197 protein-coding genes, 3 pseudogenes and 1 riboswitch (2 of these 201 cut by a window edge) are annotated in these 230686 nt (G+C 38.5%); of the genes and pseudogenes, 44 read left to right on the top strand and 156 right to left on the bottom strand.

The genetic code is table 11. The annotated features are described in order from the left end of the window. A protein-coding gene (locus BN990_RS04210) for a cytosine deaminase (RefSeq protein ID WP_021289504.1) crosses the window boundary here: on the bottom strand, positions 1–635 show its 5' portion. It extends 631 nt beyond the left edge of the window; the window shows 635 of its 1266 coding nt (coding positions 1–635); its start codon is at positions 633–635; its stop codon lies off the left edge, out of view. Position 636: 1 nt separating this feature from the next. After that, a complete protein-coding gene (gene codB / locus BN990_RS04205) occupies positions 637–1902 on the bottom strand; it encodes a cytosine permease (RefSeq protein ID WP_038242603.1) in 1266 nt (421 codons plus the stop codon). Between the two features lie 507 nt (positions 1903–2409). Between codB and BN990_RS04200 the strand changes: the two genes are divergently transcribed. From BN990_RS04200 to BN990_RS04190, 3 genes are read left to right on the top strand one after another with little or no spacing between them, the layout of a single operon-like run. After that, the gene (locus tag BN990_RS04200; protein ID WP_021289506.1) at positions 2410–3207 is read left to right on the top strand and encodes an ABC transporter ATP-binding protein; all 798 of its coding nucleotides are present in this window, start codon (positions 2410–2412) and stop codon (positions 3205–3207) included. Positions 3208–3258: 51 nt separating this feature from the next. Beyond that, positions 3259–4245, top strand: coding sequence for an ABC transporter substrate-binding protein (locus BN990_RS04195; protein WP_021289507.1), 987 nt, complete (start codon positions 3259–3261; stop codon positions 4243–4245). A gap of 4 nt (positions 4246–4249) precedes the next feature. After that, positions 4250–6235 carry an iron ABC transporter permease gene (locus BN990_RS04190; protein WP_038242600.1) on the top strand — a complete coding sequence of 662 codons (1986 nt, stop codon included), beginning with the start codon at positions 4250–4252 and terminating at the stop codon, positions 6233–6235. Between the two features lie 179 nt (positions 6236–6414). Here BN990_RS04190 and BN990_RS04185 read toward each other — a convergent pair whose 3' ends face one another. From BN990_RS04185 to BN990_RS04160, 6 genes are read right to left on the bottom strand one after another with little or no spacing between them, the layout of a single operon-like run. Continuing rightward, complete coding sequence (locus BN990_RS04185; protein WP_038242598.1) at positions 6415–7182, bottom strand: IclR family transcriptional regulator; 768 nt, start codon at positions 7180–7182, stop codon at positions 6415–6417. Between the two features lie 56 nt (positions 7183–7238). Further along, positions 7239–8426 (bottom strand): CaiB/BaiF CoA transferase family protein, encoded by a 1188-nt coding sequence (locus tag BN990_RS04180; protein ID WP_038242596.1) that lies wholly within the window; start codon positions 8424–8426, stop codon positions 7239–7241. A gap of 25 nt (positions 8427–8451) precedes the next feature. Continuing rightward, positions 8452–9651 (bottom strand): acyl-CoA dehydrogenase family protein, encoded by a 1200-nt coding sequence (locus BN990_RS04175; protein WP_038242594.1) that lies wholly within the window; start codon positions 9649–9651, stop codon positions 8452–8454. Between the two features lie 14 nt (positions 9652–9665). Beyond that, positions 9666–10958, bottom strand: coding sequence for a TRAP transporter large permease (locus tag BN990_RS04170; protein ID WP_038242593.1), 1293 nt, complete (start codon positions 10956–10958; stop codon positions 9666–9668). Next, on the bottom strand, positions 10955–11488 hold the full coding sequence (locus BN990_RS21485; protein WP_051739016.1) for a TRAP transporter small permease: 534 nt from the start codon (positions 11486–11488) through the stop codon (positions 10955–10957). Before BN990_RS21485 ends, BN990_RS04170 begins: the two co-directional genes overlap by 4 nt. Positions 11489–11537: 49 nt before the next feature. Further along, positions 11538–12581 (bottom strand): TRAP transporter substrate-binding protein, encoded by a 1044-nt coding sequence (locus tag BN990_RS04160; protein ID WP_038242592.1) that lies wholly within the window; start codon positions 12579–12581, stop codon positions 11538–11540. A gap of 292 nt (positions 12582–12873) precedes the next feature. Between BN990_RS04160 and BN990_RS04155 the strand changes: the two genes are divergently transcribed. Next, positions 12874–13782, top strand: a complete 909-nt coding sequence (locus BN990_RS04155; protein ID WP_051739015.1) for an endonuclease/exonuclease/phosphatase family protein — start codon at positions 12874–12876, stop codon at positions 13780–13782. 58 nt (positions 13783–13840) lie between these two features. On the opposite strand, the gene BN990_RS04150 is transcribed toward BN990_RS04155, so the two are convergent. The 21 genes and pseudogenes from BN990_RS04150 to BN990_RS04045 form a co-directional block, all read right to left on the bottom strand. After that, the gene (locus BN990_RS04150) at positions 13841–16060 is read right to left on the bottom strand and encodes a beta-N-acetylhexosaminidase family protein (RefSeq protein ID WP_238323666.1); all 2220 of its coding nucleotides are present in this window, start codon (positions 16058–16060) and stop codon (positions 13841–13843) included. 142 nt (positions 16061–16202) lie between these two features. Then, positions 16203–17402 carry an MFS transporter gene (locus BN990_RS04145; RefSeq protein ID WP_038242589.1) on the bottom strand — a complete coding sequence of 400 codons (1200 nt, stop codon included), beginning with the start codon at positions 17400–17402 and terminating at the stop codon, positions 16203–16205. 7 nt (positions 17403–17409) lie between these two features. Then, a complete protein-coding gene (locus tag BN990_RS04140; protein ID WP_021289513.1) occupies positions 17410–17841 on the bottom strand; it encodes a MarR family winged helix-turn-helix transcriptional regulator in 432 nt (143 codons plus the stop codon). A gap of 244 nt (positions 17842–18085) precedes the next feature. Further along, a complete protein-coding gene (locus tag BN990_RS04135; RefSeq protein WP_038244877.1) occupies positions 18086–19111 on the bottom strand; it encodes a C40 family peptidase in 1026 nt (341 codons plus the stop codon). Between the two features lie 45 nt (positions 19112–19156). Further along, the gene (locus BN990_RS04130; RefSeq protein WP_038242588.1) at positions 19157–20227 is read right to left on the bottom strand and encodes a dipeptide epimerase; all 1071 of its coding nucleotides are present in this window, start codon (positions 20225–20227) and stop codon (positions 19157–19159) included. 79 nt (positions 20228–20306) lie between these two features. After that, positions 20307–21467 (bottom strand): DUF819 family protein, encoded by a 1161-nt coding sequence (locus BN990_RS04125; protein WP_038242585.1) that lies wholly within the window; start codon positions 21465–21467, stop codon positions 20307–20309. Between the two features lie 204 nt (positions 21468–21671). Continuing rightward, positions 21672–21995, bottom strand: a complete 324-nt coding sequence (locus BN990_RS04120) for a DUF3870 domain-containing protein (protein WP_038242575.1) — start codon at positions 21993–21995, stop codon at positions 21672–21674. A 228-nt stretch (positions 21996–22223) separates the two neighbouring features. Beyond that, entirely contained in the window at positions 22224–22952 is a 729-nt protein-coding gene (locus BN990_RS21480; RefSeq protein WP_051739014.1) for an HAD-IA family hydrolase, read from the bottom strand. Between the two features lie 351 nt (positions 22953–23303). Then, on the bottom strand, positions 23304–24761 hold the full coding sequence (nhaC, locus tag BN990_RS04110) for a Na+/H+ antiporter NhaC (protein ID WP_021289519.1): 1458 nt from the start codon (positions 24759–24761) through the stop codon (positions 23304–23306). A gap of 134 nt (positions 24762–24895) precedes the next feature. Continuing rightward, complete coding sequence (locus BN990_RS04105) at positions 24896–25546, bottom strand: GNAT family N-acetyltransferase (protein WP_038244868.1); 651 nt, start codon at positions 25544–25546, stop codon at positions 24896–24898. 74 nt (positions 25547–25620) lie between these two features. Further along, the gene (locus BN990_RS04100) at positions 25621–27039 is read right to left on the bottom strand and encodes an NAD-dependent succinate-semialdehyde dehydrogenase (RefSeq protein ID WP_232620868.1); all 1419 of its coding nucleotides are present in this window, start codon (positions 27037–27039) and stop codon (positions 25621–25623) included. A 51-nt stretch (positions 27040–27090) separates the two neighbouring features. After that, positions 27091–28200: a C45 family autoproteolytic acyltransferase/hydolase gene (locus tag BN990_RS04095; RefSeq protein WP_021289522.1), complete on the bottom strand. Its 1110-nt coding sequence runs from the start codon at positions 28198–28200 to the stop codon at positions 27091–27093. Between the two features lie 32 nt (positions 28201–28232). After that, on the bottom strand, positions 28233–29594 hold the full coding sequence (locus tag BN990_RS04090; protein WP_038242564.1) for an aminotransferase family protein: 1362 nt from the start codon (positions 29592–29594) through the stop codon (positions 28233–28235). A gap of 1022 nt (positions 29595–30616) precedes the next feature. Beyond that, positions 30617–32073: pseudogene (locus BN990_RS04080) on the bottom strand (amidohydrolase). Between the two features lie 1361 nt (positions 32074–33434). Continuing rightward, a complete protein-coding gene (locus BN990_RS04075) occupies positions 33435–34511 on the bottom strand; it encodes an ABC transporter substrate-binding protein (protein ID WP_021289528.1) in 1077 nt (358 codons plus the stop codon). Positions 34512–34812: 301 nt separating this feature from the next. Beyond that, a complete protein-coding gene (locus BN990_RS04070) occupies positions 34813–36342 on the bottom strand; it encodes a bifunctional GNAT family N-acetyltransferase/carbon-nitrogen hydrolase family protein (RefSeq protein ID WP_370459164.1) in 1530 nt (509 codons plus the stop codon). 59 nt (positions 36343–36401) lie between these two features. Beyond that, on the bottom strand, positions 36402–37685 hold the full coding sequence (locus tag BN990_RS04065) for an NAD(P)/FAD-dependent oxidoreductase (protein ID WP_051739013.1): 1284 nt from the start codon (positions 37683–37685) through the stop codon (positions 36402–36404). Positions 37686–37730: 45 nt separating this feature from the next. Next, a complete protein-coding gene (locus BN990_RS04060) occupies positions 37731–38582 on the bottom strand; it encodes an ABC transporter permease (protein WP_038242562.1) in 852 nt (283 codons plus the stop codon). A 1-nt stretch (position 38583) separates the two neighbouring features. Continuing rightward, on the bottom strand, positions 38584–39378 hold the full coding sequence (locus BN990_RS04055) for an ABC transporter permease (RefSeq protein WP_038242552.1): 795 nt from the start codon (positions 39376–39378) through the stop codon (positions 38584–38586). 168 nt (positions 39379–39546) lie between these two features. After that, positions 39547–40629, bottom strand: coding sequence for an ABC transporter substrate-binding protein (locus tag BN990_RS04050; RefSeq protein WP_031335105.1), 1083 nt, complete (start codon positions 40627–40629; stop codon positions 39547–39549). Between the two features lie 24 nt (positions 40630–40653). Beyond that, entirely contained in the window at positions 40654–41745 is a 1092-nt protein-coding gene (locus BN990_RS04045; RefSeq protein ID WP_038242550.1) for an ABC transporter ATP-binding protein, read from the bottom strand. A gap of 814 nt (positions 41746–42559) precedes the next feature. Here BN990_RS04045 and BN990_RS04040 point away from each other — a divergent pair. Continuing rightward, positions 42560–44677, top strand: a complete 2118-nt coding sequence (locus BN990_RS04040) for a sigma 54-interacting transcriptional regulator (RefSeq protein WP_038242548.1) — start codon at positions 42560–42562, stop codon at positions 44675–44677. A gap of 371 nt (positions 44678–45048) precedes the next feature. On the opposite strand, the gene BN990_RS04035 is transcribed toward BN990_RS04040, so the two are convergent. The 3 genes from BN990_RS04035 to BN990_RS04025 all read right to left on the bottom strand — a co-directional run bounded on the left by BN990_RS04035 (position 45049) and on the right by BN990_RS04025 (position 49624). Further along, positions 45049–46461 (bottom strand): Na+/H+ antiporter NhaC family protein, encoded by a 1413-nt coding sequence (locus BN990_RS04035; RefSeq protein WP_021289536.1) that lies wholly within the window; start codon positions 46459–46461, stop codon positions 45049–45051. Between the two features lie 553 nt (positions 46462–47014). Beyond that, positions 47015–48193, bottom strand: a complete 1179-nt coding sequence (locus tag BN990_RS04030) for a saccharopine dehydrogenase family protein (RefSeq protein ID WP_021289537.1) — start codon at positions 48191–48193, stop codon at positions 47015–47017. Positions 48194–48214: 21 nt separating this feature from the next. Then, entirely contained in the window at positions 48215–49624 is a 1410-nt protein-coding gene (locus tag BN990_RS04025; RefSeq protein WP_038242546.1) for a Na+/H+ antiporter NhaC family protein, read from the bottom strand. Between the two features lie 334 nt (positions 49625–49958). Here BN990_RS04025 and BN990_RS04020 point away from each other — a divergent pair, with 334 nt between their 5' ends. Further along, positions 49959–50978: a DUF3231 family protein gene (locus BN990_RS04020; RefSeq protein WP_021289539.1), complete on the top strand. Its 1020-nt coding sequence runs from the start codon at positions 49959–49961 to the stop codon at positions 50976–50978. 200 nt (positions 50979–51178) lie between these two features. Here the strand turns inward: BN990_RS04020 and BN990_RS04015 are convergent, their stop codons facing one another. The 3 genes from BN990_RS04015 to BN990_RS04005 all read right to left on the bottom strand — a co-directional run bounded on the left by BN990_RS04015 (position 51179) and on the right by BN990_RS04005 (position 54048). Further along, on the bottom strand, positions 51179–52441 hold the full coding sequence (locus BN990_RS04015) for a TRAP transporter large permease (protein WP_038242544.1): 1263 nt from the start codon (positions 52439–52441) through the stop codon (positions 51179–51181). Continuing rightward, positions 52438–52959 (bottom strand): TRAP transporter small permease, encoded by a 522-nt coding sequence (locus tag BN990_RS04010; RefSeq protein WP_038242542.1) that lies wholly within the window; start codon positions 52957–52959, stop codon positions 52438–52440. The genes BN990_RS04015 and BN990_RS04010 overlap by 4 nt, the downstream gene beginning before the upstream one ends. 75 nt (positions 52960–53034) lie before the next feature. After that, entirely contained in the window at positions 53035–54048 is a 1014-nt protein-coding gene (locus BN990_RS04005; protein WP_021289555.1) for a TRAP transporter substrate-binding protein, read from the bottom strand. Between the two features lie 1683 nt (positions 54049–55731). Here BN990_RS04005 and BN990_RS22485 point away from each other — a divergent pair. Continuing rightward, positions 55732–55878: a hypothetical protein gene (locus BN990_RS22485; protein WP_021289558.1), complete on the top strand. Its 147-nt coding sequence runs from the start codon at positions 55732–55734 to the stop codon at positions 55876–55878. Between the two features lie 309 nt (positions 55879–56187). Here the strand turns inward: BN990_RS22485 and BN990_RS04000 are convergent, their stop codons facing one another. Genes BN990_RS04000 through BN990_RS03980 form a run of 5 tightly spaced genes read right to left on the bottom strand, consistent with a single transcriptional unit; the run spans position 56188 to position 59523 of the window. Continuing rightward, a complete protein-coding gene (locus BN990_RS04000) occupies positions 56188–56490 on the bottom strand; it encodes a DUF4176 domain-containing protein (protein ID WP_021289559.1) in 303 nt (100 codons plus the stop codon). A 27-nt stretch (positions 56491–56517) separates the two neighbouring features. Beyond that, entirely contained in the window at positions 56518–57180 is a 663-nt protein-coding gene (locus BN990_RS03995) for a DUF443 family protein (protein ID WP_021289560.1), read from the bottom strand. 7 nt (positions 57181–57187) lie between these two features. Then, the gene (locus tag BN990_RS21475) at positions 57188–58762 is read right to left on the bottom strand and encodes a ribonuclease YeeF family protein (RefSeq protein WP_051739012.1); all 1575 of its coding nucleotides are present in this window, start codon (positions 58760–58762) and stop codon (positions 57188–57190) included. Between the two features lie 60 nt (positions 58763–58822). Next, complete coding sequence (locus tag BN990_RS03985; protein ID WP_038242539.1) at positions 58823–59101, bottom strand: YwqI/YxiC family protein; 279 nt, start codon at positions 59099–59101, stop codon at positions 58823–58825. After that, the gene (locus BN990_RS03980) at positions 59098–59523 is read right to left on the bottom strand and encodes a hypothetical protein (protein WP_021289563.1); all 426 of its coding nucleotides are present in this window, start codon (positions 59521–59523) and stop codon (positions 59098–59100) included. The genes BN990_RS03985 and BN990_RS03980 overlap by 4 nt, the downstream gene beginning before the upstream one ends. 334 nt (positions 59524–59857) lie before the next feature. Between BN990_RS03980 and BN990_RS03975 the strand changes: the two genes are divergently transcribed. Further along, a complete protein-coding gene (locus tag BN990_RS03975) occupies positions 59858–60394 on the top strand; it encodes a hypothetical protein (protein ID WP_148530679.1) in 537 nt (178 codons plus the stop codon). A gap of 622 nt (positions 60395–61016) precedes the next feature. On the opposite strand, the gene BN990_RS22480 is transcribed toward BN990_RS03975, so the two are convergent. The 3 genes from BN990_RS22480 to BN990_RS03965 form a co-directional block, all read right to left on the bottom strand. Further along, positions 61017–61169, bottom strand: coding sequence for a hypothetical protein (locus BN990_RS22480; protein ID WP_158295216.1), 153 nt, complete (start codon positions 61167–61169; stop codon positions 61017–61019). A 343-nt stretch (positions 61170–61512) separates the two neighbouring features. Next, on the bottom strand, positions 61513–63132 hold the full coding sequence (locus BN990_RS03970) for an amidohydrolase (RefSeq protein ID WP_038242537.1): 1620 nt from the start codon (positions 63130–63132) through the stop codon (positions 61513–61515). A gap of 30 nt (positions 63133–63162) precedes the next feature. Next, entirely contained in the window at positions 63163–64557 is a 1395-nt protein-coding gene (locus BN990_RS03965) for a sodium/glutamate symporter (protein ID WP_038242535.1), read from the bottom strand. A gap of 566 nt (positions 64558–65123) precedes the next feature. On the opposite strand from BN990_RS03965, the gene BN990_RS21790 reads away from it, so the two are divergent. Both BN990_RS21790 and BN990_RS21470 read left to right on the top strand, forming a co-directional pair. Further along, positions 65124–65348, top strand: coding sequence for a sigma 54-interacting transcriptional regulator (locus BN990_RS21790; protein WP_081856105.1), 225 nt, complete (start codon positions 65124–65126; stop codon positions 65346–65348). A 63-nt stretch (positions 65349–65411) separates the two neighbouring features. Beyond that, positions 65412–65714 (top strand): AAA-type ATPase lid domain-containing protein, encoded by a 303-nt coding sequence (locus BN990_RS21470; RefSeq protein WP_458647009.1) that lies wholly within the window; start codon positions 65412–65414, stop codon positions 65712–65714. Between the two features lie 295 nt (positions 65715–66009). Here BN990_RS21470 and BN990_RS03955 read toward each other — a convergent pair whose 3' ends face one another. The 9 genes from BN990_RS03955 to BN990_RS03915 form a co-directional block, all read right to left on the bottom strand. Further along, a complete protein-coding gene (locus BN990_RS03955) occupies positions 66010–66576 on the bottom strand; it encodes an MATE family efflux transporter (RefSeq protein ID WP_074436620.1) in 567 nt (188 codons plus the stop codon). Positions 66577–66916: 340 nt separating this feature from the next. After that, positions 66917–68683 (bottom strand): adenine deaminase, encoded by a 1767-nt coding sequence (locus BN990_RS03950; RefSeq protein WP_038242526.1) that lies wholly within the window; start codon positions 68681–68683, stop codon positions 66917–66919. 27 nt (positions 68684–68710) lie between these two features. Further along, positions 68711–70027 carry an NCS2 family permease gene (locus tag BN990_RS03945; RefSeq protein WP_021289568.1) on the bottom strand — a complete coding sequence of 439 codons (1317 nt, stop codon included), beginning with the start codon at positions 70025–70027 and terminating at the stop codon, positions 68711–68713. A gap of 232 nt (positions 70028–70259) precedes the next feature. Next, positions 70260–70363, bottom strand: a riboswitch (purine riboswitch). Between the two features lie 244 nt (positions 70364–70607). Next, entirely contained in the window at positions 70608–71903 is a 1296-nt protein-coding gene (locus BN990_RS03940) for an amidohydrolase (protein WP_038242524.1), read from the bottom strand. 60 nt (positions 71904–71963) lie between these two features. Continuing rightward, positions 71964–73475 (bottom strand): AbgT family transporter, encoded by a 1512-nt coding sequence (locus tag BN990_RS03935; protein WP_038242523.1) that lies wholly within the window; start codon positions 73473–73475, stop codon positions 71964–71966. Between the two features lie 67 nt (positions 73476–73542). After that, positions 73543–74982, bottom strand: coding sequence for a M20 family metallopeptidase (locus BN990_RS03930; protein ID WP_038242521.1), 1440 nt, complete (start codon positions 74980–74982; stop codon positions 73543–73545). A gap of 265 nt (positions 74983–75247) precedes the next feature. Beyond that, on the bottom strand, positions 75248–76597 hold the full coding sequence (locus BN990_RS03925) for a M20/M25/M40 family metallo-hydrolase (protein ID WP_038242520.1): 1350 nt from the start codon (positions 76595–76597) through the stop codon (positions 75248–75250). Between the two features lie 45 nt (positions 76598–76642). Then, positions 76643–77848: a threonine synthase gene (locus BN990_RS03920; RefSeq protein WP_038242519.1), complete on the bottom strand. Its 1206-nt coding sequence runs from the start codon at positions 77846–77848 to the stop codon at positions 76643–76645. 153 nt (positions 77849–78001) lie between these two features. Further along, positions 78002–79177: a Zn-dependent hydrolase gene (locus tag BN990_RS03915; RefSeq protein ID WP_038242518.1), complete on the bottom strand. Its 1176-nt coding sequence runs from the start codon at positions 79175–79177 to the stop codon at positions 78002–78004. 203 nt (positions 79178–79380) lie between these two features. Here BN990_RS03915 and BN990_RS03910 point away from each other — a divergent pair, with 203 nt between their 5' ends. Further along, entirely contained in the window at positions 79381–81021 is a 1641-nt protein-coding gene (locus BN990_RS03910) for a sodium:solute symporter family protein (protein ID WP_038242517.1), read from the top strand. Between the two features lies 1 nt (position 81022). Then, complete coding sequence (locus tag BN990_RS03905) at positions 81023–81880, top strand: alpha/beta fold hydrolase (protein WP_038242516.1); 858 nt, start codon at positions 81023–81025, stop codon at positions 81878–81880. A 75-nt stretch (positions 81881–81955) separates the two neighbouring features. On the opposite strand, the gene BN990_RS03900 is transcribed toward BN990_RS03905, so the two are convergent. From BN990_RS03900 to BN990_RS22205, 10 genes are all read right to left on the bottom strand, one after another. Further along, the gene (locus BN990_RS03900; RefSeq protein WP_038242515.1) at positions 81956–82684 is read right to left on the bottom strand and encodes an SIS domain-containing protein; all 729 of its coding nucleotides are present in this window, start codon (positions 82682–82684) and stop codon (positions 81956–81958) included. Next, a complete protein-coding gene (locus BN990_RS03895; RefSeq protein WP_038244841.1) occupies positions 82684–83415 on the bottom strand; it encodes a creatininase family protein in 732 nt (243 codons plus the stop codon). Before BN990_RS03895 ends, BN990_RS03900 begins: the two co-directional genes overlap by 1 nt. Before the next feature lie 112 nt (positions 83416–83527). Beyond that, positions 83528–84520, bottom strand: coding sequence for a phosphotriesterase family protein (locus tag BN990_RS03890; RefSeq protein ID WP_038242514.1), 993 nt, complete (start codon positions 84518–84520; stop codon positions 83528–83530). A 75-nt stretch (positions 84521–84595) separates the two neighbouring features. After that, complete coding sequence (locus tag BN990_RS03885) at positions 84596–85891, bottom strand: PTS ascorbate transporter subunit IIC (RefSeq protein WP_021289580.1); 1296 nt, start codon at positions 85889–85891, stop codon at positions 84596–84598. A 22-nt stretch (positions 85892–85913) separates the two neighbouring features. Next, entirely contained in the window at positions 85914–86183 is a 270-nt protein-coding gene (locus tag BN990_RS03880; RefSeq protein ID WP_038242513.1) for a PTS sugar transporter subunit IIB, read from the bottom strand. After that, the gene (locus tag BN990_RS03875; protein ID WP_038242512.1) at positions 86183–86626 is read right to left on the bottom strand and encodes a PTS sugar transporter subunit IIA; all 444 of its coding nucleotides are present in this window, start codon (positions 86624–86626) and stop codon (positions 86183–86185) included. Before BN990_RS03875 ends, BN990_RS03880 begins: the two co-directional genes overlap by 1 nt. Before the next feature lie 5 nt (positions 86627–86631). After that, positions 86632–88773, bottom strand: coding sequence for a PRD domain-containing protein (locus tag BN990_RS03870; RefSeq protein WP_081856103.1), 2142 nt, complete (start codon positions 88771–88773; stop codon positions 86632–86634). Positions 88774–89590: 817 nt separating this feature from the next. Continuing rightward, positions 89591–89791, bottom strand: a complete 201-nt coding sequence (locus BN990_RS03865; protein ID WP_021289584.1) for a hypothetical protein — start codon at positions 89789–89791, stop codon at positions 89591–89593. A gap of 121 nt (positions 89792–89912) precedes the next feature. Then, on the bottom strand, positions 89913–90341 hold the full coding sequence (locus BN990_RS22210) for a response regulator transcription factor (RefSeq protein WP_038242511.1): 429 nt from the start codon (positions 90339–90341) through the stop codon (positions 89913–89915). After that, positions 90316–90576, bottom strand: coding sequence for a response regulator (locus BN990_RS22205; RefSeq protein WP_148530678.1), 261 nt, complete (start codon positions 90574–90576; stop codon positions 90316–90318). The genes BN990_RS22210 and BN990_RS22205 overlap by 26 nt, the downstream gene beginning before the upstream one ends. Before the next feature lie 327 nt (positions 90577–90903). Between BN990_RS22205 and BN990_RS03850 the strand changes: the two genes are divergently transcribed. The 3 genes from BN990_RS03850 to BN990_RS03845 all read left to right on the top strand — a co-directional run bounded on the left by BN990_RS03850 (position 90904) and on the right by BN990_RS03845 (position 93425). Continuing rightward, the gene (locus tag BN990_RS03850) at positions 90904–91974 is read left to right on the top strand and encodes a C40 family peptidase (RefSeq protein WP_051739009.1); all 1071 of its coding nucleotides are present in this window, start codon (positions 90904–90906) and stop codon (positions 91972–91974) included. Between the two features lie 143 nt (positions 91975–92117). Continuing rightward, complete coding sequence (locus BN990_RS22325) at positions 92118–92252, top strand: PspC domain-containing protein (protein WP_232620869.1); 135 nt, start codon at positions 92118–92120, stop codon at positions 92250–92252. A 411-nt stretch (positions 92253–92663) separates the two neighbouring features. After that, positions 92664–93425: a glucose 1-dehydrogenase gene (locus BN990_RS03845; RefSeq protein ID WP_021289588.1), complete on the top strand. Its 762-nt coding sequence runs from the start codon at positions 92664–92666 to the stop codon at positions 93423–93425. A 312-nt stretch (positions 93426–93737) separates the two neighbouring features. Here BN990_RS03845 and BN990_RS23575 read toward each other — a convergent pair whose 3' ends face one another. Together BN990_RS23575 and BN990_RS03835 are read right to left on the bottom strand one after the other, a co-directional pair. Continuing rightward, a complete protein-coding gene (locus tag BN990_RS23575; RefSeq protein WP_074436618.1) occupies positions 93738–94034 on the bottom strand; it encodes a DUF4870 domain-containing protein in 297 nt (98 codons plus the stop codon). A gap of 35 nt (positions 94035–94069) precedes the next feature. Then, positions 94070–94414, bottom strand: a complete 345-nt coding sequence (locus BN990_RS03835) for a YxeA family protein (RefSeq protein WP_021289590.1) — start codon at positions 94412–94414, stop codon at positions 94070–94072. A gap of 520 nt (positions 94415–94934) precedes the next feature. On the opposite strand from BN990_RS03835, the gene fabF reads away from it, so the two are divergent. The 4 genes and pseudogenes from fabF to BN990_RS23680 form a co-directional block, all read left to right on the top strand. Further along, positions 94935–96170 (top strand): beta-ketoacyl-ACP synthase II, encoded by a 1236-nt coding sequence (gene fabF / locus BN990_RS03830; RefSeq protein ID WP_038242505.1) that lies wholly within the window; start codon positions 94935–94937, stop codon positions 96168–96170. A gap of 30 nt (positions 96171–96200) precedes the next feature. Beyond that, complete coding sequence (locus tag BN990_RS03825; RefSeq protein WP_038242502.1) at positions 96201–97937, top strand: class I adenylate-forming enzyme family protein; 1737 nt, start codon at positions 96201–96203, stop codon at positions 97935–97937. A gap of 33 nt (positions 97938–97970) precedes the next feature. Then, positions 97971–98450 carry an acyl-CoA thioesterase gene (locus BN990_RS03820; protein ID WP_021289593.1) on the top strand — a complete coding sequence of 160 codons (480 nt, stop codon included), beginning with the start codon at positions 97971–97973 and terminating at the stop codon, positions 98448–98450. 418 nt (positions 98451–98868) lie between these two features. Then, positions 98869–99844 (top strand): annotated as a pseudogene (locus BN990_RS23680) (hypothetical protein); the annotation flags it as partial. A gap of 492 nt (positions 99845–100336) precedes the next feature. On the opposite strand, the gene BN990_RS03805 reads toward BN990_RS23680, so the two are convergent. From BN990_RS03805 to BN990_RS03790, 4 genes are read right to left on the bottom strand one after another with little or no spacing between them, the layout of a single operon-like run. Then, the gene (locus tag BN990_RS03805; protein ID WP_038242498.1) at positions 100337–101479 is read right to left on the bottom strand and encodes a mannitol-1-phosphate 5-dehydrogenase; all 1143 of its coding nucleotides are present in this window, start codon (positions 101477–101479) and stop codon (positions 100337–100339) included. After that, entirely contained in the window at positions 101480–101917 is a 438-nt protein-coding gene (locus BN990_RS03800; RefSeq protein WP_021289596.1) for a PTS sugar transporter subunit IIA, read from the bottom strand. Positions 101918–101936: 19 nt separating this feature from the next. Beyond that, positions 101937–104045 carry a BglG family transcription antiterminator gene (locus BN990_RS03795; RefSeq protein WP_231378656.1) on the bottom strand — a complete coding sequence of 703 codons (2109 nt, stop codon included), beginning with the start codon at positions 104043–104045 and terminating at the stop codon, positions 101937–101939. Between the two features lie 24 nt (positions 104046–104069). Continuing rightward, positions 104070–105497: a PTS mannitol transporter subunit IICB gene (locus BN990_RS03790; RefSeq protein WP_021289598.1), complete on the bottom strand. Its 1428-nt coding sequence runs from the start codon at positions 105495–105497 to the stop codon at positions 104070–104072. Between the two features lie 796 nt (positions 105498–106293). On the opposite strand from BN990_RS03790, the gene BN990_RS03785 reads away from it, so the two are divergent. Continuing rightward, entirely contained in the window at positions 106294–107151 is an 858-nt protein-coding gene (locus BN990_RS03785) for a lytic polysaccharide monooxygenase (protein ID WP_021289599.1), read from the top strand. Between the two features lie 83 nt (positions 107152–107234). On the opposite strand, the gene BN990_RS23335 is transcribed toward BN990_RS03785, so the two are convergent. Together BN990_RS23335 and BN990_RS03780 are read right to left on the bottom strand one after the other, a co-directional pair. Further along, positions 107235–107309, bottom strand: a complete 75-nt coding sequence (locus BN990_RS23335) for a DUF4396 domain-containing protein (RefSeq protein WP_255326114.1) — start codon at positions 107307–107309, stop codon at positions 107235–107237. Positions 107310–107385: 76 nt separating this feature from the next. Next, a complete protein-coding gene (locus tag BN990_RS03780; RefSeq protein WP_267903249.1) occupies positions 107386–107817 on the bottom strand; it encodes a DUF4396 domain-containing protein in 432 nt (143 codons plus the stop codon). A gap of 252 nt (positions 107818–108069) precedes the next feature. Between BN990_RS03780 and BN990_RS03775 the strand changes: the two genes are divergently transcribed. After that, on the top strand, positions 108070–108714 hold the full coding sequence (locus BN990_RS03775; RefSeq protein ID WP_038242495.1) for a hypothetical protein: 645 nt from the start codon (positions 108070–108072) through the stop codon (positions 108712–108714). A 350-nt stretch (positions 108715–109064) separates the two neighbouring features. Here BN990_RS03775 and BN990_RS03770 read toward each other — a convergent pair whose 3' ends face one another. The 5 genes from BN990_RS03770 to BN990_RS03750 all read right to left on the bottom strand — a co-directional run bounded on the left by BN990_RS03770 (position 109065) and on the right by BN990_RS03750 (position 115204). Next, the gene (locus BN990_RS03770; RefSeq protein WP_021289602.1) at positions 109065–110084 is read right to left on the bottom strand and encodes a lactonase family protein; all 1020 of its coding nucleotides are present in this window, start codon (positions 110082–110084) and stop codon (positions 109065–109067) included. Between the two features lie 18 nt (positions 110085–110102). Next, on the bottom strand, positions 110103–112001 hold the full coding sequence (locus BN990_RS03765; RefSeq protein WP_021289603.1) for a beta-N-acetylhexosaminidase: 1899 nt from the start codon (positions 111999–112001) through the stop codon (positions 110103–110105). Between the two features lie 73 nt (positions 112002–112074). After that, positions 112075–112989 carry a carbohydrate ABC transporter permease gene (locus BN990_RS03760; RefSeq protein ID WP_021289604.1) on the bottom strand — a complete coding sequence of 305 codons (915 nt, stop codon included), beginning with the start codon at positions 112987–112989 and terminating at the stop codon, positions 112075–112077. Positions 112990–112992: 3 nt separating this feature from the next. Beyond that, the gene (locus tag BN990_RS03755; protein WP_021289605.1) at positions 112993–113859 is read right to left on the bottom strand and encodes a carbohydrate ABC transporter permease; all 867 of its coding nucleotides are present in this window, start codon (positions 113857–113859) and stop codon (positions 112993–112995) included. Between the two features lie 70 nt (positions 113860–113929). Then, a complete protein-coding gene (locus BN990_RS03750) occupies positions 113930–115204 on the bottom strand; it encodes an ABC transporter substrate-binding protein (RefSeq protein ID WP_038242492.1) in 1275 nt (424 codons plus the stop codon). 606 nt (positions 115205–115810) lie between these two features. Here BN990_RS03750 and BN990_RS03745 point away from each other — a divergent pair. After that, complete coding sequence (locus BN990_RS03745; RefSeq protein WP_021289607.1) at positions 115811–116536, top strand: GntR family transcriptional regulator; 726 nt, start codon at positions 115811–115813, stop codon at positions 116534–116536. Positions 116537–116832: 296 nt separating this feature from the next. After that, positions 116833–118236 (top strand): D-xylose transporter XylE, encoded by a 1404-nt coding sequence (gene xylE, locus BN990_RS03740; protein WP_031335133.1) that lies wholly within the window; start codon positions 116833–116835, stop codon positions 118234–118236. Between the two features lie 227 nt (positions 118237–118463). Here the strand turns inward: xylE and xylB are convergent, their stop codons facing one another. Together xylB and xylA are read right to left on the bottom strand one after the other, a co-directional pair. Next, positions 118464–119963, bottom strand: coding sequence for a xylulokinase (gene xylB, locus BN990_RS03735; protein WP_021289609.1), 1500 nt, complete (start codon positions 119961–119963; stop codon positions 118464–118466). 24 nt (positions 119964–119987) lie between these two features. Beyond that, the gene (gene xylA, locus BN990_RS03730; protein WP_021289610.1) at positions 119988–121313 is read right to left on the bottom strand and encodes a xylose isomerase; all 1326 of its coding nucleotides are present in this window, start codon (positions 121311–121313) and stop codon (positions 119988–119990) included. Between the two features lie 182 nt (positions 121314–121495). Here xylA and BN990_RS03725 point away from each other — a divergent pair, with 182 nt between their 5' ends. Continuing rightward, positions 121496–122101, top strand: coding sequence for a YesL family protein (locus tag BN990_RS03725; protein ID WP_038242489.1), 606 nt, complete (start codon positions 121496–121498; stop codon positions 122099–122101). 25 nt (positions 122102–122126) lie between these two features. Here BN990_RS03725 and BN990_RS03720 read toward each other — a convergent pair whose 3' ends face one another. The 3 genes from BN990_RS03720 to BN990_RS03710 all read right to left on the bottom strand — a co-directional run bounded on the left by BN990_RS03720 (position 122127) and on the right by BN990_RS03710 (position 125218). After that, positions 122127–122948: a carbohydrate ABC transporter permease gene (locus tag BN990_RS03720; protein WP_021289612.1), complete on the bottom strand. Its 822-nt coding sequence runs from the start codon at positions 122946–122948 to the stop codon at positions 122127–122129. A gap of 13 nt (positions 122949–122961) precedes the next feature. Continuing rightward, positions 122962–123840, bottom strand: a complete 879-nt coding sequence (locus BN990_RS03715) for a carbohydrate ABC transporter permease (RefSeq protein ID WP_031335135.1) — start codon at positions 123838–123840, stop codon at positions 122962–122964. A gap of 79 nt (positions 123841–123919) precedes the next feature. Continuing rightward, complete coding sequence (locus tag BN990_RS03710; RefSeq protein ID WP_038242486.1) at positions 123920–125218, bottom strand: extracellular solute-binding protein; 1299 nt, start codon at positions 125216–125218, stop codon at positions 123920–123922. Positions 125219–125409: 191 nt separating this feature from the next. Here BN990_RS03710 and BN990_RS03705 point away from each other — a divergent pair, with 191 nt between their 5' ends. The 3 genes from BN990_RS03705 (at position 125410) to BN990_RS03695 (ending at position 128765) form a co-directional block, all read left to right on the top strand. Continuing rightward, complete coding sequence (locus BN990_RS03705; RefSeq protein WP_038242484.1) at positions 125410–126600, top strand: ROK family protein; 1191 nt, start codon at positions 125410–125412, stop codon at positions 126598–126600. A gap of 83 nt (positions 126601–126683) precedes the next feature. Next, positions 126684–128294 carry a glycoside hydrolase family 43 protein gene (locus BN990_RS03700; protein ID WP_021289616.1) on the top strand — a complete coding sequence of 537 codons (1611 nt, stop codon included), beginning with the start codon at positions 126684–126686 and terminating at the stop codon, positions 128292–128294. Positions 128295–128363: 69 nt separating this feature from the next. Then, complete coding sequence (locus BN990_RS03695) at positions 128364–128765, top strand: secondary thiamine-phosphate synthase enzyme YjbQ (protein WP_031335137.1); 402 nt, start codon at positions 128364–128366, stop codon at positions 128763–128765. 199 nt (positions 128766–128964) lie between these two features. Here the strand turns inward: BN990_RS03695 and BN990_RS03690 are convergent, their stop codons facing one another. The 6 genes from BN990_RS03690 to BN990_RS03665 all read right to left on the bottom strand — a co-directional run bounded on the left by BN990_RS03690 (position 128965) and on the right by BN990_RS03665 (position 134037). Next, a complete protein-coding gene (locus tag BN990_RS03690; protein WP_021289618.1) occupies positions 128965–130152 on the bottom strand; it encodes an ABC transporter substrate-binding protein in 1188 nt (395 codons plus the stop codon). 28 nt (positions 130153–130180) lie between these two features. Then, positions 130181–130888, bottom strand: coding sequence for an ABC transporter ATP-binding protein (locus tag BN990_RS03685; RefSeq protein WP_021289619.1), 708 nt, complete (start codon positions 130886–130888; stop codon positions 130181–130183). Further along, positions 130881–131645, bottom strand: a complete 765-nt coding sequence (locus BN990_RS03680) for an ABC transporter ATP-binding protein (protein WP_021289620.1) — start codon at positions 131643–131645, stop codon at positions 130881–130883. Before BN990_RS03680 ends, BN990_RS03685 begins: the two co-directional genes overlap by 8 nt. 13 nt (positions 131646–131658) lie before the next feature. Then, positions 131659–132642 carry a branched-chain amino acid ABC transporter permease gene (locus BN990_RS03675; RefSeq protein WP_021289621.1) on the bottom strand — a complete coding sequence of 328 codons (984 nt, stop codon included), beginning with the start codon at positions 132640–132642 and terminating at the stop codon, positions 131659–131661. After that, complete coding sequence (locus BN990_RS03670; protein ID WP_021289622.1) at positions 132643–133506, bottom strand: branched-chain amino acid ABC transporter permease; 864 nt, start codon at positions 133504–133506, stop codon at positions 132643–132645. Positions 133507–133623: 117 nt separating this feature from the next. Beyond that, positions 133624–134037, bottom strand: coding sequence for an acyl-CoA thioesterase (locus tag BN990_RS03665; protein WP_038242480.1), 414 nt, complete (start codon positions 134035–134037; stop codon positions 133624–133626). Between the two features lie 560 nt (positions 134038–134597). Between BN990_RS03665 and BN990_RS03660 the strand changes: the two genes are divergently transcribed. Then, positions 134598–135350: a hypothetical protein gene (locus BN990_RS03660; RefSeq protein ID WP_038242478.1), complete on the top strand. Its 753-nt coding sequence runs from the start codon at positions 134598–134600 to the stop codon at positions 135348–135350. A 568-nt stretch (positions 135351–135918) separates the two neighbouring features. Here the strand turns inward: BN990_RS03660 and BN990_RS03655 are convergent. The 11 genes from BN990_RS03655 to BN990_RS03605 all read right to left on the bottom strand — a co-directional run bounded on the left by BN990_RS03655 (position 135919) and on the right by BN990_RS03605 (position 146821). Then, positions 135919–136677, bottom strand: a complete 759-nt coding sequence (locus tag BN990_RS03655) for an IclR family transcriptional regulator (RefSeq protein WP_038242475.1) — start codon at positions 136675–136677, stop codon at positions 135919–135921. Positions 136678–136779: 102 nt separating this feature from the next. Beyond that, positions 136780–137967 (bottom strand): thiolase family protein, encoded by a 1188-nt coding sequence (locus tag BN990_RS03650; RefSeq protein ID WP_021289631.1) that lies wholly within the window; start codon positions 137965–137967, stop codon positions 136780–136782. Position 137968: 1 nt separating this feature from the next. Further along, positions 137969–139129, bottom strand: a complete 1161-nt coding sequence (locus tag BN990_RS03645) for an acyl-CoA dehydrogenase family protein (protein ID WP_021289632.1) — start codon at positions 139127–139129, stop codon at positions 137969–137971. A 16-nt stretch (positions 139130–139145) separates the two neighbouring features. Then, complete coding sequence (locus BN990_RS03640; RefSeq protein WP_038244823.1) at positions 139146–139925, bottom strand: enoyl-CoA hydratase/isomerase family protein; 780 nt, start codon at positions 139923–139925, stop codon at positions 139146–139148. 17 nt (positions 139926–139942) lie between these two features. Beyond that, on the bottom strand, positions 139943–140788 hold the full coding sequence (locus BN990_RS03635) for a 3-hydroxyacyl-CoA dehydrogenase NAD-binding domain-containing protein (protein ID WP_021289634.1): 846 nt from the start codon (positions 140786–140788) through the stop codon (positions 139943–139945). Positions 140789–140790: 2 nt separating this feature from the next. Then, positions 140791–142758 carry a TRAP transporter permease gene (locus BN990_RS03630; RefSeq protein ID WP_051739008.1) on the bottom strand — a complete coding sequence of 656 codons (1968 nt, stop codon included), beginning with the start codon at positions 142756–142758 and terminating at the stop codon, positions 140791–140793. Between the two features lie 76 nt (positions 142759–142834). Then, positions 142835–143827 (bottom strand): TAXI family TRAP transporter solute-binding subunit, encoded by a 993-nt coding sequence (locus BN990_RS03625; RefSeq protein WP_038242463.1) that lies wholly within the window; start codon positions 143825–143827, stop codon positions 142835–142837. Positions 143828–143838: 11 nt separating this feature from the next. Then, the gene (locus BN990_RS03620) at positions 143839–144489 is read right to left on the bottom strand and encodes a 3-oxoacid CoA-transferase subunit B (RefSeq protein WP_038242462.1); all 651 of its coding nucleotides are present in this window, start codon (positions 144487–144489) and stop codon (positions 143839–143841) included. Further along, positions 144455–145162, bottom strand: a complete 708-nt coding sequence (locus tag BN990_RS03615; RefSeq protein ID WP_021289638.1) for a CoA transferase subunit A — start codon at positions 145160–145162, stop codon at positions 144455–144457. Before BN990_RS03615 ends, BN990_RS03620 begins: the two co-directional genes overlap by 35 nt. A gap of 174 nt (positions 145163–145336) precedes the next feature. Next, entirely contained in the window at positions 145337–145537 is a 201-nt protein-coding gene (locus tag BN990_RS03610; RefSeq protein ID WP_021289639.1) for an alpha/beta-type small acid-soluble spore protein, read from the bottom strand. Between the two features lie 108 nt (positions 145538–145645). Further along, positions 145646–146821, bottom strand: a complete 1176-nt coding sequence (locus BN990_RS03605; protein WP_038242460.1) for a pyridoxal phosphate-dependent aminotransferase — start codon at positions 146819–146821, stop codon at positions 145646–145648. 235 nt (positions 146822–147056) lie between these two features. Between BN990_RS03605 and BN990_RS03600 the strand changes: the two genes are divergently transcribed. Further along, positions 147057–147983, top strand: a complete 927-nt coding sequence (locus BN990_RS03600; protein WP_038242458.1) for an AEC family transporter — start codon at positions 147057–147059, stop codon at positions 147981–147983. 68 nt (positions 147984–148051) lie between these two features. Here BN990_RS03600 and BN990_RS03595 read toward each other — a convergent pair whose 3' ends face one another. Further along, positions 148052–148309 carry a hypothetical protein gene (locus BN990_RS03595; RefSeq protein WP_038242455.1) on the bottom strand — a complete coding sequence of 86 codons (258 nt, stop codon included), beginning with the start codon at positions 148307–148309 and terminating at the stop codon, positions 148052–148054. A gap of 233 nt (positions 148310–148542) precedes the next feature. Here BN990_RS03595 and BN990_RS03590 point away from each other — a divergent pair, with 233 nt between their 5' ends. Together BN990_RS03590 and BN990_RS03585 are read left to right on the top strand one after the other, a co-directional pair. Further along, positions 148543–149112 (top strand): copper resistance CopC family protein, encoded by a 570-nt coding sequence (locus BN990_RS03590; RefSeq protein ID WP_038242453.1) that lies wholly within the window; start codon positions 148543–148545, stop codon positions 149110–149112. A gap of 3 nt (positions 149113–149115) precedes the next feature. Then, the gene (locus tag BN990_RS03585) at positions 149116–150213 is read left to right on the top strand and encodes a copper resistance D family protein (RefSeq protein ID WP_021289644.1); all 1098 of its coding nucleotides are present in this window, start codon (positions 149116–149118) and stop codon (positions 150211–150213) included. A 55-nt stretch (positions 150214–150268) separates the two neighbouring features. On the opposite strand, the gene BN990_RS03580 is transcribed toward BN990_RS03585, so the two are convergent. From BN990_RS03580 to BN990_RS03525, 12 genes are all read right to left on the bottom strand, one after another. Further along, a complete protein-coding gene (locus BN990_RS03580; protein ID WP_038242450.1) occupies positions 150269–151888 on the bottom strand; it encodes a flavin-containing monooxygenase in 1620 nt (539 codons plus the stop codon). A gap of 484 nt (positions 151889–152372) precedes the next feature. Continuing rightward, complete coding sequence (locus BN990_RS03575) at positions 152373–153341, bottom strand: sugar phosphate isomerase/epimerase family protein (protein WP_038242447.1); 969 nt, start codon at positions 153339–153341, stop codon at positions 152373–152375. Between the two features lie 80 nt (positions 153342–153421). Beyond that, a complete protein-coding gene (locus BN990_RS03570; RefSeq protein ID WP_038242445.1) occupies positions 153422–154462 on the bottom strand; it encodes a Gfo/Idh/MocA family protein in 1041 nt (346 codons plus the stop codon). Positions 154463–154473: 11 nt separating this feature from the next. Then, positions 154474–155499, bottom strand: coding sequence for a Gfo/Idh/MocA family protein (locus BN990_RS03565; protein ID WP_038242444.1), 1026 nt, complete (start codon positions 155497–155499; stop codon positions 154474–154476). Between the two features lie 5 nt (positions 155500–155504). Next, positions 155505–156227, bottom strand: coding sequence for a ThuA domain-containing protein (locus tag BN990_RS03560; RefSeq protein WP_021289649.1), 723 nt, complete (start codon positions 156225–156227; stop codon positions 155505–155507). Positions 156228–156254: 27 nt separating this feature from the next. Beyond that, a complete protein-coding gene (locus BN990_RS03555; RefSeq protein ID WP_021289650.1) occupies positions 156255–157259 on the bottom strand; it encodes a Gfo/Idh/MocA family protein in 1005 nt (334 codons plus the stop codon). 23 nt (positions 157260–157282) lie between these two features. After that, complete coding sequence (locus BN990_RS03550) at positions 157283–158365, bottom strand: Gfo/Idh/MocA family protein (RefSeq protein ID WP_038242441.1); 1083 nt, start codon at positions 158363–158365, stop codon at positions 157283–157285. 45 nt (positions 158366–158410) lie between these two features. Next, positions 158411–159232, bottom strand: coding sequence for a carbohydrate ABC transporter permease (locus BN990_RS03545; protein ID WP_021289652.1), 822 nt, complete (start codon positions 159230–159232; stop codon positions 158411–158413). A 13-nt stretch (positions 159233–159245) separates the two neighbouring features. Continuing rightward, positions 159246–160571 (bottom strand): carbohydrate ABC transporter permease, encoded by a 1326-nt coding sequence (locus BN990_RS03540; protein WP_021289653.1) that lies wholly within the window; start codon positions 160569–160571, stop codon positions 159246–159248. 75 nt (positions 160572–160646) lie between these two features. Further along, positions 160647–161951: an ABC transporter substrate-binding protein gene (locus tag BN990_RS03535; RefSeq protein WP_021289654.1), complete on the bottom strand. Its 1305-nt coding sequence runs from the start codon at positions 161949–161951 to the stop codon at positions 160647–160649. 219 nt (positions 161952–162170) lie between these two features. Continuing rightward, a complete protein-coding gene (locus BN990_RS03530) occupies positions 162171–162926 on the bottom strand; it encodes an SDR family oxidoreductase (protein ID WP_021289655.1) in 756 nt (251 codons plus the stop codon). A gap of 12 nt (positions 162927–162938) precedes the next feature. After that, positions 162939–163922, bottom strand: coding sequence for a LacI family DNA-binding transcriptional regulator (locus BN990_RS03525; protein WP_021289656.1), 984 nt, complete (start codon positions 163920–163922; stop codon positions 162939–162941). A gap of 1002 nt (positions 163923–164924) precedes the next feature. On the opposite strand from BN990_RS03525, the gene BN990_RS03520 reads away from it, so the two are divergent. Next, positions 164925–166235 carry a 2-hydroxycarboxylate transporter family protein gene (locus BN990_RS03520; RefSeq protein ID WP_021289657.1) on the top strand — a complete coding sequence of 437 codons (1311 nt, stop codon included), beginning with the start codon at positions 164925–164927 and terminating at the stop codon, positions 166233–166235. Positions 166236–166272: 37 nt separating this feature from the next. Here BN990_RS03520 and BN990_RS03515 read toward each other — a convergent pair whose 3' ends face one another. After that, positions 166273–167022 (bottom strand): sugar phosphate isomerase/epimerase family protein, encoded by a 750-nt coding sequence (locus BN990_RS03515; protein ID WP_038242437.1) that lies wholly within the window; start codon positions 167020–167022, stop codon positions 166273–166275. A gap of 244 nt (positions 167023–167266) precedes the next feature. Next, positions 167267–168148, bottom strand: coding sequence for a cupin domain-containing protein (locus BN990_RS03510; protein WP_038242435.1), 882 nt, complete (start codon positions 168146–168148; stop codon positions 167267–167269). 147 nt (positions 168149–168295) lie between these two features. Between BN990_RS03510 and BN990_RS03505 the strand changes: the two are divergent. Continuing rightward, positions 168296–169287 (top strand): annotated as a pseudogene (locus BN990_RS03505) (aldo/keto reductase). Between the two features lie 237 nt (positions 169288–169524). Here BN990_RS03505 and BN990_RS03500 read toward each other — a convergent pair. The 28 genes from BN990_RS03500 to glcP form a co-directional block, all read right to left on the bottom strand. Further along, positions 169525–170580: a galactitol-1-phosphate 5-dehydrogenase gene (locus tag BN990_RS03500; RefSeq protein ID WP_038242433.1), complete on the bottom strand. Its 1056-nt coding sequence runs from the start codon at positions 170578–170580 to the stop codon at positions 169525–169527. After that, on the bottom strand, positions 170581–170742 hold the full coding sequence (locus BN990_RS22875; protein ID WP_021289662.1) for a hypothetical protein: 162 nt from the start codon (positions 170740–170742) through the stop codon (positions 170581–170583). Next, positions 170723–171799 carry a zinc-binding dehydrogenase gene (locus BN990_RS03495; RefSeq protein ID WP_021289663.1) on the bottom strand — a complete coding sequence of 359 codons (1077 nt, stop codon included), beginning with the start codon at positions 171797–171799 and terminating at the stop codon, positions 170723–170725. The genes BN990_RS22875 and BN990_RS03495 overlap by 20 nt, the downstream gene beginning before the upstream one ends. A gap of 50 nt (positions 171800–171849) precedes the next feature. After that, on the bottom strand, positions 171850–173109 hold the full coding sequence (locus tag BN990_RS03490; RefSeq protein WP_038242432.1) for a galactitol-specific PTS transporter subunit IIC: 1260 nt from the start codon (positions 173107–173109) through the stop codon (positions 171850–171852). Between the two features lie 59 nt (positions 173110–173168). Then, on the bottom strand, positions 173169–173456 hold the full coding sequence (locus BN990_RS03485; protein ID WP_021289665.1) for a PTS sugar transporter subunit IIB: 288 nt from the start codon (positions 173454–173456) through the stop codon (positions 173169–173171). A 1-nt stretch (position 173457) separates the two neighbouring features. Next, positions 173458–173940, bottom strand: coding sequence for a PTS sugar transporter subunit IIA (locus tag BN990_RS03480; RefSeq protein ID WP_021289666.1), 483 nt, complete (start codon positions 173938–173940; stop codon positions 173458–173460). Between the two features lie 22 nt (positions 173941–173962). Continuing rightward, complete coding sequence (locus BN990_RS03475; RefSeq protein ID WP_038242429.1) at positions 173963–176014, bottom strand: BglG family transcription antiterminator; 2052 nt, start codon at positions 176012–176014, stop codon at positions 173963–173965. A gap of 264 nt (positions 176015–176278) precedes the next feature. After that, positions 176279–177217, bottom strand: coding sequence for a hexose kinase (locus BN990_RS03470; protein ID WP_038242426.1), 939 nt, complete (start codon positions 177215–177217; stop codon positions 176279–176281). Positions 177218–177242: 25 nt separating this feature from the next. Continuing rightward, on the bottom strand, positions 177243–178100 hold the full coding sequence (gene gatY, locus BN990_RS03465; RefSeq protein ID WP_038242422.1) for a tagatose-bisphosphate aldolase subunit GatY: 858 nt from the start codon (positions 178098–178100) through the stop codon (positions 177243–177245). 35 nt (positions 178101–178135) lie between these two features. Beyond that, positions 178136–178549: a PTS sugar transporter subunit IIA gene (locus tag BN990_RS03460; RefSeq protein ID WP_021289670.1), complete on the bottom strand. Its 414-nt coding sequence runs from the start codon at positions 178547–178549 to the stop codon at positions 178136–178138. 276 nt (positions 178550–178825) lie between these two features. Continuing rightward, positions 178826–179647 (bottom strand): PTS system mannose/fructose/sorbose family transporter subunit IID, encoded by an 822-nt coding sequence (locus tag BN990_RS03455; RefSeq protein WP_038242419.1) that lies wholly within the window; start codon positions 179645–179647, stop codon positions 178826–178828. Next, on the bottom strand, positions 179637–180404 hold the full coding sequence (agaW, locus tag BN990_RS03450; RefSeq protein ID WP_021289672.1) for a PTS N-acetylgalactosamine transporter subunit IIC: 768 nt from the start codon (positions 180402–180404) through the stop codon (positions 179637–179639). Before agaW ends, BN990_RS03455 begins: the two co-directional genes overlap by 11 nt. 45 nt (positions 180405–180449) lie before the next feature. Next, positions 180450–180962, bottom strand: a complete 513-nt coding sequence (agaV, locus tag BN990_RS03445) for a PTS N-acetylgalactosamine transporter subunit IIB (protein ID WP_234447052.1) — start codon at positions 180960–180962, stop codon at positions 180450–180452. A gap of 44 nt (positions 180963–181006) precedes the next feature. Beyond that, positions 181007–182179 carry an SIS domain-containing protein gene (locus BN990_RS03440; RefSeq protein WP_021289674.1) on the bottom strand — a complete coding sequence of 391 codons (1173 nt, stop codon included), beginning with the start codon at positions 182177–182179 and terminating at the stop codon, positions 181007–181009. A gap of 93 nt (positions 182180–182272) precedes the next feature. Beyond that, positions 182273–182989: a GntR family transcriptional regulator gene (locus BN990_RS03435; protein ID WP_038242409.1), complete on the bottom strand. Its 717-nt coding sequence runs from the start codon at positions 182987–182989 to the stop codon at positions 182273–182275. Between the two features lie 134 nt (positions 182990–183123). Next, positions 183124–184113: a LacI family DNA-binding transcriptional regulator gene (locus BN990_RS03430; protein ID WP_038242408.1), complete on the bottom strand. Its 990-nt coding sequence runs from the start codon at positions 184111–184113 to the stop codon at positions 183124–183126. 133 nt (positions 184114–184246) lie between these two features. Next, on the bottom strand, positions 184247–185527 hold the full coding sequence (locus BN990_RS03425) for a Gfo/Idh/MocA family protein (RefSeq protein WP_021289677.1): 1281 nt from the start codon (positions 185525–185527) through the stop codon (positions 184247–184249). Between the two features lie 24 nt (positions 185528–185551). Next, entirely contained in the window at positions 185552–186379 is an 828-nt protein-coding gene (locus BN990_RS03420; RefSeq protein WP_021289678.1) for a carbohydrate ABC transporter permease, read from the bottom strand. A gap of 15 nt (positions 186380–186394) precedes the next feature. Beyond that, a complete protein-coding gene (locus BN990_RS03415; protein ID WP_074436666.1) occupies positions 186395–187255 on the bottom strand; it encodes a carbohydrate ABC transporter permease in 861 nt (286 codons plus the stop codon). Between the two features lie 74 nt (positions 187256–187329). Further along, positions 187330–188586: an ABC transporter substrate-binding protein gene (locus BN990_RS03410; protein WP_038242384.1), complete on the bottom strand. Its 1257-nt coding sequence runs from the start codon at positions 188584–188586 to the stop codon at positions 187330–187332. A gap of 50 nt (positions 188587–188636) precedes the next feature. Next, entirely contained in the window at positions 188637–189530 is an 894-nt protein-coding gene (locus BN990_RS03405; protein WP_021289681.1) for an ROK family protein, read from the bottom strand. A 294-nt stretch (positions 189531–189824) separates the two neighbouring features. Next, on the bottom strand, positions 189825–190577 hold the full coding sequence (locus BN990_RS03400) for a carbohydrate ABC transporter permease (protein WP_369759833.1): 753 nt from the start codon (positions 190575–190577) through the stop codon (positions 189825–189827). A 69-nt stretch (positions 190578–190646) separates the two neighbouring features. Continuing rightward, complete coding sequence (locus BN990_RS03395; protein WP_021289683.1) at positions 190647–191582, bottom strand: carbohydrate ABC transporter permease; 936 nt, start codon at positions 191580–191582, stop codon at positions 190647–190649. Between the two features lie 84 nt (positions 191583–191666). Then, the gene (locus BN990_RS03390; RefSeq protein ID WP_101953546.1) at positions 191667–192935 is read right to left on the bottom strand and encodes an ABC transporter substrate-binding protein; all 1269 of its coding nucleotides are present in this window, start codon (positions 192933–192935) and stop codon (positions 191667–191669) included. Positions 192936–193060: 125 nt separating this feature from the next. Continuing rightward, positions 193061–194491 carry a response regulator transcription factor gene (locus BN990_RS03385; protein ID WP_038242379.1) on the bottom strand — a complete coding sequence of 477 codons (1431 nt, stop codon included), beginning with the start codon at positions 194489–194491 and terminating at the stop codon, positions 193061–193063. Then, complete coding sequence (locus BN990_RS03380) at positions 194472–195920, bottom strand: sensor histidine kinase (protein WP_021289686.1); 1449 nt, start codon at positions 195918–195920, stop codon at positions 194472–194474. The genes BN990_RS03385 and BN990_RS03380 overlap by 20 nt, the downstream gene beginning before the upstream one ends. Further along, positions 195917–196906 carry a sugar-binding protein gene (locus BN990_RS03375; protein WP_038242377.1) on the bottom strand — a complete coding sequence of 330 codons (990 nt, stop codon included), beginning with the start codon at positions 196904–196906 and terminating at the stop codon, positions 195917–195919. The genes BN990_RS03380 and BN990_RS03375 overlap by 4 nt, the downstream gene beginning before the upstream one ends. Positions 196907–197148: 242 nt before the next feature. Further along, the gene (glcP, locus tag BN990_RS03370) at positions 197149–198495 is read right to left on the bottom strand and encodes a glucose transporter GlcP (protein WP_038244820.1); all 1347 of its coding nucleotides are present in this window, start codon (positions 198493–198495) and stop codon (positions 197149–197151) included. Between the two features lie 306 nt (positions 198496–198801). On the opposite strand from glcP, the gene BN990_RS03365 reads away from it, so the two are divergent. The 4 genes from BN990_RS03365 to BN990_RS03350 are packed head-to-tail and all read left to right on the top strand — an operon-like array spanning position 198802 to position 203503. Continuing rightward, positions 198802–199983 (top strand): galactokinase, encoded by a 1182-nt coding sequence (locus BN990_RS03365; protein ID WP_021289689.1) that lies wholly within the window; start codon positions 198802–198804, stop codon positions 199981–199983. Beyond that, on the top strand, positions 199984–200991 hold the full coding sequence (gene galE / locus BN990_RS03360; protein ID WP_038242374.1) for a UDP-glucose 4-epimerase GalE: 1008 nt from the start codon (positions 199984–199986) through the stop codon (positions 200989–200991). Continuing rightward, a complete protein-coding gene (gene galT, locus BN990_RS03355) occupies positions 200984–202462 on the top strand; it encodes a UDP-glucose--hexose-1-phosphate uridylyltransferase (RefSeq protein ID WP_038242371.1) in 1479 nt (492 codons plus the stop codon). The genes galE and galT overlap by 8 nt, the downstream gene beginning before the upstream one ends. A gap of 12 nt (positions 202463–202474) precedes the next feature. Beyond that, entirely contained in the window at positions 202475–203503 is a 1029-nt protein-coding gene (locus BN990_RS03350) for an aldose epimerase family protein (RefSeq protein ID WP_021289692.1), read from the top strand. Positions 203504–203548: 45 nt separating this feature from the next. Here BN990_RS03350 and BN990_RS03345 read toward each other — a convergent pair whose 3' ends face one another. From BN990_RS03345 to bglX, 14 genes are all read right to left on the bottom strand, one after another. After that, the gene (locus tag BN990_RS03345; RefSeq protein WP_021289693.1) at positions 203549–204721 is read right to left on the bottom strand and encodes an ROK family transcriptional regulator; all 1173 of its coding nucleotides are present in this window, start codon (positions 204719–204721) and stop codon (positions 203549–203551) included. A gap of 82 nt (positions 204722–204803) precedes the next feature. Further along, a complete protein-coding gene (locus BN990_RS03340; RefSeq protein ID WP_021289694.1) occupies positions 204804–205052 on the bottom strand; it encodes a DUF6171 family protein in 249 nt (82 codons plus the stop codon). A 10-nt stretch (positions 205053–205062) separates the two neighbouring features. Then, entirely contained in the window at positions 205063–206274 is a 1212-nt protein-coding gene (locus tag BN990_RS03335) for a sn-glycerol-1-phosphate dehydrogenase (RefSeq protein WP_021289695.1), read from the bottom strand. Positions 206275–206322: 48 nt separating this feature from the next. Beyond that, the gene (locus BN990_RS03330) at positions 206323–207798 is read right to left on the bottom strand and encodes an alpha-N-arabinofuranosidase (RefSeq protein WP_269778077.1); all 1476 of its coding nucleotides are present in this window, start codon (positions 207796–207798) and stop codon (positions 206323–206325) included. A gap of 33 nt (positions 207799–207831) precedes the next feature. Beyond that, complete coding sequence (locus BN990_RS03325) at positions 207832–208452, bottom strand: YesL family protein (protein ID WP_021289697.1); 621 nt, start codon at positions 208450–208452, stop codon at positions 207832–207834. A 43-nt stretch (positions 208453–208495) separates the two neighbouring features. Then, positions 208496–209335, bottom strand: a complete 840-nt coding sequence (locus tag BN990_RS03320; RefSeq protein WP_021289698.1) for a carbohydrate ABC transporter permease — start codon at positions 209333–209335, stop codon at positions 208496–208498. Continuing rightward, the gene (locus BN990_RS03315) at positions 209336–210340 is read right to left on the bottom strand and encodes a carbohydrate ABC transporter permease (RefSeq protein WP_021289699.1); all 1005 of its coding nucleotides are present in this window, start codon (positions 210338–210340) and stop codon (positions 209336–209338) included. It lies immediately after the preceding gene. 26 nt (positions 210341–210366) lie between these two features. Next, positions 210367–211884, bottom strand: a complete 1518-nt coding sequence (gene arfA, locus BN990_RS03310; protein ID WP_038242367.1) for an arabinosylfuranosidase ArfA — start codon at positions 211882–211884, stop codon at positions 210367–210369. Between the two features lie 198 nt (positions 211885–212082). After that, entirely contained in the window at positions 212083–213414 is a 1332-nt protein-coding gene (locus tag BN990_RS03305; RefSeq protein WP_021289701.1) for an ABC transporter substrate-binding protein, read from the bottom strand. Positions 213415–213752: 338 nt separating this feature from the next. Further along, on the bottom strand, positions 213753–214910 hold the full coding sequence (locus BN990_RS03300; RefSeq protein WP_038242365.1) for a family 43 glycosylhydrolase: 1158 nt from the start codon (positions 214908–214910) through the stop codon (positions 213753–213755). 83 nt (positions 214911–214993) lie between these two features. After that, positions 214994–216121, bottom strand: a complete 1128-nt coding sequence (locus tag BN990_RS03295; RefSeq protein ID WP_038242363.1) for a GntR family transcriptional regulator — start codon at positions 216119–216121, stop codon at positions 214994–214996. Between the two features lie 339 nt (positions 216122–216460). Then, entirely contained in the window at positions 216461–217102 is a 642-nt protein-coding gene (locus BN990_RS03290) for an SGNH/GDSL hydrolase family protein (protein WP_021289704.1), read from the bottom strand. A gap of 110 nt (positions 217103–217212) precedes the next feature. Beyond that, positions 217213–219255, bottom strand: a complete 2043-nt coding sequence (locus tag BN990_RS03285) for a beta-galactosidase (RefSeq protein ID WP_021289705.1) — start codon at positions 219253–219255, stop codon at positions 217213–217215. Between the two features lie 273 nt (positions 219256–219528). Further along, positions 219529–221694 carry a beta-glucosidase BglX gene (gene bglX / locus BN990_RS03280; protein WP_038242360.1) on the bottom strand — a complete coding sequence of 722 codons (2166 nt, stop codon included), beginning with the start codon at positions 221692–221694 and terminating at the stop codon, positions 219529–219531. A 307-nt stretch (positions 221695–222001) separates the two neighbouring features. On the opposite strand from bglX, the gene BN990_RS03275 reads away from it, so the two are divergent. From BN990_RS03275 to BN990_RS03245, 7 genes are all read left to right on the top strand, one after another. Further along, positions 222002–223237 (top strand): extracellular solute-binding protein, encoded by a 1236-nt coding sequence (locus tag BN990_RS03275; protein ID WP_038242357.1) that lies wholly within the window; start codon positions 222002–222004, stop codon positions 223235–223237. Between the two features lie 90 nt (positions 223238–223327). Then, positions 223328–224212 carry a carbohydrate ABC transporter permease gene (locus tag BN990_RS03270; RefSeq protein WP_038244815.1) on the top strand — a complete coding sequence of 295 codons (885 nt, stop codon included), beginning with the start codon at positions 223328–223330 and terminating at the stop codon, positions 224210–224212. 12 nt (positions 224213–224224) lie between these two features. Then, on the top strand, positions 224225–225046 hold the full coding sequence (locus BN990_RS03265; RefSeq protein WP_021289709.1) for a carbohydrate ABC transporter permease: 822 nt from the start codon (positions 224225–224227) through the stop codon (positions 225044–225046). A 17-nt stretch (positions 225047–225063) separates the two neighbouring features. After that, positions 225064–225843: an alpha/beta hydrolase gene (locus BN990_RS03260; protein ID WP_038242353.1), complete on the top strand. Its 780-nt coding sequence runs from the start codon at positions 225064–225066 to the stop codon at positions 225841–225843. A 79-nt stretch (positions 225844–225922) separates the two neighbouring features. Then, positions 225923–226918 carry a LacI family DNA-binding transcriptional regulator gene (locus BN990_RS03255; RefSeq protein ID WP_021289711.1) on the top strand — a complete coding sequence of 332 codons (996 nt, stop codon included), beginning with the start codon at positions 225923–225925 and terminating at the stop codon, positions 226916–226918. 46 nt (positions 226919–226964) lie between these two features. After that, positions 226965–228356 (top strand): sulfatase family protein, encoded by a 1392-nt coding sequence (locus tag BN990_RS03250; RefSeq protein WP_038242337.1) that lies wholly within the window; start codon positions 226965–226967, stop codon positions 228354–228356. Positions 228357–228376: 20 nt separating this feature from the next. Then, positions 228377–229348, top strand: a complete 972-nt coding sequence (locus BN990_RS03245) for a formylglycine-generating enzyme family protein (protein WP_021289713.1) — start codon at positions 228377–228379, stop codon at positions 229346–229348. Positions 229349–229395: 47 nt separating this feature from the next. On the opposite strand, the gene BN990_RS03240 is transcribed toward BN990_RS03245, so the two are convergent. Both BN990_RS03240 and BN990_RS03235 read right to left on the bottom strand, forming a co-directional pair. Then, positions 229396–230019 carry an NUDIX hydrolase gene (locus BN990_RS03240; RefSeq protein WP_038242334.1) on the bottom strand — a complete coding sequence of 208 codons (624 nt, stop codon included), beginning with the start codon at positions 230017–230019 and terminating at the stop codon, positions 229396–229398. 305 nt (positions 230020–230324) lie between these two features. After that, on the bottom strand, positions 230325–230686 hold the final stretch of the coding sequence (locus BN990_RS03235) for a sugar phosphate isomerase/epimerase family protein (protein ID WP_021289715.1). The gene runs 511 nt beyond the window's last position; only the last 362 of its 873 coding nucleotides appear in the window; the start codon falls outside the window, past its right edge; its stop codon occupies positions 230325–230327.

Here is a 230686-nt window from a genome sequence, read left to right as displayed (position 1 = left end):
ATTTCATCACAATGAATATCAACGAGCCGATTATATTTTTCAGCTAAGTCAAAAGCAACCTTCATTGAATGCACACCATACTCACGAGTAAATTCAAAATGCGGAATTCCACCAACAACATCTGCACCTAGCTTAAGTGCTTCTTCAACTAATTCTTGACCATTCGGATAAGATAGAATGCCTTCTTGCGGAAAGGCAACCAACTGTAAGTCTACATATGCAGCCATTTCTTCCTTTACTTCTAATAAGGCTTTTAACGCCGTTAGTTTGGGATCGGTAACATCCACATGGGTACGTACATGCTGAATACCCTGAGCAATTTGCCATGTTAAAGCTTTCTTCGCCCTTATTTTTACATCTTCCTGTGTTAAGGATACTTTCCGTTCAGACCAACGTTGTATCCCCTCAAACAGCGTTCCACTTTGATTCCATGCAGGCTCTCCTGCAGTAAGTGTTGTATCGAGGTGGATATGAGGCTCTATAAAGGGTGGCAGTACTAGAGAACCATTTACATCGATTACATCTTCGCCATCTCTTATCGTATTCGATCGATGAACCGAGATAATTTTCTTATCCTGTATGGAAATGTCCCATTTCCCAGCTTTTCCTCGTAACGAGGCATTTTTTATAATCATATTAATTACTCACCTTCTCTACTTTTGATGTCATGACTTGTTTCTCTTTCATTCCAATGAATTTCATCCCTGCTACATGGACTACTCCTGTAGCAATTAAAGCATTAATTGGCGGGATCCCCGGGATAAAGGTTGCCGCGACAATCCCCACTCCCCACGCAAGTATTGCTACCCAATTGATGGGTTGAAAAGTCATTGTCTTAAATGCCCGATAATTCCCTCGATGAACAATGAAAAAATCAGCAAGAATAATAGCTCCAATTGGCGGCAGCGCAGATCCAAGTAGTGTTAAGAACCCAACAAAGTTATTATACAACCACATCGCAGCTAATGTCCCGATAACTCCATTAACAATAACTAATTTCTGTTTTGGTAGTTTCGTAATATTAGATAATCCAAGTCCAGAGGCATATAGCGCATTATCATTGGTTGTCCAAATATTTAGTCCTAAGACGATGATAGCTGGTAAAATCAAGTTTTGTATAAACATTACTTCCGATATATCTGCTTGTCCAGTTGCTATCGAACCAATAGCTCCAAAAACAAACATAAGCGTATTTCCTATAAAAAAGGCAATCACGGTTGTCACTACTGCTGAACGCTTTTTACGAGCAAAGCGAGTAAAATCCGGTGTCAGTGTTCCTGCGCTGATAAATGAGCCGATACAAATGGTTAACGCTGCAGCTAAACTGATTGCCTCAGCAGGTTGATAATCAAGTAGTCCCTGTATCCCTCCAATACTTTCTGCTGCTTTAAAAACAGAGGTACTGCCTAAGACTGTAATTAATGGCACGGCGATAAAACTTATGATAGCAAGTGCCTTCATTCCAAAAAAGGCAGTAAACGTCATAGCAATTCCCGCTATAGCAATTAATAGATAGATATCAATTCCTGTTACTTTTTGAACAGGAATTGCAAACATCGCTGTCCCAACACCGAACCAGCCAATTTGTGTGAATGCAAGGAGAAAGGAAGGAAGATAGGAACCTTTCTCACCAAATGCATAGCGTGCAAGTAAGTGGGTCGACAGCCCAGTCTTTGCAGCTATATAAGCTAATGCCCCAGTATATGCACCAAGAATCAAATTACCAGCAAGCACAATTCCAATAAACTGTAGGAATGTCAGCCCTTGTCCCAATTCTCCACCTGACATCATACTTGCTGAGAAGAATGTTAAACCAAGCATCACTACGAATGTTTTCCAAAATCCATTGCGATGATTTAATGGAACTGCCTGTAACGAAAACTCTGTATCTATTTTTTTCATTATAATTCCTCCTGGTTATCGGTACCATAGCAAGAAGGGAGATTGTGTTTTCTGTATAAAAAAGCAGGCCTCCAGTCGTGTGCGACAAGAAGCCTGCTTTTTAGGGATGGCCATTATCGAAAAACGATAGTAGCTACCGTTATGTATGTTTGTACATCTATACATAACCCCTACACATGATCCGCTGTCCTTGTCAGCCTCTCTGGACTGAATTAAAGGTACCATATTTAATTACCATTATTATGACAGATGGTTAGCGAAATCGTCAAGTTGGGAAAAGCTGGTAGATGCTTTTATTCCACACCTACTATCTATTTTTTATTCTTAACCTCTTCCTAACGTTCCTCTCCTCTCTAATTCTACGATTTTTTCTCCTTTAATATCGTGGCTTTACAGGAAATGTATGTACAATTTTTTATGAAAATTCATTCATCGTGTATTGAAAATCTAAGACTAATAACCTATAATTGAAAATGATTATCAATTTCATGTTCTGGAGGTGACAACATGATCGATATAGATCAAGTACAAGTTGGTTATGAGGATACCATTATTATTGATAAGCTTAGTGTTTCGATACCAAAAAATAAAATAACTACGATTATCGGGCCAAATGGTTGTGGCAAATCTACATTACTGAAAGGAATTGCCCGAATCCTCAAGCCAAAGACTGGTGGAATTTATCTTGATGGAAAGCGGATTAGTCAGACATCTACCCAGGAGATTGCAAAGAAGATGGCTATACTACCACAGTCTGCTGAAGCACCATCAGGATTAACCGTACGTGATCTTGTTACATATGGTAGATTTCCTCATCAACCCAGATTTGGCAAATTAAAAAAAGTTGATATAGAAGCAATTGATTGGGCACTAGAATCTACTGGACTAACGGACTTAGAGAAGCGCCCATTAGAAGCATTATCTGGTGGACAGCGACAAAGAGTTTGGATTGCGATGGCACTCGCACAAGATACAGAAGTGGTTATACTAGATGAGCCGACTACCTATTTAGATATGTCACATCAGCTAGATATACTGGAACTTTTAGAAAAGCTTAATCGGGAGCAAAACAAAACCGTTGTCATGGTCCTGCATGATTTAAACCATGCCTCCAGGTTCTCCCACCATTTAATCGCCATGAGAGATGGTGAACTAATTACCCAAGGCAGCCCACATGAAGTGATGGCAGAAGAGAATTTAAGAAAAGTGTTCCACATTCAGCCAATGCTGACTGTTTGTCCATTCAGTGATAAACCAATCTGTCTATCCTATGCAAATGTGGTAGAAAAGTCCGTTATCAGTTAATCTAGACGATTCGTATTTAGTTAAATACTAGTGAATGGGAGTTAACCAAAGATGAAGAAAAAACTTACATTACTTAGCACATTGCTATTTTTATTTATTATATTAACCGGATGTATGCAAGAAGATGCCTCATCACAAGAATCAGAGGATAAAAGTGATGCTTCAGACAACGAGACAATTATAATTGAAGCTGGTTCAGAGAAACATGAGTTTGATGGACCGCAGAAAAACATTGTTGCTTTAGAATGGAGTGTAGCAGAAGAATTACTAGCTGTAGGTGTACAACCAGCTGGAGTAGCTGATGTAGAAGGGTTTAATAAATGGGTAACCATTGATAAGAAATTGGATGATAGTGTGGTCGATGTTGGACAGCGTACCGAGCCAAATATTGAAGAAATTGCCAAACTAGATCCTGATGTGATTGTTGGAAAAGAATATCAACGGAAACATCAAGAAGAGTTAGAAAAAGTAGCCCCAGTTGTTTTATATGATGGAGCAACCGACGAAGCAATAAGCGACTTATATGCCCACATGACTGATACATTGAAACAAACTGGTAAATTAGTAGGGAAGGAACAAGAGGCCAAAGACGCTATTACGCATTTAGAAGAAAGAATGGATGCAGCTAAACAAAAGGTAGAAGCAGCTAATTTATCTACAAGTGAATTTGTTTTTACACAAGCATTTTCTGTGAATCAAGCACCAACTTTCCGGCTTTTCACGAGTAATTCTACAGTTAGTCACGTTCTTGAAGGCATTGGACTAACAAATAAAATTCAAGATCAAGAGCCACAGACGGATGGTTTCATTGAAGCAAATGTGGAAGCATTATCCAATTATCAAGAGTCGTTATTTTTACACACGGTGCAAAAGGATGATCCATTATTCTCTAATTTAGAAAATAATCAAGCTTGGAATTCTTTAGCTTTTGTTAAAAATGAGGATATGTATGATCTTGGCGCTGGTGTTTGGACATTCGGTAGTGTATTATCCATGGAAACGCTGGTTGATCATGCCGAAGAGGCTTTAGTGAAGTGATCGTATGAAGGTAAAACCAATCCTTTTCATATTCGGATGTTTTCTGTTATTTCTTGTCCTTGGATTGATTCACTTAAGCCAAGGGCAAGCCTCTTCGGGCTTTATTACGTTTTGGTTAGACGTGTGGAATAATGATCAGGAATTAAGCTTTTTATTATATAATCGTATGCCTCGATTTGTAATTGGCTGCTTAGCAGGAGCAGCATTAGCTGTTGCAGGGATGTTATTACAAACAATGACGAAAAACCCACTTGCCAGTGCGAGTACCTTAGGTATCCATGCAGGGGCATATTTTTTTGTCGTATTATTCACGATTTTCTTCCCTTCCATTAGCGGTGGCTACCCGATTATCGTGACGATGGCAGGAGGAATTGCGGCAGCATTAAGTGTCACCTTTTTAGTTGGCAAATCTTTAGACCCTGTGCGTATCGCATTAACGGGGCTCATTGTAACCATGCTTTTTTCGTCATTCACAAGTGCATTACAATTATTGTATGAGAATGAAGTGTCTGGATTATTTTTATGGGGTTCTGGAACATTATTACAATTGGACTGGAGTGGGGTCCAATTTGCTACTCCATGGATAATTGGTACATTAGTGGTTGCTATCTTAGTCAGTCGCCGCTTCGACATCTTATTGCTTGGCGATGAAGTTGCTATTGGCCTTGGTCAGAATATTACGTTGAGTAAAGCATTTGGTTGGGTTATCGCTATCTTATTAGCATCGGTTACCGTCACCGTAGTAGGACCAATTGGATTTGTTGGTATTATTGCACCACATTTAGTCCGATTAATGGGATTTCAAACACATCGAACGATGATAATTGCCAACGTACTTGTAGGTGCTAGTTTACTCATCAGTGCAGATATTTTCGTACGTATCATTTCTGATTTGTCAGAGTTACCCGTAGGTGCCATGACGGCAATTATTGGTGCTCCATGGCTCGTATATTTAGCACTAAAGATGAGCACTCAAACGCGCTCCTCTGGAAATGCATTAGAAGGGAAAGAAAGAATTGAGCGTGATCGAAGGAAAATCTTCTACCCAATTTTATCGCTTGGTATCTTGATACTCGTTGTCATTAGCTTATCGTTTGGGGGGACAAGTTTTACTAATTTGCTCGCGTTACCACAGGAGCTTATGTACAATAGTTATGTTTGGGATTTTCGAGTCCCACGAGTAGTAGTAAGCTTTGCTGTTGGTATGATGATGGCTGCAAGTGGTTTACTTATGCAAACCGTCCTACGAAATCCGTTAGCCGATGCATCTGTTTTGGGGATTACCTCTGGTGCTAGTGTCATTGCTATGCTGTTTATCGTAGTATTTCCTCAAGCTCCATTTATTTTTGTTCCAATTGGTGCATTGCTAGGAGCCCTATTAACAATGGTAATTGTGTTAATCATTAGCTCAAAAAGCGGATTCCAGCCGATGATTCTCTTATTAATGGGAATCGCCATGTCAGCAGTTGGTGCTGCACTTATTCAAATTTTACTCGTGCGAGCGAATGTCCACGCTTCCCAAGCTTTAACCTGGCTGTCTGGAAGTACGTATGGAATGAGTTGGGATGACTTGGTGATGGCTTTGCTTGCGGTTATATTGATTATCCCAATTATTATCTGGCTAGCTAAACCATTCGAGATTCTATCCTTTGGCGATGAAATTTCGATTGGATTAGGTGTTCGTACAAGCCGTATGCGATTACTTATGATTGTTTTAGGAGTCGTATTATCTGCAATTAGTGTATCCATTGTTGGAGCAATTGGTTTTGTCGGATTACTCGCACCACATATTGCCAGACAATTGGTTGGACCAAAGTTATTGCAGCTACTTCCATTAACTTTAGTCATAGGCGGCTTACTGTTGCTTTCCGCTGACTTTTTTGGAAGGCTATTGCTTGCCCCGAAGGAAATTCCAGCAGGTATCATTGTCTCGCTGATTGGCGCACCTTATCTCCTTTATCTATTAAAGAAGACAAATCGAGTAAAATAAATAAAGGGTTGCCTCAAAGTTTTAAACGCTTTTGGGGCAACCTTTTTTGTTATACAGAGCCGAAATCTTATTCCTACTTTACTTACTTTTGTACAATCTGAATCAGGTTAACGCATGTATCATCGTAAATAGCTATAGTGGTATCTACCGCTTAGTTGATAAGCAATGGAATCGGCTGCCTATTTACGATAGCCTAACACATGAGAGATTGCCTCTGCCTGTTGTTTTATTCGATATCCTAATAAATTCTTTTCCTCAGGATTATACGCTAGAAAGAAACGAATCGGAATGACACAAGTGATACAGCCAATTACGTTTTGAGAGGCATCAAATAATGGAGCTGCTGTACCAGATGCACCGTCTAACCGCTCCCCATAAGTAGTTAAATATCCCTGTTTGTGGACTAGTTGAAGTTCTTCATACAATTGCTTCTTCTGTTCTATTGAAACCTGCTCCTTTTCCAACACGGACTCGATCACTTCATCCTCAAGATATGCAAGCACAGATTTGCCGCTTGCTGCGAAGTGAATAGGCTGTAAGCTTCCCAATTCTAATACGTATTTTAAAGGGTTATGACTATGAATCCCCTCTACAAAGGAAATCTTTTTACTCGCTGAATGGTAAAGCCCTAAATAAACCGATTCGTCAAATTGGGTTGAGACATCTTGCATAAATGGTCTAGCAATATTTTTAATATCAATATCCGAAGAGATAATCGAAGCAATTCGGATAAATTCCGAACCTATACGATATTTCCCGGTTTGTGGTGAAACTTCCAAAATATTTTCTTCTCGAAGTGTTTTTAAATTCCGATGTAATGAGCTAACCGGTATATCTAAATACCGGGATAATTCATTGACTCCCCAATCTAATTTCACGTCTGAGAAAGCCCTAAGGATAGCAAATGCTTTTGAAATCACATTTGAATTATACGTACGGTCCTTCATCTAATTTGTCCCCCACTCATTTTCCAGTCTTCTCTTTAGGGACATTATAGCATAGGTTAAATAACCCCTTCTTCCCCCAACTGTTTAATCTCTTCCACAGATAATCCCAGTTCATCTTGGAGAAAAGTTTCTGTATGTTCTCCGAGTAACGGGGGATGCTTTTCGATCGTTATAGACATGTTGGAAAACTTTAATGGATTACGAACTAGGGGAACACTCCCCAATGTAGGATGATCCACTTTCTCTACCATCTTTCTTGCCTGAACCTGTGGATGTTGAAACACTTCTTCTACGTTATTAACAGGACCAGAAGGAACACCAGCATCTGATAATAACGCAAACCACGTTTCGGCGGTTTTCAGAACCATGACCGCATCCAAAAGCTCTGTCAGTACATTACGATTATCTACTCTACTTGCATTCGTCTTAAACCGAGAATCCTCTGCCCATTCGGGATGTCCTACCACCTGACAAAATTTCACAAACTGTTGATCATTACCACAAGCAACCATGAGTGGTTTATCCTCACATTGAAAAACTTGATATGGTACAATATTATTATGCGTATTACCCATTCGTTTAGACCGATGTCCCTTCATTAAGTAGCTACTAGCCACATTTGCTAACGAACTTACTTGTACATCTAATAAAGAAATATCAATATGGTCTCCTTCACCGTATAGGTCACGTGCACGAAGGGCAGCAAGGATACTAATTGCTGTGTATAGAGAACTCATCATATCGACGACAGGTAAACCAACACGGGTTGCTTCGCCGTCCGGATCACCTGTGACATCCATGAGACCACCCACAGCTTGAAGAACTGGATCAAACCCGGGTTCTTGTGCAAATGGTCCCGTCTGTCCATATCCTGTTACAGAACATAGAATAATTGTAGGATTCCATTGCTTCAACTGTTTAAAACCCAATCCTAGTCGTTCCATTGTTCCCGTTTTAAAATTTTCTAAGACCACATCTGCTTGAGCAACCATTTTTTGAAATAACGCTCTTCCTTCTGTTTTTTTCAAATTTAACGTTATCGCACGTTTATTTCGGTTCGCTGAGAAATAATACGTACTTTGATCCTTAACAAAAGGAGACCAGTCACGAATACTATCTGTACCATGCGGAGCCTCTACACGCACCACATCTGCACCTAAATCTCCTAGAATCATCGAACCACCTGGTCCAGCAAATACCCTAGACAAATCCAATATTCTAATACCCTTTAAAGCTTGGCGCATTTTCCTCGACTCCTTCCTGTTTAAATTAAAAGTCACTTGCTAATGCAAATTTTCTCGGGATCCTATGACGATTGGCATCCTTAATTCCCAGTGCATCTTCAGCAATCAGAATTCGTTGTACATTCGGTGCACCTTCTCCCATATGCAGCATATTGGCATAATTCATATACTTCATAATCGGGTATTCATCGGTTAAGGCATAACCACCAAAAATTTCATATGCTGCTCGTGATGCTTTTGTTGCAGTAAGCGAAGCAAAATATTTAGAATGCGAACTTTCCCTGGTTGCAGTATCCCCTTTATCTTTTAAATAGGCGCTTTTATATAACAACATCCGAGCTGCTTCAATTTCTACTGTCATATCAGCAATCAGATGCTGAATCATTTGGTAGTTGCCTATTGGCTGCCCTTTTAGTTCGCGTTGATTTGCATACGCAATGGATTCCTCCAAGCATCCTTGTGCAATACCAATTAACCGAGCAGGTACGGTTAATCGGCCATAATCTAACGCATTCATTGCAATTTTGAAGCCTTGACCTTCTTTACCTAATAAATTTTCTTTAGGAATGCGGTAATCTTCGAAAAAGACCTCACAGCTTCGTGTCATATAACCGAGACTGCTCATTTCAATTGGTTGTGCCATAAATCCTGGCCGATCCGTTTCGATAATGAAAGCAGAAATTCCACGATGTCCAGCTTTAGGATCTGTTTTTGCAAATAATACGCCATAATCAGCTTCATTTGCGAAAGTAATAAACACCTTCGATCCATTAATGACATAATCATCTCCAACTTTTTCGGCAGTAGTCTTCATTGCTCCAGCAGCATCGGACCCACCACCTGCTTCAGTTAAAGCGAACATGCCAATTTTTTTCGCTGTGATTAAATCTGGAACATACCGATTCACTTGCTCGGAAGTTCCCCAATTAAGAATGGTGAAGGGACAAGTCATCGCTTGCATATTGAAGGCATAGCCTAAGGCAGGATGCGCTTTGGAAATTTCTTCACAGATAATTGCAAGATTCATAAACCCAAGTTCAGTTCCCCCAACCGATTCCGGGAAACACGTGCCAAAATAACCCTGCTCCCCCATTTTTCGTAATATGCTATAAGGAAATTTTTGATTTAACTCATATTCCTTAATTACAGGCTGTATTTCGTTCTTCGCAAATGCCCGCACCGCTTGTTGAATCGCAGTATTCTCTTCTGATAATTGAAAATCCATGCTTCCATCTCCTTTTAATTATTCATCGTTTCGGGTAACCAAGTTGCTATTTCTGGAATACCCATTAATAACAGTAAAATGATTAAATCTGTTACAACAAACCAAATCACCCCTTTAAAGCTTTCCGTTGTTTTCACTCCTGCCGCACCTGAAGCAACGAAAACATTCATTCCAACTGGAGGTGTCACTAAACCAATTTCCGCTGCTTTTGTGACAAGTATTCCAAACCAGATCGGATTGAAACCTAAAGCTATTACAATTGGAAACGTAATGGGTACCATCAAGATCAAAATCGCCATTTGATCTAGAAAGAAACCTAAGACGAGAAATACGGCAACAATAATACTTAAAATCACATACCTAGAAACGTCTAAACCTTCAATATAAGTTACTAAGTTTTGTGTAGCACCTGTAATCGTTAAGAAGTACCCAAAGATCATCGCGCCGATAATTATTGTTAATATCATAGTCGTTGATTTCAATGTCTCCAGCAGCACTTTATTACAAGATTTGAGTGAAAAACGCCGCATGAAAATCGCAAGTAAAAGCACAGTAAATGCTCCAACTGCCCCTGCCTCCGTTGGGGTAATTACTCCGGTATAAATAGCTCCAACCACCACAAATATTAATAGAAGGACTGGCCAAGTATATTTTATCGATTGAAATCGTACTAACATTGTCGGCTTATCTTCAATGGTCGGTGCATCCTCTGGTTTGATTTTGACCCAGATTAGGATAGTAACAATATAACCAATAGCAGTCAGAATGCCAGGTATGATTCCCGCAATTAGCAATGTCGCTACACCAACTTCAGAAAGAATGCCGTACATGATTAATATAATACTTGGTGGAATCATCACTGCTAATGTCCCCGAAATACTGACAACTCCCATGGCAAATGGTGTGCTGTACTTATATCGCTTCATTTCTGGATAAGCAGCAGAAGCCATCGTTGCAGCAGAAGCAGTAGACGACCCACTCGTTGCCCCCATTCCTGCTCCGGCAAACACCGTCGCAATTCCTAAACCTCCTGGGAGATTTCCCAACCATTGATGAGCGGAATAAAATAAATCCTTTGTCAAGCCTGTTACAGTCATAATCGCCGCCATTAGGATAAACATCGGAATAGCACTTAGTACAAAGCTTTCTACACTGTCATAAGGTGCTGTTTGTATCACACCAAAGAAGGCCTGCCACCCTTCATTAATAATCAAACCTATGGAACCAGCAATTCCTAGAGCAAGAGCGATTGGCATTCCAAATAGGAGAAAGAAGATTAGTAGCAAGATAGGAAGCACTATCGTCATATCACATCCTCCTTCTTTACTATGAATTGCCTCTTTTTCTTTCCAAGCAAGAGAAGCAGTGACTGGCTAAACTGGAGCATTAAACGACAGGTAAAGAGATAAGCACCAACAGGAACCCAAATATAAGAAAGCCATACAGGCCAAGCAATCAACCCCGTACTAACAACTTGATTGCTCCATGCTTCATATGTCATCACCATTCCTTGGTACCCAATCGCGAAAATAAACGCTGCCCCTAGTAATTGAAAGAGAGTGTTAAATATTTCTGTTACACTTGCAGGAATCCGATCAATTAATACATCCAGCTTAATATGTCCGTCTAGTTTTGCAACATAGCTCATACTCAAAAAAATTACCGCGATCATTAAATATCTTTCTGTAAATTCATAAATTCCAATTATGGATTGGCCAAATACATATCGACTGGCTGCATCAGCAGCGATTAGAATCATCATGATGACAAGTGCTGTTTGAGATAAAATTACAAATATACGTTCTATCTTTTCAAATATATGGTGCAATTGTTTCATCACATTCACCCCTCTTTGAAAATACCCAAGCCTAGAGAATCATAAGAGCCTAGTTACCCAAATTTTGTTTTATTTCTTCAAATCGTTGCAGTACTTCATGCCCTGCATAGCCTCGAGCTTCTAATGCATTCGCCCAATCATCCCATGTCTTTTGTATCTCCTCGTTTAAGTTTCCTAAGGTTTCACCATCTAGCTCATACATATCCATTCCTTCCTGTTCAAAAGTCTGAGTTAATTCTTCCACATGATCGTCTAAGTAAGTAGAAAAATGTTGCATCGTTTCCTCTCCAGCTTGCAACATTGCTTCTTGAACAAAATACGGTAGTTTTTGATAGACCACCTCATTTATTGAGTAAGTGGCAATAAAACTCCCCATATTCGCATTTGTAGTAGAATATTTGGCTGCCTTTTGTAATTGATAAGGCTGATAGCTTGTTACCGCTAGCATTGCCCCATCAATTGTCCCCCGTTCAATTGCTGTATAAATTTCTGGTGCTGCCATTGCAACAGGGGATGCTCCAATTTCATTGGTCGCTACTTCAATGGGTCCTCCAGATGTACGCAATTTTAAACCCCGTATGTCTGCTAAACGCTTGATCTTTTTATTTGTCGTTATAATTTGATATTTTGGCAATGTCACTGCGAACATCGGTCGCACACCATTTGATAAGTAGGATTCTTCCAATAAATATTGGTCCACTAATTTCCAGTACATTTTTGTCCCCTTTACAGAAGATGGAATCGCACCAGGTAATGCAGCAACTTCAGTCAGTGGCATTTCTTCTGTGGCATAAGATGTATAAGCTATATCAACGGTGTTCGATTTGGTTAATTCTAATAAACTACTTGCCTTTCCGAGCTGTTCGGATGGAAAATATTCAAATTCTACCTTCCCATCCGTAAGTTCTTTCACCCGATTCATCCAATAAACAATGCCTTCCTTCGAAATAAAATTGGTTGATGGTACCGAATCAGCAACTTTTAAAGTAATCTTTTCATCTGGCAACTTTCCCGTTGCGTCAGTCACCGAATTACTACAGCTACTCATCAATAATAAACAGATAGCTAAAAATAAAAACCAACTTCTCTGCATAGCAAGCTCCTCCAATTAAAGAATAATGTTCTAAACTCCACCTCTTGTTAACGCTTACATTTTATCGATTATTTGAATACTATTCCATTATAGCGAATAATAACACACCACCAGTTATTGGTCAATAAAGAAATTTCCGAATATTTAAATCCATCTAGGCACCTATAGATCTATTAAAAAAGATTATAATTTTGATTTCAAATAACCTTTATATAAATTAAATCTATTTTAATTAATAGTTAACAATAGATATATATACTTAACCTAGTGAATAACAAAGGAGGAATTTGAGTTGAAAAAAGCATTATATCCTATTTTATTGGTAATGATTGTAATTATGTTGGTAGATAGTACCTTAATAGGACCTTCAAATGTGTTAGCATCTGAAAAATCTGGACAATCCACGAAGGTAGATTTAAAGATTATGACCTATAATTTAAGGTATTTAAATGACAGCGATCCTTCCCCACATACCTGGGAGGAGAGACTCCCTGCCATTAAAAAACTTATTCGTAGAGAAAGACCGGATATCATTGGGACGCAAGAAGTTTTATATCAGCAGCTTACTGATCTTAAACAAAGTCTAAAACATTACGACTGGATTGGTTTGGGACGTGAAGGTGGAAGCAATGGAGAATACGCAGCTATATTTTATGACAAAAAGCAATATTCTCCTATCGAATATGATCACTTCTGGTTATCAGATACACCAGAGGTGATCGGTTCCAAAACTTGGGGGAATAATATTCCACGGATGGTAACTTGGGCAAAATTTGTTGATAAAAAGAGCAAGCAAAGCTTCTATGTGGTCAATACGCATTTCGATCATGAATCTGCAAATGCTAGAGAGAAGAGTGCAGCGTTAATCATGAAGAAAATCAATAATTTTGATGAATCTCTACCTATTTTCTTAACAGGAGATTTTAATACAAGCCCTGATAGCATTCCACACCAGACACTAACAAGTGAGGGAGCATTTAGTGACTTGTGGGATACTGCAAAATTTAGATTTAATGAAAAGCTTGGTACTTTTAATGGATTCGATGATCCAACTGGTGGCGGTCCAGATAATCGAATTGACTGGATACTTGGAAAAGGAAATATTTATACACATAAAATTAAGATTTTCGATGACAGTAAAAATGGACAATTCCCAAGTGATCATTACCCAGTAATGGCGGATGTCATTTTATCCTACTAAACTAGCAAGAGGTGCAGTCCTTGTTTAAAAAGGGACTGCACCTCTCTTTAGCAACAACCTATTTCGGTATCGTAATCATCACTCGATCATCCTTAATCTCAACTTCAGCTCCCATTAATGCATTTTCCCTTAACCAGTCACTCCCATGGATACTAAGAACATAACCGTTATCAGGGATGTCTGAATTATTTCCACCCCTTTTTACCACTTCTCCATCTACAACCGTTACCTCATAACCGTATATATTCGTGCCTGTAGTATCACCATGCTCGGGTGTATATTGGATTAATTGATTAGCACCACGACTTTGATTCACACCATCTAATGGTCTTGAAAGAACATATTCCCCATACAATGCTTGGATTAGAAATGGATCAAATACAAACTCTCCCATTTTTTGAGGAATTTCTTCCAATCTATCTAACAATGATTGTAATTTTTCTCGGTGCTTCGCTGCCTCTTCCTCATTGCCTTCTCTCTCATTTAAAAGTAGATGTACTGCCTCCACACCTGCTTCTCCATACAATGCTAGTTTATCTAAATAGGGACTAATTTCTCCTAAGAATTGCTGATTATTGAGATGATTTCTTAGGTTTTCAGGTGTTGTTTGCAGCTTCTGAAACTCATGTATCAATGTGCTCGCTACTTTACTTATATCTCCGTCTGATTCGTAGACATCCCAAAACCGTTTAATAAGCGGTTTAATCGTAAGTGATTCCTTATCACTAAGGCGAGAGGAATAAGCATTCTCGGCGAAAGTCTTCACATAAGCAGCAGCATCCCCTCCGAAATCCTGAACACTGTTTTCCCAAGATGTCTCTGGGTCATAATGATACGGATTCCACGTATAATCAGCGATCGTATATAGTGGTATTTTGGATGCTTCCGCTTCATTCATCGGATTTGCGATTAATCCAGTGACACCATTTTCTGTTAGATCGCTATCTCTATTAACTAGTGGTCCTAGAAATAAGCGATTACGATCAAAATCATTTACTGGATAGTTGTCCCATAGTAATAGCTCATGACCAAAAATTTCAGATACTTGGCTTGCCCCTTCAGATGTAATTGATTCAGATACAACATTTGGACCTGTCCACATAACAACAATATCTTCATTCGTTAATGCAGCGAATCGTTCCCTGTACGTATTTGTGTGTGTACCGGCATAATCTGTTGGCACCGTTATTAACGCATTGGCACCTTCATGTGTATCAATAAACGCTTCTTCAAAACGATTTAATAAATAAGCTTGAGCAGCTGCAGTTGGATTCGGGTCATCACCGAACATTTCCTTATCCTGATCACAGTGAAGTTCATAACTAATATCATCTAAAAAAATAGCATAGGAACGAACACCTAAATCCCATACCGTTTCCATTTTATTCATAAGCAATTCAAAATCTTCGTCTCCAGAGTAGCATACGGTATTTCCTGGAGATAAGGAAAAGGTAAAATCAACATGATTTTCCTTCGATTGATCCACCAATTCTTGTAGTTCCTTCAACTTCTCTTCTGGATAAGGTTCACGCCAATCTTCTCGATGGTATGGGTCATCCTTCGGAGCATAAATATAAGAATTCAACTTGTTATCTCCATAAAATTCAATTTGACTCAAACGATCTTCATGAGACCATGGAGGTCCATAAAATCCTTCAATGGACCCACGTAACGGCATTTCCGGCCAGTCAATAATTGCTACACTAGGAACCCAATTTCTCCCTGGCCGCTCTTGGATAAGCTGTTCAAATGTTTGTGTTGCATAATACGTGCCTGTTTTGTCTTTCCCTGCTAACACCATTAATTTCTTATCTGCATTTGTAGCAAGGACATAACCGTCATCCTTTATGGTTGTTGGTTGTTTCATATCCAAGTTTTTCAGTATTTGACTCGAGTTTTCATTTTCAGAAGGTCCACCAAGAAAGATGGTTGTTGGTGTATGTGGCTTGTCTCCTATATGTTCTTTTATCACAATACGCTTCACATCATTATTTTTTAATGTTTTCTTCAAATGCTGTAATGCTTTTTCATCTGTATCGTCCCCAACTACGATTCCCACAACCGGCGTCAATGGAAAGCCATTACCTGTTACCTGTAGATGCTGTGGCTTCGGGTTAACGGTTATTTCACTTTCTTCTTCAGCTTGAACAACATTTGACTTGTTAAGCATCATCGACGCGACAACGAACATCATCAGTACAAACATCATCAACCAGTTTTTCCATACACTAGCACTTCTACTTTTCGAATGAGAATACAATTCATCACCTTCCTCCAATATTAAAACGCTTTCATTTATGCTAGCACTCTCTTTATTCTCCTGTCTATGCATCCATGGTTTGATTTTTTACAATTTTCAACATATTATTTCTAAACAATAAGAGACGCCCATGAAGGCGTCTCCCCTGATAAGATAGATCTTATTCCCTTGCAGCTGCAGTATGTGCTTGCAACAGTCCTTTATCCTTTCTACCATGCGCAAAGTAATAGACCATCAAGCCTACGATCACTAGTCCAGTAAGCGTCACATACATTCCCCTGTATCCAGATATCGGAACTAAATAACCTAATACAAAAGGACCAACACCTAAACCAAGATCCAAACCGATAAAATACGTGGAATTTGCCAATCCCATGCGATGCTTCGGTGTTACCTTTATAGCAAGGGCTTGCGCCGTTGATTGGAAATTACCATAACCAAGCCCTATAATTGCTGCAGCGAGTAGTAGAGCCCAACCTGTTGTTGCCTGACTAAGAACAAGCATTCCAATTGCAAATAAAAGGAGTCCAGGATATGCTACACTGTTTCCTCCCATACGATCCATTAATGGTCCAGTGATTGGACGTGTTAACAGGATAATAACAGCATATACAAGGAAATAAAAACTACCCGCCTCGACCAAATCGATATCTGCAGCATAACCAGTAATAAATGATAGAATACCAGAATACGCAAAAGCTGCAACAAACATGGCAATGGAAACCGGTAATGCATTTAATTCAAAGAAATTAGACAGCTTGAACCCTTTACTTTCTGTTTCCACAGGTTCTTGCACCATTGGTACTTTCACCATAAGTCCAAGTAGAAAGCTGATAACCGCCATTACGAGTGAAAACACAAAGATACTTGAATACCCACTGGAGGCAACAAGTGCCACGCCAATCAATGGTCCAATTGCTGTTGCTAATACAACACTCATACTGAAATAACCAATTCCCTCCCCATTTCTAGTTGGAGGAATGACCTGTGCAACAATTGTACCTGTTGCCGTTGTCGCCATTCCTAAGCAAATACCTTGTAACAGCCGGAGGATAATTAGTGGGTAGATGCCTATTGGAAAAAAATAAAAAAAGGTCAAAAAAAGAAAAAGCGAACTCCCAATAATTAAGATTTTCTTACTTCCAGTTTCCTGAATCTTTTTCCCCGAAAATAATCGACCAATTAATGAACCAATAACAAAAATACTAGCAACCAATCCACCCAAACTCACAGAAGCGCCATACGTTTCCATAGAGTAGGTTGCCATCGTTACTAATAATAAATACATCGATAGCATTAAAACAAAGTTAACAATCGATACAAACACAAAATCTTTCGTCCATAATTTTTCTTTTGTCAAAAACAGTTCATCCTTTCCGATAATCTGAAATCTTACCTGAAATATGATTTAACAGACGAGCAGCTGCTACTTGTTCTTCTTCAGGTATGTCTTCTAATAAGTACTGTTGAAATTGGCTAATCTTCGCTTGAATTTGATCACAACGTTCCAGTCCTTTCTCTGTTAATTGGATCAACTTCGTTCGTTTATCCGCCCCAGAAATAGACTGAAGATAGTCAAGTTCGATTAAACGTTGCACCATTTTAGTCGTCGTTGGCTTCTCCACTTTCTGATAACTAGCTATATCACTAAGCGTTTGCTCTCCATTGTGTAAAATGAAGTGCATAATCCGCCATTGTGAACTATATAATTGAAATTCTGCCAACTCTTGATTTAATTGGTTTACATACGGTCGATAAGTTAAGTTGTATTCATGAAAAAACTGCTTATAAGGTTTCATTCTTTACCACCTTTACACATTTAATTAGTTAGGCAAACTAACTAACGAATTCTATTATACATAGTAGTTTTGGAAATGTCTATAGCATGGTCGACGTAAATATAAAAAACCCCTCAGCTTCTGCCAAGGGGACGTTCATGCTTCGCTCAGTTCACCGTTCTATTGACTAACCTCATGTAAGAGCAAATATCTTCTTCATCTGCGCGCGTTAAAACAGCTATTACAAAAAAGGGAGTGTCATTGATTATTCTTCAATGTACCTACGAATACCAGAAAGCTCTTCATAATACCCCTCTGTTGTCACTGGTATGATCTCTACATCTTTTTTCGAGTTTGGTGAATGGATCATCATGCCATCGCCAGCATACATGGCAACGTGATGCACACTCCCCTTGCCTTGATCATGAGCAAAAAATAACAGGTCTCCAGGCTGCATATCTTCATACGCTACAGGTTCACCATGTGTTGCTTGGACACTGGAATCACGCGGAATCGTAATTCCATGAGATTGATACATCGTAAAGGTAAATCCAGAACAGTCAAATCCGAAGCCACTCATGCCTGCCCATAAATAATGCAAGCCTAAGAATTGCTTCCCCGTCTCTACCAATGCTTGTCCAGTCGGTGTCGGGATGGCTTCTTGAGATTCAAAGGTTTTCGCATCTGCTTTCTTCACCCACGCATGGCTTCCATTTGGCAGCATCACCCGATATGCATGCTTGGTTTCTCCTAGATAGGGTAAGCGTGTATTGTAGCTGACCTCCATACCCTGATGTCGGAATGATGGGGTATGATATAAATGACTAGTCGGTGCATCTACCATGACAAATGCGTCATCTGCTTCATATGCAAATCTTTTTGAATACGTCAACTGTGAAACTGGCATCCATCCACTATAACCTAATTCCTCTTTCGGCGTAGGTTGTCCATCAACAGCAACCTTTACCCAGTCCCCTTCTTTTTCTAAAATAGTAACCTTATTTCCATACAGTGCCTGGGTCTCCAACATCCCATCACCAGACAGCTGCAATTCTTGTTCATACGTCATATTTTCTTTCCATTTCCAAATATCAACCGGATTACTAGCCGACGGCTGATCGACTTCCCGCAAAATATTCGGACCAGTCCAAAGGGTGGCGACTGCGACTTCCACATAAGCAGTCTCCCCTTCTTCCGCTTCAAATGCTTTCTCCAAAGACTTGTCTGCAGCATGAGATTCAACTGGGCTAACGAGTAAACACCCAATTAGTGCTAAGCCTACTATTTTCATCCACTTGATCAACATCGAACATCCTCCTTCTCTGATTCTTTGATTCTATTTTTCTGATTCATTCACTGCACCAATACCGGCACTGGATGATAGATAAAGCTTCTCTCCTTGATAGTCAATCACTTCTGCTTCCTCTACCAGCCATAATGGTGCATCTAAGTCGTAATAAATGACATTCGGATGTGCAGCAGCAAAATGTGCTGCTGCTCCAACGGAAAAGCTGGATTCCATCATGCTTCCTATCATGCATGGCATGCGGTGGACCATTGCTAAATTAGCGATACTTAGCGCATTTTGAATCCCACCACATTTCATTAATTTAATATTTAAAAGATCGGCGTAATGGCCACTGACAATTGTAAATGCATCCTGTGGAGAAAAGACGCTCTCATCTGCCATGATTGGTGTATGCACATGATCGGTAACAAATTTCAATCCATCCAGATCCTTTGCTTTTACCGGCTGTTCAATAAACTCGATTCCCGCACCGATTTTCTCCATCTTTTGGATTAATTGGACTGCCTGCTTGGGCTGCCAGCCTTGGTTCGCATCAAGCCTAAGCAACACATCAGCAGGGATCGCTTCTCTTATCGCAGTAATCCGTGTAATATCGAGCTCCGGCTTAGCACCAACTTTAATTTTTAAACGGGAATAACCAGCTTCCACCCATTTCTTCGCATCATCTGCCATCTTCGCTGGGTCATCCACCCCAACGGTCATGGATGTATAAATTGGTTGATGATCCCCTAACAATTGATATAGAGGAATAGCCAGCCATTTGCTGTATGCATCATAAAGTGCCATATCTGCGGCTGCCTTTGCACTCGTATTTCCGACGCAACTATTTTGAATTGCGGTAAGCAACGTTTGGAAATGACGAATATCTTGATGAAAGAGCGCCGTTTTAATCGGTCCTTCAAGCGCAGCCTGAATACTCTGCGCTGAATCACCAGTTATCACCCAAGTCGGTGCTGCTTCTCCTTTCCCAATCACGCCATTCGCTAAATGAATCGTTACGGTAATACTTTCAATTTCCGTTGCCGTTCGCAATGCTGTTTTGAACGGGGTATGCAGCGGAATCTCTCGGTATGAAACCTTTATATCCTCTATAAGCAACACGATTTCCTCCTTCTTTCAACCTCGTAATATAGGAATCCACTTTTATATCTAAAAATCTATTGTCATCTTATGCTCGTTAAAGTATTTCGAGAATTTTTCCTACAAACATCCCAAAATACGTACCAAGGAAAGAACCGATCAATGCCATTACAACACCGACTGGAATTAAGCTCCGGCTATAAGCAGCTGCAAGCATTGGTGCTGATGCCATTCCCCCAATATTAGCTAAGCTGGCAATCCCCAGGGTGAATAAATCGTATTTGAACAACTTTCCTAGTAACAGCATAATGGCTAAGTGAATCAACATAATTAGGAATCCAGAAATTAAATAAATTGGCGCTTGGGCAATTTGTGAAAAATCGGATTGCGAAGCGATTAAGGCTACGATGATATACAACATCACGTTCGAAACATCTAATGCCCCCGGAATTCTAGACACCCGTGTTTGTCCAAGAATCAACCCTACAATAGAAGCAATTAGAATCGTCCAGGTTGTTGAACTGAACACATCCCCTAATGCTGGTAAATGATTTCCTGCTAACGTTGCGAGTGCAGAGACAAGTAGACCAATTCCAAGTAAGTACATCATATGCTTGAATTCCGTGCCTTTCACATCATTCACGTTGTCAGCATCCTCTGCCAATCCACTGTCCATAATTGTCGTATCTGCTTTCGTCCAACGATTAAATGCACCAGCGAACGGAACCAGCCAGAACATGAACATGACCCACACAGCATAATTAATCGTATCCATCATTAACACATAACCAAAAATATTCTCTGGAACCTGTAGTATGTCTTGCAAAGCAACCATATTGGCACTTCCACCCGTCCAGCTGCCTGCAAGTGCACCAAATGCGCGCCATGTATCCGCTGCATAGAAGTGATTAAATATAAGATATACAATGGCAAAACCAAGAATAATACTGATTACCGCAACAAAATAGCCACCGAGCATGCGCGGTCCAAGTTTGATGATACTGCGAATATCACATTTCAATAGCATAATCATTAGCATCGCTGGAAGCAGCGCATTCTTCACAGTCGAATATGCAGGTGCTGTTGCTTCATTATCAAATAATCCAATTGTTTGTAAAAAGGCAGCCCCAATATAAATTAGTACAATACCTGGAATGAATTTAAAAAAGCGTTTCGAGCTAAATTTATTCTCTATTCCTACCATCAATGCTGCTAACGCTACTAAGACGGCAATATAAACAAAACCATCTGTAATCATGTTGTTTCCCCCTTTATATCAATCAACCTGTCTTACGATTTCTAATCTATTTCATGATTGGAACGAAGCCTCTCCCCCTTTATATATAAAAAGTACTCGCGTATGCTGCAGCTGTAGAATCCCTTATTACACAATCTTAATTATTTTCTGAACAAATAAAAATCCAGCCTAACAAGTCATTGTCAGGCTGGATTTCGACTAGGTTTATGTAGTCAAAGCAGCTTTTGCTTGGTTATATTTATATTTCGCGTCTTGATAGGCGACGACCAACGCTTTTTGTGATGAACCATGATATCGCTTGCGAATTGCTTCCTCGATTAACGAATCATCAATCTTCCTTCCAATAAATAAGGATTTGACAAATTGATTCGTTAATTGAACTGTTGAAGAACACTCACAATCGACAATGTCATCGGTGGTCGCATCAATTACCAGTGCCAGAAAAAATTGACTGTACTTTTTCGTAATTGGGTTATTCTGTGGTGCCTTGGCATCCCCAATTACATAGATGGAGCTGTCATTATACAATGAAAGAATCCCCTTTAGGATGCTGCAGATAATATAAGGGAACTACAAGGGAAACTTGCAGTGACTTATACCATGCATACGCTTTCTATTAAATATAGTAACATTATAATATTTTTGAAAATTTACGTCAAATACTCTCAGCAAATTACTTAATTAGATAACTATACCCGCACATAGCTCCATATAGTATGACATAAGAAGTTTTATCTAATATAAACATGCATTAGGTTAATTAGCACGCTGGAACATAGCGATAAGATCATCTAGTGAATGAAGCGTTAGATCGAATTGATCGTTAGGAAGCGGAGTTTCCGTATATTCACGTGGCAAATAAACGGTAAGGAAGCCATGAGTAGCTGCAGCACGTAAATCCCAAGGATGCGCAGAAATAAACAGCGTATGAGCTGGATCGATCCCTAGTAAGTCAATGGGCAGTTGATATGCTTCAGGTGTTGGCTTGTACGTTTGCGCAAGTTGAGTTGAAAGTAGGACATGCCAACGTAAAGCGCCGCGAGAACATACCTCCGTGATCTGTGTTAAGCTTGCGTTTGTTAACCCCACTGTTTTAACTAAATTTTCTAGTTCACTTAGCTGCCTTACCGCTTCTGGCCATGGTGTAAAGTACCTTCCAACATTGACTAGGTGTTCGAAGTTGTCACGGGTTAATGAAATTTCTTGTTCGTCCAAAACAGTGGATAGTACTTGGCGTCGAATATCATCTTGAAGCATAAAAGGAACTTCTCCTTTTATAATTTTATCTTGAAACGATTGTTGTCTCTTTTCCCATGTATTGACCACTTCCTGCGCTCGTTCTTCACCAAATCCGCTGCTTAAAAACACGCGTGTTATTTCCTGATTAGTGGTACCAACATAGTCCACAAGCGTTCCAACAATATCGAATATGATTGTATTCACATTATTAAAGGTAGTTTTTTGATTAACGTTATTGATGTCCATCGAAGCATTCCTCCCTCTTTATAAACAAATATTTAAGGAAATTCCGTGTTAACATTAATGATAGCGTTCGAAAAATGTTAATCTTGTTTATCGTGTCCAACAAAAAACAAAAATAATCCCTCATTAGTTCACAAGACCTGTTGAGGGATTATTCCTAATATAGCTCCTTCCCCCTTGATGGGGTTGGTCTATTGTTACCATTGAATGTTCCAGCATGGAACGGATTTCACTCTTCTATGAACTTTTGTCATTTGCCTGCCACCTTTGCATGATTTTCAAACCAATGATTCTGTAATTTATAGCCTAAGAATCATGCCTTTTTATACTACTAAAGCAGTTATCAACCCCAAATCACTTAACATTCTGACTTTTTTCTGTTTGTATATCTGCATCGCTTTTAAAATCCACATGCTGAACAGGGTCTGATATATTTGTCAAATATGCTAGTTTGAAATTCGTATAACCATATATCACTGCAATCATTGGACTGATTATATTTAAAAAAGCATACGGAGCATAACTGAATGCGGAAACACCTAACGTAGCAAACATAAACACCCCACACGTATTCCAAGGAACGAGCGGTGAAGTCATGGTACCTGCATCCTCCAATGTTCTCGATAGGTTTTTAGGGTGAAGATTTCTATCTTTATATACCTTCGAATACATCCTTCCTGGAATGATGATAGATAAATATTGATCACAAGCAACAACGTTCGCTGAAATACAAGTCGCAACTGTGGAAGCAATTAAACTTCCTGTTGATTTGGCAATCGAAATGATGGCTTCTACAATTACTTCCAAGCAGCCGGATTTTTCTAATAAACCACCAAACGATAGAGCGATGATAATTAATGTAATAGTATACATCATACTTTCAATCCCGCCATTATTAAGTAGATTATCTACTACTTCGATTCCGACATCTTGTGAAAACCCATAGTACATAACACTTAAAGCATTGCCCGGATCCATTCCCTGAAATAGAATAGCAAATGCCACTCCCAACAAAGAACCGATTGTAAGACCTGGAATTGCCGGCATCTTAAATAACATCATAACGATTACTGCTGCAGGCGGTATAAGCAGCCACGGTGAAATCTCGAATATTCCGCTTAACTGATCTTGTAACGCTTGTACTTGTGCAATACTTGATTGCGTTTCTGAAAATTGAAGGCCTAAAAACGTATAAATGACTAATGCAATCACTAATGCTGGAATCGTCGTATACATCATATGTTTGATATGTTCGAATAACTCCGCTCCTGTAATACCAGGCGCCATATTCGTTGTTTCTGAAAGCGGCGATACTTTATCTCCGAAATATACCCCAGATATAACGGCCCCTGCAACCATTGGTAAATCAACGCCCAGCCCTTGGCCAATCCCCATAATTGCTATACCTATCGTTCCTGCGGCTGTCCATGCATTTCCAGATGCTAAAGCTACAACACAGGAAATTATACATGCAGATGCTAAAAAATAACTCGGTGATAACAGGTCCATACCATAGTAAATCATTGTAGGAACTATACCAGCTGCTATCCATGAACCTATGATCGTACCAATTATTAATAAAATGACAACCGCTTGTAGAGACAGTCTAATCGTATCTAAAAAACTACTCTCCAATTCTTGCCAAGAATAACCTAAACAAAGGGCAACAATTGCAGCAACAATTCCACTAAACAACAGAGGTATATGAGGATCAAGCTCAAGTATAGATATACCTACGTAAAGCGCAATTATCATGAAGATAATCGGAATCATAGCCACCTTTAATGATGGTCTTTTACCCGTTTTCTTCAAACTAACCCATCCTCCCTCTATTTTTATACTATTGTCCGATCTGTAATTTCACTTGTTATTTTATACTCCTTACAATTTTAAAAAATTGTCTTTTCAGTTAATTATATTTCGTTTGAAACCCATCTTCTTTTTATTTACTTTTCCACGTAGTCGGGATTACTCCATTCCATCGTTGTTGCATACTTCAGTGATTCATGATCATCGGGCAAGTAGTTTTCGACCACCTCATGTAATACAAACCCTTTCTTGGATTGAAAGGTAAGAACAGGATCATATAATTCACCATGAATTACTTTTAATGCATAATCTTTCGCAGACATTTGCTCTGCATATTTATAGTAAAAAGGAATCCGCCCTCCAATGAAGATACTTTTTAGATTAAATTCTTTACAAATGGCTCTTCGGGCATCATACAAACGTTGACCAATTTTCATCCCTCTATAATCAGGGTGAACGCCAACTTCAATTCCATACAGATGTACCCCATGCGGATTATGATTACGAATATACCCTTCATCAGATAATACTTTATAGGAATGGTCCTCATCATAGTCATGGTAGTTAATAATTAAGCTCGATGCATTCCCGACAATTTCACCTTCGTATTCAATACAAATTTGACCTTCAGGAAAAACCTCCAATTGACTTGCAAAATGCTCCCTTTGGAGTGATATATCTGGACCGAAGCACTTATTCGATAATGCTGCGATCTCCTCCAGATCCTCATATCTTATGTTACGAACAATTAATCGCTCATCACGTTCCGTTACTTCTGCCTCATACATGGTTCGACTTCCTCTCTTTTAATTAATTATTATTTCGTGATAGCAGATTCTTCCCATATCTCTAGAAACCACATTCATTTTTCAGCAGTACGAATGGATACAAATTTTTCTTCCATAAACTCATAAAGTCCTGATGTACCGCCTTCCCTGCCAATTCCACTCTCTTTCATTCCTCCAAAAGGTGCATGCGGAACAATCGGTGCTGGGTCGTTAATTCCAACCATTCCATAGTCAAGCTGGTGCATCATCCGTATACTGCGACTTAAATCATTCGTGAAACAGTAGCTCATTAGCCCATATGGGGTATTGTTCGCTCGATCGATCACTTCATTTTCTGTACGAAAAGTAAATATCGGTGCAACTGGGCCAAATGTTTCTTCTTTTGCAATTTTCATATCGTCCGTTGTGTCAGCAAGTACTGTCGGCGCATAAAAATACCCCTTTGTCCCTTTAATCCGCGATCCACCTGTCACTACGCTTGCCCCTGACTCCGTAGCTTTTGTTACTTGATCTTCCACTTTTTCTAATGCTGCAGCATTTATCAATGGACCCATTTCTATATCTTCTTCCATACCATTACCAACTTTCAGTGTATGAACTTCTCTTGCAAGACGATTGCTGAATTCATCCTTTATGGACTCCTGTACGTAAATTCGATTTGTGCTGATACACGTCTGACCAGCATTCTTAAACTTTGTACCGATAACTGAGGCAACAGCATCATCTAAATTAGCATCTTCAAATACAATAAATGGTGCATGGCCTCCTAATTCCATGGATACTTTTTGAACATTCTCTGCAGCGTTACGCATTAATAGCTTTCCGACCTTTGTTGAACCTGTAAATGTAATCTTTTTTACTATTGAATTACTTGTCATTTCACTTCCAATGGAATCCGCGTCTCCAATAACTAGATTCGCAACTCCTTGCGGCAAACCACCACGTTCAAAACACTTGAATACTTCCATTGCACATGCTGGAGTTGATGGGGCTGGCTTCAAAACAGCAGTACATCCTGCAGCCAATGCTGGTCCTAACTTTCGAGTAATCATGGATACCGGGAAATTCCAAGGTGTAATGGCACCAATAACGCCAACAGGCTGACGCAGGACCATTAATTGTTTTTTCGTGTCAAGCGCTGGAAGCACATCCCCATATACGCGTTTCGCCTCTTCTCCATACCATTCGAGGTAAGCAGCGGCGGAAGCCACTTCACGCCGAGCATCAGTAATCGGCTTTCCCATTTCCTTCGTAATGGTCTCTGCGATCTGAGATTGCACTTTCATTATTTCATTGGCAATTTTCACAAGAATTTTACCTCGGTCATTTCCTGACAACATGCGCCATGATTTAAAAGCATGGTGGGCAGCTTGAATCGCCTCTTCCGCTTCTTTTTGCCCACCTACATATACTTCACCCACTTCTTCTTCTGTTGCTGGGTTAATAATAACTTCTTTTTGACTCGTCTCTATCCATTTACCGTTGATATACACCTGACAAATCCTCCTTTATAAAAATAAAAACGATAGTCGAACATCTATAATTTAAACCTGTTTCTCTTTCTCGCGTTTTACCGTATATTTTTGAAAGGGATGGTCTACAGGCATCCCATCACAAATATAAATACGATTCTTCGTTAAATTCATGACAATACCAAAAATTGTCTCCATCCGTCGATGTACCGGAGCCTGCTTGTTTACAAAGTGATTGATCGAGTTTGGTGCATTAAATGTATCGCTAAGCCATATTTTAAACGTTTCTTCTGTAATCTCTGTTTTATTTTGAATCGCTTGAGCAAGCAGCTGCTCCGCTCTACGCTTTCTAATTTCAGAATCACTGTAACGTAAATTATTTCCTTCTCCTACCTGCATTTGGATCTCTTGGGAACATATATGATTGGTGTGTACCCCATGGGATGCTTCTTTATTTGTAATCGCTATTCCAAAGGGAGATACCTCAACATGAAAGGTCATGCCATGATGTGCACCTTCACTATAACCAATCATAAAGTTCGCCGCCGAAGCCATTTGACCTTCTTGGATTTTCCCCATTGCTTCATGAAGGGAAGCAGAATCCAAAATCGAGCGAAGACCTAAGTGAATTGGCACCCCATCAGACTTCTTGCTGGAATGAAGTGCATTTAGTCCAACACCAACTGCGTGTTCATTACAACCAATCTTTCCAATAATGCCACCTTCTGTAACCATAAGGATATTCGGTCTATCTTTCCTCTCGATATTCATCATCAGCAAACTGTCTTTTTGCGTAGCTTTCCAGTCCCAATTTTGCCCGATAATCGTATCGGCAGTTAGTGGACTGCTCGTGCAAATACTTGTACAGCCATCGCTAAATGACGTATGAGCATCGCCAGTAAGTGCAATTTCGCTCCGTGCATTTAGAGCCAAAATATCTTCAAATGCAAGCCCAGACCCTTCAGCAACCCCTTCTATTTCATCAAGCAAAACGGAATCAAAGGCTTCGATTGCGGGAACATGAATCAGCGCACGCTCTCTTACCGTCTTCCAATCAATACCCTGGTACTCATAAAAAAGCCGTTCATACGTTTCCATACTTTTATCGATTTCTTTCTTACCTTGCTCACCATGCTGACGCCCGATTTCCTTCGCAGTCCCCTCAAGATTCAATATTTTCATTATTTACACCCTATTCTATTAAACTAGTTTTTTTACACAGAAAAGTTGGTAAGCGCATCGTCCATAATTGCGACCATACTTTCCACCTCTGACTTACTAATAACTAGAGGAGGCGCCAATGCAATAATTGATTTTCCATCGGCCATTCCGAGTGCTCGTAAAATCAAATGATGTTGAAAACAATCTTCTACATATTGAAGGCCTGCTTTCTTCTCATCCGCAAAACGTTTGCCAGACGCACTGTTTTCAAAGAGTTCAAATGCTCCCATTAAACCTTTATTACGACAAAGACCTACCGTTTCGTGTTTGTCGTTCAAATAAGCAAGCCCATCATTCAGTACTTTTTCCATTGCTTTCACATGTTTTACAAGATTCATTTCTTCCATAATTTCCATGTTTCGAATACCGACTGCACAAGCCATGGGGTGCCCACTATACGTAAATCCATGAGCCATTACGTTTCCGAAAGTGTTGATAACTTCTTTTACGTTGTCATGAATCATCACAGCACCTAATTGTGCATATCCGCTTGTAATCCCTTTAGCGAGTGACATTAGGTCAGGAACCACGTTCCAATGATCTACCGCAAATTTCTCACCCGTCCGACAGAAGCCATTAATAACTTCATCTGCAATTAACAAAATATCAAACTCATCACACAAATCTCGCAGCGCCTTCATATATCCTTCCGGTGGCATATATACCCCGCCGGATCCTTGAATCGGTTCTATAATCAGTCCAGCAATGGTTTCTGCTCCTTCTGTTTCAATGAGATGGCGAGCTGATTTTTCAAAATCAGGATGAGCGCGCTCCCCTTTTTCACATTCTGTTAAATGTGGGGTTGCATGAAGCACATCTACCATTTCAGTACCAGCAAACCGATGGAATCCAGCGATTTTTGTCGCCGTACCAGCACCAATCGTTACCCCATGGTACCCATTTACAAAGGAAATGAATTTCGTTTTCTTCGGCTGATCTTTTATCTGATAATATAAACGGGCTAATTTGAAGGCGGTATCATTAGATTCCGACCCGCCAGAAGTATAAAACGCCGTATTCAATCCATCTGGAGACCAGTCCGCTAGCTTTTTTGTCAAACGAATAGCTGGTTCATTCGAATAACCGGCAAAAGAGGAGGCAAACGCAATTTTCTCCATTTGTGATTGAGCTGCTTTGCCCAATTCTTTGTTGCCGTGCCCTAAATTTACATTCCACAACATAGAGATGCCGTCAATAAATGATTCACCTTCTGTATTTCTTACATGAATGCCATTCCCGCTTTCAAAAACCATTTTCGGAACCTGCCCCGGAATACTTGTTGGATGCAGATAATGTTGAACGTCCATTTGTTCCAGCTCTTCAGTTAGCTTGCTTTTAACAGGTGCATGTTTCATATATAATTCCTCCATTTCTTTTATGAAAATCAGTCCTTCAACCATATACATGCAAATGTCATGCCAACATTTATGAAATGTTCATCCACCATATTTAAAACGCTTTCAAAACAAGATTATACATTTTGTTTTTTTATGCTTTTGCATTTCACTATTTATTTTTCTAAAATCATAAGCTTTATTTTCTATGCATTTCTGCATAATCTATACATACACGCATACTAAATAAACTATTCTCAATAACCAAAAGACCAAAACCTATACAATCCAAATTTCCATGGATATTTATAAATGAAAAAACATAGGACCAAACATATGAATCGATATTTCTCAGAACAAAGGCGCAAGCGCCCGTTTAGCGACGTACGAACTGCGCCCTGCCAAGCAGGGTGGGTCGGCATTGCCACGCAAAGTGGCGAAATTAGCCGATCATCCTACCGTAGGAGATAAAGGAATCATGCCCCTTCATAGGGGTATGCCGACGTTGGGTGCAAAGCCCGATTTAGTCGGACATCATTCAACTCAATCAATGATGACTTTCGCCACGGGTCCACATTTTATACTTTCTTACCTCAAATTATGCATTTTAGCATAACTCACTAGAACCAGTCTCTTTAAGTACAAGATTCCACTATATGGAAATTATACTTCTTTACTTTTATCCTGTCGTTTTATCGAAATGTCGTCTCTACCCTAAAATAAATAGAACAGCCGCTAAACACTAAGCATCTTGTAACGACCCGTCGAATAAAAAGACACCCTAAAAACACGGATGCCATTGTGGGAGCCAATATAATCCCGGCTCCTTTTATTGTCAAAACTAATTGATAGTATGTCGCCGATTTTTGAAGTTACTGAATACTTTAGGATCTTCCGTGTGAAATAACCCGTCAAAGCCATTTCAGGAAATAGAACCAGTTCTGCCTTCTTTTCCTTCGTTTATTGGATAAAATCAAGCATCTTATTGAAATTCTCTTGTTTATCACATAAAGCCGGTTCGATTTGCGTCAAAAGGATTTTTGTCAATTTGGTTTCCCCTTCCCTTCATCTTCAAATACAACCTTTCCGTCCATAACGGTTAATTTCACCTTGGTCTCTCTGATTTCTTCTACAGGCACATCAAACAAATTTCGATCGAGTACAATAACGTCGGCCAATTTTCCTTTTTCGAGTGTACCCAACTCATTTTCACAGAATCCCCCATAAGCGGAGCCTAATGTATAATTCCGTAACGCCTCAGCCAAGGTGATTTTTTCATTGGGATTCCAGCCTCCCGCCGGATTCCCGTCATTATGAACCCGGGTAACCGCACGGTAAATCTCCGTCATCGGTTCAAGCCCAACAACAGGGAAATCCGTACCAAACGCCATTCGTGCCCCTCTAGCTTGCAATGTCCGAATGGGCCATGTCAAATGTTCAAGTTTTTTTCCTAGTCGAACAAGATAGTCATTATCTTTGAATTTTTCAGCCGCTGCCATATGTTCCGGCTGCATGGAAGCGATGATACCTAGTTCTGAAAAACGATCAATATCCTCGGGATGAATGACTTCAATATGCTCTATCGTATGACGAGAATCCCGTACTCCATTGGCTTTCTGCGCTTCTTCAAAGATATCCAATCCCAATCGGACAGCACCGTCACCGCAAGCATGAAAACGGATACGAAAGCCTTCATTATCGGCATCTAGCGCCCATTCTTTCACACGGTCAATCGGAATAAGCGTATCGCCCTGCGTATCCGGCCGGTCTGAATAAGGATCCACAAGATAAGCAGTGTACGTGGTTGGCACTCCGTCCAGAAATTGTTTTAAACCCGAAAACATGAGCTTATCCGATTTGAATTTCTCTCTTAACATCTTGGGTCGTTCCAAATCACCATTTAACGCCGTCAAAAATTGAATGCGAGTCGTTAATTTATCTTTTTTTTCAAACTCATGATAAGAATCAAGATCCCCTAGTTCAAGATTTGGAAGCGGCAGCATGTCACTCACTGTTGTAATCCCTAACCTCGACGCACGATCCAAAAACTTTTGAATTAATTCAGTTTGTCGTTCCCTTGGAATGGTACTGAATGCCATGTGTGCCAATCCCATTGCTGTCTCAGATAAAAACCCTGTCGGTCCCCCATTCTCATCTCGTGCAATCTCACCAAATGGCGGATCAGGTGTGTTTCTATCAATACCTGCGAACTCAAGGGCTTTACTATTTAACCATGCCCCGTGACATTCGGCATTAAATAGGAAGACAGGACGATCCGGGATCAGCTGGTCAAGTGTAGAACGATGCGGCAATTTTTTTCATCCCAAAACACATGATACCAGCTAAAACCAATCACCCACGGATCATTCGGTCGACTGTCCGCAAAGGTTTTAACCATTTCCGCCGTTTCTTGTTCTGACTTTGCATCTATCAACCAAACACTGTCCTGCGATAAACTTCCAAGGAACAGATGAAGGTGGAAATCTTGAAAACCAGGCATGATAAGCTGATTCTCATAAACATTGACTTTTGTATTGGGACCAATGTATGATTTAACTTCTTCTTCTGAACCCACCGCAATGATGTGCTTATCTTTAATTGCGACGGAGCCGGAAAACGTAGTATCCTCCAAACCTGTAAATAGTGCATGACTGGACAATACCAAATCAGCTTGTTTAAAAATACTCATAGCTATGGCCATTCCTTTCACTTCGCTTAAGGCACGAAACACTATGAAATAGTACTTGCGCTGAGCGATTTTTCACAATAGCTTTGGGGCGGTATTCCGTTTTTCGAAAAAAATATTCAGTTACATTTCTTCTAAATATAGAACTCCACGTTACAGCATAATCATTGTTAGTATCACCGCATTATCCGCCTTAATGGCAAGATAAAACTATCCGCAAGTTCTTCAAACCGGAAGTAATACTTCTAATCCTAGAACCTCCAACTTTTCAGAATACTTCTTTTTATTATATTATTACTCAACTTTCGCATTAAAAAACAAGATTAACCTCTGTATATGACAAGGCCTTAAAGCAATAAGATACTATCTTTGATATTAGGGTTCTTTAACGTTAGTTAACCGCTGAAAAGGCTATCCTAATAATAGAACAAATCTTTCTAAACACCGCAGATTGAATATACTTCGCTTTCCGTAGGCGAGTGTCGAGACTCCTCGGACTGCCGTCCTGCGGGTCTCGCCGATTTCTTACTTCCCACTGGAGTCTACATATTTTCAATCTGCTAATACTAGTAGTTATTGCCATTATCAGCAACGAATTCTTTTCAGTGACATAGTTGGATTTCTTACAAAAAGCATATCAAATGTTGTTAAGCCAATGATTTGATGTTTTAAAAAAACTTGTTGATTTCATTATTCATTTAGCGAGCAAAGCACATGCGATGTTGAACCACTTCATTAGCTTCCTGGAACGAAAGGTGACTGACTCCTACGGGAAAAGCACGTGTCTGAAAACCCCGCAATGAGCGGTCTTTGCGAGTGAGGAGGCTAAAGCCGTGCCCGCGGAAAGCATGTCACCTTTCGTGGAAGGCAGCGGTGTTAGGAACACCCTCCTATCTAACGCTTGTCAAATATCATAACAAGTTTCATATAAAGTGAATCTTCAATCAGTGGGGGTTTTCTTTTATCCCCCACTGATTGTTAGTACCGCAAGGGTATGACCTAAAGGCCTCTGAACAAAATCGGACATTTACTGGCAGTCGGATTCCCCACTTATCTTCCTTAATTTCACCTCGTAGGATTGAAGTGGGGGGCTTACTGCCTGTTACATGCGGGATAAACCTTATCATACCAATAGTTGCAGGATTATTTTTAACTGCAAAAGTTGAGTTGTTTATTCATTCTACTTTAATATTTTTATATAGTTGATTCATTTTCGCTAATTCATCTGGCTCTAAATATTCAAAGAAAACCGCTTTTTCCGGGATCTCTGGGTAAGAGGCATGATTACTTTTCTCTTCTTCGCTCATTAAATCTTTAGCTGCAGCATTTGGATTACTGCTCGGAATAGCATCTGTCAGTTTTTTACTCACTTCTGCTTCCAGCATATAGTTAATAAATACTTCCGCTGTATATTTATTTTTCGATGTTTTAGGGATTACAAAGTTATCCATCCACAACATCCCACCCTCTTCTGGAAGTACATAATCCAAATTATTATTTTCTTCCATAGCAGTACCAGCCTGATCTGAATAGACTTGTGATATCCATACTTCTTCATTAACCAGTTTTCCTGCTGGCGTTGAATCATAAGCGAGTATATTTTGTTTAATTTTCAAAAGACTTTTCTTTGCCTCACTTAACGTTTCTTCTGTTGGCTGGTTAATATCATAGTAGTGTTTCTGTAATGCCATCGATATCCCCTCACGCGGAGTTTCCTGAATAGTTACGTGATTTTTATACTTCGGATTCCAAAGATCATCCCAACTTGTCGGTGTTTCTACTTTTTCTTTATTGTAAACAATCCCGATGCTTCCATATAAATATGGAACGGAATATTTATTCCCAGGGTCAAACGAAGGATCCCGAAATTCCTCTTCAATGTTTTCAAGATTCGGAATGTTTTCCAAGTTCAACTCCTGCAGCATACCCTCTTGGATCATTTGCTGTACGAAATAATCGGTCGGCACAACAATATCATAGGCAACTGTCCCACTACTTAGTTTTGTTATCATTTCCTGATTCGATGAGTATGTGTCATAAACCACCTTCACACCATACTCTTTTTCAAAGTCTTTGAGAATTTCCGGATCAATATTCTCGCCCCAGTTAAAGAAATATAACTCTTCAGACAATGCTTGCTCCCCTGAACTATTATTTTGTTTTGCCTTCGTAGTATCATCATTAGAATCACTGCAAGCAGTTAATAAAACAAGGAAAAAGACTAAACCGACTGCTAATCTTAAGTGTTTCATAAATATACCTCACTCCTCATAATCGATAATCTGAAACAATCTTTTATTTATTCCTTGTTATAACCCAGTTTAGCTTTTTGAAAATAACGGTTAATTAACTGATTCATCTATGGGTCAAGCAGCTTTCCCCAGCCTGTTTTTTCATTTTTTCTTTTGCATAATAATGTCGGGATTATTCTTTATGCTGTATCAAGTTAATGAAAACCTCAGTTATATATTTATAGCCTGTACTCTTCGGAAATGAGCCTGTCCGGAATAAAGATTCAGAACAGTCCTCGTTATATCTACTTACATCTATTCTTTAGTAAATCGTTGTACGTCTATCTTTCAAAGGGGTGACGGTACCAACCTCACGATTCCGGCGGATGAGTTCCAAATCCAGTTCACCATAAATCGTCATTTCCACATTAAAATCTGATTCAGTAACCACACCGTTATGTCCAAAACCTAAGTCAGACGGGGAGAAAATACTCGATTGCGTGTATTGTGCATTCATGCGATACACCCTAGATAAATGTCCGGTCATACCAGTGGTGACGGTATATACTTGATTTTCAATAGCACGTGCCTGAGCACAGCAGCGAATACGCGCATACCCTTGCTGATCTTCAACTGTATAAGGAGTAAATAAAATGTCCGCTCCATTTTCTACTACTTTTCGTGCTAGTTCTGGAAAGAGAATATCATACCCGATTAGGATCGCAATTTTTCCGCAATCTGTATCAAATACGTCCATCGTACTACCTGGCTTAATACCCCACCATTTTCGCTCGTCTGCTGTAATATGCAGCTTATATTGTTTATCAATTTTTCCGTTTCGATGAAATAAGAAAGATACATTATAAATAGAATCGGTTTCTTCGATAAAGTGAGAACCTGCAATAATATTTATACTGTAACGTATAGCAAGATCCGAAAAAAGTTTCACATATGCCTCTGTATATTTGGTCAAGCTTCGAATTTGTTTACTTGGGACCTTCTCTCCCAAGAAAGACAATAGCTGAAGAGTCAATGCTTCTGGAAGCACCGCAAAGTCTGAGCGCTTTTTAGAAGCAAGGCTAATGAAATACTCACACTGCGAAGCAAATTCTTCAAAATACTGCATGTTCCTTAATCCATATTGTATCATGGAGATCCTTACCGGCATGGCATGTTGATAATACTGACGGTCTGCTGGGACATGATCGATGTTTTTCCACTCCAGTATCGTCGCATACTTTAATGAAGCTTCATCCTCTAACAAATAATTCGCTTTCACCCCTCTGATTTCAAATCCATTCATTAATTGAAAAATTAACACTGGATCGTAAATCTGCTGGTCCCTCACTTGTTCAACATATTCTTCAGCAGTCAGTACATCTGCATATTTGTGGTAATTGGGAATCCTTCCACCGAAGATAATACTTTTCAGATTTAATTTTTTGCATAGCTTCCGTCGTTCCTTATAAAGACGCCTTCCGATTTTCAAGTGTCTGAAGTCAGGATGCACCACCACATCAATCCCATACAAATGATTTCCATTCGGGTTATGATTTGTAATATACCCTCCTCCAGAAATATCATCTATTGAATGATCATCCCCATAATCTTCGTAATTAACAATAAGGCTCGAGCTCGATCCAATAATTTGGCCGTTATATAAAACGCATACCTGTCCCTCAGGGAAAATTCGAATATGACTTTCATAGTGCTTTTTTTCAAACGCGATGTCGGGATTATCGAATCCGATTTGAGCAATCCGTACAATTACATCAATATCCTGTGATTCTATTTCACGGATAACTATCTTTTTTTCAAAAGTCGAAACATCTATTTTCGTTTCCGTCATCATCTCATGTCCCTTCTTACTATCTGTGAATTTTTAACTTTACATTTATTAGGCCTTAAATTCTAACCAAAAAACCGATCTTGAAACTGTTTGTAAAACTTCATTACTCCAACTGCTTTGGAATGTTGGTTGTGGAATGGGATAGACCGCAATTTTTTAATACGAAGTGGGTTGTCCGGATCTCCTTCCTCCAAAATATCTTCCGCCATTGTCTTCCCTAGTAAAGAGGCCATTGCAGCACCATGCCCCCCATAACCAAATGCAAAATGTGCTCCATCCTTTAATTGGCCAATACAAGGAAGCATGTTCTGCGTGAATCCTACTTTTCCTCCCCACCGATATTCGATACGTGTTCCCTTTAATTGTGGGAAAACGCTCAACATCCCTTCTAAAAGATTTTCATAAATTCGGTTTTGATCGCGTTTACTTGATGCTCTTCCTGAACCGCCAAACGCCAAACGATTGTCCCCGGTCCTTCGGAAATAATAAAGAAGGTTCTTTGTATCCGAGACCGCACGATTATTTTTAATTAGCGCTTCTACTACATCTTCTGGAAGAGACTCGGTTGCTATCATAATACTTTCCACCGGAACAACGGATTTTTTAACTATTTTGTTTAAATCACCAGAATAGGCATTTGTAGCAATCACTAGATTATCCGCAATCACTTTGCCTTTGTCGGTCCGAACAATGAATTTGTTTTTTGAATTTCTTTTTACACCTGTAGCTTCTGAGCGTTCGTATATTTTCGCACCCAGTTTTTCAGCTGCCTTTGCCAAACCTAATGTGTAGTTAAGTGGATGAAAATGAGCACTTTTATAATCAACACGCCCTCCGGAATAGAAAGAAGTTTCCAGTTCATTCTTTATCTCATTCTTTTCTACAATATCAATCCCATAATAATTCAGTTTACTAGCCATAAATTCTTGATCTTTTTTCATAGACTCTAAATGTGATGGTTTATATGCTGCCAAAAAGTCTCCATTCCGCTTAAAATCACAAGAAATATCATGTTTATTAATAATATTTTCAATCAGATCGATCGAGTCTAACGAAAGCTGCCACATCTTTTTCGCTGCATGTAATCCTTTTTTCTCCGTCCAATATTCCATAGATCCAAGATAACCAGTCAGTACTTCTCCTCCATTCCTGCCGCTTGCTCCGCATCCAACTTTTCCCTGTTCAAGAACAATTGTGCTGCATTGTTTTTCTTGTAAGTGATAGGCTGTGGAGAGTCCTGTAAAACCGCCGCCAATAATGACCACATCACAACACTCCTCTCCTTCCAATAGCGAACGATTCATACTGTTATTCGCTGTACCTTCCCACATTGATAATAGATCCATACTTTCACCTTCTATTTAAAATTATGTTTATTTAACATTCCATTCCTATAATAAAGAGCTATCATCATCAGATGATGTAAACTTGATTAATACCACAATAGATAATAGAACCAAAATCATTAATAAGAGTGAAATCGCAGAACCTAGCTGCCAGTTCATCTCTACTAAAAATGCATCACGAATCACATTTCCAATCATCAATAAACGTCCGCCGGTCAATAAATCGGTTACGACAAAAACACTGATAGCCGGTACAAAGGTAATAATTGTTCCTGTAAGCACACCTGGAAACGTCAGCGGCAACGTCACAGTCAGAAATGTTTTGACGGGATTCGCACCTAAATCTTCAGCCGCTTCTAAATATGTTTTATCTAACTGTTCGATAGAAGCATAGATAGGAAGAATCATAAACGGCAGAAAGCCGTACACTAATCCTACAATGATGGCAAATGGTGTATAAAGCATCGTAATTGGTTCGTCAATAATACCGATCTTAAGAAGTAAATTATTAATAACACCTTGGTTATTCATTAATATAATCCAGGAATAAAGCCGGATCAGCAAATTTGTCCAAAATGGCACCATTACTAGCAACAACAAAAAGTTTTTCCATTTCCCTGCATGAGCGATAAAATAAGCAAATGGATAAGCAATAATTCCGCAAATAACTGTTGCAATCACAGACCACCAAAGAGACTGCCAAATCGCCTTTGCATATAAAGAACTAAATGCTAAACGATACGCTTCCATGCTGAATTCATAAAGGATGCCACCAAATCCAAGATTCGTGGTAAAACTAATTACAGTAATCATTCCAACTGGAACGACTAAAAAGACAAGAAGCCAAACTAAAGATGGAGATAACATCAAATATGCTGTTCTAATGTTACGTATCATATCAAATCCCTCCCTGCTGTTTATTCATCCTGTTCATTCTCCAGCCAACGATTACAATGACAAGTACGACCGCTAAAATCAGAATGGTAGATAAAGCATTAATTTCCGGGGATACCCCTCGCCGTACCATCGAATAGACAAGAACAGGTAGCGTATTAGAACCTGGTCCCGTCGTGAAAAATGCAACAACAAATTCGTCTAGGGAAATAGTAAATGCCAACAAAGCGCCTGCTAGAATTCCAGGATAAATTAACGGAAACGTAACTTTCCAAAATGTATGCCACTCATTAGCCCCAAGGTCTTTAGCTGCCTCTTCTAGTGCTTTATCTAAGCCAGCTAACCTCGCTAAGAGCACGAGAATAACAAATGAGGTCGCGAACACAACATGACCGGGGATTACAGTAGCTAGACCTAATTTAACGTTCAGAAAACTATATAGTACTAACAGAGCAACCGCTAAGACAATATCAGGTATAACAACTGGAATATAGAAAACGAAACCAACCGTTCTCTTTCCCGGAAATCCATATCGATGGAGAGTAAGAGCGGCTAATGTTCCCAGTACTGTGGAAATAACAGTCGTCACTATTGCGATAAACAAACTATTAAATGCTGCATCGATAATTTGCGAATTTGAAAATAATCGAATATACCAATCAAACGTAAATCCTGTCCATACCGTCCCTATCTTAGAGTCATTAAATGAAAAAACCATTAAGACAAGGATAGGTATATAAAAGAAAGCAAAAACGAGTATAGTAAAGACAAATAATGTTTTCTTCGTACCTTCTCTCATATTTGCACCTGCCTTCAGCAATAAAAAAATAGTAGCAAGCTTTAAACCGAAATTACTTCAGTCCCATACACTCACGATGTGCAATACACATAAAAATCAATGGTTTATTGATTATCATGATTTCTCTGAAATATCCGGATGAAAAGCATCGTCGCTTTTTTCATCCTGTTAATTCACTTTTGCTTTTTGGAAATAACGATTCATCAATTGATTTTTATCGGGGGCAAGCGGCTTTCCCCAACCTGCTTTCTCAACTTTTTCGTTCGGCATGATAAGGCCAGGACTTTTCTTTATTTTGTCATCAAGTATTTCAACTGCAGCTTTATTTGGATTGCCGTAAGGATACGCTTCTGACAATTTCTTACTCACTTCCGGCCTTAATAGATAGTTCATGAAAACCTCTGCCGTATATTTGTGTTCAGCATTCTTTGGGATTACCATGGTATCCGTCCATCTAATTCCACCTTCTTCTGGAAGCACGAATCCTACGTTTTTGTTTTCTTTCCAAGCTACAGCTGCTGCTCCTGAATACGCATACCCAATCCACGCTTCTTCACTAACAAACTCTGCTTCTGGAGTAGATTTGAATGCTAATAAGTTTGGTACTAATTCTTTCAATTTTTCCGCACCTTCTTTAAGCTGCTCTTCTGTTGGATCATTGTGGTCGTATCCTAAATATTGAAGAACCATGTTAAAATTTTCTTTCGGCTCTTCCATGGTAATGACATGCCCTTTATATTTAGGATTCCACAAATCTTCCCAGCTGGTGGGTGGCTCTTTTATTTTTTCTTTGTTGTACGCAATACCGTCATACCCAAACATGTAAGGAACGGAGTACTTTTCATCCGGATCAAACGGAAGACCTTTCCATTCGTCTGCAATATTTTTATAATTTGGTATATTTTCGAAATTGATCTCCTGAAGTAGGTCTTTTTCTTGTAGCTGATTTACGAAAAAATCAGATGGGACGACAATATCATAAGCAACAGTACCAGCACTTACCTTTGCAAGCATTTCCTGATTTGAACTGAACGTTGAATAAATAACATCTACGCCGAATTCTTCTTCAAAGCCATTTAAAATTTCTTGCGGCATATATTCACTCCAGTTAAAAACAACTAATTCATCAGACAACTCTTCTCCTGCATTGGCATCGCTTCCTCCCGACGACTCACTGCCAGCTTTTGAGCAAGCGGCTAGCGCAAGAACCACAACCGCCAACAACGGTAATATCTTTTTCTTCAAATTCATATCCCCCTCTTTCCTAGTTTTGAGCTATACTTCCAATTTCTCCTTCATTTTGAACACTATACTATCAGCCGGCTCCCAGCTTAGGTAAAGCTGGGAGCCTTGAGAACAACGCTTAAAAATATCGCGCGACCCATGAGCCACAACCTCCTGCCCGTCTGGAAACGCAGCGATAATCTTTGTGACCGAACCTATATAAATTTCGTCTTTCATGATTACTTTTAACTGCTTGACTTTATCATTAGCGTGCGCAGAAACCTTAATTTTTTCTGGACGAATAGACATATAAACACTTTCATTTTCCAGAAAATTCTGGTTGTTTGGGATGATTATATACTGTCCAGCACACTCCATTGTTGCGTATGTGTCATTTGTTTGCATAACCTTTCCTTCAAATAGGTTTGTCTCACCGATAAAATCAGCCACAAATTTTGTTGCAGGTTTTTCATAGATTTCATCCGGCAACCCCGTCTGTTCAATTTTCCCTTGATTCATAATGACAATCCGATCCGACATCGTTAAAGCTTCTTCTTGATCATGAGTAACATAGATAAAAGTCATGCCTAACTCTTGTTGCAGCTGTTTTAGTTCGAGTTGCATCTGCTTACGAAGTTTTAAATCCAGTGCTCCCAACGGTTCATCTAGCAGGAGTACTTTCGGGTTATTTACAATCGCACGAGCAATAGCAATCCGTTGCTGTTGACCTCCGCTGAGATTTTTTGGTTTTCTAGCAGCAAAATTTTCTAGTTGTACAAGATTCAAAGCTTCCTTAACTTTGTTTTTAATATCCTGTTTTGATACTTTTTTCATTTTTAAACCAAATGCTACATTATCAGCAACCGTCATATGTGGAAACAATGAATAACTTTGGAAAACAGTATTAACTTCTCGGTTGTACGGTTCAATCTTGTCTACTTTTTTTCCATCAATCCAAATATTTCCCGAAGTCGGTTTTTCAAACCCGGCAATCACTCGTAACGTTGAAGTCTTTCCACAACCAGATGGTCCTAGTAATGTCAAAAACTCTCCTGTTTTAATATCTAGATTTAACTCTTTAACTGCGTAAGTATTAGCAAACTTTTTAGAAATATTCTCTAATCGCACCATACCTTCCGCCATTTTCATCTCCTCCAATTTAATATTTGTCTCCCTGTGAAAAACGAAGAATATAAAAAGCCATGAAATTTTAGACTTTCTATACTTTCCATGCAATTATTATGCCAATTTTTAGTTTATTTTAAATTTTACCAAAAAAATAAATTCACTAAGGCTACCTTGGTTTTTAAACAATGGAGCAAGCAAACGTTTCTATGTATGATCTGGGCCCTCGGCGCAAAAGCAATGTAATACCTCACTGATATTCTATCTGTAGACCAGAGTGCAACGAATCAATGTTGATTTATCGTAAGAGCGTCTGGAAGCAGTCATTAAGCAATGAGTGTTTGTACCGGATGTGTTTAGCTCTGCAAATCACTTAAATAACGCAAAATTTCATACAAAACTAAAACATTAATTTCAGTCTCTAGTTATCCAGCCAAGCGTATGCTGTATTGCATAGATCTATGCAATACAGCATTAAAATACGGATGTGATACATATCAATTACAAGTAATTTTTTATCTATGCTTTATTTCACCCAATCACTTCTATAAAGTAAATCTTCAATCAGTGGGGATTTTCTTTCGTCCCCACTTATCCTATTTGTTTTACCCCCCATGAAAATGCAGACAATCTTTACCTATTTTCATCCTAATAGGCGAAGTTCACTCCATGGTTGGCTTCCTGTTAACCTGCGACAATAATTAAAATAAGTTACAATTTTTCAGAAAACTGATTTCACAATATTAGCACCCTTTATTTTTTAACTATTATGCATTTTTGCATATTTTGTGATAATCTGATAATAAATGAAATTTATCGTGGAGGTCATTACATGACTGTTGTAATTAAAAATAAACTTCATCCCCTATTCACTATTTCAATAGCACCTGAGGAAGAAAGCTGGCAAAGCCGTTTAAAGAATAATCCCAATGCATTTCTCTTTCTTAAGGCAAATAATCAAATAAATGCTTATATTCATCTACGTGATACGAATTGGGAGCAAATGGAGGATATTACAATAGATAATTTGTATGAAAGCGCACATTCTCTGGAAAATGTGGGAGTTATCCATCAAGATCAGTCAGAAATACCATCTACCTTTATTTTTCAACTTTTAGGGGAGCCGATTGCTCTTGTTAAAGGTGAAAATGACGAATATATTGGATATATCCGGCGAGAAGATTTACTAGTTGAGCTTTTACGTATAGAAGATGACAACACGAACTTGTTAAAATTCATGCTTTCCTCGATCCCTATGGGGATTTTTATCACAGATAACGAAGGAAAGATCGTAAACTCGAATGAAGCTGGACTAAGAATGATTAAATCTTCTTTAAAGAAGTTAGAGGGTACTGCAGCTTCTCAATGGTTTAATGGCGATAACCTTAAGAAAGTATTCCGTACCAAAAAGAAAATTCTAAACCAGATTCAGATTGAGGATGAAGCAGGGGTTTTAGTTGATTATATACCCATTTCGGATTCCAAAGATAATTTGGACGGTATCATGATTGTCGTTCAAGATTTGCCTAAAGTAGAAGAGATGGCGATGGAAATTGCGTACGTCAAAAATCTCAATGCTGATTTAAACGCAATTCTCTCATCGATGTACGATGAGATATTAGTAGTAAATGATAAGGGGGATATCCTTCGCTTCAATGATAACTTTATTTCTGGACTTTGGAACGAAGAATTTAAAAATCTTGTCGGGCAAAATCTTTTCGAATTAGAAGACCAAGGATACTTCAACCCTACTATCTTACGGTTAGTATTAGATAAACATGAAAAAGTATCGATCGTTCAAGAAACAGAACAGGGTAAAAATATTTTAGCTGTCGGTAATCCTGTGTTTGATGAGGCTGGCCATATTCATCGTATTGTTATTGCACTGCGGGATATCACGGAAACAACGAAACTGAAAACAGAGCTTAACGAGACGAAAGAATTAACAAAACGTTACGAAAAAGAACTTCAAAATCTGCGAAACCTTGAAAATGCAAATAATAAAGTCATCTATTGCAGTACTGCAATGGATAACGTGATGACAAAGGTAAAAAAGTTAGGCGAGTTTCATTCTACAGTCTTAATTTTAGGAGAATCTGGGGTTGGCAAAGAAGTTATTGCTCAATCGATACACAAAAATGGTCTTCGCCAAAACAAACCATTTCTATCAGTCAATTGTGGAGCGATCCCAGAAAACTTATTGGAAAGTGAACTGTTTGGCTATATAAAAGGCGCTTTTACCGGAGCAATTAACCAAGGAAAAATTGGCTATTTTCAGCAAGCAGATCAAGGCATTTTAGTATTGGATGAAATCGGCGAGATTTCACAACAGTTGCAAGTGAAACTGCTACGTGTTCTACAGGAAGGTGAAATATTTCCTGTGGGGAGCTCCAAACCGATCCCTATTGATGTTCAAATTATTGCTTCTACAAATAAGGATCTAGAAAAAATGGTGAGGGAAGGCACATTTAGAGAAGATCTTTATTATCGAATTAATGTCATCCCGATAGTTGTACCGCCATTACGCGATCGCACGGAAGATATTCCACTTTTAGCTTACCATTTTTTGCAACAATTAAATTTAAAATACGGAAAAGAATACTATTTTTCACAAGAAGCATTAAACTTATTAGAGGTTTACTCATGGCCAGGAAATATTCGTGAACTCCAAAACATCATTGAGCGTCTAGTCGTAACTGCCGAGGAGCAAGTGATATCTGCTGACTCTGTCAGACCACTATTGAGATTAGGGGAGAGTGGCAAACATAAGCCGATTATCACCGACATTATACCTTTCAACGAGGCGCAGGAATCCACCGAGGAACAGCTGATTTTGCTTGCGATGAAAAAATACAAAACTACAACAGAGGCCGCACGAGCATTAAAAATTAGTCAATCTGCTGTCAGCCGTAAATATAAAAAAATCTTAACTAAACAAACACAATACTAGGGGCAAGCATCATGTGATTTAAAGCCGTCAGAGATACTTAAGGCAGCTGTTGAAAATCAACTCAACAACTGCCTTTTTATTTCTTTACGTTAACTATTCGTGATTAACCTTGGCAAGTTCATTTTCTGGCTTCTAGATAGGTATCATAGAAGCTGGTTGCTGTGCCAGTTGGTTCAATTACTGGATTATACATAGGACTGCTGACGAAATTCCCTCATAACTTAATGACAGGATACCTTGGTAAGCCTCTCTTTGGACTTCCCAGCCTGACGATAGGTACACCAACTTAGAATATAAAAACAAACTTTACTATGAACTGCAGTTAATTATTACAACGCAACGATGTATTACTACTTAGAAATCGAAGGCTATCAAATGATAAAACCTAAAACCAAATATCCAATTGCTGTTATACATCCACTTAATAAAACATATGGTGCTTGGGTTATAACATGTGTGATAGCGTCAATTCCCGAACCTGATGCAGATAATACTGTTGTATCACCATACGGACAAGCATGGCTTCCAAAAGCACCTGCTGAGAGAACGGCACCAACTGCCAACCATATATTTGTTCCCATTGCTTCAGCCAGCGGTATAATAATCGGAAGTGTGATTGCATATACTCCCCAGAATGAGCCTGTTGCAAAAGCAACTAAAGCCATGGCTAAAAACGATACAACTGGAAGCAAACCAGGACTCATGAATGGTTTTATTGTTTCAATCACATATTCTGTAAGACCTAAAGAGCTATTGACATCTACTAAAATAAAGGAGGATACAACAATTCCTAGCGGGTAAATCATCGGTTTAAACCCTTCAAAAAAAGTATCAAACAAATCTCCTAAGCTCATTAATCGTTGGAAAACCAGCATAATAATCATGACAATCAATGCAACAAGAACACCCTGTAATACATCAATACCGGAGTACCATGTATAAAAGATTAAAACACCAATAGGGACAAAAAAATTTATTAATTTCGGCTTCACTTTCTTTTGCTGATTGCCGTTGAGTGATGAATCTTGAGCATCAGTTTCAACGGAGGCAGCCACATCAACATCTACTATTGAGGAGTCTTTAGAACCTTCTGGAAGACAAATCCCCATCTCTTCCGCTCTTTTTTCTGCTATCTTCATTGGACCCAGTTTAGGAATAATACCAAAAATTGCTAGCAAAACAATGAATAATGCTACCCAACCATACAGTATAAACGGTATAACTGTAACATATGTCACTGAACCATTCCCTGACGCAGCAAGCCCAAGATCTTCAAACAAGCCAGATACATAAAATGTCCATGTAGATAAAGGTATTAACACACATACCGGAGCTGCAGTTGAATCTACTACATAGGCTAAGAATTCTCTAGAAGTTCGGTGTTTATCCGTAATTTTCTGCATTGAGGTACTGACTGTTAATGCATTTAAATAATCATCGAGGAAAATTACAATACCCATTACCCAAGTTATAAGCAAAGCACCCTTTTTTGTCTTTACTTTGGAAGAAACAAACTCCCCAAACGCCAATGCACCTCCGGATTTAACCAGTAATGCAATTAGACCGCCAAAAGATAATATAACTAGGATAATCCAGCCAATGGTTGGATCTCCCATTACGGATAAGGATGAATCAACAAACGCTGAGAAAAAATGTTGCTTTTCCAATATAATAAATCCAATAATTGATCCAAAAATAAGCGATTCAATTGTTCTTTTCGTTATGAGCGCAACAGACAAAACACATAATGCAGGAACCATACTTATCCATCCATAATGCTCCATAAAATCATCCTTTAAAATAAGTATTTAATATTATCACATCTTTAGCGTAATACAGTTGTTTGAAATCATTTTTAAGATTGTTGTATATACATTAATTACAAATTTAGTAATCTACTAAAACATGGGTATATTTCTTACCTCCTTGTTCTTTGATAACTATAATATTGCAAATTTCATGCCAAACTAAAACAAGCAGACAAACTATTACAAACCCGTGAATTGTTCGCAATATCTAAATAATAAAGCCCAAAATGAGTCATTACCAATTCAGATGTGAAGCAAAGTTGAATCGAATATGAAACAAGGGAAACTCCTAAAATGTTGGGTATATCCAACAAGGCTATACGTATTAATAGATGAGTCAATTTTGAGGTATATTGCACTTTTTATGGATATAAAATTTGATCGCATTCCATAAGATTTTGAAATAATCAACGCTTGCACTATTCTGCCTTTATAAATAGGAACTAAAAAAAGCCCTGTAGAAATTACCTTCTACAGAGCAATCTTTTCAGACAGCTCAAAAACCCAATCCCACTCATTTATATGCAAGTTATCTTAATTGGTACTTCTTCTCCTTTATGTTAATGCCACGTGAACCAATTTCGTCAATAAACAATTGGTAAGGGATATCTGTTGTCGGTGAAAGGACACCCTTTTTTGTAATCGTATGGTTTCCAAGCATTTGTGCAATAATGCTTGCTGTGTAACCAACAGTTCGATTCATGGCAAATAAGCCAGTTTCTAAATCTCTTTCATCCATCATTTCATAAATAATTTCTATATTTTCCCCGTCTTTCTTTCCTCTTATTATATTCTTCATTAATACAAGATCTTTCTCATTCGCTTTATATTGAAGACGAGGCTCTAAGTGTTTTAATAGAAAATGATGAGGTGTTACATCGGATTCAAATCCTTGAACGGGCTCTTTCGTTAAGAATCCTAACTCAACCATGCTCTTCCAAAACTTCGCATGACCTGACCATCTGATCGTTCTTCGTTCCGTATTGACAATTTCCGTATCAATACCTAGTAATCTTGCAAAATTAAGCGCATTTCCATTTGGCATGGATTCCAACCCCTCGATACCGGATAAGGTAATATCCGTGACCCATTCCTCGTGATGTTGACGATCTGCTGGTATATCAATAACCTCTCCCTCCCTTAACATCAAGGCTGGGCGTTTGTAAGACATGAGCGTACTATCAAAGTTCCATGCAATTTTGTACTTTAATGGATTATCAGCTGCTTCCGCGGTTGGTATACCCCCACAATACGAAAAAAGATCATGGACCTCATCTAATTGACTCACACCATATCCACACAACACCAAATCAATCCCTGGATCCAAGCCTGCCTCCGGCATTATCGCCACTTCTTTTTCCAACGCTTTTTCAAAGACCTCTTTGGAAAGACCTGCTGCATAGGAACAATTGACCAATGAAACCCTTGTATTGATTGCCGCCCTTGCAACGGTATCGTTGAATTGCTTTGGCAAAAGATCAATGACAACATCTGCATCTTCTGTGAATAAGGATTCCAAGTTTTTCTGGGAAGTCGCGTCTATTTTTCTAGTATTCATCTTCTCCATGTTAAGGTGACTGCGAAAGCTTTCCAGCCCGTCGAATGAAACATCTGCACAAACAATCTCAGTGACTTGACTGCATTTTCCCAAGTCCTGCAAAGCGGCTCTCCCTTGTAAACCCGATCCACCTAGTACAATTACCTTCATCTAAGAACCTCCAGTCAAAAATTATCCGATTAATCCAAGTCCTAAATAGATTGCTAATCCAATGATTCCTACTACCATAGAATATGGAATTTGTGTGCGAACATGATCAATATGATCAACTGCCGCTCCAGTAGAAGCAAGTATCGTTGTATCCGATAGTGGGGAACAATGATCACCGAAAACTCCCCCGCCAGCTACTGCCGCTATCGTAGCTAATACTACTGTATCAATCTCTCCTCCTGCAAAACCAAGAGCAAGTGGAACAGCAATCGGAATCATAATCCCAAATGTCCCCCAGGACGTACCAGTGGAAAAAGCGATCACAGCTGCCAATAAAAATGTAATTGCAGGTAACAACCCAGGATTAAGCCATGTTTCGGTTGTCTGAATTAAGTAATTGGCCGTACCCATCTGTTCATTTAAGGCATTAATCGTATAAGCAAAAACTAATATCATCACAGCAGGCATGATTCCCTTGATGCCATTTAAGGCGGTATCCATAATATCTTTCACAGGTATTCCTTGAATGCGCATGATAATCCCTAGAAATATCACGGCAGCAAGAAATGCCTCCATCGTTTTTGCCGAACCAAGCCCAATATACGTACCAACTGCAATCGTTATAATCAGTAAAACCGGTAAAAAGAAATTCCAAGCAATACTAAGTAACCGATCATTAAAGAAAGGCTTAATATTTGTAAGTTCCTTTGATACTAATGGTGTTGAACCGTCTCGAACTAGCTTTCCTTCCTTGTGCGCACGCTCTTCTGCCTTTCTCATTGGACCAAAGTCTTTAATAATTCCTGAAGCGATTAATCCAACCAGTAGCACTGACAATACAGCATAAAAATTAAACGGAATCGACTTTGTAAATACATCCAGAGCATCAGCTTCATTCTGTATCGGTCCTAACCCAATTAATAACCCAGAAATAAATACCGCCCAACCGGTAATTGGAACAATAACGCTAACTGGCGCTGACGTAGAATCACAAATATAAGCAAGTTTCTCGCGAGACATTTTTGCCTTATCGGTCACCTTTCTCATCGTTGATCCAACAAATACTGGGCTAAAGTAATCGCTAAAAAACACAAATAATCCCATAAACCACGTTGTTATCCCAATCCTCTTTTTTGATGCTTGCCTTCGTCCCACCAAATCAGCAAAGCTTTGGATCGCACCTGTACGTTGAAAAAAAGCAATTAAAATACCAATAAAAATCTCTAACAGAAAGATCCAAGAAAAACTTTCGTTACCCAATGCTTCCTTCATTAGATTTGGAAAACCAAGCAATCCTTCCCCCGCCAAAAATACCCCAACCAGACAGGCAATACCTAAAGATAAGATGGTATCCCTTGTCCAAAAAGCAAGCACAATTGCAATTAACGGAGGCAATACCGAAATAAATCCTAACGTTGAAGCACCATCCATCCTACCACCTCTAAAGTAAGCGTTTACATAATCATATGTTTGATAGGAAAGATGTAGAACGGAATAGTTACCTTGCTAAAAAACGAGAAAACATCGCTTCTCAAAAATGCCGTAATTATTGGGATCTAGTAAATTTTCGAAATGAATGATCGAGTTCTACTATTCGTTTTGATATATCATATCTAGTACGAAATACAATTTCACTTCTCAAAAAAATGCCCTGTATATTGTACAGAGCTCTCTATTCACTTAAAAGTTCTTCTTAAGTCACTACATAAAATACCTCATTTTGGAAATAGTAAACGTAAACGGCTGTTTTTCAGGAGGTAGTAATATGAATGAAAATAACGTCCATTTAACGTCTGGAGAAATTGCATCACTCTGGACAGCGTATATGAATGATAGTATGTCAAAATGTATTTTAGATTTTATGCTTAAACATATAGAGGATCAAGATATAAAGCCGATTATTCAACAAGCCCATGATATATCCATGAAACATATGGAACAGCTAACAGCTATATTTGAAAGTGAGCAATTTGCCATACCGAATGGCTTTACCGAACAGGATGTAAATATGAATGCCCCATGGCTATTTACAGATGTCTTCTGTCTCACTTATGTAAATCATATGGCGAAGGTAGGAATGCTTGCATATAGTGGGTTTGTCTCCATGAGTGCTCGGCAGGATATAACTTCTTACTTTTCAAAAGGGCTGGCCGAGACCAATCAGCTTTTTCAGGACTCCCTTAAAATAGCGCTGCAAAAAGGTACAAACGCAAGACATCCTTATATTGAAGTTCCGAAAAGAGTAGAATATGTAGACAGCAAAAAATACCTAAGTGGTTTAAACCCGTTAAGCAATAAGCGACCGTTAAACTCTGTTGAGATTTCTCATTTATATATGAATATCATAACAAACTCAACTGGGATTAAACTATGCCTTGCCTTTGCTCAAACCTCCCCAACAAAGGACGTCCAAGATTTTATGATTCGGGGAAAAGATATCTCTCAAAAACATATTAAAATCTTTGTAGATACCCTACTGAAAGATGATATTGAAGCCCCTCATGTACCGGATGTAGGAGTGAGTGAATCGACAGCCTCCACCTTTTCCGATAAATTAATGATGTTTCATATGAGCTTACTCATATCCTCGGGAATTGGCAATTATTCCACAGCTGGTTCTGCAAGTCAACGAAGTGACTTAATGGTAAATTATGAACGATTATCATTTGAAGTTGCAAGGCTTGCCAAGAGTGGTGCAGATATTATGATTCAGAACAACTGGCTGGAACAACCACCAGGGGTTAAAGATCGTGAGAAGTTAGCAAGAAGTGAAGAAAAAAGCTGATCATACGTGGCGATCCCAAAACTTAGATTTTCACTCTTAACTTAGGGATCGCCACTAGTATTAAAAATATTGTTTACAGGTTATGGGTATCTAAACAAAAGACCTTAATTTATAGCAACTAACTGTTTACTTTCAACCGAGAGTTAGAAATACATCTACTTTACTATCACTTTTCCATCATTTAAAAATGATTCTTATTTTTATTCAAATACAGCGAGCAAGAACAAAGAAAGTTCTGAGAAGAATGCTATAACAAGCAAGGTAAATATCATAACAAGAATAAACGGAACGGTACTTTTAATTACCTCGGTTAATGATACTTTACTAATCCCCGAAGCTACAAATAAATTTAGCCCAAACGGAGGTGTGATCATGCCAATAGAAAGAGCAACAATCATAATAATTCCAAAATGGATCGGATCAATCCCAAGTTCGAAAACCATTGGCAAAAATAACGGAACAAAAATTAATACTGCCGCACTCGTATCCATAAACATTCCTACCAGCAGCAAAATGACTATAACAAGTAATAAGAAAACCACCTCAGTGTTGGCATACTCAAGAAAAACAGATGCGAGATTGGCAGGTATTTGCTCATAGGTTAGATACCAACTAAACACATTAGATGCCGCAATAACAAGCATGATCATCGAAGAAGTTATAACCGATTTCTTCGTAACATCGATGATCCTTCGCACTGTCAATTCCTTATAGACAAACAACCCAATGATTAGACTGTAAAAAATTGCAACAGCGGCAGCCTCTGTCGGAGTAAAAATCCCAAAATAGATGCCTCCTAAAACAATAACAGGAAGCAATATTCCCCAAATGGCTGAGATAAATGATTTTCCAACCGCTCCAAGACTCGCCCTTCCTTCTGGTTTAAATCCTTCCCTTTTTGAAATGATATAACTGACAATGATCAGGACCAAACCAATAAAAATTCCCGGAGCGATTCCAGCAAGGAATAAATCACTAATGGAAACCTCTGCAGAAGAGCCATAGACCAACAGCGTGATACTAGGCGGAATGATAATACCCAATGTTCCAGCAGTTGTCATTAAACCGATTGCGAATTTCCTTGAATATCCAGCATCATTTAACGAAGGAATCATTAATCCACCGATGGCAGCTACCGTAGCAGGGCTAGAACCTGAAAGTGCGGCAAATAGCATAGAAGACATAACCCCTGCAATTGGTAATCCACCCGTCGTCCAGCCTACTAGCTTTTTAGCAAAATCAATTAATCTCCTCGACGTTCCGCCAGCAAGCATCAAATCTCCAGCAAAGATAAAAAAAGGAATGGCCATCAGAGTAAAGGAATCTATTCCCGCAAAAATGGTTCTAGAGAATACATCAATCGAAACTCCCTGTTGCATCATGGCTACAAAACTCGCTAAGCCTATTGCTACGGCAATCGGTGCTCCAATAATTAATAGAAGAACAAAAATAACGATAATCATTCCTTCTTCCCCCCTTCTGTAACTGGAGGATTTCCATTGGAATTATTTTTTTTAGCATTGGTAGCATCTTTTATTAGTAATTGTAGAAAACGAATGAACATTAATGAACCGCCTACAGGAAGCGCCAAATATGGGATAAACATCGGAATACCTACAGCAGGTGTTACATTCCCAAATTCGATTACATTGGAAACCGTAATCGATCCAGACCAGATAAGAATGACACTAAAGATCATTCCTATCACGCTCGCTAATATCGAACATAGCCTCTTTAGTATGTACGGCAGATATGTAACCACCGCATCAACTGTCGCATGTGCCTTCTCTCTTACTGCTATACTGCTCCCCACTAAAATAAACCAAATAATAATATACCTTGAAACCTCTTCAGACCAGACTAAGGATATATTAAAAGCATATCGAAGTACTACTTGAAGGAAGACCAGTAAAGAAGCAATGAGAAGAGAAAGCACTGCCACGTACTCCTCCAAGTGATCTAATAATTTATTTATTCTCATTTACATGCTCCTTTTGAATCAATTAAAGAAAAAAGGGAAAGAACGGCCTCAACCGCTCTAATTTTAGTTTGGCAATTATTGATCAACCGCATTTAGCAATTCCTTACTACCATCCAACTTATTAAATTCGTTATATACGCTTGACATTGCATCCTTAAAGGCTGCCTTCTGCTCCGGACTCAGTTCGTTGATTTGAATATCTGTTTTATTTAATTTTTTTAGATAGGCCTCTTCATCACGCTTCGATTCTTCCCACTGCCATTCCGTCACTTCCTTTGAAACTTCATCTACAGCTGCTTGTAGTTCCTCAGGCAGCTTTTGATAAAATTTACTGCTGATTACAAGTGGATACGCCATATAACCATGACTACTTAGCGTAAGATAATCCTGCACCTCATAAAACTTCTTACTAACAATATTGGATAGTGGATTTTCCTGACCATCTACTGTACCAGTTTGCAAAGCAGTATATAACTCAGAAAAATCAATGGACACTCCACCTGCATGAACTGCCTGAAACTGGGAGATTAGAAGCGGACTTTGTGAAACTCTCATTTTTAGCTGATTCATGTCCTTCGGTGTTTCAATTGGATGTATGGAATTCGTCAAATGCTTGAATCCACCGTCCCAGAAACCTAATAAATGCATGCCTTGCGATTCTAATTTTTTTCCTAGAATATCCCCTAATTTACCATTCGTTGCTTTAAAGGCATGATCTCGATTCTCAAATAAAAAAGGAAGATCAAACACTTCAAATTCTTTTACAAAGGTAGGTAAAACACCTGTAAATGGTGCGTTCATTTGCACAGTACCAGACTGCATCTGTTCAATTATTTCACGATCACTTCCGAGTTGAGAATCTGGATAGACTTCTACTTTTATTTGCCCATCGGTTCTTTTTTCAATAAGTTCACCAAATTTTTCTGCCGCTTTCCCTTTTGCAGTAGATGGACTTACCACATGAGCGAATTTGATAGTATATTCTTGACCATCTCCTTCACTAGAAGCCGATTCCCCATTGCTGCACCCAGCCAAAAGCAAAACAATCATTAAGCTACCAATCACCCAATTAAAAGCAATTTTTTTCATCATGCATCCTCCCCCATTTTCATTATTAATCATGAACATCCACAATTGTAATCGCGCATGATTTCATGAATCCCGACGATCCGCGAAAATCCTCCATCAATTTTATCCTGTTATCCTGTTGAATAGAAATTGATTGTTGTAACTAGCAACGACTGAGCAGTGGTAAGGAAATAGTTTTCTTTAAACCATTCTTCGACATATTTTGTAAGCGCATTCATTTTTCTGCTTCGTTTAGTGTAAACGTAAAAATAATTACAAGCTGAAAACTAATTCGATCCGTCTTTTATTCCTAAATCCATCAATTGATCGCCGCCGTGAATCATTTATTACCCTAATCATAGAGCGTTCATCTTTACACGTCTTATTAATCCAAGAATTAAATTCTCAATTTCGGAAATCAAATAAAATACAAAAGTAAAAACTACTTGTCCATCATTTACAATTTTATGACTCACTTCGTATAGTATTCAACTTCTCTCTTTAAATTTTATTCGCTTTATGAAATCTTTTTGTTCTATAACAAAAACAGGTAATTATATCCAATTCTGGAGGGTCAGGTTTGTTTGATGATGAAAGCATTACAGATTTTAAGAAATTAAGAAATCAAAGCACACTGATGTAAGGCAAAACAAAAAGGCGATTCAATATAGGAGAAGTCGTAGATGGTACTATTAATGGTGTCATAGGTGGAATAAAAGTTGTTGGAGTAACTGACTTCGCAGTAATACCTATATCCAGTCTTTATTCAGGCTTATAATGGTGTTGTTACCTCATCATATTTGCTTTAATCATAGTGAGTATAATAGGGGAAAGAATATATCATAAGCTAACAAAATTTCTTATCTGCTATAATATACGGAGTCAAGAGATGGTGCAGGAGATAAAACACGAAATGGATTAAGATAATTAATAATCCTATAACTGAAAAGAAAAATACATATGTTCTTACAGAAGGATTCATTTCTTTTTAAAGGCTAACTGTATTGTTATTCTTACCGTCTTTCTATTTCTAATTAATTATCCTTCTTGGAATTGGGATTGGCACCATGATCTATTGGTTTTTTGCTTTTTCCCCAACCTTTTCTAGTTTTATTAGCATTCGCTGCAGCTTTTCGAAAAAGGAGCAATAAACATTTGTATTCATTCGAACAAACAAAAAATTCATGGGTTGGCTCTGTACATGCCATTATTTTTTATATTCCTCTTTTCCCTAATTTTCCTGGGGGCAGAACTTCCTTTCCCTAGTACAATTTTGTTTTTGATTATTACCACGAGTTTTATGGTTGCAGCTTTTTCAATTATCTTTCATCCATTTACTATAGGAGTCTATGTCTATGGAGCAAATGTTTTTAGAATGCCAGACAAAAATAGATTTTGTATTTAAATATATTGTTATTTTTACTTCAGGTATTAACTATCATATACAAAAGTTATTACAACCGTTTTGCCGCTTTTGTGGAATAAGTTATTAGCTATACTGTTTGTTATTGTTTTACTCTGGCAGTTATTTGGCGTTATTTCCATTTTTAGTAATTAAATAATAGATAAGCGTTCAGTTCTAGATGCAGAATTTGAAGTATAATAGTGTACTTCTCTAAATTTATATAAGCCACATATTATCAAAAATAAACCTTTACAAAATTAATAGAAATACGGCGTTTTATAGAAAGAAAGGGGAAAATAATGATACAAGGTTATCGAAACACTGTTACTGTTACTGCTCCTTCTTTCAAAGCAGGAGCAGCTTTCTATCTAAAAGCACATTTACTTTTTTTTGCACTACTCTTACCTTTTTTATACATTTTAGAGATTGGGGAGGAGACGAATTGACGTCCATACTTACGCTAGTCTGAATTGATATAGCAGGAATAATCAACTATTTTGAAATTTAAACTTATATTAAAACCTATAACTATTATTTAAGCAAAAAGGTTATCTCTTTTTAAAAGATTACAGAATCATTTATCTTTAAGCAGTTGCAGATAAACTAGGTGAACTAAGAAGAGAGTTACGATGCACTCAATCAACAAAATACAAACTTAGAATAATTACTATAATCTATATTTTATTGAGCGTAAAGGTTCTACCTTATTTAGATAGAACCCTTACGCTCAACTTCTAAAAATGGTCTAGCATTTACTATTTCAATGGGTATGTAACTATTCCCTTTTCTATACTTTCATTATTTTCTTGTTTCCAATCGTTAAAAAGTTTCTGGAAACGTTCTTCTTCGTTATCTTTAAATCCTTCAAATACTACCCTATCGATATTTTCATGATTAAAATAAAAAACATTATCGGGCACCAACCCTTGAGGATAAAAGCATCCTGAGTAATCAAACATCTTCTTTTCGTTTTCCACTTCTAAGATCGGTCCTCTATTTAGAATCATAAGTTTACTTGTTCCTTCTTTTAAGTACACAATGGATCCTATTGGTAACACTATGTGCTTCCTCCTTTTATTATAATGCTATCCAACTGCCTTTTTATCATCTTTAAATTTCACTGTTGTATTTCCATCTATTACTGTCATGCCACTACCAATGAATAAAAGAAACAAAAAAACGGTTGCAAAGAATAGCATCATTACATTCCCGTATTCAATAAATGCAACAAAACTTATTAGTGTAAATCCTAAGAAGAATAGATAAAAAAATAAATATTGAAAACAATACTTCGTTGATTTTGGTCTGATCCATAATCTATCAGTTGATAACTGCTCGGTTTTAGCAACTTTATATAGATTTTTCTTATTCATATTACTTATATAAAAACGGAGTAAAAAAGCTATTATTAACACAACGATAAGAATAATAGAGTTCACTAATGTGGAACTTTGAATATTAAAATAATCCATTAAAGGTCGTAAAAGATTAGCTAATAATATGGAGATACCTGCTCCTAATATACTAAAGTAATTGGTTTTTGCTTGTTTTAATTCAGGAGCTTGTATATTTCTCAACATATCTTCATCGTCAATTTTATATACGGTATGTGGGAAAATCCAAAACAAAAAAGGAAATAATATTTTCCATAATGATTGCCCCATATCTACAAGGTAATAATCATTATTATTAATTGATAGAATTCTATATCTTATGTTTTTATTTACACGTTGAATCTCACATTTCATAGAATGATCACCATCCCCAGTTCATTGGATTTAAAGCATTTAGACCACTCTGTATAGCCTCACCTGCGTTTTCCATTGTACTATCAAATGTTTCGTTAATTTTTTCTCCCATATCATCTAACTTTTTCCCCACTGTATCTAAACCATCTTGAAGCCCCAAAAAATTATTATCATAAACAAAATTAAACGCAGTTGTAGCAAATGTACCCGCAGCTATACCACCTAGTACAGCCCAACCAGCTGGATTTGAACCAAGTAAGAAGGCCGTTGCAGCTGTTCCTCCTATATTCGCAACTACCCCCACTCCTAAAGCCGCTGAGTTATGAGAAATCGCTTCTCCTACAGTCTTATCCTTATGCGCTAAATCCACATAGATACCAACACCAAAACCAGCTGCCATAAAACCACGACCTAAAACTTTTCCTGCCGTACGTATATTCTCGCCGTTTTTAATAAAAGAGTTGGATAATCTTGCTGTTCTTTTATTGATCATTACAAAGGAATTACTTCCTGAAGGTCCATGTATACCACTAATTATGTTTATCAAACCACCAAATTTAGTTGTTCCATAGCCTACTTGTTGAAGAGTCGTAGCAGTAATATCTACACCTAAATTCGTACCTATTTTTTCAACATTACCTTTTAAATAGCCAAGAAAGCTGTCAGGTACATCTTCTTTTAATTCATCTTCACTTAAATCACCTTTTAATTTTTCAAGTACAGATAAATTTGTGTAATATTGTTCTCTATCAATTACTCCATTTTCTAAGTCCTTATACGAGTTATTTAAGATTGCTTGTGATAACTCATCCATATCTTTCAACGATTCATTCTTCGCTTTTTCAATTTCATATAGTGGCAAGTTCTTAATAGAATACAAGTTTATAACTTCTGCTGTTTCTTTTCCATTTTTTGAATTACTATTCTTGATAGATTGATAAGCAGTAATGCCATTGACGGCATTTATATTGAATTCTTGTACCGACAAATCGCCACTGTCGAATTTGGAACTAAGCTCAGATATGTAATTTCTCATTTTATGTAAATCTACTTTTGTTTGTTCAAGCTGAGAGGTTTCATAGTCATCTAATCGATGCAACTCTTCCACTACATCTTGAATCATTTGTTTTTCGCGTTGAACATCTTCAACCACTCGAGATTCATCAATTTTAGGAATAGCGACTATATCCTGCACACTTCCTAGAATATGGTTCGCTTCATTGGTTAACTCGATCGTTTTTGTCTTCACTATATCCAAGCTTGGGTCCACTTCATTTTCTAGAAATCCCTGATCAATAAAGCCATTTGTATTAGATTCATATGTACCAATCGCTTGTTTCATATCTACTAATGTATTCTGATAGTCTACCAAAGATTGATACAAGAAGATAAGGAATGGCTGATGACACTCATTATAGAATGTCCGCATTGCATCTCCTGCTTTTCCCTTTAATGCATCATCGAGACAATAGAAATCCCTGACTGCACGTTGAATAGAAGATATTCGGCCATAAAGGGATTCAATATCTTTTACAGCATAATCAATTCCAGACTGCACACGATGAACATCTAAAACTTTCAAGAGAGAACCTCCTTTCTAATTATACCTCATGCCAATGCTGTTAGCTATGCGATCTGACGCTTATTTCAGCTTAATATCATTCGCCACTTGTTGTTCAGTCTCTTGAAGTTTTGTGATGGCTTTTTCAGTCGCATTTACATTAGCAACAAATAATGCCTCAAATTGATTTAACAGTTCCTCATATTCCCTTTTTATTTCATTAAACGATCGTAGCATCCGAAGCTGATTTTCTCCATCAATTTCCCGTGCGAAAGATGTATTCAGCTCTTGGATAGAAGTTCGTAATTCTGCAATTCCATTCTCCACAGGGGTTTGTTGGAGTTTAATTTCTTCACTCATGATTGATTTTCCACCTCACGCTTTTGTCTGTTTACATTTGTGTGCTGTGTTTCCATCGATGAGATATTGCTTTCTATTACATAAATCTCTTGTTTTATCTGATTGATTTGTACTATGATTCGATTCTCCGCATCACTAATATCTTTATCGGAAATCGCTGAGAAGCTCACTTGTAATTCATTTTCTCTGAAGTTATGTATTTTAGTGGCATTATTACCATGAAGCGTTTTCGTTGTGAATTCTGGTTCTATACAGATGCTTTTTGTCCTATTAAAATCACTTTTATTCAGTTGTAATTGGGATAAAGCACTATTTAACCGTCTTAATTCTTCATTTTTTTCTTCTAATCTTAAGTTGGCTATACCGATGAGACGTTGAAGCTCCAAAAGCTCCGAGTTTAACTTATGTAAATTTAATTCCACATTGATCACCTACTATTTCTAAATACGTAATCCGTATTGCTTATTAGAGTGGAAATAAAGAAATTCCCATATAGTAATATGGTACTTAAAAAGATGGATTGCTTGTAGAGTAGTAAGTACCATTTTATGGGTGATTATATGAGTTAAGAAATGTTATTTAGGAAAATATGCCCATAAAACAAGCAGCGTAAGACTGTTTTCTTCATCCTCTTACCTAGAAATTAAAGGATATAAGGGATATTGGGATGATAATCAAGAAACGGGGATTGCAAGAGGATTAGAAGATTTATTGTACCTGCTTGTACATTCCAAGAAGAAGATTCGCACGATCAATATGCGTAATCATAACGTACTTATTATCCATTTATTGACCAACAAAAAAGATACATTGGTTCAGTCTATTGATGGAAGCAATCATCACTTCTCTTTCCTAGGTGTAAAAGACGGCATTGGCCAATTGCTTCGAGAGCATGCTCGAATGGAGGATACAGAGATTTCTGTGGATGGATGGCAGCCTATTCAGCTTCCGGAGGAGCTATTTGATGAGTTCCATACCTCCCCTGCCCCTGCTTTACAAGCAATGGCAGCGGATCAAAAACAACCAAAACCGATACGCGAATTTGTCTCTGCATTGTTAGCAAATGGGCAAGAATTCGATAATATTTCTTTTATGAAATCTAGTTACGTCAAAGATCAATCTGCATTTGATGATATTCATTTCTTTTTACCAGTAGAGGAAGAAGACTACATTTGGCATCTAGACTATCAGGAAATTGAAAGCGCAAGACGAGTTACCTTACAGCCGATCCCTGTCAGGAGTTATTTTCAAGAAATAGAGCGTGCAACCATTGCCTATTTTACAGAGGAATGATAGTTTTAGTAGATTACACTTCCCATTAATACGTAATGAACAGTCCTGTAAATACCCGATAGCATAAAAGAAGATTCAAGAATCTGTTCTTGAATCTTCTTTCACTTATAACCTTCTATATTGGTGGCTCTTAGGATCGGGTGTAAAGTACGAGATAGAGTAATCAAGGCTGATCATTTCACTATATTCAAAGACGCTCCTCATCACGTAAAATCCCCCGATTCACAATCTTCATCGCATCTGTCCCCTTCTTACAATTAAGAAGTTCTGCATATATTAACGACGGTGTAGGTTGTGCTAAAGTGAGAGATTTGGTAACCGCTTTGTCTGACAAATTCATGTACAGATTGGGCAACACATTTTAGTATACTATATGTATGTAATTAACCACCTTATTTATAATTTAAACCTTTCTTTTGGAAATCTACACAATAATGCATTTATTAATGTAAAGCATGCCATTATAAAACAAACAATATAAGAGATTGAGTTATCAAAAAAAGTAAGGATAATAATAACTACCCATAATTCCGTTTTTAGAACTTTCTTGCCTCGTTGAATATAATTATCTATCGTATTTTGCGTAATAAATATCTCTTGGAATGCTTCATAAGTAAATTTCTTATCGTTTAAACTTTAATAAACCCTCTGTGTTCGTTGAAAAAAATTCAATAGACTTCGTTGGCTTTTTGTCTAACGAACCGACTAACGCACAAGCGACTACTGTTTCCTGGTGTACATCTAAACCTGCACTTCTTTCAATCATGGCTTCCATTGGAGAATCACCTCATCATTAAATGAACAATACAAATGACAGTAGTTCTCTTGTAAAACTTTTGTATACGTGATCGAGGCACAATAGATGGTTCTTCTATACTGTCACAACCCGTTTCTTACACAGGGTACCCACTTTCAGGATCCACCATAGTATATTCGGTCTGGTCGTATTGTTAATACTGGTATTGCCAGATTTGAATAACGTATATACACTTTTTTAATTAGAAATTCTTTTTCATGATAGATGGTGGCTACGCGGAGCGGAGCCATGTTGATTTCTTATCTTTTAAAAAAAGAGAAAAGTGCAATCAGCACCTTTCTCCCTTTGGAAGAAGCCCCAGTTATTCTGTAAGCACGGAATCTACGCTGTAAATGGTCTTTCCCTCTTTAATCGTCTCTACAACTTGTAATTCCTTTATTTTCATTTTATCTACTTTTAATGGATTTTGGTCTAATATAACTAAATCTGCCAGTTTTCCTTCTTTGATACTACCTTTTTGGTCTTCTTCAAAGTATGCATAGGCAGCATTGATTGTCACTGCTTTTATTGCATCATAGACGGGGATGCATTCTTCAGGTCCAATATGAACACCTTTTCTTGTGATGCGGTTGACCGCACACCATATGGTTTCAAGCATATCAGGTTTTACAACTGGCGGGTCCTGGTGGAAGTTGACGACAAGCCCCCGTTCAAAGGCAGATTTTGCAGGACTAATACGGCTGCCGCGCTCATGCCCCAGATTTTTCAAATGCACATCTCCCCAATAGTATGTATGGGGTATAAATATAGAAGGAATCATCGATAATTCAACCATCTTATCCAATTGATCATTTCGAACGGTTTGACAATGAATCATAACCGGGCGTAAGTTGGCTTTATTAGAATTATCCGATTCTTGCAGTGCAGCTTCATAGTTTCTTAATAATTGATCGGACGCAGCATCACCATTACTATGGGTCAGAAGCTGTACGTCATCATTTATAGCTTTAGCTACATATTGCTTCACTTGTTCGTCTTTATACCAAGAATAACCACGATAGGTTTCTTCCCCTTCATACGGCTCTGTCATCCATGCCGTTTTTCCTTGAGGGGAACCATCTAAAAAGAGCTTATAACCACCTATTTTAAGTCGCCTATGATATTTTTTGGCGTATTTCTCATTTTTTCCCATATCATCAGGATTTTCAACCACTAAAGGATAGGCAACAACATCCACTTTCAAATCACCTTGTTCAGCCAAGGCTTTGAATAGTTCGAGATATTCACTGGATGTTGCTCCATCTTGTACTGTAGTAATCCCATTTTTTATATACATTGCCTGGCCAAGATTGGCTAATTCAACTATATCCGCTTTCGAATCTTGGAATAACGTTTTCTGTAAACTCAACAAACTTCCTTCTTCCAAATAACCATTGGGCTCCATTGTTCCTTCTATTCTGCCGATAACTCCTCCATCTTCATTAGGGGTATTTTCATCAATTTCTGCTAATTTCAGACCAGCATCATTGGTACACCCTACGTGACCAGATGCATGGAAAACGAAAATAGGGTTTTCCGCCGAAACATGATTTAATACTTCCTTGGTAGGATGTTTCTCCTCCTTCAAAAAATTATGGTCGTAGCCAAAGCCAACAACTACGTCTTCCCTATTTAATCCTCTATTTTCAATATATAATTTCAGTGTATAAATAACATCATCAAAACTCTCACATTTACTTAAATCCGCCATTTGTGATATCGGTCCCATCATAGCTAAATGCCCGTGAGGATCGATGAATCCAGGCATCAATGTTTTTCCTTTCAAATCAATCTTTTCAATACGGGAATCATTCATGAAGGATTCAAAGTCTATGAAGCTACCAACCTTCTTAATCACCCCATCTTCAACCAATACCGCTTCTACTACATCCTTTTCATTCTCCATGGTTATAATGTCTCCGCCAAAATACAATTTCTTCATAAAAATTAATACACCCCTTTGTCATTTAAATTACTTAGAAACAACTGACTTTAATTCCTCTACATTCTCAACATTTTTTGGTTTAAAATTATATGTTTTTCTTCCCCATACGTTGAATACCTTTAATATGATTAAATAAATAGGAATCGGCGCTAAAAGTAATAGAATTCCTATAGTCAAAGATAACGTACCAGAAGCAATAGCTAATATGGTAACAACTGTTCCATATGAGGCGATCATCGGAACATTCATCAATCCTAATTCAACGGCAGTTGAAGTTCTTAAAGAAGGATCAATAATTCTTACAAGCGCAATACCACTTGGAACGGTTCCAGTAGTTGTACCATATAATCCAACCGTTCTTTCAAAATCGTTCTCCCCACCAATTCTTTGACCAAAATAAACGCATATGACGATAGTTAAAATCGTTATCACAATTGCCTCAATAATAATCGGAACCATCCAAACACCAATAACACTAAATGGTACAGCCATAAATGACGTAACTACTAAATAATCCGTTGACCAGCCGGTAATCTTGGATTGAAACGTATTATCCAGCATATGCTCAATACTTAGTTTTTTCATTATAAATTTTACTAGATATCCAGCTAACATCCCATAAATAAATAGCATGCCACTAAAAGTGGCCCCTACACCAGGAATGAATGACACTACTTGCGCCATGCCTAAAGCTAACATAAAACAGAGACCGATAATCGCAAAATGAAAGGTCATCGTATCCATATTTCCACTATACATTGTCTCATTACCTAATGACTCTCTTTTTTCTTCTTTCACATAATAGCCTCTTTCAACATAACCGTCGATTCCGGATTTAGCCAAGTTTTTCGCCAATCCTCTTTTTATACCAAGTTTGGCTAGTGGAACACCAACGAGAAAGCAAAATAAAAATCCGATAGCAGCAAAGGTAATTCCGACCGTAGCAGCGTCAACAATTCCATATTGCTGCTCCATAATCGTGCCAAACGTAGCCGCTTGTCCTGGACCTTGTGCAAAAGCAAATGGGATAAGCAAGCCGTAGACTGTATCCATTCCGAAGAAACCACCAATACCCAAGATGACAAGTGCCCCTACGGCAGGAGTAAGAGCATATAGCAAATTCCAATGAAAGCCTAACCCTAATGAACCTTTCGCAATACTCTTACCAATAGAACCTGATGTTTTTGACTTAGGGCTACTTGTCAATGCAATGGAAATAAAGGTAATAGTAAATAAGAAATTTACCATACTAACGTACATTTCTGAGTCCGTCGATGTGATAAGACCCGTATTCATAAGAATCAAGCCTAACAAACCAGCGACAACGCTTGCAGGTACTAGCATTTTCCTAATAAATGTAACCTTTGTCCGAATGATTATACCGAGGCAGAGCATAATACTCGCTAACCCAAAAGCTATCATGAAACTAATAAAAATCCCCTCCATTTCTAGAAAGAGAAATTTCAACTGCCGTATGATGGTACCCATTCTATAAATAGGGTCTGTTCGATAGATGATCAACTTATTACCTGGCCATAGGGATACCACCTAAGTTATTGGAATCGCTTTCATATTATTGGTACATACGACTATAGCAATCTTTGCTGCATAAATGTTAACTGTTTCCCTATAATTATGACACATTAGCTGGTTTAAACATCACATAGCACCCAGCTACACAGATAACTTTCACCTTTCCCCCCTTTTTATTTTTTAAAATTACAAGCCAATGCGTAGTAATGACTACATCTTGCTTAAAGCTTCACGGTCTCAAACTTCTTAGTCATTTTTATCCTCAATTTGAACATGCATTATAAGATAGTTAGATAGTTAGATAGTTACGTTTATTAAATCAGTAAGTGGTTAATAGGTCAATATATTTCTAAAATTCTAATTATTTAGATTTTAAATAATATATATAAACAACACCTATAGAGGATTGTTTTTCACCCCAACCAATTAATTGAACATCGAGCTTTAAACGAGGGCTGATTGAACTCGCGGATAAAGGCACCCTATTTTTGGATGAAATTGGTGAAATGCCACTGCAGCTACAGGCAAAGCTCCTCCACGTCTTACAGGAAAACGAATTCCTGCCTTTAGGTGGAGATAAAATGAAACGGGTAGACATTCGCATTCTCGCAGCAACGAACAGAGACTTAGAAGATATGGTAGCACAAAAACAATTCAGAGAGGATTCTATTACCGACTGAACGTAATTGATATTACCCTTTCTCCTTTACGGACAAGAAAAGACGACATTGTACCATTGATCTATCATTTTTTATACAAGATTTAATAATCTGTATAATTTGGAAAATTTCATTACGAAAGATAGCTTTGATCTTCTCGTAGATTACGATTGGCCAGGTAATGTGCAGCAATTGGAAAGTATCATGGAAAGACTTGTTGTCACAAGTGATCGCTTTATCCAAATAGATGATATACCCAACTTAATAATACAAAATAGTAAACAAAACTCAAAGTCAACTGATTCAGAAACACTTGATGCAGCTGTTGAAGACGTTAAAAAAAGCATGATACGAAATTCATACGACAAGCATAAAAGCTCTCGTTAAGTAGCAGAGGATTTGAAAATAAGCCAGTCCAAAGCTTTCAAGCTGATGCGTCAGTATTGTGAGGATTTGAAGTAAAGTTGAAGCTGACTTACTGCGGATGTGAGCATGCTGGTTATGAGGATTGGCGATGTAGACAAGGCTCTTTCTCACATTTCCACGAAAGGCTAAAAAAAAGGGACTTACATTTGAAAGAAGTAAGTCCTTTTTAGTAGGTGTGTATAAAGTGAAACTTTAATCAGTGGTGGGTTTTCTTTTATCCCCCACTGATTGTTAGATTGGCAATTACCTTTATACTTTAATATCCCTGTGATTCCAGCTTCCGGTTCATGACTCCCTGTCTTGCAAATACCAACAGAAAAGTTGCGGTTAATCCTTCCGCTACAGGAAGTGCAAGCCAAACACCTGTGGTTCCAAGCCAAATTGGTAGTATAACGAGTGCGATCTCCAGGAGAATGAAGCCGCGAAAAAGTGTGATGCCAATGGACGGTTTGATGTAAGCAACCGATTGATAATAGGACATGTAAATGAAGTTAATCCCCATGAACAGATAACCAATAAAGAACAAGCCAATCCCCTTAACGGCAAGCTGACGGATAGCTTCTGTTTCCACACCAAAAATCGAAACCAGGATATCAGCACCGAACCAGCCTGCAGCGAGGAAAATACCGCCCAGCGCGAATCCTGTGATTTCCGCAATCTTCACCGTATTTTTGATTGATCCATATTTTTTGGCGCCATAGTAAAAACTGATCATCGGTTGGATGGACGTGCCAATCCCGATAAACGCCAGGAACATAAAGGTATGTAGATAATGGATGACCGAAAATGTGGCCAGTCCGGTTGTACCTGCGTAGTAAGACAATAAGACAAGGCAATATTGTAACCAATCACGAAGACTCCTGTTCCAGTTTCAGAAAGAAAGTTTGGGAAGCCCAATTTGGCCAGGGTCAGTATATCAGCTTTTTTCCATATAGAACGTGCAACCATTGCCTATTTTGTAGAAGAATAATAACTTAGTGATTCCACATTTCATTCAGACCAATCTAATCGTCTTATATTTTACCAAGCTAAAAGAAGAAGGTATAACCTTAACCATCACAGCAATAAAAAAAGAGGATAGCATATAACACTATCCTCTAGTATCAAAGATATATTTCCATTAATGGATAGGATTAAAAAGAGGGAGTCTTCGGCCTCTTCCATCACTCCTCTCTAAATAACGGAATTAGTTGTTGGGTGTTGACATCTACTAAGCCTAGATCACTTATGCGAATTTCAGGGATAACGGTTAATGTCAGGGATGATAGCGCCATTGATGGAGAACGTCTGCCCACCTTCACTCCCATAGACTGAGCCACCTCATTGAATTTCTCTACTTTTGGAGACAGTTCCTCGATAGGTTCCGCTGCCATTAATCCAGCTATTGGCAGATCTACTTGAGCCATAACATTTCCATCTTCCACTAAGCATAGTCCTCCGCCAGATTTCTGTAGTTGTTTTGCCGCCATCAGCATGTCTCTAGCATTTTTGCCTGCAACGACTAAATTATGACTGTCATGAGCTACGGTCGTTGCATATGCACCACTGCGTATCCCTGAATTTTTTAAAACACCTACAAATGGTTTACGATTTTGACCATGGCGTCCAGTTACAGTTGCAAAAACATATTCTTCAGGTAAATGACGTATTTCCCCATCTGTAACCTGTATCTCTAAAGAACCTATTTTCGTTGTTCCAATTGGTGTCATCTCCATTGTATTTAGTGTTATCGTTCCGTTTTCCACTGGTGAATGAATAATAAAATCCTTTTCATTAAGTTCCGGTAGACGGACGGTATTTTTACGAAGCGGTGGCGTACGAGTGGTAATATCCGTGATGATTCTTCCATCCTTTACCATTTGTTCCCCTTGTACATAAACATCATTGATCTGCATTGTCTCTAATGAATCTACCAAAGAAAAATCCGCTACATATCCGGATGCTATTGCGCCACGGTCATGAAGTCCATATCGCATCGCTCCATTTAGCGAGGCATAACGAATAGCAAGTGGTGCTGGTATTCCTTCTTCAATACAACGACGAACCACTCGATTCATTTGTCCATTTTTCAACATATCATTCGGTTCTACATCATCCGTGCACATTGCAATGTTAGAAGCGTGAGGAAGGATTTCCCATGCCTTTGCCGCTATATCCGCAAACTGACTGACACTGGATTCCCGAATATAAATCAACATACCAGCACGCAGTTTTTCTACTATTTCTTCTACTGTACGGCTTTCATGATCAGAGTTTACTCCAGCCGCTAGATAAGCATGTAAGTCTCGACCAGTAACCCTTGGCAAATGACCTTCATTACGTACACCAAAATCAAGCCCCTTTTGCACAATGCCTGCCATTCGTGGATTTTGCTTAATAACACCTACATAATCCATTAATTCAGCAATTCCCACTACGTCAGGATTATCTAACAATGCTGCAATATCTTCAGGACCAAATTCTGCCCCAGCTGTTTCCACACCGGGAACAGCTGGAACACAGGATGGAATTGTTGTAAGAATTCGTACCGGAAGTCCCTTGCTAGCATTTATCATATAGCTTACCCCTTCAGCACCCATGACATTGCCAATTTCATGTGGATCAATAACAGCTACTGTAGTGCCATGTCGAAGTACTGCTCTCGCAAACATATCTGGTGTAACCATTGTGCTTTCAATATGCACATGACAATCGATAAAACCAGGTATCGCATATTTACCTTGTGCATCAACCTCATTATCCCCTTCCATGTAAAAGGTTGGTTTATTATTCTCATAACGAGCTATTGCACTAAAACGGTCTTTTTTAATTCCAATATCAGCAGGATAAGTCTCTGCCGTGAAAACGTTCACCAGATTAACTCCTCGAATCACAGTATCCATCCGTTCATCACCACGTGCTGCTGCTACAATATGTTGCCGTGAAAACATACGATTATTCTCCCTCCGGTTTTTTCATCATTCAGCTAATGTAATAAAATAAATGATAAGTGGTATTAGTAAAATATATAGTCCAGGATGAACTTCCTTGTATCTGCCTGACAAGCTCTTTACGAGCACATATATAATAATCCCAGAAGCAATTCCATTTCCAAAGTTAAAGGTAAATATGGTAATAACGATTGTCATGAAAGCAGGTAATGATTCTGTCACATCTTGAAAATTAATGTTTCTAACAGATGAAAGCATTGTCAATCCGACTAGAATTAGTGCCGGAGCTGTGGCTTCTGTTGGAATAATCATGATTAAAGGTGTAACAAATAAAGTCAGCAAAAATAAAATCCCAGTTGAAACTGCGGTTAATCCTGTACGTCCTCCAGCCTCAACACCAGTTGCCGATTCAACATAGGTGGTCATCACAGGAACTGAAAATAATGAACCTAAAACTGTGCCACCCGCATCAACTGAGAATGGTTTATCTATCTGAGGTAAATTACCGTTTTTATCTAACATGTTCCCTTTACCGGCAACTCCAAGCATTGTTCCAAGACTCGAAAAGAAGTCTGGTACAAAAAAAGCAAGCAAAAATGGGAAGTACGAAACGTCCAACGCTTCCATAACGTCCAATTGGAATAACACTGGTGCGACACTTTCCGGAAGCGAGAAGATAGAACTAGGCAATTGTGTAACCCCCATCGGAATTCCAATTAAGGTAACAGCAATAATTCCAATCAATAGATGACCCCGAACATTTCTTGCCAGTAATACACTCATAATAAAGAATCCGATAAGCGCCAAAATTGCGTTCGGAGAACCTATATCTCCAAGCTGCAAGGAATTCGCGCTTTCACTAGCCGTTACTAATCCTGCATTACGAAACCCAATGAGTGCAATAAATAATCCTACTCCTGCACCGATAGATAGTTTAATTGCAGGTGGTATAAGCCGAACAATCAGCTGTCTTAATCCTAAAATTGTAAATAAAACAAAAAGGACTCCGGAAATAAATACCATTCCCATTCCAACTTGCCAAGGTATTCCTTCTGCTACCACTAGCGTAACAGAAAGAAAAGCAACTGAACCAAGGCCAGGGGCCAAGGCAAAAGGCCGATTACTGTATACTCCCATTATTATGGTTACTAGACCCGTCATCAGAATAACAGCTACTGTAACTGGTCCTTTCGGTATACCTGCACCCTCAAGCATTCCCGGTACAACAATTAATACATAAAGCATGGTCATGAAAATAGTTAATCCTGCAGTGAATTCTGTTCTTGCATTCGTATGATTTGCAGATAATTGAAATATTTTTTCCATTAAATTAGACCTGTTCAATTATGTCTCTCCTCTCGGTGTAATAGAATATTATATTGATATTAGTCCTGCTTTCTCGAAATAAATCGTAAATCGCTCTCCTCGCTGTTTGATTTACTCGAAATCGATGCAATAAAAAAGCCCGGAATAATAGAATGACTTCTACCTTCCAGACCTACAAAAGTTAAAGAAAAGATATATCAGCAATAAATATAGCAATTTAACATATCAAGTAATAGCATAAAAGCCGAACAAATCTTATACTTTAACTCGTAGTCCGGTTCTTTCCGTGGGAACCTGGTAGAGACCCTCAGACCATATTACTGAGGATATACGAGTATGATATTTAATTTTTTATTACTCTAATAATATAGCAAATCCATGCAAGTTAAGCAAATAAATCTTAACATTAATCAAAAAAAATAAATTAATGTTCGCCTTTTACGAAAACCGATCATTTTCACTACCATTAAATTCCCTGACCATTTTTCCATAGATACGCTTGCATCTAAACCAATTTATACTGTGAAAAGATATGGAACCGGATTAAAACGCCATTCTTTTGGAATGGCGTTTTAGTTATTTCTAATTGTAAATTGGTTTAAACCATTTGTGCATGCTTTTCTAAGCTTAGAATCGAAGCATATAACAGTTCTACGGCTGGGAGTAAAGTATTTTCATCAATATCAAATTTTTCATTATGATGGCCAGCAGCTAACTCGGTTCCAAAAATGCAGTACGTTGCTAAGCCGCCATTATCTTGAACACGTTTCATAAAGTAGGTTGCATCTTCTGACCCGGCAGCTGCGTTTACCTCTACTGTACTTGCTTGGAAAAGAGATTTGGCTTCTGCACATTCATGAAGAACGTTTGCTAACTCATTTGATGAAATACAACTGATAGCTTCGCCGACTGTCTCCATGTGATAATCTACTCCATACATCTGTGCGGCACCTGCAACTATCTGTTTTACTTGCTGCTTCACATATTCATTAACCGAAGAATTTTCACCACGCGTTTCCACTTTTAAATCGGCTTGGTCAGCAATAATATTTCTGCCTGTTCCTGCGTGGAGCTCGCCTACATTGATTCTAGTCACCCCATCAGAATGACGGGAAATCGCATGTATGTTTAATGCTGCCGCCGCTGCTGCCAGCAGTGCATTTTTCCCTTCCTCTGGGCGGCCACCAGCATGTGAAGCTACTCCGCTAAATGATATGTTCTGCTTTGTTGTGGCAAGAAAGCCATTATTAGCTGCTACAAAATGATGATGCGGCACCCCTGTTCCAATATGCGAAGCAATAAAATAATCAACATCATCCACAACTTTTGCTTCCGTCATTGATTTAGCACCACGTGTGCCTTCTTCTGCCGGTTGGAAGATCAATTTTATTTTTCCCGATAAGTGATCTTTATTCTCTGCAATTAACGTAGCCAAGCCAAGTCCAATAGAGGTATGAGCATCATGTCCACATGCATGCATCCGATACGGCAACTGCGACTTGAATCCTTCCTTCATCGGATAATGACTGTCTAAGCTTGATTCATTAATTTCCAACGCATCCATATCAAATCGAAAGGCGATTGTCGGCCCTGGTTTTTTCGTATCCAGTGTTGCTACAATTCCTGTGTAGCCATCTGAAAAGTGCTCCATATAATTTTTATTTGCTCCATTTTCAAGCGCCCAGAGATAATGTTCCTTTGTCACTTCGGCAGATGGCTTGCCCATACATTCAGCTTCTGACATGACTTCACGGCCCATTTGTAACTCAAACCCGAGTTCATCAAGAATTGTTGCTACGATTGAAGCCGTCCTCATTTCCAAAAAACCCACTTCCGGAAATTGATGAAAATCACGCCGCCAATGTACTAACTTTTCGACCAATTGTTCACTCATATTATAATCATCCCTTTCATTTTAATTAAATCCTATTTAATTACGCTACACGACAAAGTATTAAAGAAAAGGTGTAATCCCTGGACCAAACGGGATTCCTACAAAGTAGAAGATAAGAATTAAGATGATCCATGTAATAAGGAAACAGATTGAGTAAGGGAGCATTAATGAAATAAATGTGCCAATACCTGCTTTTTTATCGTATTTTTGCATAAATGATAACACAATAACCATATATGGCATCAGTGGTGTGACAATATTTGTTGAGGAGTCTGCAACACGATATGCCACTTGGGTAAATGCAGGATGATAACCTAATTGCATGAACATCGGTACAAAAACGGGAGCCTCCAGTGCCCATTTTGCCGAACCAGATGTAATCAAGAAGTTCATTAATGCAGTAAAAATAATATAACCAATAATAAGCCATATACCGGTAAATTCAATGTCTTTAAGGAATTCTGCGCCATTGACAGCTACCCATGTACCAATATTTGACCAGTTAAAGTACGCAATAAATTGCGCAATAGCAAAGATGAGTACAATATAACTCGACATGTCTTTCATCGATTCACCCATGTACTTGCTAATGTCCTTTCCGGATTTAATATTGCCAACGGTAATACCATACGTGACCCCAATGGTTATAAAAAAGAATAAGATAATCGGCACAATTCCATCTAAAAATGGAGAAGGTATGATACCACCCTCTTCGTTTCTTAGCGGACTGTTTGGAAGTGCAATCCCAATGACAATAATTCCCCAGTAGATCACTGCTGCAATGATCGCATTTCGGAACGCTTTTCCTGCTTTTGGAGGGTCTTCATCAACGTCTGCTTCAACAGCATCGCCTTTGTATTTACCTAGTCTAGGTTCAATGAATTTATTGGTAACCAATCCACCAACAATGGTTAGTATAAATACAGAAACAATATTGAAGTACCAGTTATCGACGGGTGTAACGACGACGCTATCATCAATAATCGCCGCAGCTTCTGTAGAAATACCTGACAAGAGCGCATCCGTACCAGCAATGAATAAGTTTGCCGTAAAACCTGCTCCAGCAGCTGCATAACCAGCAACTAAACCTACAAGAGGGTGGCGGCCAACTTTATAAAAAACCATAGCAGCTAACGGCGGAACGAGTACCATCGCCGCATCTGAAGCGATATTACCTAGAATACCAACAAACACTACGGTATACGTAATTAACGCTGGTGGCGATTTTAAAATCGTTCTTTTAATGGCATAATCAAGCATTCCAACTTTTTCTGCGAGACCAATACCTAGCATCATCGCTAAGACTAAACCAAGGGGTGCAAATCCTGTAAAATTCTCAAGCATGGATGTTAAAATAAATTGCAAACCTTCACTAGACGCCAGGTTTTTTACTTGAAGTTCTTCGCCTGTACCCGGATGAATAACGGATGCACCAAACATACTAAATATAGAAGATGCAATAATAATTAAAAGGGCTAAAACCGAAAATAAAATAAATGGATCCGGCAATTTATTCCCGACTATTTCGATATAATTCAAAAATTTCTGAAAAAATCCTTTTCTCGTTTTCATCTGTCCCCTCTCCTTACTTTTAAAATCATTATTTCTTTCAAAAAACGATAATCTTTTTAATTGTTTATTAACCTTCTTCTAGTTTGGAAGGTTGTACATGGTTTGGAATTGGACAGCGATATGGATGTTTTTCTCGAAATGCATGGAATTCTTGCTTCACTTCAATTAATTCAGCCGGATTTAACAGAAGCTGAAGAGATGTTAATGCCATTGCACCTGCGGCTCGAAGCATGCCTTTATGAGCATAAGAAGAAATTCCCTGACTCGTCATTTGCCATGTATGCAATGGTGTTCCAAGAGCTGAGGTTGAGGCTGTTAATTGCGCAGTAGGAACAACCCAACTAACATCCGAAACATCTGTTGACCCTGGAAGAATTCCTTCCGTTGGTTCATATTCAGCGATGGAGTCGGAGAGATATTTACCAGCGAATTCACTGCCATCGCCACCATAACCAAATCCTTTTATTACTTCGAGGTAACCGCCTCTTTCCACATCTGTCAACGAAGACCAGATTTTTTCAGCAAATGCCTTTTCCTTATCAGTAGGCTGCTCAATTCCTAACTCCTGCATATGGTTATATAGGAGGCTTTCAAGCTTGCGATTGGGAATATAATTAGAACAAGCTTTATCAAAATCAATTTCCAACTCTGTTCCCGTCATTTTAGCTGCACCTTCAGCGATTTCGCAAACACGTTGATAAATTTCATCCACCTGAGTAACTTTAGGGGCACGAATTAAATACAACACTTCCGCATTAGCCTGTACCACATTAGGAGAAATTCCCCCTGTATTCGTCACAGCATAGTGCAGCCTTGCCTCAGGTATGATATGCTCACGCAAATAATTGACACCGACATTCATTAACTCAACTGCATCTAATGCACTTCTTCCTAAATGTGGAGAGTTAGCTGCGTGTGATGGGATCCCTTTAAATTTAAATGCTATTTGGTAGTTAGCAAGACTCGATAAACTCATTATTGCGTTAGCTGGAGATGGATGCCATGTTAAGGCTGCGTCTACCTCATCAAACACACCCTCTCTAACCATAAATGTTTTACCAGACCCGCCTTCTTCCCCTGGGCAACCAAAGAATTTCACTGTACCAGATAAACCATTCGCTTCAATGTAACTTTTAACTGCAAATGCAGCAGCTAAAGAACCGGTACCAAGCAAATTATGCCCACAACCATGGCCTACATCAACTTTAACTGGTTTATATTCCGTTTCATTTGGTTCTTGGCCAAGACCAGAAAGCGCGTCGAATTCACCTAAGAATCCAATAATTGGCGAGCCGCTCCCGTATGTTGCAACAAAAGCAGTCTCCATATCAGCTACTCCTCGTTCAACAATAAATCCTTCTTGCTCACATTCGGAAGCCAAGAATCTAGAGGATTCATATTCTTCAAATCTTGTTTCAGGATGCTGATAGATATATTCACTAATTCGCTGAAAAAGTGCTTTGTTTTTTGCTAAGTATTGTTTAATATAACTACGCGTATCTTTCATTTATATCCTCCATTCGCTTCAACTCGATTAAAAGCCAAAAAATGATAAACGTAATTTTTCGACATTTTTCAACATAATACATGCTTCTATTTAAAAAGTCAATATATTTTTAATCTTCCTCTAATTGAATGACAAATAAGCATTTTTACTGTAATCCCTTTATCATGCAAGGTTATCTCTGCATCAAAAAAGTTCTTATTTACCATTCAAGAAGATGCAAATAAGAACCCTGGAAATCTTTTCAAAGACTTTGTTGTATATTTAATTAAGCATACGCCTTTCCTAATTCGTGTATAACATGACATGTACACATAATTCCATCAAAAAAATTCTCTACATTTATATTCTCATTTGGAGAGTGATTCGCCTCATCAAAGTTGGCATACGGCACGACAACAGAAGGGACGCCTAATAGTTGCGTCCAAACATAATCTGGTAAACTTCCACCAAGACTTGGCTGTAAAATTGGTTTTTGATGATATGATTTTTCTACCGCTTTTTTAATAATTGCCACCTCTTTTGAATCTGCAGGTGTACGAGAGGCTTTCATGGAGCCATGTCTGATAATCTCTACATCTGGAGCATATTTTTTTACATGCTTTTCAATCTTCCGGTAAATATCATCCGGATCTTGATCCACTACTAATCGAAAATCTATTTTGACATTTGCAATAGATGGAATAATCGTTTTTGCACCTTCGCCACCATAACCACTATGAAAACCAGCTATATTAAAAGTAGGTTCTAACGTTAGTTTTTTATAATACGCTTCTTTGGTCATGTCAAATTCTTTATAACCAATCTTTTCAGCAATCGATTTTGGATCAAATGGCAATGTAGATATTAATTCCAATTCGTTTTCTGTTGGTTTACGTAAATCATCATAGAACCCTTCAATGAGGACGTTGCCATTCTGATCTCTCATGGTCTGCAATAAATCGATTAATTTCCAAGCAGGATTTGGAGCGATATTCCCTTTATTACCCGAATGGTTGTCCCACTCTGCGCCTTTAGCTAAAAGTTCAATAAACAGCATTCCTCTTACTCCAAGTAATACAAAGGGAGCGCCACTATCATGCATGGGACCATCTGATGTGTACACTAAGTCAGCTTTTAGTAATTTTTGATGCTCTTCCACAAACCTGGCTAGATTAGGACTGCCACTTTCCTCTTCCCCTTCAATTACAACCTTAATATTGATTGGTAACTCCCCTATCACTTCCTGGTAACTTTTAATTGCCAGCAGCTGTGCCATTATTTGCCCTTTATTGTCCCCCGCTCCACGACAGAAAATCTTCCCATCCTTTATAGTTGGTTCAAAAGGAGGCGTATTCCATTCCTCTATTGGATCAGGTGGCTGCACATCATAATGACCATAGATTAATAATGTAAAAAGTTTCGGATCTTTTATTTTTTCACCATAGACAACAGGATGACCATCGGTTTCTATTAAGCTTGTATTTAATCCTATATTTTCTACCATTTCAACTAACATGGCAGAGCATGCTTCCATCCCGATATTTTGGGCACTAATACTTTCCTGCCTTAAAAAGGTAAATAAACTATCCAAGTACTCCCGACGATTCTTGTTTACATATTGTTCCATTTCCAACATACATATTTCATCTCCTTATGGCAGTACTCTAACTAATACAAAACATCAAATCTTCGCTTCCTTGTTTAACGTTGGGACCTCTACCTGTACCGTATTTGGATATTTTATTCCTGCTCCGGTATTTAAAACGACGACGCTCTCTTCATCATGAAACCAACCATTATTTCGTAGGTCACGCACAGCAGCAAAGGCTGCTGCACCTTCGGGACACACAAAAGCACCCTCCATACTGGAAATTTTCTCCTGCTCTTCCAGCATTGCTTCATCTTCTACAGCGATCGCACATCCGCCAGTTTGATAAATAGCCTCCAAAACTAAGAAATCACCCAATGCTTTTGGTACATTTATTCCAAATGCAGTTGTTTGAGAGTTCAGCCAAAAATCGGATTCTGTTTTATTTTCCTTCCATGCCTTCACAATCGGAGCACAGCCTGCTGCTTGAACTGCTACTAATCGAGGTAACTTTCCTTTAATCCATCCTAACTCTTTCAATTCATTTAATGCTTTATAAATACCTATTAATCCTACTCCACCACCAGTCGGGTAAAGAATGACATCAGGAATTTCCCAGTCCATCTGTTCTGCTATTTCCAATCCCATCGTTTTCTTACCTTCTATTCGGTACGGCTCTTTCAATGTAGATACATCATATAACTGGTTATCTTTCACATATTTCCCTATGATCTTTCCAGCATCACTAATTAAACCATCCACTAAGTAAAGATTAGCACCTGAGACAGCCGTCTCCTTTCGAGTAATTTCTGGGGCATCTATCGGCATCGCAATCGTTGACTTTATTCCGGCTCTAGCAGCATACAAAGCCCATGCTGCACCAGCATTCCCATTAGTAGGCATCGCAAGCTCCGTCACACCTAATTCTTTTGCTTTCGACACACCAACTGCCGCTCCCCTAGCTTTAAACGAGCCAGTTGGGATAATCCCTTCATCCTTCATATAGAAGTTCTTTATCCCTAGCTCACTTCCAAGCTTGGACATTTCAACAAGCGGGGTCATCCCTTCGCCAAGCGAAATGACATTCTTACAATCCGCTACTGGAAGCAGTTCATGATACCTCCATAAGGAATCCTCCCGATCCTTCAATTCATCTGGCTTTAGATTATCTTTTAGTTGTTCGAGATCATAATTTACTAGAAGTGGTGCTCCACATGTACAAAGCTGCTGGACTGTGTTCACATCATACGTCTCACCACATTTTGGGCAATCAAGATACGAAACATAACTATACGGCATTGTAATCACTCCTATAGAAAAGAAATAATAGTTTAATTTATTTATCTATTTTAAATAATTTTATATTAAAAGAAAAACTTTGTTTACCATCAAATAAAAATACTGTAATATAGATAGCTTACAGTCTCGCAGTCTCTTACTTATATCAAATCATTAGTCAGTACATAAATTCGCTATCACTTCTAACATAATTTCTGATCCTACTTTAATATCTTCTACAGAGGTGAATTCTTCTGGATGGTGACTCAGCCCATCTTTACTTGGTACGAAAACCATGCCCACTTCCATATTATTCACGAGTGAATTTGCATCATGATTGGCGCCACTAGGTATAGACATAAATGAAACGAAATTGTTTTTACAGGCTTCGATTATCTTGTTTTGTACATCTCGAGAAAGTTCACTCGGCGCTTTCTCAATAAGCTGCCTCGTTTCTGCTTCAAAGTGCTTTCTTATATAAGCTTTTATCTCCTCTTCGATCATTTTCATTTCATTTAATTTGCTGCCTCTTATTTCTACTGTAAGATTCACAAGGCCTGGTACTACGTTTGCTTGATTTGGATGAACATCTAATTCCCCCACTGTAGCCACGTTGTCCCCGCCAAATCTGCAGACAATCTGGTTTACTTCTTGGATAATCTTCGAAGCATACAATAAAGCGTCTCTTCTCATGTCCATCGGAGTCGTTCCAGAATGGCTGCTTTTTCCTTTTACGGTGACATGAAAACGAATAATGCCTGCAATAGAAGTAACGACACCGATCTGTTTTTCATTAGCTTCTAATACCGAACCTTGCTCAATATGTAATTCCATATAAGAAAGGTATTTTTTTCTGTTTCTTACTGATTCAACATCCTGCCAATCAAATGATAGTCCTTCTAATTTTTCTTTTATAGCTTCACTTTCTTCTATTAAACCCGCGAATGCCCTGCTTCCAAACGTTCCTCCGAGTACATTTGCTTCTTCACCACGAAATGCAACTAATTCTATCGGATTGTTAAGGTTGATTCCCATTTCCTTTATTCTTAATAAACATTCTAAACCTAATACGACACCAAGCGCCCCGTCATAAAGACCTCCTTCAAAGACGCTATCCAAATGAGAACCCATCAGTAATGCAGGAGCGTCTGCTTGTCCAATTCTCCCAAATACATTGCCCACTCTATCCTGTTTTGTAGGTATTCCATTTTCCCCCATCTTCGTTTTTAACCATTGTAAAGCTGCATCTTCCTCTTCGGAATATGCCAATCTTGTATAGCCTTTTGTACCACTGGAGATTCTTCCGATTTCATCTAAGTGATTCATTATTCTATCGATGTTTACATCCACTCTATCCATCTCCTATGCTTTAGTAAATTTCACTTCATAACTACATCTTCCTATCAGTTTAGCATGAAAATAAGAAAAGTAAGATAATTTAAGAATAATAGATAAAATTTAACTACAATTATCTCTACCTACAATCAAGCAAGTAATATAATTCTAACGACGATCATAGAAATGATTAGAACTCTGAAATAAGGAGGAACGAAATGGTCTGGTACAGTTACTATATTATTCCAATTGTCTATTTAATTGCGATGATTCTAGTTGGTGTATTGGTGGCTAAAAAACAGGAAACAAGAGCAGACTTCTACGTTGCTGGCGGCAAGATGAATGCAGGATTACTATTTAGTACAATCTTTTCCACAGTTGTAGGTGCGAACACATATATGGGATTTAGTGGAATGGTTTATCATGATGGTTTTTCGATGATGTGGCTATTAGTTGCCGCAGGATCAGCCTATTTTGTTCTTTTCTTTATATCAGGGAAAATCAGACAAATAGCCCGGCACTTTGAAGTCTTCACACTACCTGACTTGATGGCACTTCGTTATTCGAGCTCGGTTGCCATTCTTACCACCTTATTTTCGCTCGTCGCACTCGTTGGCGGAGCAGGAGGAAGTATACTAGGGATAGGAGTGATTCTTCATTCTATCTTAGGGATTGATACGACATTAGCCATTTTAATTACTTCTGTAGTAACAATTACGTATACAGCTTTTGGAGGGCTTATGGGGGTGGCATTAACCGATTGGATCCAATCAATTATTATGGTTATCGGATTAATCCTTGTTATTGTATTTGGACTTCAGGCCCTCTCCCCTGAGAGCACATTAATGAACGCAACCATAATTGGTAGTGAAGTTATGCAAACAGTGTTAGGTGGTAACTTTATGAGCCTTACAGAAAGTGCAACATTTATGATGATCATGACATGGGCCATCACTTTTCTTCCTTTAAACACAATCAGTCAAACGCAAATACAACGCGTTTATTCGGCGAAAAACGTAAAAACAATTCAGCGTATTAGTCTACTGATGGTTTGGTTCGTAGCATTATTTATGGCGTTTGGATTAGCACTTGTCGGGGGGATTGGAAAGGCGTTAATTCCTGATATCAGTAATGCAGAAACGATCTTCCCCGTACTAGCAATGGAAGTCATTCACCCATGGATAGGAATCATTATTGTAACGGGTATCTTAGGAGCTTGTATGTCTACCGTCGACTCGAATCTTCTTGGTGCAGGCATTCATGTAACAAGAGATATTTATGAAAAAAACAAGCAACGGTTAGGAAAAACGATTAATGAAAAACATACCATTTCCATCACACGTTGGACCTTAGTAACGATTGGAGTTCTATCCACCTTTGCTGCCCTATGGACACCATCTATTATGGAATTATTGTTACTGACACAAAAAATATTTGCAGGTGCAACGTTCATTCCAATCATCTTGGGGCTATTATGGAGCAGGGCGAACACCAAAGGGGCTACAACAGGGATACTACTTGGAGCTGGTGCCACGATTTATTGTCAAATTATTAGTAGTACGATCGACCCTGTCATCATCGGCATTCTTTTCTCACTTGCTGGAACAATCATAGCTAGCCTGATTTCTACAGAGGAGACCGAAAAAGGAAAACAATTTATTTATAAGACGATTAATAAGAAGGATATGGTGTTCTTATCAATTATTCTTGTCGGGTACATTGCTTTCCTTGTCGGCGTGAATTTTGTTAACGTATGGCCGACCTTAATTGTGATTACACTTATCGGCTTATTAATTGGTGTACTATTATTAATTATATATATTCTTCCAAGAAAACGGAAAATCGGAGAGGAGCCTTAAAATGTATGCAAATATTAACGATACGACCCTTTATTTCGATGTAGACGGAGCTCAATTAACACTAGAAAACGGACAGTTCAAAGAAAAGCCTGTCGTATTTGTCTTGCACGGTGGACCTGGCGGATCCCATTTAAATTTCAAACCACATTTAGATGCATTAACCAAAGAAGTCCAACTTGTTTATATCGACCAACGTGGCTGTGGCTATTCAGCTGAAGAGGACAATGCTACCTACACACTCACACAAAATGTTGCTGATATCGAGGCATTACGAGAATATCTTGGACTCAAAAGCATCTGGATATTAGGCCATTCCTATGGTGGGATGGTGGCCATGCAATATGCTTTACAACACGGCACTTCACTTAATGGCCTTATATTAGCAACAACTTCTCCATCTTATCAATTTATAAAGAAAGCAAAACAATTCATAAACGAACAAGGAAATGAAGAACAGAAATATTACGCAAATATATTATGGGAAGGAGGTTTCCAATCAGAGCAAGAATTACAAGCATATTATCAAGCGATGAGTTCACTATATTCCCATAAAATAAGCGATAATCAAGAACAAGTCAGACCGTCTGTGAAACGGTCATATCAAGCACTCAACAAGGGCTTCGGTGGATTTTTAAAGAACTTTGATGTTAGAGATGATCTACATACCATCACTTGTCCAACTCTAATTATTGCTGGAAGATACGACTGGGTAACCCCTGTCAGTGAAAGTCAAGAAATACATCAACGAATCCCTGGTAGTACCTTCCACATACTTGAAAACAGTAGTCACAGCGTATTTAATGATGAGAATGAGAAGACCATTTCCCTAATTCAAGCATTTATAGAGACTCATTTATAAGAAAATGAACCCCCGACACGCGGGGGGTTATACATAAAAAGAAATCAACGTTACGAAATTTTATTAACGGTACCTTTATAGTTGTATTCGTTGCTTATACGTATCAATCAATATTCGATTATGCTGATCAGCACCTTCAATATTTCCACTTAAGAAAACAGGTGGATCATAATCGTTTTCTGCCATTTGCTTGATAGACTCAGCAAAAATGGCATTTAGTATGGTTGCACCAATGACAGTGGAGCTAGGAGAAAAGTTTACCTCCACTTTGTCATGTGATAAGAGTGCATCCCCAACCGGCGCATGGTTATCAATTACTAGATCCACTACATGAAACAAATGCCGTTCACTTGTATGGCGTGATGGTTGGCTAGATGAATATGCCATGGAGGTAATTCCAATAACAAAGGCCTCTTTGCTTTTAGCCAAAACAGCCACATCAACTGGAACAGGGTTTCTTCCTGATGTCGAGATAACGATTACAAGGTCTCCTTTACGAATATCCTGTTCCTCCATAAATGTCTTTGCATAATCATTTTTTCTCTCTAACATAGAAGAACGAACAGCGCCTTCATGAAGCATTAGCGGTTCATGTAAAATAGGATGTATTGGAACTAATCCCCCTGCTCGATAATAAACTTCTTCTGTTAGGATATGCGAATGTCCACATCCAAATAAATGCACAATACTTCCATTTTGAATGACATCGGCAACTTTTTTAGCAGCATGATTTAATGCTTCCTGTTCTTCTTTTTTGACAATAGCTAGTAAATTAGTAATTTCACTGAAGTATTGTTGAATCATTATAACCCCTCCACTTTGAATGCTTCGATTATCTTAACCATATTCTCCAAGGCAGTTTCGATAATATATTCCCCTTTTTCTTTTGTCGCAAGGCTGGCATCTCCTAATACAGCTGTTTCGGTAAACTCCTCCCAAGGTGTAGGCGTGGAATCAGCGTGCATTGGTATATTTGGAATATCCGTAAGCGCCTTGTCCATATCAACGAATTCGGGAGCCAGGTACAGCATGTAAGATGTTTCGATTTCACAGGCATGAAAGTAAGTGTTATGGGTTGAACTGTTCTCTCTGACTTCAGCTGCCGCCTTGTTCATGCCTGGATAAAAGAAATAAAACACACGCATTTCCGGGCAGGATTCGTACAATACCCGCGCCGCTTCTTTTAATGCTGTTTGGTTCCCTAAATGCCCATTCACCATAGCAAATGTTCGAAATCCTTGTTTATAAAGACTTTCACCGATATCAACGAGAAAGGAGATCAATGAATTGTTGCTTACATTAATACTTCCCGGAAAGTTGCGGAGGCTCCATACTTGACCATAAGGTAATGTCGGCAGTACAAAAGCCTTCACACGTTCCGCCAATTTTTGGGATAACCGCTCAGCCAGAAAATTATCCGTACCAAGCGGTAAGTGAGGACCATGAGCCTCCACTGCACCGATTGGTAATATAACAATTTGTGATTGATTCATTTTTTCTTTTATTTCAAATGAATTCTCATTTTGGAATTCCACCATGCCTCAAGCCCCCAATTTTTCAATGATTGTTTATAACGAAATAACCCCCGAACGGTTCACATTCCAAAACGATGATTATGTCTACACAAAAACTCTCGCAACTTCACATCTATTTTTTAAATGCAAAGCAACGTGCCGGGTTATGGATGAAAAACTTTTCGATTAATCGTTGACCATCAAAACCATTCTGATTCGCTTCATCAATAAAACGTGGAACCCACTTGCCAATAATATTTTCCAAACCTAACCCGTAATCATAATGTTTGTAGTAGGATTTTCTTGCTGTGTCGCCACTCACCAATAATTGATCCTCATACCCTTTTCTAACCAGTTCTAAAATACATTGAATTCTTGTGCTTTCTGGGGCATACTTAATTTTTGAGATACCATCAAAGGAAAGTAGTGCACCAGTTTGTGCTACTTTCTCATGGTAGTAAGGATCTGGATTACGATCCATATGACCGAAGCTAATATGTTCTAAATGTACGCCTTCACTTTTCAGTAGTTCAATTTGTTCCAGAGCCATTGTCCCCGCTTCTGTATGAGAGTGCAATGGCGCTTTTGTTTCATGATGTGCTCGAGCTACTGCACATAGTGTTTTTTCCTCTAACGGGGTTATTCGGTTATAGCCTGTACCAAATTTCACCTGGCCGCCACGTATATTCGTACCTTCCATCCCCTCTTCAATTTCGCAGATAACAAAATCAGCCAGCTTATTGATAGATGTTGCATCTATCCATTCATAATACGTATGATAGTCACCTGTTACTTTTTTTACGTGTTCAGGGATTTGCGCGTCCCAAAGGAAACTCTTGTTGAAGCCTGCGGTACCCACAATGGTGACATCCGTTTCCTCTGCGATCTCTTTCACTGCTTGCACATCACGTCCATAGTCCACTGCAGTTGCATCAACAATTGCTTGTCCACCGAAGTTTTTGAAGTCTAGCACATCCTGCTTGGATTTTTCTTTATCATCTAAAAGCAAATCATCGTTTTCTTGTTCCACCCAATATGGAGGGCGACAGACAATGTGTTCATGTGAATAGGTAAAACCTAATTTTGATGGAGCTATATCACCATGAAATGTTCTAATGAAACTCATATATATCACTCCTGATGTAAGTTTAATAGATTAATTGGAAAACGGGGATGCTATATCCCCGCTGATGGATCCAACCTAGAAAAATAGTTGCGATAAAAACCGGATAATCGGGCCTAAAATGAACATATCTGAATCTGCTGCCCACATGGCTGTATCTGGTACGGTGTCAGGTAGAAGCATTTTCACCATCACAAACTGCCCCCATGCAACAACAGTGGAGGTAATGAATCCACCTAGAACAGCACCTCTTACACCACCGGTTGCATTCCCAAATACGCCTGCAGTTGCAGAATGGAAGAACAGTACAATCATCGTTGGCACAAATACATAACTAACTGTATTTCCTAAAACAATCAACCAAATTAGTGCCCCAACAAAGGAGCCTAAAAATCCTAAAATGACAGCATTTGGTGCGAATGGAAATACAACTGGACTATCTAAGGCTGGCTTCGCACCAGGTACGATCTTGGTTGCAATCCCTTTAAATGCTGGAACCATTTCACCAATGAACATCCGTACACCTAATAGCACCACAGCAATACCAGCAGCAAACGTGAATGACTGAATAATCGAATATACGATGAAGTTCTGATCTCCAGCAGCTTCCACTAGCGCTTGCGCTCCTGGTGTATCTTTAAGGGAGATAATAATCGCACCAATTAAAAATAATAGTCCCATTGTTAATGCTGTAATAACGTTAGAATCTCTTAGAAATTCCAAGCCTTTCGGAAGCTTGATTTTTTCAGAATCATTTTCTTTATTGCCTAAATATTTACCAGCCAGCGCACTTAATAAAGATACCGATGCCGAGGTATGACCCAGCGCAATATTGTCATTCCCCATGATCTTCCGCATGAATGGCTGCGTCAATGCAGGCTGAATGGTCCAATATAAGCCCATAAATACTGCTAGGAAGATAACGAGCTTACCAAATGAAACATCACCTGCAGTTTGAACCACAATTCCTGCAAAGATGGTGGTTGTCCAGAACATCATATGACCAGTTAAATAGATATATTTAAATCTAGTAAACCTTGCTAATAAAACGTTAATAACAAATCCTAGAGTCATTGCTAATGTAACCGCACTGCCATATTTAGCATTAAATGTTTCTTGCCCCATGAATTCTCCCAGTGGTTCTGCGGATAAATTAAATACTTCTTTCCACAGTGGTTCAAAAACCGTCAGCGCATCTGTAATTACCCCTGAACCTGCACTAATGATTAGAAACCCAATAACTGCCTTGAAGGTTCCGCTAATGACCTGGCTCATGCTTTTTTTCTGTAGTAATAACCCTAGAAGGACGATAAATCCAAGTAGAATTGCTGCTTGTCCAAAAATATTCGTCGCAATCCAAAAAATAACATCCATTCGAGTTCCCCCCTATATCGTTTTAACTCACAACGTTCTCATCAATTGCCTTATTAATTTCTTCCATATCAAAGTAGTTATTTACAATGAAAACTTTAGCGCGATGACCTACCAGACTTTCTGCTAGTTCATTACTCGTTATTATATAATCGGCTTCCATTGTTGAAGCTGTAGAAACATCGGTATGTTCCACCTCTGCACTAATCCCTTTGTCTGCTAACGCTTGCTCCACATTCATTTTTAAAATTAAACTCGTACCTTGTCCTAATCCACAAACTGTCAATACTTTCATCACGATCTCCCCATTTCCACTATTTTTTTTATTTCTTCATAGGTTCCTGCAGTTGCTAACTTTTCTACATTCATCGGATCATTGAGAAGACCCGTTAATTTTCGAAGCAAGGTGATATGCTCCTCACTGGATGATGCACCTAAACCAAATACAAGACGAACTGGATCGTTCGAAGCGTGACCAAATACAATTGGATCCTTTAATTGCACCAGTGAAACAGAAGCTTCATTCACTCCATCTTCGGGTCTGGCATGTGGAATCGCAATACTTGGAGCTAGTACAAAATAAGGTCCGTTTTCCTTATAGGAATACTTCATCGCTTCAATGTATGACTTTTCGATGTACCCTTCTTTTAATAAAAGCTCCCCAGCAGCTTCAATAGCACCTTCTGCATTTGCTGCTTCCACCCCAACCTTCACAATACTTTCTTCTAAAAACCTCATCGCATTCACTCACCTGTCCCTTTGCGTAATTTCATCTCCGTTGAATATGATTGAATCATTTTGATTAGTTGATGTTTATCTTTTGTCTTCAGCATACTTTCCTTCATCTCTTTATTAGAAAATAGTCTTGTAAGTTGTGATAATGCTTTTAGATGCTGTTCATTATCTCGTGAAGCTAAAACAACCAGGACGTTTGCAGATTTTCCTAATATGTCAGTGGCTTCTTCCAAATGCAGCATACTCATCCCTGTTTTTATTACTCCATCTTCTGGGTTAGCATGGGGGAGAGCAAAATGATCAGATATCACAATATACGGACCAACCCTTTTAACATTTTCGATCATCTCGACGACATAATTTTCTTGGATATACCCTTGCTTCAACAATGGTTTAGCAGCAATTCTGATAGCATCTTCCCAATGATCCACCCGCTTTTTAAGCACAATTCTATCTGATGGTAAAAGCTTGGCTAGGCCCGGTTTCTTTACTTCATTTTCTACATTTATTGGTGCATGAAAATAACTTCGAAGCTCCTTGGATAAGGATTCCTTGTCTTGAATTACTGCGTATCTTCGGACAATATCCATCACCGTTTCAACAGAATAAACTTGGTTTTTGGAGGAATGTTCAAACAAACTGTTTACTTTTTTCAATAACTGCTCTTTATCTTCATTATCTAATACAGGATTCACTACAAAGACTGGCACGTCCCTATCCATTAGTGGAATAGTTGAGACAATAAAATCAACATGCAAATCCATTTTTTCATATTCCCTTAATGAGGTTACCCCAATGGTTTCTACATCAGAAAATAGTCCTTCAAGCTGGCTTTCTAATAGTCTTGAAGTACCCAACCCATTCGTACAAACAAGAAGCATGCTTTTACGAGTCGGTTCAAGCATTACACCCTCTTTACGAAGCCATCCTCCAAAATGCATTGTAATCAGAGCAACTTCATTTTCATTCATTGGTTGACCGATTATATTTTCAAAATGATGTACTACTTTTTTCGTTAAATGAAATACTTCCGAATAATTTTTCTTAACCAAATCCCTTAAATCATTCTCTAGTTCAATGCCATATTTAATTCGGTAGAATGCTGGTTTTAAATGAAGCAGCAAGTTTTGAATCATTTGTTCCGGCTCTTTAAACTCAATTGCTGCATAGCGTTGAAAATCAGCAGCCATCTTTTCCACCACATGAAGCAAAGTGGTCATTTCTTCGCTTTCTAAGTATGTTCTAAAATTGTAATTCACTTTTGCACTGAGCAGATACTTCGCGAAATAATATATTTCATTCTCTGGAATCGTCATATCAAATGAATCAGCGACATGATTACATAAGGACTGTATTCCTTTGTATTCATCCATCGTTTTAATTACTTCTTTTTCAACTGCGTCCACTTCTACAAATGATTGCTGCTCGATTCTCCTCAGGAAAAAATGAAACCAAATGATGATATTATTCAAAAATTCATCGGTAAACTCAACCATAAATCGTTGCTCATATGCATGTAAGGATTGACTTAATAACCGAATTAATGGAATATCGAATATACAATATGGTCCCATCATTTGGTTATCTTCTTTGTTCGCTGTCTCCTCCAGAGACAAGAAACTGTGCCATCCTTCTTTCGGAGTGACGATAGCTAAGAAATGAATCAACAACCTCCTGATATCGTTTTCATTTCCCTCTATAGCATATCCTGTCTTACGATCTGAATAGAAAATTAATTGGTATGTCTTCATTTCCTTCTTCAGTTTTTTAATATCTTCTAAAACGGTATTTCTACTTACTTGAAAGAGCTTTCTTACATCCTCTAAAAAATACGGTTCACTCTGACCGACAATATGAATATAAATCCATGCCCTTCTCTCCGTAGGGGAATACGCATAGTACGTCATTCCTGAGAAAGGATACTTCGTAATGATTGCTTTTTTAACCGCAGTTTCTAGATATAACCCTTGCCGTCTTACCTGCTTGATCTCTCCTAACTGATATTCATGCAGCCAATCATTTACTTTATCAAGGTCACTATAAATCGTACGGCGCGACACATTTAACAATGCAGCCAGTTCTTGAACAGTAATATATGCATCTTGTTTCAAAAGTTGATTTAAAACAGCCATACTACGTTGATCCATCATTATCCCCCTAATCAATAGTTCATAAGTAGCATGTTCTATACTTGTATTATACTAAGAAGGCATCTACGTGGTAAGACCAAAAGAACCACATGGGCATGTGCAAAATTGTACTGAAAAAGAAACGGAAATTGTTTGGAAAGGGATCAAATAGTAATATGCGAGACAAATCTATCAAAATGCGCTTCTATTGAGGCTAGATATTTACCAAAAAGAGGTAGAGAATTTTTTAAAATGATTAACGGGAAAATAGAGTTGATGGTTAATTTTTGTAATTGGTGAGGGGAGAAAGTAATGATCTAGTATCGTTCATAAAACAAACCCACTAAGCTCATGGCTCAGCGGGCAACCTTAATACGCCTATTAATTACATACATTCCTATATCAAACATCGCACCAGCACTATCAATGAGAACATCTTTCGCTTGTGCTCCTCTACCCCCCCATTTTTACGCCAGTGTAGTATATCAATAACATCCTTGCGACATTTTTTACCAATTTCCAAATATATATTGCTAATATGCACCTTCGTTGTGTTCCCTCTTCGATTTGTATTAGGTTGGCAATCTCTTTATATGACATGGAGTAGCCAGCTTTGCCCAAATACATTGCAAAGAGTTGTTTGTTTTTTGTTTCCGACTGTTTAAGTCATGAAAAAGGGACCTATCAAAGAATCTGATAAGAAAAACTGCTCTTTTTTTACAGTAAGTAATATATCTACGATGTTAATTTTGGTTTGTTCTGTTTTAAAAACTAAGCTGTTCCCACCATATTTGATAATCTCTCCGATCATTTTTTTCGGAAGGCTCGATAAAAACAATTACTTTGTATCATAACCTGATATTCTTGTTAAGGCTTCCATTGTACCGTGTGCTTGTAAATCTAGTAAAGCTATTGAATTTTTCAGTTTCCGCTTTGGCCTGCGTTTTAATTCCTGGAGATTAAACTCACCGTTTAAATGCAAGCGATTAATGATATCGTCTAAATATTTACTAGCGGAAATAGAAATATTTCTTATCATATTATGGCCTTCATTCTTGACCTAGAAACTAGGTTTTTAATGAATAAGTACATCATACTAAACACACAGTCATGTTTTTAGTGACCTTTGGAAATAAAAGTAATAATTCGTGATTAAATTACTAATTTTTATCCAATAGTTGACGAAAACAAGAAATTAGTTGCTTTCGATTATGGATTCCAAAGGTTTGATAGATTCCACTAATATAGTTTTTTATGGTACCTTCACTTAAAAATAATCGTTGGGCAATATGTTTATTTGAGAATCCTTCAACCATTAAAACAGCAATATCTATTTCCCGGTTGGATAATTCAAGACTGCTATTTTGCAATGAATTTTCCAGAATTTCTCGTTTGTTAAATTGTCTTTCCATTATATGTTTAGATAATATACGTGACACTTCTCCTGAGAAGACGATTTCATTTTCGATTACATCTCGAATGCAAGAAATAAATTGATCTCCCTTTAATTTTTTTAATAAGAAACCATCTGCTCCCACATAGATAGCGGAAATGATTGCATCTTCATCTGTTAAATGTTGTAAGAACAAAAATTTTCGTATTTGGATGATTTTCTTTTATTTCCACGATTAATTTAATGACATCCGTGTGAGGCATATGGATATCAACTAGCACCAAATCTGGTAGGTGCTCTATAAATCTTAGTATCCCATTCTTTCCATTTGTTGCAGTTGCAACTACTTGTAAGTCCTCTTCGTTATTCAAAAGTGCTTTTACTCCGTCTATAAATAGTTGTTGATCATCTACCAGCATTACGTTTATCATTCCTAATTGCACCTTTTCAAAGTCTCCCCTTACGTTTAATTTAATGGTAATACAACAAAATTACATAAAAATATTAATTTTAAAATTATAAACTGGTGTCTAATTACCCGTACCAATCTCATAGCTTAATTCTTGCAATACCAACCTACGATTCCAAAAGTTCGAAGAATACGACTTTTTAGGTGAAAAGTCACCGTCTTCACCCATTATATTACAAAACAATTACAAATATCCTATAAATCTATCATTTTTTTGTAACAAAAGCTATAATGGAATTAATTTCCTAACACATTTTGACAATTATATTACAGAGGGGAGCAACAACCATTGGCGAATAAAAAGATAATTATGACCGTGACTGCTGGAGCAGCAATTGCCGCATCGATTGTTGCAGCTGAGGAAGCAGATGCTGCATCATATAAAGTCAAAAGTGGTGACTCGTTATGGACGATTGCACAAAAGTATAATACGAGTGTTTCACAATTAAAATCGATTAATCATCTCTCAAGTGACTTAATCTTCCCAAACCAAATTATTGAGACAGATAAAAAAGGGTCTTCTTCTAACTCAGGCTCTTCGAATTCTTCTAATAATAACTCTAGTAATTCTTCTAGTACATATACCGTAAAGCGTGGGGACACGTTAAGCGGAATTGCATCCAAACATAATATCTCCTTAAGTAACTTAATGAAATGGAATAATTTAAACTCCACGTTAATTTACCCAGGAAATGTGTTTGTTGTAAGTAAGAACGGATCAAGTTCGAATAGCTCAAATAATTCAAGCTCTAATTCAGGATCCGGTTCATCAGGTTCTGGTAACAGCGCTTCGAAAACCTATGTGGTTAAATCTGGGGATTCCTTATCCGTGATTGCAGGGAAACATGGTGTGACAGTTGCTAATTTGAAAAAATGGAATAACCTATCATCTGATTTAATTCTAATTGGCCAAAAACTAAGTATCGGTAGTAGTTCAGGATCTAGTTCAAGTTCGGGATCAGGCGGTAGCTCTAGTGAAAAGCCTTCTAATGTTAGCTATAATGTCGATAAACTTATTCAAACGGCTAAAAGTTATGAAGGCGTAGGTTATGTATGGGGCGGTTCCTCTCCATCTGGCTTCGACTGTAGTGGGTTTATCTATTATGTCTATAAAAAAGCTGGAATGAGCATAAGTCGAACTTCAAGCGATGGTTACTATAACCGATCTTATCATGTAAGTAAACCTAAAGTAGGTGACCTCGTCTTCTTCGCAGGTACCTATCGTCCAGGAATCTCACATCTAGGTATCTACTTAGGAAATAATCAATTCATCCATGCCGGATCAAGTGGTGTACAAATAAGTAGTTTAAGTAACCCTTATTGGAGCAAACACTTCGATAGTTATAAACGCTTCTATTAATCAATTAAATAAGCCTTAGCTCTATATATGGGCTAAGGCTTTCATATTAGATTTTTTACAATGGTTTATAGAAATGTTATGCCAAATCTAATAACTTGGCGGACGGTGGTTTGTAAATTTTTATGTTTAAGGAGTACTTACAAATGAAAAAGTTGCGATCATCCCCAGATAAATCGATCACAGGTGTATGCGGTGGGATTGCTGAAATCACAGGGTTTCTTCCTTTTTCACACGACTCCTCTTCCTATTTACACCGGCATCAATATTTCTCTATGTAATTCTCACTATAGCTATTCCAGAAAACCCGCGTAAACCACCTTCTATTTAGCCACCATTTTGCTTGGTGATCTTCAGCCAGTCCTATAATTGGTGAATTCGAATTTCTCTCCATTATCAGCTACGACAATATTTCCGAATAAGTTGCAATCCATAATTGGCTGTCTAGCCCAACCAATACTTGCTTCATTTAGACTTCCAAATGCTTCACATAAGGATACTGGATTAATAAGTTCCTGCCATCAGTTACCCATCCTTCAACTTCCTTCAACTCTAGAATACTTTCAACAACAAGATGCTTTACTCCTCTGTATATTTAATGATAGTTATACTATCATTAAAATAGTTGTGTTCTATCATGAGGTGATTTATAGTAAAAATATCCCGATATTTTAAAAAGAAAGGTGATTCCCATGAAACGCTTAGAAGATAAAATAGCAATTATTACAGGAAGTGGCGCCGGTATTGGAAAGCAAATTGCCCGTACGTATGCCCAAGAGGGCGCGAAAGTGGTTATTGCTGATTTTGATGAAAAAGCACTGCAAACAACTGTCAATGCACTTCAAGAACAAGGTTATGATGCTCTAGGCGTCAAAGTGAATGTTGCAGAAGCTAGTGAGGTTCAAGCAATGATTGATGATACTGTTGAAGCTTTTGGCAGGATTGATATCCTGGTAAACAACGCTGGGGTTGGTGACAATATGCAGGCTGCTGCTCATGTAGAAGATGCAACATGGGAACGTGTCATGAATGTAAACGTGAATGGGGTGATGCATACCTTACGTGCAATTATTCCTATATTTATCAAAAATGGAGGCGGTACCATTGTTAATATGGCTTCCATTACAGGACTGACTGGAGGTCGTGGTGGACTTGCTTATACCGCATCCAAACACGCAGTTGTTGGCATGACGAAAAACGTGGCATCACAGTATGGACCAGAGCATATTCGTTGTAACGCCATTGCCCCTGCACAAGTGGAAACTGAGTTTTCCGCACGGATGACCAATGTTGATCCATTTGGTCTGGAAATAGCTACCCGCGGGGTAAACCTAATGCCTAAAGCTGGACAAGTACAAGATATAGCAAATATTGCTCTATTTTTAGCCTCTGAAGAATCAGCCTATATTAATGGAGTAGCTTTAGCTGCCGATGCTGGATGGAGTGCTTATTAAACTAATTGTATATAATATATCTAAAGCTTTAGCTTTGTTTAAAAGATGCTAAGGCTTTTTTTATGTCTTCTAGACGTATTGGTTTATCTTCAGGATAAATCCCTTTCCATTTCATGAAAGAAACGCATCCTATTAGAATATTTATATTTAAGGGGAAATTGATCAAACAACTGAACTATTTTTCAAACTTTCCCAGCAAACTAGAACAGGATTAATTGATAGGGTCCTTGAAAGGAGTAATATGAAAATATATCATTATTGATATGATGACATGGTACTCCACTCGAGGGCTATTTCATTGTAATTCCTCAGTTAATTCACTATTAATACCTTTATTCCTCTTACAAAGTTCAAAATAAGATAATAGACCCCAATCACGGTGAAAATACAAATGATGATCAACGATGACATTTGGTTCCCACCATTCAATACCAAAACCCCTATACCAATAAAGAAAGATAGATAAGGAACCAAGTGTATCCATAATGATTTTCCTGCATGGTGTCTAACAATTCCATATGTTAAAACGTATATAATAATTGGAAATAAAAATGGCGCAAAGAAGATACTAAAATAACATAAAGATGATAAAAGTTTTTCTGCCTTCATATGAATCACCTCTCGATGAATTTAAACGTACTTTCTTAGGAATCGTTACCGACGCCCAACAACTGTTGAGGCTTTTTTGGAATGTCATCACGTTCAACCTCTTCATATGTGATAACTTCACCTTTTTTGAAATAGACCCGTAAATAGGCTTCTCTTGTTAAACGATGATTACTCGTAAAGGTGAGTTTTTCATCGTTGCCCTCTTCATTAAAACCTTTCAGTTGATACTTGTATCTAGTATGTTCTTGCTCCGTATACTTCTCACCTTTATTTGAGATTTTCACATAATATTCACTCGAACCAATTGTTTGAATCTCTGACCCACAGGCAGTCAGTAAAGTTAAGCTGATAGCTATGCATACGATACGGAATTGTTTCAATACAAACCCACCTTTCCTAGATTATTAGAAAAGAAGCTAGTAGTGTATGATCAGCATCATCTATGCTAGATTCCCGTCTAATCTGACAATAACTTTATTATGATGGGAAATCACATAGACGAAAATCGATTATTCTTTCAACCTTCATATAAAAAATTACAATTTTGTCATGTTCTATCATGACTGTAGATCAATCTGAGTACCGAAACTATCGAAGGAAACACTTCCTAGGAGGATGAAATCTAGACATCAATAATGATATACTTTAAAAAATCGCTAGCTTGATAAAATGGTAGATTCAGATGGGTTTTTTCGAACCAAGATACACTTTTAGAAAAATCATCCTAATGGTAGTTTATATAAAACATTCTTTATATAGGAAACGTTATGATTTTGGAATAGATAACGATAATTAACGAATAGGGATTACTTGTTGCCTTCAGAAAGTTTGGGCTATAAATTACGTATATGGATAACTGGGAATCAAACAGCATTCATCTATAATCGAAAGGAGTATTATATGAAACGCAGAGTAGTAGTAACTGGTATGGGGGTCGTCTCACCATTAGGTAATGATGTTAATACACTATGGAAACGTACAAAAAACGGAAAGTCTGGCATCAAGACATTAAAAGCAGCTGAGTTTCAAGATATTTCTACTAGAATTGCCGGGTATGTAGATGATTTAGCAATCGATCAATATATGGAGCCAAAAGAACAGAAAAAATATGATCGATTTACCCAGTTCGCCTATAGTGCAGCAATCCAAGCATTAGAGCAAGCGAATGTCGATTTTGAAACGTTAGATAAAGATCGAGCAGGTGTCTATATTGGTTCTGGAACAGGCGGCTTACAAACCGTCTTAGATAATCATCAGACCATGTTAGAAAAAGGAAAAAGAAGAGTATCCCCTTTTCTTATCCCAGCAATGATCCATAATATGGCGAGCGGCTACATAGCTATTCAGACAGGTTTCCGCGGACCAAGTTATGCCGCTGTTTCCGCATGTGCTACAAGTAACCATGCCATCGGCGAAGCCTATACAAATATTGCTCACGGCTATTCCGATGTCATTTTAGCTGGTGGTACAGAGGCAACGATTACGCCACTCTATATCGCTGGTTTTTCTAAGATGCGTGCCATGTCCACACAAAACGAGAGGCCTGAAAAAGCTTCCCGACCATTTGACCAGGACCGTGATGGTTTTGTCATGTCAGAAGGTGCAGGGATACTATTCTTAGAGGAATACGAACATGCGAAACAACGCGATGCTGTGATACTCGGTGAAATCGTCGGTTACGGAAACACGACAGATGCCTACCATATCACCGCTCCAGATTATCGAGGAGCAGCAAAAGCCATGCAATTAGCGATTGAACGCGCAGGTATTAACAAAGAAGATATTGCTTATATAAACGCCCACGGAACAAGTACGCCAACAGGTGACGTCTCAGAAACAAAAGCAATCAAGCACATATTTGGCAAGCATGCCTATAAACAATTAAAAGTTAGTTCAACCAAGTCCATGCTCGGTCATTTATTTGGTGCCGCTGGCGCAGTCGAAGCCATTCTTACCATCAAAAGTATGCAGGAAAACATCTTTTTGCCTACCACCAACTTGGAAAATCCAGACCCTAAACTTGACTTAGACTATGTCGCTAATCAAGCTACGGCAGGGGCTATTCCTTATGCCTTATCAAATGGCTTTGGATTCGGTGGTCATAACGCCGTGCTCGCATTTAAAAAAGTCTACTAGGGAAGAAACCATCGAAAGGAGAAGATCAACATGTACCAGAGCAAACCTGAACTTCCATTTCCAACCGCTGCAGAAAGAAGAAAAGAACTAGAATCCAGCTATCCAGCGTGGCCAAGAAATACGATTTCCCGTCACTTTTCCAAGGCGGTTGATCAATATGGGACATTACCGTATCTATACATTCATGGGGAAACCTACACCTATCAAACCATTTGGGATCAAGCGCTTATATATGCAAAAGCATTGGTCCAATTAGGAGTAAAGCGAAGAGATCACATCGCTACAGTAATGGATAATGATGCAACCTATCCATCATTGTTAATTGCTGCTTCCATGCTTGGAGCAGTATTTATCCCAATTAATGCAATGCTTTCCAAAAATGAATTGGGGTATATTCTATCGCAGTCAGACAGTCAATTTCTCTTTATCCATGAGTCTGTAAAAGAAAAACAGCATGGGAAAGCAGTGTCTGAATTACTGCAATCGGATGAATTCCAGCAAAATAGGCAGCTTGAACAAGTTATCTTAATCCCAACAGAAAACAAAATAAAAATGGATTCCCATTTTATTTCTTGGGAGAGATTTGTACAAGGTGCTGAAAACATTCCATATGAACGAGTGATGAACGTATGGGATGCTTCGGATTATCCAGATGAAGTAGCAATTATCATGTATACATCTGGGTCAACGGGGAGACCAAAGGGTGTTATGCTTACCCATGATATGCTACTTCGATGTGCTTATGGAACTTGTATTAGTCGAGCAATAGAAAAAGAGCGGATTACCTTTGCCCCCTTACCTTTTTACCATTGCTTTGCTATTATCGAAGCAATGTTAGCGATGTCCTTTGTTGGGGGATCTTTCGTTTCTGCCTTGGGTGCTTCTCCACTCCGTTCATTAGAATTGATGGAGAAATACCAGGTAAATGACTATCTATGTGTTCCTTCTACACTTGTACCGTTATTAAATCATCCCAAAGTTCATGAATTTGATTTATCACACTTATTTGCCATGTGGTGTGGTGCAGCTCCATCCCCTATCCCGGTATGGCAGCGCGCTGTGGACACCCTTGGACTCACTGAAATCATTACAGGATATGGCCAGACAGAAGTAGCATCCTCTGGAGTAACAACAGAAATTGGTGATCCATTAGAACGCATTTCTACAAGGGTAGGCAGACCGAAGTTAGCAGGTATTAGCGGCATGCCAGAATTCAATTACCATGCTGTAGAATACAAAACCATTGATCCAGAAACAGGTACAGCTTTAAACAAAGGTTCAGTTGGTGAACTTGCTGTGAGAGGAGTAACTGTAACACATGGTTATTATAAGAAACCAGAAGAAACTGCAAAGACGATTGATAAGGACGGCTGGCTACGTACAGGGGATGTCGGGAGAATTGATGAACTTGGTTACATTCAATTACTTGGACGAAGTAAAGAAATGTATAAAGTTTCAGGGGAATTAGTATCACCAAGAGAAGTAGAAACCGTTATTTCAGAACATCCGGTGGTGGCACAAGTAAGTGTGATTGGTGTACCCGATAAACTTACCACTGAAATTGGCGGTGCCTTTATTGAGTTAAATGATGGAGAATCTATGACCAGAAAAGAGGTCATTCACTGGTGTTCGGAGAAATTAGCTCGATTTAAAATCCCTCGACATGTATGGTTTATAACCACGGATGATTGGCCATTAACCAGTACCGGCAAGGTTCAAAAATTCAAACTGCAGGATATTGCGAAAGAAAAGTTGCAGCAATTGTAATATAATAGCAAGTAGGAAAAAGGAGTAGAAGTTATGACGACACAATGGCATCAGCATAGCATGCGTGTACAATACAAAGATACGGATCAGATGGGAGTCGTACATCATGGTAATTATATTACTTGGTTTGAAGTTGGCAGAACCGAGTGGATGCGCTATTTTGACATCTCCTATCATGATATGGAGGCAATTGGGCTGCTGCTCCCTGTCGTTGATGTACAAGCATCTTATAAACAATCTGCTCATTTTGATGAGCCCGTGGTTATTTTCAGCAAATTAGCCAATTTCTCACCGATCCGTATGGAATTTGACTATGAAGCTAGAAAAATAACGGAAGTAGAATTTACTTCCATGCAAAACAATAAAGTAAGTATGGTAAACGAACCTTATGGCAAATTATTAACCAAAGGCTCCACTACACATATGTGGGTGAATAAGAATTGGAAACCTGCCAAGCTTACTAAAACCCACCCCACTTTATATCAAAAGATTGAACAAATGATGTATTCATAGATTTAGAAAAAGCGACGAGGTATGTAACTCGTCGCCTTCTTTCTTTAAACACTATTGTTATCCTGTTATAAGGTCTTAATTTCTTAACAACTGCTTGAACCAATCATCATCTTCGGATAACTCAGCTACTGTATATGTATCTTTTCTTATTTCTTTTCGATTTTTTATAATATATTTCAAACTCTGTTTCTCTGTCCACACTTTACCTTTTATAAATGAATAGTTTATGTTTAAAGGATTTAAGAATGAAGGATGTGTGGTTTTATTGGTACGGAGAAAAAATAAGGAGGCTTATGAAGAAACCAAAAATTTATATAGGCAATTAAACACGAATCTTATTGAGTTGTTACTAGAACTACTATTTAGGGTTATAGTAGAGCCGATCGAAGATATCATTGAGCCAATTATTGATCCCATAGGAGCTACTGGTCCGACGGGGCCGACCGGTGCTACCGGAGCTACTGGTCCGACGGGAACCACTGGCACTACTGGCGAGACCGGTGCCACTGGTGCGACTGGATCTATTGGCTCAACTGGACCTACCGGCGTAACTGGGCCTACTGGCGCAACAGGGTCCACTGGCGGTACTGGAACTACCGGTACAACCGGAACCACAGGTGCTACTGGATTCACAGGTGCTACCGGGCGAGACCGGTGCCACTGGTGCGACTGGATCTATTGGCTCAACTGGACCTACCGGCGTAACAGGGCCCGCTGGCGACACAGGGCCCACCGGTGTTACTGGTGCTACGGGCGAGACCGGTGCCACTGGTGCGACTGGATCTACGGGCGAGACCGGACCTACCGGCGTAACAGGGCCTACTGGTGCAACGGGTCCCACTGGCGCTACTGGACCTACTGGCGACACAGGGTCCGCTGGCGGTACTGGACCTACCGGTACAACCGGAACCACCGGTGCTACTGGATCCACAGGTGCTACCGGACCTGTTGGCTCAACTGGTCCCACTGGCGGTACTGGAACTACCGGCGAGACCGGACCTACCGGTGCAACGGGACCCGCTGGTGTTACTGGGCCTACTGGTGCAATCGGAGCTACGGGCGAGACCGGTGCGACTGGATCTATTGGCGCAACGGGACCTACTGGCGAGACTGGTACCACCGGCGCAACGGGACCCGCTGGCGACACAGGGCCGACCGGTGCTACCGGACCGACCGGTGTAACAGGGCCTACTGGTGTTACTGGACCTACCGGCGAGACCGGACCTGCTGGCTCAACGGGGCCTACTGGGGATACTGGACCTACTGGATCAACAGGGTCCACTGGCGGTACTGGAACTACCGGCGAGACCGGGCCGACCGGTGCAACGGGACCCGCTGGTGTTACTGGGCCTACTGGCGCTACCGGAAGTACTGGATCTACAGGTCCTACCGGCACTTTCTCTACAAGTTATGGTTATGTTTATAATACCGGATCTCAAACGGTAGCTTCTGGCGGTAGCGTTGTATTCAGTACAAGTGGTCCGTTAGCTGGCGGAATTGCCCATACTCCAGGAACTGCAGCTATTACTGTTGCAAACAGTGGAACGTATAAAATTTCATATGAAATTACGGTATTACTTTCAGGATCAAATAATGCTGTAGCTTATGCAACTTTTTTAAATGGTACCGTTCAAAGTTCTACCATTTATGGGCAAGCTGGTGGATCAAATAATACAACAAGGTTAATAGTAGGATCTGCTATTTTGACAATTCCTAGTGGTGCTACTATAACGCTTCGGAATGTAGGTACAACTGCTGACACACTTGGTACAACAGCCGATGGTCAAACGATAGTTAATGCTTCCTTTCGCTTAACTCGAATTAGTTAACCATGCCATGCTAATAGCTTAGTAAAAGAAATCCCGGCCAATAAGCCGGGATTTCTTTTACTTATTGATTTCCTTTATTACTGCATCCACTAACGGATGTTCTGCCGATAGTTCTGCAACTATTTGCAATGCATTAGCATATCCTTCTTTATTCACTAAAGCTTGTAACTTCACTGCTTCTTTGTCTTGATTATTAACATAGGTGAGAGCAGCTGCAATGGTTTTTACAAGATAGCTTGGAATTTTTCCAGTTTTTTCCATATAAAGTATAGCTGGTCGTATCAATCGATCCCTAGCTCCAAGCTTTCGGATCGGACCTCTACCTACTCTAGTCACTTCATCAGAAATATGTGGATTCTTAAATCGTTCGATAATCTTCGAACGATAGGCAGCATGCTCGTGACGGTTAAATCCATAAAATTGAATCAACGCTTCACCGGATTCTTGTAAAGCACCGTCAATGATGGCTTGAATTTCTTCATCCTGCATCGCTTCATAAATCGTAGGATACCCTTTTTGATGCCCAATATAAGCTGGAACAGCATGTCCTGTATTTACGGTAAATAATTTTCGTTCAATATATGGCTTCAAATCCTCTACATAGGTAACACCATCAATTACTGGCGTTTTTCCTTTTAATGCAGGTTTTTCAACAACCCATTCATAATACGGTTCAACAGCGACTTGTAATCGATCATCATTCACTTGATTTGGGACAATCCGATCGACAGCTGCATCTGGAAAACCTACATATTGTTCAATTGTATGCTTTATTTCTTCCGTTACATGTGAAAGAACTTCTTCTTTTAATAACGTGCTTCCACCAAGCATATTCTCACAAGCAATAATATTTAATGGTTGAGCATTTTTTGCAACTCTTGCTTCTAATCCAGTAGCTATCAACTTGGCAATTACCTTTAATATGGTTGGTCCAACAGCTGTTGTGACGATATCTGCCTTTTCAATGGCAGCAACAACATCTACAGGGTTGGTTACACTGTTAATCCCCGATACTTGCTTCACCACTTGCTTTTTCTTGGTTGCTCCAGCAAGAATGACTTCATATTGATTTTCCTTATTTAATCGGTCGATAACTTCCTGGTTCACGTCCACGAAGATGGTTCGATACTTTGCTTCATAGAGCAATGCTCCGATAAATCCTCGACCAATGTTTCCTGCTCCAAAATGGACGGCTAACATTTAATTCACCTCATTAAATAGGCTGATAATCTCATCCTTCGAGGTTGCTTCTAAGATATTATCAATATTCACTTCTTCAGAAAGGATGATAGCTATTTTTGAAAGAATTTCTAAGTGTTCGTCTCCTTTTCCGGCAATGCCAATTAATACTTTAACGATATTACCGCCGCCGAAGTCCACACCATCTGGTACCGTAACAACAGAAATACCTGTCTCTTTAATTTCTTTCTTGCCTTCTTCTGTACCATGGGGAATAGCAACATAATTGCCCATAAAAGTGGAGGTAACCGCTTCTCTTTCCAGCATTTTATCTATATAACCAGCATTAACGTAACCTTGATCGACCAAAATTTGCCCCGTATGACGGATGGCTGCTTCCTTACTTGTAAGTTGCGCATGTAAATCAATTGTTGCTGGGCTTAATATTTGTTTTGTCATAACGTGATGCACTCCCTTTTTAATGTATATTTTTATCCTGTAAGAACTGCTGAAACTGCTCCGATAAGAAGTTCTTCAGCTCTATTTCTTTGCCTAATTCAAAGCGATCGATACTTTCTTGTCCTTGAATAATAATTAAACTACTCAAAAAGCTTAATACTTCTAAGACTTCCTTATGGGTTACCTGTGGCGCTGCCATTAACAGAAGACGCGTGATTTGCATATCTTCGCCATCCATTCCTTGTACGGTCACTGGATGAGCAAGCTCATAGATAAAGAAAACGGCGTCACTCACATCATTTGAACGGGTATGATACAGGGCTAAAGCTGTATTCGGAATACCTAGACCACTTTGTTTTGCCCGCTCTATTAATTTCTGGTAAACTGTTTGCTTATCGGTGACATAACCTTGCTTTTCTAAATCCGTACATATCGCATCTAGCACTTGTTCAAGGGTTAAGTTATCATCCACCTGTTCGATATGGAAGGATTGCAACAGTTGTAAAACTGTTGTTGTGTAAATTTGTCTTGACTCTAATTTTGTAATAAAATCTATTCCCGTTTGCTGTGATGGCTGACGAGCTCTGGAAGGTGTGTAAGTCACTTTTTTCTGCCTTATTTTCTTCTTCACTCGATCTGCTTCAGCTTGCGATAACATTGGGGAAGCAAGCACATAATCTACATCATACCCTTTTAACGGTACGGTCGATACGATCACGTCATACGCAGCTAAATCCGTATTTGATAAGTCAAAAATCGATTTATTATCCACTTCTTTTATTTCTGGAATACGCTGCATTAAGGTTGTGGCTAATAACTTTGCGGTCCCAATTCCGCTTGAACAGATAACCAATGCCCGTACCTCTAATTTCATTTCTCCATATAGTAACACCGATGCAAAATGAAGCACGAGATAGCCAATTTCATCATCTGGAAAATGGATCTGGGGAAATATTTTCTCCACGCCTTCACGTAGTAACTCGATTAAAGCTTTATACTTGCTTGCAATCTCATCATAGATAGGGTTTTTTATCGTCATCCCTTGCTTTAATCGATAAATCGCAGGTCGCATATGAGTAACAAGATCATTCAATAATGACATATTATTTGTTAAGTCTACTTGTAATTGATGACCAATATATGCAATCAATTGTTTTGCTCGATAAACGATGTCTAAATTGGAATCCTCAAGTACATAAGCTTGGTCAGCGCGTAATTTTGCACCGAGTAAATGCATGGTAATATAGTCAATTTCCTCATGAGGAATCTCAATAGTTAAGGCTCCTTGTAAATTTCGAAGCATCGCAGCAGCAACTTCATATTCCTTCGTTTCTTCGAATTCCTTCCTTGGATAAGCCTGGTCAAACATAATTATTTCTCCTTGTTGCAGGCGCTCGATGGCCAATGCGAGATGAACAACTAAACCAACATATGCATTATCTGCCAATTCGTAAGGTAAAGATTTGCTAGCTTCTTGCACACAAGCCTCGATCATACTTAAATTCTCTAAATTTACAAAACCCAATAACCGATTGGAAACTGCATCTAGTGGTTGGGTACGTTGCTTCATCGTCTCCTTGATTAATGGCACATATTCAAAGAGATCGACATATCGATTAATTAAATAGCTAATTGCTGCACGTTTGTCGACCTCATTTCCAGTGATTTCGACCCCATAGCCCCGTTTTCGAATTAACGTTAATTGATAATCATTTAGTTCCTTCTCCATTTGATCAAGATCATGACTAACTGTAGCTATTGTCACGTTTAGATCATGTGAAAGGGTGAACAGTTTGATCGGTTCATTTGCTTGCAATAAACTAGCAAGGATGATAGCCTTCCTTTCTTCCGGTGTATACTCCGATACTGTCCCTCCATTATTTAGTGCTTGATCTAGATCCTTTAATTTACCTAAATCACCAGTCATTCGGATACCGAATCTGGTTTTCTTTTCAATGGATAAGTTATAATCAACTAGTGCCGCTTCCAAGCTTTTGAGATCTCGATGAATCGTGCGTTCACTTACAGTTAACTTATCAGCCAGTAGTTTAACTGGAATCGGATCTTTACTTTCACGTAATAAGGACAACAGTTTTCTTTCTCTGGCTGTAAGGTACAATCTGTTCACCCCCTACTTATTAATTCGTTACGTTTATTTACGTAAGCGCTCAACTAGTTCTGCATATTTTGGACTATTTAAGAAGTTTTCAACCGAAATATGTTCGGCATTCGGTCTTTTTGCTTTGGCACGATCGGTTAAATCTTTATGGGTAATAATAATATCTGCATCATCTGGAATCTCGTTAATCGCTGTGTTATTTACATCAATGTCAATCGATGCATCAGCGAATTTCTTCTTCAAGAGGGAAGCTCCCATTGCACTAGAACCCATTCCTGCATCACAAGCAAAGATAACCTTATTGACATCTTCGGTAGGCTTTTCTGTATTCCCTTCTGTTTCCACCGTTTGCTCCTCTGTAAGATTAGCTGAAACAGAGCTTTTCTTGCCTTTCATTGCTTCCATTTTGTCAGTTGCTTCTACTAAATCTTCTTCGTTAGTCTTACTAGTTTTCAAGATAAATGCAGCGATAATGAAGGACACAACTGCTGCGATTAAAACACCAGCTGTAACAGCAAAATAACTTCCTTGGGCTGTCATTGCGTATATCGCGAAAATGCTACCTGGAGATGCCGCTGCTCTTAGACCTGCATCAAGTAAGTTAAAGGTAAACACTCCACTCATACCACCAGCAATTACAGCGAGGATGAGTGCTGGCTTCATTAGCACGTATGGGAAGTAAATCTCATGAATTCCACCTAAAAATTGGATGATTGCAGCACCTGGCGCAGAACTTTTTGAAGCACCTCTGCCAAAAATTGAAAATGCTAATAAGATACCTAATCCAGGTCCTGGATTTGCTTCTAATAAGAAGAGAATCGATTTTCCAGCTTCTGCTGCTTGTTCAACCCCAATCGGACTTAAAATTCCATGATTAATGGCATTGTTTAAGAATAAAATTTTTGCCGGTTCTATAATAATACTGGTTAATGGAAGTAAGCCAGCAGCAATAATTGCTTCTACTCCAGCTGCTAACGCATTATTCAACCCTTCGACCACTGGTCCAATTGCTAAAGCAGCAATAATTGCCAAGCCAGCTCCCAAGATACCAGCAGAGAAGTTATTATAAAGCATTTCAAAACCAGAACGAATGCGATGCTGCAGCCCTTGGTCAATTTTCTTCATGACATAACCAGCCAATGGACCCATCACCATTGCCCCTAAGAACATTGGAATTCCGGCTCCTACAATAACTCCCATGGTGGCTGTTGCACCAACAACTCCTCCACGGAGGCCGTGAAGCATTCGACCACCAGTAAAACCAATTAACAGCGGTAATAGATAATTAATCATGGGATCAACTAATTGTGCTAAGCTTTCATTTGGCAACCATCCATCTGGAATGAATAAAGCAGTAATAATTCCCCACGCAATAAATGCACCAATATTCGGCATAATCATACCACTTAAATAACTTCCAAAACGTTGGACTTTGGCTCGAAAACCTTTATTTTCAGCCATTGATAAACACTCCTTTCACGGACTTAGGATGTCCTTCTATTTATAGATTTAATGTTTTTTATATCGAAATTCCTAATACAATTTTACTGTCCAAGAAAGGGCTTTCTCAATGAAATCTAAATATAATTTTGTCATCTCCATTGTTGACATGATTAAAATACGGAGGCATATTTCATTTGCACTCTGATATTGATTATACTTTCCTTGGACTCATCTAACTTGGCAAAGCTAGCATCACCTATGTAGAGCCAGTTCCCTTCAATTTAGGGGCTCTGCTTTAATTCATCTTAAGGAAACTCCCGAGAACGAAAGACATCCCTCCTGTCTAAACAAAGGCATTATTATGTTAGGATGACCATACCAGTTTATAATTAATTCGAAGTCTACAGCCACATCATAAATTCCTGAAAATTGGTAAATATGAACTATTTTAAGAAATTATCTACTTTAGGCAGGTCTTTTTCATCAATTATCTGTAAATTCTTAACCTTCTGTTGATATTTGTATCTACTTATGTATACTTGAAGTAAGCGAAAGGTTATGACAAATATTAGAGAGAGGAGGATAAATTTGTATACTTTGTTACAGTTGTCTAGACAGGAGCAATAAATCAAGAAACCAACATTATGTACACCTCCCCCTTAATTATAAGAACGTATTGCTCTTCTAATAACTCAGCTATTCTATGACAACAATCCGTTTATAAAATATATCAAGTTCTTATTCTATTCAATCACTGCTCTAATTTCATTTCACCCGACCTTTCGCACCATTTACGTTTTCAAGGAGGAATTAAATGAATTTACTAACATCCGTTCCGAAAACATTGAAAATCACTTTAGGTGCTCTGATTATGTTATTATGTTCCGTTGCTTTTGCTAATTCTGTATCCGCACACGGATATGTTAATAATCCAGAGAGCCGTAACTTATTATGTGCTGACGGAGCCAACTATGACTGTGGTGCTGTGATCTATGAACCGCAAAGTCTTGAAGCTCCTGGTAATTATCCAGAAGGTGGTCCTCCAGATGGAAAAATTGCCAGTGCAAATATCTTTCATGAACTCGATGCTCAATCGGAAGATCGCTGGGCGAAGGTTCCCATGTCAAGTGGTGCTTTTACATTCGAATGGACACTAACAGCTGCCCATGCAACAGATAAATGGGAATATTACATCACAAAAGAAGACTGGGATCCAAATGATCCTTTAGAACGTTCTGATTTCGAACGATTCTGCTCCATTGATGATAATGGAGATCGCCCTCCATTTACAGTTAATCATGACTGCGTGATTCCAGATAGAATAGGGTATCATGTCATCCTTGCTTACTGGGAAGTGGCTGATACAGCAAATGCATTTTACAATGTAATTGATGCCAACTTCGATGGGGAGTATGTAGAACCTGGTGATCCAGGAACTGGCGAACCTGATCCCGGAGAACCAAGTGATGCTCCTGCCTGGGATGCAAACGAAACTTACCTAGGTGGAGATCAAGTAACCTATAATGGAAATATTTATGAAGCAAAATGGTGGACCCAAGGTGAAACACCAGGTGAAGCTGAGGTTTGGGAGCTTGTTAGTGAAGGAACAGCATCCTCAAACAATACCAGTTATCTCACTTACTTTTACTCACTTGGCACTATTTTGAAATAAAAGTTATCCTTAAAAAAGACCCTTTTCTTATTAAGAGGGTCTTTCTATCTTTCTAATCCGATGGTTTTAATAGAATTCCTGACTCACGTCGCTGCTTTAATGTTCTTCCGTACTAGAATCCAATTAGGAGGATAGCTTGTAAGAAAACCTAAAACCATTGCAATTCGCATCATATATCAATAAATAGACTCGGTTGATTTACTGGGTAAATAGGATAAAATGTACAATTACCATCTAACCAAACATTCCAACTTCAAATGCAATTAGAGAGATTGAATCTGACTTAATGGCTGCCTTAATGGAACCCATCCTTCCCTGTGCTTCGTTCATTGGATAGATGGTATAAAATTTAAATATAATACCAACTATGTAGGCGAGTATAAATTCTACTATTAAATGAGCAGATAAGGTGGAGCCTGCAATCGTTACAGTCCAAACAACAAAGGGAACACCAACAGCATTATCTCCGACAGTGCAACCTGCTGAGCAATGACTGGTAGAAACAAATACTTTAGCGGTTTGATGGCGGTTGTCTTGAATATCTATATTTTTATTCGACCCCCATCTAAAATATGTCCACAGCGCCAATGGACCCAAAAACCATCCATTTATTGGCCAAACCACATCCATGATTTCCATCATTTGCGGATGCCTAATAATACCCATAATTATAATCAAAGAACAGAAGAATCCGATTGCTAAAAAAACTCATGAAATAATGGCTAACATTGTCCCCCTCCTTTTATTGACTAGCAGTAATATACCCTCATACAGAAAGTAGAAACGTAGCGCGTGAATGGTTTTGGACCGATAGATATTCTCCATGTAGAACAGAATGGCATTTAAATTATGGTATAATCAACCCAACGTAACAGCATCAGCAGCTTTGCACCAAATCTATGAAAAGGATCGTTGCATATGGACAAACATACTTCGGATACATTTCGAAAACGGATCGAAAACTTTTCTTACCATTATAAATATCATACGATTGCTGCTATCTGTTTGCTTTTCCTCGTATCTTCACTTGGCTATACCCTTATCGAAGGCCAAATTGCTAAATCAAATGAGGCAAACAAAGCCCCGGCAGATTTAGATATTATGTTGTTTGGTAATTATCAGGAAGAGGATTTCTCCTCTATCGAACAACGGGTTCAAAAATCATTCCCAAATTGGGAGCGTATTCATATAAGGCTTGTGTATGTACCTAATCAAGTAAACGCAACAGAAGATATGGCAAATTTTCAACAAGGTCAGATTGCCATCAAGGAAAATAAGCCTGATATTTACATTTTTGACCTTGATTATTTTAAACGCTTTGTAGAGGATGGACCTTTTCTTTCATTAGAACAATTAGCACTTCCATCATCTGTCACGCTGCTTTTTCATCAAAAGGAATCAGATACGAAGGAACACCCATATGGTTTGGATCTAAGTGATCATCCTTTGTTTTCAGGATTAGCAATTGCGTCAGCAAGTAAAATCGCAGTAATTCGAGAAGATGGAGATAATCGCTCCCATGCCGAAGCCTTATTCAAAGAACTTTATAAAGAAACATACTGAAGCATTGATTTTTTCGATAAGCTGCGTTCATAATTCAGGAGCGGAATATCCCGATTTTCCGCGGACAAAGGCCAGAGCTTCTTTGCAAAAATCAGGTTCAACGAATTCGAAGTCGCTCGTTTTTCCAAAGGAATGACGGGCTTTCGCTTCATCGGAATCAACTTACATCAATAATCAGGTTCACGTAATAAGCTAGATTGTTGCCTAGATATATGTAGACATTCTCCTCCATTCTCTTCTCTTATCCAATTCTTTAAGTCACTGCTAGAAAGCATCTTGTCGATGAGGCTAAAAAATGGCCGCCGAGAGTTTCTCAACAGCCGAATTGCAATCACCCCAAACTTTTATCATCACTTGACTTTGACACAGACAGGTGCGTCAATACAATACTCAATCCCTGAATATCTAGGGATACCGTTCGTTCCAATTTCCATTAATACAATTGAATTGCTATGCTCATTTGCAATTAACATCCCATTTTCATCTGGAGTAAGAGCAAAACTTCTCGGCCAATCTCCTACTGTTGATACATAATCAACCAACGATAAAGTTCCATCCTTATCCATTTTAAATATAGCAATACTATGATGTCCTCGATTGGAGGCATATAAATATGATTTTTTATGGGCAATATGAATATCTGCCCCAAAATTATCCGCTTCAAAATCAGCAGGTAGACTGCTGATTTCTTGGACGAGTTGTAAGCCTGTTATGCTTTCATTGTAGTGGTAAACGCTAATTTTTGAATTAAACTCATTCACGACATACAGCTTCCGATGATTTATTGCTACGGCTACATGCCTTGGGCCTGACTTTGGAACGGTATCAAAGCTATTGATGAGTTCTAGTTTTCCATTACGAAAGCGGTATAGATATAATTTATCTAACCCTAAATCAGTCACTACATATTTATGAGTATAGGGAAGGTGTACAATGGTATGTGGATGTGAACCAGCACCATACTCCTGTTGATCCGTTAGTGGACCAATTGCACCATCTTCCTGTAACTGATGCACGGTCGTTGTACCTTCTCCATAGTTAACAGTTAATAAGTAGCTTTCTGTTTCATCCATGGTTACATAACATGGACCATTTCCATAGGTGCTTTGATAACTTTGTTCTGTCAAATAAGCATTATCTTCCCTTATTAGATACGAAACGACTTCTCCTTGATCTACTTCACTTACTGCATAAAGTAACTGTTGCTGCTTATCTATCGTTAGGTAAGAGGGGTTTTTAATCCCTTTTGCGGTCGCTTTTAGTTTCAAAGTCCTTGCCTCTGTATCTAAGGATAGGATTTGTATGGAAGCATCTAACTCCTCTCCATACGTCCCTACATATACATGATAAGGATTCGCTTTTGTTGTCATAGACACACTCCCTGTTGATTATATTGGAAGCACATGGAAGAATACATTTGGTGTAGCCATGCGATAGTAATAACTAGACCAGCCAATTGCAGTTGAATTTTTAATATCATGATAATATAGACGTTCTTGTTCGAGCTCATCAATCATGGCAATATCACCTTGTAAATATTGATTAATCCGATGGATCGCTGTATCCAATCTTGACTTTAATCCACCATAACGTATATCAATTACTTCCCAGCCAAATGGTTTATTCATAGATAACCATTGATAGCGATGAGCAATGCGTAACTTTTCTGCCCTCTCCAAAATTTCTGGCAAAATCTGATCGGCTATTTGTTTTAATCCTTCTTTATTGCCTGCATCATAGACGGCCTTTAGTTCTACACCAATCGTCGCTTTCAAACTCAATAGTTCTGCTAATTTCTGAGGTACATCAAAGATAAAATCCAATTCATGATCCGGGTTTCGTATCGCTAGGATTTTTTGCGCTAGTTCTTGATAATGTGAATAAAGATCAAGCCCTTCTACATGTTTATCAAATACGCCAAGTAATACATCTTGCCAAAGTAAAAACTTAGAAGGATTGGTTTGTTCTTTATTATCTTTTGCTACTCCAGGAATGGCATCTAATTGATTTAATAATAGGAAGGCTCCTTCCTCTATACCTGTAATAAATTTCACCCGCTCCGTCACTTTCTCTCGATCTAAATCGTTAGTATACGCATGCTCGGCATATAATTGCAAACCTAATAAAGCAGAATAATAATTATTTTCATAGCCATCATCTCCCCAAAGGGTTACAAATACATCTTGAATCCCTTCTTGCTTACATGCTTGTAAGGCTGCATGACTTGCATCTAGGGACAATCCATAATTCGTTGCAAATGTATTCCAAACCCATATACCTCCAGCAAAAGCAGGGTTCCTTCCAAAGGCCTTATGCTTTCCCATCATAGCTAGGTAATCTTCTCTTTTTGTATGGGCATAATCCCAATACATTAACGTAACATTCTCAGGTGTTGCTTCAATGATTTCTTCAGGAATTTCTGTAGCAGGATCATAATGAGCATCTCCTGTTTTTGATGCTAGCTTAATAAACATATCGCTCCACATGAATGGTTTTAACCCATTTGCTTCAACGATTTCTAACACACGTTCCAAATGCTTGGTCATTAATTCGAGACGATCCTTATAACCAAATTTATTCAAATAGACCCCTCTGCCCAATTCTTCCGCCTCGTCCATTCCAATATGGATACGTGAACTACGAAACGGCTTGGATACCGTTTCAACCATTTCTTTTACAAATTGGTACGTATCTTCACTTTCAACTAGCAGTACTCCACGTGTATCTTTTAATCTAGCGGCATCACTCCACTTCAAAAACTCTTCCAAGTGTGCCAGCGTTTGAATACATGGAATAACTTCAATTCCAAATTGATCTGCATAGTCATCAAGCGCTTTTAATTCTTCCTGGGAATACCTCCCCCGCATATATCCAAAATAGGGCTCGTTTTTTATTTCATATAAATCTTCCATATAAATCATGGCGGCATTAAAGCCCATTAATGCTAATTTACGAAAGATCCCCTTAAATTGATCTACTCTCATCACGGCATTCCGTGAGACATCAAACATTGGACCAATCGTGTCAAATTGCGGCTCTTCTTCTAAGAAAAATGCCTCCTTCTGTGCATAATTCTGGAAAAATAACCCTAGCCCACGGAAAAAGCCTGCCTTTTCCCCAAATACAATTTTCGCTCGTCCATCTTCATATGAAACGGATAATTGGTTATCTGCTTGCTCGATATGTATAGGAATTCCATCATCTGTCAATTTGAAGTTTAACTCTTGCTGCAAGGCATGAACTCCTGATAGTACTGCTTCTGTATCTCCTTCTAATTTGAGCTTCATCTTTCATCCTCCCTTTGTCAATGTAACAAGATTGGTAGAAAGCATATGCATCACTTTCCACCATTATCCCTGTTTACCCTTTAACTGCTCCAGAAGTTGCTCCTTTTTCCAATGTCTTTTGAGCGAATAAATAAAAGACAATCACCGGTATAACCGTCATCGCAATTGCCGCTGTCATTAGACCATAATCTGTACCATATTGGGAGCTGACATGTGATAATAAAACAACGATCGGACGGACTTGCTCCTGTTCAACGAGAACAAGCGATGTAAATAAGTCATTGTACGACCATAAAAATACAAATGTCCCCACTGTACCGAAAATAGGCAATGAGACCGGAAGAAATACTCTCGTAAACATTGACCAGCGACTGCACCCATCCATTAATGATGCCTCTTCCAGTTCTTTTGGTATCGTTGCCATATATCCACTAATAACGAGAATGGCAAATGGTAGATTCCCTGCTGTTTGTGGAATAATTAATGCCCAATACGTGTTCACCAATTCGAGATCGATCATCATTCGATAAACAGGTACAATCGTAGCAAATGCTGGAATTAACAAACTCATTACTAGAACTGTTTGCAACACTCCGCGAAGACGAAACCGCATCCTCGCCATAACAAAAGCTGCTAACCCCCCAAAGAATAGGGTAAAAAACACAACCGACCCAGACATAATAAAACTATTCAGATAACTCTTTCCAATATCTATTGTATCAAAAGCATTCAAATAATTCTGCAATGTTGGGTCAGCTGGCAGCCGAAACGTATTGGTGATAATCTCTTTTGATGGCTTAAACGAGTTTAAAAATACCCAAAGTAGTGGGAAGATTGTAGAAATTGACCAAACAATCAGGATCGTATAAATAAATAGTTTGCCAAATTTAGATTTTGTAAACAATCGGCCAAGGAAACTTTCCCATAATGTCAATTGTTTTTCTTCAGTACCCAAGTTGTGTTCACCACTTTTCTTGTTAAAATTCATCGATTAATAGGTTACCTCATCCTTATTGCTTAAAAACGTATTCGTAAGGAACGCCAATGACAGACCTATGACGACCATCAGTACTGCTAAGGTAGCACCGTAGCCAATCGCACCATCATCAAAAGCTTTTTGATACATGTATGTACCTAAAACCTCCGAAGATCTTGCTGGCCCGCCCCTCGTAATAATGTAAACCAATTCAAATATCTTTAATGCTCCTGTAATTGCTAGAACAAGGCATGTTTTTAAATCGCTAACAATTAGAGGAATCGTTAATTTGGTCATTCGTTGAAACCCTGTAATTCCTTCTAATTTAGCTGCTTCATAGAAATCGTCTGGGATCTTTTCTATCGCTGTTAGTATGATCAAAAAGTAAAAGCCTACATAACTCCATATCGTGGGAATTGCCACCATGTACAACGACGATTGCTCTGTCAGCCAAACAATTCGTTCAAATCCTAAATTCACTAATATTTCATTTAAGAGACCATTGCGATGATTATAAATTAATGTAAACAACAAACCGATAGCAGCACCGGAGATGACAATTGGAAAGAAAAACGTCGTGCGGAAAAAACGAACCCCATGTTTAATCGAGTCGACCATTACCGCTAACACCAAAGCTATACCTACTTGAAAAATAGCAACATATAACATTAATTCTAATGAATTTAATGTTGCGCCAATGGCAATCTCATCCTCAAACAACCGTTTATAATTATCCCATCCAATAAATTCCGAATTAAAAAAACCATCCGTATTATAAAAACTTTGAACAATGTTTTCGAAAAAAGGATAATATAAAAAAACAGCTGAGATTAAAAAAGCTGGCGCTAAGAAAAGAAATATAACGAATCGATCACCTTTCATAATGAACCCCTTTTTAACATGATTTAAATAAGAGCTGCCTCACATACGATGGAGACAGCCTTATCATGAATTATTCTAAAGCAGCAGCTTCTTCAAGTACATCCTTACCTGTTTTATCACCACTTACAATTTGTGGTACACTTGTTCGAATAAGTGTAAAAGCTTCTGGTAGAATCCGGTCATTAATTGGAGTCAATACTGATCCTGCTTCATCTACCATTTTATGACCTACTGCAATATTTTCTGGTAAATCAGATAGCGATCCTTTTGCTGGAACCTGTCCAGTAGCTTCTGCAATTCGTAAAATGTTTTCCTCTGATGTTAAAAAGTTGAATAACTTAACAACGGCATCTTTTTTATTCTCGTCTTCATACGCTTTTGTACTTATAAACCAACCTTGAGAAGCACCACCTACAACATCTCCAGTTGATCCACCTTCTGCGTAAATCGGCATTGGCAATACTTCTACATGTTCTGCAACTTCTTCTGGAATACTTCCCCACGCCCAAGAACCTTCATAGAGCATTGCTGCTTGTTCTTGATGGAAAAGATTGGAAGCCATCGCTAGATCAATCGTTCCTGCATCTTCGGGGAACGCTCCCATTTCTGCATGTTTCCCAATATTATCTAGACCTTCTGCCCATGCCGCATTTTTATCTGCCAAGGTAGCATTATAGTTCTCTGCACCACCAGCAGCTAGTGCATAATGCTCTACTACGTAATAAGAATCTTCGGTTGAAGCAGCTACTGGAATAATATCCGTTTCGGAGAACTGTTTAATTGCCTCTTCATATTTCTCCCAAGTTGTTGGCAAATCTACGCCATGTTCTTCAAATAATTTTTTATTGACAAATAACCCTTCATAGAAACCGGTTTGTGGAGCAGCATAAAGATTACCATCTTCATATCGCTGCTGTTCCAACATCTCTCCATAACCAGAAAGGTCTACACCTTCTGCTTCTTCAAGATTCACCACTTTTCCAGCATCGATAATTCCTTCAGCATCTACCGTATTAAAATAAAACATAAGATCTGGTTCGTTGTTCGATGTAAAGTCGGTATTTATTTTGGTACGAATTGTACCAGCATCTGCTGATTGAGACTCATTGACAATGGAAACATGAGGATTTTCTTTCTTAAATTCTTCTAATAATGTTTCAAACACTTCACCTGCCGGATCCGTACCTGCCATTGTAGTAACCACTCGTAGCTCTACATCCTCTTTCGCTTCTGCATCATTTCCTCCTGAAGATTCATTACCTCCATCATCTCCACATGCAGCAAGAAGCAATAGAAAAATTGACATAATCATTACCAAAAACCCAAAACTTCTTTTCTTCACCATATTTCTCCCCCTTTTTTTGTTATTACAAATAATACAACTTAAGTAACATTTAGTTGTCTATACCGATAGTACCAGTTTTCTGAAAAATGTCAATATTATCAATCTAAAAAATGTAATCGCTATATTTGTGATGTTTATCCTAATCCTAGTTCCTTTCTCTATTCAATTTGGACATATATTCATGCCATTAACACGTCATTAATGTATGTAACATGTTTCAAAATTTGTTTTAAAGGCTTATTATAGTTGCTTACTTGCAAAAACCTTTCATTGCATTGTGAGCAGTATTGTATGCAATTTCCAAATCGAACATAGGTCTATATGTCTATACCAATATTTATGGCTGTCATAATCACAAATGCATTCACAATATAACGTGTTAAATGAAGGTACGCTTCATTTGTATTCGTTAGTTATAAAATGATTATTTCATCCCCCTAAACGATCGACATTCCTTCATATCATGATTAATTATTCCATTTACATTCCCAATTAACTGTTCTAGACAACTATATAGATTGGTGCTATGCTTTAATTAACTAATAAATGAAAATTTTCTTTCTATATAAAATAGAATAGGAATATATTCAACTAAGGAGTAACGACATGATTAATAAAAAATCTCCGATCCCAATCTATCATCAACTTGAGAAACATATTAAGAATCAAATTGAAAAACAGGAGTTACAGCCTGGAGATATATTACCTTCAGAACGTGAATACGCCGAAACGTACAATATAAGTAGAATGACAGTCAGGCAAGCAATTATGAATCTTGTAAGTGATCAACTCCTTTATCGAATAAAAGGTAAGGGCACCTTTGTAATGGGACCAAAATTTGAACAGAAGTTACAAGGCTTGACTAGTTTTACAGAAGAAATGCATGCAAGGGGAATGCAAACAAGCAGCAAATTACTTCAGTTTGAGATCGTTCCAGCTGGAAAGGAGCTTGCTAAACAGCTAGGAATAAAAGAATACGCACCAGTGTATGAAATCAAACGAATACGACTGGCTGAAGATATTCCTATGGCACTCGAACGCACGTATATCCCAGCAAACCTAGTAATGGGAATCACAGAAGAAATTGTCCAGCATTCACTCTATCAATATATTGAAAATACCCTTCATTTAAAGATTATGGATGGATTTCAACTAATTGAAGCTGCGATTGCAAATGAAGAAGAAGTTAAACATCTTCAAATTGAAGAACATTCCCCGATTCTTCTTATGCAACGAACTACTCATTTAGAGAATAAACATACACTGGAAGTCGTAAAATCTTCGTACCGAGCGGACCGCTATAAATTCATGATCGATCTCATTCGTTATTAGACAATACGAAATCGGTATAAAGCAGGCATGCTCTCCACAGGCACGGGCTCTGCTATAACGAGTCAGCAAAACCACTTCCCAAGTAAGAAGATCTTCATGACCTGTGTTCTTTAGCTAGATTCATACCTATTTCCACCACCTTAGTTTATCCGATAGACAAACTAAGTGTTTCCTGTTATACTTAATTTCAGAAATTGAAAGCGCTAAACAAATCTTGAAAGGAGGATAAGACAGGTTACTTGCTTCTTTTGAAATCGTTATATGTAAGCGATTTATAACCTGGCTTTAAAATGAACATGACAAAGAATAGAAACTCCCTTTATATCTTTTCCATTACTTTTGTGGCAACTTTAGGTGGACTGTTATTTGGTTACGATACTGCTGTGATCTCAGGGGCAGAGAAATCTATCGAGAATTATCTAATTAATGGATTGGGGCTAAGTTCATTTATTCATGGAATAACTACTTCTAGTGCTTTGATTGGATGTATCATAGGAGGAATAATTGCTGGCTTTTTCTCTTCGACCTTTGGACGGAAAAAATCATTAATTGTAGCCTCAATTCTCTTTTTATTGTCAGCATTAGGTTCAGCCTACCCAGAGTTTTTATTTTTCGAAGTGGGAGAACCAACAATTGGTCTATTACTTACCTTTAATTTCTACCGAATAATCGGTGGGATTGGAGTTGGTTTGGCTTCAGCAATTGTGCCGATGTATATTGGTGAAATTGCACCAGCTACTATACGGGGGAGGCTTGTATCTTTTAATCAATTCGCCATTATATTTGGAATGTTAGTCGTCTATTTTGTAAATTGGGGCATTGCAAGAGGACAGTCATTAGACTGGATAAATGAAATGGGATGGCGGTTTATGTTTGCTTCAGAAGCTATTCCAGCATTATTATTTGGTGTTTTCCTTTTCTTTGTACCTGAAACACCTAGATACTTAGCATTAACCAATCAAGAAAGTAAAGCCTTAACCATTTTAACAAAGATCAATGGGAAGAACACAGCTTCCAACATCTTACAAGATATTAAACAATCAAAAAGCGCCTCTAAATCAAAGCTTTTCGCTTATGGTAAAACGGTAATCGTTATCGGGATTTTACTTTCCGTCTTCCAGCAATTTGTAGGTATTAATGTTGCCCTATACTATGCACCTCGTATTTTTGAAAGCATGGGTGCAGCAAAAGATGCTTCTATGCTTCAAACCATTGTGATGGGACTGGTGAATGTAATCTTCACGATTATTGCTATTATTACGGTGGATAAATTAGGACGCCGCCCATTATTAATAACTGGCTCCATTGGAATGGCTGTTGGAATGTTCGGAGTTGCCGGATTAGCTTTTGCCAATATTATAAGCATTGGGACATTAATCTTTATTATTATCTATACTGCTTCATTTATGATGTCATGGGGCCCAATTTGCTGGGTACTTATTTCTGAAATTTTCCCTAATAAAATTCGTGGCCAAGCTGTAGCAATTGCAGTAGCCGCACAATGGGCAGCCAACTATCTTGTATCTTCCACTTATCCAATGATGATGGAATATAGTGGTGGAATGACGTATGGAATTTATGGCATTGTCAGTGTAATCTCTGCCCTATTTGTTTGGAAGTTTGTACCAGAAACGAAAGGAAAGACATTAGAAGAGATGGAAAACATGTGGAACAATTCAAAAGAGACCAAAATTAGCTAATAGCAAACATAGATGGACAGCTAAACGGGTAGTTGTCCTTCTATGTTTTCATATACATCGAGTAGGGTTGTATAATGGCATTTCTCAACATACGCTTTCTTCCCCTTCACATATACTCTTTTGTTTTAAAACAAATTCTATTAAACGAAAAACCCTTTTCTACCTATTGAACATCCTCTATGATGCCCACCTTTAGGAAGAGAAAGGGAAATTCACTTACTTGTCTTTTACTTTCGATAGTCAACCAAAGCTTCATTTAATTCCTTTGTTTGGTAATAAATGTTTTTATAAAGAAGAAACAACTGCTGATACATTTTGACTTTATCTGAATCAGGGTAAAACTCATGCTCGACCTGTAGGAATGTATCTGCACATGCCTGGAGTGAATCAAACCAGTCGCAGCCAAATGCCGCCAACATAGCAGCACCCATACCAGGGCCTTGTTCACTAGAAAGCTTAATTATTCTTGCGTTAAAAATATCTGCTTGCATTTGTAGCCATTCTGAATTCTTTGCCCCCCCTCCCGTTGAAATAACGGTATCAATTTGCTTTCCGCTCTTTCGAAATATCGAGATCGATTCATGAAGAGAAAAAGTAATACCTTCCAAAACAGCACGAACAAAATCACGTCGCTCATGCGAGCTATCCATACCAATAAAACTTCCTCTAATATTCGCATCTGCGTGGGGGGTTCTTTCTCCTGAAATATATGGGGTGAATAATAATCCATTTGATCCTGGAGGAACAGCGCTGATCTCATTTAGAAGATTTTCATAGCTATCCTCTTTAGCAACTACTTCTTTAAACCAACTTAAACTATGTCCTGCTGCCAACGTAACTCCCATCGTATAATAGGCATCTGGAACGGCATGATTACAATAATGAACCTCCCCATGAAAGTCTTTATCATTGGTAGATTCATAGGAGAGCACGACGCCTGAAGTCCCAATACTACATAACGTCTTGCCATCCTCTAATATGCCAGAACCAATTGCTCCACAAGCATTATCTGCCCCCCCAGCAAAAACACGTGTTGCTGGAGAGAGACCAGTATCTGCAGCTATTTCGGCATTGATCTTTCCTACTGATTCATGGGAACCGATGAGCGGGGGGCAAATACTTGTAGAAATATCGAGCAGTTCACAAATTTCCGTGCTCCATTGATGCTTATTTATATCTAGGAGAAGAGTGCCCGCAGCATCGGAATAGTCCATATGCAATTGTCCGGTTAATCTATACCGTAAATAGTCCTTTGGTAATACAAATTTGGCTGCCTTTTGATAATTACCTGGTTCATTTGCCTTGACCCACAGTAATTTTGGCAAGGTGAATCCTTCTAAAGCAGGGTTTTTAGTGATCTCCAATAAGCGCTTTTCTCCAACGATATTGTAGATTTGTTTGCACTGATCTGTTGTTCTTGTATCATTCCAAAGAATTGCAGGACGAATAATTTGATTGTTATTGTCCATAAGAACTAACCCATGCATTTGCCCGGAAAAACTCATTCCTTGAATGGCTGCTTTATCACCCTGGAAATGCTGTAATAACTCCGTTAATCCTGCTAATGTTTGTGTGACCCACTCATTTGGGTCTTGTTCGCTGTAACCTGCCTTTTTTTGTATTAACGGATACGATTTTGAAACTTCCTTAACAACCTCGCCAAGCTGATTGACTAATAATAACTTTACTGCACTTGTTCCTAAATCCACACCAATCACGTACTTCATTGCTCACACCTCATTTAGTACCGCTTATTCACCTGCATAGGCTCTAAGTAAGTATTGATTCATTGTTGTCTTAATTTTTTCAAGTCGTCCAGATTGATGGCTTATCTCTTTTAATTCTAACGCATGTGCCTCTAATTTGTGAAAATCGGTGTTCCCTTCAACAATTTCTTTGCCAATACCTTCATTATAACTGTTGTATCGTTCATTGATAACGCCATCTAGCACTTGATCCTCAATTAATTGTTGTGCTACACGTAAACCAACAGCGAAGCTATCCATTCCGGCAATATGCGCATGGAATAAATCCTCTGGTTCAAATGAACCTCTTCTTACTTTCGCATCAAAGTTAAGGCCACCACGACCTAGCCCACCATTTTTAAGAATTTCGTACATAGCTAGCGTGGTACTATATAAATCGGTTGGAAATTCATCTGTATCCCACCCAAGTAACGGATCGCCCTGATTTGCATCAACAGAACCCAGCATGTTGTTAATGCGAGCATAGCGTAACTCATGTTCAAAGGTATGGCCAGCCAATGTAGCATGGTTTGCCTCAATATTAAATTTAAAGTGATCTTGTAAATCATACTTTTGTAAGAAAGCAAATCCTGTAGCTACATCAAAATCATACTGATGTGTCGTGGGCTCCTTTGGTTTTGGCTCAATTAAGAACTGTCCATTAAATCCAATTTCTTTGGCATAATCAACCGCCATATGGAAAAAACGACCCAGATTATCCATTTCTAATTGCATATCGGTATTTAAGAGCGTTTCGTATCCTTCACGTCCTCCCCAGAACACATAATTTTCTGCACCTAATTCTTTTCCAATTTCCAGTCCTTTTTTCACTTTAGCTGCAGAATAAGCAAAGATGTCTGCATGATTAGAAGAAGCCGCACCATGAATAAACCGTGGATGGGTAAAGTTATTCGCTGTATTCCAGAGCAATTTCGTTTTGCTATCTTTCATGTAGTCCTTCATTAAGCTAACAATCGTATCTAGGTTTTGATTGGTTTCTTTTAAATTCCTTCCCTCGGGCGCGATATCTACATCGTGAAAGCAGAAAAATGGAACATCTAATTTCTCAAATAATTCAAAAGCGGCGTCCAACCGTGCTTTTGCTAAATCCATACCTGTATACTTATCCCAAGGACGCACCATTGTTCCCGCACCAAATGGATCTGACCCATCCATAGTAAATGTATGCCAATAAGCGACTGCATAACGAAGTATCTCTTCCATCGTTTTTCCGCCGATCTTTTCATCTGGATTATAGAACTTGAATGCATAGGCATTGGTTGATGATGCACCTTCATACTTTATTTTTGGTACATTGTTGAAATATTTCATTATCTATACCTCCTATTAATAATACTTTTCATGTAAATGCTTTCAATTTAAAGTATAGCAATCTATCATTAGTTTGTCTATTGAATAAACTAAGTTTATAATAAAAGAAATAGTTTAGAACAAAAAGCGTTTCCATTATAATATAAAGATATAGGACTTTTGATAGTTAAGGAGATTCTTATATGAACAGTGTACTTTATCGGATACTAGAATGGATAACTAAAATGGCTTTGGTCAATGTATTATGGATCTTTTTTTCCTTAATAGGTGCTATTATTATCGGGATTTTCCCTTCTACAACTGCTATGTTTGCAATTATACGCAAATGGTTACGAAGGGATACGGATATTCCTGTGCTCCGTACATTCTGGGTATACTACAAAAAAGAATTTAGGAAAAGCAATATTCTCGGGGCCATCCTCTTGCCAGGTATCCTGTTAATATGTCTGGATATTTGGTATATCCAGGCAAGTCGATTAGATTGGATACAAGTACCTTTATTTGCATTTATACTATTGTATATCATTTTCTTATTTTACATTTTTCCAACATATGTCCATTATGACCTCCATGTATTTAAGATAATAAAGCAAGCATTTTTAATTATGTTGATTCATCCGCTCCATACGTTTTTAATGATTCTTTGTCTAACGATTTTATTCTTCATTTACCAAACACTTCCTGCATTGACTTTTATTTTTGGAGGATCCATTTATGCATTGATTACGATGTGGCTCGGTTTACATGCATTTCAATTGATTCACAAAAAACAGGAAACTCACAAGTGAATCAACCATAAACTAGGGTGCTATCTTACCCTTTTACAGCACTAGATGAGATTCCTTCTACTACTTTATTACTGAAGAATAGAAAGGCTAGTAGAATAGGAAGAAAACTAATAATTAACGTCGCTCCAATCGCTCCCCAATCTGTCATATACTGGCCAATGAAGTTCTGAATACCTACTGTTAACGTCTTGTATTCATCCGAACTAATGAATGTATTGACGAAAACAAATTCGTTCCAATTATAGATCATATTAATAATTACCGTTGTTGACATTATTGGCGTTGTCATGGGGAGAATAATTCTAAAAAACATTCGATGGATGGAACATCCGTCAATAATGGCTGCTTCTTCGATTTCCCGTGGTAATGTATAATAGAAACCTAATAGAATCATTATCGTAATAGGCAGATTATAAGCAGTATACGTAATAACAATCGACCACGGATTATCGATTAAATTTACATTTAAAAACATATTAAACAACGGGATAATGCTTGAATGTATAGGTATCATTAAACCTACCATAAATAAACCTAAAACAAGCTTATTCCATTTCCATTGCATGCGAGTGATTGCAAATGTCGCCATGCTTGCAAACAGTACAGTTAGGATAATCGCTACCCCCGTTATCCAGATACTATTCCAAAAGTAACCTCCTATCCCCCCTTCCCATACGGTTACGTAATTTTCCCATCTGAATTCTGCTGGTAATGCAAACGGTGATCCTGAAAAGATTTCTTGATTATCTTTTAAGGAGAACATAAAAAGCCAGATAATAGGAAATACCTGAAATAAAGCAACAAGTGCCAATGCGATATATAAGATGACATATCCAATACGTTGCATGTTATCCCTCCTTTTAGTATTGAATTTCTTCTTTGGTAGCAGTAGCTTTTCTAATAATAATCGTGACAATCAAGGTAATAATAAGTAATAAAAATCCAATAGCACTTCCATAACCGAAATCGTTACTCGAGAAGGCTAGTTTATACATATACGAGGCCATAACCTCACTTGCACCATTTGGACCTCCACCTGTCATGACATAGATCAAATCAAAGTACTTTAATGAACCGACAATTGCCAGCACAATTGTTACTTTAATCACCGTCATAATTAATGGTACTTTAATTCGGAACGCAATCTGAAGTGGGGTCGCTCCATCAATTCTAGCTGCTTCTATAATCGTTTCGGGGATATTTTTTAACGCTGCATAATAAATAAGAATATAAAAACCAGCATACTGCCATAAAATAGGAACGAAAATAGCAAATAATACAATAGAGGGTTCAGCTAACCAAGCTGGTGGATTTTCAAACCCAATTGTCATTAACACACTATTTAACATGCCATTCGTTGGATTAAATACTTTAATCCAGAGCTGAGCAATCGCTACAGATGATAGCAACATTGGTACTAGATAAATCTTTCTTAATAAATCAGATCCTTTTATCCTGGAGGCTAGTATGACTGATATGGCGAGATATCCTACCAAGCTAAGTGTTGAAAACAGCGCTAATAATAAAGAATGCCATGCACTTTCCCAAAACTTCACATCCTGAATTGCTGTAATATAATTCTCCAGCCCAATGAATTCCATGGCACTAATTCCATTCCAATCCATCAAGCCATAGTAGCCCGAAAGCAGAAGTGGAATAAATATGAGAACCCCGACTAATAAGAGAGCCGGAAGTATATAGATGGTAATCACCCATTTATTTGACATTACTTTATTCATTACATTCAACTCCATATTGAGAAGTTGAAAAGGACATCCTTTTGGGATGGTCCTTTTCATCATTAATCAGGTGATCTCCCTATTCGTTAGACAGCGCGTCTTCATGCTGCTTAGTGAAATCCTCCGGTGCTACTTCTTTACCGAATAAGGACTGAATCATATCCAGATGCACCTGCGCTACATCCGCACTCATTTGGACATCTGCAAATAGCGTAAGATTACTTGCCTGATTCAAATCATTTAATACATCCACATACATTTGTGGGAGATCAAGCGATCCGGCATCCACTTTTGTTGCTGGAATAACTCCTGCTTCTGTTACTGACTTCTCTCCCCATTCTTGTACAAAGAAGGACGCAAAATCTTTTGCCTCTTGTTTTACTTCTGAGTTTTCGGATACAAATAGACCGACACCTGGTCCGCCAACAAAGCTATTCATATCGCCATTTCCATCAACAGTTGGGAAATTAAAGTACCCGACAGAGTCTCTGAATTCTTGTGGCACATCCTCATTGGTCGTGTAATTAGGCAGATCCCAAGTTGCAATTAAATACATAGCTGCTTGTTCGTTCATAAACATACTCTTTGCTTCTTCATCGGAAAGTCCATTAAATCCTTTTACGAATGTATTCATGTCTACTAAATTTTGTACTTCCTTAGCTGCTTGTACTAAGTCAGGGTCATCAAATGAAGCTGACCGATTTATCGCATTTGTTAATAGATCAGAACCACCAATTCGATCAGCCAAGTACATATACCATAAAGAACCTGTCCATCGATCTTTATTACCTAAGGCAACTGGTGCTACACCATTATCGTTTAACGTTTTAACAATTTGTTGGAATTCTTCATATGTTTTTGGCGCTTCTAGGCCATATGCTTCAAAAATTGCTTTATTATAAAATACAGTTGCAATGTTTAATTCCAATGGCAATCCATATGTAGTGCCATCCACAGCATATGCTTCAGCTGTACCCGATACAAATCGATCTTTCAGTTCACCTTCTACCAAATCATCTAAAGGCGCAAATAATTCACCATCAACATAGGGTTCAAGAAATCCTGCTGCCCACGTCATCCCGACATCAGGCAATTCATTCGATGTCGAAAGCACTTTTAACTTGTCTTTGTATTGCTCATTACTCAAGACTTCTAAATCAATAGTTACATCAGGATTTTCACTTTCAAAATCGTTAATGATTTCGCTTACAATTTTATTATGCTGAGCAGAACTACCCTCTGGCCATAAATGCATAAATTTTACTGTTTTACCATCTTCAGAGCTAGCCTGCCCTTCATCTGCATCAGAACATCCAACTGCTAGGGTAAGCAGCATGAAAACTGACAACAAGAATGTAATCGCTTTCTTTTTAAACATAAACAAACCCCCGCCCCTTATTTTTTAAAAAGTTGCAATTTACTTACGAAATAAGAATATCATGCAAAACATCGTTTGTCTACTGAATAAACAAAGTTTATTTTTGTTAAATTTATGGTACACTGGAAACAGAGAGCTGCTTAGTTCTATGCATCGTTACTGACAAATTAATGAAAGAGATGACGTTATCGATGAGAATGACAAAAACATTTAATCAACATGTAGTTAAAAAAGAAAACAAATCACTCGTATTGGAGACAATTAAAGATCGTTCCCCCATTTCACGAGCTGATGTTTCAAACGTAACTGGTTTGAACAAAGGCACTGTGTCCTCTCTAGTAAGTGAATTACTGGATGAAGCGTTACTTAATGAATCAGGACCTGGACAATCAAGCGGTGGTCGAAGGCCCGTTATGCTATTATTTAATGAAAAAGCGGGATATTCAATTGGCATTGACTTAGGAGTCAATTACTTACTTGGCGTATTAACTGATTTAAAAGGAAACATTTGCCATGAGGAAGTTATGAAGTTTAAAGATTTAGGATACGAGGAGATTCTAACAAACCTATTCCACATCATAGACACTTTAATTGCATCAACTCCAGAAAGCCCCTACGGCATTATAGGAATAGGGATAGGCGTACCAGGTGCCGTTAATAAAGATGGAAATATTCTTTTAGCACCGAATTTAGATTGGAAAAATATACATTTAAAAGAAATAGTAGAAAACAAATATGATCTGCCAGTCATTGTAGAAAATGAAGCAAATGCTGGAGCATATGGAGAGCAGAAGTTCGGTGTAGGGAAAAGCTTTTCAAATATTATTTATATCAGTGTAGGAATAGGGATAGGAGTCGGACTAATATTAAATGGTAAACTCTATAAAGGGAACAATGGTTTTTCTGGTGAATTAGGACATATGACCATTCAAGTGGACGGGTTACCATGTCGTTGTGGAAACCAAGGTTGTTGGGAATTATATGCCTCTGAAAGAGCTTTAGTTAAACGAGCAGAGGGACGTAATATAGTTGCAAAACCAGGGGAAGATATTTCGCTGGAAGGTTTAACAAGCTTAGCAGAAAACGAGGATAAAGAAGCTATCCAGCTATTCGAACAAATTGGCGATTATTTAGGAGTAGGGATAAATAATATTATCAATACCTTTAACCCCGAGCAGGTAATTATCGGGAATCGAATGGCTGCTGCAAGTAAATGGTTGGATCAACCTTTAAAAAATCGAATGATTAATCAAACTCTATGGTTTCAACAAAAAGGTTTTCAGATTAATTATTCTGAACTTTCCACGCATTCAACAGCCTTAGGTGTTGCTGCATTTTCCGTAGAGAATTTCTTTAGAAATGATTTACTGCAAAATATGTGATGATGTCTTAAGACATCATCACATATTTCAGATATTTTTATGAAAGCGGATTCTAATAAAACTTTATAAAGGAGATATTTTTCATGAACAGGATTAAGAACCCTATCTTAACAGGTTTTAACCCAGATCCATGTATCTGTCGTGCGGGTGAAGACTATTATATTGCCGTCTCTACCTTTGAATGGTTCCCTGGAGTAGGTATTTACCATTCAAAGGATTTAAAGAATTGGCGACTGGTTGCAAGACCCTTGAATCGTTTAAGTCAATTAAACATGATGGGAAACCCAGATTCAGGTGGGGTTTGGGCCCCAGCTTTATCATTCAGTGATAATAAGTTCTGGCTTATCTATACCGATGTAAAAGTTGTCGATGGAAACTGGAAGGATTGCCATAATTACTTGGTCACCTGTGATACGATTGACGGGGAGTGGTCTGACCCAATACATATGAACAGCTCAGGGTTTGATCCATCTCTTTTCCACGATGAGGATGGCAGAAAATACTTTGTCAATATGGTATGGGACCATCGTGATGGCAATCATAATTTCTATGGGATTGTCCTGCAAGAATATGATCCGGTTAAGGAAAAACTCATCGGCAAAAAAGAAGTCATCTTTAAGGGAACCGATGTTAGGCTTACTGAAGCTCCCCATTTGTATAGAAAAAATAATTATTACTATCTTTTAACAGCAGAAGGCGGAACCAGATTTGATCATCAAGCAACCATTGCACGTTCAACACAGATAAATGGTCCATATGAAGTACATCCAGATAATCCATTAATTACTTCCTTTCCTTACCCGAGAAATCCTCTTCAAAAGGCTGGGCATGCCTCTATTGTTCATACCCATACGGATGAGTGGTTTTTGGTCCATTTAACAGGTCGTCCATTGCCTCAGGAAAATAAGCCTTTATTAGATCCAAGAGGTTATTGCCCACTTGGAAGGGAAACTGCCATCCAGCGAATGAAATGGCAAAACGATTGGCCGTATATTGTTGGCGGCAACCAACCCTTTCTTGAAATCGAAGGTCCGAATATGAAGGAAGTACAATGGGATAATGATATGGAAGGAAATGAAGATTTTAATGAAAAGGTGCTAAATCACCAGTTTCAATCCTTACGCATTCCATTGGGAGAAGACATTGTTTCTCTGAATGACAACCCTGGCCACCTGCGCATTTATGGCAGAGAATCATTAACTTCTAAATTCACGCAAGGTTTTATTGCACGCCGTTGGCAGCATTTTAATTTCACTGCAGAAACAAAAGTATCCTTTCAACCTGAGACGTTCCAACAAGCAGCTGGATTAGTAAACTATTATAATACGAAGAATTGGACTGCCTTGCAAATTACATGGAATGAAATAAAAGGTAGAATTCTAGATTTAACCATCTGCGATAACTTCTCATTGACCCAGCCACTAGGAGACAATAGAATTTCCATTCCAGATGATATACAGTATGTATATTTACGCGTAGATGTAAATACAACCGTTTATGAATATGCTTATTCGCTAGACGGTGAAACTTGGACAAAAATACCAGTAAAGCTACCTTCCTATAAACTATCGGATGATTATATTCATGGTGGTGGTTTCTTTACAGGTGCATTTGTCGGCATGCAGTGTCAGGATACCTCTGGACAGTATAACTATGCAGACTTTGATTATTTCAGCTATACCGCCAAATGCTAATCCTTTCCTTTCATCCTTCCTTGTTTTCAAGTTATAATTATTATAAGAGCAGGAGAAAGGGTGAGGGTTTTGAATCAAACATTTTCTATTCGGACGGAAAAACATTCGGATATGCTCGATATTACCGCTCAATTGGAAAATTGGATTCGTGAAGCGAACATAGAAGATGGGATCTTAGTTGTGCAGTCGATGCATACAACGGCAGGGATTACGGTTAATGAAAATGCAGATCCTGATGTAAAAACAGATATGTTAATGCGATTGGACGAGATTTACCCATGGGAACATCGGAAGGACAAACATTTTGAAGGGAATACTGCAGCTCACTTAAAGACAAGTACCATGGGGCATGCACAAACATTAATTATTCGAGATGGGAAGCTTGTACTTGGAACGTGGCAAGGCGTTTATTTCTGTGAATTTGATGGCCCACGTCATCGGAATTTCCATGCGAAAATCATTCAAGCTTAACATCACGAGGACGATCGGACGATTTCCGTGCAAAACAATTTATTACCAATAAAAAGCTTGTAGCTAAACGTTTTTCTACAAGCTTAGGGGGAGAACCTGATATCGGTTCTCCCTATTTATTAGGAGATCGAGACAAACAATTTAGATAAAATAATAAACGGAAATCTCAAACAAGGTACGCTATGTCCAGCCCTTCTGATTAATCGCCAGATACTGGAACTACTTTGCCGCCTTCAACTGCACCATATTGCGTATTAATCTCAAACCCACCATTTTCATCTATCTTTTCAATCTCATACACTTTCTTTTCTTCTGGTAATGATTCTAGACCATCTTGAATATGTTCTCTAATCACAGTTGCATCTTCTACATTACCAGCTGCTTTCATTGCTTCTACAAAGATATACATGGATAAATAGTGGAAGCCTGCCTCTGAACCAGGATCTTTGTTATATTTTTCCTGATACTTTTTCACGAATTCCTCTGTTCCTGGATAATTGGCGTTGATCAATGGAATCGTGCCAATCGAACCTTCTAATGGTTCGTATGAGCCAGTGACATTTTTCATTTCATCTAGCTTTGCCTGATCCATTACAATAAAACCACCTTCGAACCCTAAATCTCTTGCTTGTTGAGCCACTTTTGCTGTAGGTTCAGAAGGGCCCCCAATAAATAAAACATCCGGATTTGATTCAAGTGCATTCGTTAAGAAAGTAAAGAAATCCGTGTCTTTCGAGAAATCAATCGCGGATTCATGCACCACTTCGCCACCTGCTTTTTCCCAATATGGTTTAATTGCTTCTGCCCAGTCCTTCCCATATTGTGTGACTGGTGGTAGTGCAGCTAATTTGTTACCGAAGTTCTCCATAGCATAATTAGTAAATGGCTCTAAGTAACCATCATAACTTGGGGGAATGCGTACCGTTAACTCATTCCCTGCTTCGGTAATCGCTGGTTCACTCGAATATGCGCCAATCAGAAAGTTCTCTTGTTCATTAAATACTTGTAATGCAGCGATTCCCCCACTGTGTGGTGTGAACACAACTGGTGTATCATCCTCTTGAACGAGTCGACGTGCATTTGCAGCAGTCTCATTTGGTAAGTACTTGTCATCATAAGCAATTAAATTTAGCTTATACGTTTTTCCATCTACTTCAAATCCTTGTTCGTTAATTTCTTCCACAGCCATTTCTAGGCCATTTAATGTATTTTCCCCGTAATAAGCAGCTGCCCCACTTAATGGCCCGCTATAACCAATATTCACAACGTTCTCTCCACCAGTTGCTTCTTCTTTATCATTACTGGTTTTTCCTGCTGAATCAATACATGCTGATAGAAATACAATGATAAAACCAACCAATAGCATTCTTATAATTTTACCTTTCATTTGATTCCCTCCTTTTTTCAATTAACTACTAAGCTCCTACATATGCCTTCCTTACTTCCTCATTGGCCAGCAATTCTTCTGCACTCCCTTGGACAACAACCTTACCGCTTTCATAAACATACCCCTTATCCGCGATGCTTAGAGCTGCATTTGCATTTTGCTCAGCTAGTAGAATCGTTGTCCCCTCCTGATTGATTTGTTGAATGCTTTTAAACATTTGCTCTACGATTAAAGGAGCTAAGCCAATAGAAGGTTCATCTAACAGCATAAATTCTGGTTTGGCCATTAGTGCTCTGCCAATTGCCAGCATTTGCTGTTGGCCGCCACTAAGTGAACCGGCAGGATTACTTCGCTTTTCATAAAGAATAGGAAATAACTCAAACACCTCTTGAAGGGTTGCTCTTAATCTACTTTTCTTGCCTCTATGAACGTATCCTCCTAACATAAGATTTTCTTGTACGGTCATTTGTTGAAATAGCTTTCGATCCTCCGCACACTGGACAATCCCCATCTTTACTATTTTGTCTGGTGACTTTCCAGCTATTGACTGACCATTTAACATGATATGCCCGGAAACAGGCTTATTTAAGCCACTAATTGTTTGGAAGGTAGTACTCTTTCCTGCCCCATTTGCACCAAGTAAAACAACAATTTCACCATGGTCTACTTCCAGATTCACTCGATGTAACGCCTCAAAGTTTCCATACTTAACGGTAAGATTTACTAATTTAAGCACTCGCTTCCCCTCCCAAATAGGCACGGATAACTTCTTCATTTTTATTGATCTCTTCAGGTGCCCCTTCAGCAATTTTTTCTCCATAATTGAGTACCATGATTTTGTCTGCCATCTGCATAATCATTTTCATTTTGTGTTCAATTAAGCAAATCGTAATGCCCATTTGTGCCAATTCAGTAATTAATCCTGCTAATCCATTAGTTTCATCTGGATTAATCCCAGCAGTAGGCTCGTCGAGGAAAAGCACTTCTGGATCGGTTGCTAAAGCTAAGGCAATGGCAACTCGCTTTTTTTCCTCTTGGGAGATATTCGTTACTATTTTTGTAGCCACATGGGTTAACCCTGTTGCTTGCAAAACTTCCCATGCTTTTTCTTTGCATTGTTCTTCTTCTTGTTTGCAACGTTTCGTTCGTAAAATTGCATCCAACAAATTTGTTTTTGTTCGCAGTCTGTGGCCCACAATGACATTATCAAATACCGTTGCACGTTCAAATAAATTCGTTGTTTGAAACGTTCTTGCTATGCCAAGTTCTGCTATTTTATTTGAGGATAAATGGGAAATCTCTTGGTCTTTAAAGAACACTTCTCCAGAACTCGGACGATGCAGACCAGTGATGAGATTAAAAAATGTAGATTTGCCTGCCCCGTTAGGCCCGATAATGGCATTGATCTTCCCTTTTTCAATAGCAAAATCGACCTCTTTGACTGCAGTTAGACCTCCAAATTCTTTGGATAACTCCCTTGTTTCAAAATACATGATGCATTCCCTCCTACGCTTGTTTTTTCATTGTGGTCATGTTTATTCGCTGCTTTTCCTTTCGTCGTGCCCTCCATTGTAAAAACGTACCGGAAATTCCTCCAGGAGCAAAGATAATGATTAACGTAAGCAGCGGACCAAAAATCAACATACGATAATCCTGCAGAAATTGTAAATTCTGAGATAACCAAACAATTAATAATGTTCCTATCAACGGACCGGATAATGTCCCAATTCCGCCGACAATCATATAGGTTAATAAATCAAAAGTGATGGTTGTATAGGCGATTTCCGGTCCGATAAATCGAATAAAACTTGCATAGAGCGCTCCCGCTAGTCCTGCATAAAAAGTAGACAATACAAACGAAGTGAGTTTGTTTCGCATTGGTGATATACCAAGTGATTGTGCTAAAGGCTCACTGTTTCGAATAGCTGTAAAGGATCTTCCTGTAAGGGAATGGACGATTCGGTATACGGTAAAAATGACAAGAAGTAGAATGGTGAAAACAAAATAGTATTGGGAAAGTGGTGTAGAAAGAGAAATAAAACCGATATCAGCTGGAGCAGGTATGCCTATTAACCCCCGAACTCCTCCAGTTAACGAGTCCCATTTATCAATGATTAAATAGATAATGTAGCCAACACATAAGGTGTAAATTGCGAAGAAATGTTCTTTGGTGCGAAGTGCGATAAGTCCAATCATTACACCAATAATGCATGTAATGATGGGTGAAAGCATAAATGCCAACCAATAATTCAATTCGACTTTTACAGTAAGTAATCCAAGTGAATATGCTCCTATAGCAAAGAAGCCTGCATGTGCTAAGGAAAGATAGCCAGTATATCCAGAAAGTAGATTTAAACCATAAACGGCAATTGTCCAAATAAAAGCTAATGTCAAAATATGAATATAGTATTGGTTCGGTACGATTAAAGGAAAGATAATAGCAAGCAAGATCAAGACAAATAAGAGCCCTTTCTTATTGACCACTGCCATTTATACGCCCCCTTTCGCAAAAATACCTTGTGGTTTGATGGAGAGAATAACGATTAATAAGACAAAGGCAATAATATCTTTGTAGTCACTAGAGATATAAGTCGCTCCTATACTTTCACTGAAACCTAAAATATAACCGCCTAAGATGGCGCCAGGAATACTGCCCATACCACCAATGATGATAATGACAAAGGCTTTTAAAATAACTAAATGCCCCATCCCAGGAAATACGAGGTTAATTGGGGAAGTAAGTGAGGCACCGATTGCCGCTAGTGTCCCAGCTATAAAAAAAGTTATAACTGCTACTTTGTTGGTGTTAATTCCCACTAACGAAGCTCCTTCACGATTTTGAGCCATTGCCAGTATTGAAGCTCCCATAAATGTTTTCTTTAAAAACAGATAAAGTAAAATCATAACCGCAATTGCGGCTACGACGATAATTAACCGCTGAACAGTCAATGTTACATCAGCAAATTGAATAACTTGCCCGTATGGCGTGGGCATTTGCCGATAATCAGCACCCCAAATTAACTGGGCAAGTGCTTCCAGAAAAAGCAGCATTCCGATTGCAGCAACTTTATGCTGAATGGGGGTGGACTTTCGTAATGGATGAAAGACAAGTCGATCCATAAGTACACTCAGTATTCCAATTGTTATAATGGAAATGAGGATGGATATCCAATAATTCACCCCTAAATAAACCATCATCGTTAACGTGACGTACCCACCGAGCATGTAAAGCGCACCATGAGCAAAGTTTGGTATGTGTAAAATGCCATAAACCAGAGTTAATCCCAGAGCTACCAAACTATAGACACTTCCAATTGTTAATCCATTAAACAGCTGCTGAATAAATATATCCATGCCAACTCCCCTTACTTCTAAATTTTCCATACTAGTTTGTGGCCTGACAAACTCCTGTCATTTTTATTAAGCGTTTATAGTAGTTACAATGTAGAACCCCTCCTATTTTTGAATCGATTACTTTGGCATTCCTTGCGAATAAGATGTTAAGTTCTGCCTTAGCTGATCTGGAATTTCGATTGTTTTTTGCTCAGCATAATTAAAGCACACGGTTATTGCTGTAGCCTTTGCAATATCTATTCCTGTTGCCTTATCGGTTAGCCTATGTCCAATAGTAAAGCTTTTCCCTCCTACATTCGTGACGTATGTATACAGCTTTAACTCCTGCCCAGCATATGCTTGGGAAATATAATCACACGAAATGGATGCCAAAATAAAATTCAAGGCATCGCTTCTTTTAGGACAAACAATTTCAAAAAACTTCGTTCGAGCCTCTTCAAAATAGAAAAAGTAGCTAACATTATTGACATGACCAGCTGCATCAGTCTCACTAAAACGAACATAAATATCTATCTCATGTAGATAATCCAACTAAAACACTCCTCGCTCCAACTTTTTTGAATCCGCTTACATTTAAAAGGATCCTATACCGCTTCATAGTTTTCAGCACTTCGTTAACATACTAACTACTCGGTATGTTCTGAATATTTAATATTATTATAGCAAAATCTGTTCGCTTTTCAATGTATTTTTGAAACTTTTATTTGACGGGAACTTCTTATAGTTAACAAGATCTCTAATTTAACATCACCAGAAATGAAGGATGAACATTAAATTTACATATTTTCTTATTCAATGAAAAGAAAGGCAATAACAAAAACCTAACTCCCTCAGTGATTAGGGGCAAAAAAACACTAAAGACTCAGTAATGACCTGAGTTTTTTGTATGATTTTTAGGGTATTTACATGAACTAATTTTCCTATTTAACTTAATATTGTAAATATATTGAATCATTACTAATGTAGTGATATTATTACAATTATTGGAGGAGGGTCGGTGATTACTTATCTACACTAAAAAACCCTTTGAAAACATATCAGAGAGTTGACAAGCTATTTGTAACACAAAAAGCATAGGGAGGAATATAATAATGAAAAAGTTATTGGTAATGTTGGTTACTGCATTAATTTTCTTCTCAGTATTTAGTACAAATATGTTTGCAGCAGAGAAAAGTGGCGTGGGTCAACTTAAGCAGGAGTTTGAGTCGCAACTATTACAACAAATTAGTGATACAAGTGGTGTTGAGCGTGAAACACTGCAAGAACAATACGATAAGTATGTGAAGTTAGATGAAAGTGAACAAAATAAATTTGTTTCTTATATAAGTGACGAAGAATTGATGTCAGAAGTGATGAAAGAATATAAATCTCCAGGGAGTAGTAATTTAGATGTTGCTACGAAAGAAGAACAAATAAATGGAGAAACCGTTAATACAAGTAGCGTTAACAATGATATTGCTATTGTAGAGAACCTGTCCGATAAACCGGTTGCAGAAAAAGAACCAATAGCAACCATAAACGAGCACCGTTCTGCTTGGTACAAAAAATATGTCACATTGTTTGGCATAAAGGTACTTGAAAATACTTCCACTTTAGATTACACTAGAACTGGATATGGTGGCAGAATCACTGGGATATTAGGATCTGATCATCGAGTAACAAGAAACTTTACAGTTAATCGCATTTCCTATTCGGGGAAAGTGGATAGATATGGAAGTACCTATGCTTATTCAAATTCAAACACAACTGTAGCAATAATTTGGAAGGGTGTTTGGACTTATGATGATGGCAAATGCCAAATAAGAGTTGATAATAGAAGTAATGTCACAGGGTACTTTAGATAATTAAATAAGACGGAGGAGGAGTGTTTTGGAAAATAAGAGAAGCAGATTGCCCAAAATAATAACTGTTTTGGTTATAGGTTTAATTGCAGTTTTAGCTGTATGGGTTATTTTCTCTATATCAACAGGAAGCTTATTATTTTCATAATACTCTCATCCTCATCAAAAAACCAATGGTAAAAAATATCCATTGGTTTTTTGATTGCTCAAATAATGAGTAGTTTGTATTAAAAAGTACGTTCAAATATTTCTACCCTAACTACAATATCCAATACAAGAAGATGAATAAGCTAAAATACAGTATATTTCTTAACCTTAATTTGTTTAAAAATTTAAAGTTCCTATAGTTACTATTATTATGAAACTTAATTGAGATTTCCATTAAGAAAGTTACAAATACTTGTAAAAACAGAAGTTTGTGTATGCGATGGGGGAAAAGTTTCGTCAGACCTGGATACCTTCTCTATCGACTTTACGTGAGTCTCTCCCGATTTCGGGCGGTGTTCTCCCGACTTAAGGCTCTCCTGACTTTAGCCACGACCCTTCTCCCTTTAAACAAGTCTTCCCACTTTCACCCGCTATATCCCAATAGCGTCGATATATGCTGGGCTGTTTTCCGAATTTCTTCGATGATTACTTCCTCTTTGTCTTTCGAGTAATCGGTTATTGGAATACTAATCCCAAGCGCGGCCAGGGTGGTGCCGTTATAATTTTTAATCGGAAAGGAAAAACCTACCGTATCTTTAAAATGCTCCGCTTTACTGACGGAATATCCACGCTCTCGAATCTTGGCTATTTCTTCTAGCAATGCTTCTTTGCTCGTTATCGTATTTTCAGTAATTGCTTGTATTTCCAGTTGTTCTAAATAGTTGTTTAATACTGCATCATCCATGCTGGCTAATAACATCTTCGGACCCGATCCAGCATAAAGCGGAGATCTTTTTCCTACTTTAATGACAAGGCGTACCGGTTTACTGCTATCTAATTTCTCGACGTAGACTGCCTCATTTCCTTCGATCGCAACCATATGAATCAATTCGTTTAATTTCTCATTTAATTGCTTCATATATGGCAGGGCGATCTTCCGATATTCCAGTTGTTCACTTACGCGGTTACCTAATTCCAATAGCTTTAGCCCCATGCGATACTTCACATCATGACTGGATCGTTTGACCCTTACTAATAACCCTGCTTCTTCTAAAGATAGAACTAACCGAAATACAGTTGTCTTTGGTAATTGGGACATCTCCACCAATTCAATTAAACTTAATTCTGATTTGGAATGAAAACAATCTAATAATCCAACTGCCTTCAATAAACTTTGACTCATACTACGTAACCCCCTATAGAAAATAAGCTCTATAGTGTTATCTTAAATCATTCTAACGTTAAAAAATAGTTTAATAGAGCTGGCATTTGTGCCACCTCTATCTTAGTGAAGGTATTCAATCACCGTTGATATTCCTTGACCACCACCAATGCAGAGTGTAGCAAGACCATATCGTTCACCAGTTCGCTCCATTTCATGAAGGAGTTTTGTCATGATCACTGCTCCTGTTGCTCCAATAGGATGGCCTAATGCAATTGCTCCTCCATTGACATTGACCCGCTCCATTGGCATATCTGCCTCCCTTATTACAGCAATCGATTGGGCAGCAAACGCTTCGTTTAGTTCAATTAATCCGATATCCTTCATTTGTAATCCTGCTTGCTTTAACGCTTTAGCTGTTGATTCCACTGGTCCAATCCCCATTATATCAGGTGATACACCACTCACTGCCTGTGCGAGAATTCTTGCCTTCGGTTTCAGCCCATGAACATCCATTGTCCGTTTATTCATCATTAATAGGGCTGCTGCTCCGTCATTTCTTCCACTTGCATTACCAGGCGTTACAGTTCCTCCTTCTTTAAATACCGCTGGAAGTGTGGCTAGCTTTTCTTTTGATGAAAGCCTTGGATGCTCATCTCTGTCAAATACTAATTTTCTCTTTCGTTCCTTCACTTCATATGGAACGACTTGTTGTTGGAAGCGTCCCTCTTTGATAGCGCGATCCGCTAGCTCCTGACTTCGATGAGCAAATTCATCCTGCTCCTCTCGTGAAATCCGATATTTTTCTGCTAGATTTTCTGCAGTCATTCCCATTGTCAAATCACCATATTCTTCAATAGGCTGAGAACCTGGCTGACTTTCGGTATTTGGATCCAATAAAAGCCCTCTCCCAGCTCGATAGCCATATCGCGCATGTCTAAGATAAAATGGTGCTGTACTCATACTTTCTGCCCCTCCAGCAATTACGGCATTTGCAAGTCCTAGCTTTAATTGCATATCTGCATTATTAATCGCTTGCAGACCAGAGCCACATTGACGATGCACCGTATAACCAGTCGTAGATACGGATAAATCCGCGCGTAACAAGGCCACACGTGCAAGGTTCGATTGATCTGCACTCTGTTTCGCCTGCCCAAGAATGACTTCATCAACCTCTACATCAGAGCCATGTCTTGCCAGAACTTCACGGATTACTTGTTCAGCTAAGTAATCCGCTGTAATATGTTTTAATGTCCCACCCATTTTACCTACAGCTGTTCGTACGGAACCAACAATAAATGATTCTTCCATGCTATCCATCCTTCCTTTTCAACTCACGGATTAGTTCCCCAGCAATTATGTTTCGCTGAATTTCTGATGTTCCTTCATAAATTTTGGTAATTCGAGCATCACGATAATACCGTTCAATCGGATAATCTTTCATATAGCCGATTCCCCCGTGGATTTGTACTGCAAGATCTGCTACGTTGTTATACACTTCTGAACCATATAATTTTGCAATGGCAGCTTCTTTTACAACTCGTTGTTTTTGATCGGTCATCCAAGCAACCCGATAGGTTAACGAACGTAAGGTTTCAATTTGCATACTAATATCTGCTAACATATTTTGTATCGTTTGTACTTCAAGTATTGGTTTCCCAAATTGTTCTCGTTCCTGGGCATATGCCAAGCAATGATCGAGTAACTTTTCACAAGATCCTAAATTTCTAGCTGATAAGCCTGCTCGGCCATTAGCAAGTATTTTTAATGCATTAACATATCCCTGTCCTTTTTCTCCTAATACATTTTCGACTGGCACTTCCATATCTTCGAAGAACAATTCTGCAGAGTGCGACCCTCTTAGTCCCATCTTCTGCTCCACATTACCTAAAACAAACCCTGGAAAATCCTTTTCCACGATAAATGAAGTAATCCCCTTTGCACCCTTGGATGGGTCGGTTACGGCCATAACGGTGAACACATGACCATCAACGGCATTCGTAATATAATGCTTGGAACCATTTAGAATGTATTTATCTCCTTTTTTCACAGCAGTTGTTTTTAGATTAGCTGCATTTGAACCAGCACTTGGCTCTGTTAAAGCAAAGGCTCCAATCCACTCTCCAGTCGCCATTTTGGGTAAATATTTTTGTTTTTGTTCTTCTGTTCCCAGTTCGACGATCCCAACACTACCTATTCCTGTATGGGCTCCAATTAATGTGGTAAACCCATTATGAGTTTTTCCTAATTCTTCATAAATGGCACATTTTCCAACCATATCTAATCCTAATCCGCCATATTCCTCAGGAATACTTAAGCTAAATAACCCCATCTCCTTTGACTGATCGATAACTTTTTGGGGGATTTGATCCTTCTCTTCTATTTGCATCGCTAATGGCTCTACTTCATCTCGAACAAATTTCCTTACCGTTTCTCTTAAAAACGCGAGATCTTCAGATAAACGAAAATCCATGATAAAACCCCTTTACTTAGTTGTTTTGAAATGTTGGAGTTCTTTTCTCCATAAATGCGCTTGTACCTTCTTGTTTATCTTCTGTTTCAAAGGCTACTGCCTGTGAGAGTTTCTCCATCCATAAAGCTGTCGATTGATCGACGTCATAGCCTTTATGGACTGCCATTTTTGCTAGTTGTATAGCGATTGGTCCCCTATTTAAAAGGCGAGATGCGACCGTATTTGCCTTTTCTAACAAATCTTTATTCGTAGCTACTAAATAGGTAACCAAGCCAATGTCCATTGCTTCTATTCCACTAATCTTCTTTCCTGTTAGAATCATGTCCAATGCTCTACCCTTCCCAATGATTCTAGCTAGACGCTGTGTACCACCTGCACCAGGAATGATACCTAGATTTAATTCAGGTAAGCCAAACGTTGCTTGTTCTGTAGCAATTCGGATATCACAGGCCATTGCAAGTTCACATCCTCCACCTAAGGCATATCCATCCACAGCTGCAATCGTTGCTTTTTTACTGCTTTCAATTTTGTCATATAGCGCCTGCATTCCTGGGCTAAGCGCATCCAAACTTGTTTTTTTAGATAATTGTTTGATGTCTGCGCCTGCCGCAAAAGCTTTCTCACTTACACTATGAATAATAATCACACGCACCTCAGGTATTGATTCTGCTTCATTTATAGCCGCTTCTATCTCTGAAAGCATCTCTGTATTCAGTGCATTACGTGAGTCTGGACGATGAAGCATTAACCAATAAACGCCATGGTCTACCGAGATTTGAATATTTTTAAAGCTCATCATTATTCTCCCTTCCTTTAGCGATAATCGTAAAATCCAATCCCACTTTTTTTGCCCAGCCTTCCTGCCTTTACATATTTAGTAAGCAGCGGAGAAGGCCGGTATTTTTCCCCTAGTGTTTGATAAAGGTATTCCATATTCCGAAGCCGCGAATCTAAACCTACTAAATCAGCCAATTCCAGTGGACCCATTGGATGATTCAGACCAAGCTTCATTGCTTTATCAATATCTGCTGCACTAGCAACACCTTCCATCAGCATATTCATTGCTTCATTACCAATCAGGCAGTTCATTCGCGACGTTACAAACCCAGGTAATTCATTCACCTCAACTGCTTCTTTTCCTAAACTAAGCGAAACCTCTTTAATCACATCCACGGTTTCATCCGATGTTTCTAATCCTCTAACGACTTCAATTAATTTCATTTTGTGAACTGGATTAAAAAAGTGCATCGCTACGACTTTTTCTGGCCGATTTGTTTGAGCAGCAATTTCTGTTGGACTCATTGTCGAAGTATTTGTCGCCAAAATCGTGCTTCGTTTGCAATAATGATCCAGTTTTTTAAATATATCGATCTTTAATTCAATTTTTTCCAGCACTGCTTCTACTACTAGATTTACGTGTTTAACAGCTGACTCTAAATCAGATTCATAGATCATATTCATCTTTGCTTCGCTTATCGTTTCCTCATTGATAAAGCCATTGTTATAGCTGCGGTCAAGCAATTGTTCAATATCCGTCTTTGCAGCTTGCAAAATTTGGTCATTCACATCATTCAGCATCACCGTATAGCCTGATACCGCAAATGCGTATGCGATTCCTTTTCCCATGATACCTGCCCCAACTACTGCCACTTGCTTCATACTCACATCTCCTTTAATTGACTAGGTTGTTCCACCTGTGCATCTTTACGTACACTTTTTTGCAAAAGGTATACGAATAATAATGTAATTACACCGACGATATCTGTGTATATCCCAGGAAAAATCATGAGTAACGAACCAGCAAATAAAATTACACGTTCATACCAATATGCATGTCTAAGCAGCCACCCTTCTGCACCACTAGCAATTCCTATAACCCCAATGACAGCGGTTGCAATAGATAGAATGATCTGCGATATCCCGCCGATTAACAGTAACTGCTCTCCATATACAAACAGATACGGTACAATATAAGCCGCAATTCCTAATCTCATAGCTGTTAGTCCTGTCTTCATTGGCTCTGAACCCGAGATACCCGCAGCTGCAAACGCTGCCAGCGCAACAGGTGGAGTGATTGCAGATAACGCGGCAAAGTAAAAAACAAATAAATGAGCGGCAATTGGAGCTACTCCTAGCTCTACTAATGCTGGGATTGTCAAGGGAACTTGAACAATATAGGCAGCTACAGTTGGAAGACCCATTCCCAATATAATACTTGTGATCATCGTAAATACCAATGCTAAAATGAGAACACCGCCGGAAAGGTCGATGATAATACTACTAAATTTAAGACCAATCCCTGTGAGGCTGATTATTCCAATGATTAATCCTGCAGAAGCACAAGCGATTACTGTTTCTAAGGAGGCTTTTGCTCCTAGATCCAATGCTTTCACAATTTGTTTGATTGACAACCTGCTTGCTGTTCGAATCGCCGCAACGAGGATCGTTGCAATAATTGCATACAATCCTGCCTTCATTGGAGAACTTCCTCCAATTAATAAAACAACGATAACTACTAAAGGAATTAAGAAATGGAAACCTCTTTTAAAAATACCCCAGGTTTTCGGTAGACGACCATCTTGTATCCCATGTAACCCATTCCTTTTTGCCCGTAGGTCTACCTGAATAAATAAAGAAAGATAATACAAAACTGCTGGGATAATGGCTGCAACCGCCAACTCCATGTAGGGAATTCCTAAGTAAGCAGCGATAATAAATGCCGATGCCCCCATAATGGGTGGCATGATTTGCCCTCCCGTTGAAGATACAGCTTCAACGGCACCAGCGAATTGTTTCTTATAACCGGTTTTCTTCATTAACGGGATGGTAAATGCTCCTGTTGTTGCTGTATTAGCTACCGCGCTTCCAGATATTGTACCAAGTATCGAACTAGCTACAATAGCCGTTTTGGCTGGCCCACCTCGGTATTTTCCCATACCAGCTACTGATAAATTAATAAAGAAATTTCCTGCTCCTGATACTTCCAAGAACTTACCAAATAGAATAAATAAAAAGATAAACGTTGCTGAAACCCCCAGTGGAGTACCAAACACACCTGACACTGTATAAAAAAGATGATCAATAATCCACATTGGAGTAAATTCACGATGCCCCAATTCTCCTGTAATCAAATGTCCCCAAAAACCGTATACGAGACAAACAAGGATTAGAATGACAAGTGTATTTCCAATTACTCTTCTAGTAGCTTCAATAAGCGATAGGCATGCAATAAAACCAAGAGCCATTTCTAATGGCGTTAGTTGCTCAATATAACTCATACGAGACTGTATCTCTTGTGCATGCATTACAAAGTAAGAATAGGATACAATGGACAGTGCAATAAATATCCATTCAAACCACGGTATCGATTGATTTTTGGCTGCTTTTCTACTTGGCTTATAGATGGCAAATACAAGTATTAACGCAAACCCTAAGTGTGCAGCGCGCTGCAAGATCGATTCAAATACCCCAAACAGACCTGTGTAAAGATGAAACAGGGACATTGTAATAGCAGCAATGGAGATAATCATGCTAGAATACCCCTTCAATAAACGCACTTTTTCATTCTGAATTGCCTCTTCCTCTTGATCTCCCTGTATAGGTACATCCGATTTGTTTTGTCCTGCCATATTCAAACCTCCTTTTTGACAAAATGTACTGTACCAATCCCCACGTATGTAAGATTGACAGCCTTGCCACTAACTTTTACTCCAATACACCGATCTCCTTATAGTACTTCTTTGCACCAGGATGCAAATTACCAACATTTTTTTCAACTGAATACTCGGCAGTAAAGTCGCTCATAACCGATGAAATATTCTCCCATTCGTCGCGATTTTCTACCATCATTTTCGTTAACTTATAGACGGCATCCTCACTCATCAAATCATTATTGGCTAGGAGAACTGTATAACCTGCAACTGTTTTTATTGGATCTGGCTGACTTGGGTAGGTATTTGGTTCGATTGTATATTCCAGATAACCTTCATTCTTTTCATGAAGCGATGAAATTACCTCATCACGAAGTGGAATAAACCGAAGTCCCATTGTTGTATCTAATTCTTGAAATGTGGATACTGGCGCAGCTAACATTCCTGTAATTGCATCAATATGACCATCACGCAAAAGATCAGCCCCATCAGCAGTTCCGACATATTCAACGCCGCCCAAATCGTCGTAACTCATATTAGACATTTCTAAAATATCCAATAATGCCAATTCTCCGCTATATCCTTTGATACCAGGACTGACAACTTTGCCCTTTAAATCTTCCACACTATATATATCCGAATCCTCTCGCACAGCAATATGAAAAACATTCGGGTAAAGTGTTGCTACTGTACTTACATTTTTTATTGGCTCATCAAATGCTCCTTTCCCATTCAATGCTTCAGGTACGGTTTGCCCATTGCTAAAACCTATATGAAACGTCCCTTGCCCAAGACCTAGTAAGTTGGATACCGAACCGCCTTCGACAATTGTAGTTGAGGATTCCGGAAACACGGAAGCCATTTTATCTGACATCGCACCTGATAATGTATACCAAAACCCACCTACTGTTGCCGAACCAAAGGATATTTCGCTAAGATCTTCTCCTGCATTTGAGTTTGACTTCGTGCTTCCAGTCTCTTCTGAGCAACCTATCAATACTCCCATAATCATTAAGAAGCTAATAACCATCCCAAACATTTTCTGCATAGATTTCCCTCCTAATTTTTTATTTCTGCTCTTTTCACTTTAAACGTCGGACCAGTTATCTGCTGTAAATCTTTTAAACTGATATCCGACAATAATTCAACCAGTTCTACACCATCGTTGGTAAACCCAAAAACCGCATGCTCTGTTACTAGCAAGTCTGCCTTAGCCACGCCACTACTAGGAAAGGTTAACTTTTCTACCAGCTTTGGTTCACCTGACTTCGACATATGTGTGGCTGCTATAATAATTTTTTTAGCACCTGCTACAAGATCCATTGCACCACCCACACCTAAAATTGTTTTACCTGGAACAGCCCAATTTGCGATTTCTCCGTATTGATCTACTTGAAGTGCACCTAAAACAGCAACATCCACATGCCCTCCTCGTATCATCGCAAAAGAGTCGGAGCTATCGAAAATGGAAGCACCAATATCCATCGTGACTGGCTTTTTACTTGCACTGATTAAATCCATATTTACTTCTTCTTCCTTCGGTGTAGGCCCCATTCCCAGGAGTCCATTCTCTGTCTGTAGAAATACTTTTTTATCCCCTAAGCAATCTGGAATTAAGGTTGGGATACCAACACCCAAATTAACAATTTCCCCTTCACTTAATTCACTAGCAACTCTATTTGCTATACGAATACGGTCCGATTGGCTCAACGTACACACCTCCCTTTTTCACATACTTGTTTAGGACAAGATAATCAATATACGCATGAGGGGTTACGATATCTAGTGGAGAAAGCTCCCCCGCTTCTACAATTTCATCTACTTCCGCAATAACCACCTTTCCCGCAGTTGCCATGGATGGATTGAAATTTCGCGCCGTATGGTCATAAATAAGATTACCTAATGTATCCGCTTTCAAAGCTTTGATTAAGGAAACATCTCCGTTTATTGATTTCTCCAACAAATATCTTTCCCCATCAATCACTTTCTCTTCTTTTCCTTCGGCAATTTTTGTTCCAACAGCTGTTTTTGTATAAAAACCTCCTATTCCTGCTCCCCCACATCGGATCGCCTCGGCTAGCGTACCTTGAGGAATAAGGTCAATTTCAAGTAACCCATCGTTCCAGGCCTTCACAGCATCTCGATTGGTTGTAAAGTAAGAACCTACTGCTTTTTTCAGGCAGCCAGACGTTAATAGTTTTCCCAATCCTTTGCCTACTTCCCCTAGGTTGTTACTTACGACGGTAAGATGTTGCTTTGAAGATGCTGCTATTTCATCAAGCAAGGTGAGAGGGGTTCCAGACATACCAAACCCACCTACAAGTAATGTATCGCCATCCTGAATGAGCTGCACGATTTCACGCTTGTTGATTACTTTATTCATTTATTCTCCTCCCTTAAAACGCTTGCAAAATTATTCCGTATATTGGAATAATCATTCCTTTTTTAGCTTGTTTAGATTTTAATCGAAATAATTAGAAAAATCAACCTATTTTTTAATAAAGTCTTCATACATTAAAAAAAAGGATGCTCCATAGAGCATCCTCCCTATTTGTTACTACTTTTTCCTGTTTGCGAGATCTTGTTCAGCAATTTTAATCATCCGCTTTACCATCTCGCCACCCACGGATCCATTCTCACGTGCGGTTGTATCGGCTCCGAGATCGACATTGTATTCATTAGCGATCTCATACTTTAAGGCATCGACAGCATTTTCCGCACTTGGCACTTCTAATTGATTACGATTATTATTGGCCATTTGAAAAACACTCCTAATGGGAAAGTAGTAGAACAAGTTTTCACCTGTTCCTTTTTTACTATGCGTGGTTACACTAAAAATACACCTGTTAAAAAATCACAGGAAAAGCTATCGAAATAAATTTAACTTACCAATCCTTTTTGCTGCTTCTTCTAATCTCTTTTCACTTGCCAATAAACCTACTCGGATATATCCTTCCCCAGCTTCACCAAATCCATTTCCTGGTGCAACAGCTACATGTGCTTCTTGTAATAAGCATTTAGCAAATGTTTCCGAAGTATACCCCTCAGGAACTGGCAGCCATGCGAAAAACGTTCCTTGTGGTGGTTCTACCCTCCAGCCTATTGCGTGCAAGCTATTGATTAAAGCATTTCTACGTCTTTCATATGTTTCCACGAGGTGGGTTACATCACGTTGATCACTAAGCAAAGCCTTTTGTGCTGCTTGTTGGATAGCCCCAAATAAACTGACATATAAATGATCCTGAATCAAATTCAGACTTTCTATTACCGATGCATTTCCCACTGCAAATCCCACGCGCCAGCCTGCCATATTATACGTTTTTGATAAGGTATACATTTCGACACCAATATCTTTCGCACCGGCTGATTGCAAAAAGCTTTGTGGCTTTTTACCATCATAGCCAATCGCACCATAAGCGAAATCATGAACAACACACAGACGATGCTTCTTTGCCATTTTTACCGTGTCGTCAAAAAAGGTTTGTGAAGCCATAGCTGAAGTTGGGTTATTCGGATAATTTAAAAACATAAGCTTTGCTTGGTTTTTTATATCATCAGGAATAGCCAGATAATCTGGCAAAAAGTTATTTTCTTTCTTTAATGGCATCATCGATGTTCGAGCATTGGCTAAGGCAATCCCAGAAAGGTAGTCAGGGTAGCCTGGATCGGGCAACAAGGCCAAATCACCAGGATTAAGTAAACATTGACTGATTTCTACGAGACCCGTCTTCGCTCCAAATAAAACAGCAACTTCAGATGCAGGGTCAATATCCACATCATACGTTTGTTTATAGAAATCAGCGATCGCCTGTTTTAAAAATGGTTGTCCTCTAAAAGGAGAATATTTGTGATGATCGGGATTTTCTGCTGCCACCTTTAATTCTTCTACAATATAATTAGGTGTAGACAAATCCGGATTTCCTTGTCCTAAGTTAATTACATCATGTCCCTCGTCGGTTAGCTTGTTCACTTTCTGTACAAGCTGTGCAAAAAATTGCTGTGGTAATCGGTTTAAACTATCTGAAAAAGCAAATTGCTGCACAACAATCATCCCCCATATCACATATTAATTATCAATAGTAGCTATTATCAAACAATTTGTAAAGTTCCTAATTGGGTAGTTTGACAGCAGAATAGACCAGTGCGATAATATTTTACAATTGGAAAATTACGGATCCATGAGCTGGAATACATTCAGTCATTTGAAGATAAACAGTGTAGTAGGCGCGGTTACTTCTTTGTTTTTCAACACCTAAAGAAGAGAGAGGGGAACACCGTTGGAAGAATTTCTTACGATACTTAAAGATATTATTTTACCGATATTTATTATTATGGGTATTGGCTTCTTCATGCAGAAAAAGTTTCATCTAAATTTACAAACCCTAGCCAAACTAAATATTTACTTTTTAGTCCCTGGATTTATCTTTGTTAAACTGTATAGTACACATTTCTCTGGCCAATTGCTCTTGCATATCGTTGCTTTTTTTATTGTTTATGTGCTCATTCTTTTCGTTATTGGCAGTTTAACTGGAAAATTACTCGGATTTGATAAAGGTAAATCGACCACTTTCTCAAATAGTGTGATGTTCTTTAATTCAGGAAACTATGGAGTACCAGTGAACGACTTGGTATTTAAGAGTGACCCACTCGCAATGTCAATTCAAGTAATTGTGCTTACATTACAGAATATTTTCTTGTTTTCTTACGGGATCTTTTCTCTACAATCCGTGAATATTGGGAAGATGCAAGCATTGCTGGGATATTTTAAAATGCCAGTTCTGTATGCGATGTTGGCAGGCGTTATCCTTAATATTACGCACGTGCCATTGCCTTCTTTTGTTTGGGTGCCTGCTAATTATATTGCTGATGCAATGATTGCGATTGCATTAATCACATTAGGTGCTCAAGTGGCACAACTGCGCTTAAGTGCAGGTTTATCATCGGTTTATTTTAGTTTAATCATACGTTTGATTATCGGACCAATTATCGCACTCGGAATCATTTACTTATTCCAAATGGAGGGCACTGCCGCACAAGCATTGTTTATCGCATCTGCTATGCCAACATCAGTAAATAGTTCCGTAATCGCGCAAGAATATAATAATTATCCAACATTTGCAGCACAAATTGTCCTATTCTCTACATTGTTCAGTACCATTACTGTTACTGCCGTCATCTACTTATCACGTATACTGTTTGGGTAAAGTAAATGAACCATTCGTGGGGACCACGGGTGGTTCATTTCGCAAGGGTATCGCATAGAGCTATCACCTTATGTTTGGCCTTGTGGCAAGTATTTTGTGAAATAAGCAGACAATACAAGTAAAAATATTGAAACAGCCCAGCTAATAATGCCCATAACATCAAACCAATAAGCAAGATAATTAACAAAGGCAGATACTAACAAGCACATCGGCGTAAGTACCGTCTTTATCCCTGTTACGCCCGCTTTCTTACGTTTCCTTATAATAACGATAGTTGCAATTATTATTACAAAAGGAATGATATTCCATAATAAATGAACTGCCATTTTTTCTCCTCCCTTATCTAGAGAAACAACTTCCCATAGTAGAACCAACGCACCATCTTTACCAATTATTTCTAAGATCCTGAAGAAACTCAAGCCTTTTTTACAAAGAGTTTAACTTCTTAGAAAGTTAATCGTCCTATTCACCAAATAGTCATTTCTTTTTTAGGAACATAGTTGTGTAATGCTTCACAATTTAGTAATCTTAAATCGAAAAATAGCTAGGAGGAGATCAAATGAAAAAACTAACCACTATATTTGTAGCAACAACTATTTTCCTATACATGGCACCCCCCGTTTTTGCACATACGCATTTGGCAAGCTCCAATCCAGAAGCAGGGGCTACGGTTACAGAACCAATGAAAGAGATGACATTATCTTTTGACACCGTTATTGAACAAACGGCTACATTAGAATTAGAAAACAGCAATGGAACATTGACCCAGGTTGACAATATTAGCATTAATGATGATGGAGAATTACATGCTGTGTTTGATCAAGCTTTAGAAAATGGAGAGTATACAGCAAGATGGGAGATTATTGGAGTAGATGGCCATCCAATGGAGGATTCGATTACATTTACTGTAGATGTAGAGGAATCTGTTGAAGAGGATACGGCTAATGAAGAAACAGCCCCTACAGAAGAAGACGCAGCAGAAACAGATGAAGATAATACAGTTTCACCTGCCAATGAAACTGAAAGCAACCAAGCAGAACAAGATAATTCAAACGTGATATTAATTGCTATTCTTGTTGTTGCAATCATTGCAATCATTGTAATAGTACGATTGAAAAGGAAAAAATAAGACATGTTCTTTCTAACCATCATAAGTGAAACACTGCTTTACCTTTGTTTTTCCCTTTTAATAGGGGCATATATATTTGCGATTATACCAACTAATCGCAAGCCAGCCATTTATATTTCTTCAACCATTAAACTTCTGGCTGTTTTGGGAATTACGATTTTATCATTTATCCCATTGATTCAAATTATCACCCATTTGTCACAGGCATATGGCTTTGGCTCAGCCGCACAGACAGTTCTATTATCATTTAAAATAGGTAACGCTTGGCTTTTTACGTTCATCCTTAGTATTGTTCTTGGATTTTATATTACCTTAACCGATGATAATCAAGATAAAAAGACAGCTTGGGGAGGTCTTGCGCTTGTTGTGTTCCTTGCAATTGGTGTTGCATGGAGCAGCCATGCAGGTTCGGTCGAAGGTATATATGGTGTGTTTATTCATGCTATGCACTTTATCGCTGTTATTATTTGGGTAGGCTGCTTACTGCTTGTAAGCTGGTTCGCCAAGGATCTTCACAATTGGAATCGTTTTTTAACATGGTTTCACCCAACAGCTATCGCCTGCTTTCTGTTCATTATGATAAGTGGCTTGTTGTTAATGAATGCCATAATTAATTTCCAACAGTATACTGATTCCTATTTGGTATCCTATGGTCAAAGTTTACTAATCAAGCATCTATTTATCTTACCACTATTTATTTACGCTTTTATCAATGGCTATTGGATGAAGAAAAAACTAACAACAGATTCTACATTTAACCCGAAGCCGTGGGTACGTGCAGAATTTCTCATAATTTTATTAATCTTTATCGTTACTGGCGTAATGAATGAACAATCACCCCCATTCCAGATCGAGAACTTAATCCAAAGTAGCGGATATGCTCCGATTTTAGAAATGTTTTACCATGGACCAATTGATGGTAATCAGGTAACACTCATGTGGAATAGTTCCACTATTTTCTTCGCTGTCATCGCACTATGTCTTACTATCAGCATGTATGTGTTCAAGACAAAAATGTCAGCAACATTGTCATTTATGCTCGCCTTATGTTTGGTACTAACGACGTATATTACGTTTATTCAAAGTATTATTATCATCTAATATTCGGCTGTCGGGCAATAGGATTCGACAGCCGAAAGTTCTCTAATGACGAGCCTTAGCTCATAGTAAATCCGTCATAATATTTAGCTGCAACATCATGACATATTTGTGTGTACGCTTCAAATCCACCAAGATAAATTAAAAAAGATCGTGGCTTTCCCGGAATATTAGCTCCTGTGTACCAAGAATCGGTTTTAGGGAACAATGTTTTATCGGCTATTTCTCTTGAATGCTTGCTCCACATTTTTTCCGCTGAAGGATTTGCTTCCACCGTTGTTTTCCCATGCTTTTGCATATATTCTAAGCAACCAGCGATCCACTCCACATGCTGTTCAATTGCTGTCGGCATATTCACTAAGACAGATGGGCTTTCTGGTCCAGTAATCATGAAGAAATTTGGGAAATCAGCTGTTGCCAATCCTAAGTAGGTACGTACCTGGCCTCCATCTTCCCATTTTTCCTTTAAGGCAACCCCTTTTCTTCCACGAATATCGATTTTAAATAAGGATCCAGTCATCCCATCAAATCCTGTCGCAAAAACAATTACATCAAGTGGGAAATCAGAACTGGTTGTACGAATTCCTTTAGATGTAATTTCAGCAATTGGATCTTCATTAACATCTGCAAGGGTTACGTTATCTCGATTAAACGTCTGGTAATAATGGTCATCTAAGTTCGGTCGCTTCGTTCCATAATAATGGTCTGGCTGTAGTTTCTTAGCTGTCTCAGGGTCTTCCACAATCTGTTCGATCTTTTGTCGAATGAAGGATGCCGCTGTTTCGTTGGAAGCCTCATTACTTGTTAAATCCTTATAAACCAACGGAAACGAGAAACCTCCCTCTTGCCAAGCCTCTTCATAGACCCGTTGCCTTTCTTCTGGGTCATCCTTTAATGCCGAATGTCTACTGACTTTTGTTAGTACGCCATTGATTGATTCTGGTAATTCTCGCTTAATTTGATGATAGTTCGCTTTTGCTTCCTTAATTATTTCTGGATCTAATGGATGATTTTTCGCTGGGACTGTATATTGTGGGGTACGTTGAAACACAGTTAAATGATCTGCTTCTTTAGCAATAACCGGGATCGCCTGTATGCCACTGGATCCAGTTCCAATTACACCAACACGTTTGCCCGTAAAATCTACGTTTTCATGCGGCCAATTTCCTGTATGATACCATGCTCCCTTAAAGTGTTCTAATCCTTTAAAGTTTGGAACATTCTTCGTTGATAAACAGCCTGCACCTGAGATGAAAAAGGTTGTTGTCACATGGGAGTCATCGTCTGTATAAATATGCCAAAGCTGCTGCTCCTCATTATAATGAGCTGCTGTTACCCTTGTATTAAACTGAATACCTTTTCGTAAATTGAACTTATCTGCTACATAGTTTAAATAGTGAAGTATCTCTTCCTGCTGTGGAAACCGGTCTGTCCACGTCCATTCTTTATACAACTCTTTAGAGAAGGTGTAGTTATAATACATGCTTTCCGAATCACAGCGCGCACCTGGATATCGATTCCAATACCAAACACCCCCAACATCAGCTCCTGCTTCATACACTTGTGTGCGATACCCTGCTTTACGTAAGCGATGAAGCATATATAACCCTGAAAATCCTGCACCAATGACAATCGCATCAAAGTCAGGGGTTAAGTGATCTCGTTGTTTATCTTTCATGATTTTCCACCTCACATTCATAATAAATTTATATTTCATGCACTGTCATATTGATATACCCGAAATAAGCTAATTTTATCCTTCTTGCATTTTATCTCTTTCACTTCACAGATTCATGCATTAGGGAAAACAAGCTAACTCCTTAATCCTACGCTTTCATCAGCAGTTAAGATATTCGAGTTGAGAAGGTGTTTTATGTGGCGATTCTTTTGAAAAAAAGGGGCCCCTTCCACTTACCTTCTATTTTCTTTCAATAACCCCCTACAGACTGTCTAAAAATCACTCGACAGCTCACTTTATTTATTACAACTAGAATGATTTACTTTGCTACTTATTAAAATGTCTAACTTTTGGCGAATATCCAAGGTTTGCACAAGGGGACTCGTGCTTTCGAACAGGGAGTGGGCTGTACTCTTGGAGGCAAGAAAAAAAGCTTGTAGAAAAACAAGGATTTTCTCTACAAGCTTAGAAGTGCTAATCTCTGTTATGCCCACCACATCTGAGCAGGGGCCTCTTTGATATTTACATCTTTTAAATTCTTTACAGCTGCTTGGAATCCTTCATCAACCGACATGATTGGATCTTCATGTTCAATGCTAATAACATAATCATAGCCATACGTACGTAGCGCACTCACAATATCCGACCATTCTTTTTCACTATGCCCATAGCCGACAGAGCGGAACGTCCAAGCGCGACTTTGCACGCTGCTATATGGCTGCATATCTGTTAGACCGTACATGTTTACATTTTCTTGATCAATGTACGTATCTTTTGCATGGAAGTGGTGAATGGCGTTTTGTTTACCAAGAATTTTGATCGCCGCAACTGGATCAATCCCTTGCCACCATAAATGACTTGGGTCTAAGTTAGCACCAATTGCATCGTTCGTTGCTTCACGTAATTTCAACATCGTATATGGTGTATGGACGAGGAATCCTGCATGTAATTCCAAGCCTATCTTTACCCCATGATCTTTTGCAAACTGGCCCTGTTCCTTCCAATAAGGAATTAACTTGTTCTCCCACTGCCAATCAAGAATGTCTGAATATTCAGTGGGCCATGGGGTAACCGGCCAGTTCGGGTATTTAGATTGCTCGTTGGAACCAGGTGTACCAGAAAATGTATTAACGACTGGTACATTCATTAATTCTGCTAATTTCACCGTTTTAACAAACGCCTCATGAGAAGATTCAGCATGTGCTTGGTTTGGTGAAACTGGGTTGTCATGGCAACTAAATGCACTAATCGTCAACCCCCGCGAATGGATTTTATCTAAATATATTTTCCGCTTCTCTTCACTAGCTAATAATTCATCGACGTTACAATGAGCTGTACCTGGGTTTCCGCCCGTGCCAATTTCCACCGCATCTAATCCAGACGCTTGCACATAATCGAGCATATCCTCAAAAGATTTTTCTCCGAATAAAACAGTAAATACGCCTAATTTCATCTTTTACTCCACCTTTCTATACATATGACCAATCAGAAACAGGCCGATGAGGCTGCTGCCCTCTTCCCCTATAAACACTATTACTTCAGCTTCACACTGCTACCCGTGTCACTGCTTTGATAAATGGCATCAATGATTTTGGTAACTTTTAAGGCTTGTTCTGGCTTCACGACTAATTCGTCTTGACCCAAGCAGCTATCTACAAAGTTCTCAGCCTGAATATAGCCAGCGTTTGTTTCATTATGCTCTACTTTTGCATCGCTGCGCATAAAAGTACCAAGCTTTGGTTGATACAATTCAAACGGATAGAGACTCAACCCACCATCGACACCGGAAATACTCAAATGTCTCGTATCTTCCTTAATGTTGGCTGCCCAAGAGCATTCCATTTGCATGGAAATCCCGTTGTCAAACGTAATATAGCTAGTTACATGATCATCCACTTCGAACGTTGCATGATCGAATGTGCCCCAATCATTGATTTGGTTTGGCAGCTTGCTTAGCCGATTGTACGTTGTTCCCAACACTTCCACCGGTTCAGGATCGCCTAACAGCCAAATCGCTAAATCTAGAAGGTGACAACCATAGTCAATCAAGCTGCCTCCACCTTGTAATTCTTTATTAGTAAAGACCCCCCAGCCGGGAACTTTTCTTCTGCGTAACGCCTGCACTCGAGTTACAAGCGGCTCACCAATTTCCTGATGCAGAACAGCTTGTTTTGCAAGCTTTGCATTATCGGTATGTCGATAATGGTAAGCAATTGCCAACTGCTTGCCAGATTGCTTCGCTGCCGATATCATACGCTCACATTCTTCCGTCGTCATCGCCATTGGCTTTTCACATAAGACATGAACACCAGCTTCTAATGCTGCTACTGTAATTTCTGCATGGAATTTATTTGGTGTACAAATTACCACCGCATTTACATGCACAAATAAATCATGATATTGAACAAATGTACGTGGGATGTCATATTTTGCAGCTACTTCTTTGGCGCGATCTTGATTCACATCCTGCACTGCTATGATTTCCACTCGATCTTCTAACGCTTGGAAAGCTGGAATATGCCTGCTCTGAGCAATCCCACCGACTCCAATTATTCCTACTTTTAATTTATCCATAACAAACCTTCCTATATTTTTGTTATTGTCTTCGTTTGACTTGATTCCAACGCGGCTAAAATGACTTGCAGTGATTTCAATCCTTCTTCCCCATTAACCAATGGTTCGATATCGTTTAAAATTGAGTCGACAAAATGGTCAATCACATGCGTCGTTGTTTGGCCATCTTCCTCATTAGACTGAATACCACCTAGATCAATATTTGTCACGTTCCCATCTGCATGGTGGACAATAAACGAATAAGTTGAATCATCTTCTAAACGCAAAATGCCTTTTTCACCATAAATTCTTGTTGCATTATCTTCTTTAGATACATACGCCCAACTTGCTGCTAAAGTACCGATAATTCCGCTTTCTGTTTTTAACATACAAACAGCATTATCATCGACATCTGTATCCGTTTTTGCATTTGATTCAACAAACGCAGCTACTTCACTAATTTCTTCACCAAGAAGAAAGCGAATTAAGTCAGCCTTATGTACACCGAGATCTCCCATGGATCCAATAAAAGCCTCATCTTTTTTAAAGAACCAGCTATTTTTGCCATCAATACTCCAGCCTTCTGGCCCACCATGACCAAATGCCGTCCGAAAGCTGTAGATTTTCCCTAACTCCCCGTTTGCAATCATTTCTCTTGCTTTTTGATGGGACGGGACAAACCGCTGATTATGACCAATCATTAGTTTTTTACCACGCTTCTTAGTAGCAGTGATCATCGCTTCAGCTTCTTGAATGCTTGTAGCCATTGGTTTCTCACATAAGACATGACAGCCTGTTTCTAATGCTGCAATGGATACAGGAGCATGTAAATAATTAGGTAAGCAAACACTGACCGCATCCAGTTCCTCTTTGGCTAACATGGCTTGATAATCCGTATAAGCTTTTACCTGATAACGTCGTGCAGTCTCGTTCACTCTTTCTTCTACCTTATCACAAACAGCCACAATATCTACTTTTGAGTTAGCTTGATATTCTAATAAATGCCGATGTTTAGCAATACTTCCACAGCCAATTATCGCTACGCGTAGTGATGCCATGTGATCTACCCCTTCTCTGCTATTTTCTCTAAAGGCTGTTTGTTACCATAGGTTGGCTTGATACTTTTCGAACTCGCCGCCCATTTTACTCCATTTGTAATAATCCGTTGAATTTCATTATTATGATACGTAGGATATGTCTCGTGACCTGGACGGAAATAAAAAATCTTTCCTTGCCCGCGCTTAAAGGTAGCACCACTTCGGAATACTTCTCCACCTTCAAACCAACTAACAAAGATCAACTCGTCTGGAACAGGGATGTCGAAATGTTCGCCATACATTTCTTCTTTCTCGAGCTCGACATATTCTCCTATTCCTGCTGTAATTGGGTGACTCGGATCAACTACCCATAAGCGTTCTTTATCATCCGCTTCCCGCCATTTCAAATCACATGTTGTACCCATTAATTTCTTAAATACTTTGGAAAAATGACCTGAATGAAGAACTACTAATCCCATTCCTTCAAGAACACGTACTTTTACCTTCTCTGCAATCGTATCCTCTACTTCATGATGCGCCTTATGCCCCCACCAAACAAGGACATCTGTTTCCTCTAATACCTCATCGGTTAAGCCATGTTCTGGTTCATCTAATGTTGCTGTTTGTGTATCTAAGCCCGCCTCTACTAAAAATTGGGAAAGCGTATCGTGAATCCCCTTTGGATAAATTTCTTCAACTTTCGGGTTTTCTTTTTCATGACGAAATTCGTTCCAGATGGTTACTTTCATTGTGTATATCCCCTTCGTCTGTAAATTTTATTTGATATCACTTACTTCTATTCGCTTTCCCTCCTGATGGGAGTGACGCGCTGCCTGATTAATCATTGTTAATTGCATCATATCTTGAGCAGTAATAAAAGTTGGTTCATCTGTTTGTATAGCGTTTACCCACTGCTCCATTGGAGTTGCTACTACTGGAAGCTGCTCATCAATTTCTATCCACTGGTTGTCGCCATAATGGATACTCTTTAAGCGAATACGACCTTCTTCAGCTAGTAGAACACCTTCTGTACCATACAGTTCCAATTGGAAAGGACTACTATATGATAAAAAGCCAGTTTCCACAACGCCTAATGCTCCAGAAGCGTATTCTATGGTTACTACTGCTGCATCATCAACATCCTTACTAACTTGGGGCTGCATTCTTGCATAAACTGCCTTCGGATCTTTGGCTAAGCGGTTTGTTAAATAAATTGGATGTGCACCAAGATCAATTAGTGCTCCACCACCAGTTTGCGCTTTATTAAAGAAACGCTTTGGCAGCCAGCCTGCTTCTTTTCCAGCTGGAGCAACTGCTCCATTATGCGCTAGCCGGCAGCGAATCATCGATAAATCCCCTAGCCATCCTTCGTTTAGCGCATGATCTGCCTGCAGAAATTCTTTCTCCGTAAGCCTTGGTAGCGATAGCATTAATTTGATACCAGCGTCTTCTGCCTGTTTAATAATCTCCTGACAATCTTCTATGGTGAAAGCCAATACTTTCTCGCTAAAAATATGTTTTTGATACTGACAAGCTTTTAACATGACTTTCTTATGCTGATCTGTAGGTGTGGTAATAATGACAGCGTCTATATCCGGACTTGAACAAACCTGATCAATATCTGCTTCAAAAGCAACATCTAATTCGTTCGCCCATCGCCTTCCACGATCGGGGTCTTCATCCCAAACCATTTCCACTTGTAAATCTGGATGTGCGATTGCTTCCCTTGCATAGTCGTCAGCATGAACATGCCATCTACTTAATAATGCTACTCGAATCATTCTTATTGCCACCCTTTTTTTGTTTAGTCAAAATAAACTGCTTTCCCCGTTTTTGCAGATTGATAGATCGCTTCTAAAATTTGGGTCACTACGAGAGCCTGTTGAGGCTGGACAACTGTTTCTTTGTCTTCGATTATGGACTCAATCCACAGTCGCGCTTCTAGATCAGCGTCAGATTCTGTTTCCCCATCATAAAAGGCAACACCACCCGCTCCTAAATCTACATTCGTCGTGTAAAGCTTTCCAAATTCTTCTCCATTCATGCGTAAACCATCTTTCATATCAGCTCCGCCTTCAGATCCACTTAGGGAGCATTTTGCCTCGTCTACGTCTAAGGAGTTTAATGCCCAGCTAGATTCCAAGATTATGGTAGCACCGTTTTTCATTGTGATAAATCCAAACGCGGAATCTTCTACATTGAAAGCCTTTGGATCCCATGAACCCCAAGGATTTGCTGCATTCTCTTTCTTTCCTAATTGATGATGCGTAGCCCCCATAACCACTTTCGGCTCATAGTTATTCATCATCCATAATGTTAAGTCAAGTGCATGTGTTCCAATATCAATTAATGGACCGCCGCCTTGCTTCTCCTCATCTAAAAACACTCCCCATGTAGGGACAGCACGCCGTCGAATCGCATGAGCTTTTGCAAAATAAATCTCTCCTAAGTCGCCGCGATCACAAACTTGTTTTAAATATCGACTATCTGGTCGAAAACGATTATTGTAACCAATCGTTAATTTTTTGTTTGATTGATTGGCCGCCTCGAGCATTGCCTTGGCTTCTTCTGCCGTTTTTGCCATTGGTTTTTCGCACATGACATGCTTATCTGCTTGCAGCGCAGCAATACTAATTTCTGCATGAGAAATATTTGGTGTAAGAACATGGACAACATCAATCGCTGAATCTTTCAACAAATCTTGATAGTTTTGATACACGCTTGAACCTTCCGCTCCATATTCTTTCGCTGCCTGTTCGGCCTTTTCCTTCTTCACATCACAGAAAGCAACGAGCTCTACCTGCTGTAGTTTTGATAAACTCGGCAAATGCTTTCCAAAGGCAATGCCACCACAACCAATAATTCCTACTTGAACTTTCTCTGTCATATACTCCACCATCCTCTAAAGTTTAATTTTATTAAATCCGAACTCCTATTCTTTCACAGAGCCAGATGTCAAACCAGAAACGATTCTTCGTTGGAAAATCAGTACTAAAATGACAATTGGAATCGTCACAATTACTGTTGCAGCAGAAATATCCCCCCATGGAACAGAGAATTCACTCTGGTACATTGAAATCCCAACCGGTACTGTTCTCCACGAATCCTCACTATTAATCGTTAATGCGAAAAGATACTCATTCCAAGCAGCAATAAATACAAGAATCCCTGTAGTAAAAATGCCTGGTGTTGCCAGCGGGAAGATAATCTTACGAAATGTTTGGAACGGACTAGCCCCATCCAATTTCGCTGACTCCTCCAATTCATAAGGAATCTTTTGGAAAAATGTAGATAGAATCCAAATTGCAAGTGGAAGACTGATTGTAATATAAGGAATTATTAAACCTAAGTAGCTATTACGTAAACCTAAACCTGTAACAAGATTAAACATTGGCGATATGATCGCAATCTGCGGGAACATTGACGCAGCTAAGACAATTCCTAAAATCAGGCCTTTCCCCTTAATTGGCAGCCTTGTTACCGCATAAGCAGTAAACGAAGCAAAAACAAGTGCTAATAACGTTGTCAGGATCGATACGACAAAACTATTGAGCATATATCGTAACAATGGTCGATTTGTTAAAGCAGCCTCATAGGAGGATAGTGATGGATTACTTGTAAACCATTTAAACGAAGAAAAGATTTCATTTACTGGTTTAATCGATGTCAAGAATACCCAGATGAATGGGAACATGACGAGAAATACAAAGATAATCAAGAAAATATAAAAACCAATTTTTCCACGTTTGTTCATGCTACTCCCCTCCTCATTTTGTTCGACCTGCAAATAAATCGGAACCGATCAATTTCACATAGATGAAACTGATTAATGCTACACATAAGAACACGATAACCGACAACACAGATCCTTCTCCAAAATTTTGTTGAGCAAATAAGGTTTTATACGCGTACACCGAAATGGATTCCGTTGCATTCGCTGGTCCACCACCAGTTAATACATAAATCAAATCAAATACACGGAATGCATCCAGCGTTCTAAATAGTAAAGCTACTAGAATAGAAGATTTTAACAATGGCAAGGTGATCTTCCAAAATTGTTGCCACTTATTCGCCCCGTCTACGCCGGAAGCTTCATAGAGTGAACTCGGAATCGTCTGTAAGCCTGCTAGTATCAATAAAGCCATATATGGTGTTGTTTTCCAGACATCGGCTAAGATAATGGAGAACATTCCTCCATTAGACGTTGATAATAACCAGGATTCTCCTGGAATTAGATTTAGAGATGCTAAATAATGAGCTACGATACCAGACTGCCCATCATAGAGAAAACCCCACATCATGGCAGCCACAGCAGTTGGGATTGCCCAAGGAATTAATACTGAAGCACGAATGAGGCCTCTACCTTTAAACGCTCGATTAATAAGTAACGCGATACAAACACCAAGCACTAGCTCCAATGCAACTGTTACAACAGTAAAGAACGTTGTATTCCACAAGGATTTCCACATGCGTGTGTCCTGTAGATATTTTCCATAGTTTTTTAATCCAATGAAGTTCGATTTTAAGATGGTTTCTCCAGTCGCCCCCAGTAAATCCGCAGATTGGTTAATATTTTCACTGACTGTTTCATCTGAGACAGAGGAGGCTAAGCCTGTTAATTTATCTTGATAACTCATTAAAGCATCACGATATTCGTCTGCGAATCCATTATCAATCTTCTGGTATTTCAAATCGGAATCCGTGACCGGCTGATAGTTCATAATTAATTCATCGACTTTTTCCACTTTCTGCTTGGTTTCTTCATCTTCTACTAATTCTTGATGATACCCATTTATCTTTTCCTTTATGTCGGTAATAGTTGCTGCTGCTTCCCCTTCTACAGATGAAGCTAAATCCTCTAATTGACTATTAATATAAAAATGATTATCTACGTATCTCTCTAAATCAATATTGGCACTTAACATTAGTTCAGATCGGTTCGGATCATTTAATCGATAATCAAATAAACTATTCCAGAACGACTGCGCCACTGGCCAAAGCACAACAACAAAAACAAGAATTAATGAAGGCAGAACCATTGCATAACCAAGTTGTTTCTCATTCAATTGAAAGCTGCGTTTTTTCCTCTTCACGGTAACCCTCCTTCTCCTACATCTCTATTTATAAAGGCAAGATGAGGAATGCCCACCTTGCCTTATTAACCTTCCTTATTCGTTCATCGCAGCTTCCATTTTCGTTTGCATATTGGTAGCAGCTTGTTGTGGATTCTGATCACCAGTTAGGACTTTAGAGATTTCAATTTGCATAATATCTGAGATTTCTGGATAAATTGGTGTTACTGGACGGGGCACTGCGGTTTGCAATACTTCTCGGAAATCTGGGTTCCCAAATAATGAATTTAACTGCTGTATTTCAGGATCATCATATAATGCTTCAATAGTTGGCGCACGGCCGCCCTCCACTGCCGAAATCTTTTGTCCTTCCGGTCCAGATATAAATTTTACAAACTCCCAAGCAGCTTCAGGATGTTCGGAGTAACGATTAATCATCGTCATCCATCCACCTAATGCTGATGCACTCCCTGCATCCCCTTCTGGCATCGTGGTCATCTCTACATTCCCACTTATTGCAGAACGTTCTTCATCATTGGAAGAAGACATTAGGTATGGCCAGTTACGAGCAAAAACGGATTTCCCTTCAATCCAAGCATTCTCCGTTTCAATTTCTTGGAAATTAAGAATATTCTGTGGTACAAAATCAGAACCAACCACTTCTTTCATTTTTTCCAAAGCTTTAACGGTTTCCGGACTATCGACAACGACTTCATTATTCTCATTAACTACTTCTCCACCATACGATGCGATAAACTCAATCGCATTTGTAATTAATCCTTCATACTGTGCAGCTTGCATCAAATAACCAAATTCTGTCCCTTTTTCGCCTTTAAGGTTATTTGCTTGTTCAATAAGATCATCCCATGTTTTCGGCGGCTCATCGACGATATCTGTTCGGTAGTAGAGGATTCCGGCATCGGTATATTGTGGCATAGCCCATTGTTTTCCATCGAATTTACCCGCCTGAACTGTACCAGGGAAGTAATCCTCCATATTGATTCCATCTTTTTCAATGAAACGATCTAGCTCTAAAGCATAATTCGCTTGCGCAAACTCTGCTGGCCAAATCACATCTGCATTAAAAACGTCAATTTCTGTACTTTGCGAACTGAAAGCGGTTACATACTGGTCATGCGATTGACCGGTATCTGCCGGCATTTCTTGTTCTTTCACGTTAATATTTGGGTGCTTCTCTTCAAATGCTTTAATAAGTGCTTCTGTCGCTGGTGTTGTATCTACTCCACGGGCATAAACGATAGTAACTTCCTCTTCATCACCTGATCCGGAACCATTTTGATCAGCAGTTTCGTCTTCGGATGAAGAGTCACTACAAGCAATTAGTACAAATGCCAAGCCAATCAATAGTAGAATAGGAAGCAAGTATTTAGATAACTTCAATGGAAATCCCCCTTGGTTTTTATCGATTTCACCACAATAACTTTATTTAATATTAGAAAAAATGAAATCGATTACATTATGGTTTTATTATAACCCTTATTCCCCTGTTGTCAATAACTTTTTTATCCCACTCTAGATGTATCAATAATGCATGCCTCTTTTATCATGGCCGAGAAATTGAATGAAATCGATAATACTTTTCAAAATAATGCCCTTACCCTATTGTCTTAGAAACCCCCCTTCTGAATGAATAACTTGACCGGTTATCCAGCCTGCTTGATCGCTTGCAAGAAAAGATACTAATTTTGCCGCATCGTCTGGTTCACCGATTCTTCCTGATAGAAATTTGGGGTGAAGTTCTTGTTTTAGCTCCTCCGTCATCCAGCCAGTATCTGTTGGTCCAGGATTAACCGCGTTTACGGTAATTCCAAGTGGGGCAAGTTCAGCTGATAATGACAAAGTAAATGCCGATATAGCTCCTTTTGTTGCACCGTATGCTAACTCATTGACCATTGGTCCTTGCGCCTGACCAGATGTTAAATGGATAATCCGTCCATGATCAACATTTGTTTGTTCTAATTGACGTGCGAAGGCAGCACTTAATAACATTGTGTGACGCATATTGACTTGATAATGTTTATCTATTATTTCTGCATCAAGAATTTGGTAGCCATCCCTTGTAGAATGGGCCGCATTATTTACGAGAATAGTAGGAACTCCCATTTGATCTACCGCCGTCGTCATTATTTCCCTATGTGCTTGTGTGTGGGACAAATCGATGCCCAAATAATTACATTCAACCCCACGTCTCCTAATTTCTTCTTGAAAAAACGTTGGCCAACTAGCCTCTGCCCGAAAATGGGTAAAAAAGATCGAACTACCTGCCGCTGCAAGTTGACGGCAAATTGCCGCACCTATTCCATTGCCATGACTGACACCAGTAACAATCGCAATTTGGTTGGTTAATGAATACATGATATTCCCCCCTTATGTTGATTCACGAATAATTAATTCATGTTCAAGAAGCATACTTTCTACCTTTTCTCCTCTTATCTTCTTAATAATCATTGTCGCTGAAATACATCCCATCCGGTACATCGGCTGCGATACCGTTGTCAGCGTTGGGTAGGTCATGTTAGAAAAGCTAATTTTGTCAAAGCCGATCACCGCTATGTCATTAGGCACATTCAACCCACTAGCGTGAATTTCTTTTAATGCACCAATGGCAAGAACATCAGACACAGCAAAAACTGCATCAGGGCGATCGGCTTGGTTAAGAAGTGTCCGCATTGCTTGTTGCCCACTTTCAAAATTAAGCTTTTGGATATTATACATCCATTTCGCTTCTACAGACATATCGTACTCATTAAATGCCTTTTCATAACCAGCTTTCCGCTCACGTGCATATAAAAATTTTTCATCGGAATTAATGAATGCAATTTTCCTCTTTCCAATTTTAATTAAGTGCTTCACCGCTTGATAAGCAGCTAATTCATTATTAATCGAAACATAGGATATATGCCCTTCCTTATCAAATTCACTGCATTGTACAATTGGGTGTGTTTCTGCCAATTGCAATACATTATTTCGATTAATAGTTGGATCCATTAGAATAATACCATCGGCCATGCGATTACGAACAAGATTAAAATAAATCGCTTCTCTTTGAGGATTCGAATCCGTTTCACAAAGCATGATATTATAGCCTTCATGAATAGCAGTATCTTCTATCCCATTAATAATCTCCGTATAAAACGGGTTCGAAATACTCGGTATTAACACAAGAAGTAGTCGGCTTTCTGAATTTCGTAAATTCCGTCCTAAAACACTGGGCGCGTAATTTAACGCTCCAATCGCTTGCTCAACTTTAAATCTTGTTGTTTCTTTTACAGTATGGGAATTATTAAGTACTCTAGAAACTGTGGCTACAGATACCCCTGCTTTTTTCGCTACTTCTTGTATAGTTGCCATGCTCCTCACACCTCTAATTGTAATCGATTACAATAAATCTTACTGTTTTGCTAATTAATTGTCAATATGCTAATTACTTATATACTCATAAACCGAATTATTGTTTGGGTTGCAATACATATTGCTCAACATTGGACCCAAAATAACCGATATGGCTTAAGTTGTTTTTCCTCAAAATACAAGAGCCTCTCCTGCTGCATATGGGGATGACTCTTGGAATAACTCTTGATAAGTAAATATGGCATACCTATTTAGTATTATTATAAAGGAAAATAACCAAAAATTCCTTAATTATTCAATTTTACCTTGGACTAAAAGTACTATACCAATCTAAGATGAAAAAATTCCAAAAGAACCGTAAGTAGGAAAATAAATAGAATATAACCTACTTGTTGCCTTCAGCATAGCTACGCTTAATCTATTAGATCAAGCGTAGCTATGCCTTTTGTCTCTCGACAAATAGCTGGATCAGGTGCTAGAGTAATAAAAATAGAATGTGCAAATACGAAAGTTAGTTAGCGTTACGATATGTCTAGGCTACGAATCCTTCAAAAACGTTTTAACCCTTCATACGTAGGTTAGGAAGGAAGGGGGGCATAACTTGGATCAAAGAAACTACTAAATTCTTTCTTCATATACTAAGGAAATGCGGCTTTCAGATAAAGGAATGTATCGAAGATTATGATTCTTCGATCATACATAACTTATCCCTATGGTTCTTTAGGCTCTTACACATATAAAATACCTAACAGCTTTTCATGTATATAGAATATATTCATTGTAATGAAGATTTGTACTAATTATTGTAAGCGTTTTAACTTATGGAGAATTGATACAAGTTTCATACGGTATTTGTAGGCATTCAAAATTGGGAAGGATGAAAACGTGCAATTGTGCACGCTCAAGGTACTTTGAATGAGATAGAACAAATAATTAAGCACCTGATAACGAAAGCAAAGCGAACAACTAAAAGAAAGTATATTCATAACTAGGAGGCAAATCATGACGACACCCCAACAACAATCAATTGAGCCGGAAACAGTATCAAAAACAAGGTTATTTCAGCGCATAAGTATCTTTAATATCCCGGTTATTTGGTTTGCATTAATTACAATTATCGCTTTAGCAGCTATGTATACAGGGAATTTACCTGCTGGAATGATCGGTAGTTTACTCATTATGATGGTACTGGGAGAACTGTTTGGCTGGATTGGCGATAATACCCCTATCCTCCGAAGCTTTTTAGGTGGAGGTGCTATTGTAGCTATATTTGGTGCTGCTTTTTTCGTATACGCAGATATCATGCCCCAAGAAACCATTACCAGTATAACGGAATTCATGAAATCCGGTGGTTTTCTTAATTTCTATATTGCTGCCTTAATAACAGGTAGTATCTTAGGAATGAATTCCAACACATTAAAAAAAGCTGGCGCTAAATTTGCTTTACCTTTATTAGCTGCTGTAATTGTATCAATGATACTAGCGGGTATTGTAGGTCTGATTATTGGATTTGGATTTAAAGATGCCATTTTAGTTATTGCCATGCCAATTATGGGTGGAGGTATGGGAGCTGGTGCTGTTCCAATGTCTCAAGTATATTCCGAAATTCTTGGTAATGATCCATCCTATTATATTTCAATCCTTGTACCAGCATTAGCACTAGGTAATGTCCTGGCTATTATTCTTGCAGGTATCTTAAATATGATCGGTAATAAGTTTCCCAAGCTATCAGGAAATGGCCAATTGATGGAAGGCTTCCATGTAGAAAATAAAAAGGTTACGTATAATGTAAGTATCATGGGTGTAGGTATGGTTGCAGCTCTCGTATTTTATGTGCTTGGCCAAATTTTAGGAAACTTTATCCCACTACACCCATATGCCCTCATGATTATTTTAGTAGCTATTTTTAAATTAGCAGGATGGTTACCTGAAATTGTTGAAAATGGGGCAAATCAGTGGTATCAATTCGTTGCAAAAAACTGGACGCTCGCCTTATTAATTGGGATAGGGATTGCTTATACGGATTTGAATGCTGTTATTGATGCACTGACGATCGAATATATTTTATTGGTTGCCAGTGTCGTTGTTGGTGCAGCATTAGGAGCGGCAATGCTCGGAAAATTAGTTGGCTTCCACCCAATCGAATCTGCAATCACGGCAGGTTTATGTATGGCTAATATGGGAGGAACGGGTGATGTGGCCGTATTGTCCGCTTCCAAGCGAATGGAATTAATGCCGTTTGCTCAAATATCATCTCGTTTAGGTGGAGCACTTATTCTACTAATCGCCGGCATTATTGTTCCATTATTATAATTTAAAGATCGGGCACATTACTTGCCCGATCTTTTCGTTATATCAGCTGTTTTAATGCGCTTACATTTTCTTTCGCGCTAATTAATGGATCTCCAGTGAAATGTTCCTGCTCAACGATGAACCAATTCACATCATGTTCTTTACCAGATGTAATTAGTTTTGGAATATCTAATGTGCCATTGCCAATCTCCGTAGAAATCATTTCTCCTTCTTCCTGCTTTCCGTCTTTAACATGAAGTGAAATACATCTGTCTTGATATTTCTGTATTAATCGATCGGGGTCACTTCCAGCATAGGCTGCCCAATAACAATCGAGCTCCATCTTCACATTGCTAGAATCTGTATGCTCAAACAGCAGTTCAAATCCAGATGTTTCATCAAAACGTTCAAACTCAAATGCATGGTTATGGTAACCAAAAGCAAAACCTTCTCGTGTAAGCTTCTCACCAATCTCATTAAATTGGTCAGCTGTCCGCAAATAATCATCTTTTGATTTCCTCATCGATTCGGGTAAAAACGGGCAAATTAACAATGAATTATCTAGTTTGGTATGGAAACGCAACACTTCATCCAACTGGCTTTGTAACAGTTCTATCGGTACATGGGCACCTGCAGGTGTTAAACCTAATGCTTGTAATTGTTTATGTACCGTTTCTGCGCTATGATCATGGAACCCAGCAAATTGGACGCCTTGATAACCTAGCTCCGCAATTCTTTCTAATAACCCTAATAAATTCTCATTAGCTAATTCGCGAACTGTATACAATTGCAGGGCAACTTTTCCCATTTTTTCTCTCCTTTTTCCATGGTATTGGTTTAAAAAGCTGATAACTGGGTATACTACTAGTATCCTTATAACTCCCCCTTTCTTGTAATGTATATGAATCCAAGCAGAGACAGATGTTCTTGCTTGGATTTTTTTTGAGCAAGTATCAACCTATACGTAAACCATCCCATAGTTTAATAATTATGACAAGTATAGTTTTATATGAAGTGGTAAAAAACTTCCTTTGAACCGGAGGCTAGTCGAATTAGTATTCTCCATCTGCCAAGGCATCCGCTTTTGTTTGGTGAACCGTTCCAAATGGATGTTCTGGCGGAGCATAAATAGAGTATAGTTTCAAAGGTTCATCACCGGTATTTGTGATATTATGCCAGGTACCTGCTGGTACCATTATCGCATCATCCTCTTCTACATATCGGTTAAAATCTAAATTGTCTCTGCTTTTCCCCATCTGTACATACCCATTTCCCTGCTCCAAACGTAAAAATTGATCTGTGTCAGGGTGAATTTCTAACCCAATATCTTCACCAACATCAATACTCATTAACGTTACTTGCAAATGATCTCCAGTCCATATCGCTGTCCGAAAAGTATTATTTCGTTCTGTGGCTTGCTCAATAGCTACAACAAATGGATCTCCTCCTTGATCGGAGATACGCGTTGCCGTATCCTGAGGTGATTGTTTAGAGGTGAGTTGTGCTGATTCTGCCCCATAATAGGCTCGTAAGAAGACGTCCCGCACATATGGATCTTGTGTCAACATGTACCCTTTCTGATAAGATTGATAACTCTCTTGTTCTAGTAACTGAAGTTGCTGTACACCTTCTTGGCCATCCGCAACTCGAATATCTTCCTCATAGTCCGGTTCCCCTCCTGTTAGATTTCGATATATCATAGCTGAGTTGTCCAACAGTACTAGTTTTCTTTGAATAATTTGCAAATAGTTCATCCGCTCTTCCTCTGAAGATGCTTCATCAGCTAGTTTTTGACAGATTGCAATCATTTTCCCTTCTCGTTTTATATCCTGGTGGATGGAATTACATAAGTACTGCAATGGATCATGAGAATTTCTTACTGAATCTGGCATTGTAGTATTTATTTGCTTATCAAATTGGGCCATATAAAACATATACACGCCTTCCTTTCTATCTAAGAATTGTCATTATCAGCATATGCCTATGTTGTAAAAATTGTACGCTGGGCTACCTAAAAATGTTTTATTTACATTGGTTTTGGGTAATTTTTACTAGGAAATGTTTTTTTGGGAGGTTTCGTAATGAAATACTTACATGATGCACTAAATAATAAAATCGGTCTTGGTACAGCTCCACTGGGAATATGTTTCGTAATGTAAGTGAAGAAGAGGCTCAAGCAACAATTGAATCAGCATGGAGCCAAGGCGTGCGCTATTTCGATACAGCTCCTTTTTATGGCGCTGGGTTATCGGAAATGAGGCTAGGAGAGGCGCTAGCTGAACAGGACCGAAAAGAATTTGTACTAAGTTCGAAGGTAGGACGTGTCATTTTAGAGGAACAGGAAGAGAAGTCTGGATTATTTGAGCAAGCTCGAAAGAATAAAATACAAACAGATTATACAGAAGCTGGAACGCTTCGTTCAATTGAGCAAAGTTTGAAACGGCTGAATACGGATTATTTAGATATGGTCTTTGTTCATGACCTTTCTCCAGACTTTCTAGAAGACGAATGGATTACGAAGTTTGACGAGGCACGTAAAGGTGCGTTTCGTACATTGACTCGCTTAAAAGAAGAAGGGGTTATTAAATCATGGGGATTAGGTGTGAATACTACGACTCCTATTGAAGTTGCAATGGAACTAGAAGAAGCTAATCCGGACTTAAATTTATCAGCCACTCAATATACTTTAATGCAGCATGAACGTGCATTAGAACGAATGATGCCGTTAGCCCAGAGAAAAGGAGTAGGTATCGTAGTTGGTGGTCCATACAACTCTGGAGCATTGTTGGGTGGTGATCACTTCGATTACGCCCAAGCAACAGATGAAGTCAAAGCACTTGTCAACGAATTAAATAACATTGCCAAACAGTATGACGTTAACTTAAAAGCAGCTGCTTTACAGTTTTCAACTGCACATCCAGCCGTTCAAGCAGCTATCCCTGGTTCTACCAGACCAGAGCGGATCAAGGAAGATTTGGCAGCAATGAATGAGAAAATACCTGATCCATTCTGGGAAGAATTACAGCAAAAGAAACTAATTTCAGAAACAGCTCCTCTTCCCCATAAGGAATAAACAAATAGGCGAGGCTGAGACAACAGTATCTTATTCCTATAATAATCCGAACGATTCAACTCGAATCCGTTCGGGTTAGTTATAAAAACAGGTTCTACCATCGCTCCGTCAAAATACTTCGTATTAGCATTTAGTTCATCCCTATTTTATCATTTCACTTTTGGGTTAGCTATTTTAGTTGCATCCCTGCCACATCTACTTTTACATAATCTTAATGCCAGTTCTAATTTCGTCTTTCTATTGAACACGTTCTGGATAAAATAGTACCTTTCCAAATGACCCTTGTTGCTGAATGATAGTTTCAAATATTGATGGTCCATCTATTAAAGGAATTCGATGAGAAATAATTGGCTTGACGTTTAACTGTCCATTTTTCATAAAGTTCATCGCCATTTCCCACTCCTTACCTGGATATGGCGATGAAATGGCATTCCAAGAACCTAAAACAGTTAATTCATTACGAACAATATGTTCAAAATAAAATCGTTCGATCATTACATCCGCATATGGAATACCCATAAAGACAACTTCGCCGCCTTTTTTAATGAGGGAGAAAATTTGGGCAGAAGTAACTGGTGAACCAGCTGCTTCGATAGCTATATCAGCACCTAATCCATCGGTTACCTTGTGGAGCTGTTGATAGGCTGGTACTTCTCTTGAATGAATGATATAATCTGCACCAAGCTGTTTGGCTGTCGCTAACTTCTGTTCATCAATATCAATCGCATATATATGTCTTGCACCAAACACTTTGGCCCATTGAATCGCTAATAATCCAATATTGCCACATCCCATAATAGCAACATCTTGCCCCGGCTGAAGCGACGTTCGATAAAAACCATGAGCCACAACCGCAGAAGGCTCAATCATTGCAGCCGTATCAAAATCAACACCGTCTGGTATAGGTATTACATTCGCTTCAGGTAACTTCACATATTCTGCGTATGCTCCAGGATGTTTAGCCCCAATAACGATTAACTTCTCACACCTTGCTAATTCTCCTTTTTGACAATACATACATTTCCCACAACAGTAAGTCGGGCATCCAGAGACTCGATCACCCACTTGTATTTCCTCTACCGCAGAACCCGTTTCTACAACTTCTCCTGCAAATTCATGCCCAAAGACCATCCCTTCCACATACGGCCCTAACTTCTTATATCTGGATAAATCGGATCCACAGATTCCAACCGCCTTCACCTTGATGATAACTTCATTGTTCTGTTCAATTCTCGGAGTCTCTTCCTCTTCATATCGTATATCTCTTTTTGCATATAGTTTCAAAGCTTTCATCTAATCACCTGCTTCATTGGCTGTTTGTTTTTTTCGTGAAAAGAATATTGAATATATCCCAAATCCGACTACCAATGTATTAAAAATGACTTGATATTCCACATAGATGGATGTGATTCCTCGCATTGGCCCTAACATAAAATCAAGTAATGGTTCGACCATCGATTTTCCCTCCCTCGTAGCTGTCTAATAGGTGGGGAACAAGTAACACCTTAATTGCTTCGCCGCTTTTTATTGCTTGATAAGCCTGTTCCCACTCGGTAATTTTGTACTGATGGGTTACCAATGCTTCTGCTTGCACCTCGCCATTGCTCATCAGTGCCAGAGATGGCTCCCAATCTGCCGGTTTTTGACTTCTGCTTCCCACCATGTGTATCTCTTTTTGGATAATTTTTTCCATATCAAAAGAGATAGCTGGTTCACTGAATATCCCCACCTGAACAAATTGACCTTGTTTTCTTAACAAATCCATCCCTTGCTTAGCAGCAGCTACAGATCCAGAACATTCCAATACCACATTTGCTCCGTATCCAGCTGTTAATGAATGGACGAGCGTTTTTAAATCTTGTTTTTGTGAATCTACTGCATAGTCAATGCCGATTTCCTTTGCCTTATTTAAACGAATCTTGTCATTCGTTAATCCCGTAATTATTACCGTTGCGCCACGACTTTTGGCTACCTGTGCGGTTAATAAACCAATTGGACCAGGGCCAATCACCACCACAATATCCCCTTGGTTTATTTCTGCTTTATTGACAGCGTGGTGTGTACAAGCCAATGGTTCTGTCATAGCAGCAGCTTGATAGCTGACAAGCTCCGGTATCAGGTGGAGACTTTCTGCACGTGCAATCACATATGAGGTAAATGCTCCATCTTGTTGCGTACCTAATCCTTTGCGGTGATTACATAAGTTGTAATTCCCAGTCTGACAGTAATTACATTCTCCACAGATATAAAATGTTGTTTCTGAAGTGACACGATCTCCAACTTTGAAATTTGTCACATCATCAGCTACTTCTACAATTTCACCAGAGAATTCATGACCTAACGTAACTGGAGAAGCTACTTTGTAATGTCCTTCATACGTATGGATATCTGAACCACAAATCCCTGCATAGTGAACTTTGATTTTTACCTGCCCTGGATTTGGGTTCGGCTCTTCCTTCTCTTGCACAACCAGATTACCGAATCCTAAAGCTGTTTTTATAAGTGCTTGCATGATGATCCCCCTATACATTCTAAAAGAATTGAAATGACGGCCTTTACGACTTAATTAAACAAAGAGAAAATTTTAAAGATAATCCAATTAATCAAGTTTCCACCTTGGTCGATACTCGAGATTCTCGCAGAGCCTTCAGGCATATCGAAGTCCGCATTCTCAGCCATTTGTGTAAAGATCGGTGCAACGTCTGTTGCAATATAAAGAGAGATAGCAATCATCACTGTACCAACAATAACGGAATGCACAATATTCCCTCGGGCAGCACCGACAATAAAGGCTACTATAAATGGAATGGTAGCTAAGTCACCGAAAGGTAATACAGCATTTCCTGGTAAAATAACAGCTAAAACGACAGTAATGGGAACAAGGATCAGTGCAGTAGAAATAACAGCAGGATGTCCTAATGCTACAGCAGCATCCAGTCCAATATAAATTTCACGATCACCAAATCGTTTGTTTAACCATTCTCTTGCTGATTCCGAAACAGGCATTAGTCCCTCCATCAAAATTTTTACCATACGAGGCATTAGTACCATAACTGCTGCCATGGCCATACCAATCTCAATGATTTCACCAACACTATAACCAGCTAGGGCACCAATTGCCGCCCCTAAAAACAAGCCGATAAAGATTGATTCTCCGAATATTCCGAACCTTTTTTGTATCGTTTCAGGATCCGCATTCCAATTTTTCAATCCGGGTATCTTCTGTAATCCTTTAACTAACCATATTCCTGGTGCATAAGAAATTGTAGACCCTGTTGCTAAAGAAACTCCCGGTAGCTCGTAAAATTCACTAACCATAGGAGCTGTCCAATCAGCGACCTTCAAACAAACGATTTGGAAGATAACTGCCGCTATAAGTCCTTGAATAATGCTATCAGAAATGGCATACACCATCGCTGCCATAAAGGTATAATGCCAGAAATTCCAAATATCAACATTCATTGTTTTGGTTGTTTTGCTCACCAACATGATAACGTTTACAATTAATCCCAATGGGATGATGAAAGCCGCCACAACCGAGGCCCATGCTATCGAAGAAGTTGCCGGCCATCCTACATCAATGACATTTAATTCAACACCTAATCGATCAACCATTCCTTGTGCTGCAGGCCCTAAATTATTTACCAATAAATCAACAACTAAGAATATACCAACAAATGCGACACCTATCGTTAATCCTGATCGAAATGCTTTTCCCGGTTTTTGCCCAAATAACAGACCTAATAGAAAAATCGCAACTGGTAAAATAACGGTAGCTCCTAAGTCTAAGAAGGCTTGAATAAAATCAACAAACCCCTGCATAATTCCTCCCCCTTATCCCTTTGAAGAGGTGCATCTCTCCTTACGAGATGCCCCTTCACTTATTTTTTTAGTTCTTCTAAAATTTGTTTCTTTGTATCCTCTACACCAATTCCAGTTAGGAAAGAACGTGCATTGATTACAGGAAAAGGATATTCTTTCTTCGTCATTGCTGTCGTTACTAGCAAATCGGCGGTGTCTACATATGAACCTACTTCAGCAATTTTTATTTGAACTAATTCAATATTTAAATTATTTTCTTTTGCCATTTCTTCAATTGCACTATTGACTACCGTTGATGTAGCAATCCCTGCACCACATGCCACCAATACTTTTCTCTTATCTGCCATGTTATTCACCTCCTTTAAGCGTGAACCCTAGTTCTTCTTCTAGGAATCGTTTTATATTTTGTTTATCTTTCTGATTAGCTAAATACGTTAATTGTTCTTCATTTTGAAAGACCTGCATCAGCTGTTGTAATAGGACAAGCTGCGCGTGGGTTTCATCCATAGCTAGCAAGAAGATAATTTTTACGGGAGTCGTCGAATCCAAATCTCCCATTATGCCAAATTCAACTGGTTTCTTTAAAATTGCGACACTAATTGATTTTTTAATGACATGCTCGATATCGGTATGCGGTATTGCCACAGATACGCCTTGAGTTGGTAAGCCTGTTGGAAACGCTGCTTCCCGGTTAATTAGCGCATCTTTAAATGACTCCGTGACAAATCCTTTTTCTGCCATCGTTGCTGCCATGTTCTCAAGTGCTTCTTGATTACTTGTCACATCAAGGTCTACTTGAATAATTGATTGATCATAATATAGCTCTGTCATATCTGCACCTCAGTCCCTGTTGTTATTCAAATGAGTAATCTTGAATCAATTGCTTCATTTTGTCTTTTGATTCTATTTGCATCAATGTTTTCATTGCATCCTTCGATTGAGCAAGCCTCATTAACTGCAGTAATGCTTTTAAATGTTTTTGTTTATCCATCGCAGCAATTACAACCATAATGTGAATACGATACTCCTTTCCATAATCAACACCTTCCTTTATATGCAGCAGGCTCATTGATGTCTCCCTAACACCGTCCTCAGGTGCTGCATGTGGGATAGCAAGATGATTCCCAATGACAATATAAGGATCCTGTTCTTTTTGATTCAACATTGCTTCCAAATAAGATCTAGCAATCTTGTTATTTACAAGTAAAGGTTTTGCTGTCAATTTAACTGCTTCATTCCAGGAAGTAACTGTATGCACCATTCGAATATGATCTAATGGCAAAAAATCACTTAGCACCATCATGGAAGAAGGAGGTTCTTCCGTATAAATGGATTCTGCCTCATCACGATGCATATAACGATATAATCGCTTTGCTAATTGTTGTTTATCATGAATTGTCGTATGTTCTTTAATAATCTGCAGCATTTCATCCATTTCGATTTTCGAAGGAAAATAGCCATGTAATTCTAATGACACCTGTTTCTTTAAGCGAATTTTTTCATCACGATGCAAGACACTACTCACCGTAAAAAGCTTTTTATTTGTTTCTAAAGGGATTGGCGAGAACACAAGATCATAATCATACGGATAAACCTTGAATTCTCGTACAGATAATGAATCTAAGAATACAAATTCAGGAAATAAATCTTTCAAATCACGATACATCAGCCTTGATACCGATACACCATTTGGACAAACAACAATGGCTTTGATTTTCTTCTGAATACTGTCCCCCTGCTTCGTTAACCAACCACCAATTAACATCGTTAAATAGACCGTTTCACTTTCGGGAATATCCTTGCCAATTAAAAACGCTAACGGTTCGATTGCCTGTTCTACTAGGTGATGAAGCACAGAAAATTCCTTGCTTAATCCGTGCTGTACATGATTGATTTCCGTTAGTTCGTATTTAATTCTGTAATACGCTGGTTTGACATGTAATAATAGCTTTTGCAGTAATTGCACACGGTCTTGAATGACAACTACAGATTTCTTCTCAAAACGCGTCACCATTTCATCAAGTGCTTCATATAAATCAGGAATCGTATCTTCCATCAATAACTCAGACCAGTACACATTTATCGTTAATAAATGCAAGGTAATAAACAGCCGCTCTACCATAGGAATATGGGGGTGATCAAAAAGAATTTCTTCTGTCGCCAGATATTCTTTCGTATTTGAGAGCTCATCGTAAGTAATATAGAAAGAATCAATCACATGTCCCTTGTTAATTCGGTATAAAACAAGTAATAAGATATAAGGCATCGATGCTAGCTTCTCATCCGTAAATTTCAGATTAAGCTTCTTTTCTATATTCTCGATTCGTTTTATAGTCTCTGTTACCGCTCCTGCTTGCATATGAGCCAAATGCCGTACAAGCTTCTCTCCATCGTTCATATCAAGTATGACCGTTGTTATGTGAATGAGTAGTTTTCGAGTATAGAATTCATTGCCTTCTAATAGGTAACCATACTTCCGACTATAGCGAATGGTTAATTGAAATGGTTCAACCAATTGCTGTGCTTTCTTTATATCATTTAGGACAGTATTTTTACTTACTTGTAATTCACTTGAAAAATGGTAGAGCGATAAGTCATTATTACTGATAAGCATAAACACGATCATGTACACACGTTCTGATTCGGAGAGAATCCGGTTTGGCTTCGCTCCCTCCTGATCATGAAGCAAGGCTGTATAAACATTCTGATCTAGAATAAAGTAACCTTGCCTTGTACGATTAATTGGCGGGAGACCTTGATTATCCAGCCATTGATTGATCTTTTGAATCCTGTAACTTAATTGTCTTCTCGTCAGCTTATACGTATGTGCAACCTCTTTGCTATTCATGCTAGGATTATTTAATAATGCTTCAAAGATCGTGTTACTCCGATCATCAAGTTTCATGATTTCCCCTCTTTCACATTCATTGTATCAGCCAATACCACAATAATGTACGCGATTTCATCATAAATGTTTGAACGACGAATGTACGATATTGGGATCGACACAAACAGCTTGTATCTCTCTTTATTCCTATTCCTATATAACACGAAATAAAGATAATAATAAAATTTTCTAAAACTGATGTAGCAAAGAAATTTGAAGTTCCCCATAGAATTTCGGGCAAAAAAATACCGCTAACCCGTCAATTAAGACGGATTAGCGATTCTATTTCAACAATTTGCGAACATGAATTTGCGATAGGTAATCAGGTATGGCTTCTGGGTCAATCTGACCTGTCTGGGCTTGCAATGCATTTAAGACACCCATTGTTAAACCAAATTGAATTAGTTCCACTGCTGATAATTGCCGCTGATGACCAACGGCAAAACCAGCCAAGACACTATCCCCAGAACCAACTGGATTTTTAGCATGGATATTAGGAATAGATGCTCGATAAATAACTGCTTCATGTTTTATAACAGCTCCATCTTTTCCTAGTGTTACGACTACCCAAGGGATATCAGAAAGAAGGGTTCGATGAGATAAAATGTCAACAATGGCTTCCACGCTGTTTGAGGTCATTTCCATCGCCTCGGCAAATTCCTGCTGATTTGGTTTAATTAAATATGGCTTCGCATCACCTTTTACAATTTCCATCAATAGCGATGCCTTCGTATCTAAAAAAACAGGAACCTTTTGTTGATTTGCCAAGCTAATAATTTGTTGATAAAAGGATACCGTTAAACCTTTTGGAAGGCTGCCTGAAATCGTCAATCTAGTAACTTTCCCCAATAAATTCTGCAGCTTTTGAAGAAATTGCTCTGATTCATCCTTGGTAATGATTGGGCCATTCTCTAGGATCTCTGTCTGTTTGCCATCATGTAAAACAGCGATGCAGTTTCTTGTCTCTCCTTGAATGGATACAAAATCATGAGCAATCTGTTGCTGCGATAATTCATCTACTATAAACTCTCCTAATCTTCCACCTAGAAAACCAGTTGCTGTGACTTGCTCTTGTAATTGATCAATAACTCTGGTGACATTAAGCCCTTTGCCACCAGCAGTCTTAGACACATGGGCAGCCCGATTCACATCATTTACTTGTAACGCTGATAATTGGTACTGCATATCTACCGAAGGATTTAACGTAACCGTAAGAATCATCGATACCACCTCCTCCATACATCTGTTATGCTTTCCCAGCACTCATACATATGGCTATTTTTTCGACAACTGCATCTTTCATTTTTGCTTTTGCAGGTGCCATGTACTTACGTGGGTCTGTTTCATCTGGATAATTAATCAAATGCTCTCTTAACCCTTGAGAAAACGGGATTTTCAACTCTGTTGAAATATTGACCTTTGCACATCCAAGCGAAATACATTTTTGTACATCTTGCTTCGATATCCCTGATGCCCCATGCAGTACAATCGGTATCGATATTAGATTCTTGATTTTTGTTAATCTATCAAAATCTAAATGAGGTTCTGTTTCGTATAAACCATGTCCTGTCCCAATTGCAACAGCTAAGGAATCTACCCCGGTTCGTTCCACAAATTCAACAACAGTATCTGGATCTGTGTATGCCGCATCTTTTGCTGCAACGACCATATCATCTTCTTGCCCCACTAATTTCCCCAACTCTGCTTCTACCGTAGCGTTATACGTATGCGCTTTATCGGCAACTAATTTTGATATAGCAATGTTTTCATCAAACGTTTGTTTAGATCCATCAATCATCACGGATTTCGTACCGAGTTCAAGTGATGCTGTAATCGATTCATAGGTTTCATGATGATCCAGATGCAATGCAATAGGGATCTCATGTTGCTTTGCAGCCACTTCTGCTATTGCTTGAATATAAGCACGCCCTGCATAGTTCATCGTCCCAGGAGTAGCCGCCAATATAACCGGTGATCGTTGTTCAGCCGCAGCTTCTACGACGGTTTGAATCGTTTCGAGATTATGAATATTAAAAGCTGGAACAGCATAGCTTTCTTTCCTTGCATTTTCTAGCATTTCTTTTGTATTTTGCAAGCAGGTCATAATTTTATACCTCCGTATTTTATTTGGTCAAAATGCTAAATACCCTCTGAATGATTTCCTGTTCGTTCTTTGAATTCAAAGGCTTTTATACTCACTTTCCCCTCTTGTATAACGTTCGAGACAAATGCTTTGACTGGAAGTTCTCTTTGAAACAAAGCACTAAGCAGCATCGGAGGATTTGTTCCACCAATTACATGCATGTATTCCCTTGTTATTGCTAATTGCGAGCTTACATTAAATGGGGTGCCTCCAGCTAAATCTGCAAAACAAACAACACCGTCTCCTTCATCTACTTTTTCAATTGCCTTAAGCAATGAGTCTTTTAACTTGTCTTGATCTTGCACAAAAGGGACAACCTCCAGACTCTCTACTTCTCCAGCAATTAGTTTAACGGATTGGTACAAACCAGTAGGGTATTTCCCATGGCCTGTTAGAACAATACCAATCATGTCATTCACCTTCCTTTTTCTTACAATTTCATTTTAATGTACGGAACGATTCGTTGCGCTTTTGTCCTAAGTGAAGAAAGTATTAAATTTGATGGTTGGATAAAACGCTTCTGATGAGAAAATTGTGTCTAGCTACGAGCGCCAAATACTAGGAGATTTCACGTCGTGTCTTACGATAAATCATCATCGATTTGCTAACGCTTATCGAGATTCCTTTATCTCAGGTACGCCGCTCCAATTTCTAAATTTTTAAACAGGCGCTCTGCGCTTTTCTTACTACATAATTCCAAAATAAGATCCAATCAAGCCTACTATTACGGTTATTCCTATTAACAAAATTGGCGAACGGCCTTTTTTTAATAACCAATAAATAAGCAGGGTATATATTAAAGGAAGCATAGCTGGCATGATCTGGTCTAAGATGTCCGTTTGAACATTTAATTCAGACTCTCCTTGTTTCCATGTATAATCAATTTTAAAAGTTACATAGGTGGCAATCAGCCCACCTACTACTGTTAACCCAACGATTGAGGCGGCCCGTGAAACATGTTTCGTTCCTTCCTTTAACTTGCCAATTGCCTTAACCCCGGTACGATAACCGTAACGCATTAATCCGAATCGAACTCCGAAATGAATAATATTAAACATGATCAAAAAGATAAACGGTCCGAGAATATTGCCCTCCACTGCCAAAGAGGCACCTATACTTGCTGTAATTGGCAATAATGTTAAATAAAACAAAGCATCACCAATACCACCTAAGGGTCCCATTGTTGCTACTTTAATGCCACGTATTGCTTCCCTATCCTCTTTCTTTTGCTCCATAGCTAGAATAATTCCCATAATAAACGTTACGAGAAAAGGATGTGTGTTGAAGAATTCCAAATGATCCTTCATTGATTTGCTTAAATCTTTTTTATTCTTATGAATAACCCTCAGTCCAGGCAAAATAGAGTATAGCCATCCAGCGGCTTGCATTCGCTCGTAATTAAATGAGGCTTGTAACAATAACGACCTCCATGCAAGACTTCGTATTTGTTTGGGCGGTAAGTCCTGTGCAGAAGTTGTATCCTCGTATTGATAATGATTAGATGCCATCCGTTATCTCCCCCTCTTCAGGTGTAGGGCCTTGCTTATGTTTGTTTTGATAATAGTCGTACAATGCGATGGCTAAACCAATTAAAGCAATCGCTAATATTGGGAGCTCAAGATAGGCAGCAAGAATGAACCCAACAATAAAGAACATGATATATTCGACCTTCATCATAATCCTTAGCAGCATTGCAAAACCTATTGCTGGCATGATTCCTCCTGCAACTGATAATCCATCAATAATCCATTGTGGAACGGTTTCTACAAAAGCAGCCGCTTTTTCAGCACCAAAGTAAATAGGCAAAAAGGCAATAACTGCATTAAAAATAAACAAGATTACTAGACCAAGATAATTAATTCTTTCAATCCCTTTTCCATTTGCCTCCAACGCAAATTGATCGGCCTTATGCATGACTGGTGCAAAAACGGTGAAGAATAATGTAATCAATCCCTGTACAGCAACAGCAAATGGGATGGCTACACCAACAGCAACATTCGGATCTTGCCCAGCTATAATTCCGAATGCGGTTCCAATAACTCCACCAATAACGACATTAGGAGGTTGCGCCCCAGCAAGCGGGACCATCCCCATCCAAATTAGTTCTAATGTACCGCCGACGATTAATCCTGTAGTAACATCTCCAAGAATCAAACCAACAACCAGACCAGTGACAACTGGACGATGAATATGTGTCAAACCATTATATAAATCTATTCCAATAATCCCTGCCCATAAAGCTATTAAAATAGCCTCCAGTAACATCCTTCACTCCTCCTTTTAAACATAGATTTGTAGGAAACACTTCAATTAAAGAAGATCCATGATATTTTGGCCTTTTTCATTCGGAACTCCCCGTAAGTCCATACTTACTCCTAATTGTTCGAGTTTTTTAAATGCACTTATATCAGCTTCATCTACAGAGACAGTAGAAGATATTTGCTTTTTCCCTTCTTCATAATGCATATTACCCACATTGATTTGTTCCAAGGGAACGCCACCTTCTTTTAATGCCAGAGCATCATGAACATCTTTAACAACCAAGAATATTTTCTGTTTAGGCGATGCTTTATGAATAACATCGATTGTTTTTTGTAATGAAAAATATCGTGCTTGTATGACATCTGGAAGTACCATATCCATTAGACTTTGCTGAACCTCATCTCCAGCAGCTTTATCATTCGCTACAACGACTAAATTTGCCCCTAAGTGATTTACCCATGTTACGCCTACCTGCCCATGTATTAATCGATTATCAATTCGTGTTAATAATATATTTGGTCCTGTCATATGATTCATCCTTTCTTTTAATTCTTCAAACATGTAAGTGCTATCATAATTAGTTATTTAGAGACTGCCCATAGTCCCTAAATGTTGCGGTACTCATAAATAGTCACCCCCTTAACCACTCGATTCACTTTTCCATCAGGACTTGGATTGTCCGGTGTAATTCCAAGTTGGATCGACTTCTTCAAAGCAAGGATTTGAGCGAAGATGATATAAAGAAAGGCCAAATAAAAGTCATTTCCAAGTGACTCTCCCTCTCCATTGACTGAAAGGGCCCAATCTGCCAGCTCCACTACTTCTGAATCTTTACTTTCCGTTAGTACGACCACCTTGCTGTTCTCCTGTGACAATTCCTTTAATATATCCAAATCATACTGTCTGGTATATGGATCTTGAGACATGAATAGAACAACGAGTGTCTGATCATTTAAGATTGATTTAGGTCCATGACGGAACCCTAAGGAGGATTCATGTACGGCAACAACTTTACCCGCCGATAACTCTAGCATTTTCAAAGCTGCCTCATGCGATAATTGACTTAATATCCCAGATCCCAAATATACAATTCGCTCCATATTCATATGAATAATTTCATCAACGATATCTGCTAAAGTGCTGATCAATCTTTCTGCATACGCAATGATTTTTGTAACTGAATTTCCAGTAAAAGGACTCGTGGTGAATGCCCCATAACCAACGATCATCATACTTGTAAAACTACTTGTCATCGCAAAGCCTTGATCATGTGCTTGTTCTGGTGTCTGTAGAATAAGGCTATTTTCATCATGCCTTGCATTCTCTGTTAACTCCCCATCTGGATTACAAGTGATAATAACTTGATAGAAATCCTTAATGATATTGCTAGCCAAATTGACTGCAGCTACACTCTCAGGACTATTTCCGGATCTTCCGAAAGAAACTAGAATAGTAGGTATTTCCTCAAATAGATAATCGGCAGGATTAGATACCATATCTGTTGTTGCAATCGCTTCAAATTGTATGTTCGCTTGATTCTCTTTTTGTAATACTGGCGCGAGTATATCACCCGCAAACGCTGAAGTACCTGCACCAGTAAAGACAACCCTTAATCGAGCATGCTTCGTGTAAATAGCTGAAAGAAATGCATGAATGTCATCCTTCCATTGGAATACGTTTTCTACTGCTTCTTTCCAAACATTTGGCTGTTGAGAAATCTCACGGGCTGTAAATCCAGCCATTTCATCTGCTAATTCTTTTTCTGATAGCTTAAACATCTTATTTCCTCCTCAACTGGTTATGTTGTCATAACCAGTATTGATAATTGAAAACCCTATTAAGAATGGAATGGCTTCCTAATAGAGTTTGTTTTACGTCAATTCCACTGTGTAATCAAATTTATCTCCTCTTGCTACACTTACAGTATATTCAATTAACTGCTCATTATGATAGGCGAATCTCCTGATTAACATTGCTGGCTGTTGAGCAGTTACTTCTAAGTATTCAGCCTCTGTTTCTCGTAAACTCGTTGCCGAAAACTTCTCTAATGCACGGGTAACAACAACCTGATAATCCCTAGAAAACACATCATACATTGGTGCCCTCATCAATTGTTCCTTGGTTAAATAAGGAAAAATTTTCTTTGGCAAATAGGATGTCTCATACATTAAAGCTTCATCATCTGCTAATCGTAAGCGAACCACTTGATATACTTCATCGAGGGGTTGTACATTCATTTTTTCAGCTAAGCGATCTTCAACCGCAATTTCTTTAAAGGACAAAACGCGTGTTGAAGGTGTTTTTCCTAGCTTTCTCATCTCTTCAGTAAAGCTATAAAGCTTTACTAGATGTTGATTGAACGTGGATGCAGAAACAAATGTCCCTTTACCATGTAATTTATAAATATAGCCCTCTCTCTCTAACTCTTGCAGTGCTTGCCTAACAGTGATCCTACTCAAATTATACATAGCGCATAGTTCGCGTTCTGATGGCAATTTCTCATGCTCTTGATATGTTTGCTCATCTATTTGTTTGATAAGGTTTTCCATCAATTGTAAGTATAAAGGTACCTTGCTTAACTTATCCAATTAGAGCGATATCCTCCTTCCAAAAGTGGTTATTACCAGTTCATTTTAGTATATAGCAGTTCAATGCATATGTAAAGGTCCCAACCAATAAAAGGAGTTTATTGCCTTAAAAGGAGGAATGAAAAAATCAGGAACTAACGCACGCTTTTTCTTATAACTAGTTTCGTAGAAATAAAGATCTTCTTTGCAATTTTCCTGCCTTCTAACCGTTCCATTAATGTATCTACTGCCGTTTCTCCCATCACTTCTGTATATACTTTAACAGTACTTAAGGAGGGAAACACATATTTCGCGACAGACATATCGTTCAATCCAATAACACTTACCCGTTCAGGAACAGCAATATTTGCTTCATGCAATGCTCGTAAGCTGCCAATTGCCATCACATCACTGCTAGCAAAAAAGGCGGTAGGCAAATGATCTCCTAATTGGTTAATGGCTTGCTTCATCAAGCGGTATCCTTCATCAACAGAAAAAGAACTAACAAAGATATAATTACAATCGAACATGGCCTTTTCTTTCATATACGTTATAAATGTTTTCTCTCGTAGGTCCGTACGTGCTACCTCCTCCCCTTTTAATTGTTCTCTACCACCAATAAGCCCAATGGATTCATGACCTGTATTCAAGAAATAATCAATAACCGTTTTGGTTGCTTTCTCAAAATCAATGATAATCGCATCATATTTATCTTCATCAGGGCTATCATCTACAAAAACCACATGAGGGCTCACAGTGGTTAATTCATTTAATTGGGTTGCACTGAATTTTCCTACGGCAATAATCCCGTCTACCTCTTCATTGGATATTTCATCTATGTTATCAAGGAAATATACATCGGATTGAATATTTAGTGCTTTACATCGTTCTTCTATTCCTAATCGTATGGATAAATAATACAAGTCACTTAATTCCTCTTTTTCTGTATACCAATGAACGATTGCAATTTGCTTACTACTATTCCGCTTTGTTGCCTTTTTCCGATAAGATAAATCTTCAGCCGCTTCGAATATTTTCTTTTTTGTTTCATCTGATACGGATAAACTTGCATCATAATTAAGTACACGAGAAACCGTTGCAGGAGAAACTCCAGCTTGATTCGCGATGTCTTTGATTGTTGCCACACCATCACTCCTAGACTACTTACTTCAAATCTATCATTATTTTACCATTTTTCTAACAGTATCGTCTGTTTAAGTCATAGAAAAAAGGCAGAATAACTGCCTTTTATAAGCCATATGAGGCTTCCTCCCATAATTAATCAATTGCTGCTTGGGTTCGATGCTTCTGATGAAAATAATCCATCTCAATCACTTTTCCTTTTTCGAGGCGTGAAGCCTCTGCTGCAAAGGCTATTAAATGACTTTCCAAAGATAATACTGCCGATGATTTACTTGTACTTTCCTTTCCATTAAACTGGCGAACCTCTTGTAAGAACTCCCTTACTACTCCTTCATCACCGCCAGCGTGGCCACTGTTCGGATTAGGGAGATGGATGACTGTTTCTTGTTTTGTTAAGAAATCATAAACAGAAATCTGATTTTCATCCATTTTTCCTCTGATTTCTCCTTTTGTTCCCATAATCTGTACGATTCTAGTCTGCTCCCTAGTGAACGCAGACATACTGAATGTTGCTGTTGCACCGTTAGCAAATTCTAAATTAACGACTTGATGATCAACCACATTATTATTTGATTGATAGACACATTTACCATATGATGTCGTTTCCAATGCATGAATAATGCCCTCACGTGTATGATCGGTTGTAAATTTCTTGGCCCAATTTCTTCCTTCTCCTAAGTAATACTTCCCGGCATGAAATGGACATTGGTATTCTACTGGACATCCGTCCAAACAACGAAGCGGGGCTCCTTCCGGTTTATTCCCTTCATGAAAATACAGGAGAGAACCAAAAGAACTAACTCGCTTACATGATTCGTCCATCAAATACATGATAATATCCATATCATGGCAGGATTTTTGCAGAATCATCGGGCTTGATGTGTCACTATTATTCCAATTTCCCCTCACAAAACTGTGCGACATATGCATAATTTCTACATTTTCATTTAACTGAATGGAAGCAATATCACCAATCGTACCATTGTGGATGATCTGCTTAATCCTTGACCAAAAATCGGTATATCGCAGCACGTGGCAGATGGAAAGAAGCCGTTGATACTTCTTCGCCTGCTCAGTCATCTGCACACATTCTTCAGCATTTGGAGACATCGGCTTTTCTAACAATACATGATACCCTTTTTCTAACGCCTTCATCGTCGGATAAAAATGCTGCCGATCCAAAGTACAAATAAAAGCCACTTCTGCATCCATATTTTCACTTAACAACACTTCCCACGAGGAAAAACAGGATGCCACTTCAATTTGATGTGAAGAAGCGATTTCTGCTCTTTTAACAGGATCCTTCTCCGCCACCGCAACAAACTCCAGTTCATGGGGAAAGTTTTTCGCATACGGGGCATATGCCCTTGCTCCACGATCACCTGCACCAATCAACACCGCTTTTATCTTTCGCAATAATCATCGCTCCTTTCTTGAATACTAGCCTTTTCGACCAGATAAGGCAATTCCTTCCACGAAAGCCTTTTGGAAGAACATGAAGATAATAATTAATGGCCATGAAGCTAAGAAGGTACCAGCCATAAGTACGGGATAATTCGTACTGTACTGTCCTTGTAATGATGCTAGCCCTGCTGATAACGGCATCTTATCCGGTGAACTATTAACGATCAACGGCCACAAAAAATCATTCCATGACCAAATAATTGTAAATATTGCTAAAGCAATTAATCCTGGTTTCGCAAGTGGCAGCATGATACGCCAATAGATTTGAAAATGATTACAACCGTCTATTTTGGCAGCTTCTTCTAATTCATCCGGCATCGTCATAAAAAATTGCCTCAATAAGAACGTTCCAAATGCACTGAATAATCCCGGCAAGATTAACGCTGTTAACGTATTAAGTAATTCGAGATTAGCAATAATTTGATATTGCGGTATTAAAAATGCTTGTGGCGGAATCATTAACACCGATAAATACAAGATAAAGAAAAAATTCCTTCCGGGAAATTTAATTCTTGCAAATGCATATGCCGCTAACGAACATAAGAACAATTGGCCAATCGTCTTTATTACAGTGGTAAAAAAGGTATTCCAATAAAATTCCGCAAAGGGAAAGGATGAGAATACTTCTTTATAATTACTCCATTGGAATACTTCAGGAAATATCTTAGGTGGTATTTGCGCTGCCTCACCTACTGTCTTTAAGGAAGTTAGTACCATCCACAGAAATGGTCCAACCATTACAATAGAACCGATGATGAGCAGGGCGTGAATCACCACTTTTCGTGTATTACTTATATTCTCCATCTTACCATTTTCCCCCTATTCATAGTGCACCCACCGTTTCTGTAACCTGAACTGTAGAATGGTTAACACGAGAATAACTAAGAATAATACAAAAGCGATGGCTGCAGCTATTCCTTTTTCTCCAATAACAAATGCATAATGATAGAACAAATAGATCACCGATTGCGCACTATCAATTGCCGGGTTTGTCGGACTTACCATCATAAAGATAAAGTCAAAAACCTGAAATGCCGAAATAAATGAAATAACAGCAACAAAGAAAATGGTTGGTGATAATAATGGTAGTGTAATCTTAAAAAAAGAATAAGTTGATCCTGCTCCATCTAGTGACGCTGCCTCATATAGTGACTTTGGAATCCCTTGTAGTCCAGACAGCAAAATAACCATATTTGTTCCTATTGCTCCCCATGTACCTACGATAATAATTGAGATAAGCACCCAATTAGGATCTGTTAGCCAATCTGGTCCTGGAATGGAGAACCAACCAAGAATGTGATTAATAATTCCATAATCGGCATTGTATAACCATTTCCATATCATTCCAATTGCGGCTGGCATCGTTACCACAAGAAGGAAGAAAAGAGTCCGGTAAAACGTTAGGCCCTTGATCTTCTGGTTTAGCAGTACTGCAACAATAATCGAAATCGCTATACTGATTGGTACCATTACAAATGCGTAAATTAATGTATTTCTAAAAGAATCCCAAATCTCAGGATTGGCGAACATCTCTTCATAGTTTTCCAACCCTGACCATGAATAACTGCCAAAATCTCCCCAATCATTAAAGCTATAAAAGAAAGTTTGGAAGACGGGAAAGATATAAAAGATTAATAGCCCCAATAAAGTTGGTGCAATAAACAAATAACCCCAATACATATCATTTTTTCTAAGTGTTGATTTTTGCTTTTTGATATCCACCTATGATCACTCCATTAATTTGAGCCACTTATCTATTCTTCTTCGAGTACTTTTTCCATTTCTTTATCAATCACTTCACTCGCTTCCTCTACTGTCATTTGACCAGACCAGGCTTTTGCTAAATTATCTTGAATGATGCTTGACCATTTATCCGTATCTTTGGATACGGGGTACGGTTCAGCAACTTCTGCCATGTCTAAAAATGCTTGCAAGTTAAAATTAGGCGTTGATTTCAGCCAAGCATCCTGCGTTCCTTCATAAGCTGGAATGATACCCGATTCTGCTTGCATAGTTGCTGCTTTCTCCGAACTTAAGAATTTCACAAATTCCCATGCAGCTGCCTTGTTTGCCGAATTTTTCGCTATTACATTACCTAAACCATGGATAACATTAGCTCGTTTTTTCATTTCTGGAAGAAGTGCTACATCAACATTCTCATTTGTATACTCATTTGCTTTAAACTGTGGAATCATATACGATGCCTGAAATAGCATTGCAACTTTACCTGACTCAAACATACTAGCCGCTTCCGTTGTTTCCATCTGCGCATGTGTTGGAGATACTTCATGCTTGTGTATAAGATCATGGTATTTCTGCAATCCTTCTATTGTATTTGGATCATCAAATCCCGATTCCTTTTTATCTTCTGAAATAACGTAACCGTTATTTGCCAATATCGTATTGAAATAGGAAGCCTGTGCATCCTGAATATATGCTGCAACCCCATAAATATCCTTATCTGGATTAGTCAGTTTTTGGGAAGCATCTACTAAGTCTTCCCACTTCCATGTTTCATCTGGATAAGATACACCAGCCTTATCAAATAGCTCTTTATTATACCAAAGACCAACAGTATCATAATCTTTTGGCAGCGCATAGGTTGTCTTTTCGTATTGATATAAGCCTAATAGCCCTTCTGGATAAGGTGATAAATCTAAGTTATCCTCTTCGATATACTCATTGATAGGCTCCAGCATGTCGTTGGATGCATATTTCACAAAGTTTGGTCCATTCATCCAAAACACATCGGGCAAACCTCCTCCAGTAGCAGCGGCATCTAATTTTGTAAAGTATTGATCATAGGGCGTAAGTTCTAACTTTACATGAATGTTTGGATATTCTTGATTAAATTCTTGAACGATACCTTTTAACATATCTTCTTGGTTTTTATCCCAATACGCATACGTGATCGTTGACTCTCCATCAGCAGTTGCATCTTCTTCCTGTGAACATGCGGATACAGCTATTAGGAAACCTAGAAGGATGATGATCCCCCATACTCTTCTCATATACTTCCCCTCCAACAATTCTGTTTATTATCCACAAATGAATGATTATCTTAACAACTTCCTATCAAGCCTGCCCCTATCACACCAGAATCATCTTTTAATTGGCTGAGTTGAATACGTTCTTCTGCTCCCTCCTGTTCTGGAATGAGACGCTTTCGTAATTCTGATTTTACTAAATCTAGTAAAATGGGATTATGGTTGATGACACCTCCACCTAATACAATTAAGTGTGGGTCTAGTAAACTTATAACAATATACATTCCTTGAGCAATTGCATCTACGATGGAAATCATAATCCGTTTTGCATTTAAATCACCTTTTTGATAAACCTGAAAAAAATCATGTGTAGATTGAATTTGCTTCCCTAACATTTGCCTAGCAATTCGTTCGATAGCTGGACCAGAAGCCACTTGTTCCAGTGAAGAATCGTCACCGAAGATATTTCGAATTGGATACATTCCCATCTCACCAGCAAAACCTTTCCCTCGAAGAAAAATGCCATTATGTATAATGGAACAGGCAATCCCAGTACTGATTGTAATATATACGAAGGTTGATTCTTTCTGTAACATAGCTTGCTCCCATTCTGCATAAGCAGCCATATACACATCATTTTCGATACTTATCTTAGAAATCGGAAACATTTCTTGTAAACGTGCTACAATTGGGAAATTATCCCAAGGCAAATTATTTTGATATACAGCCAATCCCTCTTCTCGATCGACTTTACCAGGAACACCTACTCCCATTCCTCCAACTTTGTATAATGGGATCTCTGCTTCTTCTATCATTCCATGGATACACGTGACAACTTGCTGAAACATCACCTCTTTATCATTGGTTATACTATTCACTTTACTTCTATGAACAATAGCACCTCGTTCATCCAAAATTACCGCAGCAATTTTTGTACCTCCAATATCCACCCCAATGGAGTAACTCAAACTTGTCACCTCATGTCTGCATCCAAATGTCTATTTAGTAAATTTATTAATAAATGTTTACTAATTATTTTTAATAGTAGCATATCCGATTTTTATTGTCTATAATTTTTAGAAAATTATCTATATATAAATAAAGAATAAAGTAAATTAGATTCCCTGCATATACGAATTTATTCGAATACAATTGTTCGGTTTTTAAGTAGTAATTACAATTGAATGGAAGACATGAAAAAAGCCTATCTATGTTTTCAACCACAGATAGGCTAGCTCTTTTCTAATCATATAGTAGAAAATTCACCCCTTCACAGATCCAGCCAATAATCCTCTTACAAAGTATTTTCCTAAGAAAATATATACGAGTAATGTTGGTAAGGCTGCAATCAAAGCACCTGCCATTTGTACATTCCACTGAACGATTTGGCTCCCAGACAAATTCTGTAAAGCAACCATAATCGGCTGTTGATCAGAAGTTGTAATGGTGACTGCAAATAGGAATTCATTCCAAATATTTGTAAATTGCCAAATGGCCACAACGACAAATCCTGTAATTGATAAAGGTATCATGATATGACGAAATATTCCCAGAAAACTTGCTCCATCTATTTTAGCTGCTTCAATCATTTGATCTGGTATATTGGCGTAAAAATTTCGGAACATCAATGTTGTAATTGGAAGTCCATAAACGACGTGGACAAGAATTAAACCGGGAATGGTATTATATAATTCAATTGTACGTAAAAATTGAATTAATGGAATTAAGATACTTTGATAAGGGATAAACATACCAAATAATATAACCGTAAATAAGGTATCTGCACCTTTGAACTTCCATTTTGATAACACATATCCATTCATGCCCCCTAACAAAGCAGATAGTATTGTCGCTGGTATAACCAAATAAATACTATTCATAAAGTTTGGAGCTAAATTAGCAAACGCTTCTGTATACGAACTGAAATCAATCGACGACGGCAAGGCCCACATTTGATCAAGGGAAACTTCATCTAATGGCTTTAGACTCGTTACAATAATGACATAGACTGGCATTAAAAAGACAATTGCTAATACAACTAAGATAAGATATTTAAACACTTTTCCAAGGTTAACAGCAGTCATTTACTGATCCCCCTTTCGACTGTTCCACAAATAAGGAACAATAAATACTGCTACTAATAAGAGCATAATAATCGCTATTGCCGCTCCATTCGCATAATAATTACCTCTAAATGTGGTTTCAAACATATACACCCCAGGAACATCCGTCACAAAGTTAGCACCTGGACCTGTCATTGCATAAATCAAATCAAAAATCTTTAAAGAAATATGTGCCATTATAATCACGACACTCATCGTAATTGGCAGCAACATGGGAAGTACGATCTTCCGATAAATTTGAAATTCGCTTGCTCCATCCATCCTTGCCGCTTCTCGTAATTCATCCGGAATTCCACGTAACCCTGCTAAATACATTGCTAAAGAAAAACCTGTCATTTGCCAAACAGCAGCAATAACGACTGCAATAATGGCTACTGGCAAACCAAATTCAATACTTCCCCATTCAAATCCCGCCAGTATATTTGTGTCCGTATACCATTTAGGCTGAATACCAAACACCTTTAAGAATTGGTTAAATCCAGTAGAAGGATTTAACAGCCATTGCCAAACAACCCCTGTTACAACAAAAGATAGCGCCATTGGAAATAGAAAGATATTGCGAAAGATCGATTCCCCTTTTAATTTTTGATCAATTAAAATTGCAATCCCTATTCCGAGTACAATAACAAGCCCAATAAATAAAACCGTGAAGAATAAGGTATTCCGTAAATCCGCTTGAAAGCGAAAATCGTTAAATAAATAAAGGTAATTTTTTAATCCAGCAAAGGAAAAGTCGGGAACGAGTGAATTATAATTACTTACCGATACGTATCCCGTCCAGCCAATAAATCCGTAAACAAAGATGAAAATTAAAATCAACGATGGAATCAAAAATGCAATAGCCGTCCATTGATCCTTGGAAAATCGTTTGCGTTTTCCGTTTATCGTATTTGCCATATAACCCCCTCCTTTTCAACGAATTTAAATAGGAAGAGACTGCCTGAAATGGGCAGCCTCATTATCTGCTTGGATTTTTGCTGGTTACTCAAGCCCAGCATTATCCAAAGCCTGAATTAAATTATCCACATTTCGTTGGGTAACAAAGATATTGACTGCTTGGTTTGCTTTTGTAAGAAATCCTTCGGATGCTGCTGAACCATGAGCAAGGCTAGGAACTAATCTGGAACTTTGGAATGCATCCATCGCATCCTTTCCGTATTGGTCATATTTTTCGGGATCTGCATCTACACGTGCCGGAATCGATCCTTTCAAAGGATTAAATGTATCCTGGCCTTCTACAGATCCTAACACGGTTAAGAATTCCTTTACTTCTTCTGGATTTTCTACGCCTTTTGGTAATCCGAACGTATCGGTAATGACTGCAAAGTCTCCTTCTGTATCAGGGAAGGCAAAATAACCAAAATCCTCATTTGTTTCCAATTCCAGATCATTGGCAAAATAGCCTTTTGCCCAGTCACCCATATTAATCATTGCTGCTTCCCCGTTTGCAACCAATTGTGCCGAATCCTGCCAGTTACGTGAAGCATGATCTTCATTTACATAATCTAGTATCTTAGCAAATTTTTCTGCTGCTTGAACGACCCGTTCATCATCAAAGCTAATTTCTCCATTAAATAACTTCACGTAATCATCTGGGCCAAGTTCACCTAGTAATACATTTTCAAATATTTGTGTAGCAGGCCATGATTCTTTATCTCCTAACGCCATTGGTACAACCCCTGCTTCTTGAAGCTGATCCGCTACTGCAAAATACTCGTCCAATGTCGTTGGTACTGCTATGTTGTTTTCCTCAAATACTTGCTTGTTATAAAAAATTACATTCCCACGATGAATATTTACAGGAACAGAGTAAATATCGTCATCCTTACTAACTAACTCAATTAACTCTTCTGGGAATTTATCCATCCATTCGTTTTCTTCATATAGGTCATTTAACGGCTCCATCTTATCTGCAGCAACCCAACTTTTATTTAACTCCTCCCCACCATGGACTTGAAACGTCGATGGCGGATCATTTCCTTGCATTCTTGTTGCTAACACTGCTTTGGCATTCGTTCCTGCTCCGCCTGCTACCGCAGCGTTTTCAACAGTTATATCTGGGTGTTTTTCTTCAAATAAATCAATTAATGCAAGTAAACCATCCTCTTCGCCCGCACCTGTCCACCAGCTAAATATTTCTACTTCCCCAGTAGATTCTGCCTCATTACTAGATGATTCATTTTCAGATTCTCCCGACGAATTTTCACTACATGCCGTAATGAACATCATAACTGCCATAAATGCGAACATCCCGTATAGCTTCCTCACGTTATATTTTCCCCCTTCGGTATGTTTTTGATAACGCTTCTATAACCATTATAAAACGCTATCAATGAGAGCTGGCGTACATTTTCTGCACTATCTTACGTTTTTCTTCACTTTCTTAAGATGGCTTGTTGATACTGCTTAGGTGATTGATTAACATGCTTCTTAAATACCCTGCTAAAGTAATTTGGATCTTTATAGCCAATCATAAAACTTATTTCTTTTAAGGAATAATTATTCGTTTCTATTAATTCTTTTGCTTTTTGTAAGCGAATCTGTGTTAGATAATCAATAAATGTTGATCCAACACCTGCTCGAAATAGATTAGAGAAATAATTTGGGCTAAGATTCACTTCTGCCGCAACCTGTTCTAATGTTAAGTTCTCATGAAAATGTTCATTCATAAATGTTTTTGCTAGATGGATCGAACGTTTGGAAGCAAAATAATCACGCATTTGCATACAGCACAGATGCAAATAGGAATACCAATCCTGACTGGACTGTAAAGAAGTCACTAATGTCTTTGGTTTTTCCACACCGTGACGAGCAAATAGCTGTATTAATTGAATATAAAGTTCTTCTTTATCCATTCCGGTAAGTTCTGATTCATGATTCTTAAAAAATACGATCACTTCTTCTTGTTTTCCTTGTTCTACTAAAATACAAATAGTGTTAATCTTTTCATCTGTTTGTTTGTCTTTGATTTTCCCCTGATAGAATCCATAATTCCGATTTCGGTCCGCGAATAAGTCGATACAAGCACGATATGCATTCTGATAAGAATGAGCTAGTTGGTCCATGTTTGCTGTCGGATTACCAATCCCAATATAACTTGCTTCTCCTAATTCAAGATGAACTTTTCTTGCGAGAACTAATAGATCCGATTTGATTAATTTATTTACTGAAAAAATACAGTTAACAATTACTTGTTCACTCGGAATTGATTTAAAGATACACGCTTTACTGCTGAGCACTGTTTTCAGTTGATACTCATAATCTTCTAGATTATGATCACCAGTCGCTTTGATTACAAAAAAACAGGCAGTTTCCATATCTGGGAACAATTGACCTTTTAGTTCTTTTATTCCTCTCGAATCTGATTGGTGCATTAATCGATCCAATAACTGTTCTTTTCGTAATACCTGAGACTGCAAATCGGATTGTTGTTCTTGATGGATTTCCTTGGAAACACGTAATAGTGTCTTCACTATTTCCTGCCTTCTTCCAGGCTTTAAAATATAATCCTTAATGCCAAATCGCATCGCTTCTTTCGCATATTCAAAAGAGTCATAGGCTGAAACCAAGATGAATTTTATTCGCTTATGCTTTGCTGAAATTTGCTCTATGGCTTCAAGTCCATTCACACCTGGCATACGAATATCCATAAACATAATATCTGGTTCTAATTGTTCTGCGAGTTCGACCGCCTTTCTTCCATTCATTGCTTCTCCTACCACTTCCATATCAACGAATGTTTCTTCAATAAACTTGCGCATGGCTTTCCTTTCTACCAACTCATCTTCAGCTATAATAATTCGCATCTTCATCCTCCTTCCCATCTTTGGGCAAAAGTAATCGAATTGTTGTTCCTTTCCCCGGTTCCGTATCGATTTCTGCAACATTCATTTGTTGATAGCATAGTTGGAGTCGGCGAATGACATTGGATAAACCGATTCCTGTAGAATGTCCTACATGGTTGATCGCTTTATTGGTTGTTGTAATGTAGCTTTGTGCATCATCTGGGTCCATGCCAATCCCGTCATCAGCTACTTCTGTAACTACCCATTTCTCGGATTCGTAGATGGTCAGCGTGATAGTTCCCCCTTCTTCTTTCCCTTCAATTCCATGAATAAATGCATTTTCAACTAATGGCTGCAGTGTCAGTCTTGGAACATCTATATCTAAACATGCTTCATCCACAAACCATTGAAACTGAATTCGTTCTGAAAACCGGACTTTTTGTATATGAAAATAGTCAGCAACTACATCTACTTCTTCACGAAGCGATACATTCTTATCAATGTGCCCGAGACTATGTCTTAGAAGCGCAGCAGTTGCATCAATGAGCTTTGATGTAGATGCAGCATCTTCTAAATAGGCCATTTTCGATACCGTATTTAACGTGTTAAACAAAAAATGAGGATTAATTTGATTTTGCAGATGTTTTATTTCCATTTCATTCACAAGTCGATCCAATTCTGATTGGTCTTTCATATCAGACACAAGCTGATGAATATCCAAACGCATTTTATGAAACGTATCCCCTAATAATTTCAGTTCATTATTTGCCTTAATATTAATCGGTGCGCCTACTAATTCTCCTGTCGAAACTTCTTTCGCTGCATCAGACAATTGTTGAATCGGCATCGTAATTCCTTTGGAAAACCAGATAGCAAAGAAAACGGCAAGTAATATCGTTGATAAAGACAAAAAAAGAATAAATAAAAAGAAATTCTGATTCCGTTCTTGCATGTCCTGATAAAACAGTTGATAGTCTGTTAGATCCCTATCTATTAATTCCAAAGTCGCTGCCTGAATATAGTTAGAAGCTGCACGTGTTTCCTCTAAATGCTTCGTATACTGTTCCATATCATCTTTAATTACAAAACCCATGGTTAACTCACTCTCGTAAATAAACGTTTCAATAATATGACGATAATTTTTTAACTCAATCGTGTTATCTTCATTAAATATTGCTAGCAATCGATCTTTTTGATTCTCCAACCCATTCTTCAGTTGGAAGTAGGACGTATCTTGTGCCGTATTTGAATTGTTAACATACAGTTTAAGTTCAGAATACAAGCTTTCTGTTTGTTGAGAGATAGTATTCAAGATTAAGAACCGCTCAAATCGTTTATTGTAAATAGAAGATAATTGATTAGAGCTGACATAAATAGATATAGCAGTAATTTGAAACAAAATAATAAACACACACGAATATACGATCAATTTCCCACGAATTGTCCTCATTTCCAATCACCACTTAGCTTTTCTAAGTTACCCTTCGTAATAATTGACGTATCGATAAATTTTTCATTTTTTAATAGATCCTTGTTTTGTAGCGTAATCAACGTATCGATAGATGTACGTCCCATTTGCTTCGGATATTGACTAATTGTTGCATCAATATTGCCTTGTTTTATGTATTCAACTGTCTCTGGTAAAATATCAAATGAAGTTATGTAGAGTTCTTTTTCTGGTGCGACCTCCTGCATTCCCTGAACAATGCCAATTCCATCTAGCGCACTCATTCCAACCAATGCTGTAATGGAAGGATGTTGTTTATAGATTTCATATGCTGCTTGTGCAGCACCAATCTTGGTAATCTGTGATTCCTTAATATCAGCAATTTCAATGCGTGGTGCATTTTTTATTTCTTCCTTAAATCCAGCAAGACGCTCCTTTTGGTTAATAGCATCTAATCTCCCCATAACAATACCTACACGTTGTTCTCCTTGTGTATGTTGTATAATTGTCTGCGCAGCTAATTGACCGGCATAATAATTATCCGTTCCTACATATGCCTTACGCTCACTACTTTTCACATCTGTATCAATCGTAATTACTGGTATATTTCGTTCAATTGCCTTATGAACAAGATCGACGAACCTATTTCCTTCTATCCCTTGAATAATAATTCCATCAACCTTAGCTGCAATCATACGATCGAATAACACCAACAACTGATCATTATCTGCCTTTTTCGGTGCAACATACTCTAAATATATCTCCTTTTCTCTAGCTGCCTTTTTTGCTCCATCCTCAATTAATCGCCAATACGCGTTTTCAGTTTCCTCCGCTATTAAAGCAAAATGATAGCGATAATTATCAGCTGCGTTATTATTGGTTTCTTCAATATAAAAAGTTTTATAGCCAAAATAGAGCATCACGCTACAACTTACAATGAATAAAATTGTAGCTAATAAAAAAATGAGTCGTTTTCGATAAATATTCATTTTATACACCTTCTTGAAAGCGTTTTATTTATTTTAGCATAGAATACATTCCCTACGAATGGTATCCATCCTATCGGTAGTAGCCACATTTAAAATACCCTAAAAAAATCCAAACTAATTTCCGAATATAATTATACAAAAATTAGTTTGGATATTTATGATCTATATTACGTTTGTACCCAAAGAAACCTAGGGAAAATAGGAATATCAAGCGAATGCTTCGTACATATACTCTTCTATCATTAGCTAGCTGTTCGCTTACGTAAGTCGGCTTCGATCTCTTCTAGACTACGCCCGCGTGTTTCAGGTAAGAATTTAATAACAAAGATAAGCGCGACAACGCCAATAACTGCAAAGATTAGAAATACTTGCCCAACACCTAAAGCTTCTGCCAACATTGGGAAAAACTGGGCAACTAGTAAACTTCCAATCGATAAAGCCAATGCAGCAATTCCTGTTGCAGCACCACGTGCGCGCATTGGGAATAATTCTGGAAGCATTACCCATAACACTGGTCCCCAAGTAAATGCGAAGAAGATTATAAATAAAGATAGGCAAGCGACGATGATCCACGCACCCAAGTTCGAATCTAAGCCAAGTGTCCAAATCAGTACGGCCATTATTACCAATGAAGCAACCATTCCGATATTACCAGTAATTAATAATTTTTTTCTATCAATTTTATCAATGATCATAATTGCAACAATTGTCATTAATACGTTAACCGAACCGATCCCCACTGTCCCTAGTATAGCTGTTACATCTCCTAAACCTGCTTGACTAAAAATCGTTGGTGCATAATAAATAATCGCATTGATGCCAATAATCTGTTGCAATAATGCAAATGTACAACCAATGATTAACGTTGGACGCAGCCAGGAGGAAGCTAGCACTTTCCATGTTCCTTCAGAAATACGATTTATCTCATGCATTTCATCGATTTCTTTATCGATTTCCCCTGATTTTCTTGTTAATTTCATTACACGTCTAGCAGCTGATTCACTACGGTGTTCCAGCAACCACCTTGGACTTTCTGGCATAAATAAGACACCGATCATTAATATTAATGAAGGTACGACAGCTAATCCCACCATCCAACGCCAGCCTTCTATTTCTGCAAAGGCATAGTTGACCAAATAGGAAGAAAGAATACCAATCGTAATCATTAACTGATTTAACGAACTTAATGAGCCTCGTGATTCTGTCGGAGCCATTTCTGATAAATATACAGGGACAATGGCAGTTGATCCACCTACTGCTAGTCCAATAATAAGCCTTCCGACTACAAGTGCTTCCATATTAGGTGCAAAGGCAAGCACTAATGAACCAATGATAAAAATAATAGAAATCATAAACACGAGCCGCCTACGTCCAAATTTATCTGATAACGGTCCGCTAAATCCAGATCCAAATATCGCACCGAATAACATTGAGCTAACTACTAACCCTTCCGTAAAGCTCGTTAATGGAATATCATTTTTAATGAATAGCAATGCTCCCGATATAACTCCCATATCATACCCATATAAGAGTCCACCTAAAGCACCGAAAAAGAAGATCATTTTCTTGTTTAGTATTTTACCCTTCATGTCATACAACCCTTCCTTTTCATATAAATTAGCAATCGTTAGCGCTTGCAAAAAACGTTTATAAACTATATCCCACTTTTGCAAGCTTCCCAAACATCTTAATTAATTAAATTAATTATCTAAATGAAACAATATCATAGACGTTATAGAATGAAAAGATTTAATATTATTACATAGGTTGATAGCTGGTTAGATTCGCAATTATTTTCCATTGTATCTCAACAAATGTTATAGTAAACTATACTTAATTAATTAAATTAATTATCTTCTTTTGCAAGCGTTTTAAACCAATGAAGGGGGTTTTTTATGAAATCGTCTGAATTACAAACGATGTTTCAAAATATCTTTCATACAACAAAGAAGCCACGGTTATTTTTTGCTCCTGGCCGAATTAACTTAATAGGGGAACATACCGATTATAATGGCGGGAATGTTTTTCCTGCCGCTATCACCTTTGGTACCTATGCTGCTTGTAGCAAACGCGAGGATAAACGCATACGATTCTATTCCAGCAATTTTTCTGAAACTGGAATCATCGAATGTGAATTATCTAATTTAAATTATCAAGCGTCCCATAATTGGGCGAATTATCCCAAAGGGATGATCCAGTTTCTTATTAATGAAGGGCATCTTATCGATCAAGGAATGGATATCTTATTTTACGGGGAGATTCCAAACAGTGCTGGACTTTCTTCTTCTGCATCCATTGAGATGGTGACAGGTGTACTTTTAGAGGGGATTTTCTCCTTAAATAGTAACCGAATTGAGATGATCAAGCTTGGTCAACGAGTAGAAAATGAATATATTGGGGTTAGTAGTGGAATCATGGACCAGTTTGCTATTGGTATGGGAAAGAAAAACCATGCAATTCTATTAGACTGTCAGTCTTTGAACTTTTACTATGCTCCACTAGAGCTTAAAGACCATGTTATTCTTATTATAAATACGAATAAGCAACGCACATTAGCTGGGTCAAAGTATAACGAACGACGAACCGAATGTGAGCAAGCATTATTTGACTTGCGGAAGCAGCTTCCCATAGCAAGCCTTGGAGAATTAACACCTGATGAATTTGAAACAAATGCCAAATGGATTAATAACCCCATCCATCAAAAACGTGCTAAACATGCGGTATATGAAAATGCTCGAACAAAGGAAGCTCTTGAAAAATTAAGAGTGAGTGACTTAGACCGTTTTGGAGAGCTGATGAATGAATCTCATTTATCGTTAAAATATGATTATGAAGTTACAGGAATAGAACTTGACACCATCGTAGAGGCTGCCTGGGATCAACCAGGCGTGTTAGGGGCAAGGATGACCGGAGCTGGCTTTGGAGGCTGTGCGATTGCGGTTGTGGAACGAAAATATACAGAAGCCTTTCGGAAAAATGTAAATACAATCTATGAAGAAAAGATTGGTTATCCTGCCACGTTCTATTCAGCTGAAATCGGTGATGGTGCAAAAGAAATCATAGAGGAGGTGGTATAATTGTCCATACTAGTCTTAGGCGGAGCAGGGTATATTGGTTCCCATGCAGTTTATCAATTAATTGATAAAGGAAAAGAAGTTGTTGTCGTTGATAATTTACAAACAGGACATCAAGCAGCCATTCACCCCAGCGCTACTTTTTATCAAGGAGATATTCGAGATATTGATTTTTTACATCATGTCTTTCACCAAGAAACGATTGAAGCAGTGGTCCATTTTGCTGCTAATTCATTAGTTGGTGAATCAATGGAAAAGCCACTCCAATATTTTGATAATAATGTGTATGGTACGCAAGTATTATTAGAGGTCATGGTCGAAAATCAGGTGAAGCTTATTGTTTTCTCGTCTACCGCAGCTACGTATGGGGAAGCCGATACGATACCAATTAAGGAGACAATGCCTACTAACCCTACTAATGCGTACGGAGAAACCAAACAAACGATGGAGAAATTAATGAAGTGGACGGCCCAGGCGCATGATATCCGTTTTGTATCACTTCGTTATTTTAATGTGGCTGGTGCAAGAGAGACAGCCGAAATTGGTGAAGATCATCGTCCAGAAACACATCTTATCCCGATCATTTTACAAGTTGCCCTTGGCCAGCGAGATGCGATAACGATTTTTGGAGAAGATTATCCTACCGACGATGGGAGCTGTGTTCGCGACTATGTGCATGTAGAAGATCTTATTCAAGCCCATATCCTTGCACTTGACTATTTAGAAAATGATGGGAAAAGCGATGTTTTCAATCTAGGTAGCAATACTGGCTTTTCCGTCAAACAGATGGTTGCATCTGCTAGACGTGTTACGGGAAAAGCTATTCCCGTAAAGATAGGCGCACGACGAGCGGGAGACCCAGCTGTACTCATTGCAAGTTCTGACAAAGCCAAGCAAGTCTTAGGATGGAAACCAACAAGGACTTCCATTGATACGATATTAGCCGATGCTTGGAATTGGCATCAACAGCATCCTAACGGCTATAAAGGAGAGATAAATCATCATGATTGAACAACTACTTAGTGGACTAATTAATCAAGCCACTCACGTTGGTTTAATCACCAAAGACGATCGTTTGTATGTCAGAAATCAAGTGATGCACCTATTAGATATAACTACGTTCCCAGAAGATGTCATACCCCTGGAAGCGTCCATTCCTGAACTTCTTGATCAAATAATTACGTATGCAATTGACCATAACGTAATCGAAGATATTTTTGATGATAAGGAAATGCTAGCAGCTTCGGTTATGAATTGTTTTGTTGCTCGCCCTTCCGAAGTGAATCGTACCTTTTATCAAAAATACGAACAATCACCTAAGGAAGCAACGGACTACTTTTATCGCTTGAGCCAAAACAGCAATTATATCCAATTAAAACGAATTAACAAGAACATTCATTTTGCATCTAGTACGCCTTATGGGGATATGGATATTACTATAAATCTTTCGAAGCCAGAAAAGGATCCCGCGCAAATAAAACGAGAAAGAGAACAAAAACAGAAGACGAATTACCCTAAATGCGTCTTATGTGTTGAAAATGAAGGGTATGTAGGAAGAATCGGTCATCCTGCCCGTGCTAATCACCGAGTAATAAAGGTTCCCCTGCAAGGAGAGAATTGGTATTTGCAATATTCTCCTTATGTTTATTATAACGAGCATAGCATTCTGCTTGCAGAAGAACACCGAAACATGAAGATCGATAGACAAGCATTTGAACGTCTGATACTATTTACGGAACGATTCCCCCACTACTTTATTGGATCAAATGCAGATTTACCAATTGTCGGTGGTTCCATTTTAAGTCATGACCATTATCAAGCAGGTAATTATCAATTTGCTATGACCACAGCAGAAAATGCGTTTACCTTTACGTTAGAGCGTTTTCCATCCATTCATGCAGCGGTTTTACAATGGCCATTATCGGTGATTCGTCTGCAAAGTCAGCATAAAGAACAATTGCTTGATGCAGCAGATCACATATTACAGCAATGGAGAGGTTATTCGGATGATGGTGCTGCTATCCATGCATTTTCCGGCAATGTTCCTCATAATACGATCACGCCAATAGCAAGATTGCATAAAAATGGAACCCATGAGCTTGATCTGGTATTACGCAATAATCGAACTTCAGAAGCGCATCCAATGGGAATTTTCCATCCACATGCAGACGTTCATCATATCAAAAAAGAAAATATTGGCTTGATAGAAGTAATGGGTCTTGCTGTACTCCCAGCACGTTTAAAAGAGGAGCTAGCTGAAATAAAGCAGCATTTGCTTGGAGAGTCCGCAGCTATTGCAACATATCATCAAGCTTGGGCACAACAACTACAGCAGCAATACGGTGTGATTAATGACGAGGATCGCGCAACATCCATTATTAAGGAAGAAGTAGGTAAGAAATTCACCAAAGCATTAGAAGATGCTGGGGTATTTAAACAAAAAGAAGATTTCTCACGATTTATAGACACATTAAATAGGTAGGTGACCGAATGGATGAAGATCTCAAGCAAGCAAGTGACGGATAAGTGGACGGAATTCACTTTAGTAAATGACAAGCAGATGTCTGTTAGTCTCTTAAACTATGGCGGTATTATTACAGAAATCATGGTACCAGATCGTGATGGGAACAGAGAAAATGTCGTCCTCGGATTTAAAAATATTACCGATTACCAAGCGAATCCTGCCTTTTTTGGTGCATTGATTGGTCCAGTAGCTGGGAGAATTGAGAAAGCTTCGTTTCAATTGGACGGAAAAACATATCCCTTGGAGAAAAATGATGGGGAGAATCATCTGCATAGCGGGTCGAATGGATTTCATCAAGTGTTATGGGACGCCGTACCTTTCCAAACAAATGAGGCTGTAGGAGTGAAACTTAGGCATCAAACAGATCCTAAGAATGGCTTTCCAGGCCATGTTGACGTTACGGTAACTTATTGTTTAACAAACGATAACCAACTTACCTTGGATTATCATGCGACAACTGATCAGACAACTCCGATTGCATTAACGAATCATAGTTATTTTAATTTAAATGGATCTGCCAAACAGGAGGTTACTAATCACTATGTGACCTTTAACAGCAATGCATTTCTTGAATTAGATGAGAAACTCATTCCAACCGGTAAAACGATTGAAGTGGACAATAGCACTTTTGATTTTCGCACTGGAAGATTTTTAAAAGACGGCACGACTACTGCTTCCTTACAACATCAAGTTGCGAATGATGGCTATGATCACTACTTTCTATTTGACGGAAATGGCCATGTACAAATAACAGAAGAGACATCGGGCAGAACACTGGATGTTCGAACGACCCAACCGGGGATGGTCATGTATACATCGAATACATTAGAGGGAGGAATGGAATTAGCAGAAGGACAATCTGGCAGTTATATGGGGGTATGCTTTGAAACACAAGGAAGCCCAGCCTCCCTACACCATAACCATATTTCATCAATCCTATTAAAGCCAGATAAAATCTATCAAGAAAAAACGGTCTTTTCCTTTGGAATACAGGCTTAACAAATCAAAGAGCTGAACAAGTATGCATTCAGCTCTTTGATTTATTCATTGTCTTTCATTAAATAATTCAACTAATAGTAACGCTACTGCACCTAATAATGTTGCATCATCTCCGAGATTCGTAATGGTAATCTCGGTCTCCTTTGCTTTCGAAGTAAGTGCACGTTGTTTAATCGTGTCCTTAATATGGGGAAAAATAAACTTCTCCCCTTTCATAACACCTCCGCCAAGGACAATTTTCTCGGGATTCAGCAAATGAATCAGATTAATTAGCCCTATACCAATGATTATGCCCGTTTCCTGGAGTAATTCGATATATCCTCGTTCGCCATGCTGTGCACGTTCAAATACTTTCTTCCCAGTTAAATTACTGCCATTTTCTAGTGCTAGCTTGGACTGCGCGCGATCAGCTATTGCTGTTCCTGTTATGAATGTTTGTAAGCAGCCGGGATTTCCACAATCACAAATCGGTCCATTTATATCAATGGTCATATGCCCTATCTCCCCAGCAATATCCTCCGCACCATGATATAACTGCTTGTTTATAATAATACCAGAACCAACACCACGTCCAATGTTCACTGCGACCATACTGTGAACGCCTCCATGACCACCAAACCAAGACTCCCCTAATGCCATGGCTCTTGCATCATTTTCAACTCGAACCGTTAAACCAAATGCTTCCTCTAATTCCTGCTTAATAGGTATATTTGACAACCCGAGGTTTGGGGCAATTTGTGATACCCCATCTTTCACATTAACAACGCCATGCATGGCAACACCAATACCAATAATTTTTTCTGATTGGATTGGAGAAGTATGAAGAATTTTTTGTATATTCTCTTTGATAACGGCAAGAAATTTTGTATTGGTTGTTGGTTTTATCACTTTACTGGAAATACGCTCAAAAACCTCCCCTGAGAGATTCGTCAGCATACAAGCTACTGTTTCTGGACCAGCATCCACTCCAACCACATAATAGGCATCACTATTAATGTGAAGCATGGTGGGTTTTCTCCCACCCATTGATTTCCCAAGTTCACTTTCCATGACGATTCCTTGGTCGATTAGTTCCTTTACAATACTGCTGACAGTCGGTGGGGTTAATGTTGTATCTTTGGCAATTTGTGCTCGCGATATTGGTTCTGATGTTCTAATTTTATTAAGTATGATGGATTTATTTACTGATTTCATTAACTGAAACGTCCCACGCTGCATGGCTTATCCTCCGTTCAATCATTAACTGACTTCATTATAGCATAGTAAATTAAATTAATTTAAGAAGGAATGTTTTATTCAATTACCATTTGAAGTCAGTCGGATGGGGACAATGCTTATACGCTATCTTTGCTCGAAAGTGAATAAAACAACCACAAAGACTGCAGGTAGTTTGATTAAGCAGTGATGGACAAGTCATACAACTAGCAACTCTTTCTTTGTAAACAGCATCATCGACTAGATCCGTCTCCAGTGCTAGTTGTTCTTCCACAAGAAGCTTTACATCGTGAATAGACATCACATTATCAGCATAACATCCTTTACAGCTCATCAATAACCTCCTAGCCATACACCTTCTCGAAAGGATATGCTATGCGTTGTTTTTTTAATTTATTGATTAACAATAAACCCGTACAGCGATCCCGTAGATAATATGCCTTATTAAGACTTTCTTCCACGAGTTGATCATCAATCCCTAATTCACGAGAAGTAGTCGGACCTCCCACTCTATTCAACATCGTCCTTAACCAATCAGAATCAGGCATCGTGAGTATTTCAGTTTTTATTGTAGGCCAATACGTTATTAATCTTTCCTCTATTTTCGTAGCAGGTTTTAATAAATCAGTAGCAAAACAATGTGCAAACTGACGATATAAATCAGCAATAAGGATTGTCGTTACACCTACCTTAGCTCCATGTAATAATTGTTTCGCGTCTTTCTTTAATAATTCCATCTCCCAAAAATGGGATAGATGATGCTCTCCGCCGGAAGCACTACGAGATGAATTGATTAGCAACATCACTAATCCCGATTCGATTAATGCTTGCATTAAAATGGCAACACCCTCCTCGTTTGCCTGTGCAATTTCCTCTACGTATTGAATACAGGTATCCAATGACGTTCTTGTAAGATCAGCAGCCGTTTGGTTATATGGTTCTTCACCAATTAAATAGGAAATCTTCCAATCTAGTAGTGACGTGTACTTCCCTAAAATATCACCAAAACCAGCCGCAGTAAGTTCTTTAGGTGCATCTTTCAAGACAGCAATATCTGCAAAAACAGCGATTGGAGATGCTGTTTGAATGGTTTGCTTAACACCCTCTAGAATGAGTGGTGCCCCTTTTGAAGTAAAGCCATCTACTGACGCTGCCGTAGGTACAGAAATAAACGGGATACCCATTTTATAAGCACAGAAGCGCGTAATATCATGAATCGTTCCTGCACCAACTGCAATTAAAGCATCTGCCTGCTCTGGTATACCAACAAGTAATTGCATTATTGTAGTCTCATCTGCATTTACTTGACCATGTGCATTTGCTCGCAGTGAAACTAGGTGTGTAGTTACTTTATCTTGTAATGCGTTTTGTAATTTTTCTCCAGCAACCTGGTACGTATGCTTATCTACCACCAACACAACGGTTGCCAAATGATGCGCTTGAAGAAAAGGGGCTACTTGATCCATACAATTCTTTTTAATTTCTATCGTAGGAAAGTTAGATGTATCTTGGTTTAAATCCTCTGCCAAGTGGTAGAGTTCCTTTGTCAGCTCCATTCTTTTTTCCTCCATTCTAAATTAAATCATCCGTTCCTTATTGAATATTTAGTTTAGAGCCAATACTACGACGGACATCGGTGGTAATTCCAATTGGAGGAAATTGCCTTTCCGTTTATATGAGGTGAATGCAGTTGGTTTAACTGTCTCGGGTGATTCAAAGGTATTTCTAGCATTCATTTCCTTTGCAGTCAGAACCCTTCCAGTAGCGGTGGTCATATCGGATCCACGGATGTGAAGGGTGGTATTAGCTGATTCATCTGTATCTAAATTACATAAGCTGATATGAATAGTTCCATCCTTTGCCTCTGATGCGGATGCGCTTAGTTTCGAATACCTTTCATCGCCAACCTCAACTTCCTCAGAAACAATATCAAGACTTAGCTTTTTAGCATCTTGATGCACCTGAAACATATCGAACACATGATATGTTGGCGTTCGTAACATCTTATCCCCTTCTGTTAATACCATGGCCTGAATAACATTTACGGTTTGCGCAATATTAGCCATTCGCACACGATCATTATGCTGGTTAAAGATATTTAAGGAAACACCTGCAACAAGCGCATCACGAATCGTATTCTGTTGATAAAGAAACCCAGGATTTGTACCTGGTTCCGCATCATACCAAGCTCCCCATTCGTCAATAATCATACCTATTCGTTTATTCGGATCATATTTATCCATAATAGTACCATGTTTCCTAATCAGTTTTTCGATAAACCATGCTTTCTGCATCGTGACCTTCCATTCTTCTTTCGTAAAATTAACAGCTGAACCCTTTTTTTCAAATCCACCAGGATGTACATAATAATGTAAACTTAGGCCATCCATAAAAGGTGCTGCATCACGCATTAACACCTCAGTCCAATGAAAATCATCAACATTAGCTCCCCCAGCAATTTTGTATAATGTATTATCATTATAATTACGACAATATGTCTGATACTGACGGTATAGATCAGCATAATATTCGGGGCGCATATTCCCGCCACAACCCCAATTTTCATTGCCTACACCAAAATATGTCAGCTTCCAAGGTGCCATTTTTCCGTTTTCTTTACGCCAATTTGTCATTGGTGATTCCCCATCAAATGTCATGTACTCTACCCATTCCGACATTTCCTGGACCGTTCCACTGCCAACATTCCCACAAATATACGGTTCCGCTCCAAGCATGTCACAAAGCATCATAAATTCATGTGTCCCAAAGTGGTTGTTCTCAACCACACCACCCCAGTGCGTATTTACCATACGCTTACGATCTTCATATGGGCCAACGCCATCTTTCCAATGGTATTCATCTGCAAAACAGCCACCAGGCCATCGCAAAACAGGAATATTCAACTGTTTTAATGCCTGTAATACATCATTTCGAATTCCTTGTGTATTGGGAATAGGCGAGTCCTCTCCAACCCAAATCCCTTCGTATATCCCCCTTCCCAGATGCTCTGCGAAATGCCCATATATGTTTTTGTGAATGACTCCTTCATGTATATCCCCATTGATAATGATTTTGTTCAAAGCAACCATCTCCTTTTTAAAAAATCTTTCTTCTTATACATTGGCTGTATCCATTTGAGAGAAAACATACATCGCTCCCCACATCCAACTAAATGCAAAAACACTAAAAAATAGGAGTGGTAGAAATGCAGGATAGGAAATCGATAGATAAATTAAACCAAAGCTAGTAACAAAGATCCCCAACGTAATATGTACTTTTGATAATCCAATGATGAACGCATGTTTCATATATTGATAGATACTGGTTTGATAATGAGCAAGGAGGGGGAAACTCCAAATAACAACCAAACAGTAAACAATTACTACAAAATAGAAAGCAAAAGGTACCATAAACACAACTTCCTCCTGGCGCACTTGTAATACCTTATAATTCAAAAAAAGCACGGTACCAATTGCTGTTAAAATCCACCCCAATACATTAGCTGCTGCAAATTCTTTAAAATATACTTCTTTAAACGTTCTCCAAATAGGAATCTCCTTATTACCAGCTATCCATTTACGAGAAACTCCTAAGGCTGCGACAGTAGCCGGAAACACTCCAGCAACAAATAGTCCCATCAGTGAATAAAGCAGCCAGAGGAAATTCACAACTGCGAATCTACTAATCCAGTTCATCACTTTCTCTAAAGTCGTTACTATTCCATTTGGATTCACCCTCAAACCTCCTTTTCTTCATTCATTAAGTGGTGCGCTTTTATTATCCTTTAACTCCTCCAACTGTTAGTCCCGAAACAAAATAGCGTTGGAAGAAGATAAATAGAATAATAATCGGAATAATGGTCATTACCGAACCTGCAATTAATACATCATAATTATTTCCATAAGGTGTCAATAATGTAGCTAAACCGATGGGTAAAGTAAACATATCGTTTGAACGGAGGACAAGTAATGGCCATAAGAAATTATTCCAACTACTAAGCCCTTGTAAAATGGCCATTGCTGCAAGGGAAGGTCCCATTAACGGAAGCATAATCTTGAAAAATATTCCATATTCTGTTGTACCATCGATACGTGCTGCGTCCATTAACTCTTTAGGTAATCCTAATGCATATTGTCTAAAGAAAAAGACAGCAACTGGTGCAACGACCATTGGTAAAATCACAGCAAAATATGTGTCCACCAGTTGTGTATTTATCATTAATTGAAATAGTGGCAGCATAAGAATTTCAAATGGCACCATTAAAATAAATAACACAAGGATGAAAAAGAAATTTCTCCCTTTGAAGTTGTATAAAGCTAATGCATAACCTACCATGGAAGAAAAAAAGAGTGAAAGTACGATCGTTACAACCGAAATAATTAGACTATTGCCATACCATGCCCAATATTCAGGTGCCTGTGAAAAGATGTAGGTATAGTTATCTAATTGTAACTTCTCCATTGTTATATTAAATGAAATTCCGTTTCTCATTAGTTCAGAAGAAGGCATAAATGACGATATAACAAGACTAATAATTGGAAAAAGTGCAATTAACGCAAAAATAATAAAACCAATATTTACGATCCATTTCACTATGGCGTGGTTTTGCTTACTCATTTACTCATCTCCTCTTTTAAAGGCTCCAGTTACCAACAGGTTAATAATACTAACAACAAAAATGATAAGCATTAAAATTACTCCGACTGCAGCTCCAAACCCCATATCATTCTGCTGAATACCTTGCTGATAGATATAGCCGACAACGGTTAGTCCAATATTGCCTGGTGAACCCGCTTCCCAAAACACAAAGCTTTCTTCAAACATTCTAAACCCATTAATAATTGTGATCGTCATAACAAATATAACGATCGGCTTGAGCTGTGGTAATGTAACATACCAAAATTGTTGAACTTTCGATGCTCCATCAATTTTCGCTGCTTCATATAATTCAGACGGTACATTTTGTAATGCTGCCAAGAAATATAACATGTTAACACCAATCCAACGCCATGATGCTAACAAAACCATTAAAAACATGCCTGATATGGCATTAAATCGCCAATTAACAGCGTCCATACCCAAGAAGTTTAGTATTTGATTTGCTACTGCTGTATCTTGCTCACCAAACATTAATCGAAATATCATACCACCAACAATTGTTGACGTAAGTGCAGGGATAAAAAAGGATGCGCGCAGGAAAGTCTTCATTTTAATTAATTTAGAATCTAAAAAGACCGCCAGTAGTATAGGAATAACGGTTAATATAATAACTGTCAGGACCACATATATGGTTGTATTCGTTAGAGCCTTATAAAACGTACCGTTTGTAATACGTGAATAATTCTCCAACCCAATAAACGAAACTTGTCCGGGTAATACACTTTGAAAACTCATGATGATTCCTTGAATGGCAGGATAAAGAGTCAGTATTAAAAAAGTAATGATAAACGGTGATATAAATACATATGGAACTACTTTCTTTGAATTTAATAGCTTAAAGAACTTATTTGGACCTCTTTTATTCTTTTTATATTTAGGATCTTTATTTGGGGATAACGGTGAACGGTACTCCTCCGTCTCTAATTGTAACTGAGATTGATCAGATGCAGATGACGATGCCATGGTAAAACCTCCTCTATTCCAATATTTTAAGCGGTTACATTTTGAATACGGATCATATTCCAAGATGCTTTTGTTAAACGGGTTTCCAATAAACCATCATTCAGGATAGATGCTCCGCTCTTATGAGGCCTCACCTCTTCACCTGTTGATGTATTTACTGCCTTTAAATTTTCGTGCTCCAATACAACATGCTCAACAACCGCATAGCCTTCAAAACTTCTAATATCCGTACTTAAATAGATCGAATCATGTACGTTTTTATTTACGATAAAGATAACCAACTCTTCTTTTTCCTCATTAAATACTGCTGCACTATCGATATACGGTACATCCGTAAAGTCTTTACTGTCATACCTTGGAGAAGATAATATTGGTTTGATGGAATGCCCCCTACCGTATTTAGATGTGTACATGTATGGATAATAAATGGTTTGTTTCCATGCGCGGCCATTATTTTCCGTCATAATGGGGGCAATGACATTTACAAGCTGAGCCATACAAGCCATTTTCACACGATCAGCATGATTCAAGAAAGTAATTAATATGCTACCTACAAGCAAAGCATCTTCAAAATTATAGACATCTTCTAATTGAGGAGGGGCAATTTGCCAATGATTAATCTTCTTATCTTGCTCTCTCGAGTGATACCAAACATTCCATTCGTCAAAGCTTAAATGAATCGTTTTTTTGCTACGATGTTTTGCTTTTATGTAATCGCAAGTTGAAGTTACTGTATGAATAAAATGGTCCATATCTAAACTTTTTGCTAAATAATTGGCTGTGTCATTAGAGTTATTGCCATAATATTGGTGTAAGGATATATAATCAATTTCTTCATAGGCAATGTCTAATGTTGTTGCTTCATATTCAGGAAAGCTAGGCATGCTTGTATTTGAGCTCCCACAAGCTACTAATTCAATATCTGGATCAACTAGCTTCATCACTTTTCCCGTCTCCTTAGCAATTCTCCCGTATTCATACGGCGTCTTCTGACCAATTTGCCATGGACCATCCATTTCATTGCCAAGACACCACGTCTTGATAGCATGAGGATTTTTGTAGCCATGTGATTTTCTTTGTTCACTCCAATAGGTACCACCAGGGTGATTCGTATACTCAATTAGATTCCGTGCTGCATCCATACCTCTAGTTCCTAGATTAACTGCCATCATTACTTCAGCATTGACTTTTTTAGACCATTCTACAAATTCATTCAAACCGAATTGATTTGTTTCAATGGTTTGCCATGCAAGCTCAAGTCTTCGGGGGCGATCTTCTTTCGGACCAACTCCGTCTTCCCAATTATACCCAGAAACCATATTCCCCCCAGGGTAGCGGATAATAGGAACTTGAAGCCCTTTTACAAGCTCCATCACATCTTTACGAAACCCATGCTTATCTGCCTCGGGGTGATTAGGTTCATAAATTCCTCCATATACTGCCCTCCCCAGATGCTCAATAAAGGAACCATAAATACGATTATCTACTTGCGCTATTATGTAGCTCTTATCCAAGACCATCTTTGCCTTCCGAACATTCGACATGCTTTATCCCTCCACCCATCATTTTTAAGGTTAATCCGCTTGCAAAACATCATATACGTACATATATATCAAAAATAATAATTGGTACGTATATGTCGAGTATAGCTGATTTGATATAATATTACAATAATTTATATTATTAAAATAAATTTTGCAAAAAAAGGAAAGCAAGCTCCTCCTTACTCTCCTTTTTAACGGTTATTTCATATCTCGAATTTTATCAGCTGCTTGCTTCAATGCTTCTTCAGGCGATTGGGCTTGTTGTCTAAGTACGTTTTCAGCTATAGTCGTATTATATTCTGTAGAAACATCTGGTGTATATTCTGTAATGTTTAACTCATTAATTTCATCTTTCAAATCAAGGAGTGTATCAAAGATTCCTGTTCCAAAATAGTGGTAATACTTGTTATCTTGTCTTACTGCTTCACTTTCCCATACATTCCATCGAGGAGGATCAAAACCTAAAACAGTCCAAAGATTCTTATTTCCTTCTTCAGATAGCTTTGTAAAAGCGAGAAACTCTTTAGCCAATTCCGCTTCTTCTGTTTGGTTTGTTACAACTGTCCCAGTACCTCCCATACCAGCAGATCGATTTCCTCCATCTTCCCATGCAGGCATTGGTCTAATTGCAATCTTACCTTCTAGATCAGGCATATTATCGATAAATCTACCCATATACCATAATGGAGCAAGAATGGAAGCAGCGCCTCCATCGTTCATATAACCATAAAATTCTTCCGATTGATTCATAGCACCTGGAGTTAATTCCGCAATATTTTCTTCATAAATAATATCATGTAAGAATTGAAGTGTTTTACTATTTGTTTCATTGTCGAGTATTACCTCTCCGTCCTCATTAAAAAAATCAGAGTTCTGCTGGGAAATCATCGGCCAAAAGTCCATTAAAAAATCTCCAGTCCCAACATTCCACATTACAGAGTCGGTATTCTCTACCACCTTCTTGCCAGCTTCTACAAAATCATCCCAGGTCTTAATCTCGTCAATGTCCACACCAGCTTGATCCATAATTTCAGTATTATAGTACATCACAGTTGCTCCAACATGGGTAGGTATCCCATAATAATTTCCATCTTTTGCATATAGTTCAAAACGTGACGTTACAGACTCTTCTAAGACTGGTTCAACATATTCATTCATTGGCTCTAACTGTGGCTCTCCTTGAAGATAATTTGCATATCGACTAAGTTCAATATCAGCAATATCGGGTGCACCTTTCCCTGACTGTAAAGCAAGCAGTAAATTATTATGCATTTGGTCATATGGGTAAGTCTCGGCTGTCAACTTAATTGGACGATCAGGGTTTTCTTCGTTCCACCTGTTAGCTGCATCTCTAAATAAATCAACATGTTGCCCTACAAACGTCCAATAAGTTAATTCTGTAGCCCCTTCAATATCATCCCCAATTATTTCCGTTTCTTCTGCTTCGCTACTAGCGGATTCTCCACTTCCACTACATGCTGTGAGTAGTGCCATCACTGCAAAAATTAACAAATAAAATAGCTTTTTCACAAATATTCCCCCTTTTGTTTTAAAGCGCTTTCAAATAATAGCAACATATTGCCTAGCAATTTCATCCAGCCTCCTTTATAAATGATAAAGATGTCAATTTTGACAGCGCATTCATTTCACTTAACATATTGTACGAACATGTTTGGATATTGCTATAGCGGTATTAACTTGGGTACTATTTTAATAATTATTAAAATAGTACCACCTTTCTAAAAACTAGTCAATAAGTGAATGATTAAAACTTAAAAACTTATACGTACAATACAAATTTTGAATTATCCAATTGCACAAAAATGGGTTATCAACGCCATTTGATAACCCGTAGTATACATTCGTCCTTATATTACCTCCACTTTAGCTACGGCTTCTTGCTTTCCTTTTAAAACATCACCAGGAACCCCAAAGTATGGTGTCCCATCTGACTTCCATAATAACGGTTGAACGCGAGCATGCCGATTATGATCATATAAGGGATTACCACTTATTTGTTTATATGGCCTAGCATGATAAACCAGCAAATCATCACCTGTTTCATCGGTGGTGAAGCTATTGTGACCTGGGCCATATTGTTTTTGTTTCTTATTAGAAATAAATACTGGTTTGGCAGTTTTGGTCCAAGCTTTTTCGTCTAATAGATTGCTAGTTTCATCAGCGGTAAGAAGTCCTATCGCATAGCGGTCATCGGTTGCACTGGCAGAATATGCAATAAAAATACGACCATTTCTTTTTAGCACAGCTGGCCCTTCGTTTACCTCAAATCCAGCTTGTTCCCATGAATAATCCGGTGTTGCTAGTAAAACTTGTTCCCCTGTGATTGTCCATGGATTCTCCATTTTAGCTATGTATAAATTAGATATGGTATCGTTATTCACTTTTTGTGCCCATACGAGATATCTAATTCCTTGGTGCTCGAACGTGGTTGCATCTAAGGAAAAACTTTGAAACTCCGTATTTATTTGCCCCTTTTCAACCCATTTTCCTTCTAGCGGGTTAGTTGACGTATTTTCTAGCACATAAGGACGTATGGCCCAAACATCATCTTTATCACCTGCCGCAAAATAGATATACCATCTTCCATTGATATAATGAATCTCAGGAGCCCAGATATGCTCTGACATGATACCGCTTTGATGCTTTTCCCAGACGGTTGCTTCTTTCACTTTAGGCAAATCTTCTATTTTCTTCGCCCTGCGTAGGACGATACGGTCATACAAAGGATGTGATCCAGTAAAATAATAATATCCATCATGGTTTAAATAAATATAGGGATCTGCACGTTGCTCTACAAGTGGTCTTGGATATTGCTTATAGCTTAGTTTTCCTTTTACTTCAAATTCGCCTTTCTGTTGATATTTCCATGTATCTACATGTTCCCAATCTACCTTTATTTCTACCACTTGTCCCTCGTCTAAGCTGACATTCACTTTTGGTGGTAGTTCAGGTTTATTACCTACAGTCGAGGATAGACGTACGGGATGAATATCTTTTACTATCATTTATTCTACCTCCTAATCATCATGATACCGCTTTCTAATTATTTAAAAAAAAGCCATCTTATTAAAAACAAGACGGCCAAGTATTAAGATGTTATTTCAATGGATTGTAATTCTTTTGTGGACCCTCTTAATATAAGTTTTGGCTCATAAATAATGGACTCTACTTGGCTGGAAGCATTCCCTTTCACCGTTTCTTTCCCTTTAATTAGCTCAAGAATGGTGTCGGCTGCAGCTTTTCCCATTTCGCTTTTTGGATGAGCGACAGAAGTTAACTTTACTTCCGATACCTCTGTTAAGAAGGAGTCATCATAACCAACCACGGATAAATTAGTAGGTACTTTCAGACCTTTACTTCGCAATACATTCAACACATTAATGGCCAATTCATCGTTATAACATACCAAACCCGTTATATCTGCCGTTGCCGTTAGCAAATTTTCCAATTCAGTACCAGGCTTCGTATGCTTTTCTTCCGTATTATAGGTAATAATATTTTTAGGGTTTAACGGGATGCCATATTTACGGTGCGCCTTTAAAAATCCCTTCATCCGTTTCGTACCTTGCGTATCATCTGTCTTAAATAACCCAGCAATTTCTGTATGCCCTAATTGGATTAAGTGTTCCGTTTGTAAATAGCCGCCCCTTTCATCATCCATAACTAAACGGGTTGGCTCCAGCTCGTCATAATATGCATTAATCATAATATATGGAATGCCCAAACGCTCAAGATTAAGGTAATAATTAATATTTGGATTTGAATACGCACTTCTAGTAGGCTCCACGATTACTCCATCAAATGATTGGGAAAGTATTTTTTCTAAAATATCTCGCTCTTTATGATGGTCGTTATTCGTACTAAAAATACTTACTTGATATCCTTCTTGACTCAGTCGTGATTCTGCACCTCGGATGATAGATGGAAAGATATAATCAGAAATATAAGTGGTTACAATTGCAATGTTTTTGGAATCCATTGCTTGTTTACCTTCCTCTGCTGTACTTCTATCCGCACAGAATGTACCAGATCCTTGTTCCCTATAAAGCCACCCTTTCGCTACTAGATCCCCGATAGCCAGCCTAACAGTGTGACGACTTACGCCAAACTGCTTCATAAGTTCACTTTCGGAGCTGATTTTTTGATGGGCTGTATAGGTTCCATCCATAATATTTGATTGAATTGCCCTTTTTACTTTATTGTACTTTGTTTCCATGAAACCACCTCAGCTTATTCGTATAAGCCAAGGATACCATAGATTAATTTTATTTCCTATTCCCTTAACTTTGTTCGAATAACATCTGTTCATTATGTAGCAGTATGCTTAATAAATCCTTTCTCAATCTACAACTAATAGGGATAACCACCCCCTGAAATTGGTACGTATAAACTTTTTTATATCTTTATCTTATTATAAGTTGTACGTATGATCAATGAATGTTTTTAGAATTTCTTCTTCTCGAATAACATGTTAGTTATATTATTTCCAATTTTTACTCACAAAAAAAGCATGGCTTACAATACTCCATGCCCAATTACTTAACATATCTATTTATCATCTAGCTATAAATAACGCTGAACATGTAGATTTTGCTGATTCTAACCACGTTTTAGCCATTAACAAATTGCCTCTTGCATTCATATGGACACCATCAATTGTTAGATGATATCCATTTCGTTTTTGAATATAATCCAAAAACACTTGATGAGTCGGTACAATACTTGCATCATATTTATCACCAAGACGACGAACGATTTCTACATATTCTTTTAACTTTTGATTACCTGACGACTGTTCATCTTCTTCAATGATAGTAGGTTCCATTAAAACAATCTTTGATCCACATCCATCCTTTACCCGTTCAATAAGCTGTTCATAGATAGCAGCGAAATGCTTAGGAAAAACCTGTTCTATATTCGGTTGATCCAATTGTCGCCATACATCATTGATTCCAATCGAAATGGAAATAAGATCTGGAGATAGTTGCAGCACGTCTTCCTCCCATCTCGCTGCTAAATCGACAATACGATTACCACCAATTCCCTTATTTATGATTTCAAAGTTTCTATCCGAATAGGTTATACGTAAATAATCATGTATGAGGCGTACATAATTTACGCCAATCCTTTCAGGATCATCCTGTATTCCCCATTCGGTAATACTATCACCAATAAACAACAGCCGTTTTTTACCCACTGTTTGCCACCTCCAAATACCTAACCGGATCCTATCCCATATTTATTAACATCGATATTTTTCAATGATTATAATGATTTCTTTCACTAACCGATTGATTGCTTATCCCCTCAGTTCACCTTCGTACTTTGCTGCAAAACCAGGACGTCTTTTGCATCAATGCTACATTCTCCGGTAAACGTACTTCCAGATAATAAATCAACTGCCTGGATCTCTCCTAAATCAAAGTAGGCAGGATGATTTTGGTGATTTAGTACAAACAAATAAGCCGTTTCCCCCATTTCACGCTTCGTCACTTCAACCCCAGGTTTTGTTTTCACTAATGGGGTAATTGCTTTTTCTGCACATATATTCTTTAGAAATCCTGATAAAAATTCTTTATCCGGACTAGAAGCAATATAAAAAGCTTCTCCATTACCATAGTGATTTTTAGTAACCACTGGCATTCCCCGATAAAAATCAGAGCCGTAGCTAGCGAGAACTTCCGCTCCTTCTGTATGCAACAAATCAAACAATAGATTGCACGTATAGGATCCTTCTAGTTTTCCCCACGACTTCTTCATTACAATTTGATTTTTTTGATTTGGCGGTAATGCATCAATTTCTTCTACCCAAATTCCAAGTAAATTGCGAAGTTGGCCAGGATACCCCCCCAGAGTGACTAAATCATTCTCATTAACAATTCCACTAAAAAACGTCGTAATAAACGTTCCACCGTGTTCTACAAATTCTTCCACTTTTGTCGCATATCCCTCTTTAATCATATACAATACCGGTGCAATGACGACATCGTAGTTTTCTAGATTCTCATCGGTGCCAATTAAATCTATAGGAATATTGTTGTCATAGAACACTTCATAATATTTATGCACTTCTGTTACATAATCTAATGCAACAGACGGTCCACTTGATAAGTGAACACCCCAACGATTCTCCCAATCAAATACAATAGCCACTTTGGCGGTTACTCGTGATCCAATAATTCGATTATCTAACTTCATTAGTTCATTTCCAAGCTTAGATGTTTCCTTAAACACACGCGTATGTTCATGACCAACATGTTCAATTACTGCCCCGTGAAATTTTTCAGTAGCGCCAACAGACCTACGTAATTGGAAGAACAAGACGGAATCTGCTCCGTGAGCTACTGCTTGATAGCTCCAAAGACGCATAACTCCTGGCCGCTTCAAACTATTATAAGGCTGCCAATTTTGCTGACTTGGTGTTTGTTCCATTAAGAGAAACGGTTGCCCACTTTTTAACCCACGCATCAAATCATGTGTCATTGCGGTCAGACTCTCCGGTGTATCTATGGAAGGATAATTATCCCATGATATAACATCCATTTCCTTTGCCCATGAGAAATAGTCCAACTCTTCATATAATCCCATCAAATTAGTCGTAATTGGTATCTGCTGATCATGTTTCCGAATGGCATCTCTTTCCAACTTATAGCACGTTAATAAACTATCAGATTGGAATCTTCGATAATCGAGTGAGATCCCTTGAAAATTTGTATTTCTACCACTCCCCCATTCTTCGCTTAAACCGTTCGGTAGGACAATTTCATCCCAATCATAAAACGTATGCCCCCAAAAATTTGTATTCCAAGCTTTATTTACAGCCTGTAATGAATCATACTTCCTTTTTAACCATTGCCGAAAAGCGGTTGTGCAGTTATCACAATAACAATAGCCACCATATTCATTGGAAACATGCCAAAGTACCAATGCAGGATGATTTTGGTACCGATTTGCCAGCTTTTCTGCCATTCTACTTGCGTACTTACGATAAGTTGGGCTGTTTGGACAAGAATTATGACGTCCCCCAAACTTCCTTTTCCTTCCATCAAAATCTGTCCTTAAAATATCCGTATATGTTTTTGCCATCCATGCAGGATGTGCACCTGTGCCAGTAGCAAGGCATACATAGACCCCATTTTTATATAACTTCTCCATCATTTCATCTAAAAACGTAAAATCATATGTATCTTCACCTCTCTGAACGATTGCCCAAGAAAACACATTGATTGTTGCTACATCTATTCCTGCAAGCTTAAACATTCGAATATCTTCATCCCAGGTTGCTTCATCCCATTGTTCTGGATTGTAATCCCCGCCATACCAAATTTTTTGTAATTTGTTGTGAACCATATCGATATCTTCATCCTCCCATCTCAGAAACTACTTCGTAAAGATTTCCTAGCTTTCCTGCAGCTTTATGATATTACATGCAGTCTCTCTATTTCTCGTTATCTATCCAAAGTTTTACCACACTTTATATTGTTCTTCACGTATACTAACACATAAATTCAGTTAAATAAATAAATTCTGAAAATAAATAGGAGTTATAAAAGTCTATGTAGACAACGATAACTCCTGTTCATTTGAATTATTTTATTCGTTTAACGATACGACAATTTCGACTTACTTTACGAATGTAAAGGTGTCTTCCAATCCTTCTTTACTATTCGGGCCAACAAAGACAATAAACTCACCTACATCACTACGATAAGATAGGTCTGCATGATGGTAGCGTAAGTCTTCTTCGGTAATGGAAAAAGTCAATGTTTTTGACTCACCTGGAGTTAAGTATACACTTTCAAACCTTTTCAGCTCCTTCTTCGGTCGCACCACCTGTCCCACCTTATCTTGAATATACAGCTGAACAATTTCCTCACCAGCTACTTGCCCAGTATTGGTAACTGTAACATTGATTACTAATTTTTCTCCTGCTTGTAATTGTGTGGACGATAACTGTAACCCTCCATACGAATAAGTGGTATAACTCAGACCATAACCAAACGGATAGCGAGGTTCATTTGGAATATCTAAATACTGCGATACATATCTGATTTGCGCATCCGGAGCATCTTTCGGACGACCTGTATGATAATGATTATAATAAACCGGTATTTGTCCAACAGAATATGGAAAGGACATGGTTAATTTTCCAGAAGGATTGGTATCCCCGTATAACAATGATGCAATAGCCGCTCCCCCTTCTGAGCCAGGATACCAAGCCTCTAAGATCGCATCCGATTTTTCAACCAATCCAGCTACATCTAACGGACGTCCATTAAACAGGACGGATACAATTGGCTTACCTAACTCCCTGATTCTATCAATTAATTCAAGTTGTATTGCAGGTAATTTGATATTTGAGCGAGAACCAGCCTCACCACTCATCTCGGAAGCTTCTCCTAGAGCTAACACGATTACATCGGCTTCTCTTGCTTTTTCCATCGCTGCTTCTAAATCTGCTTTCTTTCCTGATTCAACCCCCATCCCCTTGGCAACTAACAATTGATCAGGTTGGATCTTTTGCAGCATCCCATCCTTCACTGTAATGGCATCTTCTTTATCACCTACAAAAGACCATGGGCCCAAGATATCATTACTGTCTGCAAATGGACCAATAAGTGCTATCTTCTGTTCCCTTTTCAAGGGTAATACGGCTTCATTTTTTAGTAATACACACGATTTTCCCGCTAGTTCTTCGGCAGTTTGCAAATGTTCTTGACAACGTAGCACCTCTTGTTCCCGCTTCTCATCTGCACCTCGGTAAGGATCTACAAACAACCCTAGCTTTTCTTTTAATTCTAGGATACGAATAACCGCTTCATCCAATAACCTCGCATCTATTTCCCCATTTTCAATTAATAGTTGGATATGATTTATAAACGTGGTAGTCATCATTTCAATGTCGACCCCTGCTTCCAGAGCCAACTTAGCTGCCTCTTGTTCACCGACGGCAACTCCATGAGGAATTAGTTCTTTAACAGCTCCCCAATCAGAAATGAGTACTCCATTAAATCCCCATTCATCTCGTAACAAATCTCGCATTAATCTTTTATTTCCTGTTGCTGGAATCCCATCCACCGTATTAAATGCTGTCATAACCATTTCACAGCCTGCCTCCAGAGCTGCTTGATATGCTGGCAAATACGATTCTCGTAATTCCCTTTCCGACATGTTAACCGTATTATAATCTCTACCACCCTCTGGCGCTCCATAAGCAGCAAAGTGTTTAACACACGATGCTACACTTTCCTTATTTGTAGTTAAATCATCTCCTTGAAATCCGTTAACCTGTGCTTTAGCAAAAATACCATTTAAGTATGGATCTTCTCCAGTTGATTCCATTACTCTTCCCCATCTTGGATCACGAACAAGATCTACCATCGGGGCAAATGTAACATGAATCCCCGAAACAGCCGCTTCTTTTGCAGCAATTGCTGCACTCTTTTCCACTAATGTAACATCCCAGGAACATCCTATCGCTAGCGGTACTGGGAATATCGTCCGATATCCATGTACAACATCTGACATGAACAAAAGTGGTATTCCAAGACGGCTCTCTTCTAAATGTTGTTGCTGTATCTGTTTTATTTCCTTTGCTCCCCATGCCCCAAGTACAGATCCAGTATTTGTTATCATCTGTTCGGAAATATTCATTCGCTCCATCGGGCCAGTTATTTTCCCACGATCAGATGCCCCCTTAAAAAAAGGAGTAGCCAGCTGCATGAGTTGCCCGACTTTTTCTTCCATTGTCATACGTTTCAATAATTGCCCTACATCTATCATTGCCATGGTTGTTCCTCCTCTGCGTCTAGTGAAAATAGTGAAAAGAAAAATAATTCTTGCAATCGTTTTCAAAGACAACTATAATCGATTTGTAGAAACGTTTCAACAAAATTTTGTATTTATCTCATAAAATAATCTACTGGACAACTAGATATAACACTTTATTAGTGCCTTTTTCACTCGTTTTATTGGAACCGATTTCAACTTTAGTAGAAACGTTTCAATAATTTATTCATAGATGTGAGGGGGGAGGAAAAACTTAGAAGCATGTCATAATAAATTGGAAACCACGATAGGAAAGGATGTTTGCAAAATGAAGATAAAGACTAGAAAAAGTATTCACTTATTCTGTTTACTAGTTCTTATCGTTTTCATAAGTGCCTGTTCCTCAAGCAGTAAATCAAGTGGTGCAGCCGATGAAAATACGATTACTGTGTGGACAATGACAAAAGGTTTAGATGAATTTGTAACAGAATTCGAAGAGGAGTCTGGAGTGAGCGTTGAAGTCCAAGCAATTCCATGGGAAAACGCCCACGATAAATTATTAACTGCCGTTGCTTCTGGAAAGGGTCCAGATGTGCTGCAAATCGGGACAACTTGGGTAGCGGAATTTGCTGAGGCGGGAACGTTCTTAGATTTGAGTGACTATATCACCGATTATGACAACCTAAGCGCTGATAACTTCTATGAATCTGCTGTGGAAACGACCAAATTTGAAAAACAAACGATAGGAATCCCTTGGTATGTGGATACCCGAGCATTGTTTTACCGTACAGATATTTTAGGTGATTTAGGTTACCCAAACGGACCATCAACATGGGAAGATATGATTGAAGCTTCTAGACAATTAGCAGATCGTGGTGATGATCAATATGCAATTGATTTGCCTGCTACTGATCCACAATTTCCTTTTGTACTGGCTTGGCAATTCGGGTGGAATTATGAGGTTGGCGAAGGCGCAGCAAACTTTGATCATGCAAACTTTGAAGAAGCGATGAAATTACATCACTTATTCTATGATGAGGGGTTATCTCAAACAGGAGAAGGTAAGGAATTTTTTCAAGCTTTCGAAGACGGCTCTAAACCAATGTTCATTAGTGGTCCATGGGATATCAAAACAATTAAAGACAGAGCTCCTGATATTGAAGGAAAATGGGATGTTCGCCTCATGCCAAAAGCAGAAAATAATAAATCAATGATGGGAGGCGCTCATTGGACCGTCTTTCATAATTCAGATAAAGTCGATCAAGCATTAGATTTTATTAATTGGATGGCAGATCCCGAAACCCAAGTAAAATGGTATGAAGCAAATAGTGAATTGCCAGCAAATACTGTTGCTTGGGAAGATCCAATTCTAGCTGACGACCCGATGGTAAGTACTTTCGGTGAACAACTAGAAGCAACCCAACCATTGCCATTAATACCTGAATACGAACGACTCGGACAAGAATTGTTAAATACATTAGAACAAATTAATCGTGGTGGCGCCGATATCGATAAGTCTCTAGAAACTTACCGAAATGAAGTATCACGAATATTAGGCGAGTAATAATTACAAAAAGCGGAGTAGGTATGAAGCTAATAGCTATGCTTTATACTTTTCTCCCCTTTCTTTTTAAGTAATGAGGGGTGAATGGAAGTGAATCGTTTTAAAGCAAAAATAACACCTTACTTATTTATTGGACCTGCTGTCATTCTATTACTTATCTTTTCTTTTTTACCAATCTTAGTTTCGCTTGCAATTAGCTTTACCGATATGAATTTAAGTGGGTTAGCGAATTGGTCACAAATCAATTTTATTGGCTTTGATAACTTCATTACATTATTTAAAGATGAAGTTTTTCTTAAATCCATGCGTAACACTTTTTTTTATGTCATTATCGGTGTCCCAGCTGCAGTAATTAGTTCGTTTGTGATTGCATTGCTATTAAAGTTCGTAAGCGATTGGATGTCTTCTGCTTTTCGTGTTGTTTATTATCTGCCATCAGTTACAAATATTGTTGCAATCGCTGTCGTATGGGGATTCTTGTACAACCAGGAGTACGGATTATTCAATTACTTACTTTCTTTATTTGAAATCAACGCGATTCCGTGGTTGGAAGATCCGCTAATAGCAAAGCTTTCGTTGATATTACTAACTGTATGGAAGAGCAACGGTGTAAGTATGCTTATCTTTTTGGCAGCATTACAATCCATACCAAAGATGTATTATGAGGCTGCAGATATTGATGGCGCCAATCGTTGGCAAAAATTATGCAGAATCACCTTACCTTCCATGCGTTTTGCCACCTTCTTTGTAACCGTAACAACGGTTATTGGTTGGTTACAATTCTTCGAAGAACCATTTGTTATGACCGAAGGCGGACCATTAAATGGAACCAATTCCATGGCTTTGTTTATTTACCAGGAAGGATTCCAATACAGTGAATTCGGCTATGGCGCTGCAGCATCGTTTATTCTTTTTATTATCATTATTCTTGCAACAGTTATGCAATTTATACTACGCAAATCGGATGAAAATTAAGGCGGGATAGTTATGGAATTGAAGAATCGATTTGAGCGATCCATCGTAAATACACTATTGTTTATGGGTGGGTTACTTGTCTCCCTCCCTTTTGTTTGGATGATCCTTAGCTCATTTAAGAATGAACGTGAGGTATTAAGCATACCTCCTACATTATTTCCTAATGAGCCGACATTTGAACATTATATCAATCTTTTCCAGAATTTGAACTTTGATATTTATTTAGTTAATACCTTCATTATCGTATTTTTTTCAATGGTTGGATTATTGTTAAATACCATGGCTGGCTATGGATTTGGCAAATTTCAATTTCGAGGAAAAGAAATATGGTTTGCCACCGTTCTATTAACAATGATGATTCCTGGGCAAGTTACGATGATTCCAACGTACTTAATTCTGAATGAAGCAGGATTAACCAACTCAATGGCGGGGATTGTATTACCAGGATTGATCGCAGCATTTAACATATTTTTAATACGACAATTTATGGTTACGATACCGGATGACTTGATTGAAGCAGCCCGTTTAGATGGTGCTGGAGAATTTTATATCTTTTTTAAATTAATCATTCCATTAGCGAAACCCATTCTCGCTGTACAAATCATTTTAACATTTATCGGTGCATGGAATAGCTTCCTATGGCCATTAATTATTGCGAATGATGAATCATTATACACCCTTTCTGTTGGACTAGCCCTTCTTCAAGATCAAAATGTTACGAATTATGGGTTACAGATGGCTGGGTCTACCTTTATGGTTGTCCCAGTACTAATTATCTTTATTATCTTTCAAAAACATATTGTCGAAGGTTTTAATGTTTCAGGAATTAAATAAAGAAAGGAGATTTGTATATGGCGTTAATCCAGTGCGAATTTGCCTCTGAGATTCTTTCAAAAAGTGTTTCTATGACTGCTATTCTACCGCAAGAAACGCTTGTAAATGCAGATTCTAGTTATCGATTACCAACACTTTATTTGCTGCATGGATTTAGTGATAACCACACTACCTGGTCGAGAAACACAGCAATTGAGCAACTTGTTTCTGATAAAGAACTCGCTGTCATTATGCCGAGTGTCGATAATAGTTACTATACAGACATGGTTTATGGAGGTAAATATTGGACGTTTCTTACACAAGAGTTACCCAAAATTTCACATGCATTCTTTCCACTGTCTTCAGATCGGGAAGCTAATTTCGTTGCTGGTCACTCCATGGGAGGATTCGGCGCGCTAAAATGGGCATTAAACTGCCCAGAACAATTCAGTGCAGTAGCAAGCTTATCCGGCGTAACAGACATGGTCACCCATCTTGAGCGGATACGCAAAGCATCAGGAGATAAACTAACCTATCTTTCCCTTGTCTTTGGGGAATCGAATATACACGAAACAGCAAATGATCTGTTGTGGAAAGTAGAACAACTTGCAATTGTAACAAGAAAACTCCCTAAAATTTATCAAGCTTGTGGGTATAGTGATTTTCTTTATGATCTTAATCAACGATTTTATCATTTATGTAAGCAGACTAGTCTAGATTTAACAACTGATTTCGGGCCAGGAGATCATACATGGGAATATTGGGGAAAAAAGATAAGCGATATCCTTGATTGGCTTCCAGTTAGAAATAGACACTGAGAGGAATTGCTGATGGATAACCATAAACCTATGATACGATAGGTACAATTATAATTCCCAAAATTTTGGAGGAACGAATATGGCAACAATTAAAGATGTAGCAAAACTAGCTGGAGTTGCAATTTCTACTGCTTCTTATGCGCTTAATAACAGTGACCGTATCTCTGCTGCTACGAAACAAAAAGTGGAAGCGGCAGCTAAAACATTAAATTATAAGAAAAATGGGTTTGCATCCGATCTAAAGCGAACAAAAACAAATACCATCGCCTTAATTCTAAGCGATTTATCTGGACCCTTTTACTCTGAGCTAATCAAAGGTGTACAAGATGTAACAAGTGCTAATAATTATGACTTGATTGCCTGCAACTCAATTGGCGGAGCTCAATCCACAGCCGTCAAATTCTTAACTGAAAAACGTGTAGATGGAGCTATTATACTGGCTCATAACATTACGGATGAACTAACAATCGAAAGTGCGACGTACGGAACCCCCCTTGTCTTACTGGACCGTTACTTAGATGATAACCATGTGTACCATGTAGAGGTTGATAACATTCAAGGTGGATATCGTGCTACAGAGTACCTCATTACCCATGGACATACAGAAATAGCATATATTAGCGGTCCTGCAGCATCAAATGATAATATCTTACGCTATCAAGGATATCAAAATGCCTTAATGGACTATCATTTGCATTTACATTCCAGATGGCATATTCAAGGGGACTTTACACGTGAAGGCGGCTATCGAGCAACTAAATTGCTAATTGCTCAAAAGAAGCTACCTCATGCTATCTTCTACGCAAATGATGAAATGGCTGTTGGTGGACTTCACGCATTTAAAGAAAATAATATTCGAATCCCTGAAGATCTATCCATTATTGGTTATGACGATATTCAACTGTCTGAATATGTTCAACCTCCATTAACCACTATTAAGCAACCAAAATACGAAGTTGGTGCATTAGCAGCTCATTTAGTATTCCAGATACTGAACGGTGAAAAAATCGACCACCACTACAAACTATCGACCGAATTAATTGAACGTGCATCTGTCCAACCTAGAAAGTCTTAATAGATAGCGTTTACACATTTATTTCTTATCCAAAGGAGGAATGAATATGGATACCAAGCAACCAAATATTTTATTTATTATGAGTGATGACCATGCTGCCCAAGCAATAAGTTCATATAATCATACCCCACTTGTAGAAACGCCAAATATTGATAGAATTGCAAATGAAGGCATGCGCTTTGATCACGTTTATTGCACCAATTCATTATGTGCACCGAGTAGAGCTACGATCCTTACTGGCAATTATAGTCATGAAAATGGTGTGAGAGGGTTGTCCGAGCATTTTGACGGAAGGCAGCAAACCTTCCCTAAACTACTTCAGGAAAACGGATACGATACTGCAATTATTGGTAAATGGCATCTTGGACATGGTGGAAATAGTGATCCAACTGGATTTAATTATTGGAATATTTTCCCTGACCAAGGGGATTATTATGATCCTGTCATGATTGAAATGGGTGAGGAAAAAAAAGTAAAGGGTTATGCAACGGATATCGTTACGGATCTATCCATTGATTGGCTTGAAAACAAAAATAGGAAACAGCCCTTTATGATGATGGTACACCATAAAGCGCCCCACCGCCCTTGGCAACCACCGGAAAAATATAAGCAGCTATTTGAAGACAAAGCGGTGCATTTCCCTAATACATTTAATGATACGTATGCTGATCGAGCCAATGCAGCGAAAATTGCAGACATGCGTATTGAAGATTTAAAAGAAGAGGATGTTAAAGGGGTGCCGCCAGCAGGGCTTTCTAAGCAAGAAATGAAGCAGTGGAAATACCAGCGTTATATAAAGGACTATTTACGTTGTGTGGTATCTATTGATGACAATGTTGGTAAGTTACTAGATTACCTAGATAAGAATGGCCTAGCCGAAGACACGATTGTTATCTACACATCCGATCAGGGCTTTTTCTTAGGAGAGCATGGTTGGTATGATAAACGATTTATGTATGAAGAATCACTACGAATGCCTTATGTAATGCGGTACCCTAAAGAGATCAAAGCAAATAGTGTATCTACGGATTTTATTATTAATAATGACTTCGCACCAACGTTTCTTGATTATTGCCAAGTACCAGCTAAAGAAAGCATGCAAGGAGAAAGCTTCAGAGTAATAGCAAAAGGAGATAAACCTAAGCTATGGCGTGATGCTGTATATTATCGTTATTGGGAGCATTTAACCATCCATCAAGTTACGGCCCATTATGGTGTACGAACAGAACGTTATAAGTTGATTTATTACTATGGAGATCCATTGGACGTAATTGGGGCTGTGAATAAACCAATGGAACCAGAATGGGAACTATTCGATTTAGAAAAGGACCCTATGGAGTTAAAGAATGAATACCACAATCCAGCATACGCTCCTGTTATTACGGAGCTTAAAAACAAACTAACCCAGCTGAGGGTACAGTATAATGAAACCATATAAGGGGGAAGGTTGATGAGAAAATGAATCAGAAACAACATCAAACAAAGCATTGTTGTACAGCTTCACGAAGTACATTCCAAGACAGCCAAACGAAGAAACAGCAAGTATTTGCGAGATCGGAGAATACAACAACCGATATGGTAGTTGTGCCCGGTGGAACATTTTTAATGGGTACAGAAAATCAAGCTGGATTTCCAGAAGACGGCGAAGGACCGATTAGATCCATCGAAGTAGCCCCCTTTTTGATTGATCCTTGTACAGTAACAAATGGATCGTTTCAACAATTTATTGCATCTACAGGTTATCGCACCGAAGCCGAGCAATATGGATGGTCATTTGTTTTCTATCAATTGATTAGTAAACAGACCAGAAAAAAGGTAACGCAACATGTTCCACAGACCCCTTGGTGGTGGGTAGTGGAAGGAGCAGATTGGAGACATCCAGAAGGGCCTGATTCAAACATAAATGGAAGAATGGATCATCCTGTGATTCATATATCTTGGAACGATGCAATGACTTACTGTAAATGGGCTGGAAAACGACTACCTACTGAAGCCGAATGGGAATTCGCTGCACGTGGAGGTCTTGAACAAAAAATATACCCTTGGGGAAATGAATTAACACCAAACGGCGTCCATCAATGTAACATTTGGCAAGGAACATTCCCTACTCAAAACACACAAGAGGATGGTTATTTTGGCACTGCCCCCGTAACAACATATCCCCCTAATAACTTCGGCCTATATAATGTTTCTGGCAACGTTTGGGAATGGTGTGCAGACTGGTTTACGGCAGACAATAACCTTCAAGCTGAATCAGTTCATCCAAAAGGACCAAATAGCTGCTCAAGTAAAGTAATGCGTGGTGGTTCGTATTTATGTCATCACAGTTATTGTAATCGGTATCGAGTTGCTGCAAGGTCAGCAAATACACCTGATAGCTCAACTGGAAATCTCGGATTTCGTTGTGTAAAGGATCTTTCATCCAACTAATAAACACAGGTCTTCCATATTCTCTGTGGAAGACCTTATATTAACAACTATGCCTCTGAATAAATCAATTGAACAAAATGCTGCAGTAGTTTAGCTGTTAATCCCCAAATCACTTTGTCTTGATACTGATAGAATAGTTCATCCAATTCACGTAGTCGCCATTCGTATTTTTTGCCACCTTGAATCAGGTTATATGGGAAATTATCTTCTGGAATTACTTGAAAATTAACCTTATATACTTCGGGTTTGGTTTCAAGAAAATAGTGTAGTGGCACTGTAAATACTTCCTCCACTTCATCCCGATTCGGAACAATCTCTTCTGGATGACGTAATGTACCAACAAATGGAGTAATAATTCTCCCGAAGTCCGACACCATATAATCCAGAGGAATAACACTTTCCACTTGTTCTTCACTTATCCCTAATTCTTCCGCTGTCTCTCGAATGGCACCATGTTTTTCATCTACATCGCCTTGTTCTAATCTTCCTCCTGGAAAACAAATATCTCCTGGTTGGTTTCGCATGTGAATAGAGCGAACTTCAAAGAGGAGATGTGTCTCGTTATTTATTTCCACCAGCGGAATTAATATTGCGAATTCATGGAAGTTTTCCCTTCCTAGTATCGTTGGTGTACGATCTTTTAGTTTAGCTATCACATCAGGTGCTTTCATTTCTTCACCTCCATGTATTCCATTACTTCAATTATACCTGCCAATAGATGGAATGAACAATAAGTAAACAGCACAAAACGATACAGGTGCTCTGTACCGTTTTATCATAGAACCTCTTTCTCCCTAGATCCGACAACCTATTTTATAATAGGCTCATTCAACTTTTACTGTCGATATTTCCCGGGAAATGATACGACGATATTTTTATATTGACGGTTTTCAACATGGAACGATAAATACTTCATTGCTCTTTCCTCCAAATAATCCTTGATTTAAATTTATTTATTCTATATTCAGAATTTATTTTAGTTTTCATCCCATAACCGTTTAATATTAGCCATCCCTATCTTTGATGCTTGTTTACACTCTTCCATACCTTCGAATTCAAGCGTAATATATCCATCATAACCTGCGTTTTTTATAAGTTTTATTATTTCCCTTAATTCAATATCTCCATGGCCAAAGATGGAACCTCTCAAATAATTATTATTAGCTGTTTTAATCCATTTTCCTTCTCCCGGATTTTGGTAAAATGGTCGATAATAGAAGTCTTTAAAATGTATGAGAGAAGCATAAGGGAGGTTCTTTTTGACCCCAACAATCGGAGCTTCATCTACACATAAAAAGTTTCCTATATCTAATGTCGTCTTAAAATTAGGTCTGTCCA

The sequence above is a fragment of the Virgibacillus salexigens genome, assembly GCF_000723585.1.
GTDB lineage: Bacteria > Bacillota > Bacilli > Bacillales > Amphibacillaceae > Virgibacillus > Virgibacillus salexigens.
This window is presented reverse-complemented; position numbering and strand designations above follow the sequence as displayed.

Bases quoted from the DNA above. Each gene is read 5' to 3' on its own strand.
- gatY (WP_038242422.1), bottom strand. From the start codon at position 178,100: ATGACCTGCTTGCAAAATACAAAAGAAATGCTAGAAAATGCAAGGAAA.
- BN990_RS03300 (WP_038242365.1), bottom strand. From the start codon at position 214,910: ATGATAGTAAAAGATATTCATCCCGTACGTCTATCCTCGACTGTAGGT.
- BN990_RS04020 (WP_021289539.1), top strand. From the start codon at position 49,959: ATGAATGAAAATAACGTCCATTTAACGTCTGGAGAAATTGCATCACTC.
- BN990_RS22325 (WP_232620869.1), top strand. From the start codon at position 92,118: ATGAAAAAGTTGCGATCATCCCCAGATAAATCGATCACAGGTGTATGC.
- bglX (WP_038242360.1), bottom strand. From the start codon at position 221,694: ATGGCAATGATAGATGTAGGGCAATTATTGAAACGTATGACAATGGAA.
- BN990_RS04055 (WP_038242552.1), bottom strand. From the start codon at position 39,378: ATGAGAGAAGGTACGAAGAAAACATTATTTGTCTTTACTATACTCGTT.
- BN990_RS04040 (WP_038242548.1), top strand. From the start codon at position 42,560: ATGACTGTTGTAATTAAAAATAAACTTCATCCCCTATTCACTATTTCA.
- BN990_RS22205 (WP_148530678.1), bottom strand. From the start codon at position 90,576: ATGATAAACGTAATGCTGGTAGATGATCAACAACTATTTATAGACGGA.
- BN990_RS03885 (WP_021289580.1), bottom strand. From the start codon at position 85,891: ATGGATGTTATTTTTTGGATTGCGACGAATATTTTTGGACAAGCAGCA.
- BN990_RS03520 (WP_021289657.1), top strand. From the start codon at position 164,925: ATGACGACACCCCAACAACAATCAATTGAGCCGGAAACAGTATCAAAA.
- BN990_RS23575 (WP_074436618.1), bottom strand. From the start codon at position 94,034: ATGAAGGCAGAAAAACTTTTATCATCTTTATGTTATTTTAGTATCTTC.
- BN990_RS03255 (WP_021289711.1), top strand. From the start codon at position 225,923: ATGGCAACAATTAAAGATGTAGCAAAACTAGCTGGAGTTGCAATTTCT.
- BN990_RS03580 (WP_038242450.1), bottom strand. From the start codon at position 151,888: ATGAAAGATAAACAACGAGATCACTTAACCCCTGACTTTGATGCGATT.
- BN990_RS03565 (WP_038242444.1), bottom strand. From the start codon at position 155,499: ATGGCATCACTACGCGTAGCGATAATTGGCTGTGGAAGTATTGCTAAA.
- BN990_RS03775 (WP_038242495.1), top strand. From the start codon at position 108,070: ATGGACAAACATACTTCGGATACATTTCGAAAACGGATCGAAAACTTT.
- BN990_RS03410 (WP_038242384.1), bottom strand. From the start codon at position 188,586: ATGAGAAGAGTATGGGGGATCATCATCCTTCTAGGTTTCCTAATAGCT.
- BN990_RS03560 (WP_021289649.1), bottom strand. From the start codon at position 156,227: ATGAAAGTAACCATCTGGAACGAATTTCGTCATGAAAAAGAAAACCCG.
- BN990_RS04070 (WP_370459164.1), bottom strand. From the start codon at position 36,342: ATGATGACGGAAACGAAAATAGATGTTTCGACTTTTGAAAAAAAGATA.
- BN990_RS03545 (WP_021289652.1), bottom strand. From the start codon at position 159,232: ATGAACAAACGTGGAAAAATTGGTTTTTATATTTTCTTGATTATCTTT.
- BN990_RS03495 (WP_021289663.1), bottom strand. From the start codon at position 171,799: ATGCAAGCACTTATAAAAACAGCTTTAGGATTCGGTAATCTGGTTGTG.
- BN990_RS03315 (WP_021289699.1), bottom strand. From the start codon at position 210,340: ATGGCATCGTCATCTGCATCTGATCAATCTCAGTTACAATTAGAGACG.
- BN990_RS03460 (WP_021289670.1), bottom strand. From the start codon at position 178,549: ATGATTGGTATTGTTCTAACAGGCCATGGGAAATACCCTACTGGTTTG.
- glcP (WP_038244820.1), bottom strand. From the start codon at position 198,495: ATGAAGGGTAAAATACTAAACAAGAAAATGATCTTCTTTTTCGGTGCT.
- BN990_RS03635 (WP_021289634.1), bottom strand. From the start codon at position 140,788: ATGAAGCAAGTGGCAGTAGTTGGGGCAGGTATCATGGGAAAAGGAATC.
- BN990_RS03940 (WP_038242524.1), bottom strand. From the start codon at position 71,903: ATGAGTGAACAATTGGTCGAAAAGTTAGTACATTGGCGGCGTGATTTT.
- xylA (WP_021289610.1), bottom strand. From the start codon at position 121,313: ATGAAATATTTCAACAATGTACCAAAAATAAAGTATGAAGGTGCATCA.
- BN990_RS03395 (WP_021289683.1), bottom strand. From the start codon at position 191,582: ATGGCAAATACGATAAACGGAAAACGCAAACGATTTTCCAAGGATCAA.
- BN990_RS03970 (WP_038242537.1), bottom strand. From the start codon at position 63,132: ATGAAGAAATTGTATTTTGGCGGAGACATTATAACCATGGAGAATGAA.
- codB (WP_038242603.1), bottom strand. From the start codon at position 1,902: ATGAAAAAAATAGATACAGAGTTTTCGTTACAGGCAGTTCCATTAAAT.
- BN990_RS03725 (WP_038242489.1), top strand. From the start codon at position 121,496: ATGAACAGTGTACTTTATCGGATACTAGAATGGATAACTAAAATGGCT.
- BN990_RS03625 (WP_038242463.1), bottom strand. From the start codon at position 143,827: ATGCAGAAAATGTTTGGGATGGTTATTAGCTTCTTAATGATTATGGGA.
- BN990_RS03720 (WP_021289612.1), bottom strand. From the start codon at position 122,948: ATGCAACGTATTGGATATGTCATCTTATATATCGCATTGGCACTTGTT.
- BN990_RS03755 (WP_021289605.1), bottom strand. From the start codon at position 113,859: ATGAAAGGTGATCGATTCGTTATATTTCTTTTCTTAGCGCCAGCTTTT.
- BN990_RS03710 (WP_038242486.1), bottom strand. From the start codon at position 125,218: ATGTTTAAAAAGAAAGCGATTACATTCTTGTTGTCAGTTTTCATGCTG.
- BN990_RS03630 (WP_051739008.1), bottom strand. From the start codon at position 142,758: ATGGCAGGACAAAACAAATCGGATGTACCTATACAGGGAGATCAAGAG.
- BN990_RS03680 (WP_021289620.1), bottom strand. From the start codon at position 131,645: ATGTATTTTGAAACAAGGGAGTTATCCAAAGAATTTGGAGGTCTAACT.
- fabF (WP_038242505.1), top strand. From the start codon at position 94,935: ATGAAACGCAGAGTAGTAGTAACTGGTATGGGGGTCGTCTCACCATTA.
- BN990_RS03870 (WP_081856103.1), bottom strand. From the start codon at position 88,773: ATGATGGATCAACGTAGTATGGCTGTTTTAAATCAACTTTTGAAACAA.
- BN990_RS03640 (WP_038244823.1), bottom strand. From the start codon at position 139,925: ATGAGCTTTAAAAATATTCAAATCTCGGTAGACCATGGCGTTTATTGG.
- BN990_RS03865 (WP_021289584.1), bottom strand. From the start codon at position 89,791: ATGATAAGAAATATTTCTATTTCCGCTAGTAAATATTTAGACGATATC.
- BN990_RS03610 (WP_021289639.1), bottom strand. From the start codon at position 145,537: ATGGCCAATAATAATCGTAATCAATTAGAAGTGCCAAGTGCGGAAAAT.
- BN990_RS04015 (WP_038242544.1), bottom strand. From the start codon at position 52,441: ATGATTATCGTTATTTTTGTTCTTCTATTAATTATTGGAGCACCGATT.
- BN990_RS04005 (WP_021289555.1), bottom strand. From the start codon at position 54,048: ATGAAAAAAATTGCTTTTAATTGGGTGATTGGTAGCTTAATGATTGTT.
- BN990_RS03660 (WP_038242478.1), top strand. From the start codon at position 134,598: ATGAAAAAGTTATTGGTAATGTTGGTTACTGCATTAATTTTCTTCTCA.
- BN990_RS04140 (WP_021289513.1), bottom strand. From the start codon at position 17,841: ATGAAACCTTATAAGCAGTTTTTTCATGAATACAACTTAACTTATCGA.
- BN990_RS04125 (WP_038242585.1), bottom strand. From the start codon at position 21,467: ATGATTACAGATGGTTTTGTTTATATTGCCGTCTTAGTAGCGTTAGCA.
- BN990_RS03770 (WP_021289602.1), bottom strand. From the start codon at position 110,084: ATGACAACAAAAGCGAATCCTTATCATGTATATGTAGGGACGTATGGA.
- BN990_RS03415 (WP_074436666.1), bottom strand. From the start codon at position 187,255: ATGTATTGGGGTTATTTGTTTATTGCACCAACTTTATTGGGGCTATTA.
- BN990_RS03500 (WP_038242433.1), bottom strand. From the start codon at position 170,580: ATGAAAGCTTTGAAACTATATGCAAAAAGAGATATACGATATGAAGAG.
- BN990_RS03555 (WP_021289650.1), bottom strand. From the start codon at position 157,259: ATGATTCGAGTAGCATTATTAAGTAGATGGCATGTTCATGCTGACGAC.
- BN990_RS03615 (WP_021289638.1), bottom strand. From the start codon at position 145,162: ATGAATAAAGTAATCAACAAGCGTGAAATCGTGCAGCTCATTCAGGAT.
- BN990_RS03350 (WP_021289692.1), top strand. From the start codon at position 202,475: ATGAAGATCTCAAGCAAGCAAGTGACGGATAAGTGGACGGAATTCACT.
- BN990_RS03420 (WP_021289678.1), bottom strand. From the start codon at position 186,379: ATGGAGAATATAAGTAATACACGAAAAGTGGTGATTCACGCCCTGCTC.
- BN990_RS21485 (WP_051739016.1), bottom strand. From the start codon at position 11,488: ATGAAACAATTGCACCATATATTTGAAAAGATAGAACGTATATTTGTA.
- BN990_RS04180 (WP_038242596.1), bottom strand. From the start codon at position 8,426: ATGCGCCAAGCTTTAAAGGGTATTAGAATATTGGATTTGTCTAGGGTA.
- BN990_RS03525 (WP_021289656.1), bottom strand. From the start codon at position 163,922: ATGGCAACTATACAAGAAGTAGCGAAAAAAGCAGGGGTATCTGTAGCC.
- BN990_RS04200 (WP_021289506.1), top strand. From the start codon at position 2,410: ATGATCGATATAGATCAAGTACAAGTTGGTTATGAGGATACCATTATT.
- BN990_RS03250 (WP_038242337.1), top strand. From the start codon at position 226,965: ATGGATACCAAGCAACCAAATATTTTATTTATTATGAGTGATGACCAT.
- BN990_RS03440 (WP_021289674.1), bottom strand. From the start codon at position 182,179: ATGTTTAAGCTATCAGAAAAAGAATTAGCAGATGAAATGGCTGGATTT.
- BN990_RS04045 (WP_038242550.1), bottom strand. From the start codon at position 41,745: ATGGCGGAAGGTATGGTGCGATTAGAGAATATTTCTAAAAAGTTTGCT.
- BN990_RS04030 (WP_021289537.1), bottom strand. From the start codon at position 48,193: ATGAAGGTAATTGTACTAGGTGGATCGGGTTTACAAGGGAGAGCCGCT.
- BN990_RS03375 (WP_038242377.1), bottom strand. From the start codon at position 196,906: ATGAATATTTATCGAAAACGACTCATTTTTTTATTAGCTACAATTTTA.
- BN990_RS03875 (WP_038242512.1), bottom strand. From the start codon at position 86,626: ATGAGGTTTTTAGAAGAAAGTATTGTGAAGGTTGGGGTGGAAGCAGCA.
- BN990_RS03285 (WP_021289705.1), bottom strand. From the start codon at position 219,255: ATGGTTCACAACAAATTACAAAAAATTTGGTATGGCGGGGATTACAAT.
- BN990_RS03905 (WP_038242516.1), top strand. From the start codon at position 81,023: ATGTATGCAAATATTAACGATACGACCCTTTATTTCGATGTAGACGGA.
- BN990_RS04190 (WP_038242600.1), top strand. From the start codon at position 4,250: ATGAAGGTAAAACCAATCCTTTTCATATTCGGATGTTTTCTGTTATTT.
- BN990_RS03925 (WP_038242520.1), bottom strand. From the start codon at position 76,597: ATGTTGGAAATGGAACAATATGTAAACAAGAATCGTCGGGAGTACTTG.
- BN990_RS03335 (WP_021289695.1), bottom strand. From the start codon at position 206,274: ATGGAGCTGACAAAGGAACTCTACCACTTGGCAGAGGATTTAAACCAA.
- BN990_RS04060 (WP_038242562.1), bottom strand. From the start codon at position 38,582: ATGATACGTAACATTAGAACAGCATATTTGATGTTATCTCCATCTTTA.
- BN990_RS04170 (WP_038242593.1), bottom strand. From the start codon at position 10,958: ATGACGATAGTGCTTCCTATCTTGCTACTAATCTTCTTTCTCCTATTT.
- BN990_RS03585 (WP_021289644.1), top strand. From the start codon at position 149,116: ATGTTCTTTCTAACCATCATAAGTGAAACACTGCTTTACCTTTGTTTT.
- BN990_RS04050 (WP_031335105.1), bottom strand. From the start codon at position 40,629: ATGAATTTGAAGAAAAAGATATTACCGTTGTTGGCGGTTGTGGTTCTT.
- BN990_RS03390 (WP_101953546.1), bottom strand. From the start codon at position 192,935: ATGTTCGCATTTATGGCAGTTATGATGTTCATTACGGCATGTAGTGAA.
- BN990_RS03975 (WP_148530679.1), top strand. From the start codon at position 59,858: ATGCGTAATCATAACGTACTTATTATCCATTTATTGACCAACAAAAAA.
- BN990_RS03890 (WP_038242514.1), bottom strand. From the start codon at position 84,520: ATGAGTTTCATTAGAACATTTCATGGTGATATAGCTCCATCAAAATTA.
- BN990_RS04035 (WP_021289536.1), bottom strand. From the start codon at position 46,461: ATGGAGCATTATGGATGGATAAGTATGGTTCCTGCATTATGTGTTTTG.
- BN990_RS03760 (WP_021289604.1), bottom strand. From the start codon at position 112,989: ATGAATTTTAACAAGAAAAGTGGTGAACACAACTTGGGTACTGAAGAA.
- BN990_RS03900 (WP_038242515.1), bottom strand. From the start codon at position 82,684: ATGATTCAACAATACTTCAGTGAAATTACTAATTTACTAGCTATTGTC.
- BN990_RS03750 (WP_038242492.1), bottom strand. From the start codon at position 115,204: ATGGTGAAGAAAAGAAGTTTTGGGTTTTTGGTAATGATTATGTCAATT.
- BN990_RS03920 (WP_038242519.1), bottom strand. From the start codon at position 77,848: ATGCCGTATAGTTATGTTTCGTATCTTGATTGCCCAAAATGTGGTGAG.
- BN990_RS03935 (WP_038242523.1), bottom strand. From the start codon at position 73,475: ATGAAAACGAGAAAAGGATTTTTTCAGAAATTTTTGAATTATATCGAA.
- BN990_RS22875 (WP_021289662.1), bottom strand. From the start codon at position 170,742: ATGGTCGAACCATTACTTGATTTTATGTTAGGGCCAATGCGAGGAATC.
- BN990_RS03245 (WP_021289713.1), top strand. From the start codon at position 228,377: ATGAATCAGAAACAACATCAAACAAAGCATTGTTGTACAGCTTCACGA.
- BN990_RS03650 (WP_021289631.1), bottom strand. From the start codon at position 137,967: ATGGAAGAATCATTTATTGTTGGTTCCGTACGAACAGCTGTAGGTAAA.
- BN990_RS03400 (WP_369759833.1), bottom strand. From the start codon at position 190,577: ATGCCAGTCTATGTCATTATTGTAACGAGTCTAAAGCCATTAGATGAA.
- BN990_RS03705 (WP_038242484.1), top strand. From the start codon at position 125,410: ATGAGAATGACAAAAACATTTAATCAACATGTAGTTAAAAAAGAAAAC.
- BN990_RS04095 (WP_021289522.1), bottom strand. From the start codon at position 28,200: ATGAAAATATTGAATCTTGAGGGGACTGCGAAGGAAATCGGGCGTCAG.
- BN990_RS03700 (WP_021289616.1), top strand. From the start codon at position 126,684: ATGAACAGGATTAAGAACCCTATCTTAACAGGTTTTAACCCAGATCCA.
- BN990_RS03670 (WP_021289622.1), bottom strand. From the start codon at position 133,506: ATGGATATATTTATTCAGCAGCTGTTTAATGGATTAACAATTGGAAGT.
- BN990_RS03790 (WP_021289598.1), bottom strand. From the start codon at position 105,497: ATGGCTGAAAATAAAGGTTTTCGAGCCAAAGTCCAACGTTTTGGAAGT.
- BN990_RS03295 (WP_038242363.1), bottom strand. From the start codon at position 216,121: ATGGAAACAAAGTACAATAAAGTAAAAAGGGCAATTCAATCAAATATT.
- BN990_RS03380 (WP_021289686.1), bottom strand. From the start codon at position 195,920: ATGAGGACAATTCGTGGGAAATTGATCGTATATTCGTGTGTGTTTATT.
- BN990_RS03265 (WP_021289709.1), top strand. From the start codon at position 224,225: ATGGAATTGAAGAATCGATTTGAGCGATCCATCGTAAATACACTATTG.
- BN990_RS03595 (WP_038242455.1), bottom strand. From the start codon at position 148,309: ATGGCAGTTCATTTATTATGGAATATCATTCCTTTTGTAATAATAATT.
- BN990_RS04075 (WP_021289528.1), bottom strand. From the start codon at position 34,511: ATGAAACACTTAAGATTAGCAGTCGGTTTAGTCTTTTTCCTTGTTTTA.
- BN990_RS03880 (WP_038242513.1), bottom strand. From the start codon at position 86,183: ATGAAAGTATTGACAGTTTGTGGATTAGGACAAGGTACGAGTTTAATT.
- agaV (WP_234447052.1), bottom strand. From the start codon at position 180,962: ATGTTTGAAGAATTAAAAGAAAGGATGAATCATATGACAGGACCAAAT.
- BN990_RS03985 (WP_038242539.1), bottom strand. From the start codon at position 59,101: ATGAGTGAAGAAATTAAACTCCAACAAACCCCTGTGGAGAATGGAATT.
- BN990_RS03240 (WP_038242334.1), bottom strand. From the start codon at position 230,019: ATGAAAGCACCTGATGTGATAGCTAAACTAAAAGATCGTACACCAACG.
- BN990_RS03910 (WP_038242517.1), top strand. From the start codon at position 79,381: ATGGTCTGGTACAGTTACTATATTATTCCAATTGTCTATTTAATTGCG.
- BN990_RS03530 (WP_021289655.1), bottom strand. From the start codon at position 162,926: ATGTATTCATTAACCAACCAAATTGCGATTGTTACTGGTGTCAGTCAT.
- BN990_RS03715 (WP_031335135.1), bottom strand. From the start codon at position 123,840: ATGAATAAAGTAATGTCAAATAAATGGGTGATTACCATCTATATACTT.
- BN990_RS21480 (WP_051739014.1), bottom strand. From the start codon at position 22,952: ATGGACATCAATAACGTTAATCAAAAAACTACCTTTAATAATGTGAAT.
- BN990_RS03320 (WP_021289698.1), bottom strand. From the start codon at position 209,335: ATGAGTAAGCAAAACCACGCCATAGTGAAATGGATCGTAAATATTGGT.
- BN990_RS03570 (WP_038242445.1), bottom strand. From the start codon at position 154,462: ATGGATAAATTAAAAGTAGGAATAATTGGAGTCGGTGGGATTGCTCAG.
- BN990_RS03805 (WP_038242498.1), bottom strand. From the start codon at position 101,479: ATGTTAGCCGTCCATTTTGGAGCAGGAAACATTGGTCGAGGATTTATC.
- BN990_RS03655 (WP_038242475.1), bottom strand. From the start codon at position 136,677: ATGAGTCAAAGTTTATTGAAGGCAGTTGGATTATTAGATTGTTTTCAT.
- xylB (WP_021289609.1), bottom strand. From the start codon at position 119,963: ATGAAGTACGTGATTGGTGTGGATTTAGGAACAAGTGCAGTAAAGTTA.
- BN990_RS04160 (WP_038242592.1), bottom strand. From the start codon at position 12,581: ATGCAGAGAAGTTGGTTTTTATTTTTAGCTATCTGTTTATTATTGATG.
- BN990_RS03490 (WP_038242432.1), bottom strand. From the start codon at position 173,109: ATGCAGGGGTTTGTTGATTTTATTCAAGCCTTCTTAGACTTAGGAGCT.
- BN990_RS03485 (WP_021289665.1), bottom strand. From the start codon at position 173,456: ATGGCAGATAAGAGAAAAGTATTGGTGGCATGTGGTGCAGGGATTGCT.
- BN990_RS03845 (WP_021289588.1), top strand. From the start codon at position 92,664: ATGAAACGCTTAGAAGATAAAATAGCAATTATTACAGGAAGTGGCGCC.
- BN990_RS03930 (WP_038242521.1), bottom strand. From the start codon at position 74,982: ATGAAAGATACGCGTAGTTATATTAAACAATACTTAGCAAAAAACAAA.
- BN990_RS03995 (WP_021289560.1), bottom strand. From the start codon at position 57,180: ATGAAATGTGAGATTCAACGTGTAAATAAAAACATAAGATATAGAATT.
- galT (WP_038242371.1), top strand. From the start codon at position 200,984: ATGATTGAACAACTACTTAGTGGACTAATTAATCAAGCCACTCACGTT.
- BN990_RS03345 (WP_021289693.1), bottom strand. From the start codon at position 204,721: ATGCAGCGTGGGACGTTTCAGTTAATGAAATCAGTAAATAAATCCATC.
- BN990_RS03780 (WP_267903249.1), bottom strand. From the start codon at position 107,817: ATGGGTATTATTAGGCATCCGCAAATGATGGAAATCATGGATGTGGTT.
- BN990_RS03340 (WP_021289694.1), bottom strand. From the start codon at position 205,052: ATGAGCTGTAAAGGATGTTATGCTGATAATGTGATGTCTATTCACGAT.
- BN990_RS03275 (WP_038242357.1), top strand. From the start codon at position 222,002: ATGAAGATAAAGACTAGAAAAAGTATTCACTTATTCTGTTTACTAGTT.
- BN990_RS03575 (WP_038242447.1), bottom strand. From the start codon at position 153,341: ATGAAATTAGGCGTATTTACTGTTTTATTCGGAGAAAAATCTTTTGAG.
- BN990_RS04175 (WP_038242594.1), bottom strand. From the start codon at position 9,651: ATGGATTTTCAATTATCAGAAGAGAATACTGCGATTCAACAAGCGGTG.
- BN990_RS03765 (WP_021289603.1), bottom strand. From the start codon at position 112,001: ATGAAGCTCAAATTAGAAGGAGATACAGAAGCAGTACTATCAGGAGTT.
- arfA (WP_038242367.1), bottom strand. From the start codon at position 211,884: ATGTCGAATGTTCGGAAGGCAAAGATGGTCTTGGATAAGAGCTACATA.
- agaW (WP_021289672.1), bottom strand. From the start codon at position 180,404: ATGTTACTGGAGGCTATTTTAATAGCTTTATGGGCAGGGATTATTGGA.
- BN990_RS03820 (WP_021289593.1), top strand. From the start codon at position 97,971: ATGACGACACAATGGCATCAGCATAGCATGCGTGTACAATACAAAGAT.
- BN990_RS03470 (WP_038242426.1), bottom strand. From the start codon at position 177,217: ATGATTCTTACGGTTACGTTAAATCCTTCGGTAGATATGCAGTACCAA.
- BN990_RS03800 (WP_021289596.1), bottom strand. From the start codon at position 101,917: ATGACAAAACAAATATTAAGCCCAGCAACAATTGATTTACATGCGCAA.
- BN990_RS03590 (WP_038242453.1), top strand. From the start codon at position 148,543: ATGAAAAAACTAACCACTATATTTGTAGCAACAACTATTTTCCTATAC.
- BN990_RS03550 (WP_038242441.1), bottom strand. From the start codon at position 158,365: ATGACAGAGAAAGTTCAAGTAGGAATTATTGGTTGTGGTGGCATTGCC.
- BN990_RS03965 (WP_038242535.1), bottom strand. From the start codon at position 64,557: ATGATAGCTTTTGGGTTAGCGAGTATTATGCTCTGCCTCGGTATAATC.
- BN990_RS03690 (WP_021289618.1), bottom strand. From the start codon at position 130,152: ATGAAAGGTAAAATTATAAGAATGCTATTGGTTGGTTTTATCATTGTA.
- BN990_RS22480 (WP_158295216.1), bottom strand. From the start codon at position 61,169: ATGGAAGCCATGATTGAAAGAAGTGCAGGTTTAGATGTACACCAGGAA.
- BN990_RS03455 (WP_038242419.1), bottom strand. From the start codon at position 179,647: ATGGCATCTAATCATTATCAATACGAGGATACAACTTCTGCACAGGAC.
- BN990_RS03480 (WP_021289666.1), bottom strand. From the start codon at position 173,940: ATGACAGAGCTATATTATGATCAATCAATTATTCAAGTAGACCTTGAT.
- BN990_RS03475 (WP_038242429.1), bottom strand. From the start codon at position 176,014: ATGAAACTTGATGATCGGAGTAACACGATCTTTGAAGCATTATTAAAT.
- BN990_RS03825 (WP_038242502.1), top strand. From the start codon at position 96,201: ATGTACCAGAGCAAACCTGAACTTCCATTTCCAACCGCTGCAGAAAGA.
- BN990_RS03515 (WP_038242437.1), bottom strand. From the start codon at position 167,022: ATGGGAAAAGTTGCCCTGCAATTGTATACAGTTCGCGAATTAGCTAAT.
- BN990_RS04065 (WP_051739013.1), bottom strand. From the start codon at position 37,685: ATGGATCTATTATCAATGTGGGAAGGTACAGCGAATAACAGTATGAAT.
- BN990_RS03675 (WP_021289621.1), bottom strand. From the start codon at position 132,642: ATGGCAGTGGTCAATAAGAAAGGGCTCTTATTTGTCTTGATCTTGCTT.
- BN990_RS03365 (WP_021289689.1), top strand. From the start codon at position 198,802: ATGAAATCGTCTGAATTACAAACGATGTTTCAAAATATCTTTCATACA.
- BN990_RS04010 (WP_038242542.1), bottom strand. From the start codon at position 52,959: ATGAGAATAAATAAATTATTAGATCACTTGGAGGAGTACGTGGCAGTG.
- BN990_RS04105 (WP_038244868.1), bottom strand. From the start codon at position 25,546: ATGTATGAGGCAGAAGTAACGGAACGTGATGAGCGATTAATTGTTCGT.
- BN990_RS22485 (WP_021289558.1), top strand. From the start codon at position 55,732: ATGATACAAGGTTATCGAAACACTGTTACTGTTACTGCTCCTTCTTTC.
- xylE (WP_031335133.1), top strand. From the start codon at position 116,833: ATGACAAAGAATAGAAACTCCCTTTATATCTTTTCCATTACTTTTGTG.
- BN990_RS04025 (WP_038242546.1), bottom strand. From the start codon at position 49,624: ATGGATGGTGCTTCAACGTTAGGATTTATTTCGGTATTGCCTCCGTTA.
- BN990_RS03385 (WP_038242379.1), bottom strand. From the start codon at position 194,491: ATGCGAATTATTATAGCTGAAGATGAGTTGGTAGAAAGGAAAGCCATG.
- BN990_RS03785 (WP_021289599.1), top strand. From the start codon at position 106,294: ATGAATTTACTAACATCCGTTCCGAAAACATTGAAAATCACTTTAGGT.
- BN990_RS03260 (WP_038242353.1), top strand. From the start codon at position 225,064: ATGGCGTTAATCCAGTGCGAATTTGCCTCTGAGATTCTTTCAAAAAGT.
- BN990_RS04135 (WP_038244877.1), bottom strand. From the start codon at position 19,111: ATGAAAATAGTAGGCTTAGCACTAATTGGGTGTTTACTCGTTAGCCCA.
- BN990_RS03950 (WP_038242526.1), bottom strand. From the start codon at position 68,683: ATGTTTTCACGGCAACATATTGTAGCAGCAGCACGTGGTGATGAACGG.
- BN990_RS04185 (WP_038242598.1), bottom strand. From the start codon at position 7,182: ATGAAGGACCGTACGTATAATTCAAATGTGATTTCAAAAGCATTTGCT.
- BN990_RS04090 (WP_038242564.1), bottom strand. From the start codon at position 29,594: ATGAAACATGCACCTGTTAAAAGCAAGCTAACTGAAGAGCTGGAACAA.
- BN990_RS03645 (WP_021289632.1), bottom strand. From the start codon at position 139,129: ATGGATTTTCGTTTATCTGAAGATCTCGCGTTTTTAAGAGAAACGGTA.
- BN990_RS03510 (WP_038242435.1), bottom strand. From the start codon at position 168,148: ATGTTTTATATGGCCCAATTTGATAAGCAAATAAATACTACAATGCCA.
- BN990_RS03745 (WP_021289607.1), top strand. From the start codon at position 115,811: ATGATTAATAAAAAATCTCCGATCCCAATCTATCATCAACTTGAGAAA.
- BN990_RS04195 (WP_021289507.1), top strand. From the start codon at position 3,259: ATGAAGAAAAAACTTACATTACTTAGCACATTGCTATTTTTATTTATT.